Source organism: Pseudomonas wadenswilerensis, from assembly GCF_900497695.1.
GTDB lineage: Bacteria > Pseudomonadota > Gammaproteobacteria > Pseudomonadales > Pseudomonadaceae > Aquipseudomonas > Aquipseudomonas wadenswilerensis.
In genome coordinates, this window is record NZ_UIDD01000011.1 from 113956 (window position 1) to 338644 (window position 224689).

The following is a 224689-nucleotide window of genomic DNA, read 5'->3' on the forward strand; positions in this document are numbered from 1 at the left end:
CCTGCTGGCCTTCAACGAACTGCTGGGGCGCCTGGAGGGTGCCCTGCTGTTGTGCGGCCTGTTCGGCTACCTGGCGATACTCTGGCACCAGTCCCGACACCATGCCCGCACCTACCCTGCCCCCGGCCCGCGCCCGCAGCGTGGTGGCCGATTCTGGCTAGGGAGCGTGCTGTTGATGCTGGCCGGGCTAGGCCTGCTCAGCCTGGCCGGCCATCTGCTGCTGGAGGCAGCAGTGGAGGTAGCGCAGGACCTGGGGCTGTCGGAACGGGTCATCGGCCTGACCGTGGTGGCCGTCTGCACCTCCCTGCCGGAACTGGCCACCTCGCTGATCGCCGCCCTGCGTGGTGAGCGGGAGATCGCCGTAGGTAACGTCATCGGCAGCAATCTGTTCAACCTGCTGGCGGTACTCGGCCTGACCGCGCTGGTCGCCCCCGAGCCGCTGTCGATCTCGCCCAATGCCCTGGCCTTCGACCTGCCGGTGATGCTCGGGGTCGCGGTGCTGGTATTGCCGGTGTTCTACTCGGGTTACCGGGTGACGCGTGCCGAGGGGCTGGTGTTCCTCTGCCTGTACCTGGCTTATGGCCTGCATGTGGTGGCCTTCACCACCGGCATGCCGCTGGCCAGCCGACTTGAAAAACTGATGCTGTTCTACGCATTGCCAGCACTGGGGGCGTTGTTGCTGTACACCACCCTGCGTGCCTGGCGCCGCCAACACTAAGGAAAACAACATGGGCGACAACAACAAATCCGGCGAACAGGTTCGCCGCCAGGTCATGGGCGATGCCTTCGTCGATCGCGCACTGAACAACGCCACCGACTTCAGCCAGCCGCTGCAGGACTTCGTCAATGAGCATGCCTGGGGCAGCGTCTGGAGCCGCGAAGGCCTGCCGCTGAAAACCCGCAGCCTGATCACCCTCGCCGCCCTCACCGCACTCAAGTGCCCGCAAGAGCTCAAGGGCCACGTGCGCGGCGCCTTGAACAACGGTTGTACGGTCGAGGAGATTCGTGAAGCGCTGCTGCACTGCGCGGTATACGCCGGCGTGCCGGCGGCGGTCGATGCCTTCCGCGCCGCCCAGGAAGTGATCGACAGCTACCAGCAGGGCTGATCGATCACTTCGGGCGAGGCCGTCAGTTGCTGACGACGGCGGCCTTCTGCCCCTTCTTCTTCAGCCAGAAAGCCACGCCCAGGGTGGCGATCCAGGCCGGGATCAGCATCACCGAGATGCGGATCGGCGGGGTCAGGTACATCACCACCAGAATCAGCCCGATGAACGCCAGGCACAGGTAGTTGGTCACCGGGTGGCCCCAGCTCCGGTAGAAGGTCGACTCGCCCGACGCCTGCTTGGCGCGGCGGAACTTCAGGTGGGTGATGCTGATGCTTGCCCAGTTGATCACCAGCGCCGATACCGCCAGCGCCATCAGCAGGCCGAAGGCCTCGCCCGGCATCAAGTAGTTGATCAGCACGCACAGGCCGGTGGCCAGTGCGGAAACCGCCAGTGCGGTCAGCGGCACGCCGCGGCGGTTGACCTTGAGCAGGGCACGCGGCGCGTCGCCCTGGCTGGCCAGGCCGAACAGCATGCGGCTGTTGCAGTACACGCAGCTGTTGTACACCGACAGCGCGGCGGTCAATACCACCACGTTGAGGATGGTCGCCACCAGGTTGCTGTCCAGGTTGTGGAAGATCATCACGAACGGGCTGCCGCCCTGCACCACCTTCTGCCACGGGTACAGCGACAACAGCACGGCCAGGGCGCCGATGTAGAAAATCAGAATGCGATAGACCACCTGGTTGGTGGCGCGCGGAATACTGTGGCGCGGATCGTCGGCTTCGGCGGCGGTGATACCAACCAGCTCCAGGCCGCCGAAAGAGAACATGATCACCGCCATGGCCATCAGCAAGCCGGTGAAGCCGTTGGGGAAGAAGCCGCCGTACTGCCAGAGGTTGGCCACGCTGGCATCCGGCCCGCCATTACCGCTGGCCAGCAGCCAGGCGCCAAAGCCGATCATGCTGACGATGGCGATGACCTTGACCAGGGCGAACCAGAACTCCATCTCGCCATAGACCTTCACCTGGGTGAGGTTGATCAGGTTGATCACCACGAAGAAGATCGCCGCCGTCGCCCAGGTCGGGAAGTCCGGCCACCAGTACTGCACGTAGATGCCCACGGCCGTCAGCTCGGCCATGCCGACCAGGACGTAGACCACCCAGTAGTTCCAGCCGGAAACGAAACCGGCGAACTCGTTCCAGTAGCGGTGGGCAAAGTGGCTGAAGCTGCCGGCAACCGGCTCGTCGACCACCATCTCGCCCAGCTGGCGCATGATGAAGAACGCCATCAGGCCGGCAATCGCGTACCCCAGCAGCACGGCCGGGCCGGCCATCTGAATGGTCTGGGCAATGCCCAGAAACAGGCCGGTACCGATGGCGCCACCCAGGGCAATCAACTGGATATGGCGATTTTTCAACCCGCGCTGTAATCGCTCTGGGGGGTTCTGTTCTTGCATGAAGTGTCCTTGAAGGTGGAAGGCAGTGTTGGCTTTATTGTCGGCACAGAATCTAGATCCAGCCGCCCCACTGCAAGAGGAAAATGCCGATATTCGTGGTTATGGCGGCCATCAGCGTGGTTATCACGATGATCGAGGCGGCCAGTTCATGGTTACCGTTGGCCGCTCGGGCCATGACATAACTGGCGGCGGCGGTCGGGCTACCGATGTACAGGAACAGGATGCCCAGCTCCGCCCCGCGAAAACCGCAAAGCCAGGCCGCCAGGGTGCCGATCACCGGCAGCCAGATCATCTTCACCAGGCTGGCGCTGACCGCCAGGCCGCCACTCTCACGCAGCGAAACCAGCGACAGGGTACCGCCGATGCAGATCAATGCCAGCGGCAGGGTCATCTGCGCCAGGTAATCGCCGGAGGTCAGCAGCCAGTTCGGCAGCGGCACTTGCCCGTAGGCCATGGGCGTGGCCAACAGCACGCTGATGATCAGCGGGTTGCGCAGGATACTCTTGAAGATGCTCCAGGGGTCGGACTTCATGCTCGGGCTGTACACCGCCAGCACCACCGACGACAGCGAGTTGTACAGCAGGATCACCAGGCCGGCGAGGATCGCCCCCAGCGAGATACCGTAATCGCCGTACATGCTCGCTGCCAGCGCCAGGCCGATGACCCCGTTATTGCCGCGGAAACCGCCCTGAGTGTAAATCCCGCGATCCTCGCGCGGGCAGCGCCACAGGGCCACCCCCCAGGCCAGGGCAAAACTGCCCAGAGTGGCTGCCACGAAAAACACCAGCAGCCCGGGTTTGACCGCTGCGGTCAGGTCGGCGTGATAAATCCCCAGAAACAGCAGCGCCGGCATGCACACGTTGAACACCAGCGACGACGCGGTGTGGATGAAGCCGTCGTTGATGGCCTTGATGCGCTTGAGCAGCACGCCCATGAACAGCATGGCGAACACCGGCGCCGTGATGTTCAGCGTCTGGATAAAAAGGGCGAGCATGCAGGGTGGTCCCGATGGCTGTCGTTAGGGGGCTAATGATACGTCAGCCATCCGTTGATGCCTCGCATTCTGACGTAAGAAAAAAGAATTGTTGACGTAGGAAATGGTTTGGATATGATCAAAACAACTGTACATACATACAGTTATTTATCGAAATCCATGACATCTCAAAGGAGTTGAATATGTCAGGTATGCAAACCGGACTGCACGCCCAGAAGGCGCTCGCCACCACCGTGGTCGCCGACCTCGATGCCCTGTTCAGTGTCGACGGCATCAAGATTCCCGGCCCCGACACCCGCGTCGTATTGGTCATCGACGGCCACCACACCATCAAGTACCACCGCCTCGGCCTGCCGGCCAAACCGCCAGCCAGCGGCAAGCCGGTGCTGCGTTTTGAAGGCGGCGAACACACCGCCATCGGCGACAACGCCCTGCTGCGCTTCAGCCAGGACAGCGCGCCGATTCCAGCCTGGAAAGTCGCCCTGCACCTGGCCAATGGCCTGACCCTCAGTTACGGCCAGATCGTCGCTCTGGGCGGCGACTTCTATGGCATTCCCGAGCGGCCGATTGCCGATGGCGCCAATGCTGAAGAACGCGTCCAGCGTTTTGCTGCCGCCTTTGATTCGCTGGCCGTGCTTCCCGCCTCCCGGGAAGAAGCCGGCAAGATCCTCGCGGTCATGCAGCAAGAAATCGCCGCTGCCAACCAGGCGATCAAAGACGGTCGCCAGCCCCACGAAGCCTACGATCAGTTGGGCGATACCCTCTCGGAAGAATGGAACAAGATCACCGGCGGTGGCAGCTTCGTCTCGCCGATGTTCCCCCTGGGCCGCTACCTCAAGCTTGCCGCCAGCAACTGGGACCACTTTGGTGAATGGGCGCTGCTGGCCTACATCGCCGGGCACACCGCGGCCCTGCGCCAGGCCGTGAAAGCACGGGCCAGTGGCGATGACGGGCAACTGGAACTGGCCTACGCGATGAACGCCTTCGCTGATCACTTCCTCACCGACCTGTTCTCGGCCGGCCATGTGCGTGTACCGCGCAAGGCGATCAAGGACAACGTCACCCCGGCCGACCTCGGCTCGCTGATCTCGCGTTTCATGCACGATGAAGACAGCAAGTACGGCCTGGTGCTGCGCAATGCCCAGGGCGATACCTGGCGTGGTTATGGCGACAAGCGCTATTTCGACAGCATCGACGTGACCAACCGCAAGCAGGTGGGCCTGGCCGTGCAGAAGTCTGTCGATGAAATTTTCCAGGCTTTCGACACGGGCAATCTACCTGCGCCGACAGCCTACGGTGCGCTGCGCATCGCCGCCGACCTGCAGGCCGCAGTAGAAGGGCAAGTGCCGGGCAACTTCGCGCCGCTGTTTGCCCTGCGCAACGGCAAACTGATGCGCCGCGCCGACGTCAACAACCTCAATGACCCGGCGCAGATCGACAACTGGTGGGGCTGGAGTACTTACCTGCTGCTCAAGGACTACACCCCGAACAAACCCACCGGCCACCTCGAAGCCCCTGCCGGAGCCCCGAGCGTTCGCGCCGACGGCTGGCAGACCCAGGTGCCGAGCCAGCCAAACTGGCTGCCTGGTCATGCCGTGCGTTACGCAGTGAGTGTGGTCAACGGCCTGAACGAATCGTACATCGGCCCGTGGAGCGACTATGCCGAATTGACTGAGCGCTTCCAGCCGACCCTGACGGTGCCGGTGGACACCTCCGGCAAGTCTGTTTCGCGCAACCTGTTCCGCCAGTTCCGCGGCGGCTCGCCGGAACTGATCGCCTCGCTGGATGCGGGCACCACGACCTATATCGATCAACACCAGTGATAAGGAAATCACTCATGAGCATTACCCTGAACATTGAACTGGCGTCGGGCCAGTCGCTCAAGGATGTACCCCTGGAACTGCTGCGCGATGGCGTGGTGATCAGCCGCGCCAAGCTGGCTGCAACGGGCAAGGTGGTGTTTGATGCCGCGCCCGGGGCCGGGCAGTTGGCAGTGCGGGTGGATCGAACGATCCTGAATCGCTAAGGGCTGCTTCGCACCCCATCGCCGGCAAGACCGGCTCCCACAAAGGTCAGTGCCATGCACAATTCCTGTGGGAGCTGGCCTTGCCAGCGATGGGGCCAGAACAGATTTGAAGCTATCAGCGCCGCACCGGGCGCTTCTGCAGTTTGCGCTGCAAGGTCCGCCGATGCATGCCCAAGGCCCGGGCCGTGGCGGAGATATTGCCTTCATGCTCGGTCAGCACGCGCTGGATGTGTTCCCACTGCAGGCGGTCCACCGACATCGGGTTTTCCGGCACCAGGCTGTCGAGGTCGGCGTGTTCGGAGAGCAGCGCGGCCAGCACATCGTCGGCATCGGCCGGCTTGCACAGGTAGTTGCAGGCGCCGCGCTTGATCGCCTCGACCGCAGTGGCGATGCTCGAGTAACCGGTGAGGATCACCACGCGCATTTCCGGGTCCAGCTCCAGCAGCTTGGGCAGCAGTACCAAGCCGGAATCGCCGTCCATCTTCAAGTCCAGCGTGGCGTAGTCCGGCACGTCGTCCTGGGCGATTTTCAGGCCCTCCTCGGCAGAACCTGCGGTGCTCACGCGAAAGCCGCGGCGACTCATGGCCCGGGCCATCACCCGGGTAAAGGTGGCGTCGTCGTCAACCAGCAGCAGGTGCGGCAGCTCTTCGCCTTCAACCTGGATTTCATCACTCATCACACATCTCCTCGCGCGTCACGCGGCAGGCGCAGCTCGGTGAGCGTACCGCCTTCCTCATGACTATAGAGTTTTACCGAGCCGCCAGCACGGGTCACGCTGGCCTTGCTCAAGAACAGGCCCAGGCCGAAGCCTTTGCCCTTGGTGGTAAAGAAGGGTTTTCCAATCGATTCGGCAATGGCCGCCGGCACGCCGGGGCCGTGGTCGCGGATGCTGATCACCATGTCCTGGGCGTCCCAGTCCAGGCGTACTTCCAGATCATCCGGGCAGGCATCGGCGGCGTTGTTCAACAGGTTCAGCAAGGCCTGGGTCAGGTCCGGCGGCGGCGCCAGGCGCGGCACGCTGCCCTGGCCCAGGCGCTGGAAGCGGTAGCTGGCCTCCGGGCGCATCAGGTGCCAGCGGTTGAGCGCCTCGTCAAGCCAGAAGGTCACTTCCTGGTTCTCGACCGCCAGGCGCCGGTTGGCTTCCGCGGCGCGCACCAGGTTCTGCAGGGTCTCCTTGCACAGCTTGACCTGGTCCTGCAGCACCGCCAGGTCTTCCTGCAGCAGCGGGTCGCTGTGGTCCTGGCGCATTTCCTTGATCAGCACGCTCATGGTCGCCAGCGGCGTGCCCAGTTCATGGGCGGCGCCAGCGGCCTGGGTGGCCACGGCCAGCAGTTGCTGGTCACGCAGTCCCTCCTCGCGGCGCTCAGCGCGCAGTTGCTCCTGGCGACGCAGCTCTTCGGCCATTTTCGCGGCGAAGAAGGTAATCACGGCGGCGGCCAGGGCGATACTCAGCCACATGCCGTAGACCTGCATCTTCTCCCGGGCCATGGGGAAGGTTTCGAGCGGATAGAACTGCACCAGCAGCAGGCTGTAGGCCGCCAGGGCGATACCGGAGAGGATCAGCGAGTAAACCCAGGGCAAGGTCACCGCAGCGATGGCCAGCGGCACCAGGTAATAGGACACGAAGGGGTTGGTCGAACCGCCCGAGTAATACAGCAAGGCACTGTGGATCAACAGGTCACAGGCCAGCTGGAAGGCATACTCCAGCTCGGTGACCGGCAAGGTCAGGCGCAGGCGCAAGGCCGTGAACGCGCACAGCAGCATCGACAGGCCGAGGGTGATGACCAGCGACAGCCACGGCAGCGGCAGTAGTTCGGTCCAGTAGGCGACACCGACCGAGCCGGCCTGGGCAGCAAGCACCAGGATGCGGATGAAGGTCAGGCGCCAGAGGTTCTGACGGGTTGCAGACAACATTTGTACGGGGGCGAGCATGAGCTCTCCTGATGAGTGCTCCAGGCGAATCGTCGCGAGTATACCGAAGCTGTGGCCTGGTCTGCAGTGATGCGGCAAAGCGCCACACTTTTTTACATAACAATGATGGCCATTTTGAACCTCACTACACTGTTGCCAGTCTTATGGGCCAGCGTGCAAAGGTTATGTCCGTGCCCGCGCCTCAATTTCAAGGAGTCATACATGTCTATCACCCGCAGCAGCGCCGCCCTGGTCATGGCCACCAGCTTGCTAGCCAGCCTTCCGGCACTGGCTGAAGAAGCGCCCCGCTACAACCAGATTTCGCTGCGCGCCGAAGTCAGCAAGGAAGTGGCCCGCGACCTGATGGTCGTGACCCTGTACAGCGAAGCGCAGAATACCGACCCGGGCAAGCTGGCCACGCAAATCACCGAGACCATGAACAAGGCGGTGAAACAGGCCCGCGAAGTCAAGGACGTGAAGATCAGCCAGGGCAGCCGCAACAGCTATCCGATCTACGACAACAAGGGCCAGAAGATCACCGGCTGGCGTGAGCGCGCCGAACTGCGCCTGGAAAGCGCCGACTTCCCGGCCCTGTCGCAACTTACCGGTACCCTGCTGCAGGACCTGAAAATGGGCGGCATGGACTTCTCCATCGCCCCGGCCACACGCAAGACCAGCGAGGACGACCTGCTCAAGGATGCCGTCAACGCCTTCAAGGCCCGCGCCCAACTGGCTACCGAAGCCCTGGGCGGCAAAGGCTACAAAGTGGTCAACCTCAACCTCAACAGCAGCGGCTACCCGCATCCTTATGCCCGTAGCGCGCCAATGATGATGAAAGCCGGCATGGCCGAAGACGCTGCTGCCGTTCCGGAAATCGAAGCGGGCACCAGCCAGGTGACCCTCAGCGCCGACGGCACCATCGAAGTCCAGATGCCCTGATCGACGTTACTTTTCCGCTGTTTCGCGGCAGCTTCGGCTGCCGCGAACGCTGTTACTTGTAGCACCTCGCGCCCCAATTTAGTGCAAAGACTGACTCGATATAGAGATATCGTCTTCGAAACACACTGAAACACCCCCTCGCAAACGATCAACTCCGTAAAAAATTATACGGATGCGACATTCCTGTACGTTCGTCCCACTGTTTTCTGTCACACATCCCTTTGAGTGTTGCATTGGGTATGGGGCCTGCATAAGTATCCGCAGGTCGGCTCACAAGGCCCCCTCAAATCAAAAATGACAACAATGAGGCCACCATGCTCAAACACGCGGTCATTCCGTTTCTGGTCGGCGCAGGCTTGCTTGCCAGCGCACCCTCCGCCCTTGCGGCGACTAACCTGGTGTTTTGCTCCGAAGGCAGCCCCGCGGGCTTCGACCCGGGCCAGTACACCACCGGAACCGACTTCGATGCTTCAGCCGAGACCGTCTTCAACCGCCTGAGCCAGTTCGAGCGTGGCGGCACCGCGGTCATCCCGGGCCTGGCGACCAGCTGGGACATTTCCGAGGATGGCCTGACCTATACCTTCCACCTGCGCGAAGGGGTCAAGTTCCACACCACCGAGTTCTTCAAGCCGACCCGCGCGTTCAACGCCGACGACGTGCTGTTCACCTTCAATCGGATGCTCGACAAGGACATGCCGTTCCGCAAGGCGTATCCCACCGAGTTCCCGTACTTCACCGACATGGGCATGGACAAGAACATCGCCAAGGTCGAAAAGCTCGACGACCACACGGTCAAGTTCACCCTCAATGGCGTCGATGCCGCGTTCATCCAGAACCTGGCCATGAGCTTCGCCTCGATCCAGTCCGCCGAATACGCCGACCAGTTGCTCAAGCAGGGCAAGCCCGCCGACATCAACCAGAAGCCGATCGGCACCGGCCCGTTCGTGTTCAGCAAATACCAGAAAGACGCGCAGATCCGCTTCAAGGGCAACAAGGATTACTGGAAGCCTGACGATGTGAAGATCGACAACCTGATCTTCGCCATTACCACCGATGCCTCGGTGCGCATGCAGAAACTCAAGAAGAACGAGTGCCAGGTCACCCTGTTCCCGCGCCCGGCCGACATCGAACCGCTGAAGAACGACCCGAACCTGAAGATGCCTGACCAGGCCGGCTTCAACCTCGGCTACATCGCCTACAACGTGATGGACAAGATCAAGGGCAGCAACGAGCCTAACCCGATGGCCCAGCTCAAGGTCCGTGAAGCGCTGGACATGGCGGTGAACAAGCAGCAGATCATTGACTCGGTGTACCAGGGCGCCGGCCAGATGGCAGTCAACGCCATGCCGCCGACCCAGTGGTCCTACGACACCACCATCAAGGATGCCAAGTACGATCCGGAGAAGGCCAAGCAACTGCTAAAGGAAGCCGGCATCAAGGAAGGCACCGAGATCAACCTCTGGGCCATGCCGGTGCAACGCCCGTACAACCCCAACGCCAAGCTGATGGCCGAGATGCTGCAATCGGACTGGGCCAAGGTCGGCATCAAGGCCAAGATCATCAGCTACGAGTGGGGTGAGTACATCAAGCGCTCCAAAGGCGGCGAAAACGGCGCCATGCTGATTGGCTGGAGCGGCGACAACGGTGACCCGGACAACTGGCTGGGCACCCTGTTCGGTTGTGATGCCCTGGAAGGCAACAACTTCTCCAAATGGTGCTACAAGCCGTACGACGACCTGGTCAAGCAAGCCAAGGCCACCTCCGACCAGGCCAAGCGCACCGAACTGTACAAGCAAGCGCAACACATCCTCAAAGAACAGGTTCCGATGACACCCATCGCTCACTCGACGGTGTATCAACCTATGCGTTCAACCGTACAGGACTTCAAGATCAGCCCGTTTGGCTTGAACTCCTTCTATGGGGTCAGCGTGACCAAGTAGCAGCCAACCGGATCGGCCCCGCGACGCCACACGGCACCCGGGGCCGTACCCTGATGGCCTGGCAGGTCAACCGCTAGCGCATCGACACGGAACCGTCGCCCGCCCTATCGGATACCTCCTACACACCTCTGCGTAATCGCACCTATCTGCAACGCCCTGATGGACCTACCGTCAAGGGTGCAGCGTAGTCGGCGCGATTCGTACAGCTGTGCGCCATGGACCACGTGAAAAACAACAAGAGAGAAGGGACTGTCATGCGCCACACCCCGATTTATGCGGCACTGCTGGGCTTCGGCCTGCTCGCCCAGGCCCCGGCAAGCCTGGCCAAAAACCTGGTGTTCTGCTCCGAAGGCAGCCCGGGCGGATTTGACACCGCCCAGTACACCAGCGCCACCGACAATGACGCCGCCGAACCGATCTATAACCGCCTGGTGGAATTCGAACGCGGTGCGACGGCCGTCAAGCCGGCCCTGGCGAAAAGCTGGGAGGTTTCCGACGATGGCCTGACCTACACCTTCCACCTGCGCGAAGGGGTCAAGTTCCACAGCAACAAGGATTTCACCCCGAGCCGCGACTTCAACGCCGACGACGTGCTGTTCACCTTCAACCGGATGCTCGACCGCAACCACCCGTTCCGCAAGGCCTACCCCACCGAGTTTCCCTACTTCGTCAGCATGAGCCTGGACAAGAACATCGCGCGGATCGAGACGACCGACCCGATGACCGTGGTCTTTACCCTCAACAGCGTCGATGCCGCTTTTGTGCAAAACCTGGCGATGAACTTTGCCTCTGTGCTCTCGGCCGAATATGCCGAGCAGCTGATGACGTCGGGGCGCCCCAGCGACATCAACCAGAAGCCGATCGGCACCGGTCCGTTCGTGTTCCAGCGTTACCAGAAGGACTCGCAGATCCGCTACCGCGGCAACAAGGACTACTGGGACCCGAGCCAGGTGAAGATCGACCAGTTGATCTTCTCGATCAACACCGACCCGTCGGTGCGCATCCAGAAGCTGCGCAAGAACGAATGCCAGGTCACCCTGCACCCGCGCCCCGCCGATCTCAACGCCCTGAAGAGCGACCCGAAGCTGCAGGTCATCGAGAAGCCCGGTTTCAACCTCGGCTACATCGCCTACAACGTGCGGCACAAACCCTTCGACCAGCTCGAGGTGCGCCAGGCCATGGACATGGCGATCAACAAATCGGCCATCGTCAAAGCGGTGTACCAGGAGGCTGGGCAGCTGGCGGTGGGCAGCATGCCGCCGACCCAGTGGTCCTACGACGACAGCATCAAGGATGCCGATTACAACCCGGACAAGGCCCGCGAATTGCTCAAGGCCGCCGGGGTCAAGGAAGGCACTGAAATCACCCTCTGGGCCATGCCTGTGCAACGCCCGTACAACCCCAATGCCAAGCTGATGGCCGAAATGCTCCAGGCCGACTGGGGCAAGGTCGGTCTGAATGTGAAGATCGTCAGCTACGAATGGGGCGAATATCTCAAGCGCACCAAGGACGGTGAACACGACATCTCGCTGATCGGCTGGACCGGCGACAACGGTGACCCGGACAACTGGCTCGGCACCCTGTACAGCTGCGACGCGATTGGCAGCAACAACTACTCCATGTGGTGCGACCCGCAGTACGACGCCCTGGTCAAGAAAGCCAAGACCATCACCGACCGCGAGCAACGCACCGCGCTTTACCAACAGGCGCAACAGCGCCTCAAGCAACAATTGCCCATCACCCCGATCGCCCACTCGACGGTCAACCAGCCGCTCAGTGCCAAGGTCGTGGATTTCAAGGTAAGCCCCTTCGGGCGCAACAACTTCTCAGGCGTCAGTACCGAATAAACCACTGCATCGGCCACGGGGGTGCACTCCACCCTCGCGCCCGATATCAGCCTGAATATGCCCGATCGCCTTACAGCAAACGATTGCAACCCTTGTACCAACCGGCAAGACGCCCAGCTCACAAAGCCAGGCGGTAACTAAAAAAAGAAAAGAAAAGAAAAGGGAGCTTTACCTTGAGACGAACCAAAACCGCAGTACTGGCAATGTCCCTCAGTGGTCTGTCAGCCATGGCCCAAGCCGAGCCCGCCAGCCAGGACTTCGTTCCGGTCAGCGTCAAATCCACCAGCGCCCAGAGCGAAGCCAAGGGCTTCATCGAAGGCCAGAGCCTGTCCGGCTCGACCCGCAACTGGTACGCCCGCGAACGGGCCACCCGCGCGCCAATGTGGAAGTACTACAAAAGCGACGGCACCCAACACGACACCCACAGCCGTGACAACTGGGTACAGGGCACCATCCTCAACTACACCTCGGGCTTTACCGAAGGTACCGTCGGCTTCAGCACCGAAGTCGCCGCCTACAACGCCATCGCCCTGGAGCGGGGCCGTGCCGCAGTCGCCGGGCCGAACAACCGGACCCTGACCCACAGCGATGGCGACGTAATCGGCCAGTGGAGCAAGATGGGCCTGGCCAACGTCAAGGCGCGGGTCTCCAACACCACCCTGACCGCCGGCCGCCAATCGATGGACACCCCGGTGCTTGCCTATATCGGCAACCGCGCCTTGCCGTCGAGTTTCGAGGGTGTGAGCATCCGCAGCGAAGAATTCGACAACCTGTCCTTCGATATCGGCACCTTCGACCGGCTCTCGACCCGGACCGAACAAGGCACCAGCAAATTCGTTGCCGAGTATGGTGATCGCGCCTTTGAAGCCGATCACGTCAACATCGCCGGCGTCAGCTACCAGCCGCTGAAGAGCCTGAAAACCAGCTTCTACGTGTCCAACGTCGAAGACCTGTGGAACCAGTACTACTTCGGCGCCAGCCATGAGCTGGGCGACAGCGCGGTGCTGAGCCTGACCACTGGCCTGAACTACTACAAGACCAAGGACGAAGGCAAAAGCAAGCTCGGCGACATTGATAACGACACCTACAGTCTGTCGTTCGGCCTGACCCACCAGGCCCACAACCTGACCTTCTCCTACCAGCAGGTCAACGGCAACGAATACTTCGACTACCTGCACGACACCAACGCGATCTTCCTGGCCAACTCCCTGCTCTCGGACTTCAACGGCCCGAACGAGAAATCGATGCAGATCGCCTACGTGTTGAACATGGCCCAGTACGGCGTACCCGGCCTCAAGTTCAACCTGTACAACGCCCGCGGCTGGGGCATCGACGGTACCCACTACAAGAGCACCGGCTACGACGTCCGTGGCCTGGACGACGAGAACCACTACGAGTGGGGCATCGGCACCACCTACGCGGTGCAGAGCGGCACGCTCAAGGACACCACCATCCGCGCGACCTACACCGCCCACCGGGCCAGCAAGGCCCAGGCCGACGGCAGCCTGGACGAGCTGCGGATTGTCACCACCATTCCATTCAATTTCCTCTAGAACGCCCTGGCCCGGTCGGTTCGCCGAATCGACCGGGACGGCTACTCTGGTTAATCGATTGCAGGAGGTTTCATGAAACTGTTACCACTACAGGCTGCCCTGGCAGCCGTCCTGTTGAGTACTGCGGCGGGCCTCTCGGCCAAGCCGCTGGTGGTGTGTACCGAGGCCAGCCCGGAAGGCTTCGATATCGTCCAGTACACCACTGCCGTGACCGCCGATGCCTCGGCCGAGGCCATCTTCAACCGCTTGGTCGACTTCAAGCCAGGCACCACCGATATCCAGCCGGCCCTGGCCGAACGCTGGGACATCAGTGACGACGGCCTGACCTACACGTTCCACCTGCGCGAAGGGGTCACGTTCCACACCACCGATTACTTCAAGCCCACGCGCGACATGAATGCCGACGACGTGTTGTGGAGTTTCCGACGACAGCTGGACCCGAATCACCCGTGGCACAACAAGACCAGCATCGGCTTCCCCTATTTCGAAAGCATGGGTTTCAAGGACCTGCTCAAAAGCGTCGAGAAGACCGACGAGCACACCGTGGTCTTCACCCTGACCCGCCCCGAAGCGCCCTTCCTGCGTGACCTGGCCATGGCCTTCACCTCGATCTACTCTGCCGAATATGGCGACCAGCTACTCAAGGCTGACAAGACCACCGACCTCAACAGCAAACCAATCGGCACCGGCCCGTTCATCTTCCAGCGCTACAACAAGGACGCGCAGGTTCGCTACAAGGCCAACCCGGAGTACTTTCGCGGCAAGCCTCCAGCCGATGCGCTGATTTTCGCCATCGCCAATGACAACAACGTGCGCCTGCAGAAGCTCAAGGCCAACGAGTGCCAGGTGGCGCTGTATCCCAAGCCCGACGACATCCCCAGCATCAAGGCCGACCCCAAATTGAAAGTGGCCGAGATGGAAGCACTGACCACCGGCTACATCTCGCTCAACACTGAACACAAGTACCTGAGCGATGTGCGCGTGCGCAAAGCCATCAATATCGCCTTCGACCGCCAGACCCACGTCGACCAGCTGTTCGGCAAAGGCAACGCGCTGGTCGCGGTCAACCCTTACCCACCGACCATGATCGGCTACAACACCGACAACAAGAACCCGCCCCGCGACCTCGACAAGGCTCGTGCCCTGCTCAAGGAAGCCGGTGTGCCCGAGGGCACGGTGCTGACCTTGTTCACCCGCAACGGCGGCGGCCCGACCAACCCCAACCCGCGACTGAGCGCCGAAATGCTCCAGGCAGACCTGGCCAAGATCGGCCTGACCGTCGACATCCGCGTGATGGAGTGGGCGGAGATGCTGCGCCGCGCCAAAAAAGGCGAAGCCGATATGGTTTCCACCGGCTGGGCCAGCGACAACGGCGACCCGGACAACTTCCTCAGCCCACTGCTTAGCTGCGACGCGGTGAGAAGTGGCGAGAACTATGCCCGCTGGTGCAATCAAACTTTCCAGCAGTTGATCACCAAGGCCCGCGAAGTCACCGACAACGATGAGCGTGCAGCGCTCTATGTAAAGGCTCTGGCGGTGTACGATGAAGATCAACCGTGGATCAGCATGGCGCACCCGCAGATGTTTACCGCCATGCGCGACAACGTTGAGGGGTACCACATCAATCCCCTCACCAATAACAACTTCGCCACTACCCAGGTGAAGTAGAACAAGAACGACCGCCGGCGCCCCACCCGGGTGCCGGTGGGCATGCCTGACCGGCTGATGAGGTACTCCAGAAGATGTTTAGTTTTATTGCCCGGCGACTGGGATTGCTGATCCCGACCTTCTTCGGCATCACCTTGCTGACGTTTGCGCTCATACGGCTGATACCCGGCGACCCGGTGGAGGTCATGATGGGCGAGCGCCGGGTCGACCCGGAAATGCACGCCCAGGCCATGGAACGCCTTGGCCTGAACAAGCCGCTGCCCGAACAGTACCTGGACTACGTCAGCAAGCTCGCCCAGGGTGACCTTGGCGAATCGCTGCGCACCCGCGAAAGCGTCTGGACCGAGTTCCTCGCGCTGTTCCCGGCGACCCTCGAACTGGCCATGGCGGCACTGTTTTTCGCTGGCGTGATCGGCCTGCTGGCCGGGGTAATTGCCGCGCTCAAGCGGGGTTCGCTGTTCGACCACGGGGTCATGGGCATCTCGCTTGCCGGCTACTCGATGCCGATCTTCTGGTGGGGCCTGATCCTGATCATGTTCTTCTCCGTGAGCCTGGGCTGGACCCCGGTTTCCGGACGCATCGACCTGCTCTACGACATCGAGCCGAAAACCGGCTTCATGCTCATCGATACCCTGCTCAGCGACGAAGAAGGCGCCTTCAAGGATGCGCTGATGCACCTGATCCTGCCGGCCATCGTGCTCGGCACCATTCCGCTGGCGGTAATCGCACGGATGACCCGTTCCTCCATGCTCGAAGTGCTGCGTGAAGACTACATCCGCACGGCCCGGGCCAAGGGCCTGTCTCCGGCCCGCGTGGTGTTCGTGCACGGCCTGCGCAACGCGTTGATCCCGGTGCTGACAGTATTCGGCCTGCAGGTCGGCACCCTGCTTGCCGGTGCGGTACTGACCGAAACCATCTTTTCCTGGCCGGGCATCGGCAAGTGGCTGATCGAAGCCATCGGCGCCCGTGACTACCCCGTGGTACAGAACGGCATCCTGTTGATTGCCTGCCTGGTGATCCTGGTCAACTTCGTCGTGGACATCCTCTACGGCCTGGCCAACCCACGCATCCGTCATCAGCGCTGAGGGCCCCGTCATGACTACCCCACTTCCGAAATCTGTCACCACCCCGGCCACCGCTGTCGACCAGAGCCTGCTCTACCCTTCGCCGTACAAGGAGTTCTGGCAGGCCTTTTCACGCAACAAGGGCGCGGTCGCCGGCCTGATGTTCATGAGCCTGATCGTGTTCTGCGCGCTGTTCGCCCCCTGGGTGGCACCGCACAATCCCAGCGAGCAGTACCGTGATTTCCTGCTGACCCCGCCGGTATGGCTCGAAGGTGGCAACTGGCAGTTCATCCTCGGCACCGATGAGCTCGGCCGGGACCTGCTCTCGCGGTTGATCCAGGGCTCGCGCCTGTCGCTGCTGATCGGCCTGTCGTCGGTGGTGATCTCGCTGATCCCGGGGATCTTCCTTGGCCTGCTGGCCGGATTCTTCCCGCGCATCCTCGGCCCGTCGATCATGCGCCTGATGGACGTGATGCTGGCCCTGCCCTCGCTGCTGCTGGCCGTGGCGATTGTCGCCATCCTCGGCCCTGGCCTGATCAACACCGTGATCGCCATCGCCATCGTCTCGTTGCCGTCCTATGTGCGCCTGACCCGCGCGGCAGTAATGGGCGAGCTGAACCGCGACTACGTCACCGCCGCACGCCTGGCCGGTGCCGGCCTGCCACGGCTGATGTTCGTCACCGTGCTGCCCAACTGCATGGCGCCGCTGATCGTCCAGGCCACCCTGAGCTTCTCTTCGGCGATCCTCGACGCCGCCGCCTTGGGCTTCCTCGGCCTTGGTGTGCAGCCGCCAACCCCCGAGTGGGGCACCATGCTGGCTTCGGCCCGCGACTACATCGAACGCGCCTGGTGGGTCGTGAGCCTGCCTGGCCTGACCATTTTGCTCAGCGTGCTGGCAATCAACCTGATGGGTGACGGACTGCGCGATGCGCTGGACCCGAAACTCAAGAATGCCGCCTGAGGAGATCGCCATGTCACTTCTGCAAATAAAAAATCTGAATGTGCGCTTTGGCGACGCCAACGCGGTACCGGTGGTCGACGGCCTGGACCTCACGGTCAATGAAGGTGAAGTGCTGGCCATCGTCGGCGAATCGGGTTCGGGCAAATCGGTAACCATGATGGCACTGATGGGCCTGATCGACGCGCCGGGGCGGATCACCGCCGATGCCCTGACCTTCGACGGCACCAATATGCTCAAGCTCAGCGGCCGGCAACGGCGCAAGGTGGTGGGCAAGGATATGGCGATGGTCTTCCAGGACCCGATGACCGCCCTCAACCCCAGCTACACCGTGGGCTTCCAGATCGAAGAAGTGCTGCGCCAGCACCTCGGCCTGCGTGGCAAAGCCGCCCGCCAGCGTGCCCTGGAATTGCTCAAGAAGGTGGAAATCCCCGGCGCCGAAAGCCGCCTGGACGCCTACCCGCACCAGCTTTCCGGTGGCATGAGCCAGCGGGTGGCGATCGCCATGGCGATTGCCGGCGAACCCAAACTGCTGATCGCCGACGAACCGACCACCGCCCTCGATGTGACCATTCAGGCGCAGATCATGGAGTTGCTGCTCAACCTGCAAAAAGAGCAGAACATGGCGCTGATCCTGATCACCCACGACCTCGCCGTGGTTGCCGAAACCGCCAAGCGCGTGTGCGTGATGTACGCAGGGCAGGCCGTGGAAGTCGGCCAGGTGCCGGAATTGTTCGACGTGCCTGCGCACCCCTACAGCGAAGCGCTGCTGGCGGCGATTCCCGAGCACAGTGAAGGCGCCGAGCGCCTGGCGACCCTGCCAGGTATCGTCCCCGGTCGCTATGACCGCCCCGAGGGTTGCCTGCTGTCGCCGCGCTGCCCCTATGTGCAGGACAGCTGCCGTCGGCAACGGCCGACCCTCGATCCCCAGGCCCATAGCCTGGTGCGTTGTTTCTATCCGCTGAACCAGGAGGTGGCGTAATGACCGTCGTCCTTACCGCCCGTGAACTGACCCGTCACTATGAAGTTTCCCGTGGCCTGTTCAAGGGCCATGCCCTGGTACGTGCACTCAACGGTGTGTCCTTTGAACTGGAAGCGGGCAAGACCCTGGCCGTGGTTGGCGAGTCCGGCTGTGGCAAGTCGACCCTGGCCCGGGCCCTGACCCTGATCGAGGAGCCGTCGTCCGGCTCGCTGAAGATTGCCGGTCAGGAAGTCGCCGGGGCCAACAAGGCCGAGCGCAAGCAACTGCGCAAGGACGTGCAGATGGTGTTCCAGAGCCCTTACGCCTCGCTCAACCCGCGGCAGAAGATCGGCGACCAGTTGGGCGAACCGCTGCTGATCAACACCAAGCTGTCCAAGGCCGAGCGCCGCGAAAAGGTCCAGGCGATGATGCAGCAGGTCGGCCTGCGCCCCGAGCACTACCAGCGCTACCCGCACATGTTCTCCGGTGGTCAGCGCCAGCGTATCGCCCTGGCCCGGGCGATGATGCTGCAACCGAAAGTGCTGGTAGCCGACGAGCCGACTTCGGCCCTCGACGTGTCGATCCAGGCCCAGGTGCTGAACCTGTTCATGGACCTGCAGAAAGAGTTCAACACCGCTTATGTGTTCATCTCCCACAACCTGGCGGTAGTGCGCCATGTGGCCGACCAGGTGCTGGTGATGTACCTGGGCCGGCCAGCGGAAATGGGCCCCAAGGAGGACATCTACAGCAAGCCGCTGCACCCTTACACCCAGGCGCTGCTGTCGGCCACGCCAACCATTCATCCGGACCCGCTCAAGCCGAAGATCAAGATCGCCGGCGAGCTGCCCAACCCGCTCAACCCGCCGCCTGGCTGTGCCTTCCACAAGCGTTGCCCGTATGCCACTGAGCGTTGTGCTGCCGAGGAGCCGGCGTTCAGGCAGGTGGGGACGCGGCAGGTGGCGTGCCATTACGCCGAGCAGTTCCTCTAAGGGCTGCTTTGCAGCCCATCGCTGGCAACGCCAGCTCCCACAGGATCCCTGTGTCCCGGACCCTGTGGGAGCCGGCCTTGCCGGCGATTGGAGCGCGCAGCGGCCCCAACGGCAGTTGAGCCTTGATCAGCCTTGGGGCACTATCAGTCAATGACCCCAGACCCAATCCCCGACGGCCCGGAACAAACCCCGGAAACCGCCGCCACCGTCCTGCGCTACCACCTGTGCTGGAAGCATCGCGACCTCGACGGGGTCATGGCCTTGTATCACCCCGATATCCAGTACAACGACTACTTCCAGAACCGCGTCCTGCACCTGGATGAGCTGCGCGAATACGTGCGCGTGAGCATGCCCGGCGAAGCCGATGAAGATATCGTCCATAGCGATCGCATACGTGTCGACGGCTGCACCGCCTTCATCCAGTACCAGGTCACCCTGCGTGGTGGCGAGGGCCTGGTGGCGTTCCAGTCCAGCGAAGCGATCACCGTGCGCGACGGGCTGGTCTGGCGGGTCAACGAGTACGCCTCGCTGGTTCGCACCCCCAGCCAGGACCCCGGCCACAACGACCTGCGCCCGGCAGTCAGCCGCCTGGGCCTGTCACCGCGCCAGCTGAGTTTCATGGCCCAGGACCTGGAGCAGTACTTCCAGCGCCAGCAACCTTACCTCGACCCGGAACTCGACCTGCAGCGCGTTGCCCGCGAAAGCGGCTACAGCCGCAACCAGATCTCCTACCTGCTCAACCAGGTGCTCGGCCAGAGCTTCTACCGCTACGTCAACCAGGCTCGCCTGCAACACCTGCTGACCAGCCTTGGTGCCACCTCCACGGTCGCACGCATCGACGAACTGGCCTTTGCCGCCGGCTTCAACTCGCTGTCGGCGTTCTACAAGTGTTTTCGCCAGCACACCGGCCTGTCGCCCAAGGCCTATGTGAAGCAGAATTCTCTGCGTGCACGCACGTAAGACACAGCGCCCCGCAAGCTTCTAGGATCGCCACAGACCGTTACCAATGTGGAGCCGAACAATGCTGGCATGGCGCAGTATCAGCCTGTGGATGGACCAACTCGATGAGCCGTTGAGCGCCCGCCCGGCGCTGCAACAGGACCTGGACGTCGACGTCTGCATCATCGGCGCTGGCTATACCGGCTTGTGGACCGCCTACTACCTCAAGCGCCTGGCGCCGCAGCTGAACATCGCCATCGTCGAAGCGCAGATTGCAGGCTTTGGTGCCTCCGGGCGCAATGGCGGCTGGCTGATGGGCAACCTGCTGGGCGAAGACCGCCTGCTCGCCGGCTGCACGCCCGAACAGCGGCGCGCCGCCTACGACCTGCTGCACGGCATCCCCGATGAAGTTGCCCAGGTGCTCGAACGCGAAGGCATCGACTGCGACTACCGCAAAGGTGGCGTGCTGTATTGCGCAGCGCGCTACCCCGAGCAGGAAACCAGCCTGCGCGCGTACCTGAACAAACTCTACAAACAGGGCCTGACCGAAGCCGACTACCGCTGGCTTAGCCCCAGCGAGCTGGCGCCAGAGCTGCGCATCAGCCGCCCTTATGGCGCAATCTTCAATCCCAACGTCGCCACCATCCAGCCGGCCAAACTGGTGCGTGGCCTGGCCCGCACGGTAGAGGCCATGGGGGTGAAACTCTATGAGAACAGCCCCGTCACCCAATGGCGCGCTGGCGAAATACGTACCCTGCAAGCGCGGGTCAAATGCCAGTGGCTGGTACCGGCGGTCGAGGGCTACTCGGTCAACCTGCCGCCGCTGGGCCGTTATCAATTGCCGGTACAAAGCCTGCTGGTGGCCACCGAGCCGCTGCCCGAACAGATCTGGGATCAGATCGGCCTCAACCGTGGCCAGGCTTTCAGCGAGAACAGCCGCCAGGTGACTTACGGCCAGCGCAGCGCTGACAACCGCCTGGTGTTTGGCGCGCGCGGGGGGTACCGATTCGGCGGACGCCTGCGCGAGAACTTCGACCTCACCAGCAGCGAAATCGAGCTGCGCCGCTACCTGTTCGGCGAACTGTTCCCGCAACTGAAGAACGTCAACATCACCCACGCCTGGGGCGGCAACCTGGGCATGGCCCGGCGCTTTGCACCGCACATGTTCTGCGACCGCAAACAGAGCATTGCCCTGGCCGGCGGCTACGGCGGCGAAGGCGTTGGCGCCAGCAACCTCGGTGGACGCACCCTGGCCGATCTGATTCTTGAGCGGCGCGGCGTGCTCACCGAACAACCCTGGGCCAGCCACGACCGTGCCCTGCACAGCCTGCCCGGCTGGGAGCCGGAACCCTGCCGCTGGCTGGGCTACAACGCGATCATCAAGAGTTTCGTCCATGAAGACCAGACCCTCGCCAACCCGTCCAGCGCCCCCTGGCGCCGACGCCTGGCCAGCGGCGTGGCGGACTTCATGGAAGGTTTCATGCGCTGATTTTTCGATCCCCCTGCACAGGACTCACCGGTATGAGCATTACCCAGTTCAAGAACACCGACAGCGTCACCCTGGACGAATCCAACCCGGTGGCCGTGCCGCTCGGCGAGCCGGTCTCGATCGCCTCGGTGACCTGCGTCGAGCGCAGCGATGGCGTCGAAACCGGCATCTGGGAATGCACCCCGGGACGCTGGCGCCGGCAGATCGTCCAGCAGGAGTTCTGCCACTTCATCAAGGGCCGCTGCACCTTCACCCCTGACGGCGGCGAACCGCTGACCATTGAAGCCGGCGACGCCATCCTGCTGCCGGCCAACAGCACCGGCATCTGGGATATCCAGGAGACCGTGCGCAAGACCTACGTGCTGATTTTCTGATCATTTGATCGCCTGCCTCCTTCGATAAAAAACAGACCAAGCAAGGAATCCAGACATGCGCCCATTGCTCTTCGCACCACTATTGCTGGCCGCCTCCATCGCCCAGGCGGCCGATACGGTGAAAATCTACAACTGGTCCAGCTACATTGCCCCCGACACCCTGAAGAACTTCCAGCAGGCCAGCGGCATCGTGCCGACCTACGACGTGTTCGACAGCAACGAAACCCTCGACGGCAAGCTGATGACCGGCAACTCCGGCTATGACGTGGTGTTCCCGTCCAACCACTTCATGGCCCGGCAGATCCAGGGCAAGGCGCTCAAGCAACTGGACAAAAGCCAGCTGCCCAACTGGAAAAACCTCAACCCGGTGCTGCTCAAGGCCCTGGAGGTCAACGACCCGGGCAACCAGTACGGCTTCCCCTACCTGTGGGGCAGTACCGGGATCGGCTACAACATCGACAAGGTCAAGGCGGTGCTGGGCGACAATGCCCCGGTGGATTCCTGGGACCTGATCTTCAAGCCCGAGTACATCAGCAAGCTGAAAAGCTGCGGCGTGGCGGTGCTCGACAACGGCCCGGAACTGCTGCCCATCGCCCTCAACTACCTGGGTTTGCCGCACCACAGCCAGCAGCCGAAGGATTACGACAAGGCCAAGGAACTGCTGATGAAGGTGCGCCCGTATATCAGCTACTTCCACTCCTCCAAGTACACCGCTGACCTGGCCAACGGCGACATCTGCGTGGTAGTGGGCTTCTCCGGCGACGTGCTGCAGGCCAGGAACCGGGCCGAAGAAGCCAACAACGGCGTGAAGGTCGGCTACTCGATCCCCAAGGAAGGCGCGCCGATGTGGTTCGACATGGTCGCCATGCCGGCCGACGCCCCGGACGAAAAAGCCGGCTACGCCTACATGAACTACCTGCTGCAGCCTGAGGTGATGGCCAACATCAGCAACCATGTGCAATACGCCAACGGCAACCTCAAGGCCGACCCCTTGGTCGACCCCGCGCTCAAGGCCAATACCATGATCTATCCGAGCGACGAGATGCTCGGCAAGCTCTACGCCCTGGAAGCGATGCCGGCGAAGATCGACCGTATCCGCACCCGGATCTGGACCAGCATCAAGGCCGGCAATTGATATAAGTAACACCCCTGTCCTGCTTGCCCGCGGCAATCTCCAGCGATTGCCGCGGGGATCGGCCCCCGGTTGCCTTTTACCACCGGGACCGTTTCATACTGCAACAGGAATTGATCCGCGACGAACATCTGAGCCGCGACTACCAGCAGCAACTGCTGACCCTGATCAGTGGCCTGGCCGAACGCCTCGACATCTCGTTTGCACCCGCTCCGCTGCCGTCACGCCAGACACAGGTTCTGGCGCCGTACGACCGGGCCATCGCTGCCCGGCTGCCGGGCAATGTGGTCAAAGCGCTCAACCGCTACTACAGCGAACGTGACGAGATTGCCGGGGGCCTGGGTAGCCTGCGGGAGCGGGCCAAGGCGCAGGCTGTTGCTGCCCATGCACCGCTCTGGTTACGCAAGGCATCGGCAACCGATCAAGATCACCGGCACCCGGGACCTCAACCAGGCCCGCCAGGTGTTCTTGAATGACAGCGAAAAACGCGCGCAGATCATGCTGTCCAATGCCGACAGCCTGGCATTGCTGATCTACCGGTTAGGCGCAGAACTGCACCCATGAGGGAGGCAACCCCGCCGCACCGAAGGCGGCGGGGTATGACAATCAGTGATGCTCGCGGGTCGCGCGGAACTTCACATCCGGCCAGCGCTCTTCCATCAGCGCCAGGTTGACCCGGGTCGGAGCCAGGTAGGTCAGGTGACCACCGCCGTCGATGGCCAGGTTTTCCACGGCCTTGTTCTTGAATTCCTCGAGCTTCTTCTTGTCGTCGCAGCTGATCCAGCGCGCCGACCAGACGGTGATGGGCTCGTAGGCACACTCGACCTTGTACTCTTCCTTCAGGCGGCTGGCGACCACATCGAACTGCAGCACACCGACGGCGCCGAGGATGATGTCGTTGCTGCGCTCCGGGAAGAACACCTGGGTCGCGCCCTCTTCAGCCAGTTGCTGCAAGCCCTGGCGCAGTTGCTTGGACTTGAGCGGGTCTTTCAGGCGCACGCGGCGGAACAGTTCCGGAGCGAAGTGCGGAATACCGGTAAAGCCCAGGGCCTCGCCTTCGGTGAAAGTATCGCCGATCTGGATGGTGCCGTGGTTGTGCAGGCCGATGATGTCGCCGGCCCAGGCCTCTTCCAGCTGCTCACGCTCGGAGGAGAAGAAGGTCAACGCATCGCCGATGCGCAGGTCCTTGCCGGTGCGCACGTGGCGCATTTTCATGCCTTTTTCGTAACGGCCCGAGCAGATACGCATGAAGGCGATACGGTCGCGGTGCTTGGGGTCCATGTTCGCCTGGATCTTGAACACGAAACCGCTGAACTTCTCTTCGGTCGGCTCGACGGCGCGCTCGTTGGCCTCGCGCGGCAGCGGGCGTGGCGCCCAGTCGACGACGGCATCGAGCACGTGGTCGACACCGAAGTTGCCCAGCGCGGTACCGAAGAACACCGGGGTCAGCTCGCCACGCATGAATTCGCCCTGGTCGAATTCGTGGCAGGCGCCCTGCACCAGTTCCAGTTGCTCGAGGAAGCGCTCGTACTCGTCGCCAAGGTGGGCGCGGGCTTCATCGGAGTCGAGCTTCTCGATGATCTTCACCTCGGTGCGCTCGTGGCCGTGGCCCGGGGTGTAGACGATGATGTAGTCGCCCGCCAGGTGGTACACGCCCTTGAAATCGCGGTAGCAACCGATCGGCCAGGTGATTGGTGCGGCCTTGATCTTCAGGACCGCTTCAATTTCATCGAGCAGTTCGATCGGGTCGCGGATGTCACGGTCAAGTTTGTTGATGAAGCTGACGATCGGCGTATCACGCAGGCGGCAGACGTCCATCAGGGCGATGGTCCGTGGCTCGACCCCTTTACCGCCGTCGAGCACCATCAGCGCCGAGTCGACGGCGGTGAGGGTACGGTAGGTATCTTCCGAGAAGTCTTCGTGGCCCGGGGTGTCGAGCAGGTTGATCATGTGCTCGCGATAGGGGAACTGCATCACCGAGGTGGTGATGGAGATACCACGCTGCTTCTCCATTTCCATCCAGTCGGAGGTGGCATGGCGGTCGGACTTTCGCGATTTCACCGTACCGGCGACGGCAATTGCCTTGCCCATCAGCAGGAGCTTTTCGGTGATGGTGGTCTTACCCGCATCGGGGTGGGAAATAATGGCGAAGGTGCGGCGTTTCGCGACTTCGGCGGCCTGGTTGGTCATGGGAAATCGCCTGGCAGGTGATTCAAAAAAAGGGCGCAGATTATAGCCCAAATTTGCCCCCGAACTGAACCGTTGGGTTAATCAGCGCTGGCCAAATGCCGCTTCAGATGGGAACCTTTACGGCTGTGGAGGCGTCCACTCCCCTGATCCGCAATCGGTCATGACCGTTCGTCAGGGTTGGTTTCACCGGCACTACGAGCCTGACGAGGCTTCGCTTATGGCGTGTTCCGCTCCGTTTCCGGACAACGCGCTGCTTATCGCGATCACACTGCCTGCCGCCTGGAATGGTGGCCGCCACGGGAGTGTGTTCGCCGACAACAAAAGGAGTCCGCCTGTGGCTAAAAGCTATGGCAAGGGGCTGATGGGATGTGCCTTCGTGCTCGTCATCCTGGCCCTGCTGATCCACTGGATCGGCATCGATACGATCGCGCACTACCGCGCCGATCTGTGGTTCTACCTGCAAGCGCACCTGATGCTGGTGTTGCTGTCGATGGTGGCGGCGTTAGCCGTGGGCATACCCGCTGGGATTGCCTTGAGTCGACCCCACCGGGTCGACCGCGCCGAACGCTTCATGCAGTTTTTCAACATTGGCAACACCATCCCCCCTCTGGCCGTTCTGGCCATTGCCCTGAGTTTCCTGGGCATTGGCGCCGGTCCCGCGATCTTCGCGCTGTTCCTCGCCTCCCTCCTGCCGATCGTGCGCAACACCTACGAAGGCCTGAAAAACGTTCCCGCCTCGCTCAAGGAAGCCGCCACCGGCATCGGCATGACCCCGCGCCAGACCCTCTGGCGGGTCGAGCTGCCCAACGCCGTGCCGATCATCGTCGGCGGTGTACGGGTGGCGCTGGCGATCAACGTCGGGACTGCGCCGCTGTCGTTCCTGATTGGCGCCAATAGCCTGGGCAGCCTGATCTTCCCCGGCATTGCCCTGAACAATCAGCCGCAACTGCTGCTTGGCGCGGCCTGTACCGCCCTGCTCGCCCTGCTGCTCGACGCCCTGGTGGCGCAGTCCAGCCGCCGTTGGCTTGAACGCGGCCTGGCCCACTAAGCGAAGGAACTCTCATGAAAAGAATCGCCTTGTTGCTGGGCGCGGCCCTGCTGTTCGCAGGATTTGCCCAGGCCGCCAGCAAACCTGTGATCCGCCTCGGTGCGCGGGTCTTCACCGAGCAGACGGTGCTGGCTGAAATCACCGCCCAGTACCTCAACCAGAACGGCTTCGACGTACGCATCACCGGCGGGCTGGGCAGCAACCTTGCCCGCAGCGCCCACGAAACCGGCCAGCTGGACATGGTCTGGGAATACACCGGTGTTTCGCTGGTGTCCTACAACCATGTCGACGAACGCATGCCCAGCGCCGCAGCCACCTACGCCAGGGTCAAGGAACTGGATGCGAAGAAAGACCTGATCTGGCTGACGCCGTCGAAGTTCAGCAATACCTACGCCCTGGCCCTGCCGCGCAAGGTTGCCGAGCAGTACCCGCAGATCAACAGCATCAGCGAACTGAACCAGCTGCTGCGCGACGAGAAGGACCGCCCCCACGTGGTGGCCCTGGACACCGAGTTCGCCAACCGTCCCGATGGCCTGGTGGGCCTGACCGAAACCTACGACCTGCAACTGACCCGCCGCGACATCCGCCAGATGGACGCCGGCCTGGTCTACACCGCGCTGCGCAACGGCCAGGTGTTCAGCGGCCTGGTGTACACCACCGACGGCCGCCTGAGCGCCTTTGACCTCAAGCTGCTGGAAGACGACAAGCACTACTTCCCCGACTACACCGCGGCGCCGGTGGTGCGCAAGGCCGTACTCGACGCCAATCCGCAACTGGCCAGCCTGCTCAAGCCACTGGCCGAACAGCTCGACGACGAGACCATGCGCCAGCTCAACGCCAAGGTCGATGTCGAGCACCAGAGCCCGGGCAAAGTCGCCGCCGAGTACCTGCGCCAGCACCCACCTGCACAGGAGCAGCCATAACATGCTCGATACCTTTACCCACCTCGACTGGGCCCAGGTACTGCACCTGACCTGGCAGCACATCACCCTGGTCGGTATCGCCGTCAGCCTGGCGATTCTGTTCGGCGTTCCGCTGGGCATCCTCATGACCCGCTTCCCAGCGCTCGCAGGCCCGTTGCAGGCCAGCGCCACGGTGCTGCTGACCATCCCCTCGATCGCCCTGTTCGGCCTGCTGCTGCCGTTCTACTCCAAGTTCGGCCAGGGCCTGGGGCCGTTGCCGGCGATCACGGCGGTATTCCTCTATTCGCTGTTGCCGATTCTGCGCAACACCTACCTGGCCCTGACCAACGTCGAGCCGGGCATTCGTGAAGCCGCCCGTGGCATCGGCATGACCTTCGGCCAGCGCCTGCGCATGGTCGAGCTACCCATCGCCGTGCCGGTGATCCTCGCTGGCGTACGCACCGCCGTGGTCATGAACATCGGCGTCATGACCATCGCCGCAACCATCGGTGCCGGTGGCCTGGGCGTGCTCATCCTCACCTCCATCAGCCGCAGCGACATGTCGATGCTGCTGGTCGGCGCCGTACTGGTGAGCCTCCTGGCCATCTTCGCCGACCTCATGCTGCAAGCCCTGCAACGCTCCCTGACTCCAAAAGGACTGCGCAAATGATCGAACTCCAGAACCTCAGCAAGACCTTTCACGCCAACGGCAAAGACGTCAAAGCCGTCGACTCCGTCAGCCTGACCGTCAACGAAGGCGAGATCTGCGTGTTCCTCGGCCCGTCCGGCTGCGGCAAGAGCACTACGCTGAAAATGATCAACCGCCTGATCGCGCCCACCTCGGGCAAGGTGCTGATCAATGGCGAAGACACCACCGGCCTGGATGAAGTGACCCTGCGCCGGCGCATCGGCTATGTGATCCAGCAGATCGGCCTGTTCCCCAACATGACCATCGAGGAGAACATCACCGTGGTCCCGCGCCTGCTCGGCTGGGACAAGCAGAAATGCCACGAGCGCGCCCGCGAGCTGATGAGCATGATCAAGCTCGAACCCAAGCAGTACCTGCAACGCTACCCGCGTGAGTTGTCCGGTGGCCAGCAACAGCGCATCGGTGTGATCCGCGCCCTTGCCGCTGATGCGCCATTGCTGCTGATGGACGAGCCGTTCGGTGCGGTCGACCCGATCAACCGCGAGATGATCCAGAACGAATTCTTCGAGATGCAACGGGCGTTGAACAAGACCGTGATCATGGTCAGCCACGACATCGACGAGGCGATCAAGCTGGGTGACAAGATTGCGATTTTCCGCGCCGGCAAGCTGATCCAGATCGACCACCCGGACACCCTGCTGGCCCATCCTGCGGACGACTTTGTCAGCAACTTCGTTGGCCAGGACAGCACCCTCAAGCGCCTGTTGCTGGTGCGTGCCGAAGACGCCGCCGACAACGCGCCGTCGGTAAGCCCGGAAACACCGGTGGCCGATGCCCTGGAGCTGATGGACGAACATGACCGTCGCTACCTGGTAGTCACCGACGGGCAGAACAAGGCCATGGGCTATGTGCGCCGCCGCGACCTGCATCGCCAGCAAGGCAGCTGCACCGATTTTCTGCGCACCTTCAACGCCACCGCGTCGCACGATGAGCACCTGCGCATCCTGCTGTCACGGATGTACGAGTTCAATCGCTCGTGGTTGCCGGTGCTGGATGCCGAGCAGGTGTTCCTCGGCGAGGTGACCCAGGAATCGATCGCCGCCTACCTGAGTTCGGGGCGTTCGCGTGGGGGCAAGACCTGCATTGTCTCGCCGGCACAAGCGCTGGCCTGACGCTGCAAAGCATCGCTGGCAAGCCAGCTCCCACAGGGTCCGGTGTCCACCCACCCTGTGGGAGCCGGTCTTGCCAGCGGCCCCTGCGGCTAAAACCCTACACTGGCCTGCACATAGAAGGTGCGCGGCTCACCCAGGTAGATCCCCGAGTTGTTGTCGCTGGAGCGGGTGTAGTACTGCTTGTCGAAGATGTTCTTCACCCCGGCCGCGAGCTTGAGGTTCGACAGTTCCTTGCCAAAGTCATAGCCGCCGCGCGCGGCCCAGGTCACGTAGCCCGGAATGTCGCCGTACTGGCCATCGGCACTCGGCTCGGTGATGTAGTTGCCGTTGAAGCTGCCGTCGGCATTCATGCCGGTCCCCGGTGCGCGCTGTTTCGATTGGGCGTAGGCATCCAGGTTCCAGGTCCAGCGATTGATCTCATAGCGCAGCCCGGCATTGACGATTTGCCGCGAATAAAACGGCAGGTCACGGCCCTTGAAGCCGGGGATCTCGCCTTCATAGGTGGCACGGGTGTAGGTGAAGCCAGCATTGGCACTCAGGCCCTGCAGACGCGGATCAAGGCCCGACAGGTCGTAGTGCATCGAGGCTTCGATGCCCTGGTGCTTGGTCGCCCCGAGGTTGGTCCAGCCGATGTCGTTGCTGATGTACTGCAGCTCGTCATCGAAGTCGATGTAGAACGCGGTCAGCTCACCACCCCAGGTACCGTTGTTGTAGCGGGTCCCCACTTCATAGGTCTTGGCTTTCTCGGCCTGCAGGCCGTTGGCGGTCTGGTCGCCGCTGCCACCCTGGCCGAGCTGGAAGTACTGCAGGCTGCCGAACGAGGTCTCGTAGTTGGCGAACAGCTTCCACTCGTCAGACAGGTGATACATCACGCTCAGCGCCGGCAGCGGCTCGTTGCTGGTCACGCTGCGGTTCTTTTCCTGCACGGGCACGCCGTTGGTACCGCGCACCGGGCGCTCGTGCCAGTCGGTGTTGATGTGCTCGAAGCGGATACCCGGGGTGATGGTCCAGTTGCCGACATCGATCTTGTCATCGATGTAGTAAGCGCTGGCTTCGGTACCGCCGGTACGGTCCTGGAACACATGGCCGTCGGAGGTCGGGGTCACGGTCGGCACGTTGTTGATCAGCGCCAGGCGGGTCGACTGCTCGTGCATCGCTTCTTTCAGGTAGCGATAACCGACGCTGACTTCCTGAGTGGTCGGGCCGGCGAAGAAGATCCGTGAAACCCGTGGCTCGATGGCGAAGGTGTGGTAGCTGCGCGGGTACGACGACAGGGTCTTCTGGTCGCGGGCAGCGATGCTGCTGCCACGGAAACTGTCGGTGTAGTAGGTCTGCACTTCGAACTGGGTGACGTCGTCGATCTGGCGCAGGTACTTGAAGGATACGTCCTTGCGTCGGCCGCTGAACGTATCGTAATCGCGGTCGGACTGGTACGGGTCGTCGTCGAACTGGGCCTGGGTCAGGCCGCCGGGCATGTCGGCCTTGGCGTCGTAGTAATGAAAATTGAGCCAGAACTCGTCGCTGTCGGTGACCGCCCAATGGGTCTTGAGCAACACGTCATCGATATCGTTATCGTTGTTGCTGCTGCGATAGCCGTTGCCATTGACCCCGGAGTACAGCAGCGCCGCGCCCAGGCCGTTATCGGCAGTGCCGCCGAGAAAAGCCGACTCGATGTGCTTCCAGCCGCCATGGCGGGAGGTTTCCATCGTGGTCGACAGCTCACCGGTGGCCTTTTCCGGGATCGCCCGGGTGACGAAGTTGATCACCCCGCCGACGTTCTGCGGACCATAGCGCACGGAACCTGCGCCACGCACCACGTCGATGCTGTCGAGGTTGCCAGAGGAGATCGGCGCCATCGACAGTTGGGGCTGGCCGTAAGGCGCGAAGGCTGCCGGGATGCCGTCGATCAACACCGTGGAGCGTGGCGACAACCGCGAGGTCAGGCCACGCACGCCGACGTTCAAGGCGATGTCGCTGCCGCCGGTGCCGTTGGAGTCCTGCACCTGGACCCCCGGCACACCGCGCAGCACGTCGCGTACGTTCAATGCGCCCTGCTCGATCATCGCTTCGCGGCGCACCACGGTACGTGCGCCGGGATGGTTATGGACCACGGTTTCTTCGGCGCTGCCAAGCCAGTCACCGACGACCTTGACGTCGGTGGGTGCCAGCTCCAGGCTGCCGGTAGTCAAGGTCCCGGCAGTCTGCGCCGGGTGCAGGACGACGGTGCCCTGGGAAATTTCGTAGATCAGGCCGCTGCCCTCAAGCAACGCCCGCAGCGCCTCTTCCGGTTGCAGGTTGCCGGAGACCGCTGGCGCCTGCTTGCCCGCCACCAGCTCGGGGCTGAAGAACAGTTGCAGCGAAGTCTGCTGGCCCAGCTGGCTCAACGCCGAAGCCAGCGGCTGGGCCTGGATCTGGATGCTGGCAGGCACCGGGGCGGCATGGCCGCTGGCGATACCGCCGCTGACAGCCAGTGCCAGGGCCAGGGGCAACCAGCGGGAAGAACGCGGGGAAACGTTGTTGTTGTTCACGTCGTCGAGAGGTCCTGAGGGTCCGTACAGATGTCAATGCCGTGCAAATGGAAATGCTTGGCAGTTGCAGTTGGGCAGGAAGACGAACAACTGAAAAAAAACCTGAATTTATTTTGCGATTATTTCGCTGGAGCCGTCGGCATGGGCCTTGATGGTCACCGGCAGGATGCTCGGCAACGCCCGCAGCAAGGCGTCGGTATCGTCGGCATTGAAGGTGCTGCTCAAGCGCAGCGCGGCGACTTTGCCGGGGGCAACACGCAGGGGCAGCTCACGGTAGCGCGAAACGTCCTTGACCACTTCGCTGAGGGGTACATCGTTGAACACCAGCTTGCCCTTGCGCCAGGCGGTCACTGCTGCGGCGTCCACCGCGTAGGGCGCCGCCACCTGGCCGCGGGCATCGATATGCGAACCGAACCCGGCGGTCAGCAGAGCCCTGGAGGCATCACGGCCTTCAACCCGCACCGAGCCGTTTTCGACCGCCACGCGGGTTTGTTCCGGGTCCTGGCGAACATCGAAGCGAGTACCGGTGACCGTCACCGTGCCATGCCCGGTGCTGACCATGAAAGGCCGCCCGCTGTCGTGGGCGACGCTGAACATCACCTCGCCCTCACGCAATTCGATACGCCGCTGACCGGCGCTGAACTGTACGACCAGTTGCGTTCGACCGTTGACTTCAAGCTGTGAGCCATCCGGCAAGTCGAGCTGACGACGTTCGCCCAGGGCCGTCTGCACCTGGTCCTGATAATTGAGCTGGTGCTGCTGCCAGCCAAACCAGCCCAAACCCAGCGCCAGGCTCGCAACACCGGCCGCCAATGCCTGACTGATGAAGCGCCGACGCGGCAACTGGCTGACCGGATCGGCCTGGCACAGGGCCTCAAGACGCGCACGCGGCACGTGCCCGGCAGCGTCCCAGAGCGTGCCGAGCAGATCGAATTCGTATTGGTGCTGTGGGTGCTCGGCCAGCCAGCGCTGCAGCTCACCCTGTTGCGCCAGCGCCAGGGCGCCATCACGGCTGCGGGCAAACCATTGGGCCGCCTGCTCGCGCACGGTTTCGCTGCCGCAAGGGCACGCGTGCTGATTCATGAAAACATTCGCCTGACTCATCTCGTCGACACATCCAGGTGCTCACGCAGATGCCGGAGCGTGCGGATCATATACTTTTCGACCATGTTCTTGGTCAAGCCCATGCGCTCGGCGATCTCGGCCTGGGTCAGGCCTTCGAGCTTCTGCCAGATGAACACCCGCCGGCAGTTGAGGGGCAACTCGGCCAGGGCACGCTCGACGCTGTCGGCCAGTTCCACGGCATTCATGTAGGCCTCCGGATCACCGCTGGCATCACTGCCGAGCTCGAAAGCATCCTGCTCCAGGGCCTGGCGACGGTCTTCGCGACGGTAGCCGTCCACGGCAATGTTGCGCGCAGTCTGGTGCAGATAAGCCCGCGGTTGCTCGACCCCGGCCTGGTCGCTTTCCAGTACCCGCACAAATGCATCATGCGCCAGGTCTTCGGCCTGCTGACGACTGCGCAGTTTGCGCGTCCAGGTACCGATCAGCTCATGGTAGTGGTCGAGAAAGCCTTTGTGTCGCGACACGATGCACCGGTCTTCACAGGCGAGTAGGAATGGCGCGAATAGTAATGTTTCTTATTAAGACCGGCAATCGAAGATCACCGCGGCCGACGAAGCGCCGGACAGGAAAAAAATCCGCAAAAAAGTGTGTAGCCGACCGGCTGTCAGGGCGGAAAAAAATATGAACGGCCGCCGATTAATCGCACGCTGCGCTTGAGCGTCGCTGCGCCCCCAAATGACCGATATTTACCGCACTTTCGCCACCAACTTCGACTATTGCATCCATTTGCGTGTTCTACGGTAGATCCCGGCGTATACCGGTATTTTTAACGCTTTTGCCATCAAATTGAACATCTACTGTTTACCTGGGTCGGTAACAAAGTGGCTGGCCGCCCCGGGGCGACGGACGTGTGCAAAAACGCGACATTTTTTGTTGATCTCGAGCCCCTCAGGTCCTAAAGTTCGCGCCGAACGTCCATGCTGGAAACGATCCATCCGGCTCAAGTACTGACGACGAGACAGCAAGGTCACCCGTAGCTCGCTTTATCACGCACGGTTGACCTTTTTGCTTTCGGCGACATGCCTTGGGAAGTAGGCGAACCAAAGTGGGGATACGGAGGACGTTCAGTTGCAGCCACTTATTTTTTCAGTTTGCCCATGGAGTCCCTAAGCATGTCGATTCAGGTCGAAGACTACTTCGCGCGCGATACCTTCCAGAAAATGAAGGCCTTCGCCGACAAGCAAGAAACCCCGTTCGTGCTCATCGACACCCAGATGATCAGCCAGGCCTATGATGACCTGCGCGCCGGTTTCGAATTCGCCAAGGTCTACTACGCGGTCAAGGCCAACCCGGCCGTGGAGATCATCGACCTGCTCAAGGAAAAGGGCTCGAGCTTCGACATCGCCTCGATCTACGAGCTGGACAAAGTGATGGGCCGCGGTGTCAGCGCCGATCGCATCAGCTACGGCAACACCATCAAGAAATCCAAGGACATTCGCTACTTCTACGAGAAGGGCGTGCGCCTGTACGCCACCGACTCCGAAGCCGACCTGCGCAACATCGCCAAGGCCGCGCCGGGTTCGAAAGTCTATGTGCGCATCCTCACTGAAGGCTCGACCACCGCCGACTGGCCACTGTCGCGCAAGTTCGGCTGCCAGACCGACATGGCCATGGACCTGCTGATCCTCGCCCGCGACCTGGGCCTGGTGCCTTACGGCGTGTCGTTCCACGTTGGCTCGCAACAGCGCGACATCAGCGTCTGGGACGCGGCGATTGCCAAGGTTAAGGTGATCTTCGAGCGCCTGAAAGAAGAAGACGGCATCGAACTCAAGCTGATCAACATGGGTGGCGGCTTCCCGGCCAACTACATCACCCGTACCAACAGCCTGGAAACCTATGCCGAAGAGATCATCCGCTTCCTCAAGGAAGACTTCGGTGACGACCTGCCGGAAATCATCCTCGAGCCAGGCCGTTCGCTGATCGCCAACGCCGGCATCCTGGTCAGTGAAGTGGTGCTGGTGGCGCGTAAATCGCGTACCGCCGTCGAGCGCTGGGTATACACCGACGTGGGCAAGTTCTCCGGCCTGATCGAAACCATGGACGAGTCCATCAAGTTCCCGATCTGGACCGAGAAGAAAGGCGAAATGGAAGAAGTGGTGATCGCAGGCCCCACCTGCGACAGCGCCGACATCATGTATGAGCACTACAAGTACGGCCTGCCGCTGAACCTGGCAATCGGTGACCGCCTGTACTGGCTGTCGACCGGTGCCTACACCACCAGCTACAGCGCGGTGGAATTCAACGGTTTCCCGCCGTTGAAAGCCTACTACCTGTAACGCCTGAACGAGGGCGGCGGCAAGCGTCGCCCTCCAAGGGGAAACCCGCAGTCATCAAGCATGCACTCCGTCCAGTTGTGCCAGGCGCTGTGCATACGGCTGCGCCATTGCCCGCAGGCGCGGCTGCATTGCCTGCTCAAGGCTCGGCACACTGGCCCGCAAGAAGTTGGCATTGCCCGCCAGCAACGCCTGTTCCAGCCAGTACAGCGCACCGTCGATATCGCCGGCTTCAGCCAGCACGCCCGCGTAGCTGAACTGCCCGCGAAAATCCCCGGCTTGCGCAGAGCGCTGATACCACTGGTTCGCCAGTACGTGATCGACACGACAGACGAGCCCCTGCTCCAGGTATCGCCCCAACAGGTTCATCGACTTGGCATGCCCCGCGTCGCTAGCCTGCAGATACAGCGCGAATGCGCCTTCATGGTCCTGCACTACGCCACGCCCGGTAGCCAGCAAGTTGGCCAGGTTGTACATCCCCCAGTCCAACCCGGCCTGCGCAGCCTGACGATAATGTTGCGCGGCCCTGACGACATCAGCATCGCCACCCCAGCCATGCTCCAGGCAACGCCCGAGCATGTTGTGCGCCATGGCGCTGCCACGGTTGGCGGCGATGGCAAACCAGCGCCGGGCCAGGGCCGGGTCTTTCTCGATGCCACGCCCGTCGAGAAGGATCTGCCCGAGCAGCAACTGCGCCTCGACGATGTCCTGCCCTGCGGCGGCCAGCAATGCCTGGGCAGCTTTGCCCGGGCTGTGTTCGAGCATCTGGGCGAACTGTTCGCTGTCCAGTTCCTGGCGGTTGCGCAAAGCGAAGGTCATGGCTCAGACCTCGATCCAGCGGCGCAACAGGTTGTGGTAGGTGCCGGTCAGCTGGATCAGTGCCGGGTGATCGGGTACATCGGCGCCCAGTTGCTGGATGGCGTTATCCATCTCGAACAGCAACGCGCGCTGACTGTCTTCGCGCACCAGGCTCTGGGTCCAGAAGAATGCGGCATAGCGCGCGCCACGGGTCACCGGGTTGACCTTGTGCAGGCTGGTTCCCGGGTACAGCACCAGATCCCCCGCCGCCAGTTTCACCTGTTGCACGCCGTAGGTGTCCTGGATCACCAGTTCACCGCCGTCGTAGTCCTCGGGGTTGCTCAGGAACAGCGTCGACGACAGGTCGGTACGCACTCGCTCCTGGCTGCCGCGGGGCTGGCGCAGGGCGTTGTCGATATGGAAGCCGAAATTGCCACCCTCTCGGTAACAGTTGATCAGCGGTGGAAAGACTTTGTGCGGCAAGGCCGCCGACATGAACTGCGGGTGCTGCCACAGACGTTCGATCAAGGCCGTGCCAATCTCCTTGGCCAGCGGATGGCCTTCCGGCAACTGCAGGTTGTGCTTGGCCTTGGCCGACTGGTAACCCGCGGTGATCTTGCCGTCGGCCCATTCGGTTTGCTCCAGCGCCTCACGAATGCGCTGAACCTCCTCGGTGGAAAACAGGCCGGTAATAGGTAGCAGCATGGCTCGGGCACCTGAAGGTGAAAGGATGCCAATGGTATTGATTCCCATTGGCTCTCTACAAGCCCTTTCGGCGGGTGGGACGTTTCAGCAGGAAAAAACCGCCAGTTACAAAATGTAAAGATTGTAAATTCAGCACAAATAGCAATTCTTCTCAATTGTTACTCATATTTGTTTACATTATATTTCGCGGCCTAAAATCTGGGGAAGGGGACCACCATGCCGCGTCACTACGTGCCAACCGCTGTCAGTTCACCACGTTTGCTTGCCTCCGCCATCGGTGTAGCGATTACCGCTACTTCTGCTTCGCAGATGGCTCACGCGGCAGATCCCGCCCCGGCCAGCGAGAACGTTGTTTCTCTGGACGCGACCAGTATTGAGGGTGTCCAGGATGAAACCAGCTACAAGACCGACACCGCGACTTCAAAAAAGTACACGGCCCCACTGCGTGAAACCCCCAAGAGCGTGACGGTCATCCCCCAACAGGTTATCCGCGACACTGGCGCCACCAGCTTGGTAGATGCCTTGCGTACCACCCCTGGTATTACCTTCGGCGCCGGTGAAGGCGGTAACCCGGCAGGTGACCGTCCGATCATTCGCGGCTTCAATGCCGAAAGTGACGTTTTCGTCGATGGCATGCGCGACGTTGCTTCGCAGAGCCGGGAGATTTTTAACGTCGAATCGGTAGAAGTAAGCAAAGGTCCAGGCTCAGCCTTTACCGGAGCAGGCTCCACAGGTGGTAGCCTCAACCTGGTGAGCAAAACCGCCCGGTTGGGTGACGCTTACAATGGTGGTTTCACTTGGGGTTCTGACCAGACCAAGCGCACAACCCTGGACCTGAACAAGCAACTGACCGACACATCGGCGTTCCGCCTGAACCTGATGAAACATGAAGCCAACGTCGCCGGCCGCGACGATGTTGATGTCAGCCGTTGGGGCGTGGCGCCTTCCTTTGCCTTTGGCCTGGGCACCGATACCCGCGTAACGGTTGGCTACTACCACCTGAACACCGATGACATGCCTGACTACGGCATTCCGCTGACTCGCAGCGCGGACCGTAGCAAATACAATGTCGACAAACCCGCACATGTTGACCGTGACAACTTCTACGGCTTGAACGGACGCGACTACCGCAAGACCACCAACGACAGTGGCACCATCAGAATCGAACACGACCTGAACGATAACCTGACCCTGTCCAACAGTTTCCGTATGTCGCGCTCCACGCTGGATTACATCGTTACCAACCCTGACGACAGCAAGGGCAACGTCGCCAATGGCCAGGTCTATCGTTCGACCAAAAACCGCAACTCGACCACCAAAGGCTGGGTCAACCAGACCGACCTGAGTGCCAGGTTCAACACCGGTTTCATCGAACACAGCCTAGTGACCGGCCTTGAGTTTACCTACGCCGATACCCACAACCGTGGCTATGTCGTGACTTCGGATGCCGGCACCGGCACTACCTGCAACCCTGCCCTGCTGGCCTCCGGTGACTGCACCAGCCTCTACGACCCGTCACCGGACGACAACTGGTCGGGTTCGATCACCGACAGCCCGGCATTTACCGACACCGATACCAAAACCAGTGCGGCTTACGTGTTTGATACGCTGACGCTCAACGATCAGTGGTCGGTTAACCTGGGCCTGCGTTATGACGACTACCAGACCAAATCCAGCGGCTACAGTACCGGCGGACGCGCCAGCCCGGCGGGCAGCTTCTCGCGCGAGAACAATGCCCACCTGTGGAACTATCAGTTGGGTGTTGTCTACAAGCCGGCAGCAAACGGCAGTATCTATGCGGCCTGGTCGACATCCAGCAACCCGACGGGTGAAACCAGCGGCAACGGCGGACTGGAACTTGCGCTCAACAACGCCGACCTCGAGCCGGAGCGCAATCGAAATTACGAGTTGGGTACCAAATGGGACTTCTTCGACGAAAACTTGTCGTTGACCGCAGCATTGTTCCGTACTGACAAAACCAACGCGCGGGTCACCGACCCGGACAACGCGACTTACCAGGTGCTCGATGGCGAGCAGCGCGTCCAGGGTCTGGAACTGACGTACTCCGGTAACTTGACCCGCAAGTGGAAGGTCTACGGCGGCTACACCTACATGGAGAGCGAGATCGTCAAGACCACCACCGCGGCCAACAAAGGCAACCATATGCCAAGCACGCCGCGGAACAACTTCACCTTCTGGTCGACCTACGATGTTGTGCCACAACTGACCGTTGGTGCTGGCGCGACCTTTGTCGATTCACGCTTCGGCGATGAAGCCAACTCGGTCGAGGTGCCTTCGTACTGGCGGTACGACGCAATGGCGACCTACCGTCTGACGAAGAATGTGGATCTGCAGCTCAACCTGCAAAACCTGACGGACAAACGCTACTTCGATCAGGTGTTCCAAACTCATTACGCACACGTCGCTCCCGGACGTACCGCTCTGATGAGCGCGAACTTCCACTTCTGATTCGTGCGAGCAGCAAGCCCCGTTCATTTAGGTGACCGGGGCTTTTGTGTATCAAGGCATAATGTGCGTCGCATTCGCATTTGCGGCACGACAAGGTGATTGATGTGGTGAAGAAATCCCTGTTTCAACTGCACTGGTTCTTCGGTATCACCGCAGGTCTGGTGCTGGCCCTGATGGGTATTACCGGCGCCATCTGGTCATTCCAGGATGAACTGTTGGAGCTGTTCAATCCCCAGGTGCTCACCGTCGAGGTGCGCCAGGAAGGCGTGCTGCCGATGCCTGAGCTGGTGCGCAGGATCGAGGCCGAACAAGGCGACAAGGTTGCCATGCTCTGGGTCCAGCCCCGCAGTGACAGGGCCGCGCGGGTTTTCTTCACCCCTCCTCCCGGCGAGCGTCGCGGTTTGTTGCGCTATGCCGACCCGTACACCGGTAAGCTGCAGGGCGAGGTAGCCGGTCAGGGCTTTTTCGACCTGATGCTGCAGTTGCACCGCTTCCTGGCCATGGGTGATAGCGGCCGGCAGATCACCGGTGCCTGTACCCTGATGCTGATTTTCTTCTGTCTCTCCGGCCTGTACCTGCGTTGGCCACGCAAAGCGCTGAACTGGCGGACCTGGCTGACCCTGGACTGGGCGAAAAAGGGCCGCGCCTTCAACTGGGACCTGCACGCTGTGGCCGGCACCTGGTGCCTGTTGTTCTACCTGCTGTTTGCCCTCACCGGCCTGTTCTGGAGCTACGAGTGGTACCGTGAAGGCTTGAACAAACTGCTCGCCGATGGCCCCGCCGCCGGCCAGCAACACAAGCGTGGCGAGGGCCGCGGCGGCCGCCCGGGTGGTGCGCCAGGTAAAGACGTCAAGCCGCTGGTGGTCGACTACGAGGCCATCTGGAGCAACCTGCAAGCAGCTGCCGGCCCTAGCATGAGCAGCTACAACCTGCGCCTGCCGCCAGTTGGCGGGCAACCGGCAATGATCTTCTATTTGCTTGAAGGCGCCGAACACGAACGCGCGCTCAACACCCTGAGCATCGACCCGGCCAACGGCCAGGTAAAGAACAACGAGCGCTATGCCGACAAGTCGTTCAAGGCGCAACTGCTGGCCAGCGTCTATGCCCTGCACGTGGGCAGCTACTTCGGCCTGACCGGGCGAATTGTGGTGACCATCGCCAGCCTGACCATGCCGCTGTTCTTCGTCACCGGCTGGCTGCTGTACCTCGATCGGCGGCGCAAGAAACGTCAGGTGCGTGCAGCACGGGGCAATCTGGTGCCATCGAACGGGCAAGACGGCGGCTGGCTGGTGGGTTTTGCCAGCCAGAGCAGCTTTGCCGAGCAACTCGCCTGGCAGAGTGCCGGGCAACTGCAGGCCGCAGGTTTGCCGGTACAGGTACGGCCGCTGGCCGAGCTTACCGAGCAGGACCTTAACCAGGCCCGCCAGGCGCTGTTCGTGGTCAGTACCTTTGGTGACGGTGAAGCCCCCGACAGCGCGCGTGGCTTCGAACGCAAGGTACTTGGCCAACCTTGGGCCCTGGGCAACTTGAACTATGCCCTGCTGGCCTTGGGTGACCGCCAGTACCCGCACTTCTGCGGCTTTTCCCGGCGCTTGCAGGCCTGGCTAGGCGAGCGCGGGGCGACGACGGCGTTCGCCCCGGTTGAAGTCGACAGCGCCGATCCAAAGGCCCTGCAACACTGGCAACAACAGCTGGCACAGCTGACCGGCAGTACGCCGCCCGCCGCCTGGCAGGCACCCAAGTTCGCTAACTGGACGTTGGTCAGTCGCCAACTGATGAACCCGGGTAGCCAGGGCTCGGCAGTCTATCTGCTTGGCCTCACGCCTGAGCGACCCGCGCAATGGGAGGCCGGTGACCTGGTGGAGATCCTGCCGCGCAACAGCGCCCGGAGCCTTGAGCAGTTCCTCAAGGGCCTGGGGCTTGAAGGCGAAACAGCCGTGCAGGTCGAAGGCCTGCAAGAGAGCCTGCTGCAAGCCCTGGCCAGCCGCCAGTTGCCGAAAAGCCGCGAGCACCTGGTCGGCCTGCACGCCCAGGCCCTGGTCGATGCGCTGATCCCGCTGGCCGCTCGGGAATATTCGATTGCCTCGATCGCCAGCGATGGCGTGCTGGAGCTGATCGTGCGTCAGGAGCGCCATGCCGATGGCAGCCTCGGCCTTGGCTCGGGGTGGCTGACCGAGCATCTGCCTGTGGAAAACAGCGTCAGCCTGCGTTTGCGTCGTAACAGTGGTTTCCACCTGCCAGCGCCGGCAACGCCGATGCTCCTGATCGGCAACGGTACCGGGCTTGCCGGGTTGCGCAGCCTGCTCAAGGGCCGCATCGTGGCCGGCGAACAGCGTAACTGGCTGCTGTTTGGCGAGCGTAACCAGGCTTACGACTTCCTGTGTGGGGATGAACTGCAGGGCTGGCAGCGCAGCGGTGATCTGGCGCGGCTGGACCTGGCCTTCTCTCGCGATCAGAGCCACAAGGTCTATGTGCAGGACCGTTTGCGCGAACAGGCAACCGAGCTGCGGCGCTGGCTGGATCAGGGCGCATCGATCTACATCTGCGGCAGTTTGCAGGGCATGGCCAGTGGCGTCGATGAGGTGCTGAACGAGGTGCTGGGGGCTGCCGAGGTTGAACGGCTGATCGAGCTGGGGCGCTATCGGCGGGATGTGTACTAGCCTTCAGGACCTCATCGCGGGTCAAGCCCGCTCCCACCGCGGGGAGCGGGCTTGCGATGGCGGTCAATGCAGATCGAACGTGTCGGCATCCAGATTAGCCGGAAACCGCGTGCGATAGGCCGCCAGGTCTGCCGCACTCAGTACGACGGTAAACACCCCGTCCGCCTCGCCTGCGCTCAGCAGGCTCTCCCCCTGGAAGTCCAGCACCTGGCTGTCACCGGTATAGGCAAAGCCCTTGCCGTCTGTACCCACGCGGTTCACCGCCGCCACATAACACAGGTTCTCGATACCCCGCGCCGGCAACAGGCGGTTCCAGTGCTGGCGACGGGCTGCTGGCCAGTTGGCGGTGTACAGCAGCAAATCGGTGTCCTGGGCATCGCGACTCCATACCGGGAAACGCAGGTCGTAGCAGATCAACGGCCTTACCCGCCAGCCCTTGAGCTCGAACTGCACCTGGCGCTCGCCCGGCGTGTAGTGCTTGTGCTCACCGGCCATGCGAAACAGGTGGCGCTTGTCGTAGAACAGGATCTCGCCATCGGGCCGTGCCCACAGCAGGCGGTTGCGGTGGCTGCCGTCGGCGGCCTGGATGATCACGCTGCCGGTGACCACGGCATCGAGCTTCTTGGCCTGGCTCTTGAGCCACTTGTAGGTCGGTCCGTTCTCGGGCTCGGCCAGGCTTTCGGAGTCCATGGAAAAGCCGGTGGTGAACATCTCCGGGAGGATGATCAGGTCAGCGCCGCGGGCCTGCTCCAGCAGGGTTTCGAAATGCTCATAGTTGGCCAGGCGGTCCTGCCAGACCAGGCTGGTCTGCACCAACGCGATGTTCAGGTTGGGCAGGCTACTCAGATCGCGCATAGTTTTTCCGCTGCCTGACGCAGCGTCTCCTCGCGTTTGGCAAAGCAAAGGCGCACCAGGCGCTGCTCGGGGATGGGTTGCTGGTAGAACACCGACACCGGAATGGTCGCCACGCCGTGTTCACGGGTCAGCCACAGCGACATGTCAACGTCGTTCAAGTCCGGACGAATCTGCGAATAATCCACCAACTGGAAATAAGTCCCCGGCGTGGGTTTGAACTGAAAGCGCGAAGACGTCAGCAATTCGCAAAACAGGTCGCGCTTGGCCTGGTAGAAGGCCGGCAGCTCTTCGACATGCTCGGGGTGCGCCGCCATGAAATCAGCCAGCGCCCATTGCAGCGGCGTCACGCCGCAGAAGTTGACGTACTGGTGGACCTTGCGCAGCTCGGCGCTGAGGGCCGGTGGCGCCACCACATAACCGGTTTTCCAGCCGGTGACGTGGTAGGTCTTGCCAAACGAGCTGACCACGAAGGCGCGCGGGTACAGCGCTTCATGGGCCAGCACGCTGGCGTGCTGCACGCCGTCGAACACCAGGTGCTCGTAGACTTCGTCGCTGATCAGATAGATATCACGCTCGGCGATCAGCAGCGCCAGCTTGTCCAGGTCATCGCGGCTGATCAACGCGCCGCTGGGGTTGTGCGGCGAGTTGAGGATGATCATCCGTGTGCGTGGGCTGAGGGCGTCGGTGAGCTTCTGCCAGTCGATGGCAAACTCACCGTCAGTGAGCTGGACATGCACGCAGCGCCCGCCCGCCAGTTCCACCGAAGGCTCATAGCTGTCGTAACTGGGGTCGAAGACGATGACCTCATCGCCCGTGCGGATTACCGCATGGATAGCACAGAAGATCGCTTCGGTGGCACCGGGGGTGATGGTGACTTCATGCTCGGCATCGACGCTGACGCCATAGCTGCGGGCGATCTTGTTCGCCACCTGTTGGCGCAAGGCCGGCAAGCCGGTCATCGGGCTGTACTGGTTATGTCCGGCACTGACATGCCGGCCGACCGCATCGAGCAGTGCTTGCGGGCCGTTGAAATCGGGGAAACCCTGGGACAGGTTCAAGGCGCCGGTTTGCGCGGCGAGCTGGGACATGGTGGTAAAGATGGTCGTGCCGACGTTCGGCAACTTGCTACTGATCATGGAGCCCTCTTTCCTGCATCACTATCCGGCTCGAGGCGGCGCGGTCTGAGACCGAGCATAGCGGATTGATCGGTCAGGAAAAAGGTTGTAACAGTCGCAGGCCAATCGCGGGTCAAGCCCGCTCCCACAGAGCAGGAGCGGGCTTGACCCGCGATGCTTGTTAGCGTTTGTCTTTACGCTTCTTCTCGGCTTTCTTGTGGTGCGACATCAAGCGACGCTTCTTGTTGACCTGGCGGTCGGTCAAGGTGTTCTTGTTGCCTTCGTACGGGTTGTCACTGCCCTTGTACTCGATGCGGATCGGCGTACCGACCAGCTTGAGCACGCGGCGGTAGGTGTTTTCCAGGTAACGCGAATAGGACTTGGGTACCTTCTCGACCTGGTTGCCGTGGATCACGATGATCGGCGGGTTGGCGCCACCGAGGTGGGCATAGCGCAGCTTGATCCGGCGGCTGTTGACCATCGGCGGCTGGTGCTCGCTGACCGCGTCTTCGAGGATCTGGGTCAGGCGGCTGGTCGGCCAGCGGGTGACCGCCGACTTGAACGAGTTCTGCACCGACTGGTACAGGTTGCCCACGCCGGTGCCGTGCAGCGCCGAAATGAAGTGGATGTCGGCGAAGTCGACGAAGAACAGCCGGCGTTCCAGCTCGGTCTTCACGTAGTCGCGCTCGCCCGGCTGCATGCCGTCCCACTTGTTCAGGGCGATGACGATGGCGCGACCGGCTTCCAGGGCAAAGCCCAGCAGGTTCAGGTCATGGTCAACCACGCCTTCGCGGGCGTCCATGACGAAGATCACCACGTTGGCGTCCTTGATCGCCTGCAGGGTCTTGACCACGGAGAACTTCTCGACCTCTTCGTGGATCTTGCCGCGCTTGCGCACCCCGGCGGTGTCGATCAGGGTGTACTTCTCTTCGTTACGCTCGAAGGGAATGTAGATACTGTCGCGGGTGGTGCCGGGCTGGTCGTAGACGATGACCCGCTCTTCACCGAGCATGCGGTTGACCAGGGTCGACTTGCCGACGTTCGGCCGGCCGATGATGGCGATCTTGATCCCGTCTTTTTCGCTCGGGCCAGGAATACGCACCGCTTCCTCGCCTTCGGCGACGTCGGTGTCGATTTCTTCCTCGTCCTTGTCCCGCGGGAAGTCGCTCAGCACGGCTTCCAGCAGGTTGTTGACGCCACGGCCCTGGGCGCCGGCAACACCAATGGCGTTACCCATGCCCAGTGGCGAGAATTCGGCGATGGCGGCCAGCGGATCGATGTTGTCGATCTTGTTGGCAACCAGGAACGAGCGCTTGTTGCGCTTGCGCAAGTGCTCGGAAATCATCTGGTCGGCGGCGGTCAGGCCGGCACGGGCATCCACCAGGAACAAGACCACATCGGCTTCTTCGATGGCCAGCAGCGACTGCTCGGCCATTTTCTCGTCCATGCCTTGCTCGTCACCGGAAATACCACCGGTGTCGACCAGGATGTACGAGCGGCCTTGCCAGCGCGCTTCACCGTACTGGCGGTCTCGGGTCAGCCCGGACAGGTCGCCGACGATAGCGTCGCGGGTCCTGGTCAGGCGGTTGAACATGGTGGATTTACCGACGTTCGGTCGGCCCACCAGGGCGATTACGGGAACCATTCGGCTCTCCACTGCGTAAATTCAGAAAATACAAAGGCCGCTGCACTGCAGCGGCCGGAGTTCGAGCGGCACCCAAAGTGCCGCAGCCCGAGGCCGGCATGGCCTCAAGCATAGCCTCAGCGGATGGTCAGCGCCTCGAGCTTGCCGCTGTTGCCGTACACATAGATGGTGTCACCCACCACCAGCGGACGTGCGCGCAGGCCATCGCTGTCGATACGCTCACGACCGACGAAACGACCATCGACCTGGCTGAGCAGGTGCAGGTAACCTTCCAGGTCACCCACCGCTACGTAGCTGGAGAACACTTCCGGCGCCGACAACTGGCGGCGTGCCAGCGAGTCGTTGCTCCACAGGGCGCTGGACGAACGCTCGTCGATGCCTTCCACGGTGCCCGAAGCCAGGCTCACGTAGACGTTACCGAAGCCCTGGGCCACACCGGTGTAGCTGGAAGCATCACGCTGCCACAGCACCCGGCCGCTCTCCAGGTCCAGGCCGGCGGCGCGACCCTGGTAGCTGGAAACGTACAGGGTACCGCCGGACAGCAGCAGGCCACCGTCGATATCCACGACCCGGTCAAGCTCCGAGCGACCTTGCGGGATGGCCACGCGCTGCTCCCAGACCGGCACGCCGTTCTGGGTGTCGAGGGCAACCACCTTACCGGTCGACAGGCCGGCAACGGCCAGACGGTTGGTCACGATCGGTGCGCCGGTACCACGCAGGGTGAGTACCGCCGGGGTGCTTTCGTAGATCCAGCGACGGTCGCCGGTGCTGGCGTCCAGGCCAATAACGCGGTCGTCCTGGGTTTGCACCACCACCACGTCACCGTTGGTGGCCGGCGGCGCCAGCACTTCACTGGTAACGCGCGAGCGCCAGCGTTCTTCACCGGTGCTGGCATCCAGGGCAATCACTTCGCCCTTGAGGGTGCCGAGCATGACCATGCCGTAACCGACGCCAACGGCGCCGGAAACCGGCAGTTCGAGGTCCTTCTTCCAGGCCACGTCGCCGTTGTTGCGATCCAGCGCCATCACCACGCCGGTTACATCGGCGGCGTAGATGCGGTCATTTTCGATCGCCGGAACCAGCATGTTGAAGGATTCGCCCTGACCATCACCGATCGAGCGGCTCCACTGCTTCTTCAAGACCACTTCTTCGGTGAACTTGGTGAGTTCGGCCGGTGGCAATTCCTTTTTGCTGTTGCTGCTGCAACCCACGGCCAGAAGGGCCAGGGTCAGCACTGCTGCATGTTTCCAACCGATCACGTCACGCATCCCCTTTGGCCAGGTCGTCGAGCTTGAGTTGCAGGCCACCGATCGCGGCGTCGTCAGACAGCGCAGCCTTGGCTTTTTCGTAAGCGGCATGGGCATCGCCAGCGCGGCCCAGTTGCACCAGCAGGTCGCCCTTGAGCTCTTCACGGCTGGCCAGGAACGCCTTGTCGGCATCGCCTTCAAGCAGCTTCAGCGCTTCGTCGACCTTCTTCTGCGCGGCCAGGACACGGGCCAGGCGCTGACGGGCGATTTCACCCAGGGTCGCGTCGGCCGGCTTGTCCATCACCAGCTTGAGCTCGGCAGCGGCGTCATCGAGCTTACCGCTCTCGACCGCAACCTTGGCCACGAACAGGCTGGCGTACTGGGCATAGGCCGAGCCGCCGAATTCGTTCTTGAGCTTGCCGGACAGCTCGGCGACCTTGGCCGCGTCAGGCTCGCCGCTTGGCGTCAGGGTAGTCTCCAGCAGGGCCTGGTAGAGGTTCGAGGCGCCTTGCGACTGGTTGGTCTGGTATTTCTGCCAGGCTTGCCAGCCGAACACCACGACCAGCGCCAGCAGGCCACCGGTTACCAGCGGCTTGCCATTGCGGTCCCACCAGTCCTTCATCGCGACCAGTTGTTCATCATCGGTACTCGACACCCCAATACTCCTTTTCACCAAATCGGCTGTTGACTCGCCTCACGCCTGCGCGAGCGAGGCTTCCAGGTGCTCTGCCAGAGCATCCCAGGCAATGTTTTGTTGTTCGCCCTGACCGCGCAGGGGTTTGAAACCTACCACTTGTTGCGCCAGTTCGTCGTCCCCCAGGATCAAGGCGAACAGCGCGTTGCTCTTGTCGGCCTTCTTGAACTGGCTCTTGAAGCTGCCAGCACCGGCGTTGACCTGCAGGCGCAGGTTCGGCAGACGGTCACGCAGGCGCTCGCTCAGGGTCAGACCAGCCAGTTCGGCCTGCTCGCCGAAGGCGCACAGGTAGACGTCAACCTGACGGTTGATCGACTCCGGCACCTGCTCGAGGGTTTCCAGCAGCAGGATCAGACGCTCGATACCCATGGCGAAACCAACGCCCGGGGTCGGCTTGCCGCCCATCTGCTCGACCAGGCCGTCGTAGCGGCCACCGGCACACACGGTGCCCTGGGAGCCGAGCTTGTCGGTGACCCATTCGAAAACGGTCTTGCTGTAGTAGTCCAGGCCACGCACCAGCTTGGTGTTGATCACGAACGGAATGCCGGCGGCATCCAGGCGTGCTTTCAGGCCGTCGAAGTGCACGCGGGACTCATCGTCCAGGTAGTCTTCGAGCTTCGGCGCGCCGACCAGCACTGCCTGGGTGTTGCTGTCCTTGCTGTCGAGGATGCGCAGCGGGTTGCTTTTCAGGCGGCGCTGGCTGTCTTCGTCCAGTTGCTCCAGGCGCGCCGAGAGGAACTCGACCAGCGCGTCACGGTAGCGGGCACGGGCTTCGCTGGTGCCCAGGCTGTTGAGCTCGAGCTTGACCGCGTCACGGATGCCCAGCTGGCCCCAGAGGCGCCAGGTCAGCATGATCAGCTCGGCGTCGATGTCCGGACCGTCGAGGTTGAAGACTTCGACACCAATCTGGTTGAACTGGCGATAACGGCCTTTTTGTGGGCGCTCGTGGCGGAACATCTGGCCGATGTACCAGAGCTTCTGCACCTGCCCACTACCGGTGATGCCGTGTTCGAGCACAGCGCGCACGCAGGCGGCGGTGCCTTCCGGGCGCAGGGTCAGGGAGTCGCCGTTACGATCATCGAAGGTGTACATCTCTTTTTCGACGATGTCGGTGACTTCACCGATCGAGCGCTTGAACAGCTCGGTGAACTCGACGATCGGCGTACGGATCTGGCGATAGCCATAGGTATCCAGCAGGCCGGCGACGGTGTTCTCGAAATAACGCCACAGCGGCGTCTGCTCGGGCAGGATGTCGTTCATGCCACGAATGGCTTGCAGCGATTTGCTCACGGAAAATCCCTTAACAATTCTGTGTCAGTCAGCCACGGGCGATCAGCGCCGCGTCGGCCTCGGCTTTTTCAGCCGCTTTCTGGCGGATGAGCTTTTCCAGCTCATCGACCAGGTTGTCATTGGTCAGCTTCTGCGCAGGCTTGCCGTCGATGTAGATCAGGTTCGGCGTGCCACCGGTGAGCCCCACATGGGCTTCCTTGGCCTCGCCGGGGCCATTCACCACGCAACCGATAACGGCGACGTCCAGCGGTACCAGCAGGTCTTCCAGGCGCCCTTCCAGCTCGTTCATGGTCTTGACCACATCGAAGTTCTGCCGCGAGCAGCTCGGGCAGGCGATGAAGTTGATGCCACGCGAACGCAGGTGCAGGGACTTGAGGATGTCGTAGCCGACCTTGACCTCTTCGACCGGGTCAGCTGCCAGCGAAATGCGAATAGTATCGCCAATCCCGTCGGCGAGCAGCATACCGAGGCCCACGGCGGATTTCACCGTGCCCGAGCGCAGGCCGCCGGCTTCGGTAATGCCCAGGTGCAGTGGCTGGATGATCTGCTTGGCCAGCAGGCGGTAGGCTTCGACGGCCATGAACACGTCGGAGGCCTTGACGCTGACCTTGAAATCCTGGAAATCCAGTCGGTCGAGGTGCTCGACGTGACGCATGGCCGATTCGACCAGCGCCGCCGGGGTCGGCTCGCCGTACTTTTTCTGCAGGTCTTTTTCCAGGGAACCGGCGTTGACGCCGATACGGATCGGGATACCGCGGTCGCGGGCGGCATCGACCACCGCACGCACGCGGTCTTCGCGACCGATGTTGCCCGGGTTGATGCGCAGGCAGTCGACACCCAGCTCGGCTACGCGCAGGGCAATGCGGTAGTCGAAATGGATGTCGGCGACCAGCGGTACGCTGACCTGTTGCTTGATCTTGCCGAAGGCCTCGGCAGCGTCCATGTCCGGTACCGAGACGCGCACGATGTCGACGCCGGCATCGACCAGGCGGTTGATCTGCGCGACGGTCGCGGCCACGTCATTGGTGTCGGTGTTGGTCATGCTCTGGACCGCGATGGGAGCATCGCCGCCAACAGGCACATTACCTACCCAGATTTTCCGGGATTCGCGACGTTTGATCGGAGATTCGCCGTGCATGACTTATTGTCCCAACTTCAGGCGAGCGGTCTCGCCACTGGTGAACGGCGCAACGTCGACAGGCTGGCCGTTGTAGCTGACCTGCACGCCGCGGGCAAAGCCCAGGCGTACCGAAAACGGCGGCTTGCCGGTCAGGTCCAGGCTGTCGCCCTTGCGCTTGATGGCGCTGAACAGCAGCTTGCCGTTGCCATCGGTGACCGAAGTCCAGCAATCGGCGTTGAATTGCATGTGCAGCTGGCCGCTACCGGCCGGGGCTGGAGCGGCAACAGCAGGAGCCGTTGGCACTGCGGCAACTGCACTGTTGACCACCGGCGCCGCCGGCGCTGGCGCAGGTACAACCGGGGCCGCCGGGGCCACTGGTGTTACCGCAGTGCTGACAGCAGGGGCGGCAGGGGCAACAGGTGCGACAACCGGGCTGAGCGGTGCTTGCTCAGCCGGTGCGGCGGCCACTTGCTCGGTTGGCGCCGGGGCCTGCTCGAGGTTCAGGGTAGTGCTTTCCGGTTGCTGACCAGCGGTCACTGCCTGGTCTTCAGGCTCGTCCAGCGGGTGAATCTGGGTGGTGCCGTCGGCGCTTTCGACTTCGACGTGTTCCAGGGCCATGTTGGCCAGGTCCTTGCCACGCAGGCTGGTCTGGTCCTGCCACCAGAAGAAGCCGCCACCGATCACGACCACCAGCAGCACCAGGCTGACGATACGCAGGATGTTGTGGGACAGGCGCACCGGCTCTTCGATGCGGCCAAGGGCGTGCACGTCGCTGCCCTGGGCGTGGGTGCCGGTGCACTGGTCGAAGGCTTGCACCAGGGCGGCCTGGTCCATGTCCAGCAGCTTGGCATAAGCACGGATGTAGCCACGGGCAAAGGTATGCCCCGGCAGCTTGTCGAAGGCGCCGGCTTCAAGATTGTTCAGGGAACTCACGGTGAGGTTGAGCTTGCGGGCCACTTCGACCTGGGACCAGTCCCTGCTCTCGCGGGCCTGACGCAGGATTTCACCGGGATTTTCGCGAGTCGCTGCTGCTGCTTCGGGATGCGCCGCTTTCATCATTGCTCCGACAGGTATTGCTGATATTCCGGCGTACCGGGATAAAGTCGTTGTAATTGCAGGCCCAGTTCGCTGGCCTTGTTCCGTTCTTCGAAGACGCTGGCCAGGCGACTGCCCAGCAGCAGGCTGCGGGCACTGTGGTCGCTCAGCTGGCTGAAACGATCGTAGTAGTCACGGGCCGGCACATAATGCCTGTCTTCGTAAGACAACTCAGCCATTTCCAGCAACGCGCGCGGCTGCTGCTGGTTGAGTCGCAAAGCTTTTACCAGGTATTCCTGCGCTTCGGCGCGCTGTCCCAGCCTGAGCGCGGTCAGGCCGAGGTTCTCGAACACCCGGGAGCGTTCAGGATACAGGGTATCGGCCGCCGCTTGGGCAAACATCTGCTGCGCCTGGGCGTATTGCCCACGAGCATAAAGGAAACTGCCGTAATTGTTGCGAATTCGGCTGTCGTCCGGGCGGCTGGTCAGGGCCTTGCGAAAGTGCGCCTCGGCCAGTTCCGGCTCGTCTTCGGCCTGAAACACCAAAGCCAGGGCCGCATTGGCTGCGGCATCCTGGCTATCGAGGTCGAGGGCTTTTTTCAGCGGCGCTTTGGCCTGCTCGGTCAAACCTTGTTGCAAATAACCCAGCCCCAACTGCACATAGGCCTGTCGTGCCTGCTCGCGACCTTCACGACTGCCCAGCGCGTCCGAACTCCCGCCGGACACGCAACCTGCAAGCAGGGCGAGCGCCAGGATCGACAGCGCGAAGCGCAGGGTCATGGAGGTCCTCTCTTCAGTTGCGCGCGGCGCTTTCTTGCACTTCACCGTCGGCGTTCAACTGACGCACGGCGATATAGCGCTCGCTGCGGCGGGTACGGTCCATCACCTGGCCAACCAGCTGACCGCAAGCGGCGTCGATGTCTTCACCACGGGTGGTACGCACCGTGACGTTGTAACCGGCGTGATGCAGGTGGTCCTGGAAGCGGCGGATGGCATTGTTGCTCGGACGCTCGTAACCGGAATGCGGGAACGGGTTGAACGGGATCAGGTTGATCTTGCACGGTACGTTCTTGAGCAGCTCGGCCATTTCCACGGCGTGTTCGAGCTTGTCGTTGACGTCCTTGAGCAGGGTGTACTCAATGGTCAGTACGCGCTTTTCGCCCAGTTGCGACATGTAGTTCATGCACGCTTCGAGCAGGACCTTGAGCGGGTACTTCTTGTTGATCGGCACCAGTTCGTTGCGCAGCGCATCGTTCGGCGCGTGCAGCGACAGGGCCAGGGAGACGTCGATGTGCTTGGCCAGCTCTTCAATCATCGGTACCACGCCGGAGGTGGACAGGGTCACCCGGCGCTTGGAAATGCCGTAGCCGAGGTCGTCCATCATCAGGTGCATGGCGGCGACCACGTTGTCGAAGTTCAGCAATGGCTCACCCATGCCCATCATCACCACGTTGGTGATGGCGCGATCGATGGTGGCCGGCACGCTGCCGAACGACTTGTTGGCAATCCACACCTGGCCGATCACTTCGGCGGCGGTGAGGTTGCTGTTGAATCCTTGCTTGCCGGTGGAGCAGAAACTGCAGTCCAGGGCGCAACCGGCCTGGGACGAGACACACAATGTGCCACGCTTGCCCTGGGGGATGTACACGGTCTCGACGCAGCTGCCGGACGCCACGCGCACCACCCATTTACGGGTGCCGTCGCTGGAGATGTCCTCGCTGACCACTTCCGGACCGCGAATCTCGGCAACAGCCTTGAGCTTTTCGCGCAAGGCCTTGCCGACATTCGTCATGGCGTCGAAATCATCGACGCCAAAGTGGTGAATCCATTTCATTACCTGACCGGCACGGAAACGCTTCTCCCCGATAGAGTCGAAGAATTTTTCCATTTCCGGCTGGGTTAGCCCCAACAGGTTAGTTTTGCCAGTCGATGTCGTCATGGATTCACCCTCACCCGTAAGCTTTCGCTTAGCGAGTGGTTACCTCGGTAGCTGCGAAGAAGTACGAGATTTCGCGAGCAGCAGCGGCTTCGGAGTCCGAACCGTGAACGGCGTTGGCGTCGATGGACTCGGCGAAGTCAGCGCGGATGGTGCCGGCAGCAGCTTCTTTAGGGTTGGTAGCGCCCATCAGCTCACGGTTCAGAGCGATGGCGTTTTCGCCTTCCAGAACCTGAACAACAACAGGGCCGGAGATCATGAAGGCAACCAGGTCACCGAAGAAACCGCGCTCTTTGTGCTCAGCGTAGAAGCCTTCGGCTTCGGCTTTGGACAGTTGCTTGAGCTTCGAGGCAACGACGCGCAGGCCGGCTTTTTCGAAACGGGTGGTGATCTCGCCGATCACGTTTTTAGCAACTGCGTCAGGCTTGATGATGGAGAAAGTACGTTGAACAGCCATGGTGAAACTCCAGAAACGTTGAGTGAAGCGAAAAATTAAACCCGCGAATTATACGCGGGTTCCAAGGGATTGCCTAACCTGCCGAGCGCGCTCAGTCGGCTTCTTCGATCCAGGCCGCCTGGATGGCTTCGAGAACCTTCTCGCCGCCACGCTGCGGATCGTCACTGAATTCCGGCAATGCCAGCACCCACTGGTGCAGATCGACGAAGTTCACATAACGAGGATCGACTTCCGGCTTGCTTTCGGCAAGCTGGATTGCAATTTCAAGTACATCAACCCATTTCAGACTCATGATGGCTCCCTGAATCAGTGCGGCGCTTCGGCGGCCAGGTTGATCGTGTACTTCGGAATCTCGATGGTCAGGTCTTCCTCACCAACGATCACCTGGCAGGCCAGGCGCGACTGACGCTCCAGGCCCCAGGCCTTGTCGAGCATGTCTTCTTCGAGTTCGTCGGCTTCCTCGAGCGAATCGAAGCCTTCACGCACGATGCAATGGCAGGTGGTGCAGGCACACACACCACCACAGGCGCTTTCCATCTCGATGTGGTGCTCGTGGGCCAGTTCCAGGATGTTGGTTCCTGGCGCCACCTCCACCACCAGCCCTTCCGGGCAGAACTTCTCGTGGGGCAGAAAAATCACCTGCGGCATCAGTTATTCCTCGATCTCATTCAGGTTGCGCCCGGCCAAAGCGGCTTTTACCGTCGAATCAAGGCGACGGGCGGCAAAGGCATCGGTCACCTGCGACAGACGCTTGGTCTGTTGCTCGATGGCCGCGCCATCGGTGCCGTTGATCAAATCACGCAAGTCTTGCATCTGTTGCTCGATCGCCAGGCGCTCTTCGGCGTCCAGCAGGCGCTCGCCATCGGCGTCCAGGGCGCCCTGCACCGCTTCGAGCAGGCGCTCGGCGTCGACCTGGTGTTCGCGCAACTGGCGCGCCACCTTGTCGAAACCGGCATGTTCGAAGGAATCCTTGAGCATGCGGGCGATTTCGCCGTCGGTCAGGCCGTAGGACGGCTTGACCTGGATGCTCGATTCGACGCCCGAACCCAGCTCGCGCGCCGAAACGCTGAGCAGGCCGTCGGCATCGACCTGGAAGGTCACGCGGATCTTCGCCGCACCGGCGACCATCGCCGGAATGCCACGCAGTTCGAAGCGCGCCAGGGAGCGGCAGTCACTGATCAGTTCACGCTCGCCTTGCAGCACGTGAATCATCATGGCCGACTGACCATCTTTGTAGGTGGTGAATTCCTGGGCGCGGGCAACCGGGATGGTGGTGTTGCGCGGAATCACCTTCTCCATCAGCCCACCCATGGTTTCCAGGCCCAGGGACAGCGGAATCACGTCAAGAAGCAGCAATTCGCCACCATCACGGCGGTTACCGGCCAGGGTATCGGCCTGGATAGCGGCGCCGATGGCGACCACCTGGTCCGGGTCGATTTCGGTCAGCGGGGTACGGCCAAACAGCGCGCCTACAGCCTCGCGCACACGCGGCACGCGGGTCGAACCACCGACCATTACCACTGCGGCGACCTCTTCGAGCTCGACGCCGCTGTCACGCACGGCACGGCGGCAGGCCTTGAGGCTGCGGGCGACCATCGGCTCGATCAGGGCATCAAAGGCGCCCCGGGTCAGCTCGGCCTGCCAGCTGCCATGGGCAACCGTCACCGAATCAGCGTCAGTCAGGGCCTCTTTGGCCGCGCAGGCGGTTTGCAGCAACTGGCGCTGGGCACCCGGATCGAGGTCCGAGGACAGGCCGGCCTGCTCGACGATCCAGTTGGCGATAGCGTGGTCGAAGTCGTCGCCGCCCAGGGCGCTGTCGCCACCGGTGGCCAGCACTTCAAAGACCCCGCCCGTCAGGCGCAGGATCGAGATATCGAAGGTACCGCCACCCAGGTCATAGATGGCCACCAGGCCTTCGGCATTCTGGTCCAGGCCATAGGCCACCGCGGCGGCGGTCGGCTCGTTGAGCAGGCGCAATACGTTGAGGCCGGCCAGACGCGCGGCGTCCTTGGTGGCCTGGCGCTGGGCGTCGTCGAAATAGGCCGGCACGGTGATCACCGCACCAACCAGCTCGCCGCCGAGGGTCTCTTCGGCGCGCTGGCGCAGCACCTTGAGGATATCGGCCGAGACTTCCACCGGGCTTTTCGGCCCCTGGACAGTGTCGATGAACGGCATATGCGACTCACCGCCGACAAAGCGGTACGGCAACTGCTCGCCCAGCTGCTTGACGTCTGCAAGGCCACGGCCCATCAGGCGCTTGACCGACAGCACCGTGTTGAGCGGGTCGCTGGAGGCGGCGTCGCGGGCGAGCTGGCCGACGTCGATGTGGTCGGCGTGATAGCGCACGGCGGACGGCAGGATAACCCGGCCTTGGGCATCCGGCAGGGGCTCGCTGCGGCCGCTGCGCAGGGCAGCAACCAGGGAATTGGTGGTACCTAGGTCAATACCCACCGCCAGGCGACGCTGGTGCGGCTGAGGGCTCTGACCGGGTTCGGCGATCTGCAGTAGGGCCATGCTTATCTGAATACCAGGGGCGCCGCCAGAAGCAGCGCCGGGTTAATCGTCGAGGCGCTCTTCCAGCTGGCGCACTTCGTAGGCGAGCTTGTCGAGAAACTGCATGCGGCGCATCAGGCGCTCGGCCTGTTCACGCTGCGCAGCATCATCCCAGCAGGCGGCGAAGTCCTCGTTGAGTGCTTCCTGGGCAGTTTTCAAGCGACGCTTGAACACGGCCACGCCATCGAGGTCGGCACTGTCCTGGAGGTCTTCGAGCTCTTCGCGCAGTTGCATCTGCTGGAAGAGGAACTCGGGATCATGGACGGTGACTTCCTGCGGTACTTCATGACCGCCGATCGCCAACAGGTAGCGGGCACGCCGGGGCGCGCTCTTGAGAGTCTGGTAAGCCTCGTTCAGCGCAGCCGAACGCTCCAGCGCAATGCGCTGTTCACGTTCGGAGGCATCGGCGAAGCGATCCGGATGGACCTCGCGGGCCAGCTCGCGATAGCGAACGGCCAGCTTGTCGAGGTCCAGACGGAAGCCAGGTTGCAGGTCAAACAGGGCGAAATGACAAGGAGTACCCACGCGCAGCCTCAGACGTTGAAGCTTTCGCCGCAGCCACACTCACCGCGCACGTTGGGGTTGTTGAACTTGAAGCCTTCGTTCAACCCTTCCTTGACGAAATCCAGCTCGGTACCGTCGAGGTACGTCAGGCTTTTCGGATCGATGATCACCTTCTCGCCATGGCTTTCGAAGACCAGGTCTTCGCTGTCCGGCTGATCGACGAACTCGAGCACATAGGCCAGGCCCGAGCAGCCAGTGGTGCGCACGCCAAGGCGAATACCTTCACCTTTGCCGCGTCCGTCGAGGGAGCGCCGCACATGTTTGGCGGCGGCTTCTGTCATGCTGATAGCCATCGAGACTCCTTACCTGCAACAGGCGACCTTAGAGCAAACCTTTCTTCTGCTTGTAATCGCGCACGGCCGCCTTGATGGCGTCCTCGGCGAGTACCGAGCAGTGGATTTTAACCGGCGGCAGCGCCAGTTCTTCGGCCAGCTGGGTGTTCTTGATGGTCTCGGCTTCGTCCAGGGTCTTGCCCTTCATCCACTCGGTAGCGAGGGAGCTGGAAGCGATGGCCGAACCGCAGCCGTAGGTCTTGAACTTGGCGTCTTCGATGACGCCCTGCTCGTTGACCTTGATCTGCAGGCGCATGACGTCGCCGCACGCCGGAGCGCCGACCATGCCGGTGCCGACATCCGGGTCCTCGGCATTCATCTTGCCGACGTTACGCGGGTTTTCGTAATGGTCGATGACCTTTTCACTGTATGCCATGGTGCAATTCCTTCCTCATCAGAGAGCCGCTCTTGCCGGCGACTACTTAGTGCGCAGCCCACTCGATCTTGGAGATGTCGACGCCGTCTTTGTACATATCCCACAGCGGCGACAATTCGCGCAGCTTGGTTACGGCCTCGCAAACCTTCTGCGCGGCGTAGTCGATTTCTTCTTCGGTGCTGAAACGACCGAAGGTGAAGCGGATCGAGCTGTGTGCCAGTTCGTCGTTGCGGCCCAGGGCACGCAGCACATAGGACGGCTCGAGCGAAGCCGAAGTACAGGCCGAGCCGGACGAAACGGCCAGGTCCTTGAGCGCCATGATCAGCGACTCGCCTTCGACGTAGTTGAAGCTCAGGTTCAGGTTGTGCGGAATGCGCGCGGTCATGCTGCCGTTGATGTACAGCTCTTCAAGGCCTTCGACCTGCTTGTAGAAGCGGTCGCTCAGGGCCTTGATGCGCACGTTCTCGCTGGCCATCAGCTCTTTGGCGATGGCGAAGGCTTCACCCATGCCGACGATCTGGTGGGTAGCCAGGGTGCCCGAACGCATGCCGCGCTCGTGACCGCCGCCGTGCATGGTGGCTTCCAGGCGCACGCGAGGCTTGCGGCTGACGTACAGCGCGCCGATGCCTTTAGGGCCGTAGGTTTTGTGCGCCGAGAACGACATCAGGTCGACTTTCAGCTTCTGCAGGTCGATTTCGACCTTGCCGGTGGACTGCGCGGCATCGACGTGGAACATGACGCCGCGGGCGCGGGTCAGCTCGCCGATGGCGGCGATGTCGTTGATGGTGCCGATTTCGTTGTTCACGTGCATGATCGACACCAGGATGGTGTCTTCACGCAGGGCTGCTTCGACCATGGCCGGAGTGATCAGGCCATCGGCGCCCGGCTCGATGTAGGTGACTTCGAAGCCTTCACGCTCCAGCTGACGAGTGCTGTCCAGAACAGCCTTGTGCTCGATCTTAGAGGTGATCAGGTGCTTGCCCTTGGTGCTGTAGAAGTGCGCGACGCCCTTGATTGCCAGGTTGTCGGACTCGGTGGCACCGCTGGTCCAGACAATTTCCCGCGGGTCGGCATTGACCAGGTCGGCGACCTGGCGACGGGCGTTCTCGACCGCTTCTTCGGCTTTCCAGCCAAAGACGTGGGAGCGCGACGCCGGGTTACCGAAGTTCCCGTCGACCAGCAGGCAGTCGCTCATCTTCTGGGCAACGCGTGGATCGACCGGGGTGGTCGCGGAGTAATCGAGGTAGATCGGCAACTTCATTGAATATCTCCTATCAGGCGGTCGCGCCGCGCGTCGAAACGGTCATTCGACGGCAGACGTCTCAATCTTGTCCAGCTGCGTTGCCCGGCCTGCAATACGACGCAGGTCCTGGCGCTGGGCGACTTCTTGTACCTCACGGCGAGTGACAAGGTCAGCCAGGCTGATGCCGCTGAGGAATTCGTGAATCTGCTGGCTGAGGTCGCACCACAGGTGGTGGGTCAGGCAGGTGTCGCCGGCGTGGCAATCACCCAGGCCCTGGCAACGCGTGGCATCGACCGATTCGTTAACCGCATCGATGACCTGGGCGACCTGAATGCTCTCCATGCTTCGCGACAGCTGATAGCCGCCGCCAGGGCCGCGCACACTGGAAACCAGGCCGCTGCGGCGCAGCTTTGCAAACAGCTGCTCCAGATAAGAGAGGGAGATGCCTTGGCGCTCGGAAATGTCGGCCAGAGACACCGGCCCATTCTGCGCGTGCAACGCCAGGTCGAGCATGGCGGTCACGGCGTATCGGCCTTTTGTAGTCAGTCGCATGGCTAGTAGGTACCACGGGGTTACGGGATGGGAGCGAGTATGCTATTCCCGAGCATTTAAGTCAACTATAAGACCTAGTGCTTTAGTCGGGTTTACCGCAAGAGGGCGGCAGAATGATAGCAAACTAAGGGGCGCTTGCGCACGCCCCTTCTGTCAATGCGTCGACGCGTCGCTACGGGCCTCATCCTTGATCTCGGCGAAGTCTTCTTCACGCAAAGCCGGCAGCTCCTTGGCGCAGTAGTCGCTGCCCAGGTTCTTCAGCGCGCCGCACATGTCCTCCAGGCGTCCGTCGACAGCCTGCAGGTGGTCGAGCAACTGACCAATGGCGCGAGCCACCGGGTCGGGCATGTCCTCGCTGACACCATAGGCATCGAAGCCGATCTTCTCGGCCATGGCCTTGCGCCTGGCCTCGACCTCGGCATCGGTCTTGACGATGATCCGCCCCGGGATACCCACGGCGGTCGCACCGGCCGGCACCGCCTTGGTCACCACCGCGTTGGAGCCGATCTTGGCCCCGGCGCCGACGGTGAACGGCCCCAGCACCTTGGCCCCGGCACCGACGACAACGCCATCTTCCAGGGTCGGGTGACGCTTGCCCTTGTTCCAGGTGGTGCCACCCAGGGTCACGCCCTGGTACAGGGTGACGTCGTCGCCAATCTCGGCGGTTTCGCCGATGACGATACCCATGCCGTGGTCAATGAAAAAGCGTCGGCCAACCTTGGCGCCGGGGTGAATCTCGATCCCGGTCAGCCAGCGGCCGAAGTTCGACACCAGCCGGGCCAGCCACTTCCAGTCCCGCCGCCACAGGGCGTGCGCCGCGCGGTGCAGCCAGATTGCGTGCATGCCCGGGTAGCAGGTCAGCACTTCAAAGGCATTGCGCGCCGCCGGATCACGGTGGAAAACGCTCTGGATATCTTCACGCAGACGCTCGAACATCTATTGATCCTTCCGCTTATGCGGTTCGCCACGGGCCGCTTTCTGGGTTTCCGTGAGAATGCCGCGCAAAATACTCATTTCCGAACGATCGACCGAGCTGCGCCCATACAACCGACGCAGGCGCGGCATCAGGTGCTTGGGCTTCTGCGGGTCGAGAAAGCCGATAGCGACCAGGGTCTTTTCCAGGTGCTCGTAGAACAGCTCCATTTCATCCATGGTCGCCAGCTCGCTGCTGCGCTCCGACGCCACGTCGATTTTTTCCGATTTCAACGACTGCCCTTCCAGCGCCAGCCAGGCCATGCGCACTTCATAGGACAGCACTTGCACCGCGGCACCGAGGTTCAGCGAGCTGAAGTCCGGGTTCGAGGGAATGTGCACATGAAAGTGGCAACGCTGCAGCTCTTCGTTGGTCAGGCCCGCGTGCTCACGACCAAACACCAGGGCGATCTCCTCGCCCTGGGTGGCATGCTCGATGACTTTGCTGGCGCACTCGCGCGGATCGACCAGCGGCCAGGGGATGCGCCGCTCGCGGGCACTGGTGCCAAACACCAGGTTGCAACCGACCAGCGCATCTTCGAGGCTGGCGACCACTTGCGCACCGGCCAGCACGTCATCGGCACCCGACGCACGAGCATCGGCCTCGGGGGACGGGAAACTCTGCGGGTCGACCAGCACCAGCCGCGACAAGCCCATGTTTTTCATGGCACGCGCAGCGCCGCCGATATTGCCGGGGTGGCTGGTATTGACCAGAACAACACGAATATTTTGCAGCAAGGCGAGCGCTCACAGACGTTGCGAAGGGGGAGCAAATCTTACAGAAGCGACCGACTTTACGCTACGAAAGCAAATGTCACCCTTCTTCGCGCAAAGTTTTCTGCTAGAATGTTCGGCTTTCTTTAACGACCCAGGTGAAACGTCCATGCAGCCCATGCTGAATATCGCGCTGCGCGCCGCCCGCAGCGCCAGTGAATTGATTTTCCGCTCCATCGAGCGCCTGGATAGCATCAAGGTTGATGAAAAAGACGCCAAGGATTACGTCTCCGAAGTCGATCGCGCCGCAGAGCAGAAAATCATCGATGCCCTGCGCAAGGCCTACCCGAACCACTCCATCTACGGCGAAGAAACCGGCCTGCATGCCGGTAGCGGCGAAGAAGGCAAGGACTACCTGTGGATCATCGACCCACTGGATGGCACCACCAACTTCCTGCGTGGCGTTCCGCACTTTGCTGTCAGCATTGCCTGCAAATACCGTGGCCGCCTTGAGCACGCCGTGGTACTGGACCCTGTCCGCCAGGAAGAATTCACCGCCAGCCGTGGCCGTGGCGCCCAGCTGAACGGTCGTCGCCTGCGCGTCAGCCCTCGCACCAGCCTGGAAGGCGCCCTGCTGGGTACCGGCTTCCCGTTCCGCGACAACCAGATGGCTGACCTGGACAACTACCTGGGCATGTTCCGCGCCCTGGTCGGCCAGACCGCCGGCATCCGCCGCGCCGGTGCTGCCAGCCTGGACCTGGCCTACGTTGCCGCCGGTCGTTTCGATGCCTTCTGGGAATCGGGCCTGTCGGAGTGGGACATGGCTGCAGGCGCGCTGCTGATCCAGGAAGCTGGCGGCCTGGTGAGCGACTTCACCGGTGGCCACGACTTCCTCGAGAAGGGTCACATCGTTGCCGGCAACACCAAGTGCTTCAAGGCCGTCCTGACTGCTATCCAGCCGCACCTGCCTGCTTCGATCAAACGCTAAGTTCGATCGAACACAAAAAAAGCACCCTTCGGGGTGCTTTTTTTTGGCCTTATGAACCACCTTCTCTCTGTGGGAGCTGGCTTGCCAGCGATGAGGCCGGTATAGCCAACACTGTAGCCGGTGCCTGGATTACGACCGCTTCGCGCTCGATCGCCGGCAAGGCCAGCTCCCACAAAGACCGCGCCGTTACTGGCCTGGCTGGGCCTGGCTCAGCACCAGCTTGCCTTCTTTATCCAGCGGAATTTGCGAGCCTGGGTCACGGTCCATGCGCACCTGACCGACCTTGTCGCCGATCGAATACTTCACGTCATAGCCAACAACCTTCTCGCTCAGGTCATTGACCGTGTTGCAGCGGGTTTGCGTAGTGGTGTAGGTATCACGCTCCTGCATGCCTTCCTGCACCTTGTTGCCGGCATAGCCGCCACCGACCGCACCAGCCACGGTAGCGATCTTTTTACCGGTGCCGCCGCCGATCTGGTTACCCAGCAGGCCACCTGCCAGGGCACCGACCACGGTACCGGCGATCTGGTGCTGATCCTTCACCGGCGCCTGACGCGTCACGGTGACGTCCTTGCACACTTCACGGGGTGTCTTGACCGTCTGCTTGACCGGTTGCACCGCCAACACCTCGGCGTATTCCGGCCCGCCCTTGACCAGGCTGTAGGTGGCAACAGCACCTCCGGCTGTTACACCGACAGCACCCAAAACCGCACCCACCAGCATCGACTTGTTCACGTGAACCTCCTGATCGTACCTGCGGAACATTGCCCGCCTTCTCCCTGCCTTGGAGCATAAAAAAAGGCGCGAGTTCAACACTCGCGCCTTTTTGTACGACCAACAATGTGGGAAAACCCTTATGGACGTTCGTCCACACCTTCGGCTTTCACCGTCGGGATCAGGTCTTCACTGTTCAGGTTGAGCCAGATCAGCACCACGTTGGCGATGTAGATCGACGAGTAGGTACCGGCCATGACACCGATGAACAGCGCCAGGGAGAAGCCCCACAGGTTGTCGCCACCGAAGAACAGCAGTGCGGCAATGGCCAGCAAGGTCGATACCGACGTCGCCACGGTCCGCAGCAGGGTCTGGGTGGTCGAGATATTGATGTTCTCGATCAGCGAGGCCTTGCGCAGTACCCGGAAGTTCTCACGCACCCGGTCGAACACAACGATGGTGTCGTTGAGCGAGTAACCGATGATCGCCAGCACCGCCGCCAGCACCGTCAAGTCGAAGGTGATCTGGAAGAACGAAAGGATACCCATGGTCACGACCACGTCGTGGATCAGCGACAGGATCGCACCCAGGGCGAACTTCCACTGAAAGCGGAAGGCCAGGTAGATCATGATGCCGCCCAGGGCCAGCAACATGCCCAGGCCGCCCTGGTCGCGCAGCTCTTCACCGACCTGCGGGCCAACGAATTCGACGCGCTTGACCACAGCCGGGTTGTCGGTGCTGACCTTTTGCAGCGCCTCGGACACACGATTACCCAGCAGCGGGTCATCGCCAGGCATGCGTACCAGCAGGTCGGTAGTCGCACCGAAGCTCTGCACCACGGCATCCTGGAAGCCGGCCTTGACCAGCTCCTCACGGACCTGGCCGAGGTTGGCCGGACGCTCGTAGGTCAGCTCGATGAGCGTACCGCCGGTGAAGTCCAGGCCGAAGTTGAGCCCTTTGTAGAACCAGCTGAACAGCGCCAGCACGGTCAGAAGCAGGGTGATGCCGAACGCAAGGTTGCGCACACCCATGAAGTTGATGGTACGTAACATGGCAGCCCCTTAAACCCACAGCTTCTTGATATCACGCCCGCCGCAGGTCAGGTTGACCATTGCGCGGGTAACCATGACGGCCGTGAACATCGAGGTGAAAATCCCGAGGGACATGGTAACCGCGAAGCCCTTGACCGGGCCGGTACCCATGGCGAAGAGGATGCCGCCGACCAGCAAGGTGGTCAGGTTGGCGTCGACAATCGCCGTGTAGGCACGGTTGAAGCCTTCGTGGATGGCGCGTTGCACCGACATGCCATTGGCCAGCTCTTCGCGGATCCGCGAGAAGATCAGCACGTTGGCGTCGACCGCCATACCCATGGTCAGGACGATACCGGCGATACCTGGCAGGGTCAGCGTCGCCCCCAGCAGGGACATCAGCGCCAGCAGCATGACCATGTTACCGGCCAGGGCGATGGTCGCGATCAGGCCGAAGAAGCGGTAGATGGCCATGATGAACAGCGAGACGAACAGCATGCCCCACAGGGAAGCGTCGATACCCTTGGTGATGTTGTCGGCACCCAGGCTCGGGCCGATGGTGCGCTCTTCAGCGAAGTACATCGGCGCCGCCAGGCCACCGGCACGCAGCAGCAGGGCCAGTTCCGACGATTCGCCCTGACCGTTCAGGCCAGTGATACGGAACTGGCTGCCCAGTGGCGACTGAATGGTCGCCAGGCTGATGATCTTCTTCTCTTCGGTGAAGGTCTGCACGGCAACGTCTTTCTCGACGCCGTCGACCATCTGCTTGACGTAGCGCGTGGTAGGACGCTGTTCGATGAAGATAACCGCCATGCTGCGACCGACGTTGCTACGGGTAGCGCGGCTCATCAGCTCGCCGCCATGACCATCCAGACGGATGTTCACTTGCGGACGGCCTTGCTCGTCGAAGCTGGCCTGAGCGTCGGTGACCTGGTCACCGGTGATGATCAGGCCACGCTCGACCGCCGCCGAACGACCGCCTTCGCGGAACTCGAAGGTTTCGGTGGTGGCTTTCGAGGCACCAGGCTCAGCGCCCAGGCGGAATTCGAGGTTGGCGGTCTTGCCGAGAATACGCTTGGCTTCGGCGGTGTCCTGCACGCCTGGCAGCTCGACCACGATGCGGTTGGCACCCTGGCGCTGAACCAGTGGCTCGGCTACACCCAGCTCGTTGACGCGGTTACGTACCGTGGTCAGGTTCTGCTTGATCGAGTATTCACGGATTTCCGCGACCTTGGCCGGGGTAATCGCCAGGCGCAGCACGGACAGGCCGTTACGCTCGGTGGTGGTCAGCTCGAAATCATTGAAATTCTTGCGGATCAGGCTACGGGCCTGTTCGCGGGATTCATCATCGGAGAAGCCCAGCTGGATGCCGCCATCTTGTTGCGGCAGGCTGCGGTAGCGCACGCGCTCTTTGCGCAGCAGGCTTTTGACTTCGCCTTCGTAGACTTTCAGGCGGGCCGACATGGCCTTGTCCATGTCCACTTCAAGCAGGAAGTGCACACCACCGGAAAGGTCCAGACCCAGCTTCATCGGGCTTGCGCCCAGGTTGCGCAGCCATTGCGGGGTAGTCGGGGCCAGGTTGAGCGCTACTACATAGTCGTCGCCCAGTGCCTTGCGCACTACGTCCTTGGCTGGCAGTTGGTCTTCCTGTTTGGTCAGGCGCACCAGGCCAACCTTGCCCTTCTCGCCCAGGCTTGCAGCCTTGACCTGGATACCGGACTCATTGAGCGCTTTGCTCACGCGGTCCAGATCGGCCTGAGTGACCTGCAGTGCAGTACTGGCACCGCTGACCTGAACGGCCGGATCATCAGGGTAGAGGTTGGGAGCGGAATAAATAAAACCGATCGCCAGTACCACCAGGATCAGTGCGTATTTCCACAGAGGGTATTTGTTCAGCATCACGCCGCCCGTTCAAGACGCGGGGCGCCTTGCGCGCCCCGTCGATTGGTAAAAAACTGAAACTTAGATCGCTTTGAGCGTGCCTTTAGGCAGGGTCGCGGCTACGGCGCCCTTCTGGAACTTCAGCTCGACGTTGTCGGACACTTCCAGAACCACGAAGTCGTCGGCAACTTTGACGATCTTGCCGGCGATACCGCCGTTGGTGACAACTTCGTCACCTTTTTGCAGGTTGCTCAGCAGGTTCTTCTGCTCTTTGGCACGTTTGGCCTGCGGGCGCCAGATCATCAGGTAGAAGATGACCAGGAAACCGACCAGGAAAATCCACTCGAAGCCAGTACCGGCTGGGCCGGCGGCTGGGGCAGCTGCGTCCGCGTATGCGGCAGGGATCAGAAAGCTCATTTAGCACTCCAGTTGCAAATCAGTACTTGTTAGGGATCGACAGAACATCAGTCCAAGGGCGGCACAGGCAGCCCGCGCTTGGCGTAAAAGGCATCGACAAAGGCGGCCAATGTACCTTGTTGAATAGCCTCGCGTAAACCAGCCATCAACCGCTGGTAATGGCGCAAGTTATGGATCGTATTCAACATACTGCCCAACATTTCGCCGCATTTATCCAGGTGATGCAGATAAGCACGGGAGAAGTTCTGGCAGGTATAGCAATCGCAGGTCGCGTCCAGGGGCGAATCATCGTGGCGATGGAACGCGTTACGGATTTTCAGCACGCCGGTATCGACAAACAGATGACCGTTGCGCGCGTTGCGCGTGGGCATCACGCAATCGAACATGTCGACGCCGCGGCGCACACCCTCAACGAGATCTTCCGGCTTGCCTACCCCCATAAGGTAACGAGGTTTGTCAGCCGGCATGCGCCCTGGCAGGTAATCCAGGACCTTGATCATTTCGTGCTTGGGCTCGCCCACCGACAGGCCGCCGATGGCCAGGCCGTCGAAGCCGATCTTTTCCAGGCCTTCGAGCGAGCGCATGCGCAGGTTTTCGTGCATGCCACCCTGGACAATGCCGAACAGCGCCGCGGTGCTGTCGCCGTGGGCGTTTTTCGAGCGCTGGGCCCAGCGCAGGGACAGCTCCATGGATACGCGGGCGACGTCTTCATCGGCCGGGTACGGGGTGCATTCGTCGAAGATCATCACCACATCCGAGCCCAGGTCGCGCTGGACCTGCATCGACTCTTCCGGGCCCATGAACACCTTGGAGCCGTCGACCGGCGAGGCAAACGTCACGCCCTCTTCGCGGATCTTGCGCATGGCGCCCAGGCTGAACACCTGGAAACCACCGGAGTCGGTAAGGATCGGGCCCTGCCACTTCATGAAGTCGTGCAGGTCGCCATGGGCCTTGATCACCTCGGTGCCCGGGCGCAGCCACAGGTGGAAGGTGTTGCCGAGGATCATGTGCGCGCCGATCGCCTCGATGTCGCGCGGCAGCATGCCCTTGACCGTGCCATAGGTGCCCACCGGCATGAACGCCGGGGTCTCGACCACGCCACGGGGGAAGGTCAGGCGGCCGCGACGGGCCTTGCCGTCGGTGGCGAGCAATTCGAAGGACATACGACAGGTGCGACTCATGCTTGATCCTCGGGGCCGCGTGGCGCCGGATTGCGGGTGATGAACATGGCATCACCGTAACTGAAGAAGCGGTACCCGTTCTCGACCGCCGCCGCGTAGGCAGCCATGGTCTCGGGGTAACCGGCGAAGGCTGAAACCAGCATCAGCAGCGTGGATTCAGGCAAATGGAAGTTGGTCACCAGGGCATCGACCACATGGAATGGCCGGCCTGGGAAGATGAAGATATCGGTGTCGCCACTGAACGCCTTGAGCTCGCCATCACGGGCGGCGCTTTCCAGCGAGCGCACGCTGGTGGTGCCCACGGCTACCACCCGCCCGCCACGGGCGCGGCACGCGGCCACGGCGTCGACCACATCCTGGCCGACCTCCAGCCACTCTTTATGCATGTGGTGGTCTTCGATGCGCTCGACCCGCACTGGCTGGAAGGTACCAGCCCCCACGTGCAGGGTGACGAAGGCGGTTTCCACGCCTTTGGCGGCGATCTTGGCCAGCAGCTCTTCATCGAAGTGCAGGCCGGCGGTTGGCGCGGCCACGGCGCCAGCGCGCTCGGCGTACACCGTCTGGTAGCGCTCGCGGTCGGCGCCCTCATCCGGACGGTCGATGTACGGCGGCAGCGGCATATGGCCGACGCGATCGAGCAGTGGCAGCACCTCTTCGGCAAAACGCAGCTCGAACAGCGCATCGTGACGGGCGACCATCTCGGCCTCGCCACCGCCATCGATGACGATCGGCGTGCCCGGCTTGGGCGCCTTGCTCGAACGTACGTGGGCCAGTACCCGGTGGCTGTCGAGTACGCGCTCGACGAGGATCTCCAGCTTGCCGCCGCTGGCCTTCTGGCCGAACAGACGCGCCGGAATCACCCGGGTATTGTTGAACACCATCAGATCGCCCGGGCGCAAATGCTCGAGCAGGTCGGTGAACTGGCGATGCGCCAGTGCCCCGCTCGGCCCGTCCAGGGTCAGCAGCCGGCTGCTATGGCGCTGCGCCAGCGGATGGCGAGCGATCAGGGAATCAGGAAGCTCAAAGGAGAAATCGGCGACGCGCATGATGGTGTTCGGTTCGACAGGGCCGGAAAGTTTAGCCGAAATGGTGAAAATTGACCATGAAACCTGATTGACCAACGGTAGGCGCCTCTCTATACTTCGCCGCCACAAGCCCTGATGGCGGAATTGGTAGACGCGGCGGATTCAAAATCCGTTTTCGAAAGGAGTGGGAGTTCGAGTCTCCCTCGGGGCACCAAACGCAACAAGAAACCGACCCTAGGGTCGGTTTTTTTGTGCCCGGCAGATCAGGCGCTGCACCTGTCGGTGGATTTCATCGCCGTGAGGCAGACACGCCCAACGCGCCGTTATTGCAACACGTGCAGGCCTAGCGCATTGCGCAGTGGATAGCCCCTTATTGCACCACCCCACACGCAATCCGCGCCCCACCACCACCCAACACTTGCGGATGATCGCTGTGGTTATCACCGCCGCCATGCACCATCAGCGCATGGCCCTTGAACTCTTCGGCCTTCAGGCGTGGCGCCAGGACCGGATAACGGGCAGTGCCGTCGGCGCTGACATACAGGGCCGGCAAGTCGCCTTTATGCCCGGCATCGTCGTATGGGCCCAGGTGTTTTTTACTCTGTTGCGGATCCCAGTGCCCGCCCGCGGCACCTGCCGGTGTGGTCTTGCCATCGGCGGTTGCCGGTGCACAGGAAGGCTGTTCGTGCAGGTGAAAACCGTGTACGCCCGGCGGCAAGTCGCGCAGGTCAGGCGTGAGCAGGGTGCCGTATTGGTTCTGCTCGAGGGTGATGGTACCGACCGGTTTGGCGCTGCCGTCGGCGCCCACCAGGGCCAGTTCCACAGTCTGGGCCTGGGCGGCGCCCGCTGTTGCCAGGGCGGCAGTGAACAAGAGTGCTTTCATGGTGTTGCTCCTTGTGGGTCGATGCAGCCGAAGAGCACCTTATCAAGGAGACCCTTGGTCCGGCGTGGGGATTGCATTACCGGCTTTGTCAAAATGTGTAGGATCACTGTCCCCCCTCATTTGCAGATCGAGTCGCGCCATGCAATTGACCCACCGCCCCGTCCAGCCTCAGGACATCGCTGCCATCTGCTGCTTCCCCCAGGGCCCGGACGAGCTGTTCTACATGTTCCCCAAGGCCAAGTACCCGCTGACACCCGCGCAACTGAGCGAGGCCATCGCCCAGCGCAGCGGCTCGACCGTGGTCGTGGGCGACGGTACGGTGCTGGCCTTTGCCAACTTCTACAAGGCCGAGCACGGCGGCGTTTGCGCCCTTGGCAATGTGGTGGTGGCCCCCGCCGCGCGCGGCCATGGCGTAGCGCGGTATCTGGTGCAGAGCATGATCGAACTGGCGCGCCGTCAGTTCGAGGCCCGTGAAGTACAGGTCTCATGTTTCAACAGCAACACCGCCGGGCTGCTGCTTTATCCACAGCTGGGCTTTACACCCTTCGCCATCGAAGAACGCCAGGGTCCCGGCAATACACGGGTGGCGTTGGTGCAGATGAAGCAGACGCTGTAGCCCATCGATGAGCTGCAACGAACCTTGAGCGCGCGGCGGCGTCCGATCCTGTGCATCCGCCGTTCGAGGTTCACCTGTGAAAGACACCATTGCCCGCAAATACCGCCTGATCGTCAAAACCCTCGGCTACGTCGGCTGGTCGCTGTTCTGGCTGCTGATCTGGGACGTGCTGGTAACCATCGACTTCATGCTGTTCTTCAACAGCAAGTTCACCCTGCCCTTGATGCCGCTGACCCTGCTCGGTTCGGCGCTGGTGGTGCTGGTCAGCTTTCGCAACAGCAGCGCCTACAACCGCTGGTGGGAAGCGCGCACCTTGTGGGGCGGGCTGGTCAACAGTTCACGCAGCTTTGCCCGCCAGGTGCTGACGCTGATCGATGATTTGGATGACGGCGTCAACCCGATCAAGACGACGTTGCTGCGCCGCCATATCGCCTATGTGAACTGCCTGGCCGCACACCTTCGCGGCGAACCGTGCCCGGATGAACTGATGGCCTTCATCCCGCCCGAAGAATTCGCCCGGCGCAGCCGCTCGAACAACTTCGCCAACGACATCCTCACCGGCTCTGCAGCGCTGCTAACCCGCGAATACAAGGCCGGGCGCCTGGACAGCATTCGCCTGGCGCGGCTGGAATCGACCCTGGTCGACCTGTCCAACAGCCAGGGCGGCATGGAGCGCATCGCCAACACGCCCCTGCCCTACCCTTACGTGTATTTCCCGCGGCTGTTTATTTCGCTGTTCTGTTTGATCGTGCCGATCGGGCTGGTCGAATCGCTGGGCTGGTTTACCCCGCTGGCGTCGACCGTGGTGGGGTTTATGCTGCTGGCCATCGAGCGCATCGGCACGGATTTGCAGAGCCCGTTCCGGATCAGTGAGCATCAGATTCAGATGGATGCGATTTGTGAAACCATCGAAAGGAATTTGGAGTCGATGCAACGGGATGCGCAGTGTGGGGAGCTGGTTGGCGAATCTACCCATTGACGTGCAATCGAGTGCGGGCGACTCAGAGTCTCGACGAAGCATGAGGGTGGGCCAGAAGATCAATCCCTAGCGCCCGGATGACCTTCAGCACAGTGTCAAAACGAGGCTTCGCACCAGGGGTCAACGCCTTGTACAGGCTCTCGCGCCCCAATCCACTGGCAGTTGCGATCTGGCTCATGCCTCGAGCCTTGGCGATATAGCCGAGGGCGCGAATCAGTTCGTCATGATCACCATCCGCCAGCACTTGAGAGAGGTACTCGCTGATTGCCTCATCGCTATCGAGCAACGCGGCCATATCAAACGTAGTAAGTGACAAACTCATATCAAATTTCCTTGGCCAGCTTCCTGGCCAGTTGGATATCAACAGATTGCGATGACTTGTCACCACCTGCCAACAAAACAATGACTACACCGTCCCGAGCCGTGAAATACACCCGATAACCCGCCCCCACATCGATGCGCATCTCGGACACCTGACCACCGACGGACTTCACATCTCCCAGATTTCCCGCCGTGCAATTGCCACCCTTGCACGCATGTCGCGTACGGAAATCAACCAAGAGGTGAATCTGGGCGTCTGCAAAACACTGTATTTCAAGGCTCACACCAATGTATCCCATTGGATACAAGCAAGCAACCAGCAACCCACACCTATCATCGCCTGGCCAGAAATTTGGCCGGGTTATGCAGATGCCTGAAGATGGCAACAATGACACCGAGAGAAAGGTTGCTGGATACCGCTGTTTCGCTGTTTCGTGTAGTCCATTTCCCAAGCATAATCCCCAGGCACTTCAGTTGTTGCGCCTGCGTCGCTAGCTGCCTAGTCTTGGCCAGTCGTTGCCAAATCAACGACCGGTTTTGACAGACCGCTGTTGATACAGTCGCACTGCTCTATGGCAGCTGTGCGTGGGGCACATTCGTGTGCGCCGGTTCCTGTATCACCGGTCTGTCAACCCACGTACTGCTGCCACCCTCCTGTTTGACAGCGGGTTTGTGGCGGCTCGACCGATACAGGAGTTGACCATGCTGAAAATAGTCCCCGATCCCCCGCATCTCCCCACCGATTCCCCTCATTGCCTCGAAGACATCCTCGTACAGGCCGGCGAGCATCTGACCTGTGCCCTGGCTGTCAGCCAGCAAGCAGTGTTGTTACATCCCGATTTGCATGGACAGGCGCTGGTGCGTACTGCCCTGCACGAGATGGAAACAGCGCGCTGGCGGGTTGAGCAGGCGCTGGCCTGCGTTCAGATAGCCCACTGATAGCGAGCGCTTCGCGCTCGATCGCTGGCAAGGCCAGCTCCCACAGGGTTCGGCGAACACAGGTCCACTGTGTGTGGCAGCTTGATTAGGACAACTGCTTCACAGGTCCGGCGAACAGAGATCCACTGTGGGAGCCGGCCTTGCCGGCGATGGGCGGCAAGGCCGACCCGAGGATCACCCCATGAGCAATGAAACGATCGGCACAGCAAGCCTTACCAGGTTGTTCCACATCAACCCGGGCATCCCCTGCGAACAGGCACTGGAACACGCCTCGCTGATGCTCGGCTGTATCAACAAACTGACCGCGCTAGGCGCCACGGAAGAAGACCCCACCCTGGTCTGGGCCGCGCATCTGCTCGGCGAAATGGCCAAGGCGATTGTCGATGACGTGAGCCTGGGGTTACCGCTCAAACCCGCACAAAGCGCTGCCTGAGCACATCACTCAAGGCATCCACCAGCAACACCAGCACCAGCATGGCGATGATCACCGTGCTGGCCTGGGCTTCCTGGAACAGGCTCAGGGTGGTGTAGAGCATCTGCCCCAGGCCACCGGCACCAACAAAACCCAGCACGCTGGCCATGCGGATGTTGTTTTCCCAGCGGTACAGGCTGTAGGCCAGCAACTGCGGCCAGAGGTTGGGCAAGGTGCCGAAGCAGAACGCCGTGACCTGGCTGCCGCCTTGCAGGCGAATGGCCGCAGCCGGTTCTGGCGGGGCGTTTTCCAGGGCTTCGGCGAACAGGCGGCCGAGTACGCCTGAGGTATGCAAGGCCAAGGCCAGCGTGCCGGCATTGGGCCCAAGGCCCGCGGCGAGGACGGTCAAGGCCGCCCACACCAGCTCCGGAATCGCCCGTAATGCGTTGAGCAGCAGGCGCGCTACGCCTTGCAACGGCCAGCCAAAACGCCCGGCTGCCGGCAAGGCCAGCAACAGGCCGAGCACCACCGCAAGCAAGGTACCCAGCCCTGACATGGCCAGGGTTTCCAGTGCGCCTTTGCCAACCGCCCGCAGGTGATCGGGGCTCAGGTCGGGGCTGAGGAATCGCAGCGCGTAAGCGCCCATCTGCCCTAACCCGCCATCGCCAAACAGCGCCTGCAGATCAAGGCTCAAATAAGCGAACGAAGCGGCCACCGCCGCCAACAGCACCAGCACCAGCGCCGTGTTGATCAACGCTCTCATGCCAGCCTCCCGCGCAGCAGGCGACTGAGCTGGTCGGCCAGCCATACCAGCAGCAGAAACGTCAGCAGCATGCTCGCCACCTCGGCGCCGGCGAACATGCGCATGGACAGGTCGATCTGCTGGCCCAACCCGCCCGCGCCGACAAAGCCCATCACCACCGAGGCACGGATCGCACATTCCCAGCGGTACACCGTGTAGGACACCAGCTCCGCCGCCGCTGCGGGCAGGACGCCGTAGAAAAACGCGCTCAAGCGGCTGCTGCCGGCGTGCAACAAGGCATGGGCCGGGCGCTGGTCGACCGACTCGAAGATCTCCGCATAGACCTTGCCGAGCATGCCGCTGTAGGTAATGGCGATGGCCAGCACCCCGGCGGTCGGGCCCAGGCCGACCGCGCGGACGAACAACAGCGCCCAGACGATCTCCGGCACGCTTCGCAGGAAGATCAACAGGCCGCGCACCGGCAGGCGCAGGGTGCGCGACCAGAAGCCCAGGCGACCGCCACGGGAAGCGGCGCGCAACGACAGCGCCCGGCTGGCCAGCAGGCTGGCCGGGATCGCCAGCAGCAAGGCTAGGGTCATGCCGGCGGTAGCCACTGCCAGGGTCTGCAAAGTGGCATCCCAAAGCAGCCGCAGGAAATCAGGCTCATGGGCCGGCGGCCAGAAGGCGCTGACAAAATTGCCCATCTCGCGGCGGTTATCGGCCTGCAGCAACACCCCGGGGTTCAGCTCACTGAGGCGGATGCCCGGCCACAACAGGGCAATCGCCAACAGCGCCAGCAACAACCTGGGCAGTGCCGCCGGGTCGCGGCTATCGGCCTTCAGCATCGGGGAATCTGCAGGCTCAAAGCCGGCAACGGTAACGGCGGCGACACCAACTGTTCGTTGGCATACAGCGCATCGAGCATCTCGCTGGAGACCTCGCTCGCCGGGCGATCAAAGACGATACGCCCTTCGCGAATACCGATTACCCGTGGAAAATGCGCCAGCGCCAGCTCTACCGCATGCAGGCTGGCGATCAGGGTCACGCCGCGCTCGCTGGCATGCTGGTTGAGGGTTTTCAGGCTGTGTTCGGCCAGCACCGGATCCATGGCCGATACCGGCTCGTCGGCCAGCAGTATCTCTGGTTGCTGGTACAGCGCCCGGGCAATGCCGACCCGTTGCAACTGGCCGCCGGACAATTGCCCGCACTGAACAAAAATCTTCTCGGCCATGCCCAGGTCAGTCAGCACTTCGCGCACACCCGGAACATCCGCCGGGTGCAGCAGGTTGAGTAGCCCGCGCAAGGTGCTCCACTGCCCCAGGCGCCCCGCCAGCACCGCCGTCACTACTCGCTGGCGCGGTGGCAACGGCGGTGCTTGATGGATCAGGGCGATCCGCGCGCGCAGGCGCTGGCGCGCACCGGCGGACAAACGCCAGGGCGCCATATCGAGCAGTTCGACGGTGCCGGTACTGGGCTCGATGGCCGTGCCCAGCAACTGCAGCAGGCTCGACTTGCCCGCCCCCGACGGACCGATGATTGCCACCCGCTCGCCGCCAGCAATCTGCAAGTCGATCCCGTGCAGCGCCTGAACCTGGCCGTGGCGCAAGCTGGCATCGCTCAAACGCAGGGTCATTTCAGCAGTTCGGCGGCGCGAGCGGCCTCTTCGATACCCTTGTAGTTGTCCGGGCTGGTTTCGATAAAGCGGCTGGCGGCCTGCAGGTCGAGGATAGCCTTGTCGCCAGGCTTGGCCGGATCAAGATCGAGGAACGCTTGCTTGATCTTGTCTTTCAGCGCCGGGTCGAGGCTGCCACGCACCGTCCAGTTATAGTCGAAGTAGCTTGGGGTGGTGGCGAACACCTTGACCTTGCTGGTATCGACCTTGCCCGACGCCACCAGCTTTTCCCAGACGCTGGCGTTAAGGACCCCGCCATCGGCCTTACCGGCCTGTACCCAGGCCGCAGTGGCATCGTGGGCACCGGAATAGGCAACGCGGCTGAAGTAGGTTTCTGGCTTGATGCCATCCTTGAGCATGAAGTAGCGCGGCATCAGGCTGCCCGAAGTGGACGAAATGGAACCGAAGGCAAAGGTCTTGCCCTTGAGGTCGGCCAGGCTTTTCACATTTGAGTTAGCGGTGATGAATTTGCTGGTGAACTTGGCGTCCTGTTCACGCTGTACCAAAGGTGTGGCTGTCGGATCCTTAAGGTGCACCTGTACGAAAGTGAAACCGCCCAGCCAGGCCATATCCAGCTTGTTGGCGACCAGCGACTCGACCACTGCCGGGTAATCTGCCACCGGCACGAACTCGACCTTCATGCCCAGCTTCTGCTCCAGGTATTCGCCCAATGGCTTGAACTTGCGTAGCAGTTCGGTGGGCGCTTCGTCAGGGATGGCACTGACTCGCAGCGTGTCGGCCGCCTGGGCCAGGTAGGACGAGCAAGACAACACCAGGCCGGCAAACAGCGCCAGGGGACGTTTGAGCATGGGGATTCTCCGGTTCAATAGCGGGGAAAGGGCCGGCATGGGCCACCCCGGAAATTATAAGAGGCATCGGCGCAAAGGCCAGCTTTGCTACACTCGGGCGTTCACGACAAGTCGAGGTGCCTATGAACGAGCCGATCCGCCTGACCCAGTACAGCCACGGCGCCGGCTGTGGCTGCAAGATCTCCCCGAAGATGCTCGAGGTGATTCTCGCCGAAAGCGGCACCCAGGCGCTGGACCCGAAACTCTGGGTCGGCAACGCCTCGCGCGATGACGCGGCCGTCTACGCCCTTGATGACGAACGCGGCGTGGTGTCGACCACCGACTTCTTCATGCCCATCGTCGACGACCCGTACGACTTCGGCCGCATCGCCGCCACCAACGCCATCAGCGACATCTACGCCATGGGCGGCGACCCGCTGATGGCCATCGCCATTCTCGGCTGGCCAGTCAACGTGCTGGCCCCGGAAGTGGCCCGTGAAGTGATCCGTGGTGGCCGCGCGGTATGCGCCGAAGCGGGCATTCCCTTGGCCGGTGGGCACTCCATCGATGCCCCCGAGCCGATCTTCGGCCTGGCCGTGACCGGCGTGGTGCAAAAACGCCACATGAAACGCAACGACACCGCTAGCGTCGGCTGCCGCCTGTACCTGACCAAACCGCTGGGCATCGGCATCCTTACCACCGCCGAGAAAAAGGCCAAGCTGCGCGACCAGGACAAGGGCCTGGCCCGCGACTGGATGTGCACTTTGAACACCCCGGGCAGCCGCTTCGGCAAGCTGGCCGGGGTCAAGGCCATGACCGACGTCACCGGCTTCGGCCTGCTTGGCCACCTGGTGGAACTGGCCGACGGCAGCGGCCTGAGCGCACGCCTGAACTACAGCGCGGTGCCCCGCCTGCCGAGCGTCGAGCACTACCTGGCCGAAGGCTGCGTGCCCGGCGGTACCCTGCGCAACTTCGACAGCTATGGCGAGAAAATCGCCCCATTGAGCGACGAGCAGAAGCACCTGCTGTGCGACCCGCAAACCAGCGGCGGCCTGCTGGTGGCGGTGGCGCCAGAAGGGGAAGCGGAGTTTCTCGCCGTTGCGGGCGAGCTGGGCCTGAACCTGGCGCCAATCGGCGAGCTGGTCGAGCGACAGAGCCATGCGGTTGAGGTGCTTTGATGCGTGACAACTGCACCGACTACCGCCAGCTGTTTCTCAACGATGTAGCCATGATGGACATGCGCGCCCCGGTGGAATTCACCAAGGGCGCCTTTCCCGAAGCTATCAACCTGCCGCTGATGAACGACCTTGAACGGCAGAAGGTCGGCACCTGCTACAAGCAGCACGGCCAGCAGGCCGCCATCGCCCTGGGCCATCAACTGGTCAGTGGCCCGCTCAAGGATCAACGCATTGCCGCCTGGGCTGCCTTCGCCCGAGCCAACCCCGAGGGTTACCTCTACTGTTTTCGCGGCGGCCTGCGCTCGCAGATCGCCCAGCAGTGGCTCAAGACCGACGCCGGCATTCACTATCCCAAGGTGGTCGGTGGCTACAAAGCCATGCGTAATTTCCTGCTCCATACCACCCAGCAAGCGGTGGCCGACTGTGACTTCGTGCTGATCGGCGGCCTCACCGGCACCGGCAAGACCGAAGTGCTGCAACGGCTGGATAACGCTGTTGACCTCGAAGGTCACGCCAATCACCGCGGCTCCAGCTTCGGCAAACGCGCCACCGGCCAGCCGGCGCAGATCGACTTCGAGAACCAGTTGGCCATCGATGTGCTGAAAAAACGCGCCCGCGGCGTCGAGCAGTTCGTGCTCGAAGACGAGGGCCGCATCGTCGGCAGCTGCACGCTGCCGCTGGAGCTGTACCAGGGCATGCAGCACTACCCGCTGGTGTGGCTGGAAGACAGCTTTGATAACCGCGTCGAGCGGATTCTGCGCGATTACGTGATCGACCTCAGTGCCGAGTTCGTTGCCCTGCACGGTGATGAAGAGGGTTTGCGACTGTTTGCCGAACGCCTGACCCAGAGCATGGCCAACATTCTCAAGCGCCTCGGCGGCGAGCGCTACCAGCGGCTGTCGGCGTTGCTCGAGCAAGCGCTGCAAGAGCAACTGCGCAGTGGCGCAGTAGACTTGCACCGCGCCTGGATCAGCGGCCTGCTCAACGAGTACTACGACCCGATGTACGCCTACCAGCGCCAGAGCAAGGCCGAGCGAATCGAGTTCGCCGGTGACCAGCGCGAAGTGCGCGAATACCTGCGCGCTCGCGCCAGCCGACGCTGACCTTACGGCTGCAGCAAGGCCTGCAGCTCGTCGGCGCGGTCGCGGGTGCTGCTGAGGATGCACCCGGCGCCATTGAGCTGATCGACGGTGCCGCCGGTGAGGCTGTAATACAGGTTGCAGTTGGCGTCGCGATACTTGATCCAGGCCCGTTGGGCTTCACGCAGCTGGGTTTGCTGAGGCCCTTCGAGGCCGGTCATGGCCTTTTTGTAGGCGCTGTTCAAGCGGCTATCCTGGCGCTTGATCTCGGCGCCGTTGCAGTTGTTCATGGCCAGCGTTGATTCGGCGGTTTTCATGCAGGCGCTGTAGGCCGGGGAGTACTCGTCCTGGGCCTGGGCTATTGAGGAACAACAGACCCATAGGCCGATAAGCAAAAATGGACGTTTCATGCTGCGGACTCCGTCTTGGGTAGGAGCGGGCTTGCCCCGCGATCAGGCCGGCCCAGACACTACATCGACATCGCTTGAATTACGAGCGCTACGCGTTCGATCGCGGGGCAAGCCCGCTCCTGCGCACACCTGCATCACCTTCTCGCGCAACCAGCGATGCCCCGCCTCTCCTTCCCGGCGTTGATGCCATGCTTGCTGAAAGGCAAGCGGCCTGATCGCCAGCGGCGGCTGGAACCTGCGCAAGCGCGAATCCAGCTTGCCGCTGTCCAGGCTGCGCCGGGCCACCGTGAGGATCAGGTCGGTGCCGGCAATCACTTCCTGGGCCGCAGCCCAATGGGGCAAGACCAGCGCCACCCGGCGCTGGGCGCCGATACCCTGGAGCGCCAGGTCGATTTCGTTATCGACGCCGGGGCGCACTGCCACTAGCACATGCGGCCGCACCAGCCACTCGTCCAGGCTCAGACCACCACGCGTAGGCAAATGACTGCGATCGGCAATACAGGTGAAGGTCTCATCGAACAGCGTCTGCGCCCGCAGTTCCGTCGCCAGCTCAGGAAAGACCGCCAGGGCCAGATCGGCCTCACCATCGAACAGCTGGCCGAGCATGGCCTCACGGCTGCCCTGGGAGACAATCAGGTCGATCCCCGGCGCCTCATTACGCAGGAGCCGCATCAGCCCCGGCAATACGACCCGGGCGCCGTAATCCGACATTGCCAGACGAAAACTGCGCTGCGCCCGCTGCGGGTCGAAACCGGGGCTACCGAGCAGGCCATCCAGTTGCTCCAACGCCTGTTGCAAGGGCTCGACCAGCGCCTGAGCCCGCGCCGTGACCTGCAGGCGCCCCCCTCGGCGCACCAGCAGCGGATCACCGAAAAGTTCGCGCAGTTGCGCCAGGGCATGGCTGACCGCCGGCTGGCTGCGGTGCAGGCGCAAGGCGGCACGCGATACATGTTGCTCGGCCAGCAGGGCATGCAGGGTCAACAGCAGGTTGAGGTCGATTCGGCGCAAATCATCCATCCGGCGAATAACTCCTGTGCAGCATTCGAATTTCCATTATTGGGGTGGATAACCAAGACTTTGGCAAGTCACTTTTGAGGAGTCCTGCCATGAACCTGCCCGCCATTACCGCCACCTTGCTGCCGCTGGCCATCGCCCTGCTGGCCGGCGCCGCCGTGCCCTTCCAGGCTGGCAGCAACGCCGCGCTGGGGCGCTTGCTCGGGCATCCGTTGTGGGCGTCGTTGGTGTCGCTGGCGGTGAGTGTGCTGATGGTGATTCCGGCGTTACTGGTGCTGCGGGCGCCGCTGCCGCAACTCAATGCGTTGGTTCAAGCCCCTTGGTGGGCCTGGTTGGGAGGCGTGGCCGGCGTCGCCTACATCACCGCCGCGCTGGTGCTGACACCACGCCTGGGCGCTGCTGGGTTCATCGTCTGCGTCATTGCCGGCCAGGTGCTGTCGTCATTGATCATCGACCAATGGGGCCTGATGGGCTTGCCCGAACGCCCGGTCAACGGCCTGCGTCTGGCCGGCGTCGGGCTGATCGTGGTCGGCATGCTGGTGGTGCAGTGGGGGACGTCGACGTCAGCCCGCTAGATAGCGTCCTTGTCGATCTGGATCGGCGGCGGTGGCTCGATCACTTTCTTTAGCTGGAAGTGCAGGCTAGGGGTCTGGATCGCGTAGACGATGGTAATGTTGAGCACGATTGCCAGGCCGCCATCAAGCCAGTGCCACCCGGGCATCTGTGCGCCTTTGAGTACCTGCCGACACCACCAGGCCTGAGCGGCACAGAAGAAGCTGATCGAGGCCAGCCAGAGGTAGTAACCAGGCCCAAAGCCGGTGACATCCAGGAAGTCGTAGCTCTGGTTGTTCGGCAGCCGCTCGACGAGCAGCGAGCTGAGCGCCAGGTACAAGGCGCCAAGCCCCAGTACCAGCGAAAGCCAGCGCCAGCGCCGATGAGTGATGATCGCCAGGCCCAGCAGCGGGTTGGCGAACCAGCTGAAAACCTGCATGACAATGCCCCAAGGCCCGTAAAGCATCGCCTGCAAGGCATGCAGCCGACTATCGCCAGACAGATAGATGGCATCGAAACACAGGCTCAGCAAGTACAACGCCAGGGTGATTGCAACGTAGAACCGGGCCATCAGTTGCCTCCACACTCAATGCACGACGTTTGCTCGGGTACCGAACGAAACGGCACTTTACTCCAGGGCGTGAAGGCCAGTGGCACGGTCACCACAATCCCGGCGATCAGCACCCAGGCCGGCCAGCCCAGCAGCGGTACCCTGCTGCTGCCCGCAGGTTCATGCCGGTAGCGCCACTGGCCGAGGATGAACACCAGCATCGCCAGCAACCACACGTAGTAACCAGGCAGTAGCCCCGGCCCGTTGGGCGAATCAGGCACCGGGGTCCAGTCGAGCCAGCCCAGCGGTATCATCAGGCCACTCAGCAACAGCGCGGAGCAGCCCAGGTACAGGGCTACCCGCGGTTGTTTGCGGTGCATCACCAGGGCGGCGAAATACAGCGGGTTGGCAAACCAGAAGGACCCATTCAACACCCCGAGGGCCAGGGCGTGCATGCCGCGCATCACATCGTGTTCACGGGCGCAGGCCTGGAGGAACAGGCAGGTGAGGTAGCATCCCAGGCTTAAGGTCAGATAGTTCAGCGGCACCAGTAAATCCATTTGGCTGGTCAAAGAGCGCGCGACAATAGCGCAGACGGCGCTGCCGCGCTTGATTATTCAACCTTCCAGCGGCGCCTGATCGAGCAGCAACCCGTACAGCCCCGAGTCCGACAGCTCACCGGCCACGCACCAGCGCTGGCGCAGCAGCCCTTCAAGCACAAAGCCCTGGCGCTCCAGGGTGCGTGCCGAGCCGTGGTTACGCGGGTCGATCTCGGCCTCCAGGCGCCGCAGGTGCAGGCCGTGAGCGAGGTAGTCGATGAAACAGGTCAGCGCCTCGTCCATGAAGCCGCGGCCTTGCGCAGTGCTGGCCAGGCAATAGCCGATTTCACCACGGCGCGAGGTGGGATCGAGGTTGAACAGCTGGGTCATGCCGATCAGTTCGCCGTTGTCACGTCGATAGATGCCCAGCTTGAGCATCTGGCCGGCGGCACAGGCGTTGCGGTCTTCGGCCAGTGCGGCCTGAGCCTCTGCCAGCGCTTGCCAGGGGCCGTGGTTCCAGTAACGCATGACCTGCGGGTCGGCCATGATGGCAAACCACGCTTCGGCATCCTCGGGCACCATCGGGCGCAGCTGCAAGCGCGGGCTTTCGAGGCACAGGTCAGCGGGAAAACTGTACATGCGGGTCACGCGGGACCTCCTGTCCGATCCATGAACCGCCCAGTGTAACCTTCAAGCCGCGCCTCAGGCGACCTCCGCGCCCTCGTCCGGCCAGATCGGCTCGTTGGCCTCAAGCGGGGGCAGGCCATAGGCGGCACGGGCCGCATCGCAGCTGGGGTTGGCTTCGCCATTGACCCAGGCCGCATCGAACTCGCGGCACGGGGTTGAGCGCTGTTCATACAAGGTGCAGCTCACACCTTTGCCAATCTCGCCTTCGAGCCCGATGCAGCGACAGGGCTTGCTGTCGGTACCGATCATCGCAACGCGGCTGGGGCTGATCTGGACCACCAGATCGTCGGGCACGACACCGCCCGCCGACGTGCACTCACCCCAGAAGAAAGACACACGGAAATACCCGCAGCAGGCGCCGCAGTTCAAACAAGGATTATGTTCGGACATGATGAGAAGGGGGGGAGGTTGATTATCGTTATAGGGAGAAACCCGCCGCCATTCTATGCTTTGCCGGATGTTTGAGAAGGGGGGTAATGCAGAAATAAATCGCCGCTGACGGACGGTGGTGATGGCGCCCTGCCCAGCGTTGAATTTGCCCTATCGGGGCTGCTTTGCAGCCCTTTCGCCGGCAAGGCAGGCTCCCACACACTGCCCTTGTGGGAGCTGGCCTTGCCAACGATGGAGCGCAGATGCTCCCGTTACTTCTGGGCCGGCTTGCTGCCCACACCATCAGCCCTGAACATCTGACGGATGCCGCGCACCGCCTGACGAATGCGGTCCTGGTTTTCGATCAGGGCAAAGCGCACATGGTCATCGCCATAGTCACCAAAGCCGATGCCCGGCGACACGCAGACCTTGGCCTCGGCCAGCAGCTTCTTGGCAAACTCCAGCGAACCCAGGTGTGCATACTCTTCGGGGATCTTCGCCCAGACGTACATCGACGCCTTGGGGTTCTCGACCATCCAGCCCAGCTCGTGCAGGCCCTTGACCAGCACGTTGCGGCGCTGGCGGTACTGCTCGGCGATGTCGCGCACGCACTGCTGGTCACCTTCGAGCGCAGCAATGGCCGCCACCTGCAGCGGGGTGAAGGTGCCGTAGTCGTGGTAGCTCTTGATGCGGGCCAGGGCGCTGACCAGCTCGGGGTTGCCGACCATGAAGCCGATCCGCCAGCCGGCCATGTTGTAGCTCTTGGACAGGGTGAAGAACTCCACGGCAATGTCCTTGGCGCCGGGCACCTGCATGATCGACGGTGCCTTCCAGCCGTCGTAGACGATGTCGGCGTAGGCCAGGTCGTGGATCACCAGCACGTCGTACTGCTTGGCCAGGGCCACCACCCGCTCGAAGAAGTCCAGCTCGACGCACTGCGCGGTCGGGTTGGACGGGAAGCCGAGGATCATCATCTTCGGTTTCGGGATGGATTCGCGGATCGCCCGCTCCAGTTCGTTGAAGAAGTCCACACCCGGAATCAGCGGCACCGAACGCACCTGGGCACCGGCAATCACCGCACCATAGATGTGAATCGGGTAGCTGGGGTTGGGCACCAGCACGGTGTCGCCATGGTCGAGGGTGGCGAGCATCAGGTGCGCCAGGCCTTCCTTGGAGCCGATGGTGACGATGGCTTCGCTTTCCGGGTCGATCTCGACCTCGTAGCGGTCTTTGTACCAGCGCGAAATCGCCCGGCGCAGGCGTGGGATGCCGCGGGAAGTCGAGTAGCCGTGGGTGTCTTCACGCTGGGCGACCTGCACCAGCTTCTCGACAATGTGCGGCGGCGTGGCGCCGTCGGGATTGCCCATGCTCAGGTCGATGATGTCCTCGCCACGACGGCGTGCAGCCATCTTGAGCTCGGCGGTGATGTTGAACACGTAAGGGGGGAGACGATCAATGCGCGCAAAGCGGCGCGGCGAACCTTGGTCAGCCATGGCTTCCTCGAAGACGTAAGCGCCCGGAACCGTCCGAGCGACGTTGGCCACTGCGGTGGCCGAAGCTGAAGATAGGGCCTCGGCCACCGCGCTGTCCAGTATAAAAATCAGGGCTAGCGGATTTCCTTGTACGACGAGGCCTGCCAGGTTATCGGCGCTGCCAGTCCGGCCGACGGCAGCAGGGTGCCACCCTTCACCGTAGAGAAGCCGGTGCCCTGGCTTCCCAGCGAAACGGCCCGCTCCCCCTGCTCCGCCTCGGTCAGCAGGGTGTAGGAATGCTTGCGCATCGCCTGGTACTTGCTGTCGTCTCGGGCAAGCACCTGGTGGTAGGCCTGCAGGTCACCCTCGCCGAGGTTGAGCATTATTTGCAACTTCACTCCCCAGCGGGTCAGGCAGACTTCGGCAAAATGCCGCACGATCAGCCCAGGCTCGGCCAGAACCTTGCCACCGGAGGCGCCGTCGGCAGCCGCGTTACCCACCAGCGTGGCGTGGCGCCCCGGCACCGGGTAGATATGACAGCGGGTTGCAGCGTGCGTCTTGGGAATCACACAGGCAAAGCCCTTGGAGCGCTCGTCACGGGAATAGAAGCCGACGTATTGTTTGACGTTCTCGCCCAGCTGGACCCGATGCGCCTGGAAGTTCAGCAGCCCCGGCACCGGATCGACGGCGAAGATGTTCACCGGGATATGCTTCAAGGCGTTGTCTTTGAGCATGGCATTGGCCAGCATGTGACAGCTCACCCCGCCGCGACTCCAACCGACCAGGTTGACCTGGGTCGGCAGCGCCCCGTCCTTCCTGAATATCTTGATGATCTGCTCCTGCAATTGCTGCGGGGTGACGACGCGCTCGCCATAGCTGTAAGTGCGCCACAACCATGAGCCGCTCACCTGCACGTCCTCTATGGGAATCCCGGCAGCCTTGAGCTGCTTGTATTCCTGCTCGCTGAGGGTTTTTCGCTGCCAGCTGAACTGGCCCTTGATGATATGCAGGGCATGGCTGACGTTCTCTTCCCAGCCCCTGCCGAACAGGGTACCGGAGAGCCCGTAGGCCTTGGTCTGGATGAACAGCTCATCGGCCTGCAGGTTGCCACTGCCAGGGCCGTCGATGGCGACCCAATGGGCGAACTCCTTGCCCTGGTCGTTGGAGGCCAGGGTCGAAACCAGCTCGCCATTCCAGAAATTGGGGTTCTTGTCGTCAAAGCGGTGGGAACCGGTACCACAAAAGTAAACAGTCAAAATGCTCATGCCATGATCCTGTGGGGTTGAGGATCAGTACACGTTATTGCAGCCCTGGCGCCACCAGCAGGCGGAAAGACACCCTGACAACGGGCACGAAACCCGCTGCCAGGGCCAGCGCCTCAGTAGACCTGAACTCGCCAAAGCTCGCGCGAAGCCGAAGCCGGCGACATCGGCAAGCGGCCATGCAGGGTCTGGTAGTTGTCGATCAGCACCAAATCGCCTTCGGCCCACTCATGGGCGATCAGGCAATCCTCGTCGTAGGCCAGGGCATTGAGCTGTTCGAGCAGGGCCTGCTGGGCCTGCGCCTCGAAACCTTGCACTTCCTGGCTCAAGGTCTGCAGCGTCGAATCCGTGCCCTCCTGGTAGCGCAAGATGCGCTCACCGGTACGTGGGTGCAGGTCCACCAGGCTGTAGCTACGCGGCGAGCCACCGAAATAGGTCATCCGCGTGTAATAGGTGATGTCCACTGTCTGCCACTGCCGGGCGACCTGATTGCCTACCTTGCGCAGGGCATTGCGACTGTCGACGATGGTGGTCTGGCCCTCACCCGCTTGCGGCGGGGTCTTGCAATAGAGCATGAACTTGCTCGCGCAGAACTTCGGATCGCGTTGCACCTGGGCGTCACTGGACGGCAGCATGTTCAGGTCCCAATGCAGCGGAGTCTTTTCCAGCGAGTGCACCACGCCTTCGGGCTTGTCGGCCGGCTTGACCACATGCACCTTGCCGAACGCCCACTGGTAAATGGTGCCGAAGCGCTCGCAGTCGCGGGCGAAGCTGTCACGGTCATCGAAGCTGCAGCCGCGCAGGCAGACGAAACCGAAGGTTTCCACCAGCGCTTCGAGCAGTTGCGTTGAAAACCGCTCGAAGCCCAACCCTAGCGGGTCACGCACCAGCAGCCCGAACAGGGGGCGCTTCTGCAGTTCGAATTCGAATTCCTGCAGCGATTCACCCAGGGTTTCATGGTAAAGCCATGGCCGCCCCTGGTACTGCACCAGCACATGCTTGTCGATGTCCACCTCGGCACGGCCACGCAAGGTCTGGCTACCGTCGAGATGACGCACCGGTACCGCATGCCAGGGGCTGGAAACCCGCGACAGACCGTCGGCCAGGGCCAGGGTGAACTTCGGCCCGGCATTGTCGTACTGATGCACCGACAGGCGAATGTCTTCAGGGAAGAAGCGATTGACCGCGGCATTCAGCGCCTGCCCGCGGAACATCATCTGATAGGCCTTGTAGCCGATCTGCAGCAGGTGCTCGTCTTCGCTCTGCCCCGCTTCACGGCACAGGCGCAGGTCGTTGTAGAGGTGGCTGCACAGCTTGTCGTGGGCGTGACTGAGCGTCTCGTCATGGCGGCTTTGTTCGATCAGCGCCTCGACGCTCTTCCACGGCAGGCGGGCCTGCTTGATCAGGGTCGCGCGCACGGCATCGGCGCTGCTGGCCTGGGGGAACAGGTCTTCCATGCTTACCCAGTTGATGGTGTGGGTGGTGCACAACTCGCGCAGTGCCTGGTTGTAGGTCCTGCGTACTTCGTCGGGTACGCCGACGATGTCGTTGAACGTCGTGCCGTCACTCAGGATCGACACCACGCAACCTGGCGCGTGCAGCGCCGCAATCTCCTGGCCCAGCTGGTCCAGGCGCTCGATGGCCATCGTCTCGCCGTAGTCCGGCAGCACACCGAACGTCTGGTCACGCGCGTTCGGCGATTTGCACGGGAAGCCCGGCAGCACCAGGCGTACCGGCGCCTGTTGATCGTAGAAGCAGGCAAGGCTGATGGCCAGGTTGGCCCGGCCCGCCGTTTCGAAGCGATCATCGCCGTCCTTGAGCAGATAACCTGCCAGCACGTCGCTGACCGCCTTGATCCAGGTGTCTTTGTGTTGCATGACCTTTCTTCCTTGAGAGGTGGTGTTTCAGCGCTGGCTGGCGAGGGTGCCAGCCATGCAAGAAGTAAGCGCCCCGTGCAGGGCATGCAGCAGCTCTGCCGGCTGTTCGCAATAGAGATCCGCCGCCTGCGCCTGTAGCGCATAGACCCGACCATAGCCCCAGGTCACCGCAGCCGCGTGCATGCCGGCGGCCCGGGCGGTCATCAGGTCGATGACGGTATCGCCGACGAACAGGCATCGGCACGGTTCGATTGCCAGGTAGCGGGCAGCCTCCAGGGCTGCGTCGGGTTGCGGCTTGAGCGGATGGCCGCGCCGCTGGCCAAGAACAATTTCGAAGGTGCCCGGGGGGAACAGCTGCCCGGCCACCTGCAGTGCCATGTCATGGGCCTTGTTGGTGACGATGGCCATCGGCAGTTGTAATTGGCGGCAACCCTCGAGCATCTCCAGTACACCGTCGAACGGCCGGGAGAACTGCACCAGGTGCTGCTGGTAACAGCCGATGTAGCGCTCATGCAGCGTCTTGTCGTCGCTAATGCCCAGGCGTGCGGCAACCCGCTCGAGCATCGCCCCGGTGCCGCCCCCCACATAGGCACTGATGGTCTCCAGCGGCAAGGGTGGGTAGCCCTGCTCCTGCAGCACCCGGTTCAGGCACCAGACGATGTCGGGCAAGGTATCGACCAGGGTGCCGTCGAGGTCGAAGATCACGGCTTCAGCCGCTAGCGGTCCAGGCATCATTGCGCACTGGCGTAGTGGCAAGGACGGCCTTGGCGGAACACCAGGCGGCTGTAGCGCTCGTCGATGTTGCTGCGCTTGTCGAGCATCACCACCCCGCGGCGCTTGATCGCCACCGAGTGCCAGGGCGTGCGCCACAGGTCGCTGGTGGGCACCAGGCGGATGCCGATTTTCGCCGACACCGCCAGTTGCGGGTGGATCGACAGGCGCAGGCACTGTGGATAACGCGCCTGCAGCAGTGCGCTCCAGGCTTCGCTGCGCTGGATGACCCGCTGGGATGCCGGCTTGGCGATCTTCTTCACGGCGTTGAGGCTCATGTCGGCGAATTCGGCAAGACCCGAATAGTCCTCGGACAAAAAGCGATGGATGCCGCAGTACATCAGCATCATGTGCGGCTCGTCCTGGAAACGCTGGCCCAGCGCGATCAGCGATTGACCGAATTCGATCATCAGCTCTTCGCGCATCGAGTCCAGGCAACCCAACTGCGGGTAGGCATCCTTGAGATCGAACAGGGCGAAGCTTCGCGGGTAGTGCTGTTCGGCGTAGCGCTGGATCTCGTCGGTGTAGGCCTTCACGTGTTCGTCGGGCACGCGCACCAGGTCGGAAAACACGTAGCCGTCGGAACAGATGTGAATCAAGGCGCCCGGCGCGTACAGGGCCTGGATTTCAGCGCACAGGTGCTGCAGCTCGTCGATGGCGTGGCGCTCGGCAAGGTCTGGCAGGTGGCTGAGGGTTTTTTGCCGGTTCGGCGACTTGCCCGGGAAGGCGGGCAGGACCATCTCGATGCGCAGGCCGGCTTCGATTGCCTTGAGGACTTTATCCAGATGCGGTTCGAGCACTTCGGCCGACAGCTCATCATCCTGCCCGGGCGCCAGGCTGCGACGGCGGAACAGGCAGTCGAGCACCTGCAAGGCAGTCTCGAGATGCGGGGAAGTATGGCGTTCGCGCAGCAGCGCGAGGCACGCCCGTTGGGTAACGGCGTTTGGCTCGATCATCGACAATCCCTTGTGTGGTGGATCACGGCCAGTATCCTCTGGCCATGCGCAGATACTCCTGATCTGCGCCGCGATAAAATCCGGCAAACGCCGGGTATTTGTCAACAGCAGTTTCGGTCGTTGTGGGAGCGGGCTTGCCCCGCGATAAGACCGCAGAGACAAAAAAAAACGCCCCAGGCTGTGAAGCCTGGGGCGTTTTCATTACACGCTGATGAATCAGTGCGCGTAAGTCAGCAGCAGATCGGCCGGCACCTTGGTGTCCAGCGACATCATCACGCTCAGGGCAGTGATGGTGAAGATCGAGAACACGAACAGCTTGCGTGCCCACAGACGATCGTCCACCGCCTTGTAGCCGGTCCAGGCCATGTACAGCCAGTACATGCCCATGGCCGCGGCCACCGCCATGTAGCTCATGCCCGCGTAGCCACCCAGGGTCAGCATCAGGGTCGCTACCAGGAACGCCACGATGTACCAGAGGATGTGCTTCTTGGCCACCAGGATCCCGCGCTTGACCGGCAGCACCGGAATCGATGCGGCCAGGTAGTCGTTGAAGCGGAAGATCGCAATGGCGTAGGAGTGCGGCATTTGCCACAGGCTGAACATCACCAGCAGGGTCAGTGCAGCCAGGTCGAAGCTGTTGCTCACCGCGCAGTAGCCGATCACCGGAGGCATGGCACCGGACAGGCTGCCCACCAGGGTGCCGTGCACCGATTTGCGCTTGAGGTACAGGCTGTAGAAACCGACATAGATGACAAAGCCGATCAGGCCGAACAACGCCGCCAGGGCATTGGCCTGCACATACAGCAGGCCAAGGCCGGCCACCCCGAGCAGGGTGGCGTAGGCCAGCGCGACTTTCAGCGAGATCTGGCCCTGGACCATCGCACGGTTCTTGGTGCGCTCCATCTTGATGTCGATGTCACGGTCGATGCAGTTGTTGAACACGCAACCGGACGCCACCACCAACGAAGTGCCAATCACCGTGGCCAGGAACAGCATGAAGTCGACATGCCCTTGCGCGGCAAGGAAGAAACCGCCTGCCACAGAAAGCACGTTACCGAAAATGATCCCCGGTTTGGTGATTTGGATAAAGTGCTTAACGGACATGTCGTCTTACCTCACTTCGCCATCATGCTGGTGTGGATGCTGAACATGATCCACAGCGACAGGCCGACCAACAGTGCAATGACCATCGCTGTAAACAGGAAGGTCGACACGTTGGAGCGCTGCTCGGCAGAACGGTCCATGTGCAGGAAGTACACCAGGTGTACCACCACCTGAATGACCGCCAGGGCCACCACGACCATGATCGTGATGTCTTTCGGCATGCTCGGGAACATCACCAGGCCAAACGGAATCGCAGTCAGGATCACCGACAGGATGAAGCCGATCACATACGACTTGACGCTACCGTGGTTGCCCTCGGCGTGGCTGTTATGTGCGTTAGCCATTTACAGAACCCCCAGCAGATACACGACGGTGAACACGCAGATCCAGACCACGTCCAGGAAGTGCCAGAACAGGCTCAGGCAGCTCATGCGGGTCTTGGCGGTACCGGTGATACCGTGCTTGTTGATCTGGTACATCATGACCGCCATCCAGATCAGACCTGCGGTCACGTGCAGACCGTGGGTACCGACCAGCGCGAAGAACGCCGACAGGAAGCCACTGCGCTGCGGGCCGAAGCCTTCGGCGATCAGGTGATGGAACTCATAGATTTCCATCGCGATGAAGCCGGCACCAAACAGGAAGGTGACAGCCAGCCAGCCCAGCACGCCGCCCTTGTTGCCTTTGAACATCTGCAACATGGCGAAGCCGAAGGTGATACTGGAGAACAACAGCAGTGCGGTTTCAACCGCGACAAAGTCCAGCTGGAAAATGTCGTGACCCGACGGGCCGCCGGCAAAACTGCCGGACAGCACCGCGTAGGTGGCGAAGAGCGACGCAAACAGGATGCAGTCGGTCATCAGGTACAGCCAGAAACCGAAGACGGTCATCTGGCCCGAGTCGTGGTGGTGATCGTCATGCCCATGGTCGTGACCATGAGCATGCGTGTCTGCATTGATTACATGACTGGACATTGATTAAACCCGTTCAAACGATTTGACACGTGCGCCATCCGGCGAACCGGTAGCCAGGCCCAGGGCCTTCATGCGCTCGCCTTCGATACGCGCGACTTCCTCTGCAGGAACCATGTAGCCCTGGTCGTCACGCGCAGCGTGAGCAACGAAGACAGCGATGGTGCCGACCAGGCTGGCAGCAACCAACCACCAGATGTGCCAGATGAAGGCGAAACCGAATACGGTGAGCAACGCACCCATGAACACACCGGTGGAGGTGTTGTTCGGCATGTGGATCGCTTCGTACTTGGCTGGAACCTTGTACGCCTTACCGGCTTGCTTGGTTTCGTGCCATGCATCCAGATCGACGTTCTCAGGCATGCTGGCGAAGTTGTAGAACGGCGGTGGCGACGAAGTCGACCATTCCAGGGTACGGCCGCCCCATGGGTCGCCGGTCACGTCCATGTTGTCCTTGCGGTCGCGGATCGAGACGTACAGCTGGATCAGCTGGCAAGCGATACCGAACAGGATCAGCACGGCGCCGAACACGGCTACGTACAGGTAGGGTTCCCACAGTGGGTTGTCGGAGTGGTTCAGACGACGGGTCATACCCATGAAGCCCAGTGCGTACAGTGGCATGAAGGCCACGTAGAAACCGGAGATCCAGAACCAGAAGGCAGCTTTGCCCCACTTCTCGTTCAGGGTGAAACCGAAGGCTTTCGGGAACCAGAAGGCGAAGCCGGCAATGTAGCCGAATACCGCACCACCGATGATCACGTTGTGGAAGTGGGCGATTACGAACAGGCTGTTGTGCAGAACGAAGTCAGCACCTGGAACAGCCAGCAGTACGCCGGTCATACCACCGATCGAGAAGGTAACCATGAAGCCCAGGGTCCACAGCACCGGCGCGGTGAAGCGCAGACGGCCCTGGTAGATCGTGAACAGCCAGTTGAACAGCTTCACCCCGGTCGGAATCGAGATCAGCATGGTCGCCAGACCGAAGAAGGTGTTGACGCTGGCGCCCGAACCCATGGTGAAGAAGTGGTGCAGCCATACCGCAAAGCCCAGTACCGCGATCGCGCCCGAAGCGTAGATCATCGACTTGTGGCCGAACAGGCGTTTGCCGGCGAAGGTCGAGGTGACTTCCGAGAACACACCGAAGGCCGGCAGGATCAGGATGTAAACCTCAGGGTGACCCCAGGCCCAGAACAGGTTGACGTACATCATCGGATTGCCACCAAGTTCGTTGGTGAAAATGTGGAAATCCATGTAACGGTCAAGCGTCAGCAGAGCCAGTGCAGCGGTCAGGATCGGGAACGAAGCGACGATCAGAACGTTGGCCCAGGTGCAGGTCCAGGTGAAGATCGGCATGTCCATCAGCTTCATGCCAGGCGCGCGCATTTTCAGCACGGTGGCGAGGAAGTTGACACCCGTTAGCGTCGTACCGAGGCCCGATAGCTGTAGCGCCCAGATGTAGTAGTCGACACCCACGCCAGGACTGTACTGGATACCCGCCAGCGGTGGATAAGCGACCCAGCCGGTCTTGGCGAATTCACCGACGCCCAGGGAGACGTTGACCAGCACGACGCCGGACACCAGCAGCCAGAAGCTCAGGGAGTTCAGGAACGGGAAGGCAACGTCACGCGCACCGATCTGCAGAGGCAGGGCCAGGTTCATCAGGCCGGTGAAGAATGGCATTGCCATGAAGATGATCATGATCACACCGTGGGCGGTGAAGATCTGGTCATAGTGTTCGGGAGGCAGGTAGCCCTCGGAGCCGCCGGTGGCCATGGCCAGCTGCGTGCGCATCATGATGGCGTCGGCAAAGCCGCGCAGCAGCATGATCATCGCGACGATGATGTACATCACCCCGATCTTCTTGTGGTCGACCGAAGTCAGCCACTCGGACCACAGGTAGGTCCATTTTTTGAAATAGGTGATTGCACCGATCAACGCGAGACCGCCGAGCGCAATCATGGCAATGGTCACCATGACTATCGGCTCGTGATACGGAATCGCATCCAGACTTAGTTTACCGAACATCTCTTACTCCTCTGCCCCAGCAGCCGAATGCATAGTCACGTCCAACCCTTCGGTACCGGCCGCTGCTTTGCTCTGCTCTTTTTCGTGGACCGGCCGACCGCGGTTCATGCCTTCGTACTTGTCGACGATGGACTGGAACTGCTCAGGCGAGGCCACGCTGTACAGCGCGACTGGATTGTTTTCGCTCGTTTTGGCCAATGCCGCGTATTCAGCCGCATCCAGCTGTTTAGGCGATTGCTTGACTTCGTTCACCCATGCTTCGAAATCAGCCTGGGAGGTGGCGGTTGCCTTGAACTTCATACCGGTGAAACCAGCACCGCTGTAGTTCGCGGAGATACCGTCGAACTCACCGTTCTCGTTGGCGATCAGGTGCAGTTTGGTGGTCATGCCAGCCATCGCGTAGATCTGCCCGCCCAGGCCCGGGATGAAGAAGGAGTTCATCACCGAATCGGAGGTCACGCGGAAGTTGACCGGGGTGTTGGCCGGGAAGACGATCTTGTTGACCGTGGCAATGCCTTGTTCCGGGTAGATGAACAGCCATTTCCAGTCCAGGGCGACCACGTCGATCTGCACCGGCTTCACGTCGGAAACCAGCGGACGATACGGGTCCAGCTCATGGGTGGTCTTGTAGGTCACATAACCCAGGGCAATGATGATAAGAACCGGGATGGTCCAGACCGCCACTTCGATCTTGGTCGAGTGCGACCAGTCCGGGGTGTAGGTGGCTGCCTTGTTGGAAGCGCGATACTTCCAGGCAAACGCGAGGGTCATGAAAATGACAGGAATCACCACCAGCAACATCAAGCCGGTAGCGATCAGGATAAGGTTCTTTTGCTCAATGCCGACCTGGCCCTTCGGGTCGAGCAGGGTCCAGTTGCACCCACTGAGTAAAAGCATGCCTAAAAAGGGCAGAATGCCAAACAGTCTGGGGTAACGCTTTTTACTCATCTCACGACCTCTAGAGCAGCTTGCTTCAATGCAATTTGTGTTTTGGTCGCCAACACTTCGTCCTGCCAAGCGTCAGCATTTATGGGATCGAATACGGTCACGCCTTGAGGCCAGCTGCGGCGGCTCGGCATAAACCGGATATTGCGGTGTTTATTATTTTGACTTCAGTAGGCAACAGGCCTGTCTTCAGACCAATTCCATTTGGTGCGGGAAATCACGGAGGGGGGTCAGCCCGGCATCGCCGCAGGCGATGCTCGTCAGAGTCAGCGAAAAGAGCCTGGGGCTCCTTTAATCCTGCGACTCGCAAGCGGTGCCGAACGGAAATTGGGGGCGATTGTAGATAGGTAACCAATCGTTGACTATGACTTATTGAGCAACAGTCCTTTACCAATTACGTAACAATCGCGCCTGAAAAATCAGTTTCGCGACAGTTTGTCGCACCCCGTCCAATACCCCTGAAACGCCCGCTCTACAAGGGCTGGAACTTGATCAGGATCAAGTATGGTGCGACAAACCTGGTAAATCTCATTGCACAACGGGCTTGCGTCAATACATGACTTTTGTCTAAGCCTGACGGCGGTTGCGGTAGATGCCCAGGGGCACCAGAACGGCAGTCAGTACAAAGGCCACCAGGGCCCATTGCGCCAGGGACAGGCCCATGACCGGCGGGTAAGGCGTGGAGCAGAAACCATCGACCTGGAACACCAGCGGCAGCACCGAAGCCAGCGGCAGACCGTCGACGATCGGTTGCAAGGTGTCGATGCCGCAACTGACCGCCGGATTGGCGAGGATATACACATGGTTGCCGGCGGCGGCGATACCACCGATGGCGCTGAGCACCACCAGGCCCTCGAGCAGGGTCAGGCTGCGCTTGCCGGGCATGGCGGCACCGATAAAGGCGAACAGCGCGATCAGCAGCAAAGCATAGCGTTGCAGGATGCACAGCGGGCACGGCGCCTCGCCCAGCACGATCTGCATGTACAGCGCCCCGCCGATGAGGGCCAGACAGATAACCCCCAGCAGTACCAAAAAGCGCCGTTCCCGATTCAGGCGCGATGTTTGCTCGTTCATTGCTGTTCCTTCGTAGACTGGATGGCTCGACTGCCGATCCGCAATTCTACACGCTGTAGCAGACCATAGAGAGCGGCAAAAGTGCCGCGCCAGGCCCCTGTGGAGAGTGGCGAACAGCAGAATGCTGATTTGCCACTATCTTAGTCCTGTGGATTACCCTACCATTAACACTGTACAAATAAACAGTATCGAATACATCGATTACCAAAGGCATGTGAGGTGATGAATGGCCGTCGAAGTGGTATACCGCAGCAGCCGCGACCTGGAGCGCTTGTTCATGGATAAAGCCGAAGCAGACCGTCACGACAAGATGCTTGAACTGGCCGAGCTCCTGGCCGAGGTCCTGAAAAAAGCCGTGCCGTCGCTGAGCGAACAGCAGGTCGAGGATGCCGGTATCTATATGGCGAAGAACCGTGACGTGTTCGCCAAGGCCTTCAAGAGCCAGCCAGACGCCCTGTCCGAGCTGCTCGGGGACAGCGCCGCCGAATAATCGACCTTCAGCTGTAGATCAGCCGCTCGGCAAGCATCTGCGCCACCCGCGCCGGCGAGCGTTTCTCGGCCTGGGCATGGGCAAAGACTTCGGTCAGCCGCGAAGGGATGCGCGCCAGGTGTGCGGTAATGGTGCCCAGGTCCTCGCCACGGTGCCTGAGCGCCACGTAGATCAACCCGCCAGCGTTGATCACGTAATCCGGCGCATACAGAATCCCGCGGCTTTCCAGCTGATCAGCCACCTGCAAGGTGGTCAGCTGGTTGTTGGCCGCGCCCGCCACCGCTGCACAGCGCAACTGCATCACGCTCTGGCCATTGAGCACCGGCCCTACCCCGCACGGCGCAAAGATGTCACAGGGCGTGCTGATCAACATCTCATTGGCAACCGGCCGCGCATTGAACTGCTCGATGGCCAGTTGCACCCTGCCCGGGTCATGGTCGCTGACCAGCAGCTCGGCACCCGCCGCATGCAGTTGCTCGGCCAGCGCATAGCCAACATTGCCCAGCCCCTGTACGGCAATGCGCAAGCCTTCGAGATTATCGCTGCCCAGACGCGCCATCGAGGTGGCGCGAATTCCGGCGAACACGCCCATGGCTGCATGGGGTGACGGGTCGCCGGCAGCGGTGGTACTGGTCACGTGCTGGGTGGTCTGGGCGATGCAATCCATGTCCAGGGTCGAGGTGCCGCTGTCCACGGCAGTAATGAAACGCCCCTGCAAGGTTTCGACAAAGCGCCCGAACGCCTCGAACAAGGCCGCGCGGTTTTCCACATGGGGGTTGCGAATGATCACCGCCTTGCCGCCGCCCAACGGCAGCCCTGCCAGGGCGGCCTTGTAGCTCATGCCCTGGGCCAGGCGGATGGCGTCGATCATGGCGCTGTCGTCGTCCGGGTAGGCCAGGTAGCGACAGCCTCCCATGGCCGGCCCCAGGTGTTCGCTATGAATGGCGACTACCGCTTTCAGGCCGGTCGGCGGGTCGATGCACAGGTGCAGCGACTGCGTGCGGGTGCTTTGCATGAGAGCAAACATCAACGGGCTCCTCGATGAGGTGCTGATCCCAGTATAGGTCGCGCTTTACCGACTGATGACAACACTCGGACCACTGGACTAAAACCCGCACCAGCGCTACAACAGAAGCTTGAGCGGAGATTGTCATGAACCCACGTAGCGCCTGCCTGGCTTGCCTTGAACGTGACCCGGTCGCCTTGCTGGAAGCGGCACTATGGATCGCCGCCGAGCACGACGACAGCGTGGTGCCGGCACAGGTATTGGCCGAGGTTCAGGCCTTGCAGCAGGAGGTCAGCGCCGGCCTGCCGATGCTGCCGCTCAGCGAACTGGCCCAGCCGTTGCTGCGCCACCTCAACACCCTGGGCTTCCAGCAGGACGAGTACCACCCCCTGCGCCCCCAGGCGGCGCTGCTCGACAAGGTCATACAGCGTCGTCGCGGCCAGCCTCTGGCCCTGGCCCTGCTGACCCTGGAACTGGCTCGCGGCTTGTCGATCCCCCTTGAAGGCGTGAACTTCCCCGGGCATTTCCTGTTGCGCGTACCGGGTGCCGATCACCTGCTCGACCCCTGCGGCGGGCGCCGCCTGTATCCGGCCGACTGCCGCGAACTGCTGGGCCGCCAGTTCGGCCCGCAACTGGCCCTGAGTGCCGACCACCTGCTGACCGCCAGCCCGCTGCAGATGCTCCAGCGCCTGTCGCGCAACCTGCGCCAGCTGCACGCCAGCCACGACGATCACCTGGAGGCCCTGAAGGACGCCGAACGGGTGTTGCAGCTTGGCCCGGGCACCGCCGCCGACTACATGGCACGGGCAACGCTGTATCAGCACCTGGAGTGCCCACAGGCCGAACGCTTCGACCTGGAGCACGCCCTGCTGCTCAGTGACGATCCAATCCAGCGCTTGCGCCTGACTGAACGCCTGAGCCACCTGCCTCCTGCGTCGTCATCGGTGCACTGACAGCCTCGGCCGGGCTGCGCACCTGAATGATCAACAATGCCGCCAGCACCGCAGGAATCGCGCAGAAGAAGAATATTTGCTCGACCGGCAAATGCATGGCCAGCAGCAGGCTGCCGAACAGCGGCCCCAGTATCGAACCAAAGCGCCCCACGCCCAATGCCCATCCCGTGCCGGTCGCCCGCACCTGGGCCGGGTAGAAGTTACTGGTAAAAGCATTGAGGGTCAGTTGCCCGCCGATGATGCAGAAGCCAGCGGCAAACACACAGACCACCAGCCAGCGCGGGTTATCGTGGTTCAGGCCGACCAGTACGGTAAACACCGCCGCCGCCAGCAGCACGGCGCTGAGCAGGCGCACCTTGCGCTTGAGACGGTCGGCGAACCAGGCCATGAATACCGCGCCGAGGGTGCCGGCAAACAGGAACATCGAGGTCACCAGGTTGGCCTGATTCAGGGCCAGGCCGCTTTCCAGCAACAGCGAGGGCAGCCAGCTGATCATGAAGTACAAAAGGATCAGGCTGACGAAGAACGTCGACCAGATCAGCAGGGTCGGCCTGGCATAGCCGTCACGAAACAGCGCCACCACGGTGAACTTGTTCTGGTTTTCTTCCATGGCCTGCACACTGGCCGCAGGCGGCTGCCAGCCCGGGAGCATCTTCGTCGTGAGCTTGAGCAGGCGCGCATAGGGCGGCGCGTCACGCAGCAGGCGTGGCAAGGATTCGGGCAGGTACAGGGCCAGGAACGGAAACAGCAGCAGCGGCGCAATACCGCCAGCAAGGAACACCGCCTGCCAGCCGAAACTGTCGATGAACCCGGCAGCGACGAAACCACCGGCAGCGCCCCCCAATGAGAAGCCGCAAGCGGCCAGAGTGACCATCAGGGTGCGCAAGCGCGGCGGTGCATACTCGGACATCAGCGCCATGGCACTGGGCATCGCTCCACCCATGCCGATACCGCAGACAAAACGCGCCAGCATCAGGCTGTTGAGAGAGTTGGCAAAGACCATCAGCACGGTCAGGCTGGAGTACAAGAGCACACAGCACAACAACACCCGGTGCACGCCGAAGCGATCCGCCAGCGGTGTCACCGCCAGCGATCCCAGGGTCAGGCCCAGCAGGTTGGCGCTGAACACCGGCCCGAACGCGGCCTTTTCCAGGCCCCAGTCCTGGGCCAGGGAAGGGATCACATAGCCCAGCACCTGAGCATCATAACCATCGGTAACCAGCAACAACACGAGTAACAACAGCAACAACCACTGATAACGCGACACGGGCCGGGCATCCAGCGCCGTGCGAAAGCTGGCAATCTGATTGTGCATCGCAAGGTACCTTTTATTGTTATGGGTATCAGGTGCGGGCAGCGTGGTTTATGGGGTGTCGGGCTGCCTCGACGGGTGAGCCTGGGCAAACGCCGAATGCGCCTCGGCCAGGGCAGCGACCCGGCGAATGCGCGGGAAGCCACTCAAGTCGATATTGAAACGCTCGGCTGCATACAGTTGCGGGATCAGGTAGACATCGGCCAGCCCCGGCTCGTCGCCAAAGCAGAAGCCTTCATCACCGATCAACTGCTCGACAGCGGCCAGGCCCTGGCTGATCCAGTGGGCGATCCACTGGTTGACCTGGACGTCGTCATGGCCCAGCCCACGCAGCTGATTGAGCACGCTGACGTTGTGCAGCGGATGGATATCGCACCCGATCAGTGCCGCGACGCCACGGGCCTGGGCCCGGCGAACCGGGTCCTGTGGCAGCAGCGCTGGCTGTGGATAAACCTCTTCCAGGTATTCGATGATCGCCGGCGACTGCACCAGCACTTCACCCGAGTCGATCTTCAGCGCCGGCACCCGCCCTTGCGGGTTGAGGGCCATGAAGTGTTCTTCGCGCTGTTCGCCCTTGAGCAGGTTGACCGGCAACTGCCGGACCTCCAGCTGCTTGAGCGCCAGGGCAATCCGCACCCGGTAGGAGGAGGTCGAGCGGTAGTAGGTAAAGAGTTCCATGGCCCTGCCCTCTCAGCGTGCCGGAAGGATCTTGCCGCGGCATTCGCCGAAGCCGATCGAGGCCACGCCATCGCGCTTGCAACGCGCACGCAGGATGATCTCGTCGCCGTCTTCGAGGAACTTGCGCACCTCGCCAGACGCCAGTTCGACCGGCTCCTTGCCACCCTGGGTGATTTCCAGCAGGCTGCCGAACTGGCCAGGCTGGGCACCAGACAAGGTGCCGGAGCCGAACAGGTCGCCCGACTGCAGCTGGCAACCGTTGACGCTGTGGTGGGCAACCATCTGCGCCACGGTCCAGTACATGCTCAGGGTGTTGCTCAGGGTCAGGCGATGCGCGGGCAGGTTCTGCTCGCGCATGCGCTCGGTCAGCAGCAGCACTTCCAGCTCAATATCGAAGGCGCCGTTGGCCTGGTCGCGCTTGTCGAGCAGGTACGACAGCGGCTGCGGGTCGCCTTCCGGACGCGCCGGCTGGGCACAGCGAAACGGTTCCAGGGCTTCGGCGGTAACCACCCATGGGGAGATGGTCGAAATGAAGCTTTTGGACAGGAACGGGCCAAGCGGCTGGTACTCCCAGGCCTGGATATCGCGCGCCGACCAGTCGTTGAGCAGGCAGAAGCCGGCAATGTGCTCAGCCGCTTCGGCCACCGGAATCGAATCGCCCATGTCGTTGCCCTGGCCGATCCAGATGCCCAGCTCCAGTTCGTAATCCAGGCGCGCGCACGGGCCGAAGCTCGGTTCGTTCTGGCCGGCGGGCAGGGTCTGGCCTTTTGGCCGGCGCACATCGGTACCGGACGGACGAATGGTCGAGGCACGGCCGTGGTAGCCGATCGGCACGTATTTATAGTTGGGCAGCAGCGGGTTGTCGGGGCGGAACAGCTTACCGACATTCTTGGCGTGTTCGATGCCGACATAGAAGTCGGTGTAGTCGCCAATGCGTGCGGGCAGGTGCAGCTGGCACTCGCTGGCCGGATACAGCAGCGGCTTGAGTGCGGCCTGGTGTTCGCTGTGCTCGCCGAGCAGCTCCAGCAGGCGTTCGCGCAGGGCTACACGGGCGGTACGGCCGAGGGCGAAGAAAGCGTTCAGCGCACCACCACGGGTGGCTTCGACCGCAGCGCGGGCCTGGCCGTCGAACAGGCCGGCAGCCAGCACGGCTTCAAGGTCGAGAATGGCATCACCGATGGCCACGCCACAGCGCGGCGCCTGGTCCTTGCGGCTGAAGATACCCAGGGGCAGGTTCTGCAGCGGGAAGTCGCCGTGGCTGTTGGCGTGTTCTACCCAACTGCGGGCAAGGGCGGACTGATTCATGGGTTATCTCCGATTCGGGGTAAAGGTGCTCGGCAACGAGGCCCAGCAACTATCGTAGTCGGCCTGCAATTGCGGGCATTCGAGCGCATGACGGCTCGGGCGCAGCACCTGGCTGGTCTCGAACATGAAGGCCATGGTGTTGTCGATCTTGTTCGGTGCCAGCTCGACGGCAATGGCCTTGCTGCAGGTCTCGGCATCCGGGCCATGGGCGCTCATGCAGCTGTGCAGCGAGGCGCCGCCGGGCAGGAAGCCTTCGGCCTTGGCGTCGTACTCGCCCTTGATCAGGCCCATGAACTCGTTCATCAGGTTGCGGTGGAACCACGGCGGACGGAAGGTGTTCTCGGCCACCATCCAGCGCGGCGGGAAAATCACGAAGTCGAGGTTGGCCATGCCCGGCACGCTGGTCGGCGAGGTCAGCACGGTGAAGATCGATGGGTCCGGGTGGTCGAAGCTGACCGTGCCGATGGTGTTGAAGCGGCGCAGGTCATATTTGTACGGCACGTTGTTGCCGTGCCAGGCGACCACGTCCAGTGGCGAATGGTTGAGCTGGCAGCCCCACAGTTCACCGAGGAATTTCTGCACCAACTGCACCGGGCCATCGATTTCTTCGTAATGGGCCACCGGCGCGAGGAAGTCGCGCGGGTTGGCCAGGCCGTTGCTGCCGATCGGCCCCAGGTCCGGGATGCGCAGCGGCGCACCGTGGTTCTCGGCCAGATAGCCGCGGGCCTGGGCATCGAGCAGTTCGACACGAAACTTCAGGCCACGGGGCAGCACGGCGATTTCCAGCGGCTCGACTTCCAGCACGCCCAATTCAGTGACGATGCGCAGGCGACCCTGCTCGGGCACCAGCAGCAGTTCGCCATCGGCGTTGAAGAACACCCGCTCCATGGAGCGATTGGCGCAATAGGTATAGATGCTGATACCCGCCGGTTTTTCACCCGCCGAGTTGGCCGCCATGGCCACCCAGCCGTCAATGAAGTCGGTCGCTTCGCTTGGGATCGGCTGTGGGCTCCAGCGCAGGCGATTGGGCGTCACCGGGCCCAGCGGGCCACCGGCCAGCTGGCGCTCCAGGCGCTCGAAGCGCGGGTGCAGGGCCGAAGGGCGAATGCGGTACAACCAGGTGCGGCGCAACTCGCTGCGGGCCATGGTGAAGGCGGTGCCGGAAAACAGTTCGGCATACAGGCCGTACGGGGCTTTTTGCGGCGAGTTCTGCCCGACCGGCAGGGCGCCAGGCAAGGCTTCGCTGGCGAATTCGTTACCGAAACCGCTCTGGTAGCCGAGGACAGGGGTGTTATCGAGGTTCATCGAGCCTCCGGGCCCAGTGCAGGCCGGTCAATGGCAGTTGGCTGCGGGCCTTGAAGGGGGTGGCAGCGCTTCTGCGTTATTTTTATCGTAATTACATTACGCATAACGTAATTTGATTGGTGAAGACCGTCAAGCTATAAAGACGCCCATTGAACTCCCCGGATCGACTCCATCATGGCCAAAGCCAGCTCCCCCGCCGACAGCTCCGGCAAACAGAAGGTCCGCTCGGCCGAGGTCGGTACCGACATCCTTAAAGCCCTGGCCCAATTGTCGCCGTCTACCTCACTGTCGCGCCTGGCCGAGCATGTCGACATGCCGGCGAGCAAGGTCCACCGTTACCTGCAGGCCTTGATTGCCAGCGGTTTTGCCGAACAGAACCCGGCCACCAACCACTACGGCCTGGGCCGCGAAGCCCTGCGCGTAGGGCTGGCAGCGTTGGGCGGGATGGACGTATTGAAAGAGGCGGCGCTGCCGCTGTCGCTACTGCGCGATGAGCTCAACGAAAGCTGCTTCATCGCCGTGTGGGGCAACCAGGGCGCCACCGTGGTCAATATCGAGCCGGCGGTGCGGGCAGTCACCGTGGTCACTCAGATCGGCTCGGTGTTGCCTTTACTCACCTCTTCGACCGGGCTGGTATTCGGCGCCTACCTGCCCGAGCGCGAAACCATCGAGCTGCGCGAGCAGGAACTGGCCGCGTCAGGTCACAGCGCCGACGATTACGAGGCCTTGTTCGCAACCATCCGCCAACGCGGCCTGCATCATGTCCATGGTCTGCTGATGCCGGGGGTCGATGCCCTTTCGGCTCCCGTGTTCAACGCCGTGGGCAAGATCGCCGCCGTGCTGACCGTGGTCGGCCCGACCTCGATCTTCCATGCCGATGAGCAGGGGCCCGCAGCCGGGCAGTTGCTGGCTACGGCGAAGATGATCAGCTGGCGCATGGGGCACGAAGGCTAGACCGGGATAGCCATGTGCATGCTCTTGTGTTCGAGGATTTCCAGGAACTGTTTGAGTTCTTCCTCCAGCGCCCGGTTCACACTGTAAATCGATTTCGCCCCCACCGGGCGCAAGTCACTGAACAGTTGTTTCAACAACCGAACGGTGGGTGAACTCGGTCCTTTTGAAAGGCCCGACACGAGTTTCGCCAGCCGCCCGCTGATACCTGACAAGGAAACAAGGCCAACCCCCGCTGTCAGAAAGAACTTCGTGGCTGCCGCCCGATCTCCATCCAGGTAAGCGATGACGCCCTGTCCAAACGCGCGCAGGGTCATGACCACGCTGAGGGCTAGGCTTGCCGGTGGAAACGGAACCGAGAGTATTGCCGCTACCCCGATCGCAACCTCGAACAACAAACCGGAGATCCTTTGCGCCACACTGGTGGTGTCTTCGTCCACATCGGCAACGATGCGCTCGACCATTACGTCGAACTCACGGGCCAGGTCGGTAATGCGCTTATAGTCACTGATCGCCGCCAGGATAATCGCCTCGCCATCCCCTGCCCGCTGGAAGCGCTCGATCAGGGCGCCGACAATAGGCTGATCGCGAATACTGACCCGCAGGTAAAAATAGTCCTGCAGGGCAGGATCGTCCCATTGCCGGGCCAGTGCCTGCGGCGCTCGAAAGAACAGGCCATCAGGGGCCTCCGGCGTGTAGACAAGATCCTCTACCACGCCTTGCACCACATTCCTGAACAAATACACACCCTCGACCCGTCGGCCACTCAGCGCGAATTGGAACATCCCGTTCTTGTGTGAAGTCCGATCACCACCAACAACCGCAGGCTCAAGATCGAGTAATTCATCGACAGCATTCTCCAGCCACCGGCTGCGCACAGCCGTCAGTCGCCCCGCCATGGTTTCGCTCAGCCAGGCGCGGCGCATCTGCAAGCGCAATAGCTCGCGGTGCAGCAGGCGACGGCGCCTGTAGTGCGGGTCAGTCGCATCGAGCAAGCGACTGCGAATCGTCTGGATGTAGCGCTCCCCCAGCCTGGCCGAACGAATGTAGCCGTCGAGAAAACGACGATCCAGGCGTGACAGGTCCTGGCCAACGGTTGAAGTGATTATTGCGAAGTCGGCGAAATTGAAACTGCTGTCGTATCCACTGATGACCGTGCGGGTAAGGCTTGCGACGTTACCAGGCTCGAGCTCGACCAGCACGGTATCAGGATCGACCTCAGGCCCAGGCGCGCCGGCAAATGTGTTGATCCTTTCTTTGACCAGGCGATGGGCGTAGTCGGCAAAGGGCTCGATGTTGTTAATCTGCTGGTAGGCGTTCTGTACCAGGGTAAGTGACGCATCGATGTTGCTCAGTTGCTGACGCTGGAACAGCGGCGCATCGATGTACCACTGGGGCGTGGCGAACTGCAGCTGCTCCAGCACCCCATTGACCTTCATAAAGGCAATTTCCGACAGCAACTCCTGCCAACCGGCGTCAGGCCAGCGCTCCAGCGTAACGGTTTGTCGCGACCAATAACCAGGCAGTCTCTGCGCCTGCTTGAGTAGCTGAGTGAACTGCGGCCGCGCGTCGACCGACAGTTGGCCAAGCAAGTAGGCTTGCCCCTGATCCGTCAGCGCCCACCGGGCGATTTCCAGGCTGAGCTGCCGTGCATTGCGCAACACCCGAAGATCGCCTCCCGGCGCGCCTGGGGCGTAAAGCAGGAAGCGCTGATCATCACTCTGGCCATAGCTCAGGTAAAACACATCCCTGAACGCCAACTGGAAGGGATCGAGGATCACGCCACCGACTTCGATGCCAAGCTCGCTCAGGGCCCCTTGGTGGTTACGAGCCGCTTCCAGGGCGTCGAAGGCCCTCCCGTCGAGCCCCTGGTAACGCGCTGCCAGGGCACTCAGAGCCAGCCGCGCATTGACCACTTCACTCATCAGTTGCGGGCCAGGGCCGTCAAAGTACACGGCTTGCAGCGCTTCCCGGTAACTCAAACGGATATCCAGTTGATCGATCATGGCCTGGATAAAGCCCGGTGTCAGTTGTACGGCCAGCTCGCTGTCGATGATCTGCGCTTGCAGTTCGCGGCCGTGATAACCACCGGAAATTACCCATTGCACCAGCGTCATCTCGCGCTCACCACACAGCACTTCACCCACGATATCCAACACATGCCTGACCCCCACCCGCAGTCGCCGGACATCAACGTCAAGCCCCATGGCTTGCGTCAGGTAATCGGCTATCTGCTCAGCGGCATAGTCCTCCGTACTGGCCATGCCTTGCAGGTGTTCATCGACCCGTTGCTGGCACACGGCAACAGCTCGTTCGCGTAACTCGTAGGCCGTACGCTCTTCACCTTCGAGAAAGCGTAACCATTCAGGCAGCTGGGCGTGACGGTGCTGCCTGAGCCTGGTTGCCAGGCGTTGTTGCAACAGGTCTTGTACTGGCACCTCGCGCAAGGCTTGGCGGATATCGTCGACCTGGCTTCGAAACGGAATATCGCTCAACGGCACCAAGGTCAATCGCGGCGCTTGGCCTTGCGCAAGACGCTGCCTAATTCCATGCGGCAACGGTTGGACCAGGGGATCTTCGGCAACCGGCTTGCTCAGGCGCAGTGTCATGCGGTCGATGAATCGCCGTGTACTGCCCTGCTCCTGCAAGCCCTCCTGCAGGCTGTAAAGCCAGAGTTTGCTCGAAGATGACGCTTCGAACGACTCGCCGATGACAAACACCAAAGGCAACGTCAGCGCTTCGCCCCCAATGCTCAGCGCCAAGAGACGGACATGCTCGTCTGGATCAAAGATCTGCTCTTCCAGGGCGGCGAGTGCCGACTGCTGTCCTGGTTGGCGCAAAGCCACGAAACGCAGGTCGAGAAAAAACAGTTTCGTCACCTGTATGAACAGGCTCAGCGGGTTGGTACCAGGCTTGCGCGCCTGCTTCCAGAACTCATCGAAAGCTGCATCCGTCAGGGAGGGCAGCGACTCGAGCTGGTTCTTGATCTGAAAGGTGGTACTGCTGAGTTCCAGCAGAATTGTCTCCAGGCTGTTGTCGTCGAAGCTAAATCCTGGTGCATCGAAAAAACGGGACAAATCCATGTGCTGATCTCTTTATTCGGTGATAGTCATATCGCGACAAATTGACTGGTTCACCGACAGCAGAATTTCAGCGCAACCGTTCCCTATTGATACTGACGAAAAGCTCCAAAGTGGCTTGCTCAGCAACCCGAGAGAAGTGTCCTACGGCTAAAACCAGCAACAGCCTATTGATACCTCGGAATGGACAAACCCCAAGCAGACTTGTTTACACATGCTCACAGTCATCAATGAAATAACGGGTTACTGTCTTGTGGCTTCACTGTTACCAGTGCTGTAACAGTGAATGTCAGAAACACCTATTTTTCCGCTACCGCCAGGCACCTATTCTGGTTGCACCAAGACGGTGCTGACGCAGATCGAAGCAGTCAGCCCGATTCCATCAACCGGCGCGCACACTCCGCCTGATGAAGCTTGGCCCAGGTTCACCGACGTTGATTTTGAAGCTCCTTGATCTGCGTCTTACTTGGCCGCTGCACTGCAGCGGCCTTTTTTATGCCCGCAACTCAATCGTCATCGGCGTCGTCAAAGTGAAATCGGTGTAACAATCGATGGGCAACAGGCGCCAGGATCAGACCGATGGTGGCAACAAATACCAGCCCGACGTACAAGCCGTAGCCGGCAAAGAACAGCTTGCCGCCGATACTCTCGGGCAGGATCACCGGCCCGACTCCGCCCAGCAGCAAAGTGGCGTTGAACACCGCATCGTGCCAGGGCACGTCTGGCTCGAAGTACAGATGGCCGAGCACACCGAAGAGGATCGAGCCGATCAGCATCAGGCAGGCTGCCAGGCCGTGACGCATCATGCGATAACTGAACTGACGGGAAGAAATGACCGGGTCCGTTCTGGATTCGTACATCCTCTGTGCTCCTGCAGCAAGGGGGGCCGCCCAGCATAGGCAACTTCAACTGGCGACCACAACCTTGGGGCAGGTTCAGCCCTGTGGATACTTCTGCAGATTGGCCATCATCTGCTGCAAGGCTTGCAAGCTGTCTTGCGGGTGCACAGCGTTGTCGAAGTTGCCGATCTGCTGCCAGTTCGCCGCAATATCGTCGGGTGAAAAGCCCTCGCGCGGGTCAAAGCCGACACCCAAGCTGCGTTCCCAGCGCACCTTGCCGACCCAGCCGCCGCCCACTTCATACAGGCCGCCACTGTCCTGACAGTCGTCACTGCCCAGGTACACCACCAGCGGGCTGACCAGCTCCGGCTTGAGCTGTTCGAAGACCTGCGGCGGAATCAGTCCTTCGGTCATGCGCGTGCCGCCGGTGGGGGCAATGGCGTTGACCAGGATGCCATTCTTGCGCCCTTCAATGGCCAGGGTGCGGGTCAGGCCATACAGGCCAAGCTTGGCCGCGCCATAGTTGGCCTGGCCGAAGTTGCCATAGATGCCCGAGGTCGAGGCGGTGAAAATCACCCGCCCCCAGTTCTGCTCGCGCAGGTGTGGCCAGGCGGCGCGGGTGACTTTGTAGGCACCTTCAAGGTGAACCTGATAGACCTGCTCCCAGTCACTGTCCTCCATCTTGTGGAAGGTCTTGTCGCGCAGGATGCCGGCGTTGTTGATCACTACATCGACCCGGCCGAAGCTGTCCAGGGCCTGTTCGACAATGCGCTGACCGTCGGTGACCGAGTCATGGTTGGCCACTGCCGTACCACCCTCTTCGCGGATCTGCGCCACTACCCGGTCGGCGGCCGAGGCGCTGGCGCCTTCGCCATGGGTCGAACCACCCAGATCGTTGACCACCACCCGGGCACCATGCCGGGCAAACAGCAGGGCATGGGCGCGGCCCAGGCCGCCGCCAGCGCCGGTGACAATCACCACTTTATCGTCCAAGCGAATCGTCATGCTCGTTTCCCCAGCAGAACAAAAGAGAGGGATGCCCGAGTGTCAGCCAGCACTGGCTGGCACACAATCAAGCGGGCAGGCGCTGAATGGCAGGCGATAAGGCCGGGCGATGATTGCGCACACCGGGTCGCTCAGGACCAGGCGACTCTCTGCGGCACATTCACCAGGGGTTGCTCACGAAACGCCAGGTAATGGCGCAGCACCTGTACCGGTGCTTCAGTATGCGGATAGTGGCCAATGCCCTGGAGCATCACGGTGTTGGCATCGGGCACCAGCTCCTGATAGCGTTCGAGCATATGGATACCGGAAATCGGGTCGACCGCGCCGTTGATCAGCCGCAGCGGCACCCCGTCGGCCTGCAATGCACCGACCCAGCGCTCGCGGTGGGCGACCCGCTCGGGCAGGTAAGTGATCAGCTTGTGCAGGATGCGCGTGCCGCGGTTGGAGGCAATCAGGCTCCAGTAGTCGTCCAGCGCGCTTTCGCTGGGATGGGTGCAGGGCCCGTAGATCTGGGTGACGTTACGCACCAGATCATCGCGCCCGAACGAGCGCCCGACCAGCCAGCCCAGGCGGCTGAGCAACAGCTTCTGGATCAGCAGCGGCCGATGACGCTCGGGGAACAGACCACCATTGAGGAACACGCAACTGGCGATCTGCGCGCGGCCCTCGTGGTGGCGGGCGAGCAACTCCTGGGCGACGCTGCCGCCATAATCATGCCCGAGCAGATGCACCGGCTGCTCGACCTGAAGATGCGCGAGCAATGCCTGCTGCAGGTCGGCCTGCTCCAGCAGGCTGTAATCATGGTGCAGCGGTTTGGCCGAGTCGCCAAAGCCGAGCATGTCACAGGCAATCACCCGAAAACGCTGGGCCAGGGGTGTCCACAGGTAATGCCAGTCCCAGCTGGCGGTGGGAAAGCCATGAATGAGCAGTAGCGGTTCGCCCTGCCCTGCGGTCCAGTAGCGGATGGTCTGGCCACGGAACGAGAAATTCAGGCCCCGGGTCCGCCAGACGCACAATGGAATTTCGGCCAAAGGCATCACAGTGGTCCCGGTAGGTTGTAGGTAGTCGTGTTGGGCAAGGCATCGGCTGCGATCATTGCAATCACCTCGGCACATTCGTGTGCTCTACTGATCGACAGTCTAGTCAGGCAGGCCCGCCCGAGAGTTGCGTTCGCAGCCAGCTTATTGACCTTGGGAGTCAGCAAGCAAAATAGCGAGGTGAATCACAACAGCAAAGTCAGCAAGGGCGCGGCGAAGAGGTTGAGCAGGCCGGTCAGGACCATGACCAGGCCGGCCACCGACCCCTCCTCGCCCCCCACCTCATGAGCGCGGCTGACGCCCGCCCCATGCGCGCCGACGCCAAACAGCGCGCCACGGGCCAATGGCGTGCGCAGCGGCAGGTACTTGAGCAGCACGCCACCGAACATTGCCCCCAGCACCCCGGTAAACATCACGAACACCGCGGTCAACTCCGGCACGCCGCCCAGGTCCTTGGCCAGCGGCATGGCAAAGGGCGTGGTGATCGAGCGCGGCACCAGCGACAGGCTGACCGAGCTGTCCAGCGCCAACAGGTGCGCCAGGCCCCAGGAACTGCCGATCGATGCCGCACTGCCGACCAGCATGCCCAGGGTCAGGGCCGGCCAGTGGCGGGCGAGCAAGGCGCGCTGTTGCCAGATCGGCACGGCAAAGGCCACGGTGACCGGGCCCAGCACCGACATCAGCCAGTGGGTGTTGCGCGCATATTCGGCATAGGCGGTATGCAGGGGCACGGCAATCGCCAGCAGCACAGCCGGTACCAGAATCAACGGTGACAGCAGGTAGCGCCCGGTGCGCCGGTACAACCAGCGACTGCCCAGATAAGCCAGCAGGGTCAGGGCCAGCCAGAACAGTGGCATCGGCTCAAGCGTCATGACGCAACCTCCAGCGGCAGATCCACTCCACCGTCACCGCCGTCACCACCATCACCAGCAAGGTACTGACACCAATCACCAGCAAGATCCGCCAGCCTTCATCGCGCAGCAGGCTGCCGTAATCGAGCAGGCTCATCAGCGCCGGAATGAAGAACAGCAGCATCTCGGCCATCAGCACCCCGGCCCCCAGTTGCAACATGGCCGGCTTGAGCACGCCAACGGCAAACAGCAGCAACAGCAGCGCCAGGCCGATCACCCCGCCCGGAATCGGCCAGGCCAACCAGGCGGCCAATACGCCACCAACCTTGTAAAGAGCAAGCAACACCGCAAGCTCGGCGAGCAGGCGGACAAATCGGTTAAACGCAGGGGGTTTCATCGCAGGGATCCTCTCAGGCCTTCATTTTAAAAGCCCGCTCCCCACGCCAAAAGCGAATTGTTAGACTACCAACTATTCCAAATTGGAATTCAGGCAATGGAATTCAAACAGCTACGCAGCTTTCTCGAAGTGGTGCACCGCGGCGGCTTTACCCAGGCCGCGCTGACCTTGCACATCAGCCAGTCCGCAGTGAGCAAGCAGGTCGCCCAACTGGAACAGGACCTGGGGGTGCCGCTGTTGGAGCGTCAGGGTTCGCAACTGCACCTGACCGCCGCTGGCAAAATCGTCCTTGAGCGCGGTGAAGCCATGCTACGCCTGCGCCAGGAGCTGCTCAGCGAACTGGATGATCTCAGCCAGCTGGCCCGCGGCGAATTGCGCCTGGGCTTGCCGTTACTGGGCAGTGACGCGCTATTCGCCCGGTTGTTCGCCGAATACCGGCGGCGCTATCCGAACATCAGCATTCAACTGTTCGAAGGCGGTAGCCGCAGTGTCGAGCAAGCAGTGCTCAGCGGCGAACTGGAACTGGGCGGCAGCCTGACGCCCAGCGACCCGGTCTTCGCCTACCAGCCGTTCTGCAACGAGCCCCTCGACGCCCTGTTGCCCACCGATCACCCGTTGGCGGCCGCCGGCCGGGTCAGCCTGGCACAACTGGCCGATACACCGTTCCTGCTCTATCAGCGCAGTTTCGTGCTCAATGACCGTTTGCTCAGTGCTTGCCAGCAGTCGGGCTTCACGCCCAGGGAAGGTGGGCGCAGCGGCCAGGCCGACTTTCTCGCCGCACTGGTGGCGGCAGGCCAAGGCGTGGTGCTGTTACCGAGTGTGGTTGCCCGAGGCCTGGAGCGGCCCGGGGTGGTGCGTCTGGCATTGAGCCAACCGACGGACCTGCGCTGGGACATTGCCTTTATCTGGCGCCAGGGCGCCTACCTATCGCGTGCCGCCCAGGCCTGGCTGCAGCTGCTGCGCGAGCAGCCACAGCCGCAGTGATCAGCCGCGCAGTTTTTCCACCAGCTCGGCAATCCAGGGCTCTGCGTCGGTTTCCGGAGTAACGGTTTCGCTGGCATCCAGGCGCAGCATCGGCAGCACTTCCACCAGGCCCATCTCGGCGAACAGTTCACGCAGTTGCTCACCGCCGCCGCAGAAGGTGTCGCCGTAGCAGGAGTCGCCCAGGCCGATCACCGCGCCTTTGAGTCCGCGCCACTCGGCGGGCAGCACGTCACGGATTGCACTGAACAGCGGCATGATGTTGTCCGGCAGCTCACCCATGCCGGTGGTCGAGGTTACGGCCAGAAATGCCTGGGGGGCAAAACCCTGAATGTCCTGCAAGGTCGCCCGGTTAGCGTGCCAGGCCTCGAAACCTGCTTGTTTGAGCAACTTCTCGGCATGCCGGGCGACTTCTTCGGCGGTGCCGTATACCGAACCGGAAAGGATGGCGACTTTCATAGAGGTTTCCGAAACTGAGTAAAAACGTAGGATACTAGCATCCGGCACTGGCAAAAGGCCTTAATCTGCCGCTGTACAGCGACGGTCAATCTACTAGAATCAGCCAGCATGCCCGATCTACAGCCCTTGCGGACCTAACAAGATGATCAATGCCACACTGCTGCAGCGCATGATTGACGCCTCCAACGACGGGATCGTGGTGGCTGAACAGGAAGGCGATGACGACACTATCCTGATCTACGTGAATCCGGCCTTCGAGCGCCTGACCGGCTACGACGCCAACGACATCCTCTACCGCGACTGCCGTTTCCTGCAGAACGATGATCGCGACCAGGACGCCCGCGCACTGATTCGCCAGGCGATCAAGGATGGCCTGCCAAGCCGGGAAATCCTGCGCAACTACCGCAAGGACGGCAGCGCGTTCTGGAACGAACTGTCGATTACCCCAGTACTCAACGAAGCCGACAGGCGCAAATACTTCATCGGCATCCAGAAGGATGTCAGCCGCCAGGTCGAAGCCGAACTGCGGGTGATCGCGCTTGAGCGCCAACTGGCCGAGGCCCAAGCGCGCATCGCTGCGCTGGAAGCCGACCAACGGTCTTAACAAACGCGCCGTTTGGTTGTCCATGACGCTGAAGAAACGCATTCACGATTGTAACTTCGAGTTCGACCATGCAAGCAGATGCCCTTCTGACCCAGGATGAACTGGACTTCATCCGCTCCATGCAGCACGCGCCTCAGCCCATCCCGGCTGAACCGGCGTCGCGCCTGCTGGTCAATGGCGGCAGCGAAATCAAGAACCTGCTGACCCGGCTGATCGCCGACGAGCAGGTGACCCTGCAGGCACAGTTCAACAACCAGCAGATGACCTTCCCGCTGCAACTGGTCGAAGACGAGTTCCATGCCCTGCACCTGCAACTGGGTGCACCGAACATCTATGAAGAAGGCGCCGTGGTCCGACCCTGGCGCCTGACGCTTGAGCAACCGGTTGCCCTGGAGGACGAACTGGGCTTGAGCACCGGTTTGTGGGTCAGGGAAATTTCGTTCAAGGGTGTGCTGCTGGAAGTGCGCGAGCAACCCGAACCGCCCAGGCACTTCGATCTCTGGTTCAGCCCCGACGGCGATGCCCCCATTGCCCTGCACGGCACCCTGCAACGGCGCACCGGCGAACATCTGGCCGCCTACAACCTGGGCCAGAGCCTGCCGGCAGAAATCGAGCGCTTACGCGAATACATCCTCCAGGCCCACCGCCGCACCCACCCCGAGCTGCACCCTCAAGAATCCAGGTGACCGGCCAGGTATTGCTGCAGTCGCCGACGCATCAACCGACCTTCACTGCCCAGGCACGCGACTTGCGAACCCATCAGGCTATCCTGAGCCAGGTCCGCTGCCTCCCCCGCCAGCAATAACGGGCATTCCAGGGCCAGCGCCAGGCGCGCCAGGCGCTTGGGCAAGTCACTGGCCGGTGGATGGTTGGAAAACAGCACCAAGGCATGGGGCGTCATGCGCTCGCAGACCAGGCTCAACTCTTCCAGGGGCTGGCCAAGGCCGAGCACGCTGATGGCGATTTCACTGGTGCCGAGCAACAGCGCCGCCACCAGCAACTCCAGCTCGCGGCACTGGCCGGGGATCGCTGCCAGCACCACGCGCACTTCTTGCTGCTCGCGCGCCAGTTGCAAACGCTGCAACACCCGTCCACGCAGGAAACTGTCGAGGAACAGCCATTCACTGGCCTGGCCGAAGGCTTCGTGGGTACTGCGCAGCTCCTGCCAGACCGGCATAAGGATGTCCTGGAATGCCACCAGCTGTGGATAACTGCTGAATACCTGGCCATAGACCTGCTCCAGACGACGCTCATCAAATGCCCTGACCGATTGGCGCAACTGCGCTTGCCACTGAATGAAGTCGGCCTGTGATTCGTCGCTGCGCTGCGGCTGGTTTTCGACCTTGAGGTTCTGGCTTTTGGCGAGGATGCGTCCCACTTTGCTGACTGCGACACCGCGCTCGATCCAGCCGAGGATGCTGCGCACCTCGTCGATATCCGCTTGCGAGTACAAACGGTGCCCACTTTCGGTGCGCGTGGGCTGAATCAGCCCATAACGGCGCTCCCAGGCCCGCAGGGTAACCGGGTTGATGCCGGTCATGCGGGAGACTTCGCGGATCGGGAACAGTTCTTCGTGGTCGAGCTCAGGCGTACTCAATGAAGGCTGGTCAGGTTCGATCATTGCCGGGAAACCGCGAGTTTGTGGGCCAACGGGCATTCTACTCCGCCTGCCGCGAGCACTACCATTGGCATTTCTCTCAGGTTGGCGACCGCCAGCACTGACGGGTCAGCTTATTTAAGGAATAATCCGCGCCCGATTCTTGCATCGATTCTTGCAAAGAAGCGAATGCCACCCATCACCCCGGGCGGCGTTCAAGCGGTAGGCCTACCCGCCACGCCCAGTTGCCAGGAGATATACCATGTCTACCCCACCCGTAACCCTGATGGTTACCCGCCGCGTCGCCGATGGTCGCTACCAGGACCTGATGGCCTGGCTGCACGAAGGCGAACAGCTGGCCACCGACTTTCCCGGCTACCTGGGCTCAGGCGTGCTCGCCCCGCCCCCGCAAGGCGATGAGTTCCAGATCATCTTCCGCTTCACCAACGAACAGACCATGCACGCCTGGGAGCACTCGGCCTCACGCAAGGCCTGGCTGGACCGTGGCAATGGCCTGTTCGCCGAGCCGTTGGAACAGCGGGTCAGCGGCCTGGAAGGCTGGTTCGGCAGTAACCCGGTGCAGCGCCCGCCGCGCTGGAAGCAGGCGGTGGCGATCTGGCTGGCGTTCTTTCCGGTGTCGCTGCTGTTCAATCTGCTGTTCGGCCACTGGCTGGGCGCGCTGGACCTGGTGCCGCGCATCCTCCTCAGCACCCTGGGCCTGACGCCGCTGATGGTGTATTTCTTCATTCCGCTGTCGACCCGCCTGCTGGCCAACTGGCTGAACGCCAGCCCAACCCGCCCGGGGCCTCAGGGCGCGCGCAATCCCGCCTAGTTCGGGTATGCTGGGGGTTATCCAAGCGAACCAGTAAAAGTTGACCGCCCCCACCATGAACAGCCCAATTCTTGTCACCGGAGCCAGCCAGCGAGTCGGGCTGGCGCTGGCCCTGAACCTGGCGCAGGCCGGCCATACCGTGGTCAGCGCCAGCCGCAGCAAAAGCCCCGAGGCCGCGCACCCGAACATCATCCAGTTCCAGGCCGACCTGTGCCAGGAAGACGAGCGCCTGGCTCTGATCGAACACCTGCAAGGCAACTACGACGGCCTGCGCGCCATCGTGCACAACGCCTCGTTGTGGCTCGACGATGACCTGGCCAACCTCAATACCATGTTCAAGCTGCACGTCGAGGCGCCCTACCACCTGAACCTGGCCCTGGGCGAGCAACTGGCCAAGGTGGACAAGGCCGACATTATCCATATCTGCGACGAGACCTCCTCGCGCGGCAGCGGCAGCCATATCGGCTATGCCGCGACCAAGGCCGCCCTGCAGAACATGGTGCTGTCGTTCGCCGCCAAGTACGCGCCGAACATTCGCGTCAACGCGATCCTGCCGGGCTTGCTGATCCTCAAAGAGAACAGCGACGAGGCCTACCGCCAGCAAACCCTGAAAAAGGCCCTGCTGGAATTCGAACCCGGCGCCCAGCCGCTGATTGATGCCGTGCGCTTTCTGCTCGACAGCCAATACAGCACCGGCAGCAACCTGGTCATCAACGGTGGCCGCCACCTGAAAAACCGCATCGCGGTAGACTGAGCTACCGCTGTCACGAGAACGTCCATGAACGATCAACAGAAACTCGAACTTGAAGCCGCCGCCTTCCGCCGCCTGGTTGCCCACCTGGACAGCCGCAAGGACGTGCAGAACATCGATCTGATGAACCTTGCCGGCTTCTGCCGCAACTGCCTGTCCAAATGGTACAAGGCCGCCGCCGATGAAAAGCAGATCGAGCTGAGCATGGATGAGGCCCGCGAAGTGGTCTACGGCATGCCCTACGCCGAATGGAAATCCCTTTACCAGCAAGAAGCCAGCGCCGAACAACAAGCGGCGTTCGCCAAAGGAAAGCCCAATGACTGATCTCAATACCCTGCGCGCCAGCCTGAAGTCCGGCGAGCACATCTTCGCCGATACCCTGGCCTTCATCGCCGAGCACTACGCCTACCAGCCACAAGCCTTCAACAACGGCGGCGTAGACAACGCTGCCGGGCAGAACGAAGGTTCGTGCAAGACCCTGGGCCTGGCCTTGCTCGAAGGCCTGAGCAATGAAGAAGCTTTGCTGGCGTTCGGCGAACACTACCGCTCGGTGCTGGCCACCCCGCAAGGCAGCGACCACGGCAACATCCGCGCGCTGATCGAGCATGGCCTGGCCGGAGTCAAATTCGCCGAGCAGCCGCTCAAGCGCCTGGGCTGATCAAACGCCCCGGTGTACCTTCGGCCAGTTGCCCCTGCTGCAGCCAGTGCAGGGCAATTGGCCAGAGCCTGGGCTGGAAGCGACTGTGGAAAAAGGCGAAATGGCCGATCCGGCTCTCGTCGATATCGCCAGGGGCGATGCGCAGATGGCTGCGCTCACTGGCCTCGAAGTACCCCAGTAATCGCTCGATGGCGGCAACCGTGCCGAACGGATCGTCGCTCAGGCTGATGGCCAGGGTCCTGGCCCTGACCCGAGCGAAGGGTAAATCAACCAGCGCCCGTGCACTCGGACGTTGCTCATAGGCTGCAGACGGCGTGCTCCAGTCCTGCACCACCCCGGCCGGGGTATCCTCCAGCCAGCCCAGGCGCTTGCCGGGAAAATAACCGAACACCCGCGTCAGCAACGGCATCAGTACGTGCCATTTGCCGAACAGTTGCCAGCGGCTGTCGGCGGCATAATCGCGCCAGTAGGCAAACTGCGCGCCCACCGTCACCAGCCTGCGCAGCTGATCAGCCGAAGGCGCCAGCCCCGCCGCACAACCTCCAAAACTGTGACCGACCACGTCGATCGGCTGGCCGGGAAACAGGCGTTGGGCACGTTGCAGCATGGCTTCGAAATCCAGCGCGCCCCAGTCGGTCCAGGAGGCCTTGAAGTGGCGCATGGACGCCGGGCGCGACTCACCGATGCCGCGATAGTCATAGGTGATGACCTCGAAGCCATGGGCGAACAGATACTGGGCAAAGCGGGCGTAGTAGCTGCAGCGCACCGAAGTGGCGGCGTTGATGATCACCAGCGGGCGCGTAGCGTCCGGCACCTGGTGGCGCCAACAGAAACCGCCGAGGGAGTATCCGTCGGCGGTTGTTTCGCGAAAGGCCTGGCCGCTGTTGCTGGCAACGGGCAAAACCGGGAATGCTTCGAGACTGCTCATCGACCTCTGTTATGCCGAAGCCGCTACCTGCGGTGCAGGGACCTTGCGCAAGCCGCTCAGTCGCGACCCATCGTAGCGGGTTTCGCGAAACAGGCGCCAGCGTCCGAACAATCCGTACACGTGCATAGCTCGACCCTGCTCGTGATAGCCCATGCGCAGGTGCAGTTTGAGCGCCGGAATATTATGGGTTTCGCAGACATCCACTACCTTGTCGCAGCCTTTGGCGCGCATGGCCTCCCACAAGCTGATCTGGGCATCCACCGACAGGCGGGTACCGAAGTAGGCGCGGATCATCTCGCCGCCGAATTCAAAGAACTCACCGGGCTTCACCGGAAAGGTGCAGCCGTAATAATGACGGTCGTGATAGTCGCGCATGCTGCCGAAGATGAACGCCACGGCATCGCCCTGCTCATCCAGGTACATGTGCCCGGTGTGGCCTTCGGCGGCCAGCTCGCGCATGGTCTGTACGCGGTCGCCGAAGTGGCGGGCGAAGGCGTCGGCGTTCTCCGGGGTGATTTCCACCAGGCGTACCGCAGGATGGTCGCGCAGGTTGTGAGGCGCAACCGGGCTGATCAGGTCGCGTTCCATCCACAGTAACTCCCAATGGAAGAAGATGTAACGCTCACACAGGGTTTTCAGGGTTTTCTGCAAACCCTTCTGCCTGATCCGCTCTTTTAGTTTTTGCAGTCCACTCATAGCACCTCCTGACCAAACCTTGGCGGTTGAAAAAGGGCATGTAAAGAGTGGTATAGATCAGCGCGGCGGCGGGAATATCAAAAGGCCAGTGGCAGACTTGTTTCAAATTGTGTTTCGAGGATGAAACTGTTGCCGCACCCGGGGAAAACAGGTGCGGCAACAAACGCTTAGCGAGGGCTGATTACAGCTCGATGCAGTCAAACCGTACGTCGGTAGCCACATCGGCGTCATAGTCAACATCCTGACGCTCGAAACCGAACAGGTTGAGGAACTGCTTCTTGTAACCGGCGTAGTCGGTAATTTCGAACAGGTTCTCGGTGGTCACCTGCGGCCACAGGGCCTTGCAGGCATCCTGTACGTCGTCACGCAGTTCCCAGTCGTCCAGGCGCAGGCGGCCTTCTTCGTCCAGCGCCGCTGGCGCGCCATCGGCACGGTACAGGCGGTCACGGAACAGACGATCGAGCTGGTCCTGGGTACCTTCGTGAACGTTCTTTTCCTTCATGATCTTGAAGACCATCGACAGGTACAGCGGCATCACCGGGATGGCCGAGCTGGCCTGAGTAACGACGGACTTCAGTACCGCGACATTGGCGCCACCACCGACCTTCTTCTCCAGGCGCTTGGCGGTTTGATCCAGGTCCATCTTGGCCTTGCCCAGGGCGCCGTGCCAGTAGATCGGCCAGGTGATTTCGGTACCAATGTAGCTGAAGGCCACGGTGCGCGCTTGTGGCGCCAGAACGCCGGCGGCGTCCAGGGCGTCGATCCACAGTTGCCAGTCCTGGCCACCCATGACGGTGACGGTGTCGGCAATTTCCTGCTCGCTGGCAGGCTCGATGGACGCCTCGATGATGGTGTCCTTGTTGGTGTCGATGGCGGTCGACTTGTACGGCTGGCCGATTGGCTTGAGCGCCGAGCGCACCAGTTCGCCGGTCTGTGGCAACTTGCGCACTGGCGAAGCCAACGAGTAGACCACCAGGTCGACCTGGCCGCCCATTTCGCTCTTGATCAGCTCGATGACCTTGGCCCGCGCTTCATCGGAGAATGCGTCACCGTTGATCGACTTGCTGTACAGGCCTTCGGCCTTGGCGAACTTGTCGAAAGCGGCAGAGTTGTACCAGCCCGCGGTGCCGGCCTTGGTTTCAGTGCCCGGCTTTTCGAAGAACACGCCCAGGGTATCGGCCTTGAAACCGAAGGCGGCAGTGATGCGCGCTGCCAGGCCGTAACCGCTGGAAGCACCGATCACCAGCACCTTTTTCGGACCATCCTCGCGCACGCCCTGCTTGCGGGTGGCTTCGATCTGATCACGTACGTTCAGCTCGCAACCGGTCGGGTGCGTAGTGGTGCAGATAAAACCGCGGACTTTGGGATGGATGATGGCCAATGTCTGTACCTCGTCAGTGAATTTGCTGAGGGAGCCGAATCGCGTGGACTCGAGGTTCCGTTTGCTGTGAGGGTGAGACTACACCCGCAGCGTTGCCGACACATCCGGCCCCCTGGAATCCTTCAGGGCGCTACTTTGTCACAGCGCGGAAAACTTCAGCAACCGCTGATCTCAGACCCGGAACGCACCGATCAGGCGCTTGAGCTCCAGCACCTGGGTCGACAGCTTGCGGCTGGCGTCTTCGGTCTGGTGCGCGCCCTGGGTGGTGTTTTCCGCCGCCCGGTTGATCTCGACAATGTTCTGGTCGATATCGTGGGCCACCGCCGTCTGCTGCTCCACCGCCGCGGCGATCTGCTGGTTCTGGTCGACGATACTGCCAATGGCGCCAAGGATGTTCTCCAGCGCCTGCTGCACCTGCTGCGATTCGCCAACCGTGCCCGAGGCCATCTGATGGCTGCTGTCCATGGCCTTGACGGCGGCCCCTACACCGCCCTGCAGGCGCGAGATCATCTGCTCGATCTCTTCGGTAGACTGCTGGGTACGCTTGGCCAGGGTGCGCACTTCATCGGCGACCACGGCAAAACCGCGGCCCTGCTCGCCCGCCCGGGCCGCCTCGATGGCGGCGTTGAGGGCCAGCAGGTTGGTCTGTTCGGCGATGCTCTTGATCACCTCCAGCACCCGGCTGATGGCCTGGCTGTCACTGGCCAGCTGGTTGATCACCGCCACCGACTGGTCGATCTCACCGGCCAGGCGGGCGATATTGCCCTGCTGGGTCTCGACCAGGCCGCGCCCGCTGACGGTTTCCTGGTTGACGCTATGGGCGCTGCTGACCGCCGCCGCAGCGCTGCGCGCCACTTCCTGGGCGGTGGCCGACATCTGGTTCATGGCCGTGGCCACCTGCTCGATCTGCCCGCGCTGGCCGCTGACCGCCTGGTTGCTGCGCGCCGATACCGCATGCACCTGCTCGGCCTGACGCTCGACCTCGGCGACGGTGTGACCGACCTGTTCAATCAGGTCATGGATGCGCCGCACGGTGCCGTTGAACACCTGACCCAACTCGCCCAGTTCATCGTGGCTGCTGGCCTGGAAATTGACCGTCATGTCGCCGGCCGCGACCTTGTCCATTACCGCGCCAAGGCTCTTCAGCGTGTTGCGGGTCGAGGCATAGAAGCCGCTATACAGGTAGACGATCAGCAGGAATACGGCGGCCAGCGCCGACACCAGCAAAATCATGTGCAAACGGTGCTCGGCCAGGCGCTGCTCGAGCTGCTGGCCGAGAAACTCGCCAATGGCGGTATTGAGCGTGTAGGTCTGTTCCATCAAGCCGCTAATCTGCTTGTAGAACCCCGGCCACGGCGCATCGAGGGTGTCGGCCACCACCACCTGTTCTTCGATCAGTTCGCTGGCTTGCTTGAGCGACGCCTGACTGCTGCTGGCCAGGCTGCCGAGCCTGGCTTGCGCGCCAGGCTCGGTGGCCAGCGCCTCATCCAGGCGGATGGCATAGTCAGCGCCGAGCTTTTCCAGCTTCAACAACAGGTCATCGAAGCGGGCGCTGGAAGCCGAATTGACAAAACCCTGGCCTAGCGAATACGAGCCGATGGCCCGCCCTTCGCCGAGGGTCTGGGTCACTTGCGGGGTCACCGTGGTCATCAGCTCGCTGAGCTGGCGGATCGCCGAGTCGCTGTCCTGGCTAAGCCCGGCCTGGCTGGCAATCACCTTGCTCAGTACCTGGGCCTGGCCCAGCAGCTTGTCGAACAGCGCCACCTTGCTCAACAGCGAAGTCTCGCTCTGAGCGGCCTTGAGGGTATCGAGCATCTCGCTGCGCTTGTCGTCGAAGGCCTTGGCCTGGGCCTCGTCACCGGTCATTGCAATCAAGCCGGACAAGCGGCTCTGCACCTGTTGCTCGATGCTGGCGATCTGCGCCTCGACGTCCTCGGCCTTGCCCGACTGGCCGAGCACGGCGTTGATCTGCACCAGGTTGCCGAGGGTTTCCACATCGCCGCGCAAGGCCAGGCTGCCGCCCAGCAGTTCCAGGCTCTGCAGCTCGGTACGGGTGGCATGGAACTGCGCATAGGAATCGCGGACCAGGTAGTAGTTGGTCACCAGCATGGGCAGGAAAAACAAAATACTGATCAGGCTGAACTTCATCCCGAAGCTCAGGCGGTTCATCAGCGCGATGGCCGGATACAACAGGCTCTTCAAGGGTGGTGCCCTCCGATTCTTATTGTTTTTACGGTTCCTGCCTTTGCACCATCCTCTGTAGGAGCGGGCTTGCCCCGCGATTGCGGCTTGCACCCCCACAGTGGCACAAGGCCACCGAACGTATTCAGCAACACCTGTATAGCGCATATCGGATCGGGGGTTTGTAACTTAAGGTTAACCGCCAGCGGAGCGACCAACGGCCGCTCCGCGATGGGCTTCAGCCGAGCACTGTCCACAGGGCGAAACAGGCGTACCAGAGCACTGCCGAGCGCAGCAGCAACTCCCACAGGTTGTCCAGCCCGAGCAGGCCGTCGGGGCCCGCCGAAGTGCTGGCGGGCAGGTCACCCGCGACGCGGCCGACCGAGCCGATCAGGCCGGCGGCGCTGATGTGCCAGTTCAGTAGCTCGTGCAGCATCACCCGGCTGACCGCAACGAAGTTGCCGACCAGGGCGAAACTTACGCCCAGCACGCGCACGGGTGCCCAGTCAAAGGCGTGGCGCAGTTGCAAGGCATGGTCGCGCAGCGTAGGTGTCCGTGCATGCCCGGCGGTCAGGGCCAGCAGCCGATAAGCCAGGGCTGCGGCCGGACCGAGCAGGAAATACCAGAAAATCACCGCAAAAAAGCTCTGGTAGGCCTGCCACAGCAGGTTGCCCTGCACCCGTTCCAGCAAGGCCTGGGCATTGTCGGCGGTCAAACCCAGGTCGCGTTCGGCGACATGCACCGCTGCTTGCTCGTCGCCGCGCCGCCAGGCGTCGCGAAACGGTCCTTGCGCTGCCTTGATGTCGCCACGGCCGAGGCTGTAGATCAGCACCAGCAGGTGCACCGGCAAGGCCAGCAAGCCATAGGCCACCGGCTCCAGCACGTGCAGGAGCAAGGCCAGCAGCGCCACCGGCAGCAGCACCAGGATGATCAGTACCCACCAGGGATGGCGCCTGCCGTCACGTTCAAGGCGGGCAAGCTCGGTAACGAAAAAACCATCGCGTTGCAGACGCTGGCGCAAGGCCGAGAACTTCTCGAACCACAGCACCAGCAACAGCACCAGAAAACTCATGTTTCACTCTCCTTGTCCTTGAGGCCGGCGCGGTAGCGCGGCCAGTCAAAAGCGCTACCCGGGTCGGTCTTGCGTCCCGGAGCAATATCGCTGTGGCCCTGAATCCGTTCAGTGCCAATGGCCGGCCAGGCATCCTGGATCTGCCGGGTCAATGCTTGCAGCGCCTGATACTGGGCATCGGTGAAAGGCAGCTCGTCGGTGCCTTCAAGCTCGATACCGATGGAAAAATCGTTGCATGCCTCGCGCCCCTCGAAACAGGACACCCCGGCATGCCAGGCGCGGTCCAGACAGGAGACAAACTGAGTGACCTCGCCGTCACGCTCAATAAGAAAATGCGCCGACACACGCAGGTGCTTGATACCTTCGAAATACGGGTGTTCGCAGGCATCCAGGCGGTTCTGAAAGAACTCCTGGACCTTGCCGGTCCCAAATTGCGCCGGCGGCAGGCTGATATTGTGGATAACCAGCAGGGAGATGACTTCACCCTCGGCGCGGGCATTGCAGTTGGGTGAAGGACAGTGGCGGACGCCGGCGAACCAGCCAGTAGCGCGGTCCAGTTGCATAGAAAATCCTGAGACACGGGGGCACGGGCTCAGTATGCCCCGTGGTGGCGCTGGATGCATCGTTAAAACGCGTAGGAATCTAGCGTGCTTGCGCCTGGCGCAACTGGCTGAGTACCGAGTCCAGCGCCCGGTCGAACAGCAAGGTGTCGTCCAGCTGGCGCACATGCCCGCGGCGCAAGGCTACGGCAAGGGCCATGCGCGACCATTCACGGACCTTGAGGCCGGTGCGGTTGACGAAGATGAAGCGGTCTGTGCTGGCGATCAGCTTGCAGCGCTGCACGTCGTCTTCATCGACCAACTCGATCCAGGCGCCGATACGCAGACGCTCGACCTGCAGCAACGCCGGATCATCGTCGGCCAGGCGCACCTGGGCCGCTTGCGGCTCGCAGGCTTGCGGGGTGGGCAAGACGATTTCATCGAGCACCAGTACCTGCTCGCTGGCGTCATTGTGGATAACACGCCCACCCACTACCGGTGTATCGAACATCTGCACATGCAGGGTTTCGAGCTGGGCAAAGAATTCGCTGGTGGCAAACGGATCGAACGCGGCACTGGCCAGGCCATCGCGCAATGCCTTGAGCAGTCCCGGCACCAGCTCCAGCAGGCGCAGGCGCGCCTGGTCTTCAGTGTGCGGTTGCACGCTCCAGATCAGCTCATCCATGGTCTCCAGCGCTTCGAGCCACTGGCTGGAGGTGTCGCCATGCTTGAGGCAGGCCAGCAACACCACCTGGCTCCAGGCTTCTTCGAGCAGGCGCACCACCACCCGCGGCAACGAGCGGCCAAGCAGACGCCGGTTGAGTTCCTGCTGCACCCGCTGACGAGCCAGCGCGGTGCGTGCGCGGCCCTCCTCGGCGTCGCGCGTGCGTTGTTCCAGCAGCTCGTTGCGGCGTCGCTCATCACTGCTGAAAGCGAGGAATTCAGCGAGCAGTTCGGAGAAAATCGCCGGGTCGTCGACAAAGTCGCTGAGCAGCCGCTGGACGATTTTTTCGACCCGCAGGTACAGGCTGTCGCGCTGGCAATCATCACTGGCGCCCCAACCCATCGCTGCCGTGGCGATCTCGTTGAGCAGGCGCCGGGCCGGGTGACTGCTGCGGCTGAAGAAGCTCTTGTCGAGTACCGCCACTTTGAGCATCGGGATCTGCATGCGGCCGATCAGGGCGCGCAGCGAACGCGGCAAGTTGCGGTCGGCGAGAATGAACTCGAAAAGCATGGCGATGAGGTTGATGACATCCTCGTCGACCACTTCGATCTTGCGGTAGGTGCCGCTTTTTACGCTGACCCGGGTCAGCAGTTGTTCAAGCTGCTGGTGCAGGTCGAAGTCGTCGGTCTCGGGTGTTGGCGGCACGTAATGCTGCAGGTGCGAGAGCAGGCGCAACAGGTCACGGGTACTGATCGCCTGCACCTGCTCGCACGCCTCCAGGCGCGGGGCAACACGCCCGCGCACCGGCGAAAGCAGGGCCTGCAACGAGGCAAACACCGCCTGGCCGTTGGCATCCAGCGAATCATTGGGCGATTCGTTGCCGGCTGCGCTGGCCGAAGCCTCGCGTTCAGCCTGCGGGCGGTCCTGGGCGCGGCGCCGCGGCACGGCCTTGAGCTCGGGGAGCACGCCAGTGGCAATCAGCAGTTGATTGGCTTCGCCGTACAACTGGTCGGCGTCGTGCAGCACATAGCGCTCGAACAGCTTGAGAATGATCAGCTTGACCTTGATCCCCACGCCCAGGCTGCGCCCGGCACGCAAAAAGTAATCGCAGAGCATCGCCGGGCCCAGCGGGTTGCGCGGATCGTCCAGGGCCTGGCCCACCAGGGCGCTGAATCGCAGGGTCAACTGGTTGAGGGCGATGCCGTCGCGGGCCAGCACCCGCGCGACCATGGCATCCAGCGCCACGGTGCGTTCCAGCTCGTCATTGGCCACCAGTGCCAGGCGGTCGTAGCCATGGCTGTGCAGGGCCGGCAGTGAATCGGGCTGACCGATCTGCACGAAGGCTTCATAAAAGTGGTCAAGATAGCCGCGCTCGATGTTCTTGCGCTTTAGGCGCAGGTCGCGCATGGCTTCGAAAAGGATGTTCTGTTCGACGTTGTTGGCGGCCTTGTCGGCCATCTCGAACAGGGTGTCGTCGGCGTTGTCGAACAACGCCTGCAGGCCCTGGCGCAGTTGCAGCGCGGCCTTGTCACGTACCTGCAGAAGCACCACCGGCAGACGAGCGAGGGGCGCATTGTGCGCCTGATCGGTGATGGCCTTGATCGGCACCACCTTCCCGTCGTTGTGCATCCTGGTCTCCTTGCAGGTTCGATTTTGAGCTTTTCTGGTGGTCGTCAAAGCTATGACGCCAAATACAAGGCGCATTATCGAGTAAAAACCCTTCACTCGCCAGTGCGCGCATACCGCTGCTGATAGACCGGTGCCAGCGTGAAACGCTCATTCGGCCTGACCAAAGGTCAAGCTTCGGCCGCCACTGCAGTGTTTGCTGCAAGCGCGGGCTGCCCTGCCCTATAATCGCCGGCACTTAGCTTGTGGAGCCCGCCATGCCGAATTTACGCCTCGCCGACCTGACCGCCGAAATCGAAGCCAACGTGCGCCGTGCGTTGCTCGAAGACATCGGCAGTGGCGACATCACCGCCCAGCTGATCCCGGCCGAGCGCCTGGCCAAGGCCACCATCATTACCCGCGATGACTGCGTGATTGCCGGTACGGCCTGGGTTGATGCGGTATTCCGCCAGCTCGACCCACGGGTAGCGGTGCACTGGCAGGTCAAGGATGGCGACCGCGCCACCGCCAACCAGGTGCTGTTCCACCTTGAAGGCCCGGCCCGTTCCCTGCTCAGCGGCGAGCGCTCGGCGCTGAACTTCCTGCAGATGCTGTCGGGCGTTGCGACTCACGCGCAGTTCCTCGCCGACAAGGTGGCCGACACCCAGGTCAAGCTGCTCGACACCCGCAAGACCCTGCCCGGCCTGCGCCTGGCGCAAAAGTACGCGGTGACCTGCGGCGGTTGCCACAACCATCGCATCGGCCTGTACGACGCCTTCCTGATCAAGGAAAACCACATCGCCGCCAGTGGTGGCATCGCCGAAGCGATCACTGCCGCGCACCGCATTGCCCCGGGCAAGCCGGTGGAGATCGAGGTAGAAAGCCTGGACGAGCTCAAAGAGGCCCTGGATGCGGGCGCCGACATCATCATGCTCGATGAGCTGAGCCTGGACGACATGCGCGAAGCGGTGCGCCTGAACGGCGGCAAGGCCAAGCTTGAAGCCAGTGGCGGCGTGACTGAAAGCACCCTGCGGGTGATTGCTGAAACGGGCGTGGACTACATCTCGATCGGGGCGATGACCAAGGATGTAAAGGCGGTGGATCTGTCGATGCGCCTTAGCCTCTGAGGCGGATTGCAGACACAAAAAAACCGGCCATCAGGCCGGTTTTTTGTTAGCTCACAAGATCAACTGTGGGAGCTGGCCTTGCCAGCGATCGAGCGCAGAGCGCTCGCGCAATCCTCAGAGCGCTGCGTTCTGCAGGCCGTCCAGGTAGCGCTCGACATCCAGCGCCGCCATGCAACCGGCACCGGCCGAGGTAATGGCCTGACGGTAAACATGGTCAGCCACGTCACCGGCAGCGAACACACCTTCAACGTTGGTCGCAGTGGCGTTGCCGTCACGGCCGCCATTCACCACCAGATAGCCGTCTTTCAAGGTCAGCTGGCCTTCGAACAGCGAGGTGTTCGGCGTGTGGCCGATGGCGATGAATACGCCGTCAACCTTGATTTCGTCGAAGCTGCCGTCGTTGTTCTTCAGGCGCGCACCGGTGACGCCCATGTTGTCACCCAGCACTTCGTCCAGGGTGGCATTGAGCTTCAGCTCGATCTTGCCTTCGGCCACGCGGGCGTTGAGCTTGTCGACCAGGATCTTCTCGGCGCGGAAGATCTCGCGGCGGTGAACCAGGGTGACCTTGCTGGCGATGTTGGCCAGGTACAGGGCTTCCTCAACAGCGGTGTTACCACCACCGACCACGGCGACCGGCTTGTTGCGATAGAAGAAACCGTCGCAGGTCGCGCAGGCGGAAACGCCCTTGCCCATGAACGCTTCTTCCGATGGCAGGCCCAGGTAGCGAGCGCTGGCGCCGGTGGCGATGATCAGTGCGTCGCAGGTGTAGGTGGCGCTGTCGCCCTTGAGAGTGAACGGCTTGCTGGCCAGGTCAACGGCGTTGATGTGGTCGAACACCACTTCGGTCTCGAAGCGCTCGGCGTGTTCCTGCATGCGTTGCATCAGCGCCGGGCCAGTCAGGCCGTGGGCGTCGCCCGGCCAGTTGTCGACTTCGGTGGTGGTGGTCAGCTGGCCGCCGGCCTGCATGCCGGTGATCAGCAGCGGCTTGAGGTTGGCACGCGCAGCATACACGGCAGCGCTGTAACCGGCAGGGCCGGAACCGAGGATGATCACTCGCGAATGGCGTACTTCAGACATGTCACACTCCTGTCGAGCTGGCGTTCAATTGCCAGCATCGTATCGCCGGGATCGCCGGCTGGAATAAAAAAGAACCTGCGAAGCACTTGGGGAAGGCTTTTAGCCGCAGGTCCTGAAAAACGTTAACTCGCCGCCTTACAGGCTGGCGGCGTTCTCGGCCAGGTAGTCGGCAACGCCCTTGGCATCGGCCTTCATGCCTTTCTGGCCTGGGCGCCAGCCGGCCGGGCAGACTTCACCGTGCTGTTCGGTGAACTGCAGGGCCTCGACCAGGCGGATCATCTCGTCGACTTCACGGCCCAGCGGCAGGTTGTTGACCACCTGGTGCTGCACAACGCCTTGCTGGTCGATCAGGAACGAGGCACGCAGGGCCACGCCGTCATCGTGCTCGATGCCATAGGCACGGGTAATCTCGTGCTTGACGTCGGCGACCATGGTGAACTCGACCGCGCCGATACCGCCCTTCTCGACCGGGGTGCTGCGCCAGGCGTGGTGGGTGAACTGCGAGTCGATGGAAACACCGACCACTTCCACACCCAGCTCGCGGAACTTGTCCATGCGGTTGTTGTGGGCAATGATTTCCGACGGGCAGACAAAGGTGAAGTCCAGCGGCCAGAAGAACAGCACGACGTATTTGCCGCGCAGGGAAGAAAGCTTGAAGCTGTCGACGATCGAACCGTCGCCCAACACTGCCGCCGCATCGAAATCAGGGGCTTGCTTGTTGACCAGAATGCTCATGGAAACTCCTTGAAAGTCAGAATTCGAAGGCGTTGAAAAGTTGTGCGCACTTTAGCGAGGTGGCAGAGATTAAGGAAATATCCTTAGACAATCCACCTTATAGGCCGGCTCTATTCATCAATAAAAGCGCACGCGGTTTATCTATGAAGCCCAGCCCGGGATGCTGCCGAGGTTTTGTTACAGCCCGTTTCTCGCTCTGCGCCGCGCTTTCGCCCGCCGCACAAACTCGGTAAGGTCAGCGCGTTTGCCTTTACCCGGAGCCTCCCCCTTTATGCAAGCCCCTGTCCTCTCTGGCCCACAGTACCTGCGCGAAGGACTGAAACTGGTCCTGAGCCCGAGCCTGCGCCTGTTCGTGCTGCTGCCGCTGGCGGTCAACCTGCTGCTGTTCGTCGGCCTGGTCTACTTTGCCGGCCATCAGTTCAGCCTCTGGGTCGATTCGTTGATGCCCAGCCTGCCGAACTGGCTGAGCTTTCTCAATTATGTGCTGTGGCCGCTGTTCGTGATTCTGGTGGGGTTGATGGTGTTCTTCACCTTCACCATGCTGGCCAACATCATCGCCGCGCCGTTCAATGGTTTCCTCGCGGAGAAGGTCGAAGTGGTGGTGCGCGGCACCGATGATTTTCCCGCCTTCAGCTGGGCCGAACTCACTGCCATGGTGCCACGCACCCTCGGCCGCGAGGCGCGCAAGCTGGGCTACTTCCTGCCACGGGCCATCGCTCTGTTCATCCTTTCGCTGATCCCGGTGGTGAACATCGTCGCCGCGCCGCTGTGGCTGCTGTTCGGTATCTGGATGATGGCCATCCAGTACATCGACTACCCGGCGGATAACCACAAGATGAGCTGGCAGGACATGCTCGCCTGGCTGCGCGAAAAGCGCTGGCAGAGCCTGGGTTTTGGCGGTTCGGTGTACCTGGTGTTGCTGGTGCCCTTCCTCAACATCCTGATGATGCCGGCGGCGGTGGCGGGCGCCACGCTGTTCTGGGTGCGCGAACGTACCTGAGGCATCGCCGCGTAGCCGTCCGGCTACGCGGCACCTCCATCAGCTCGACAGCTGGTTGGAGAACTGCCCCACCGCATTGACCACCTTCTGCGCACCGTCCTGAATCTCGACGATCACCGTACCGGTTTGCCCGGCCAGTGACAGGCCTTGCTCGGCCTGGCGCTTGCTGCTGTCGATGATATCCACCGCCGCCTTGGCCAGGTGTTCGTTCTGCTGCACCACTCGGGCGATTTCCTCAGTCGCAGTGCTGGTGCGCGAAGCCAGTTGCCGGACCTCGTCGGCGACCACGGCAAAGCCCCGGCCCTGCTCGCCGGCACGTGCGGCCTCGATGGCGGCGTTGAGGGCCAGCAGGTTGGTCTGCCCGGCGATGTCGCTGATGGTCTTGATGATCGAACCGATCACCTGCGACTGCTTGTCCAGCGCCTCGATGCCTTCGGCTGCTTCCTGCATGTAGGTTTCCAGGCCGCGCATGACATCCACGGTCTGGGTCACCACCTCGGTGGCCCTGCGCGCACAGGCGTCGGTTTCCAGCGAGGTGTTGTAGGCGATGTCGGCAGCCTGGGCCACGGCCGTTTCCTGGTTGACCTGGTCGGTGATCACGGTGGCGAACTTGACCACTTTGTAGAGCACGTCATGGGCATCGATGATCGGATTGTAGGACGCCTCCAGCCACACCACGCGGCCATGGGCATCAATGCGCTTGAAGCGTTCGGCGACGAACTCGCCGCGGCGCAGCTTGTCCCAGAACGCGTGATAACCCACCGAGTTGTACTCTTCCGGTTCGCAGAACAGGCGGTGATGTTTGCCCACCACCTGGTCGAGCTTGTAGCCCATGGTCTGCAGGAAGCGCTCGTTGGCCGTCAGCACTTCACCGTTGAGGTTGAACTCGATCACCGCCGTGGAGCGCATCAGCGCCTTGATCAGGCTCTCGTGCTCGCGGGAGGTTTCGATGGTGCGGGTCAGGTCGCTGGAGTGCAGGGTGAAGTATTTGATGCGCCCTTCGCTGTTTTTCACCGGCTGCAGGATCGAGCGCAGCCAGGCCTCTTCGCCATTGCCCCGCAGCAGGCGGAAAGCGCCATTGAGATGCTCGCCACGGGCAATGGCGTGCTTCATGCGCTGGTAAAAGTCGAGCTGCTTGACGTGCGCCGGGACGATTTCCTCGATGTTGCGGCCAATCAGTTGATGGCTGCTGTAGCGCATCTCTTTTTCGAAGTTGCTGTTGACCGATTCGATGCGCCCCTGCGGGTCGAGCTGCAGCACCAGCATCTCGCTGTCGAGGCTGCACTTTACTTGCTCCACTGATTGCAGTTCTTCGCGCAGCCGGAGGATTTCTTGCTTGAGTTTGCTGTTGAACATGACGCTCTCCCGGAGCGAAATCAGTCATTCGAATGCTTCTGCATCGGCTGGCGGACCTGCAATCTTGAGTCACTTGCTGGGAAATATTTACGCGCCTGCAATCGCCAGTAATCAGGCGTCATCGATCTGTCATTTGGCGGTCACAGAGCGGCAATCGGCACGGTCGAAACTGGCTTCATGAGCACACTGTCCCTGCATGTCACCCTGATCAGCGAAACCTTCCCACCGGAGATCAACGGCGTGGCCAACACCCTTGGCCGCCTCAGCGATGGCTTGCGATCACGCGGCCATCGGGTCGAGCTGGTACGCCCGCGGCAAGCGGCTGAACAGCCCTCGGCCAGCGACGACAACCTGCTGCTGTGTCGCGGCTGGCCGTTGCCGGGGTACCCGGGTTTGCAATGGGGCCAGGTGTCGATGCACAAACTGCTGCGCCGCTGGCGCCGGCAACGGCCGGATGTGCTTTACATCGCCACCGAAGGCCCGCTGGGTTTGAGTGCCCTGCGCGCGGCGCGGCGCCTGGGCATCGCCGTGGTCAGTGGCTTCCACACCAACTTCCAGCAATACTCCAGCGAGTACGGCCTCGGCCTGCTGGCGCGGCTGCTTACCCACTACCTGCGCTGGTTCCATCACCGAACCCACACCACCCTGGTGCCCAGCCTCAGCCAGCGCCTGGAGCTGGAACGGCGCGGCTTCGACAACCTCAGCCTGATGGCCCGGGGAGTGGACAGCCAGTTGTTTACCCCGGCCAGGCGTAGTCAGACCTTGCGCGAGCAATGGGGCCTGGGCGTCGACGATATCGCCCTGCTGCATGTCGGACGCCTGGCCGCCGAAAAGAACCTGGGTTTGTTGCAGCCGTGCCTGGACGCCCTGCAACAACAGTACCCGCAGCGGTGCATCAAGCTGATCGTGGTCGGTGACGGGCCGCAACGCAGCGCACTCGAGCAGCGCCTGCCGGGCGCGGTGTTCTGCGGCGCCCAGCGCGGAGAACGCCTGGCCGAACACTACGCTTCAGGGGATATCTTTGTGTTTCCCAGCCTGACCGAAACCTTCGGCAACGTCGTGCTCGAAGCCTTGGCCTCAGGCCTGGGTGTGGTCGCCTACGATCAAGCGGCGGCAGCCCAGTACATCCGCCACGGGCATAGCGGTGCGCTGGCCATGCCAGGGGACGAAGCGGCCTTTATCGATGCCGCCTGCTGGTTCCTGGAAGAGCCGGAAACCCTGCGCCGGGTGCGCCTCAATGCCCGCCAGCATGCCAGCCGTCAGGGCTGGCCGGCGATTGTCGAGCAATTCGAGGCGCATCTGCAGGCAGCCTGCCGCCAGAGTCAGGTCAGCATGGCGCGCCCGACTGCAGCGGCAATTGCGATCAAACCAGGGTCGTCAACGCCTCGCGGCTGAACGGCAGGATGTCCTGCTCGCGACCATCGCGCACTTTGGCCGCCCATTCCGGGTCGACCAGCAAGGCACGACCGACTGCCACCAGGTCGAATTCGTCGTTGTTCAGGCGCTGGAGCAGGTTTTCCAGGCTGGCCGGCTGGGCCACCTTGTCGGTCGCGACCATGAACTGCAGGAACTCGCCATCCAGGCCGACACTGCCGACGGTGATGGTCGGCTTGCCGGTGAGCTGGCGGGTCCAGCCGGCCAGGTTGAGGTCCGAACCTTCGAACTCAGGTTCCCAGAAGCGTCGGGTCGAGCAGTGGAAGATATCCACACCAGCATCCACCAGTGGTTGCAGGAATGCGCCCAGGGCATCGGCGCTCTGCACCAGACGCGCGCTGTAGTCCTGCTGCTTCCACTGCGAGAAGCGAAAAATGATCGGGAAGTCCGAGCCTACCGCGGCGCGCACGGCCTGGATCAACTCGATGGCAAAGCGCGAACGGCCGGCCAAGTCGCCGCCGTATTCGTCCGTGCGCTGGTTGCTGGCTTCCCAGAAAAACTGGTCGATCAGGTAACCATGGGCACCGTGGATCTCGACGCCATCCATGCCAATGGCCTGGGCATCACGAGCGGCCTGGGCGAAAGCCTCGATCACTTCACGAATATCCGCCTGGGTCATGCCATGCACCACGACCTGGCCGTCCTTGAGCTTCTCGCTCGGGCCATGGCCCGGCACGCTGGCATCCGGCTCGGTACCCAGGCGGCGCACGCTACCCACGTGCCAGAGCTGCGGCACGATGCGCCCGCCTTCAGCGTGCACGGCTTCAACGACTTTCTTCCAGCCGGTCAGGGCATCTTCGCCGTAAAAACGCGGCACATTCGGGTAGCCATTGGCGGCTTTATGACCGACCGTGGTGCCTTCGGTGATGATCAGCCCAACGCCTGCGGCGGCGCGGCGACGATAGTACTCAACCACTTGTGCGTGAGGGACGCCACCAGGGCAGAAGGTACGGGTCATCGGTGCCATGACCACGCGGCTCGGCAGCTCGAGGGCGCCCAGTTGGAAGGGAGTGAACAGTGCGGTGGCGGACATGCGGCGCTCCTGAGAATGGGGAATGCGCCTGAGGATAGGGTGAGCCGTTCGGGTGGCCCAGTACTATTGATCTGGGTGATTGAACAGCATCGCGGGGCAAGCCCGTTCCTACTTCTGCAGGAGCGGGCTTGCCCCACGATGGGGCCGATCAGGCCAGAGCCTTCTCGATCGCCTGCACCACCGCCGGATCATCCGGCGCGGTGCGTGGCGAGAAGCGCGCCAGTACCCGGCCGTCCTTGCCGACCAGAAACTTCTCGAAGTTCCAGGTGATATCGCCCGGAAACTCGGCACCTTCGCCGGCCAGCAAGCGGTACAGCTGATGACGGTCATGACCGTTAACTTCGAGCTTGCTACCCAGTGGGAAGCTCACGCCATAGTTCAGGCTGCAGAACGCCTGAATTTCCTTCTCCGTGCCCGGCTCCTGGCCGGCAAACTGGTTGCACGGCAGGCCCAGCACGCTGAAGCCTTTGCTCTTGTACTGCTGATAAAGGTTTTCCAGCGCCGCGTACTGCGGGGTCAAGCCACACTTGGAGGCGACATTGACCACCAGCACCACCCGGCCCTTGAACGGTGCCAGAGGCAATTCCTGGCCGTCCAGCGCTGTCAACTTCAGGTCGTGAAATGCACTCATGACGTACTCCCCTTTCCAGATCCCGGTTGCCGCTGGGGCTGCAATCAGTAAACCCAGCCCATTAAAAAGGCGCCCTGCCAAGCCGTCTTCCCCTGCTGGAGCGACGGACTTGCCCGGGCGCCTTCGCGACTCTCTGAGCTTAGCGCAGAAAATCAGTGGTGATGGCCACCTTCGCCATGGACATGGCCATGGGCTACTTCTTCTTCGCTGGCTTCACGCACATTGACGACCTTGACCTTGAAGTTCAGGCGCTGGCCAGCCAGTGGGTGGTTGCCGTCAACGGTGACGTCGTCGCCGTCCAGGTCGCGAATGGTGACGATCTGCATCTGGCCATCCGGCGCCGAAGCGTGGAACTGCATGCCCACTTCCAGCTCGTCGACACCTTCGAACATGCTGCGGTTCAGGGTGCTGACCAGCTCGGCCAGGTATTCGCCGTAGGCGTCTTCCGGCTCGACGGCGACTTCCAGTTCGTCACCGGTGGTTTTGCCTTCCAGGGCTTTTTCCAGACCCGGGATGATGTTGCCTGCGCCATGCAGGTAGACCAGCGGAGCGCCGCCGGCGGAGCTGTCGATGACCTCACCAGCGTCGTTGGTCAGGGTATAGTCGATGGAGACAGCCTTTTTGGCGGCGATCAGCATGGGGCGAGACCTTTTGCATAAGAATGTAGAACGAACAAGTGTAACCAAGGCATCGCCTGAAAGCGAACGCAACCCGGACAAACGGGTTGCCGGATATTTGCGGCGGGTGCGCTCAGGGGGCCGATAGCGATACCCTTGGCAATTGACTCTTTTGCACAGCTCATTTCGAGAAGCTCGCATGCAGACATTTTTTATCGCGCCGACCGACTTTGGCGTCGGCCTGACTTCCATCAGCCTGGGCCTGGTGCGCACCCTGGAGCGCGCCGGGTTGAAGGTCGGCTTCTTCAAGCCGATCGCCCAGCCGCACCCGGGTGATACCGGCCCTGAGCGCTCCACCGAACTGGTTGCCCGTACCCATGGCCTGAAGCCGCCACAGCCGCTGAGCCTGGCCCATGTCGAGCGTATGCTCGGCGATGGTCAACTGGATGAACTGCTCGAAGAAATCATCACCCTGTACCAGCAGGCCTGCGTCGGCAAGGACGTGGTGGTGGTCGAAGGCATGGTCCCGACCCGCCACGCCAGCTACGCCGCGCGGGTCAACCTGCACCTGGCCAAGAGCCTGGATGCCGAGGTGATCCTGGTGTCGGCGCCGGAAAACGAAGTGCTCACCGAGCTGTCCGGGCGCGTCGAGCTGCAGGCCCAGCTGTTCGGCGGCCCGCGCGACCCGAAAGTGCTCGGGGTAATCCTCAACAAGGTGCGCACCGACGAAGACATGAACGCCTTCGCCGCGCGCCTGACCGAGCATTCACCGCTGCTGCGCGGCGGCGACTTCCGCCTGCTCGGCTGCATCCCGTTCCAGGCCGGCCTCAACGATCCGCGTACCCGCGACGTGGCCGAACTGCTCGGCGCCCAGGTGCTCAATGCCGGCGACTACGAAACCCGGCGGATGAACAAGATCATCATCTGTGCCCGCACCGTGGCCAATACCGTGCCGCTGCTCAAGCCCGGTACGCTGGTAGTGACCCCGGGCGACCGCGACGACATCATCCTTGCGGTGAGCCTGGCGGCGATCAACGGCGTGCCGCTGGCCGGCCTGCTGCTGACCAGCGACAGCAAACCCGACCCGCGCATCCTCGAACTGTGCCAGGGCGCGCTGCTGGCCGGCCTGCCGATTCTCTCGGTAAGCACCGGCTCCTATGACACCGCCAACCAGCTCAACGGCCTGAACAAGGAAATCCCGGTGGATGACCGCGAGCGCGCGGAGCTGATCACCGATTTCGTCGCCAGCTACCTGGACGCCGACTGGCTGCACCAGCGCTGCGGCACGCCGCGCGAACTGCGCCTGTCGCCCGCGGTGTTCCGCTACCAGTTGATCCAGCGCGCCCAGCAGGCCAACAAACGCATCGTCTTGCCGGAAGGCGCAGAACCGCTGACCGTGCAGGCCGCGGCCATCTGCCAGGCCCGCGGCATTGCCCGCTGCGTGCTGCTGGCCAAGCCTGACGACGTCCAGGCGGTGGCCCGCGCCCAGGGCATCACCCTGCCCGAGGGCCTGGAGATCCTTGACCCGGACCTGATCCGCGAGCGTTATGTCGAGCCGATGGTCAGCCTGCGCAAGAGCAAAAGCCTTAATGCGCCGATGGCCGAGCAGCAACTGGAAGACCCGGTGGTGATCGGCACCATGATGCTGGCCCTGGACGAGGTCGATGGCCTGGTCTCGGGCCTGGTGCACTCCACCGCCAACACCATCCGCCCAGCCCTGCAACTGATCAAGACCGCGCCGGGCTGCAGCCTGGTGTCGTCGGTGTTCTTCATGCTGTTCCCCGAACAGGTGCTGGTGTACGGCGACTGCGTGATGAACCCGCACCCGACAGCCAACGAGCTGGCGGAAATCGCCCTGCAGAGCGCCGACTCCGCCGAAGCCTTCGGCATTGCCCCGCGGGTGGCGATGATCAGCTATTCCAGCGGTGACTCGGCCAGCGGCGAAGAGGTCGAGAAGGTCCGCGAAGCCACCGTGCTGGCCCAGGAATCCCAACACGGCCTGCTGATCGACGGCCCGTTGCAGTACGATGCCGCGGCCAACCTGGAGATCGCCCGGCAACTGGCGCCCAACAGCCAGGTGGCCGGCCGCGCCACGGTGTTCGTGTTCCCCGACCTGAACACCGGCAACACCACCCACAAGGCCGTGCAACGCAGTGCCGACTGCGTCAGCCTCGGGCCGATGCTGCAAGGCCTGCGCAAGCCGGTCAACGACCTGCCACGCGGCGCCCAGGTCGACGACATCGTCTACACCATCGCCCTGACCGCCATTCAGGCCAACCGCTCACTGGATAGCTGAACATGCTCGGATTGCTACCCGCGCCACTGCGCGGGGTTATCGCCTCGCTGCTACTGGGGCTCAACACCATCGTCTGCTGCACCCCGTTGTTCATCGTCAGCCTGTTCAAGCTGTGCCTGCCGTTCGCGGCCGCGCAACGGCTCACCGATGAACTGATGCGCCACATCCACGAAGCCTGGATCAGCAACAACAATGCCTGGATCAACCTGCTGGGCAAGGCCCGCTGGCAGGTCGAGGGCCTGGCCGGGCTGGACTACCAGCACAGCTACCTGGTCACCAGCAACCACCAGAGCTGGGTCGATATCCTGGTACTGCAGTACGTGCTCAACCGCCGTATCCGCCCGCTGAAGTTCTTCCTCAAGCAGGTGCTGATCTGGGTGCCGGTGATCGGCCTGGCCTGGTGGGCGTTGGGCTTTCCGTTCATGAAGCGCTATTCCAAGGCGTACCTGGCCAAGCACCCGGAAAAGGCCGGCAAGGACCTGGAAACCACCCGCCGCACCTGCGCCAAGTTTCGCGGCAAGCCGACGGCGATCTTCAACTTCGCCGAAGGCACGCGCTTCACCGAGGCCAAGCATCGCCAGCAGCAGTCACCGTTCCAGCACCTGCTCAAGCCCAAGGCCGGCGGCATTGCCTTTGTACTGGATGCCATGGGCGAGCAACTGCAGTCGATCGTCAACGTCACCATTCATTATCCGAACGGTGCACCGGGCTTCTGGGACTTGCTGTGCGGGCGGGTCAGGCACATTGTCGTGCACTTCGAGGAACTGGCGATTCCGGCGGAGTTCCTGGGCAAGAACTACGACCAGGATGAAACCTATCGCCTGGCCTTCCAGCAATGGATCAACCAGCTGTGGCAGGACAAGGACGCCTTGCTCGAACGGCTGCGACAAAACGCCGACGGGTAATTTGCCGGACAGCATCTATGCTCACTTCCTACGATGTTTTTCATTAGCCATCACAAGGAATGTAAGCCTATGAAACCGTTGCGCCGCTTTGCCCATGCTTTTGCTGTTGTTTCACTTCTGTCTGCAGCCAGTTTCACGGTGCAGGCAGAAGAGAAGCTGATCGACGCTGTCGCCACTGAGGATGTGGTGGATACCAAAGTCCTTGCCGTTGACCTCGATAAGCGCGTCGTTACGGTGGCAGGGCCTGAGAACTCTGAGGTGCCGATCCAGGTGAGCGAACAGGCCAAGGACCTGCATAATCTCAAGGTCGGCGACCTGGTCAACATCACAGTCAACCGCTCGGTTGCTACTGTGCTCGAAACCGACCTCACCAAGGCCCCGGGCATCAGCAAGGAGGCCGGTGTCATTCGCGCCACCAAGGACAACCCTAACCCAGGTGGCGAGGCATTTCGGCAGATCAAGGTCACCTCGAAGATCACCAAGATTGATCTGAAAACCCACGAAGTCACGCTGACGCCACCTGAAGGTCCACAAAAGGTAGTGAAGGTCGAAGACCCTGAACTTCAGGAGCGCATGAAGAATCTCAAGGTCGGCCAGTCTGTGGTCATCGTTTATACCGATGTGCTGAAGATCACCACCAGAAGCCCAAGCTGAGTCGCCTGACCTACCGTATCGCCGGCAAAGCCGGCTCCCACAGTTAATCTGGGCACACTCCGGACCTGTGGGAGCTGGCCTTGCCAGCGATCGAGCGCAACGCGCTCGCAACTCAGGCGCCGCCTGGCATCCTGATCAAACGGCTCTCCAGCCCATCGAGCAACGCATCAACCAATGCCTTGGCCATTTCATGGGAATGCAGGGTCGCCTGAAGAAACCCTCGCCCCGGCTCACGGGCATGCTCGACCGCCAGCGGCCCGGTCAGGCTTGCGCACTTCAAATACAGCGACGCATGCACCAGCGCATCTTCGACACGATCTTTTTCATGATGAAGCTCCTGATGTTAAGGGAGCTGCACCATCAATGTCGCCAAACAGAAATGGTGGCAGCTGTACGCAGGTTGGCGAACCGAGACATCAGGACAACCCGGCAGGGCCGAAGCCCTCCCGCGCACAACCGCCATAACGACTGACGTCATGGAAGCAGGATGATGTACTCGGGTCGCCAAACCCGATCGCTGATACTTCAGCGACCCGGTGAGCCTAGTGGCGTACTTCCCCCGGAGCAATCATCTGCAGGGCGACAGAATTCGTAGGATAGGTCCTAGGACACTCAAACTACCAGCCCAAGGCTGTTGCAGGATGCTAACCAGGCCTCTGTGGGAGCTGGCATGCCAGCGATGAGGCCACTGCAGGCACAAAAAAGGGGAGCCAGGCTCCCCTTCTTACATCTTGCTACTTACTGATACTGCTGCCCGGGAATCGGCTTGAGGTTGACCTCTACCCGACGGTTCTGCGCGCGGCCGTTGGCGTCGGCGTTGCTGGCGATCGGCTGGTCCGGGCCCAGGCCACGGGCGCTGACACGGCTGCCATCGACACCCTGGGAGGTCAGGTAAGTGACCACCGATTGTGCACGACGCTGGGACAGGTCCATGTTGTGCTGGCGGCTGCCGGTGCTGTCGGTGTAGCCGACCACTTCAATGGTGTTCTGGTTGAACTGCTTGAAGGAGTTGGCCAGGTTGTTCAGCGGCGAGTAGAAGCTCGGGGCGATGTTGGCCGAGTCGGTGGCAAAGGTGATGTTGCCCGGCATGATCAGTTTGATCTGGTCGCCCTGGCGTTGAACCTCGACACCGGTGTTGGCCATGCTTTCACGCAGCGCGGCTTCCTGCTTGTCGGCGTAGTAACCATAACCTGCGGCGGCAGCACCGACGGCGGCAGCGCCGATCAGCGCACCTTTGCCGCGGTTGTTATGGTCGATGGCAGCACCGGCAATGGCACCGGCCAGCGCGCCCAGGCCGCCGTACTTGGCGGTTTTGCTCATCCCTGTGGAGCCCTGCTGCGCCTGACCCTGGCTGTCATACGGGTTTTGGCTGGCACAACCGGACATCAGCGCGGCAGCGGTAGCGACGATAATCAAACGACGCATGGTGAACATGGACAAGCTCCTACTGTAATTCGAAAGTGCAGCGGATCTGATTCGGATCTATGCCAGCCTTGGATTGCAGCAAAGCGAAAAAATTCCCTTAACGGTCAGGCGCGCACGAACGGGTTCTGGCGCATCTCGTCGCCCAGGCGGGTATCCGGACCATGCCCAGTCACCACCGTGGCCTGTTCATCCAGGCTGTACAGGCGCTGCTTGATCGAACGAACGATAGTCGCCTGATCGCCACCCCACAAATCGGTGCGACCAATCCCACGCCGAAAAAGCGTATCGCCTGCAATCAGCAGCTTGGCGTCAGCGAACCAGAAACTCATCGAGCCCGGCGTATGACCCGGGGTGTGCAAGGCCACGCCACAGCCGCAGGCCAGCTCTTCATCGTCGACCAGCCAGCGGTCCGGTGCCGGCACCGGGGTGTAGGGCACGCCGAACATCTGGCACTGCATTTCCAGGTTGTCCCAGAGGAACTGGTCATCCTTGTGCAGGTGCAAGGTGGCGCCGGTCATCTCCTTCAACTGCCCGGAGGCGAGGAAGTGATCAAGGTGCGCGTGGGTATGGATGATGCTCACCACTTTCAGGCCATGGGCGTCCAGGCGGGCGAGGATCTGCTCAGGGTTGCCACCCGGGTCGACGACGAGGGCCTTTTTGCTGATCGGGTCGCCGATGATGGTGCAGTTGCACTGCAAAGGGCCGACGGGGAAGGTTTCGCGGATCAGGGCGGGTTTTGCCGGGTTCATCGGAGCAATCCTGTGGAGCAAATGACGGAGTGTCGCACAGGCCGGTTGTGCCTGCGACGACGCTCGTCACTTCACTTCAAGAAGTCGCTCGCCACGCTTCATGGCAGATAAAGCCTGAACAGCCCTCCCCCCAAGGCCCCGCCATTGGCAATCTCGATCCGCCCTTTCACCCCGTTGCGTTCATGCAACGCGGCAATCCGTGCCGCGAAGTACAGGCCCAGGCCGGTGCTGCCGCTCTGGCCATCGATACCCTGCACATACTCCTGCTGACGCTCGAGCATGCGCGCCGGGAAGCCCGGGCCGTCATCGTTGATGCTCAGCACCAACTGTTCGCCTTCGTCACTGACGCTGATCAGCAAGGTGTGCCCGGCATAGCGAATGGCGTTGTTGAGGATGTTGGCAACCACCGAACCGACCAGTTCGCGGTCGAAAAAGCCCAGCGGGCTGGCGGTTTCGATGCGCCAGCTGGCGAGGATGTCGCGGTGCTGCAGCAGGTTCTGCTGGGCGGCGAGCTGGGCTTCGATAAAGTCGTCGAGCTCATGATAGTCGGGGCACATCGGCAGTTGGTTGACGCCCAGTTTGTACAGGCCCAGCAACTGCACCAGCATGCCGTTGAGGTGGCTGAATTCGTGCTCCATCACCCCCTGTTCGCTGCCGCTGCGCAGGGCCTCCGGCAAGCGCGCCAGCCACTGGCTGTGAGCCTGGGTCAGGGCGGCGAGGGAGTTCTTCATGTCGTGTACGGTGGAGGCGATCACCGTGGAAAAATCCAGCCCCTGGTTGTCCTGGTTCATGCGCCAAAGGCCCGAATGTGCAGTTTGCGGTAGCGATCGTAACGGTTGTCGCTTTTCGGGATGCCGGTCACGCTGCTCAGGCAGGCGCGGCATTCGTCCATGATCGCCGGCGGCGGTGTCTCGCCACCGATGCGCAACAGCGCCTGTGCGGTGTTGAGGGCGATGCTGATGTTCTTCGGCTGCAGCGTCAGGGCCCGGCGGAATTGTGCCAGCGCTTCGCTGAGCTGGCCGGCCTGGTAACTGCGTACGCCCTGGCGGTTGAGGTCGACCGCTTCAGTGACTGCGCCGAGTACCGCCGGATCATCGGTCAGCTGTGCCACGCTCTGCATCACCTTGGGGTCGTCACCGTAGGTTTCCACACAACCTTTGAGGATCGAGGTGCCGGCGGATTCCTGGCCCAGTTTCTGCAGTTGCGTGGCCACTACCAGCGCCGCTTCCACCGAGAAAAACTGGTCCATCTTCTCCAGCCGGGCCATGGCCTGTTCGGTCAGTTTGGCGGCGGTTTCGGCGTCGCCGGCCTGCTGCAGGCTGGCGGCTTTCATCAACCGCGCGCGCACCTGCAGGCCCTGGTCTTCGACATTCTCTTTGGCCACTTCGCTGAGCACGGTGTTGATCTCGACCCGGGTGCGCGCATCCAGGCCGTTGCCGGCGTTCTTGTTCATCAGGGCCTGGACCAGCCCGAGGTTGCTCTCCGGGTCCTTGTAACGCGAGCTCTGGCCCTGGTTGACGGCGTGCCGGTAGGCCTTGGACGAGGTGTCGTAGTCGTCGTTGCTCAGGGCCAGCTTGCCCAGCATCATCTGCCGGCGTACGGCCAGCGGCGAGAGACGCACGGCCTCTTCCAGCACGCCCTGGGCGCGCTTGCTTTCGCCCAGGGCTACCAGCACCTCGGCCAGGCCGTCGTACAGGCCGGGCATCATCGGGAAGGCCTTGAGCGCCTGCTCGTAAACGCCCTGGGCCTGGGCCAACTGGTTGCGCTTGTACAGCAGGCTGCCGAGGGCTGCAAAGGCCCAGGGCGTGGCGCGGCTGGCGATGATGGTGGTGAGAAACTTCTCCAGCTCATCGAAGCGGTTGAGGTCGCGCAGGGCATCGGCGCGGTAGCGCAGGCACAGCGGGGCGAAGCGCGGGTCCTTCTTGCACAGCTCGGCGCAGGCCGCCAGCACTTCGGCCGGGCGGCCGCGGTCCAGGGCCTGGAGGATCGGCTTGAGCAGGGTTTTGCGCTGCACCAGTTTTTCCAGGCGCTGGGCCAGGCCGATGCGGTTGAACGGCTTGGTCAGGTAGGCGTCGGGCTCGTGCTCCAGCGCGCTGAGGACGATCGCCTGGCTGCTTTCGGCAGTGACCATGAGGAACACGCACTCATGGCTGATCAGCTTGTCGAGGATCAGGTCCTCGAGCACCTGCTGGCCGTTCTTCTTGCCATCGCCCAGGTGGAAGTCCTGGAGGACAAAGTCGTAGCGCTTCTGCGCGCACATGCGCAGCGCCTGCTCACCGCTGTCGGCCGTGTCGACATCGCGTACGCCCAGCTCGCGCAGCATGGAACGGGCCGAGCTGCGAAAATCAGAGAAATCATCGACGATCAGAAAGCTTTTTTGGCTGTAGACCTGCATCCACGAGACCTGTCATGGCAAATAAAAAAATGGACGCAGAGACACCTTCACGGACAGGCTCGGCTTCGCGGGTAGATTCGCTGCGGCGGTGAATCGGGCCGCACTCGCAGAGTATCGGCCACACAGGGCGATAGCTTGAGGCTTGCAGAGCGCATATTTGGCGGACGTTCGTACCAGTCACGGAGCAAATAATGGCATTGCGCCATCATCGTTTATAGCCATTGGATAGTAAAGCGCCGCAGCCCTGCTTGCCGGTGCCGGGCCGGCACATGGCTAATGCAGCATGCCCAACGCCTTGGCCCGGGCCACCGCCTGGGTACGACGCTCGACGCCGAGTTTGCTGTTGATATGGCTGGCGTGGGTTTTCACCGTGTGCAGGGAGATGAACAGGCGCTCGCTGATCTCCTGGTTCGAACAGCCCTGGGCAATCAGTTCGAGCACGGCCATCTCGCGGGTGCTCAAGGCCTCGCTGGCGCCACTGGCCGGTTCAATTGATTCAAGCGCGGGCAACAAGCCCAGCAAGCCGATTTGCGCCGGGCCCGGAGGCTGCAACAGCAACTGTTCGCGCAACCACTGCGGGTGATCCTGCAACAGGCGCTGGAAGGGTTGCAGCGCCCCGCCGCGAGCCGACTCCAGGGCCAGCACCAACAGGTCGCGCGCCTGGCCTTCGTTGTTGTTGGCCAGCAGCAGCACCATCCACTGGCACAGCGCGGTGACACAGAGCATCTGCCCACCACTGGCCTGGCCACGCTCCACCAGCGCCTGCAAGCGCCGCCCGGCCTGCTCCAGGCGGCCCTGGGTGCGCTCGAGCAAGGCCTGCTGCAACTCGATATGCGGCGGCAACAGCGGGTGGAACTCCGGTGCGGCCGCCGCCTGTTCGCCACCGTAGGTCTGGCCCAGGCGCAGCAGCCAGGATTCGGCCAGGTCGGTGCGGCCCTGCGCAAGCCACAGCTCGCATTTGACCAGGGTGATCATCGCCAGATAGAAAATCGGCGGCACGTCCCAGATGTGCATCAGCCGCTCGGCTTCGGCAAGCTCGGCGAAGGCTTCGGCGAATCGCCCTTCGCGGCCATCCAGCGCAGCGATCACGCAATGGCCGATCAGCACGCTGATGTCACGGCAGGCGCGGGCCTCGATCAGCCCGGCACGCAGGCGGCTACGCCCGGCCTCCGGCTGTAGCCTTGCCGCCAGTAGATAGCCCTCATACAACGTCAGTCGTGCCCGCGCCGCGTACAGCCGTTGCGCCGACAAGCCCTGCAGGCGTTGCAAGCCCTGGCGCACTTCATCCAGGGCGCGCAGCACCTCGCCGCGGGCGTGCAGCACCCGCGCCCGATCGTAATGGGCCAGGGCTTCAAATAACGGATTGCCCACCCGCTGAGCCAGTTCCAGTGCCTCACGGTTCCAGCCGCGGGCGCGCCAGAAATCGGCATCGGCGATGGCCAGGTTGGACAGGGTCGAAAGGCACACAAGGCGCTGTCCGTAACGTTTGAACGGCAAGCTGTGCAGGGCTTCGGAGCAGTATTCGAGGGTGCGCTGGCGGTCGCCACGACCGCGCGCGATCACCCCGCTCAACGCCAGCCACTGGGCCAGCATGGATTTTTGCGCAGTGGCCGAAGGCGCCGGCAGGAAGCGGCTCAGGTGGCTGGCCAGTTCTTCGGCAGCATCCAGCTGCCCGGCCAGGCCCAGGGCCCAGCTGTACAACACGATCAGCCGCGGGGTGCTGATCAGCAGGCTATCGGGCAGGTCCATCTTCCAACGCAGGAGCATGCCGACGTTCTGCTCGGCCAGCAGTTGTTCTTCGGACAGGTTCTGCACCAGATTGGCGGCCACATCCAGGTGCCCGGCACGCAGGGCCTGCTCGACGGCTTCATCGAGCAGGCCCTGGCCGTGAAACCAGCGGCAGGCACGCAAATGCAGGCTCGACAGCGGCAGGCTGGCCTGGCGGGTGCGCAGCAGGTCGGAAAACAGGTGGTGATAACGGAACCAGCGCCCGTGTTCGTCCAGCGGTACCAGGAACACCTGGTGGGCCTGCAGGTAACGGAGGATCTCGGCGCTGTCATGGCTTTCACGCAGGGCGTCGCAGAGTTCTGCGCAAAAGCGCTCCTGGCAGGCGGTGTCGTAGAGAAAGCCCTGCACTTCGGCCGGCAGTATCTCGATGACTTCTTCGAGCAGGTAATCGCGAATCAGCCCTTCGCCGCCATGCAGCGCCTGAGGCAAGGCGCTGTCGGCGCCCGCCTCGTTGGCGGCCAGCAGCCAGAAGCGCAAACCGGCGACCCAGCCATCGCTGCGCTGGATCAGGTTGTCCAGCGCCTGCCCGCGTAACACCGTGGGTTGCTGGCCAAGCACGGCGAGGGATTCATCGGTGGTCAGGCGCAGGTCCTGCTCGTTGAGTTCAAGCAACTGGCGCGACAGGCGCAGGCGCGCCAGGTGCCAGTCCGGCCGTTGCCGACTGGTCACCAGCAGCACCAGGCCAGGCGGCAGGTGATTGAGGAAGAACTGCAGGCAGCGATCGAGCACCGGCCCCTGAGCCAGGTGATAGTCGTCCAGCACCAGTAGCAAGGGGTTATGCGGTTGCAGGTGACGAGCGAGTTCATCGAGCAGACCGTCGAGCCACTCTTCGAAAGCAAACGGCTGGTGTCGCTGACGCATCTTCAGCAGGCCCAGGGCCTGACCGCCGAGCGCCGGGCAGTACTGCTGCAAGCCTTCGAGCAGACGCTCAAGGAAACGCCCAGGGTCGTTGTCGCGCCGGCTCAACCCCAGCCACAGGCTGCTCCAGTGGTTGGGCAGGCCCTGGCAGAACTCCACCGCCAGCGAACTTTTACCGAAGCCCGCCGGTGCGTTGACCAGCAGCAAACGCCCACCGAGCCCCGCGTGCAAACGCTGGCACAAGCGCGCCCGCGGCACATGGCCTTCGGGCAGTGGCGGGCGAAAGAAACGGCCCTCCAGGATGCTCATGGCCTGGCTGGCGAACCCTTGCGTACGGGACAGATCAGTCATGGCCGGCTCGTTTTAGTTAGGGAATCTTCGGCAGTACGGATCAGGGCAGACTAGCGGGTTAAACCGCACATTTGAAGATGATTGCCCCGTTTTGCGGAAAAAAGACTACAACAAAAAGCGACAACCCCGAGCCGGTCAGGATGCGCAAACAGAAACGCCCCGGCAAGCCGGGGCGTTCTGGGAGATCACACGGAGGTTTGAAGCTTAACGCACGCCTGACTGGCGAAGCGCTGCAGGCTGGAAGTCAGCCTTGGAGGCAGTGAAGCCGAAGTCGTAGGCTTTCTTTTCCTCGTTCTTCATGCCCAGGGCCAGGTAACGCCCCGATTGCAGGTCGTAGATGGCTTCCAGGGTGTACCACGGCACCTGGACGTTGTAGTAGTCCTGGGAGTGGGCCTCGGACACGCGCCACAGCTGGTTGCGACCGTCGTACTGGTCGATCACCGCGGCTTGCCAGGTGTCTTCGTCGATGTAGAAGTCACGCTTGGCGTAGATATGGCGCTGGCCCGGTTTCAGGGTCGCGACCACATGCCATACCCGGCGCAGCTCGTAACGGGTCAGGTCCTGGTTGATGTGCCCGGCCTTGAGGATATCGGCGTACTTGAGCTTCGGATCGTCGAGCTTGTAGCTGTTGGAGGCGATGAACAGCTCTTTCTTGCCTTCCAGCTTCCAGTCGTAACGGTCCGGCGCGCCGTTGTACATGTCCAGGTTGTCAGAAGTTCGCAGGCCGTCAGCAGCGGTACCAGGACCATCATAGGAAACTTGAGGTGCCTGGCGTACGCGGCGCTGGCCAGCGTTGTACACCCACGCCTTGCGTGGTTCCTTTACCTGGTCCAGCGTTTCATGAACTAGCAACACCGTACCCGCCAGGCGCGCTGGCGCAGTTACCTCTTGTTTGAAGTAAAACAGAATGTTGCCAGGGTTACTTGGGTCGTAGTCTTTCATCCGGTCACGGAAGACGAACTGATCCTTGAAGTACACCAGGCTGTACGAGCCGCTCTGTTGCGGCGTGGCCTGGGTTACCAGGCGGGTCACGCTGCCACCGCGGTAACGGGTGATGTGGTTCCAGATCACTTCGACGCCGCTTTTCGGAATCGGGAACGGCACGGCGGTGTCGAAGTTTTCCAGGCCGTTGCCGCCACCCACCAGGTTGGTACTGGTGGCGTTTTTCTTGATTGCCGCGAACACCGCATCCGGCACGCTCGCGCCCCGGTGGGTCGGGTACACCGGCATCTTGAAGCTGTCCGGGTAGCGCTTGAACATCGCGACCTGGCCTGGGGACAGTTTGTCCTTGTACTGGTCGACGTTCTGCGCGGTGATGGTGAACTTCGGTTGCTCGGTGCCGAACGGGTCGGAAAGGAAGCCCTTGCCGTCGACGTTACCGGCGCTTTTGGAAAGCGGCTTCCAGGCGGTGATCGAGCCGTCGGCGTTGCCGGCCTTTTCCGCGCCCATCGGCGTCAGGCTGGCGCCCAGCTTGGCCGCCTCGTCGGCGGAAACCGCCGCCATGACACTGGTCGCCAACAGGGACAGGCCCAGTACACCGGCTTGCAGCAGAGTCTTGGTTGTTTTCATCTTCATGGTCGTCCTGAATCCGAATTCTTAGAAGTTCACGCCGAAGCTGAGGGCGATGAAATCGCGGTCATCCACGGTGGTGTACTTGCCGTCGAAGAAGTTGGTGTACGACAGGCTGGTGGTGTAGGTGTTCTGGTACTCAGCGTCCAGGCCCAGGCTGATCGCCTTGCGCCCTTCCTCGAAGTTGCTGCCAGGGCCTGGCGAATAACCGGAAACGTCATGCGACCAGGCCACGCTTGGCTTGAGGTTGACCCCGGCGAACACGTCGTTGTAGTCCCAGATCGCCCGGGCACGGTAGCCCCACGCGGTGCTGGTGGTGTAACCGTCGTTTTCGCAGTTGCGGCTACGGTTGGCACCCGAAGCACCAGGGCCTGCACCGTTGATGGTGCCGGTGTTGATGATCGCCGAGCAGGTGTCGAGGTTGCCGGCGCCTGGGGTTGCTGGCAGCGGGCCTGGGCCATAGACCGGGTCGCGGCCGTAACGCACATCGTGGGCACTTTCCAGGCCGCCGACATGGGTCACGCCCACTTCACCCACCACGGTCAGACGGCTGGCGCCCATGACCTGGTCGAAGAAGTGCGTCAGGGTGGTCTGGAACTGGGTGATTTCCTTGCGACGGTAGCCGTGCAGGTCCTGGCCCGGTACACCGTTGAGCAGCGAGGCATTGGCCAGGGTACCGCCGATCGGGCGTACGCCGGCGTAGAGGATATCGGTGGTGTTGAGCTGCACCGGCGCGTTTGGCCGGTAGCTGATTTCACCGCTCCACGCCGTACCGGTAGGCAAGGTGGTGGAGAAGCTCAGGCCGTACAGGCGGATGTCTTCCGGGTACTCGACGAAGTAGCTGGAGTTGCCGGCGACGATCAGCGGCGCCAACGGACGCAGTGCTGCCGGCAGCCCGGCCAGACCGGCATAGACGCGCGGATCGGCACCGTGGGCGCTGAAGATCGGCGCACGGCTGTGGTAGTTCATGAAGTAGGCGCCGAATTCGGTACCCAGCGGGTCGTACATGTAGCGGAAGGCCACACCGAACTGGCCGCTGTCACGCGCATCGCGGTCAGGGCCACGGGCGACCTTCACACCTTCGCCGTTGACGTCCACACCCTGGGTAGCGAGGAATCCGCGGGCGGCCGCTGGCAACGCGTTGGCGCTGTTGAGCACGCGCAGGTTGTCGGTACAGCCGTCGGCAATGATGTCCGGCTGGGAGAAGAAGGTGCCGCAGTTGTCGACGACGGTCTGGTCCCATTCGATCTGGTAGAAAGCTTCGGCCGAGAGATTGTCGGTCAGGCTCTGGGACACGTAGAACATGTTGACCGGAATCAGGCCTTCCTTCACCTCGGCGCCCGGGCGACGGAATGCGGCGACGTCGATCGGGTTGATCGAGTTGATACCGTTGCCAATGAAGGTACTTTCACCCCAGCTGACCACCTGCTTGCCCAGACGCACCGAGCCCGGCTGATCGGCGATGGAGTAGTTGTGATAGACGAAGGCGTCGAGGATCTGCCCGCCGGACGACTTGGCGCCCTCTTTGCGGTTGGAATCGCTGATGTCCTTGAACTCGCGATGCTCATCCTTGAGTTCGAAGTCGTACCAGTACTTGCCACGGACGAATACCCCGGTATCGCCGTACTTGAGCTCCAGGTCATGGATGCCCTTGAAGATCTTCGAGAAGGTCTCACCGCGCTTGAAGTTCAGGTGGCCGTCATCGGAGGTTTGCGACAGGCCCTTGCCGCCGTTGTTGACGCCGATAAGGTTCTTGTTCGGGCTGGCTGTCGACCAGCTCGCCCCCACCGACAGCGACGAGTCGAACGAGCCTTCGATTTCACCGATGTTGAAACTGACGCCGAATGCAGGACCGGCGAGCGTAGAAGCGAGGCTGACGGCCAGGGGTAGTTTCGCCCGGCGCCAGAACAGATTTGCTGATGTCATCGACGCTACTCCATGTACTTTATTTTTATGGCAGTGAGTCCTTTGCAGAAACGCATCGGTCGAGCGGTGTGAGCGCACCTTTTTGCTCGAGCGAGTGGCTGGGCACATGCATGTGCGATCCCCCCGTTCCTGAAAATCCCCTGAACCGACTATAGCCAGCAGGTTGAACTGCTTGATCCCTCTAAAGTGTGATTTGCATCCCAACCCCTCTGGCGTGGTCTGCATGACCGGCCACTACGCTGGCAGGGGGAAGAATGGCTTAATTTTGTCATTTGACAAGGCGGCCATGCGTCTGGCGTGCGGGTCGCGCCGAATCAGGCGCGACCCGCCAGCTTTTATAGGGTCGAGAGGAAGGTGCTGTTACTGGCTTGCAACTGGCTGATGTCCAGGCGGATGCGCTTCTTGTCGAGCTTGCCGACGCTGGTCTTGGGAATTTCAGTAACAAGGGCAATCTGGCTGGGGATCGCCCACTTGTTGATGTGCCCCAGTTCCACGAACGGCTTGAGGTGTTCCTTGAGCGCCTTGGCGTCGATGCTCTGGCCTTCGTGGATCACCAGCAGGGCAAACGGCCGCTCACCCCACTGCGGATCGGCGACACCGACCACCGCCACTTCGCGGACCGCCGGGTGGCGGCTGATCAGGTCTTCAAGCTCCAGTGACGAGATCCACTCACCGCCGGTCTTGATCACGTCCTTGATGCGGTCGCGGATATCGATCACGCCCATGCTGTCGAGGGTGGCGACGTCACCGGTGTGCAGCCAGCCGCCCTGCCAGAGTTCGGCGCCTTTCTCGGGCTCGCGGAAGTAACCCATGGTCAGCCAGGGTGCGCGCAGTACCAGCTCGCCCTGGCTCTCGCCATCGGCCGGGAGGAAGTTGCCGTTGCCGTCGACAATCGCGGTTTCCACCAGCGGCACCGGTACCCCGGCCTTGATCCGGTAGGTGATGCATTCGTCTTCGCTACCGGCCAGCAGCTCGTCGTTGAGGTGGGCGCAGGCCACCAGCGGGCAGGTCTCGGACATGCCGTAGGCGGCGGTCAGCTGAATCCCGTGAGCCTTGGCCGCCTCGTACAGGGCGCGGTTCAGGGCACTGCCGCCAATGATGATTTTCCAGCCGCCGAAGTCCTGTTGCTGGGCGCCCTTGGCGTTGAGCAGCATCTGCAGGATGGTCGGTACGCAGTGCGAGAAGGTCACCTTCTCGTTGCGCCACAGCTCACAGAGCATCTCCGGCTCGTAACGCCCCGGGTAGACCTGCTTGATGCCGAGCATGGTCGCCACGTAGGGGATGCCCCAGGCGTGGACGTGGAACATCGGGGTGATGGGCATGTACACATCGTTGCTGCCGAGCAGGCGCACGCTGTCGATACTGCCGGTTACCGAAGCTGCCGCCAGGGTGTGCAGCACCAGTTGCCGGTGGGTGAAATACACCCCTTTTGGGTTCCCGGTGGTGCCAGTGGTGTAGAAAGTGGTGGCGATCGAGTTCTCGTCGAAATCAGGGAAGTCGTACACCGGGCTGGCCGCCGCCAGGAGTTGCTCGTACTCACCGACCAGGTTGGGCAGGTCGGCGGTTTTCTGCTCGCCATCGGTCAGCAGCAGGGTTTTCTCGACCGTGGTCAGTTGCCCGGCGATGGCCTGGTAAAGGCCGACAAAGTCGCTGTTGACCAGCACGAAGCGGTCATCGGCGTGATTCATGGTGTAGAGGACCTGCTCCGGTGACAGGCGCACGTTGATGGTGTGCACCACCGCGCCGATCATCGGAATGGCGAACATGCATTCGAGGTAGCGATGGCTGTCCCAGTCCATCACTGCCACGGTGTCACCGGCCTTGACTCCCGCCTCGGTGAGCACATTGGCCAGCCGCGCGATGCGCTCGTTGAGGGTCAGGTAGCTGTAGCGCAGTTGATCGCGGTAGACGATTTCGCGGGTTTTCTCGTAGCGGCTGCCGGACAGCAACAGGCGCTTGATCAACAGCGGAAACTGATAGGCGCCCTCGGCGGGAGGGATGACGCGAGTCTGCAACATAGGAGTCCCTTTTCTAGAGTGCACAGGCTGGGCAAGACATGTCCTACTCTAGAACGCCACAGCAGCAGCCAAATCAGCCAAAGGAATGATTTGGCTGCTGCAGGGACTAGTGGCGCTCAACCATTGCCGCTTAGTGCATCTCGGTAAAGGCGATCTTCACCCCCAGGGCAATCAGCACCGCGCCCATGGTGCGGTCGAACCAGTGGCCCATGCGCGCAAAGGCGGCGCGTACCCGCTGTTGGCTGAACAGCATGGCCACCAGGCAGAACCACAGGCCGGTAGCCACGGCCAGGTACGCACCATAGCCGGCCTGGATCGCCAGCGGCGTGTGCGGGTTGATGACGACGGTGAACAGCGAGAGGAAGAACAGCGTCGCCTTGGGATTCAGGCCGTTGGTCATGAAGCCTGCGACAAAGGCCGCACGTGGCGTGCGCTCGACTGTCGAGGCCTGCACGTTTTCGCTGCCAGGCGCACCGGGGCGGGCGCGCAGGGCCTTGAAGCCGATGTACAGCAGGTAGGCTGCCGCCAGCCACTTCAGCGCGTTGAACAGCATGATCGACTGCCACACGATCAGGCCGATACCCAGCAGCGAATAGCCCACATGCAGGAAAATCGCGGTGCCGACGCCCAAAGCGGTCCAGGTACCGGCGCGCCGGCCGTGAGTAACACTCTCGCGCACCACCACGGCAAAGTCCGGGCCGGGGCTGGCCACCGCCAGCAGGTGAATCAACGCGACAGTCAGAAATTCGGCCCAGTACATGGGGGCTCCTTGCGGCAAAGAAGGCAATCGGGGGCGCTACATTACGCTTTCGTCCTTTCCGGCAACAGTCTCTGGTGGGAGCGGGCTTGACTCTCCTCCTAAGGGCAGACGTTAACCTCAGCGCTTTTGCCCCTGGACCCGCCTTCGATGAGCAAACGAATCCTGGTGATACTCGGCCACCCTTCGCGCAACAGTTTCTGCGCTGCATTAAGCGACAGCTACATCACCAGCGCCCGCGAGCAAGGCCATGACGTCTGCCTGCTGGAGCTTGGCAACCTGGCCTTCGACCCGATCCTGCATGACGGCTATCAACAGGTACAACCCCTGGAACCCGACCTGTTGCACGCCCAGCAATTGATCAGTTGGGCCGAGCATCTGGTGTTCGTCTTCCCGGTCTGGTGGGGCGGTATTCCAGCCCTGCTCAAAGGCTTCTTCGACCGGGTCCTGCTGCCCGGCTTCGCCTTCAAGTACCGCAGCGGCTCGCCCTTCCCTGCGCAACTGCTCAAGGGCCGCAGCGCCGACCTGCTGGTGAGCATGGATACGCCGCCCTGGTACTACCGCTGGATCTATCGCATGCCCGCTCTGCAACAGATGCGCCGCACCACCCTGGGCTTCTGTGGAATCAAGGCGAAAAAGACGTTAACGTTTGGCCCCATCATCAGCTCGACCGACCAGCAACGCGAAACCTGGCTGCAGCAGGCGCGCACGCTGGCTCGTCGGTACTAAAGGGACGTTTGATGTACATCGGCAAAGCCGCGCAACTGTCCGGGGCGACCATCAAGAGCATTCGCCACTATGAGCGCATCGGCCTGTTGCCGGCGCCCAGGCGTCAAGGGAGCTATCGCCTGTATGATCAGCAGAGCATCGCCCTGCTGAGCCTGATCAAATGCGCGCAAAAGCTCGGTTTCAGCCTCAAGGAAATGCAGGCGCTGGTCGGCGATGATCAGGCCGGGCTGCCGATGGAGCGCGTGCGCCAGGCGATTGCCGGCAAGAAAGCCCAGTTGCAGGCGCAGATCCAGGCGCTGCAGCTCCAACATCAAGGCCTGCTCGAGCTGCAAAGCAGTCTTGAGCAAAACCATTACGATTGCTTCGACTACACCGCTTGAGCCCTCACTGGAGCCGCCCTATGCCCACATCCCGTCGCGCCGTGTTTCTCGACCATAGCTCCCTGGACCTGGGTGACCTGGCACTGGATCGTCTCAAGGCCTGTTTCGATGAGCTGCAACTCTACCCGGCAACAGCGCCGGCGCAGGTCGCCGAACGCCTGCAGGGCGCAACCGTGGCGATCAGCAACAAGGTCATGATCGACGCCGCCACCCTGGCGGCCTGCCCCGAGCTGAAGCTGATCCTGGTGGCCGCCACCGGTACTAACAATGTCGACCTGCAGGCGGCCCGCGCCCAGGGTGTGGTGGTCAGCAATTGCCAGGGCTACGGCACGCCGTCGGTGGCGCAACACACCCTGACCCTGCTGCTGGCGCTGGCTACGCGCCTGAGCGACTATCAAAAGGCCGTCGCCGACGGCCAGTGGGCAAAGGCCAAACAGTTCTGCCTGCTGGACTTCCCCATCGTCGAACTGGAGGGCAAGACCCTCGGCCTGCTCGGCCATGGTGAACTGGGCGGTGCGGTAGCGCGCCTGGCCGAAGCCTTCGGCATGCGCGTATTGCTTGGCCAGTTGCCCGGCCGCCCGCCCCGCGAAGATCGAATTGCGCTGGATGAGCTGCTGCCGCAGATCGACGCCCTGACCCTGCACTGCCCGCTCAACGAACACACCCGCCACCTGATCGGTGCCCGGCAACTGGCCCTGCTCAAGCCCGGCGCCTTTGTGATCAACACCGCCCGCGGCGGCCTGATCGACGAGCAAGCACTGGCCGACGCCTTGCGTGCCGGCCACCTGGGCGGCGCGGCGACCGATGTGCTCAGTGTCGAGCCGCCGGTCAACGGCAACCCGCTGCTGGCTGCGGACATCCCGCGCCTGATTGTCACCCCGCACAGCGCCTGGGGCGCAGTCGAATCACGGCAGCGTATCGTTGAGCAATTGAGCGAAAACGCCGAGGCGTTTTTCGCCGGCAGCCCGCGCCGCCAGGTCTAAGCCAGGCCAGGCTCTGGTAAACTGCGCCACTTTTTTCAGGAGTCGCCGTCCATGGACCCGCGCAGTGAAGTGTTGCTTCGTCAGGCCGATCTTTTCCAGGGCTCGCTGTTGCTCGCCGGTTTGCCTGCCGACGACCTGCTCGGCAAATTGCCCGCGGCCCATGGCTGGAGCTGGCATGCCGGCGATCAGGCGGCGCTCGATGCACGCTTCGCCGGGCGCAGCCACTTCGGCGTAGAAGCGCCAGCCCAGGCCTTCGACGCCGCCGTCTTGTTTTTGCCCAAGTCCCGCGACCTGGCCAATTACCTGCTCAACGCCCTGGCTTCGCGTTTGGCCGGCCGTGAGCTGTACCTGGTCGGCGAGAAACGCGGCGGCATCGAAGGTGCGGCCAAGCAGCTGCACGCCTTCGGCAAGCCGCGCAAACTCGACAGCGCCCGCCATTGCCAGCTGTGGCAGGTCACGGTGGAACACGCGCCTGAAGCCAAATCACTGGAAAGCCTGGCCGAGCATTTCCAACTGGAGCTGGCCGATGGCCCGCTGCAGATCGTCAGCCTGCCGGGTGTGTTCAGCCACGGTCGCCTGGATCGCGGCAGCGCCCTGCTGCTGGAAAACCTCGATCAATTGCCCACCGGCCACGTGCTGGATTTCGGTTGTGGTGCGGGCGTCCTCGGCGCGGCCATCAAACGTCGCTATCCGCAAAACCGCATCACTTTGCTTGACGTTGATGCCTTCGCCGTCGCCAGCAGCCGCCTGACCCTGGCCGCCAATGGCCTGGAGGGTGAGGTGATCAGCGGCGACGGCATCGATGCTGCACCGCGCGAGCTGGACGTAATCATCAGCAATCCGCCGTTCCATACCGGGGTGCACACCAACTATCAGGCCTCAGAGAACCTGTTGAGAAAATCTGCCGATCATCTGAAAAAAGGCGGCGAAATGCGCCTGGTGGCCAACAGCTTCCTGCGCTATCAGCCGCTGATCGAAGAGGCCCTGGGCAACTGCAGGATCCGCGACGAAGGGCAAGGCTTTCGTATCTACCAGGCAACACGCGGTTAAAAAGAGCGCTTGCCGAAACGGATTTGCCTAGGCAGAATCCGCTCCGTCCTAGGGGAGTAGTCTCCCGCGAGCACCCAGCTCGCCCGGTACGCGTCAACATACTTGGTCCACAGACCATGGCGCGTGCGACCCACGGTCCGCACAGACGGACCCAGGGTTTGACAAGACCTATGACACGAACACCTTACCCGGGGCGGGAAGGCTGTACGTGTCATAGCCGTGTCGACCCGCCCCCGTAGGAATCCTGATGCTGGAATCATTGCTCGTCCCCACCGCGATCGTGGCCCTCGCCGAAATTGGCGACAAGACCCAATTGCTCGCGCTGATCCTTGCCGCGCGCTTTCGCAAACCCTGGCCGATCATCGCCGGTATCATCGCTGCAACCCTGGCCAACCATGCGGCTGCAGGCGCTGTCGGTGCCTGGGTCAGTACCTTCTTCAGCGCCGCTACCCTGCACTGGATTCTCGCGGCCAGCTTTGCTGCCACGGCGTTGTGGACGCTGATTCCGGACAAGATGGATGACGACGAATCCAGTACGGCACGGCGCTTCGGCCCGTTCCTGACCACCCTGATCGCGTTCTTCATCGCTGAAATCGGCGACAAGACCCAGGTCGCCACGGTGATGCTGGCGGCGCAGTATCCGCACCTGATCATGGTGATCATCGGTACCACCCTGGGCATGTTGATTGCCAACGTGCCGGTGGTACTGGCGGGTAACTTTGCTGCGGAGAAACTGCCGCTGACCCTGATCCGCCGCCTGGCTTCGGCCGCGTTCTTCGTCCTGGCCGCTGTGGCGGTGTATTCGGCGATGCAGGTCAGTGGCTGGATAGGCTGACCGGTGGTGACTTCATCGCTGGCAAGCCAGCTCCCACAGGCCTTGTATACACAGGACCCTGTGGGAGCCGGTCTTGCCGGCGATGGGCCGCAGCGCGGCCCCGGCTATAACTTACTTGCGGGCCTGCTCGTACAACGGCATCACCTTCGGAATCGCCGCCTGCAACGACGCCTGGCGGCTCGCCGAGGCCGGGTGAGTGCTCATGAACTCCGGCTGCGAACCGCCCGAGGCCTGGGCCATCTTGTCCCACAGGCTGATGGCCGCATTCGGGTTGTAACCGGCACGGGCGGCCAGTTCCAGGCCGATCAGGTCGGCTTCATTCTCGTTAGCCCGGCTGTTGGGCAGGGTCAGGCTGTACTGCACTACAGTGTCGGCAATCGCCAGGCTGTCCTGGCCCAGGCCCAGCAAGGCTCCCGCGCCCTGGCGAGCCATCTGCACGCCATAGGCCTTGGACATCGCTTCACGGCCATGCTCGCGCAGGGCGTGGGCGATTTCATGCCCCATCACCGCAGCCAGTTCGTCATCGGTCAGCTTGAGTTTGTCGATCAGGCCGTTGTAGACGAAGATCTTGCCGCCAGGCCCGCAGTTGGCGTTGAGCTCGTCGCTCTTGATCAGGTTCACTTCCCAGTTCCACTGTGCCGCATCCGGGCGGAACTGCGGGGCCTGGGCAATCAGGCGGTTGGCGATGGCCTGCACGCGCTTGGCATTGGCGCTGCTCTTGTCGAGCACACCTTTGCTCGAGGCTTCGCCCAGGGTTTGCTGGTAGGACTGAGCGTACATCTGGTTGACCTCATCGGTCGACAGCATGCTGAACATGTATTGCTTACGCTCGACACCCACGGCGCCGCCGCTGGTGGTGTTCACCGCCTGGCAGCCAGCGAGCAGGACGCTGGCGCTCAATGCACCGATTACAAATGACTTACGCATGAAAACACTCCCTTCGAACATGCCGCGTATCCTAGGCCGACTCGGTTGAGCCCGCCATATCCCTGATGAAGATTTCTCCAGACGGTGCTCATGCTTTCGCCCCGCCGGGCCGATAACGCAAGGCAGACGCCTTTCCTTGCGCTTGGAGCCCCACATGAAGTTCCGGTCGATCCAGTTTTCCGTCGCCGCCCTGGCTGGCGCCATTGTCCTGAGTATTGTCGCTGCCCTGGTGCTCTATGCCGTGTACTCCGGCGAACGCACCCAGGAGCTGGTGCAAAGCCGCACCCAGCAGCAGTTCGAAGCGGTGATCGAGCAGCGCCTGACCGCCCTGGCGCGGACTCAGGTCAGCGAGATCCAGCGCGGCCTGGAAGCGCCGCTGCTGATTGCCCGCGGCCTTGCCACCAGCAACGCCATGCTCGGCATGCAGGACGCCAGCGGCAATCCGCTGCTGAAGATCGAACGCCAACAACTGATTGCCCTGCTCAAGCAGACGGCGCTGACCAACCCGCTGATCCTCGGCACCTACCTGGGTTGGGAAACCAATGCCCTGGACCACGATGACGCGCGCTTCGCCGGTACCTCGGTCACCGGTATCGACAGCGCCACCGGGCGCTTCCTGCCCTGGTGGTTCCGCAACGAAGACGGCAGCCTGGGCCTGGACAAGCTGGCCGACGTCAATGACCAGACCATCCTTGCCACCGGCGTGCGCGCCAGTGAGTACTACCTGTGCCCGCGGGAATCGAAGAAAGCCTGTGTCATCGACCCGGCGCCTTATAAGGTCGGCGACAAGGTGGTGATGCTCGCCTCGTTCGTCGAGCCGATCATGATCGACGGCAAGTTCCAGGGCATCGCCGGCGCCGACCTCTCGGTTAACTTCATCCAGGAACTGCTCATTACCGCCGACCGCCAGTTGTACGACGGCGCCGGCGAACTGGCGCTGGTGTCCGGCAACGGCCGCCTGGTGGCCTTCACCAAAGACCCGGGCAAGTTTGGCGAGAAAGCCAGCGACGTCCTCGACGCCAATGCCGCCGGCACCCTGGCGCAATTGAGCGGCGAAAAACTGCACTACGAAGTCGATCAGGCCGCTGGCCGCATCGAGCTGTACCTGCCGTTCAAGATCGCCAATACCGACGCCCGCTGGACCCTGCTGCTGGAGCTGCCGATCAGCGCAGTGATGGCCGATGTGGAAAAACTGCAAAGCGACCTCAGCGCCCAGCGCCGCACCGACATCACTGGCATGACCGTGGTCGGCCTGGGCATCGCCGCCCTTGGCCTGCTGGTGATCTGGCTGCTGGCCCACGGCATTGCCCGGCCGCTGCGGCAGATGGTGGCGATGCTCGATGACATCGCTCAGGGCGAAGGCGACCTGACCCGCCGCCTGAGCAGCGATCGCGCCGACGAACTGGGCTCGATCGCCAAGGGCTTCAACACTTTCCTGAGCAAGCTGCAGGCGATGATCAGCCAGGTGGTGGCCTCGGTGCAGAAGGTCAGCGACTCCTCGGAGCACACCGCCGACATCGCCATCCGCACCAATCAGGGCGTGCACAAGCAGATGGCCGAGATCGACCTGGTGGCCACCGCCGTACACGAGATGACCGCCACTGCCCAGGACGTGGCGCGCAACGCCACCCATGCGGCCCAGGCCGCCAGCAATGCGGACCAGGCGGCCCACCAGGGCCTGGCCATCGTGCGCGATACGTCCCATTCGATCAGCGCCCTGGCCGAGGAAATCGGCCGTGCGGTCGGCGTGGTGCAGAATCTGGCCCGTGACAGCGAAAACATCAACGCCATCCTTATCGCCATCCGCGCGATTGCCGAGCAGACCAACCTGCTGGCGCTCAACGCCGCCATCGAGGCGGCCCGCGCGGGTGAACAGGGCCGTGGTTTTGCCGTGGTGGCCGACGAGGTGCGTAACCTGGCACAGAAAACCCAGCAGGCCACGGAAGAAATCCAGCAGATGATCCAGCAACTGCAGCAGGGTACCCGCGATGTGGTGCGGGTGATGGAAGACAGCCAGGGCAAGACCGACGACAGCGTGCAGCAGGCCGCCCGCGCCGCCGAGGCACTGGAGAGCATCACCCAGGCGGTATCGGTGATCAACGACATGAACACGCAGATTGCCAGCGCTGCCGAAGAGCAGAGCGCGGTGGCCGAAGACATCAACCGCAATGTGATCAATATCGGCCAGGTGGCTAACGAGGTAGCTGGCGGGGCGGATGAGTCGAGTACCGCCAGTGCCGAGCTGACCAAGCTGGCCGAGCAGCAGCGGCGCTTGATCAATCAGTTCAGGGTGTAAGGTCTTGGGGCTGCTTCGCAGCCCATCGCTGGCAAGGCCAGCTCCCACAAGGTCAGTACACACACTCCACTGTGGGAGCCGGCCTTGCCGGCGAAGCCCTTTCAAGCCCCCTCAAGCCGGGGTCAAACACTCCGGCCCATTAAGCTTCGGATCGTTGACCATATTGGCCAACACCCGCTCACGCAGCGGTGCCTGGCCGCCCGCCAGCAGCTCGTACAAGCGCGCTGGCGGGGTTTCGGGATCAAGCCAGGCTGCCTGCCCGGCCGCATCGAGAATCAGCGGCCGACGCTGGCTCAGCGCTGCCTGGGTCACCACTGCGGTGCTCAGCCAGACCTGGTCCTGCACCGGATACGCCTCCCAGATCGCGGCAAAAAACAGCGAAGAGCCCTCCCCCGGCGTCAGCCAGTACGGCCGTTTGCGCTGGGTGCCACGCCACTCGTAGAAACCGTTGGCCGGCAGCAGGCAGCGGCGCAGGCGAAAGGCTTCACGAAACATCGGCTGTTCGGCCAGGGTCTCGGCCCGGGCATGAGCCGGGGTGCGCGATAAATCGGTGAGCCAGGCGGGAGTCAGCCCCCAGCGTGCCCGCGCCAGTTCCATCTGACCATCGTCGAGGCGGCGCTGAATCAGCACCGAAGCGCCGGGGGAGATGTTCCATTGCGCCTGCTGGTCACTGGGAAATCCCGGCAAGGCAGCAAAGGCGGGAGACCAGCGAAACAGTGCATAACGTCCACACATGAGGGCAAAAACCTAGCAAATCAGGGTTCCGGGGATGTTCTCCGGTTCGTCGCCCGCAAGTGGCTGGGCGCTATTGTACGCGGCGATCAGCTGGCGTGCGCTGTCGGCCTGCTCATCGGCGACCGCCAGGCCCAGCAGGCCGTGCATCGGCAGGTCGCCCATGGCGCCCATCAGGTCGCGGCCAACCAGGTGCACGGGGATGCCTTCACTGGCGAGCATGCCGATGAGCATTTCGGCTTCCAGCAGGCTTTCGGGATCGTAGATTCGCCGCATCAGTCATTCTCACCATAAACGTCCAGCATCCATTCCTCGCCATGCACCTGCAGCACGAACCTGATCGGCTTGCAGCACACCTGGCAGTCCTCGATGTACTCCTGATCACCGCCCGACAGGTCCACCGTCGTCTCGACTTCTTCACCACAATAAGGACAATCGTACAACGCTGTCTCCAGCATCGCGGCCTCCCGAGTGACTTGTGCGTATAATTGCCGGTCTATTTACAGGTCCTGAGTGTGTCTGAGCCGTTTTTCAGACCCCGGCCCCTACCTATTACCCTAGCCGTTTCCAACAAGAGAGCATGATGGGCGAATTCGATGCCATCCGACCGTACGACGACGCTGAAGTCCCTGCCGTTCTGGCACGGCTGCTCAGCGACCCGGCATTCCTCGATATCCTCACCCACTTCCGCTTCCCGCGCATGGCCGGGGCCTTCGGCTGGCTGCTCAAGCCGCTGATCGCCCGGCGCCTGCGTAAAGAGTTTGCCGGGGTCAGCTGCGTCTCGACCCTGCAGGACAAGGTCGAATACTACGTCGACCACACCATCGAGCGGGCGACCGACGGCGTGACCTACACCGGCGTCGAGCAGCTCAAGTCGGGTACCGCCTACCTGTTCCTGGCCAACCACCGCGATATCGTCATGGACCCGGCGTTCGTCAACTATGCCGTGTACCACGCCGGCCTGCCGACCCCGCGGATCGCCATCGGCGACAACCTGCTGCAAAAGCCGTTCGTCAGCGACATGATGCGCCTGAACAAGAGCTTTATCGTTCATCGCTCGATCAGTGGCCGCCGGGAAAAGCTTGCTGCTTACCAGTTGCTCTCAGCCTACATCAACCATTCGATCCGCAATGATTGCCAGTCGATCTGGATCGCCCAGGCCGAAGGCCGGGCCAAGGATGGTGATGACCGTACCGATTCGGCAATCCTGAAAATGTTCCACATGAGCCGCAAGGACGAGCCGTTCGGCGCAGTGATCCAGTCGCTGAACCTGAGTCCGGTGTCGATCAGTTACGAGTACGACCCGTGCGACCAGGCCAAGGCCCGCGAGCTGTACATTCGCGCCACCACCGGCACTTACAGCAAGGCCCCCGGTGAAGATGACGTCAGCATTGCCCAGGGCATTACTGGCTACAAAGGCCGTGTGCACATCAACTTTGCCCCGCCGGTGACCGCGTTTGTCGAGGACACCAAGCAACTGGCCGCCGAGATCGATCGGCAGATCCTGGCCGGCTACCGGTTGTTCCCGGTGCATTACCTGGCGTATGCGCAATGGGCTGATGCCGATCCGGCGCTGGACGTGCCGGCAGCGGCCAAGGTGTTCCCGGCCGATGAACTGGCCCGCGCCCAGGCCGAATGGCAACGCCGCCTGGACGCCTGTCCGGCCGAGCAGCGGCCGTACCTGGTGCAGCAGTATGCGACGCCGGTACGCAATCAGTACCGGGTCAAGGCGGGGTTGGCGCTTTAGGTCGCACCGCGTCGCCTGCATCGCTGGCAAGCCAGCTCCCACAGGAACACTCTGGGGGAGCTGGCTTGCCAGCGATGGGCTGCGAAGCAGCCCCGATCACACCCAGGTGCTGAACCAGGACAGCAACAAGGCCAGCGCCAAAAAGGCAAAACCGAGAATGTAGTAGAAACGGTTGATGCGCAGGCTCATGCCATCGACCACCACTTCATCGGCGGCCATGCCCGCCAGAGTTTGCGCCGCGCGGCGGCGGGCGCTGTGCAGCAGCAAGCCGCCCGGGCAGGTCAGCACCAGAGCCAGCAGGTTGATCAGCTTGGCCGGATGGGCGGCAAACAGCCCCCAGATCACTTGCAACGACATCGCAAAACCTCAAAAGAAGTACATCGATACTTTCGACACGGCGGGCATTCTACCCAAGCCCCGTGCCCCTGCCTGCCCTTTGCGACAAACGACGATTAATTCGCACCGTCACACGCTCGTCATCTAGGCACGCCACTCTATCGGCCGTCGCCACCCACCGGAGCTTGTCATGCTGCACGCCGAAAACCAGGACCGCCTCTACCTGATCGCCCAGAGCGACGAGCAGCAGGCGCTGATCGACGGCCTGGCGTTCAACGTCCAAGACCGCCAATGGCTGGTGTACTGCGCCTTGGGCGGGCACGCTCATGATGATCTGCCCGAAGTCGACGTTCCGACCGGCATCAGCATGCTGGACTTCTACGTCGAAGCCGCCTGAGCGCCCAGAAACGCAAAAGCCCGATGCCTGCCACGCAGACATCGGGCTTTTTGCTGTTGCGATTTATTCGCCGAGGATCTGCCCGATGGCCTGGTCCTTGAACAGACGGGTCAGCGCATCGCTGAGCACATCGCCCACCAGCTTGGTGTTGGTCTCCTGGTTGGGTGCCATGCCGAAGCGCTGGTCCAGCGAGGCACCGTAACGGCCGCTGTAGCGACGGTTGGCGTTGGCCACGTCAGCCTTGAAGGTCGCACCGATGGTGGCTTCGGTCACGTACATGCCTTCTTTTGGCGACTGGTACTTGAGTTCGGCCAGGGTCACGGTCAGCTGGGGCGCGTTGTAGGCGTTCGGCGTCGGGGTGAAGCCCAGCAGACGCACCGCCGCTTCGGCCTGGGCCTGCAGTTTTGGCAGGATGTCGTTGCCGGCCACGGTGATGGCGCTGGTTTCCGGGTACAGGCCGCCACGGGTGCCCAGGGTTTGCGAAGCACGGCCATCAACCACCTTGACCACCACCGGCTGACCATGGCCGACCGGCGCCAGCTGGGCGTTGAGTTTCGGTTGCGGGCTGAGTTGTTGCGGGCTGTGGGCACAACCGGCCAGGGTCAGACTGGTCACCGCGATCAAACCGAACAACAAACGTTGCAACATGCTCATCTCTCCAGAATAGGCAGCAAAGGCCGCCAGTATAACCAGCACGGGGCAGCCCAGCTATCGGCGTGCCATTAGTGAATAAGACAGGCGTGCCCAGCCCCGGTTCGCTGTCACAATCGTTTCATCACTGCACGGTTATCCTTGCCTCAGTTCTTCACAGGGATACCTCGCCATGTCCTCGCTCCTGGCCTTGCTGTTCAAACGCAATCCGCAACGCTGCTTCGCCCGCCTCGACGCCTTGGGCCATTGCCAGGCCTTCAAGCAGTGTGCGCAGGCTCCTTCGACCAGCGGCTGGGTGGAAATCAACGAAATTCGCCTGGCCTGGCTTAACCGCCCGCTGCCCGCCAGCGCCCGTGTTTCAAAGCGTGTCAGCGGAAACTGGCTGCAGCGCAGCCTCGCCGCCTGAGTTTTGCCTCAATAAAAGTCGCTAATAAAGAGCTTTTCTGCCCGCGACATCGCTATAATCTCCCCCCGATTATAAGGACGTCTCCTGATCGGGCCTCGCAGTACCGCCAATGCCCAGCATTGCGCATCCCCCGCACCGCCCACAGAGAGCCTTCCACACAGGTCTTGCACCAGCCAGTGTGCCTGCGTCATTCGGCCCTCTGCTCTGCCTGAACCTGCCGGGTCTGCCATCGCGCAGTCCATTTTGAGGTTCACGTCTCCAAAAGAGCGTGAAAAAACGGGTTTTCACAACTTCACGAGAGTGTGGCGAGCAATGAACAGTCTGGCATGTGCAAAAGCACCTAAAGTGTCCCGAACAGCCCTGAACAGCTGGCAACAGCGCTCATTTGCAATGGGTGCCTGAAACCGGTCCATAACGCACGACGGATACCTTGACCATAAGTCGAATTGCCGCACCGGCTGTAAAATGCGTTCATAGGCAACGCAAAGCCCGGTTGGTGGTGTCCGCTGAAGTTGCAAAAACTGCGAAGAATCGGACATGGCGATCCTGGCAAGCCAGGGATCCTATGCTGTCAATTTGGTGCTGAAGATTTTGGAGACGCGTTAATGGCGCAGAACGAAGCAGTCGATGTAGTACTGGTAGGGGCAGGCATCATGAGTGCCACCCTGGCCGTACTGCTCAAGGAACTCGACCCGGCGATCAAGCTGGAAGTCGTCGAGTTGATGGATTCGGGTGCCGCGGAAAGTTCCAACCCGTGGAACAACGCCGGGACCGGCCATGCCGGGCTGTGTGAACTGAACTACACGCCACAGGCCGCCGACGGCAGCATCGATATCAAGAAAGCGGTGCACATCAACACCCAGTTCGAGGTGTCCCGGCAGTTCTGGGCCTACCTGAGCAAAAAAGGCGCATTCAGCTCGCCACGGGCGTTCATCAACCCTGTGCCGCACCTGAGCTACGTCGAGGGCGAAAAGGGCATCAGCTTCCTCAAGAAGCGCTTCGAGATGCTCAAGCAGCATCATGCCTTCGCCGAGATGGATTACACCGAAGACAAGGCGCTGATGAACGAGTGGATGCCGCTGATGATGCCAGGTCGCCCAGCCGACCAGCAGATCGCTGCCACCCGCGTCATGAAAGGCACCGACGTCAACTTCGGCGCGCTGACCAACAAGCTGCTCAAGCACCTGGCCAACGCTCCCGAAGCACAGGTCAAGTACTGCAAGAAGGTCACCGGCCTGCGCCGTAACGGCAGTGGCTGGACCGTCAGCATCAAGGACGTCAACAGCGGCAGCAGCCGTGAAGTCGACGCCCGCTTCGTGTTCCTCGGCGCCGGTGGCGCGGCCCTGCCGCTGCTGCAACTGTCGGGTATCGAGGAGAGCAAGGGCTTTGGCGGCTTCCCGGTCAGTGGCCAGTGGCTGCGTTGCGACAATCCGGAAGTGGTCAAGCGCCACCAGGCCAAGGTCTACAGCCAGGCTGCGGTAGGCTCGCCACCGATGTCGGTGCCGCACCTGGACACCCGCGTGGTCGACGGCAAGACCTCGCTGCTGTTCGGCCCGTATGCCGGCTTCACCACCAAGTTCCTCAAGCACGGCTCGTTCCTCGACCTGCCGCTGTCGGTACGCATGGGCAACATCGGCCCGATGCTGGCCGTGGCCCGCGACAACATGGACCTGACCAAGTACCTGGTCAGCGAAGTGATGCAGTCGATGGAGCAGCGCCTGGACTCCCTGCGCCGCTTCTACCCCGAGGCCAAAGCCGAGGACTGGCGCCTGGAAGTGGCTGGCCAGCGCGTGCAGATCATCAAGAAAGACCCGAAAAAAGGCGGCATCCTGCAATTCGGTACCGAACTGGTCGCAGCCAAGGACGGCTCCCTGGCCGCCCTGCTCGGTGCTTCGCCGGGTGCTTCGGTGACTGTGTCGATCATGCTGGAACTGATCGAGCGCTGCTTCCCCGAACAGACCAAGGGCGCCTGGGCTGCCAAGCTCAAGGAAATTTTCCCCGCCCGGGAAAAGGTCCTGGCCACCGACGCTGCCCTGTATCACAAGATCAGCGCGCACAACGACGAGGTCCTGGGCCTGGTCGAAAGCAGCCCGGCACAGAGCTACGCGTAACTTGCCGGCATAAAAAAACGCCCTTCGGGCGTTTTTTTATGGGCGCTGTTTTATCAGCCGCGGGCGTTATCGATGATCTCGATGTACTCGGCGGCGTTGCGCTGGTCCTTGATGATCTCGACGAAGGTCTGGCCGTGCTCGTCCTTGCCGTCCAGGTCATAACCGGCTGCGACGAAGAAGCCGACATAGCGCTCGAAGTCATCGATGCGCAGGCCGCGGTAACCCTTGATCAGCTTGTGATGCGACGGCGAAGTAACGGCATCAGCCGGCTCGTACTGGAGGAACGACTTGATGTAGTCGTCGCTGATCTCATCACCAATCACTTGCTTCTTGTCTTTACGCATTGCCGACTCCAACTGAACCATCACGGACATTTTCACGGGTCGGCAGTTTACCCCCGGGCAGCGCCGGCACTCAACGCGCGCGTACGCTACCAGTGTGCAGATCCGCCCAGATGTGGCCATTGGGGTAACTGAGGAACTGCACATAGACGGTATCGTTGCGCAGCAGGTCGAGCATCACCCGGTACTGGGCCAGCGGGTAGTTGAGCGTCAGGGTCTTGCTCTTGTCGTCGAACACCGGCTTTTTCAGGCTTTTGCTTTCGGCATCGAAGCTGATCAGCACCTGGCTGATGGTCGCACCCTTGCTCAGCGGCTTGCCCTTGAGGCGCAGGATCAACGGCGAAGTGACGGGGATCGGTTGCTGGTTGGACTGGCGCTGATTGCCCACCACCACCGAGTAGCTGGTGACCTGCAGCAACTGCTGCGAATCTGCCACTTCCTTGCGCACCCCAAGGTCATCGGGCGGCAGGAACTGGCTGTGCAGGGGCGCCGCGGCCACCGGCAGGCTCAGCAGGAACAACAAGGGGAAAAATGCACGCATGACAGGCTCCTTGGGGGCAGCCTGGCACTCTAGCATGGGACTGCGTCATCGCAATTTCAATCGAACTGCGCGCGCATCCAGGCGTGATACTCGGCAACACCGGGTTCGCCTTCGCGCGGCGCCCAGGTAGAAAAGTCCCCCTGCGCCACCGGCCGGAAAGGTCCAGCCTTGCACTCGAACATCACCGTGTCTGGCTCGAGCACCACCAGGCCATGGAAAACACCAGTCGGCAGGTCAACACCCAGGCATTCCCCGCCCGCCTGCAAAATACGCTTCTCCACCACCTCGCCCTGATCATTGAAGACCAGCAACCCCAGCTTGCCACGCAGCACCAGCAGGCACTCAGCCTTGTCCAATGCTTGATGGCGGTGCGGGGGAATATAGGTAGAAGGCTGCAACCCTACAGCCATGCGATGGCAGGGCTCTTCCATCTCGTGAAAGTTGTAATGTTGGCGACCGCGCGGATTTGCCGCAGCCTTGGCGGCCAGCTCGGCGAACAGCGCTTGATCAAGAAAGCCGGGCTGGCGCATGTGTCAGAGTCCTTTGACGGCGTAAATACCAGCAGCATTGCGCCAGTATCCTTTGTAATCCATTCCATAACCGAACACGTAACGGTCAACGCAGCTCAGGCCACAGAAATCGGCCTTGAGGTCGGCGCTGGCCTTGCGGTCATGGTCCTTGTCGATCAAGACGGCAGTATGCACGGCACGAGCACCGGCATGTTTGCAGAAATCGATAATTGCACTGAGGGTATGACCTTCGTCAAGAATATCGTCGATGATCAGCACATCGCGATCAATGAACGAGACTTCCGGCTTGGCCTTCCAGAACAGGTCACCGCCGCTGGTCTGGTTACGGTAGCGGGTGGCGTGCAGGTAGGACGATTCCAGCGGGAATTGCAGATGGGTCAGCAACTTGCCGGCGAAGATCAAACCGCCGTTCATCACGCAGAAGACTACCGGATTGCTATCGGCCAGCACTTCGGTGATCTGCGCGCCCACGCGGGCAATGGCTGCTTCGACTTCGGCTTCGGTGTGCAGGCAGTCAGCCTCGCGCATGACTTGACGGATGTGCTCGAGATCGGCGGACATGGCGCTCTCCAAGGGGCGGCAATTGAGAAAAGCGGGCAAAGGTACGCATCCCGTCGCATCAGATCAAGCATTTCTGGACTAACGTCCAGTAAGCCTGAGGACATGCATGGCTGAATAGATTAATCTAGCGCGGTTTTTTGCCCGCCCCCCGGAGCTTTTCCCTATGCCTACCCGTGAGATCCGCCATCCGCTGATCCGCCACAAGCTCGGCCTGATGCGCCGCGCCGATATCAGCACCAAGAATTTTCGCGAGCTCGCCCAGGAAGTCGGTACGCTCCTGACCTACGAAGCCACCAAAGACCTGCCCCTGGAAAGCTATGAAATCGATGGCTGGTGCGGCAAGGTCCAGGTCGAGAAGATCGCTGGCAAGAAGATTACTGTAGTACCGATCCTGCGCGCCGGCATCGGCATGCTCGACGGCGTGCTCAGCCTGATTCCGGGCGCCAAGGTCAGCGCCGTGGGCGTGGCCCGCAACGAGGAAACCCTCGAAGCGCACACCTACCTGGAAAAGCTGGCACCGGAAATCAACGAGCGCCTGGCCCTGATCATCGACCCGATGCTGGCCACCGGCGCCTCGATGGTCGCCACCATCGACCTGCTGAAGAAAGCCGGCTGCAAGGACATCCGCGCGATGGTCCTGGTTGCCGCGCCAGAAGGCATCGACACCGTCGAGAAAGCCCACCCGGACGTACAGATCTATACCGCCTCCATCGACAAGTGCCTGAACGAGCACGGCTATATCATCCCTGGCCTGGGCGATGCCGGTGACAAGATCTTCGGTACCAAGCAGAAGGACGCCTGAGCATGCAGGATGAGTTCAACGACCCGCTCTGGCGCCAGGTCGTCTCCGGCGCGCAGATGCTCTTCGTCGCCTTCGGCGCGCTGGTATTGATGCCACTGATTACGGGGCTGGACCCCAACGTCGCGCTGTTCACTGCGGGTCTGGGAACTCTGCTGTTTCAGGTGGTAACTGGCCGTCAGGTTCCGGTATTCCTGGCGTCCAGCTTCGCCTTCATTACCCCGATCATCCTCGCCAAAGGCCAGTTCGGCCTGGCCGAGACCATGGGCGGGGTAATGGCTGCAGGTTTCGTCTACACCTTCCTCGGCCTTGCCGTAAAAATCAAAGGCACCGGCTTTATCGACCGCCTGCTGCCACCGGTAGTGATCGGCCCGGTGATCATCTCGATCGGCCTGGCCATGGCACCGATTGCCGCCAACATGGCCATGGGCAAGGCGGGTGACGGCACCGAACTGCTGCCGTACGGCACCGCCATGATGATCTCCATGCCGGCGCTGCTGACCACCCTGATCGTCGCGGTGTTCGGCAAGGGCATCTTCCGTCTGGTGCCGATCATCGCCGGTGTACTGATGGGCTTTGGCCTGTCGTTCTACTTCGGCGTGGTCGACACCGCCAAGATCGCCGCCGCGCCATGGCTGGCCCTGCCGCACTTCACCGCGCCAGCATTCAACTGGCAGGCGATCCTGTTCATCGTGCCGGTGGCCCTGGCACCTGCGATCGAGCACATCGGCGGCGTGATTGCGGTGGGCAGCGTGACTGGCCGCGATTACCTGAAGAAGCCTGGCCTGCACCGTACCCTGCTCGGTGACGGCATCGCCACCACCACCGCCGGCCTGTTCGGTGGGCCGCCCAACACTACCTACGCCGAAGTGACTGGCGCAGTGATGCTGACCAAGAACTACAACCCGAAGATCATGACCTGGGCGGCAATCTTTGCCATCACCCTGGCTTTCATCGGCAAGTTCGGCGCGCTGCTGCAAAGCATTCCGGTACCGGTAATGGGCGGCATCCTCTGCCTGCTGTTTGGCTCGATCGCCGCAGTGGGCATGAACACCATGATCCGTCACAAGATCGACCTCAGCGAGGCGCGCAACCTGGTGATCGTTTCGGTGACCCTGGTATTCGGTATCGGTGGCGTGCTGATCGGTAGCGGCACTGGCCCGGACGACTGGGGCCTGAAGGGCATCGCCCTGTGTGCCGTGGTGGCTATTGCCTTGAACCTGCTGCTGCCGGGTAACGACAGCTGGAAAAACAAGGCGCTGGACGATCAGTTGCCTTGATCTGATTGCCTGATGGGGCCGCTGCGCGGCCCATCGCTGGCAAAGCCAGCTCCCACAGAGTGCATGCATTGCCATTGTGGGAGCCGGCGTTGCCGGCGATGGGTCGCACAGCGGCCCCTTGCATTCAATCTGCTTGCAGACACATCCCCTTCAACGCCTGCACCCACTGTGGGTGATCATTCAGGCACGGCACCAGCACCAGCTCTTCGCCGCCCGCCTCGACAAACTGCTCGCGCCCACGATCACCGATTTCCTCCAGGGTCTCGATGCAATCGGCGACAAATGCCGGGCACATCACCAGCAGCTTTTTCACCCCTGACTTACCCAGCTCATCCAGGCGCGTTTCGGTATAGGGCTCGATCCACTTCGCCCGCCCCAGCCGTGACTGGAATGACACCGACCATTTGCCGTCGGCAATGCCCATCTTCTTCGCAAACGCCTGGGCGGTGCGCAGGCACTGGCCGCGGTAACAAACTGCAAGCATTTCGGGCGAAGCGTCTCGACAGCAATCGGCATCCTGGAAGCAATGGTTGCCGGTCGGGTCGAGCTTTTTCAGATGCCGCTCGGGCAGGCCATGAAAGCTCAGCAGCAGGTGGTCGTAATCCTGCTGCAGATAAGGCTGCGCACTGGCGGCCAGGGCATCGATGTATTCAGGCTTGTCGTAGAACGGCTGCAGGATCGCCATCTCAATCGGCAGCTTCTGCTCGACAATCACCTGCTTGGCCTGCTCGATGACCGTGGTCACGGTGCTGTCGGCAAACTGTGGATACAGCGGCGCCAGGGTGACCTTCTGCACGCCCTGGCTGGCCAAGCGTGCCAGTACTGTCGGCAACGAAGGCTCGCCATAGCGCATGGCGATTTCCACCGGGCCGTGGCTCCACTGCTCGCGCATGGCCGCCTGCAGGCGACGGGTCAGCACCACCAGTGGCGAGCCCTCGTCCCACCAGATCGAAGCATAGGCATGGGCCGACTGCTCCGGGCGCTTGATCAGAATCAGCGACACCAGCAACCGGCGCACCGGCCACGGCAGGTCGATGACATAGGGGTCCATGAGAAACTGATTGAGGTACCGGCGCACGTCGGCGACAGAGGTGGAAGCCGGTGAACCCAGGTTGACCAGCAGCAAAGCGTGATCGGTCATGCAACGTCCTATTTCAGAGGCGGCTGGACAGTTCATCCAGGGCCGATTGCAGATCATTGAAGCGGAAGGTGAAACCGGCGGCCAGCAAACGTACCGGCCGCGCCCTTTGCCCCCCCAGCAGCAGGGTCGACAGCTCGCCCAGCCCGGCCTTGAGCACCAGCGCCGGCAGCGGCATGAACGCCGGGCGATGCATGGCCCGGCCCAGACGCCTGGCAAACTCGCGGTTGCGCACCGGCTCCGGGGCGCAGGCATTATAAGGACCGCTGGCATCCTTGTGCTGCAAGAGAAAATCAATCAGGGCGATCTGGTCGTGTATATGAATCCACGGCATCCACTGCCGACCATCGCCAATAGGCCCGCCCAGCCCCAGTTTGAACGGCAGGCGCAGGCGCGACAAAAAGCCGCCCTCGCTCGACAGCACCAAGCCGGTACGCACCAGTACCACACGAATACCCAGAGGCTGGGCAGCCATGGCGGTTTCTTCCCAGGCGATGCACAGCTGGCTGGCAAAATCCTCCTTGACCGGCTGCGAGGCTTCGGTGAGCTCACGCTCGCCACCATCGCCATACCAACCTACCGCCGAGCCCGAAATCAGCACTTGAGGGCGCTGCTGGCGCGCCTCCAGCCAGGCCAGCAATTGTTCGGTCAGGGTGATCCGACTGGCCCAGAGCAATGCCCGTCGACTGGAACTCCAGGGCCGATCGGCTATCGGTGCACCGGCCAGATTGATCACCGCATCCACGGTGTCGTCATCGGCCAGCTCGTCAAGCCGGGCAATGCCGCGCACGCCAGCACCACATAACCTGCCCACCTGTTCAGGGCGACGACTCCAGACCGTCAGCCGATGCCCCTGGGCCAGCCAGTGCTGGCACAGGTGTTGGCCGATCAACCCGGTACCGCCGGTCAGCAATATATGCATGGCTGTGTCCTCACATGGCGCGCCAGTGGTCTATTTTTAACAACAAGGCACTTTTTTGACCGATCGCTCTCGGATAAACATAGGCCAACCTGTGGTAACGAGCGGAATCATCTTATACAGGATTCATGCATTGTACAGGTTTACCGGGCAGCGTAGTCTGCAACCATAAGGTTCGAAGAGGCCATCATGACTGTACCTATTGCCATCATCGGGGCCGGTATTGCCGGCCTTTCCGCGGCCCAGGCATTGCAGAAAGCCGGGCAGACCGTTCATTTGTTCGACAAGGGCCACGGCAGCGGGGGACGCATGGCCAGCAAGCGCAGCGATGCCGGCGCCCTCGACCTTGGCGCCCAGTATTTCACTGCCCGTGACCGGCGTTTTGTCGACCAGTTGCAACAATGGGTGGCCGCCGGCTGGGCGGCAGAATGGAAGCCGCAGCTGTATCACTACCAGGATGGTGTACTGAGCCCCTCCCCCGATGAACAGACGCGCTGGGTCGGCGTACCGCGCATGAGCGCCATCACCCGCGGCCTGCTCAAGGATGTCACGGTGAACTTCCGTTGCCGTATTGCCGAGGTCTATCGCGGCCAGAAGTACTGGCACCTGCAGGACACAGACGGCTGCAGCCACGGTCCGTTCAGCCGGGTGGTGGTCGCCGTGCCGGCACCCCAGGCTACCCAGCTGCTGAGCGCCGCCCCCAAGCTCGCCGCCACTGCGGCCGGCGTGCAGATGGACCCGACCTGGGCCATTGCCCTGGCCTTCGACACACCGCTCGACACACCGATGCAGGGCTGCTTCGTGCAAGACAGCGCCCTCGACTGGCTGGCGCGCAACCGCAGCAAACCCGGGCGCGATGAACATATGGACACCTGGGTACTGCATGCCACCGCAAGCTGGAGCAAACACCATATCGACCTGGCCAAGGAGGCCGTCATCGAGCAGCTGTGGGGCGACTTCGCCGAGCTGGTCGGCTGCGTGGTCCCGGCTCCGAATTTCTCCCTCGCCCATCGCTGGCTTTATGCCCGGCCGGCCAGCAACCACGAATGGGGTGCCCTGGCGGATGCCGACCTGGGCTTGTATGCCTGCGGCGACTGGTGTCTGTCTGGCCGCGTCGAGGGTGCCTGGTTGAGCGGCCAGGAAGCGGCCCGGCGTTTGCTGGAACACCTGGAATAGCTTATCGGGGCTGCTTCTGTTCAGCCCCGCTGCGCGTGTTTCGACATCCTGCACAAAGGTTGTACAAGTAATTTGACTTGCACAGGTTTATCTCTATGATGAGATTTATCTGTACAGCTTTTTATTTTTGTACAATATTTTTCAGGATCTGTTCATGGACGCTCATGACCTGCCGCGCAAACCCCGCATCGCTGTCAGTGCCTGCCTGATCGGTCAGGAGGTGCGCTTCAACGGTGGTCACAAGGCTTCGCGACTGTGCAACGAGGTGCTCAGCGAACACTTCGAGTTCGTCCCGGTGTGCCCGGAAGTCGCCATTGGCTTGGGCGTGCCTCGCGCACCTATCCGTCTGATCGGCGATCCAGCCGACCCGCAGGCGGTGTGCAGTCGCGACCCGGGCCTGGATCTGTCCGGTCCGTTGCGCGCCTATGGTCAACAGATGGCCAAGGATCTTGGCGACATCTGCGGCTACATCTTCATGCACAAATCACCGTCCTGCGGCCTGGAACGGGTCAAGGTCTATCAGGCCAATGGCTACCCGGCAGCGGAAGGCGGCCGCGGGCTGTTCGCCGCCGCGTTCTGCGAACAGCATCCTGACCTGCCGGTGGAGGAAGACGGCAGGTTGTGCGATCCGGTACTGCGGGAGAACTTCATCACCCGCGTGTACGCCTACGCCGACTGGCAGCAACTGCTCACCGATGGCGTCAGCCGTGGCGCCCTGATCGCTTTTCATGCCCGCTACAAGTACCAGCTGATGGCCCACAACCCTCAACGGTACAAGACGCTGGGCAAACTGCTGGGCAGCATGACCCGTGACGATGACCCCGAAGTGCTTGCCCCGCACTATTTCAGCCAGCTGATGCAGGCCCTGCGCCGCTGCGCCAGCCGCGGCACCCACAGCAATGTGCTGCTGCACCTGAGCGGTTACCTGCGCGATGCCCTGAGCCGCGACGACAAGCAGGAAATCCAGCAACTGATCGCCCAGTACCATGCCGGCGTAGTACCGCTGGTGGTGCCTCTGACGCTGCTCAAGCATCACTTACGCAACCACCCCGACCCCTACCTGGCGCAGCAGGTATACCTGCAACCGCACCCGGAAAACCTGAGCCTGCGCAATGCCATCTGATGCGCTGCTGCCGATCCGCGAGGTGACGCGCCTGACCGGCGTCAACCCGGTCACCCTGCGCGCCTGGGAACGCCGTTATGGCCTGATCGTGCCGCAACGCACCGGCAAGGGGCATCGCCTCTACAGCCAGGAAAACGTCCAGCGCATCCAGCAGATTCTCACCTGGCTCAACCGCGGTGCCGCGGTCAGCCAGGTCAGATCCTTGCTGGAAGCCACCCCCAGTGCAGCGCAATCGCCTGCCGGCAGCGACTGGCAAGGCCTGCGCGAGCAACTGAAAGAGGCCATTGCCGCCCTCGCCGAGCGCCGCCTTGAGCAACACCTGAACCAGGCCATGGCCCTGTACCCGGCGGCAACGCTCTGCGAACACCTGTTGATGCCGCTGCTTGCCGATCTGGAACTGCGCTGGCAGGGCCAGTTTGCCGCAGGGCTTGAGCAAGTGTTCTTTCATTCCTGGCTGCGCAGCAAACTGGGCACGCGGATCTACCACAACAACCATCAGCTCGGCGGAGCCCCGTTGCTGCTGGTCAACGGCTCGGACCTGGCCTTCGACCCACGGCTCTGGCTGAGCGCCTGGCTGGCGAGCAATGCCGGGTTTCCGGTGCAGGTCTTCGACTGGCCGCCGCCCGGCAACGAGCTGAGCCTGGCTGTAGGCCATCTGCAGCCCTGGGCGTTGCTGCTGAGCGTCGACAAGTCGGTCGACATATCCCGATTGCAACGAAACCTGGCCAACGTCGAAATTCCGAAACTCCTATGTGGCCGCGCAGTCAGCATTCATAAGCATGCCCTGCAGGCCTGGACGGACGAGACGCTGTTTGCCCTCGACTCTCCCCAGGCAGCGCTGCACTGCCTGCAACGACTCAGTGGACGCGCGCCATGAACACCACCGCCAATGGCAAAGGAACACCATGCAACTGATCTGGCTGCGCAGCGACCTGCGCGTACTCGACAACACCGCGCTGGCAGCGGCCTGCGAACACGGCCCGACCCTCGCGGTATGGCTGCTCAGCCCCGGGCAATGGCTGGACCATGACGATGCGCCGTGCAAGGTCGACTTCTGGTTGCGCAACCTGCAAAGCCTGCGCACAGCGCTGGCGCAGTTGAACATTCCCCTGCTGATCCGTCACGCCGACACCTGGCAACAGGCACCGCAAGCCTTGCTACGACTGTGCCGTGAACACCAGGTACAGGCTGTGCATTTCAACGAGGAATATGGCGTCAATGAAAGCGTCCGCGACCAGGCGGTACAAGCCGCCCTCGGCCAGCAAGGCATTGCCGTACACGGCTATCTCGACCAACTGCTGTTCAAGCCCGGCAGCATCCTTACCCGCAGCGGCGGCTACTTCCAGGTCTTCAGCCAGTTCCGCAAGGTCTGTTACGAGCGCCTGCACCTGGGCTTGCCGCGCCTGGTCAACGAGCTGAAGGCGCAAGCGCCGACAGCTGTCGCCAGCGACCCGGTGCCCAGTGAAGTCGCCGGTTTCCAGCCGCCCCCACAATCCTTGCGCGACCTCTGGCCAGCCGGTGAGGATGAAGCGCAGCGACGCCTGCAACGCTTCATCGACGAACGCGCCGAGGATTACCAGGAGCAGCGCGACTTTCCCGCGGTCGCCGGCACCAGCCAATTGTCGGCCTATCTGGCTGCCGGGGTGATCTCGCCGCGCCAGTGCCTGCACGCCGCGCTAAGCCACAACTTTGGCGAGTTCGACAGTGGCAACCGGGGCCTGGTGACCTGGATCAACGAACTGCTCTGGAGGGAGTTCTACAAGCATATTCTGGTTGGCTACCCGCGGGTCTCGATGCACCGCGCCTTCCGCCCGGAAACCGAGGCCCTGCCCTGGCGCCACGCGCCGGATGAACTCAAGGCCTGGCAGCAAGGGCAGACCGGTATCCCGATCATCGATGCCGCCATGCGCCAATTGCACGCCACCGGCTGGATGCACAACCGCCTGCGCATGATCGTCGCCATGTTCCTGACCAAGAACCTGTTGATCGACTGGCGCGAAGGCGAACGCTTTTTCATGCGCCACCTGATCGACGGAGACCTGGCCGCTAACAACGGCGGCTGGCAGTGGAGCGCCTCGACCGGTACCGATGCCGCGCCGTACTTTCGTATCTTCAATCCGCTCAGCCAGTCGCAACGCTTCGATGCAGGTGGTAGCTTCATTCGGCAATGGCTACCGGAACTGGTGGATGTAGCTGAAAAAAATATCCACCATCCAGTGATTACTGACGATCTTTTTGCTTCTAACCTTTATCCACAGCCTATTGTGGACCTCAGTAGCAGTCGCCAACGTGCGTTGAATGCATTCAAGAATTTACCCACGCGGCAGGAAGAGAGGGCAGTAACGTGAGCGAACCCATCGCGCGTAAAGTGTGGGTCACCGGTGCCAGCAGCGGCCTGGGCCTGGCATTGGTGCAACAGCTGCTTGAGCAGGGCTGGAAGGTCGCAGCCAGCGGCCGGGCATCGCCTGAACTGACGGGCCTGTCGCAGCTCAACCCCGAGCAGCTGTTGTTGCTCGACGGCAGTCTGGACGATGGCGTGCAAGCGGCGCAGGCCGGCCAGCAACTCCAGGCACACTGGGGCGCCCTCGATTGCCTGCTGGTGAATGCCGGCACCTGCGATTACCTGGACGCCAGCCTCTCGCCGACGGCAATTTTCGAAGCCATCGCCAGCAGCAACCTGAGCGCCTCGGTCCACTGCCTGAACGTTGCAGTGCCGCTACTGGAAAAAGGCCAGGCGCCACAAGTCCTGGCGGTGCTCAGCCGCTATTCCGCACTGCAACTCTACGAGCCAAGCCAGCCGGCAACACCGAGCAACAACCTGGCAGAAGTGTTTCGTGCCGAGCGGCAGAATCTGCAGAGTAAAGGCATCGACCTGACCCTTGTCGCGCCCCAGGCCTTGAAAGTGCCGCTGGTCGGGGTTCAGGTCATGCCCGAACAGTGGACCCCGGAAAGCGCCGCCGATGTGATCGTCCAGCGGCTCCCCGAACGAGCCCCGGAATTACTGCTCGAAGCCCTCAACCTCAACAGCCTCTGGCCATTGCCCGAGCGACCTTCAAGCCCTGTGTAAACCACAGGGCGGTACTTGAAGTCAGAGCGGCATACGGTAGTGCAATGCGTAACTTTCTACACCATCGTTGGGCGTTTGCAGCCCGGCGTTGGAGTAGTGAATGGCGCGCACACCAACTTCGTGGCCACCGGCAAAGCGCAGGCCGAAGCCGATACGGTCTTCGAACTGGAAGGAGGAGCCAAGTTTGTTGCTCTCAACTTCGGTACTGGAGAACGCGGCGACACCAATACCGGCTTCGATGTAGGGCTTGACTGACTCACCGGCGAACTCATAAACAAACACCGGCGCAAACGACAGGCTGTGGTTACTTGCCGTCTCGTCGCCATCCCAGTAGGTGTAGGCACCATCCCAATAGCCGGTAATACGGCCTACGCTGGTTTGCCACCAGCTGGCATCCCAGTTCGATTGCAGGCCCAGCCGATAGGTCATGGTCGAGTCGCCGGTCTGCCCGATCGAGAACGAAACGTCCGCTGCTTGAGTTGTGAAAGATTGCCCCAGGGTAACGGCTGCAAGAGCAGCCAAGCAAAGCAGTTTCTTCATGAGAAACGTCCTATTTCCTAATGCTGTTGTTGGTTTTCTTGTCTCACCAGACAATAAATAGAAATCGGCAACGTTGCGTTAGTTCAGTCAATGTTGAGTGCTTTTCACACTTTTTTTACATTGCAAAGCTTCGCACACTGTCAGATTTATTCCACAACATTGGAAGGATCTTTCTCATATGTTCGGGGCTGGCGCTGGTCCAGAATTGCGCATCCCGAGCAGGTCCCGTGGCCAGCAGCTCGCGCTCACCCAGAAGGCGCTGTAATTGCCGGGCAACCGCGGCGCCGGTATCGATGATCGCCACCGAGGCCGGGAGCATTTGCGCCAGCAAAGGCTTGAGGAAGGGGTAATGGGTACAGCCCAGGATCAGGGTGTCGCAGCCGGCATCGAGCAAGGGTTTCACATAGCCTTGCAGCAGCTCGCGCACCACCGGGCTGTTCAAGTCGCCAGCCTCGATGCACTCCACCAGCCCCGGGCAAGGCTGGGTGACGACGCGAACGTCGTTGGCAAAGCGATCAAGCAAGGCGACGAATTTGGCGCTTTGCAGGGTGCCGGTGGTGGCCAGCACGCCAACGACACCGCTGCGGGTCGCGGCAGCGGCGGGTTTTACCGCCGGCTCCATACCCACTATCGGCCAGTGTGAATACTGTTCGCGCAAATCTGCCACCGCCGCCACTGTCGCGGTATTACAGGCCAGGACCATGGCCTTGGCGCCCTGTGCACGGAAGAACTCGGCAACCACACGGCAACGCTGGCGGATGAATTCCGGCGACTTCTCGCCATAGGGAATGTACCCGCAGTCGCCGACATACAGCAGCGACTCATTAGGCAGCAGGCGCTGGATCTCGGCCAGTACCGACAGGCCGCCGACCCCGGAATCGAAAACGCCGACCGGCGCCGCCGCAGCTTCAGTCATGATGCTCGCCACAGACACTGCAGCCTGGGTCACGCTTGACCCGCAGCTCACGGAATCGGCTACCGAAGGCATCGATCAACAACAGGCGCCCCACCAGCGGCTCACCGAAACCGGCCAGCAGCTTCAAGGCCTCGAGTGCTTGCAGGCTGCCGACCAGGCCGACCAGCGGGCCAAGCACACCGGCTTCGCTGCAGGTCAGCTCGGCTTCGCTGCCATGCCCGTACAGGCAGTGGTAGCAGGGGCTTTCCGGGCGGCGCGGGTCGAACACCGACAACTGCCCTTCCAGACGAATTGCCGCGCCGCTGACCAGCGGCTTGCCCTGGGCTACACAGGCGGCGTTGACCGCTTCGCGGGTGGCGAAGTTGTCCGAGCAATCCAGCACCAGGTCCACGACCTTGACTGCCTCGGCCAGGGAGTCTTCGTCCAGGGCACTGCGATGAGCCTGCAAGGTGATTTCAGGGTTTATTGCAGTGAGGCGTGCAAGCGCCGAGTCGACCTTGCTCAGGCCCACCGAAGCGGTGTCATGCAGTACCTGGCGCTGCAGGTTCGTGACGTCCACCGTGTCGAAGTCAGCCAGGTGCAACTCGCCAACGCCAGCCGCCGCCAGGTACAGCGCCACGGGCGAACCGAGGCCGCCGAGGCCGACGATCAGCACCCGACTGTTTTTCAGGCGCAGCTGACCGTCGATATCTACCTGCGCCAGGAGGATCTGCCGGCTGTAGCGCAACAGTTCCTGATCGGTCAGCACGACAGCCGCCCCAGGGTGATGCGCTCGTGGGCGTTGAGGTCCAGGCGGCTTTCAATCTGTTCGAAGTCATGTTTGGCCAGCAGCTCGCGCACCGCGGCGGCCTGGTCGTAACCGTGCTCGAGCAGCAACCAGCCACCGGGCAGCAGGTGCTCCGGCGCCTGGCTGATGATGCTGCGCAGGTCATCCAGGCCGTCTTCGCCGGAGACCAGCGCGCTGCTTGGCTCAAAGCGCACGTCGCCGGCCACCAGGTGCGGGTCGGCGGCGGCAATGTACGGCGGGTTGCTGATGATCAGGTCGTAGCACTCGCCTGCCAGGGCATCGAACCAGTGACTGCTCCGCACCGTCACGTTGTTCAACTGCAAGCGCTGGCGGTTGCGCTCGGCCAGGGCCACGGCTTCGAGGACGCGGTCAACGGCGGTGACCTGCCACAGCGGACGTTCGCTGGCCAGGGCCAGAGCAATGGCGCCGGTGCCGGTGCCAAGATCGAGCAGTTTGACGGCGCTTGCCGGCAACAACTGCAGGGCGGTTTCAACCAGCAGTTCGGTTTCCGGCCGTGGGATCAAGGTATGCGGGGCCACCTCCAGGTCGAGGTTCCAGAACCCCTGCTGACCGAGGATGTAGGCCACCGGCTCGCCGGCACGCCGACGTTGCAGGTAGTCGGCAAAGGTCAGTGCCGCTTCGCTGCTGACAATCCGCTCCGGCCAGGTGTGCAGGTAGCTGCGCGACTTGCCGATGGCCGCAGCCAACAGCAGTTCGATATCCAGACGCGCCGTCGGCGAATCCGGCAGCTCCGCACCACGGAGCAAGCTGGCAATAATCGTCATTTACTCACCCAGTGCAGCCAGTTGGTCAGCCTGGTATTCGGCCAGCAACGGCTCGATAACCGCGTCGACCCCACCGGCCAGAACGTCATCCAGGGAATACAGGGTCAGGTTGATGCGGTGATCGGTCACCCGCCCCTGTGGATAGTTGTAGGTACGAATTCGTTCGGAACGGTCACCCGAGCCGACCAGCAGCTTGCGCTCGCTGGCCATGGCATTCTGCGCCGCGCTGGTCTGGATGTCGTTGAGCTTGGCCGACAGCCAGGACATCGCCCGGGCACGGTTCTTGTGCTGGGAGCGTTCTTCCTGGCACTCGACGACGATGCCGGTGGGCAAGTGGGTGATACGGATCGCCGAGTCGGTCTTGTTGATGTGCTGACCACCGGCACCGGAGGCGCGGTAGGTGTCGACACGCAAGTCCGCCGGGTTGATCTCGATCGCTACCTGCTCGTCAGGCTCGGGCAGCACCGCCACGGTGCAGGCCGAAGTGTGGATACGGCCCTGGGATTCGGTTTCCGGTACGCGCTGAACTCGATGAGCACCGGACTCGAACTTCAGCTTGCCGTAGACGCTGTCGCCTTCGACCCGGGCGATGATTTCCTTGTAACCGCCATGCTCGCCTTCGTTCTCCGAGAGAATCTCCAGGCGCCAGCCACGCTTTTCGGCGTAGCGCGAATACATGCGGAACAGGTCGCCGGAAAAGATCGCCGCTTCGTCACCGCCGGTCCCGGCACGGATCTCCAGAAACACGTTGCGCCCGTCGTTGGGGTCCTTGGGCAGCAACATGCGCTGCAGCTGGTTTTCCAGCAGCGCCAGTTGCTCCTTGGCTTCGCGCACTTCCTCAACGGCCATTTCGCGCAGGTCGGGGTCGCTGTCCTTGAGCAGCGCCTGGGCGCCGGCCAGGTCATCCTGGACCTTGCGCCACTGGGCGTAGGCAACGGCTACCGGCTCGACTTCAGCATATTCACGGGAATAGGCGCGAAAGCGAGTCTGGTCGGAAATCACCTCGGCATCGCCCAGCAGGGCGGTCAGTTCCTCGAAACGGTCCTGGAGCGTGTCCAGTTTATTCAGCAGCGACGCTTTCATTGCGGGGTTTTATCCGTCGAACCCTCGGAGAGGGCAAAGAGTTCCTGGGCCATGGCCAGCGCATCGAGGCGGCCTTCGGCAGAGAGCTTTTTCAGCTGCACGCTGGGCGCATGCAGCAATTTGTTGGTCAGGCCACGGGCCAGTTGCACCAGCACTTCGTCGGCGCTGGTACCGTTGGCCAGCAGGCGCTGGGCCTTTTGCAGTTCTTCGTCGCGCAGGCGTTCGCTCTGCTGACGATAAGCCTTGAGTACATCCACCGCAGCCAGCTCGCGCAGGCGCAGCATGAAATCTTCGGCGCCCACCGAAACCAGCTCTTCGGCGGCCTGGGCAGCGCCCTGGCGGCTCTTGAGGTTCTCGGCGACCACTTCATGCAGGTCGTCGACGGTATACAGGTAGACGTCGTCCAGCTCGCCAACCTGCGGCTCGATATCCCGCGGCACGGCAATGTCGACCATGAAGATCGGCTTGTGCCGGCGCTGCTTCAGCGCGCTTTCCACCGCGCCCTTGCCGAGGATCGGCAACTGGCTGGCGGTGGAGCTGATGACGATATCGCTGTTGACCAGCTCCTGGGGAATGTCGGCCAGCAGTACCGCATGCGCACCGAATTGTTCGGCCAGGGTGCTGGCCCGCTCCAGGGTGCGGTTGGCCACGACGATGCGGCGCACCCCCTGCTCGTGCAGGTGGCGGGCGACCAGGGTAATGGTTTCACCGGCGCCGATCAGCAGCGCCTGGCTACGACCCAGGTCACTGAAGATCTGCTTGGCCAGGCTCACCGCGGCAAAGGCTACCGACACCGGGTTTTCGCCGATGGCGGTGTCGGTGCGTACCTGCTTGGCGGCACTGAAGGTGGCCTGGAAAAGCCGCCCGAGCAATGGGCCGATGGTCCCGGCTTCGCGGGCCACGGCATAGGCCGACTTCATCTGCCCGAGGATCTGCGGCTCGCCGAGCACCAGCGAGTCAAGCCCGGAGGCCACCCGCATCATGTGCCGCACGGCATCGTGATCTTCATGGATGTAGGCGCTGGCGCGCAGTTCATCCAGGCTCAGTTGATGATATTCGGCCAGCCAGCGCAGGATACTCTCTGCGCCCAGGTGGTCCTGCTCTATATAAAGCTCGCTGCGGTTGCAGGTCGAAAGGATCGCGGCTTCGCGGCTGGCGGTCAGTCGGCAGAGCTGCTGCAAGGCGTCCACCAACTGCTCAGGGGTAAACGCCACGCGCTCGCGTACGTCTACCGAGGCAGTCTTATGGTTGATACCGAGGGCAAGAAAGGCCATGCAAGGTCGCTGATTGTGACGAGAAGCCGATAATTGTCCTACTTCGCAGGGCGTAGAACAACCACCGCTCGCTATTGTCTCTATAGTCTACCCCTACCGAGACCTTCGCTTATGGGTTTGCCCCGGCGCTTGTGTCATGATGATCCGACCGCTGGTAAGCCGCCCAAATCCCGATTATGAATAGATCCTACGCGTTGCTCCTTGCCCTTGCCTTGCTCCAGGGCTGCCAGACCCTGGCTCCGAGTTCACCGGATGCCAAGGCGCCTGCAGATGCCGCTCCGGTGCAACCGGCCAAGCCCACCGTCTACGGATCGTTCAGCCAGGACACCGTGTACAGCCTGTTGACTGCCGAACTTGCCGGCCAGCGCGACCGTTTCGACATCGCCCTGGACAACTATGTCAGCCAGGCGATCAAGACCCAGGATCCGGGCATTTCCGAGCGCGCCTACCGCATCGCCGAGTACCTGGGCGCCGACCAGGCCGCCCTGGACACCTCGCTGATCTGGGCCAAGAACGACCCGAACAACCTCGACGCCCAGCGCGCCGCTGCTATCCAGCTGGCCCGCGGCGGCCGCTATGACGAGTCCATGGTCTACATGGAAAAGGTCCTGCAGGGCCAGGGCGACACGCACTTTGATTTCCTCGCGCTGTCAGCGCTCGAAACCGACCCGGACACCCGCGCCGGCCTGCAAAACAGTTTCGATCGCCTGCTGGTGAAATACCCCGACAACGGTCAGCTGGTGTTCGGCAAGGCCCTGCTGCTGCAACAGGATGGCAAGGCCCAGGCCGCCCTCGACCTGCTCGAAGAACACCCGCCCGAGGCTGGCGAGATTGCCCCGGTACTGCTGCGCGCCCGCCTGTTGCAAGGCCTGGAGCGCGGCAAGGAAGCCCTGCCGCTGCTGCAAAAAACCATTCGCCAGTACCCGGACGACAAACGCCTGCGCCTGACCTATGCGCGCATGCTGGTCGAACAGGATCGCCTGGCTGACGCCAAAGCCGAATTCGTCAGCCTGGTCCAGCAGTACCCGGATGACGACGAACTGCGTTACTCGCTGGCCCTGGTCAGCCTGGAAACCAAGGACTGGGACGAAGGCGCCGGCTACCTCGAAGAGCTGATCGCCCGCGACAGCCATGTCGATTCGGCACACCTGAACCTGGGCCGCATTCATGAAGAGCGCAACGACCCCGAAAGCGCCCTGAACGAATACGCCCTGGTCGGCCCCGGTAACGACTATCTGCCGGCGCAACTGCGCCAGGCCGATATCCTCATCGCCAACGGCCGCAGCGCCGAGGCCTCGCGGCGCCTGGCCGCAGCCCGCGACGCCCAGCCCGACTACGCCATCCAGCTGTACCTGATCGAAGCCGAAGCCTTGGGCAACAACGACAAGGACGCCCAGGCCGGGCAGGTTCTGCAGCAGGCGATCAAGCAGTACCCGGACGACCTCAACCTGCTCTACACCCGGGCCATGCTGGCGGAAAAACGCAACGACCTGACCCAGATGGAAAAGGATCTGCGCAGCATCATCAGCCGCGAGCCGGAAAATGCCATGGCCCTCAACGCCCTTGGCTACACCCTGGCAGACCGCACCAGCCGTTACGCCGAAGCCAAGGCGCTGATCGACAAGGCTCACCAGATCACCCCGGACGATCCGGCGGTGCTCGACAGCCTCGGCTGGGTCAACTACCGCATGGGCAACCTTGACGAAGCCGAGCGCCTGTTGCGCCAGGCCCTTGAGCGTTTCCCCGACCACGAGGTCGCCGCTCACCTGGGTGAAGTACTCTGGGCCAACGGCAAGCGCCGCGAAGCCCGCCAGGTCTGGGCCAAGGCCTTCGAAGCCCAGCCCGACAGCCCCATCCTGCGCAAGACCGTCCTGCGCCTGACCGGATCCGAGACTCTATAAGCCTATGTTTTTGCGCCACTGCATCACCTTTTGCCTGATCGCCCTGCTTGCCGGCTGTGCCGGCTTCGGCTCCCGCGAGGCCCTGCGGGGCGAGGGCAGCCCACAGCTGTGGCGCGAGCACAAGCAACAGCTGAGCACCCTCGATGGCTGGCAGATCAACGGCAAGGTCGGTATCCGCGCGCCGAAAGACTCCGGCAGCGGCACGCTGTTCTGGCTGCAACGCCAGGATTACTACGACATCCGCCTGTCCGGACCGCTGGGCCGCGGCGCCGCACGCCTGACCGGGCGCCCCGGCGGCGTCACCCTCGAAGTCGCCAACCAGGGCCGCTTCGAGGCGCAAAGCCCGGAAGCCCTGCTCGAAGAACAACTGGGCTGGGAGCTGCCGATTTCGCACCTGGTCTGGTGGATTCGCGGCCTGCCCGCCCCCGACAGCAAGAGCCAGCTGACCCTCGACGGCGACAGCCGCCTGGCCAGCCTCAAGCAGGACGGCTGGGACGTGCAGTACCTGAGCTACGCCGAACAGAACGGCTACTGGCTGCCCGAGCGCATCAAGCTGCACGGGCAAAACCTCGACGTGACCCTGGTGGTCAAGGACTGGCAACCACGGCAACTGGGCCACTGATCTATGAACACTGCAACCCTGACCCTGCCGGCACCGGCCAAGCTCAACCTGATGCTGCACATTCTTGGCCGCCGCCCCGACGGTTACCATGAGCTGGAAACCCTGTTCCAGTTTCTCGACCATGCCGACGAGCTTTCCTTTGCCCTGCGCGAAGACGGTGAAATTCGCCTGCACACCGAGATCGACAACGTTCCCCATGACAGCAACCTGATCGTCAAGGCCGCGCGCAAGCTCAAGGCCCTGACCGGTTGCAGCCAGGGCGTGGATATCTGGCTGAAGAAAATCCTGCCCATGGGCGGCGGCATTGGCGGCGGCAGCTCCGACGCCGCCACCACCCTGCTCGGCCTCAACCATTTGTGGCAACTGGGCTTGAGCGAAGACCAACTGGCCGAGCTGGGCCTGACCCTGGGTGCTGACGTACCGGTTTTTGTCCGTGGCCATGCGGCGTTCGCCGAGGGCGTGGGCGAGAAGCTGACCCCGGTCGACCCCGAAGAGCCCTGGTACGTCGTGCTGGTCCCGCAAGTATTTGTTAGCACAGCAGAAATTTTTTCAGATCCGCTGTTGACACGTGATTCCTTGCCCCTTAAGATGCGCCCCGTTCCCAAGGGAAACAGTCGAAATGACTGCCAACCGGTGGTAGAGCAGCGTTACCCAGAGGTACGCAAATCGTTGAATTTGTTAAACGAATTCACTGATGCTCGGCTTACCGGAACTGGAAGTTGTGTGTTTGGGGCCTTCCCAAACAAAGCTGAAGCTGATAAAGTTTTGGCCCTTCTTGCAGAGACCCAAACAGGGTTTGTAGCTAAGGGAAGTAACATTTCGATGTTGCATCGCGCGCTGCAGAGTCTGCTCTAGGAATCGAGCACCAGGTGCTCGCAGCAACAGATACAGGGGCGTCGCCAAGCGGTAAGGCAGCAGGTTTTGATCCTGCCATGCGTTGGTTCGAATCCAGCCGCCCCTGCCATTTTCCTTATACTCATCCAGGTATACCCTCAGCCTTCAGGTACTGCGCGTGTCCAAGATGATGGTCTTTACGGGGAACGCTAACCCCGATCTGGCTCGGCGTGTCGTACGTCAGCTGCATATCCCACTGGGTGATGTTTCTGTCGGAAAATTCTCCGACGGCGAAATCAGCACTGAGATTAATGAAAATGTTCGTGGTAAGGACGTTTTCATCATTCAGCCGACTTGCGCGCCAACCAACGATAACCTGATGGAACTGGTAGTGATGGCCGATGCCTTCCGCCGCTCCTCAGCTTCCCGAATCACTGCCGTGATTCCTTACTTCGGATATGCCCGCCAGGATCGCCGTCCGCGTTCGGCGCGTGTAGCTATCAGCGCCAAAGTCGTCGCTGACATGCTCACCGTCGTAGGTATCGACCGTGTTCTCACCGTCGACCTGCACGCTGACCAGATCCAGGGTTTCTTCGATATTCCGGTAGATAACATCTACGGCTCCCCCGTTCTGGTGGATGACATCGAAGACCAGCGTTTCGAGAACCTCATGATCGTGTCCCCGGACATCGGCGGCGTCGTGCGTGCACGTGCTGTTGCCAAGTCCCTGGGCGTTGATCTGGGTATCATCGACAAACGCCGTGAAAAGGCCAATCACTCCGAAGTGATGCATATCATCGGCGACGTCGAAGGACGTACCTGTATTCTCGTCGACGACATGGTCGACACCGCCGGCACCCTGTGCCACGCGGCCAAGGCCCTGAAAGAACACGGCGCTGCCAAGGTTTACGCCTACTGCACGCACCCTGTCCTGTCGGGTCGGGCGATCGAGAATATCGAGAACTCCGTGCTGGACGCACTGGTGGTGACCAACACCATCCCGCTGTCCGCTGCAGCACAAGCCTGTGACCGTATCCGTCAACTGGATATCGCACCGGTTGTTGCCGAAGCGGTTCGCCGCATCAGCAATGAAGAATCGATCAGCGCGATGTTCCGCTGAGGGTTTTACCCTCGCGAACCTCTCGTTGACGAAAAGCGCCCCGCCCCAACACTGGTTGTTGGGGCGGGGCTTTTTTGCCCACCCCGTTTGGCGCTGGTCGCAAACGCCTGCGGGAGATGGCTATTTTGGAGATACAAAATGACTGATTTCACTCTGAACGCCCAAGCGCGTACCGACCTGGGGAAAGGTGCGAGCCGCCGCCTGCGTCGTCTCGCCGCCCAGATCCCTGCCGTTGTTTACGGTGGTGACAAAGAAGCGCAATCCCTGACCATCGTGGCCAAGGAAATCGCCAAACTGTTCGAAAACGAAGCTGCTTACAGCCACGTTATCGAACTGAACATCGACGGCAAGAAAGAAAATGTCGTTGTTAAAGCGATGCAGCGTCACCCAGCCAAGCAGTTCATCCTGCACGCTGACTTCGTCCGCGTTGTTGCTGGCCAGAAACTGACCGCCAAAGTCCCTGTGCACTTCATCAACGAAGAAGCTCCGGTCAAGAAAGGCGGCGAGATCTCCCACGTTATCAACGAGATCGAAGTTTCCTGCGAAGCCAAAGACCTGCCTGAGTTCATCGAAGTCGACCTGGCCAACGCCGCCGTCGGTGCGATCATCCACCTGTCGGACCTCAAAGCTCCGAAAGGCGTTGAATTCGTCGCTCTGGCTCACGGTAACGACCTGGCTGTTGCCAACGTTCACGCTCCGCGTGTTGCGCCTGAAGCTGCAGAAGGCGCTGCTGAGTAATCTACTCGGCACGCCGGTGTTGACCGGGTTACAGCGCCCAGCGCTGTAACCCACAACTCCAAGGAAGAGCCCCTGACGTGACCGCCATCCAACTGATCGTCGGCCTGGGAAACCCCGGCCCCGAATACGAACAGACCCGGCATAACGCAGGGGCTCTTTTCGTAGAACGCATTGCCAGCGCCCAGCGCGTCAACCTGACGGCTGATCGCAAATATTTCGGCCTGACGGCAAAATTCAGCCATCAGGGCAACGACGTTCGTCTTCTAATTCCGACCACCTACATGAACCGCAGCGGCCAAGCCGTTGCTGCACTGGCGAATTTTTTCCGCATCCCGCCAGATGCCATCCTGGTGGCCCACGACGAACTCGACCTGCCTCCCGGCGTCGCCAAGCTCAAGAAGGGCGGCGGCCATGGCGGGCACAACGGGCTGCGCGACATCATCGCCCAGCTCGGCAACCAGAATGACTTTCACCGTCTGCGGCTTGGCATCGGCCACCCGGGTGACAGCAGCAGGGTCTCCGGTTTCGTCCTCGGCAAGGCGCCACGCGCCGAGCAGGAGAAGCTGGATGCCAGTATCGATTTTGCCCTCGGCGTGCTGCCGGACATCCTCGCCGGCGACTGGACGCGTGCGATGAGAGAGCTGCACAGCCAAAAGGCCTGACTCCACGAAGAGGGATTCACCATGGGTTTCAATTGCGGCATCGTCGGCCTGCCCAACGTCGGCAAGTCCACCCTGTTCAACGCCTTGACCAAATCCGGCATCGCCGCTGAGAACTTCCCGTTCTGCACCATCGAGCCGAACAGCGGCATCGTGCCGATGCCTGATGCGCGCCTGGACGCCCTGGCGGCCATCGTCAAGCCGAACCGCGTGCTGCCGACCACCATGGAATTCGTCGACATCGCCGGCCTGGTCGCCGGTGCCTCGAAAGGTGAAGGCCTGGGCAACAAGTTCCTCGCCAACATCCGCGAGACCGACGCCATCGCCCACGTGGTGCGCTGCTTCGAAGACGAGAACGTGATTCACGTCTCCAACAGCGTCCACCCCAAGCGCGACATCGAGATCATCGACCTGGAACTGATCTTCGCCGACCTCGACAGCTGCGAGAAGCAACTGCAGAAGGTTGCGCGCAACGCCAAGGGCGGTGACAAGGATGCCCTGGCACAGAAAGCCATCCTCGAAAAACTGATCCCGCACTTCACCGAAGGCAAGCCAGCGCGCAGCCTGATGAAGAACATGGCGGACGACGAGAAGGCCCTGATCCGCGGCTTCCACCTGCTGACCAGCAAGCCGGTGATGTACATCGCCAACGTTGCCGAAGACGGTTTCGACAACAACCCGCACCTGGACGCGGTCCGCGCGATCGCCGAAGAAGAAGGCGCGATCGTGGTGCCGGTGTGCAACAAGATCGAAGCTGAAATCGCCGAGCTCGACGACGGTGAAGAGAAGGACATGTTCCTCGAAGCCCTGGGCCTCGAAGAGCCAGGCCTGAACCGCGTGATCCGCGCCGGTTACTCGCTGCTCAACCTGCAGACCTACTTCACTGCCGGCGTGCAGGAAGTCCGCGCCTGGACCGTCCGCGTCGGCGCCACCGCCCCGCAAGCAGCCGGCGTGATCCACACCGACTTCGAGAAAGGCTTCATCCGTGCCGAAGTGGTCGCCTATGACGACTTCATCCAGTACAAGGGTGAAGGCGGCGCGAAGGAAGCCGGCAAATGGCGTCTGGAAGGCAAGGACTACATCGTCAAGGACGGTGATGTGATGCACTTCCGCTTCAACGTCTGATCCGCTCCCTGGGTCCTGCCGGATCCGGATGAGCCCGAAACCCCTTGAGGCTATGCTTCAAGGGGTTTTTCTTTGCCTGCGTTGCGTACAAACGCTGGCCAATACCCAGGTCTATACTCAAAGCCGCATTCAAACGCCTCCCGTCCACAGACCAGGTATTGGCGCATGGCTAAGAAGAAGGAACAGCAAAGCAACAACGAACGCCTCCCGCGCAAGGAGTACGAGCAAGCGCTCAAGGCCCTGCACGTCGAGCTGGTCAAATTGCAGCAGTGGGTGGTGGCCAAGGGCCTGAAAGTCTGCATCGTCTTCGAAGGTCGCGACGGTGCCGGCAAGGGCGGCACCATCAAGGCCATCAGCGAACGCGTCAGCCCGCGGGTGTTTCGCGTGGTGGCGCTGCCAGCGCCGACCGAGCGGGAAAAAAGCCAGATGTACGCCCAGCGCTACATACAGCACATGCCCTCGGCCGGGGAAGTGGTGATCTTCGACCGCAGTTGGTACAACCGCGCCGGCGTGGAGCGGGTGATGGGATTCTGTACCGAGGAGCAGGCCAGCAAGTTCCTTTCGGTGGTGCCATTGTTCGAGAAGATGCTGGTCGATTCCGGTATCGTTCTCATCAAGTACTGGCTGGAAGTAAGCCCCCAAGAGCAGGAACGGCGCCTGAAAGAGCGCATCACCGACGGGCGCAAGATCTGGAAACTGACCCCGATGGACCTCAAGTCCTTCACCCGCTGGGACGACTACACCCGTGCGCGGGATGACATGTTCGCCGCCTCCGATACCTCCTGGGCCCCCTGGTATGTGGCCGTTTCCGAGGACAAGCGGCGGGTGCGCCTGAACATTATCAGTCACTTTCTCAAACAGGTGCCCTACGAGGACATCACCCAAAAGCAGAAGATCGAGTTGCCCAAGCGCGGCAAGATCGGGCGCTACAAAAGCACCCGCTACACCTCGCGCATGGTTCCCGAGCGTTTCTGAAAGGCACCTGGCACGCGAGTTCTACGCCGCGCCCTGATCGGCGCGCTGAGCCCGGAATGCACGACGCCGGGCACTGCGAGCGAACACCACGAACAGCGCCGCCATGGCCGTCAGCGCCATCGGCAGGCCATGGGGCGCAACGTCCATGGCCGCGCCGCTGAGCAATGGCCCGAGCAGGCTGCCGACGCCCCAGAGCAAGCCAACGCTGGCATTGGCGGTGACCAGGTCCTGGCCCTTGAACTGCTGGCCGATCAGCACCAGCGCGAGGGTATAGACCCCGCCCGCCACCGCGCCGAGCACCACCAATGCCGGCCACAGCAACCATTGCATGCCGATCAGCCACGGTAGCGCCAGGCCAATCAGCATCGCCACCACGCCACATACCAGGTGCACGGTGGTGCGTTCGCAGCGGTCGGCCAGCCAGCCGATCGGCAACTGGAAAAGCATGTCGCCGGTGAGGATCACCGTCACCATCAACGCCGCGACGCCCACTGCGTAGGCATGGTTGGTGGCATACACCGGCAGCAGCGAAAGAATCACCGCGTCGAAGAACGAGAAGAACAGCACGCCCATGCACAAGGCCGGCGCCACGCGGAAAAAGCCTGCCAGGGAAAAGCTCTTGCCGCCCTCCTCGCCATGCTCGACATGATCATTGGGTACCGTCAGCACAATGCACAGCAGCGCCAGGCCGTAGCAGGCAGTCACCACTGTCGTCACCCAGGTACTGTGCGCCCCGAGCAACGCCAGCATCGCCGGGCCGAGCATCTGGAACCCGGTGAATGCGGTAGCGTACAGGGCCATGATCTTGCCACGGTTGTGCTCCGGGCTCAGCTCGTTGACCCACGACTCGCCGAGGATGATCGCGATACCCATGCCGATACCCAGCCCCAGGCGCAACACGCCAAGCAGGTAGATCGAAGAAAAAGCCCATTCGAGCAGGCCGATGCTCAGGGTGCACAGGCCGAAGCACAGCAGGTAGATGGTGCGCCGGGTCAAGTGCCGGCAACAGGCATCGACCATGAACGCTGAAAGCATCATCCCTGCCGCCGGAATCGCCGAGACAACACCAATCTGCAAGGTACTGGCACCGCCGTCGAGCAAGCGCAGCGACACCAGCGGCAAGCTCGCCCCGAGGCTGAAACCGACCACCGAGACAGCAAACAACAAGCCCAGCAACAAACGCGTATTCATCACAACTCCAGACTCACCGGCGCAGGCACGACATCGCACCTGCGCAGGCGCATACATGACCGTAAAAAAGATTCGGATACAGGCGCGCCAGCCACGGCAAAACGCCGGGCATGCAGCCGCCAGGTCAGGAGGTGTGACGGTGAGGCGAGAAGGTAAAGGCGAACAGCACGCTGCGCCGACGCTTGAGCACCGTGTCACACGGCCAGTCGCACACCACGGTCTGGATAACAGCCGGCTGGATTGCGCGAGGACGGGAAAAGCGGTTCATGGGTCGACTACAGGCAAAAAGGAAGGTCGGCACTCTAGGTGAAGCCCGGGCCAGACGTCAATCTCGCCGTGCTACTCTCGCGCCATCATGGAAGAGGATCAGCGCATGTCCGAGCATCATCAGTTCATTTTCCCCCGCTATCGCCACCTGCCCGCAACGGACTGGAAAGCCCTGGAGCGACAGCTGCTGGCGCGCGGCTGGCTCGAGCCCGCTGCGGCCGATGCCCTGGATGAAACCGGCGACAGTGATGACAGCCTCTGGTGCAGCCCGCTGTACCGGCCGAGTGCCGAGCTGTTCCGGCGTCTCGGGATCGAAGCGGACCCCGCGCAGATCGTGCGCCTCTTCGAATTCGAGCCCGGCCAGCCGTTTGTCTGCGCCGGCGAGAACTTCACCTTGCCCGCGCAGTACCAGCAAGCTCAGGTGGCCGAAGAAACCTTCATGCAGTTCATGGGCGACGCCATCGAAGCGCCACACACGACATGGCGCAGCCCTGTGGAGGGTACCGCCTACTACCTGATGGACCTGGATTGGAACTTCAGCTTCGGCGTTGGCGAGCAAGTACTGCGCAGCGACCGCCTGAACCGCGCCGAAGCCGAACGCCTGGCGGCACTGATCGGCGAGCTGGCCGGGCAGCCGATGAGCTGCGCCCACCGGCATCGCTGATGGGGCCTCAGCGCTTGCCGGTGGACGGCAGGAGGATTGCCAGCAGGCCGAACAGCGGCAGGTACGAGCACAGGCTGTAGACGTACTCGATGCCCTTGAAGTCGGCCAGGTACCCCAGCAGGGCTGCACCGATGCCGCCAAAGCCGAACATCAGGCCGAAGAAGATCCCGGCGATCATGCCGACATTGCCCGGCACCAGCTCCTGCGCGTAGACGACGATGGCCGAGAACGCCGAGGCGAGGATGAAGCCGATGATGACGCTGAGCACGCTGGTCCAGAACAGGTCGACATAAGGCAGCAGCAGGGTGAAGGGCGCCACGCCGAGGATCGAGAACCAGATCACCGCCTTGCGCCCGATACGGTCACCGATCGGCCCGCCGAAGAAGGTCCCGGCCGCTACCGCGCCGAGGAACAGGAACAGGTGCAACTGCGAGCTGGCCACCGAGAGGTCGAACTTCTCGATCAGGTAGAACGTGAAGTAGCTGGTGAAGCTGGACATGTAGAAGTACTTGGAGAACACCAGCAACCCCAGCACCACCAGGGCGCCGATCACCCGCTGGCGCGAAAGGCCGTGGGTGGCGCGCTGGCCCTGCTTGGCCTTGAACAGGTTCAGGTGTTCCTTGTACCAGCGGCTCAGGCCATAGGTGACCAGCACGGCACAGACCGCGAACAGGCCGAACCACACCACATTACCCTGGCCGAAGGGAATGATGATCGCCGCCGCCAGCAACGGGCCGAAGGCGGAGCCGGCGTTGCCACCGACCTGGAAGGTCGATTGCGCCAGGCCAAAACGCCCACCCGAGGCCAGCCGGGCGATACGCGAGGTTTCCGGGTGGAAGGTCGACGAACCAATGCCCACCAGCGCCGCCGCCAGGAGGATCATCGGGAAGCTGGCGACATAGGCGAGCATGACGATACCCACCAGGGTGCACAGGGTGCCCAGCGGCAGCAGGTTCGGCATCGGTTTGCGGTCGGTATAGAAACCCACCCAGGGCTGCAGCAACGAGGCGGTGATCTGGAACGTCAGGGTGATCATCCCGACCTGGGCAAAGGTCAAACCATAGTTGGCCTTGAGCAGCGGGTAGATCGACGGCAGTACTGACTGGATCAGATCGTTGATCAAGTGCGCCAGGGCACAGGCGGCGATGATGCGCATCACCAGCGGGCTGCTCTGGGCAGTCGCGGTGCTGGCGGGTGACGTTGACGAGGCAGTGCTCACAGCCATGACAAAAGCTTCCATCCGGTGGGCGGGATCCAATTATCCAGAAATCGTTAGCAAGCGCACTATTCTTTTCGACCAACGTACTTTCGACGCACTTGTTAATAATTCTCAATAACGTTAGCATCGGCTGCGTTTTCACAGACTCCACTGCCTGCCTATCCGAGGCCCGCATACGCCATGTCCGACGACCAGGACAACCGCAGCCTGTCGCTGCTCTATCAGCATCATCGCAGCGAACTGCTGGCCTTTCTGACCCGCCGCGTGCGCTGTCGGGAAACCGCCCGCGACCTTCTGCAAGATGCCTTTGTCCGGCTGATGCACAGTGAGCGCGGCGAGGTTGGCAACCTGCGAGCCTTTTTGTATCGCATCGCCAACAACCTGAGCATCGACCATGCTCGGCGCAGCCAGGTACGTGGGGTCAATGACGAGCAGGCGCTGGAGCAACTGCTCAACGAAACCTCACCCGAGCGCAGTGCCGTGGCCGGAAACACCCTTGACCATCTTGAACGCCTGATCGACGGCCTGCCCTCGCCGACCCGCGAGGTGTTTCTGCTCGCCCGGGTCGAGCAATTAAGCTACAAGGACATCGGCGCACGCCTGGGGCTCGACCCGCGTGCGGTCGAGCGTCATTTGAACAAAGCCCTGAGCCATTGCGCCGCGGCTGCCCTGCATAACCGAAACAAGACTGACCTGCCATGAACCCATCGCCAAATTCCTCCCAGCCGACCGAACCTGGCGACCGGGACCAGCAAGCCCTGGACTGGTTTACCCGGCTGCGCGCCGACGACCTCGGCGCCGAGCAGCGCCAGGCCTTCGAACAGTGGCGCCAGGACCCGGAGAACGCCCGCACCTTTGCCGAAGTCGAGCTGTTCTGGCAACAGCTGGAACTGCCGGCACGCCGCCTGCACAAGATCGAACGCCGCGCGGCACCACGCTCCTGGGGCGGTTGGGCAGTGGCCGCCAGCGTCTTGCTGATCAGCGGCCTGGTGATGCTGCAACTGCCGTTGCTGCAGCGCCTGAACAGCGATGTCGCCACCGCCGTTGGCGAACGCCGGCAGATTCAGCTGGCCGATGGCTCGCGGCTGACCCTCGACAGCGCCAGTGCCGTCGATGTCGACCTGCGCGGCCCCGTGCGCAAGCTGCGCCTGGTGCAAGGGCAGATGTTCATTGAAGTGACCCACGATGGCCGGCCCTTCGTGGTCGATATCGATGATGCTCAGGTGCAGGTGCTGGGCACGCGGTTCTCTGTCAGCCGCGGTCGCGATCACGATGAAGTGGTGCTGCTCAAGGGCAAGGTCGAGGTCAGCAGCGCCGGCGACAAACGCATGCTCGCCCCCGGTGAACGGGTGACCCTGAGCGGCAGCCGCCTGGACCAGGTCGAGAAGGTCGACGCCGAACGCCTGCTGGCCTGGCGCGACGGGCAGCTGCGGGTACGCGAGGTACCCTTGCGCAAGGTGCTGGAACAACTTGCCGAGTATCAGGGCAGTCGCCTGCTGTACATCGACGAACAGGTCGGCCGGCGCCCGGTCAGCGGTAGCTTCAACCTCGACCAGGCCGGCAGTGCGATCGATGCCCTGGCGCGCAATCAGAACCTGAGCGTCAGCCACCTGGCCGGCCAATGGATCATCGTGCGCTGAGCCGGTGAATTAATTTTTTTAGTTTTCGGTAATTGCCGTTCCTGCTGCGTCACACCTCCACATAAGAAGCATTATCGTTTGTATTCTCTGGGGGAGGACACATGCAGTACCCACGCGATTTCGTATTCAGCCGTCAACCGCTGGCCCGCGCCATCCTTGCGGCCAGCCTGTTTTGCGTCACCCTGAGCCTACCGGTACAGGCCGCCGAGCCTGCCCAGGCCCAGGCCCAGTCGCAGGATTTCAACATCCCGGCGCAACCCTTGGCCGATGCCCTGGACCAGTTCAGCGCCCAGAGCGGGCTGCAGGTGATCTACGACGCCAATCAGCTCAACGGACGCTCGTCGCCCGGGGTAAAGGGCCGCATGAGCCCGACCCAGGCGCTGCAGGCACTGACCGCTGGCAGCAGCGCGCGCTTGAGCCAACCCAACGCCAGCAGCTTCGTCATCGACCTGCCGATGGAACTGGGCAGCGCTTTGCAACTGGATGCCCTAAGCATTTCCGGCAAGGCACCGGGGTCGACCACTGAAGGCACCGGGCTCTATACCACTTACTCCTCCAGTAGCTCGACGCGGCTTAACCTCACCCCGCAGGAAACCCCGCAGTCACTGACCGTGATGACTCGCCAACGCTTGGATGATCAGCGTCTGACCAACCTCAGCGACGCGCTGGAAGCCACCCCCGGGGTGATCGTCGTGCGCGATGGCCTGGGTGCCGAGACCGACAGCTATTATTCGCGCGGCTTCGTCATCCAGAACTACGAGATCGACGGCGTCCCTACCGTCACGCGGATGGACAACTACACCCAGAGCATGGCGATGTATGACCGCATCGAGATCGTGCGCGGCGCCAGCGGCCTGATCAGCGGCATGGGTAACCCGTCGGCGACCATCAACCTGATCCGCAAGCGCCCGACCGCCGAGGGCCAGGCCAGCGTTACCGGCTCGGCGGGCACCTGGGACCGCTATGGCACCGGCTTTGACGTCTCCGGGCCGCTGACTGAAAGCGGCAACGTGCGTGGCCGCCTGGTCGCCGACTACAAGACCGAAGGCGCCTGGGTCGACCGCTACAAGATGGAAAGCCAGTTGCTGTATGGCATCAGCGAATTCGACCTGAGCGAAGACACCCTGCTGACCATGGGGTTCAGCTACCAGCGCACCGACGTCGACTCGCCGCTGCGTACCGGCTTGCCAACCCGCTTCAGCACCGGCGAACGCAGCAACCTCAAGCGTTCGATCAACATGGCCCCCGACTGGTCCTACAACGACCACGAACAGACCAGCTATTTCGCCTCGGTGGAGCAGCAATTGGGCAATGGCTGGAGCGGCAAGATCGAGTACAGCCATTCGGAAAACAAGTTTGACGAAGTGTTCGGCTTTCTCATGGGCAACCTGCAGCCCGACGGCAGCGGCCTGACCCAGTTGCCGACGCGCTTTTCCGGCACACCGCGCCAGGACAACCTGGACATGTACCTGACCGGCCCGTTCAGCCTGTTCGGTCGTGAGCATGAACTGATTGGCGGCGTGACCCTGTCCAAGTACAACGAAAACGTGCCGAGCTGGGGCGGCTGGCGCTACGACTACAACGCAACGCCGGGTGCGGCGGTGGATAACATCTTCGACTGGGACGGCAAGCAGCCCAAGCCGGACTGGACCATCAGCGGCAAATCCTCGATGGAGGAGACCCAGTACGCCGCCTACCTCTCCTCGCGCCTGCACCTGACCGACGATCTCAACCTGATTCTCGGCAGCCGGGTGATCGACTGGAAACGCGATACCGAAGATCGTCCATACGGCGGCGAAAAAACCGAAGTCAGCCGCAAGGAAACCGGAGTATTCATCCCCTATGCCGGTGTGGTCTACGACCTTGATGAAACCTGGGCGCTGTACGCCAGCTATACCAAGATCTTCAACCCGCAGGCCTCCTGGGTCACTGACGAAAACAACAAGCCGCTCGACCCGATGCAAGGCATCGGCTACGAGGTCGGCGTCAAGGGCAGCCATTTCGACGGCAAGTTGAACTCGAGCCTGGCGCTGTTCAAGCTCGAACAGGACAACCTGGCGATCTGGCTGCATGACAACGTCTACGATGCCAAGCAGGACACCACCTCCAAGGGCCTGGAGATGGAGCTCAATGGCGAGCTGGCCGAGGGCTGGCAGGCGTCTGCCGGATACACCTACACCCTGACCACCGACAACCAGGATGAGCGCATTGCCACTGTGTATCCGCGCCACAGCCTCAAGACCTTCACCAGCTACCGCCTGCCCGGGATGCTCGACAAAGTCACCGTCGGCGGCGGCGTCAACTGGCAGAGCAAGGTCGGCCTCGACCTGCACAGCTTCGACCAGGGCAGCTACGCGCTGGTCAACCTGATGGCGCGCTACGACATCAGCGAAAACCTCAGCGCCACGGTCAACCTCAACAACGCCTTCGACCGCGAGTACTACTCGATGGCGTCGTCGTACGGCAACTACGGGGCGCCACGCAACCTGATGACCACGTTCAAATATGACTTCTGAGCCCGTTTACGGCTAAGCGGTTGATCGCGCGTTAATTTTTTTGAAAAAGAGTGTTGACACAAATCCGTTTCAGGCGAATAATGCGCGCCACTTGGCTACATAGCTCAGTTGGTTAGAGCATAGCATTCATAATGCTGGGGTCCGGGGTTCAAGTCCCTGTGTAGCCACCAAGTACTAAAAAGGGCTTACCGCAAGGTAAGCCCTTTTTTATTGCCTGCGATTTTTACCCCTCCCGCTTAGCGCACATTGGCGAACACCACCGCCAGCCCCAGGCCAATCAAGGCCACGCCAATCACCCGGTCAACCAGACGCTGGCGTTCGAGCATGGCCCGACGCAATACCGCGCTGGAGAAAAACACCGCCACCAGGCTGAACCACAGCCAATGGGCGAACGACATGAACGCACCGTAGCCGAAGTTGATCGCCAGCGAGCTGCCCGGCTGCACCACCTGGGTATAGGCGCTGACCACGAACAGCATGGTCTTGGGGTTCAGGGCGTTGGTCAGAAAGCCCGAGCGCAAGGCCGCCAGCACGCCAAGCTGACTGCTGCTGCCGCCCTCCAGGGAAATCCGCGTGGTGTTGGTCAGCGACTTGTAGCCAAGATAAATCAGGTACCCCGCTCCCAGCACCTTCATGGCCAGGAACAGCGCCGGACTCTGGCTGATGATCACCGCGATGCCCAGCACGGTGTACAGCACATGCACCTGTACGCCAAGGGCGATGCCCAGGGCCGCAGCCAGGCCCGCACGGCGGCCAAAGGCGTAGCTGCTGCGGGTCACCATGGCAAAGTCGGCGCCCGGGCTGATCACCGCCAGCACGGTGAACAGGGCAACGGCTATGAGTTCATTCACGTAAAGCTCCTCGATCTGCTAGGCCAATGCACAGATACGTCTGCGCGCTGCCATTATCGAAAGCTTCGGGTAGGACCAAAAGCGATTTATAGTGAGGCAAATCCGCTAGTTTTTCTCACAGATATGAAACTGCCTGCACTGTCCGCCTTTCGCTATTTCGACGTTGCCGCGCAAACCCAGAGTTTCGTGCGCGCCGCCGAGCTGCTCAATGTCACCCACGGCGCCGTGAGCCGGCAGGTGCGCCTGCTGGAGGAGTCGCTGGGGGTGCCGCTGTTCGAGCGGCGCAATCGGGCGATCTTCCTCACCGCCGCCGGCCGCGCCCTGCACGGCACCACCCTGTCGGTGTTCGAGCAACTTGAAGGCGCGGTGTACCGCCTGCAGCAACAGGCGCGAGAGAACGTACTGGTGCTGTCGTGCGAACCGACCATCGCCATGCGCTGGCTGATCCCACGGCTGCCGGCCTTTCATGCCGCCCACCCGGATATTCACCTGCACCTGGTGGCGGCCGGCGGGCCGATCGACTTCGCCCGCAGCGGTGTCGACCTGGCCCTGCGCCGCGATGACTTTCACTGGGACGCCAACCTGCATGCGCTGAAGATCTGCGACGAATGGGTCGGCCCGGTGTGCAGTGGCGGCCATGCGCTACCCGAACAGGGCCTGGCCGGCCAACGCCTGCTGCACAGCGCTTCGCGTCCCAATGCGTGGAACACCTGGCTGCGCCAAAGCGGCGAATCGGCTCAGGGCAGCAGCCGCGCCGATTACGAACACTTTTACCTGTGTATCCAGGCTGCCGCTGCCGGGCTGGGTGTGGCCATAGCCTCGCGCCTGATGGTCCAGGATGAAATCGACAGCGGCCAACTGCGGGCGCCGCGCGGTTTCATCCAGGATCAATCGGCCTATTTCCTGCTCAGCCCCCAGGCGATTCTTGAAGACGACAAAAGCCGCTGCTTCGCCGAATGGGTGATCGAGCAATCGGCAGCCTGCCTGGCTCACCTGGCCTGAGCTTTGCCGGCCACCGCCGGGGCGCAGAAGGATGACCCGGTGCTGAAGTCGCCGCCCCAGGTGCGGTAACCCGCCGTGTCGATGTGAATGCGCCCCGACGGGTAACGCCCCAGGCCCATGTTCCAGTCCTTGCCATGGGCCTGCCAGAAGCTGCACAGCGGCGTCGGATCGGCCCAGTCCGGCAGCAGCAGGTCGACCGCGAACGCACGGGTATGGGCGCTCCCCATGGCGCCCCCCGCACAGCGGTTGAGCACCGGGTTGCGGTAAGCCGAAACCACCTCATAGCGCTTGAGCACGCCCTGGTCACCCAGGGTCTTGAGCAGTAGCAAGGTCGAACGCACCGCCGGCCACTGCGAGGCTGGCGCCACTGCAAACGGCTCGGCCCTGCACAAGCGCCAGTCACTGGCCGAACGCAGCAGCTGATGGATTGGCACTACGCCATACACGCGTGCATCCACCAGCATCTGGCGAAAAGGCCGAGTCTGATGATCACCGGCCCACTGGGCAAACAGGTACAGGTCACGCTCTTCGGCCTGCGCCTGCACAACGCCGAGCACTGTCAGCAAAAATCCTGCACCGATACCAGCCTTGCACCACGGTTTCATCAGCCTGCTCCCCTTCCCAATCCCCAGGAAATTCCTCCAGTATGGCAAGCCTCCCGACTGCGGGGAGAAACTGACAAGGAGTTTAAGCATGCACAAGACTGCTCCATTGACCTTCGCCCTGGCCACACTGGCCTTCAGCAGCGCCATCCAGGCCGACGCCCGGATCGACCTGGGCAACCAGGAACGCGTGAACCGGCTGTTTGCCTACCCCAACAACTGCAACGTCATCTGCTTTCGCGACTGGACGCTTGAGCAGACCGTGGAACACTACCTGACCCAGAGCGTGCAACGCGACGGATACGCAGGCGCGACCGTGAAGGTCAGTCGTGACAACGACAAACTGCATGCTGACATCCAGGGGGTACCGAGCGACTACAGCAAGCCCCTGCAAGCGCTGCTCGACACTGGCGAGCTGGCCTATCAAGGCGCCAGCCAGCTCAACCGCGAAGGCAAATGGGCTTATAGCTGGAACCTCTTCCTGCCCCTGGGCATGGCCCTGGAAAAGCGCCGCAGCATTGAGCTTTTGCACTTCCCGCCGGATTACTCGCTGACCCAGGCCCAGGACTACCTGCGCTCCAACACCACCGACCGCTGGGCCACGCTGCTGACCTTCAATGGCATCCCCGCCGAACAGACCCCGGCCTACCAGACCATCGTCGACATCGCCCCGATCGCGGCCCCGGCCAGCGCCGGCAAAGATCTGGAAGGGGTGTATGACTACTTCAAGGACTATCAGGTGCAGATGGTCAGGGAGGTGACGCGAACCGGCAATGGCGCATCCTTGCCGATGGTTGCCTTCGGCTCGCCGGTGCGCAGCTGGATCGAACAGCAGTATGGGCCCAAGCTCTATGTACTGGGCCTGGCGACCATCAGCCCGACGCCCGGGCAGAAGGTCCCGGTGCTGGGTGCCAACCACCCGAGTGCGATCTGGTATGCGGCGGACAAAAACAACAATGGCGGCGACCAGGACAAAGCCGACCAGGCCGGGCTGAAGATGATGGGCCAGGATCTGAGCGCCGCCTGCTGGCAGGCAGGCATGGGTCGTAACCCGGGGGCGGATGCCAAGGCTACGCTTGGCGCCTGTACGCAGAAGTGGCAGGTGACGGCGAAGAAGCAGACCTGCGAGCTGTATTTTCGCACGATTCGCAACATGACCCCGGAGCAGGCCAGTGCCAAGTGCAATACCGGGGCGGTGACGCGGACGTTGCGGGACTTGCAGAAGACTTGAGGTGAAGCCTGTCGCGGGGCAAGTCCGCTCCCACTTCTGTAGGAGCGGGCTTGCCCCACGATGGCCTCAGTCCTGCGGACGCAACCGGTACTGCGGCGGCAACTGGTCGATGCCGCTGATGGTCGCATTCAAGCTCTTCCAGCGCCCATCCTTGATGCCATAGATGCAGCCATGCACCGACAGGCTCTGCCCACGGTGCCAGGCATTCTGGACGATGGTGGTATGGCCGACATTGGCCACCTGCTGGATCACGTTCAGCTCGCACAGGCGATCCACCCGCTCTTCCTCGGTCGGCAGCTTGGCCAGTTCCACGCGGTTTTCGTAGTACAGGTCGCGAATCGAACGCAGCCAGCCATCGATCAGGCCCAACTGACGATCCTGCATCGATGCCCGCACCCCGCCGCAGCCGTAATGGCCGGTGACCAGGATGTGCTTGACCTTGAGCACGTCCACCGCGTACTGGATCACCGACAGGCAGTTCAGGTCAGTGTGCAGCACCACGTTGGCAACGTTGCGATGAACGAACAGGTCGCCCGGCAGCATGCCGACGATCTCGTTGGCCGGTACCCGGGCGTCCGAACACCCGATCCAGAGGAACTCCGGTGTCTGCTGACGCGCCAGCTTGGCGAAGAAATCCGGATCTTCCTGCTTGATCGCATCGGCCCAGCGCGCGTTGTTATCAATCAGTTCTTGTAGATCGTGCATGTGCAAGCCTCATGGTTGATGCGCATCCTGTGACAGGCGCCGGCCTGTTCAGGTCACGCCTTTGAATCTTCCGCCAAATGGCAGGTCAACCGTTTAGGCCCTTCTGCAGGAGGATCGACCATGAGCCAGAAACACCGCCCGCTTCACGCCCCGCAGCCCGCCCCGAGCGATGAAGACGAAGACCCCATGAGCTCGGTTGAAGAATTGCACTTTGACGAGGATACCCCCAACGTCGATGTCGGTTTCGACCCAACCGACGACGACCTCGAGCCGGAAACCCTGATCCCCGAAGACGGCGCCCGCTCAGCCAACGAGCCGGGAGCAAATCACCCTGCGGACTGGGACTTGAGCGTAGTCGACCAAAGTGACATCGGCGGCGGCAACGGCCTGGATGAAGCAGAGCTGGCCCGGCGCGACCCGCTGGACGGCAAGCCGGAGCGTTGAACCCTTACTCGAACAGGGTACAGGCCATGACCAGGGCATCTTCGCGACCGCCAGCAACCGGGTAGTAATCACGCCGGCGGCCGATTTCATTGAAGCCGTAGCGCTCGTACAGGCGATAGGCCGACTGGTTGCTGGCACGCACTTCGAGGAAGCACTCACGACCGTTGATCTCGTAGGCGCGCCTCATCAGCTCCTCCAGCAGGCGCAGACCCAGGCCGCGCCCCTGGCTTTCAGGCTTGACGGTAATGTTGAGCAGGTGCGCCTCGTCGATGATCACGTTGATCACGCCGTGGCCGACCTGCTGCTCGCCTTCGAACATCAGCCAGATTTCATAGGACTTGAGCCCGTCGAGGAAAATCCCGCGGGTCCAGGGGTGACTGAAGGCGGCGTATTCGATCTTCAGTACGGCATCCAGATCCGCCTCGGTCATCCGGCGGAAGCTGATCGTGTCACTCATTGCTTGGTTTCCAGCGCGCCATCAGCCGGCGCATGGCTTGCCAGACGTCCGCCTTGCGTTGCGGCTCGTCCATCAACAGTTCGAGCCCCGGCAAGGCCCAGGCAGCGCCCAGCCCTTCAACCGGCAACTCGCGATAATAAGCTTCGGCATTGGCCTCGCCGGCAAAGCGCACGGCAGGCAGGCCGATCAGCCACAGGCAGACGCACGGCGCTTCTTCAAGCCGGGCCTGGATAAAGCCCTGGACGAAATCGGTCGCCGCCTGCGGCCCCTGATCGAGGTTGCCGCGCACCAGCAACGGCCAGCGCACCGGCTCACCGATGATCTGCGGGCTGTCCGGCAGCCCGGCGGCGCGCAGCATGTCCTTGAGCAACAGATAGGAAGGGTCGCGGCTCTGGAACGGCTCGCCGGTGGCCAGTTCCACCAGCAGCAGGCAATTGCCGGCGCGCAGCAACTGCAGGGCAAAGCGCGGGGGCGGCACCGGTGCGGGCCTGGCAGCGACCGGCGCCTTTTCGGCCTCTTCCACCGGTTTGGCCGCGACTTTCGGGGTGCTGCCAGGGCGCGGAATCTCGATCTTCGGGCGCTCGCCGGAGCGCACCACCGGCGCACTCGGTGCCACGACGGCGGCCGCTGGTGCCTGCTCAAGCGGCTCTAACGCCTGTTCCTCGAGCGGCGCCACCGGCAGCAACAGCTCCGGGCGCGATGGTGCCGCGAACGGCAGTTCGGCACGCGGCAGCCAATGCACCACTTGCATGGCGTTGAGATAAGCGCGGCGGCGGGACTCGATTAACAAGAAGGATCGGCCATCTGTGGATAAGTCAGGGGCGATATTCTAACGTTGTTCGCCGTTCGGCGCCGCTGTTGATCGGCAGAAAACCGCCCGACAGCAGGATCAAGCGATCAGGGGGTGAATCGACAGGCGTCTGATGCAGTACAATCGGCGCTTTTATTTGGCAACGAGTCGACCCGCCAATGATCGAACCCAAGCGCGTCCTGCGCGCCCTAGCCGAACACTGGGCCCTGCTCGAGCCGTTGTGCGAGCGCTTCGACGGGGGCACCCTGAGCCTGGCCGAACTGCGCCAGCAACTGGCCACCCAGCAGCTGGAGAGCACGCCCCAGGACATCACCAGCCTGCTCGACGTGTGGATCCGCCTGGATATCCTGGTGCCGGTGGCCAAAAGCCCGAACCGTTTCGAGCTCAACGCCCAGATCCATGACTTTCTGGCGTACCTGCGCCGCGAGCACCGCCTGGGCCTGTGCCTGGAGATCGAAGCCTACCTGCGCCACCTCGAGCGCCTGGCCGGGCATATCCAGGATGCCTTCGAGATTCGCGACGGCAACGACCTGGCGCGCCAGCTGCGCCTGCTCGACATGCGCGTGCGCGACGTCCTGAAGAAGCTCGACAACGACGAACAGGCGCTGGTCGCCGTGGCCGAACGAGCCAAGACCAGCGACCGGCAGATCCCCCTGCGCCAGCGTTACGCCGAAGTCCTGGCAACCTGGGACGAATACGTCGAGCCGATGATCCAGCTGGTCAACGCCGACGGCGCCTTCGAGCAAGGCGTGCGCAAGGTCGAGACCGTGCTGCTGCGCTTGCTCGGCGAGCAGGCCCGCCTCGGCCATCTGGTCGACGACGACATGCTCCTGCGTACCCACGCGCGCATCCTCGAAATGCAGACCAGCGCCCAGCTGACCCTGCGCCATGCCCGTGAACTGCTGCTGCCGCTGCGTGAAGAAGCCCGCCGCCACAACGCCGTGACCCGTGGCGCCGCCCTGGCCCTGTCGGTGATCCGCCGCAAGGGCCTGGACGCCGTGCCGCAAGCCGCCATGCCGCTGTTCACCCGCCCGCAGAGCACCTTCCTCGGCAGCGCCAGCCAGGTCGAAGCCTACGTCTATGCCCTGGCCCGTTTCGAGCCAAAGCCTGCGCAGTTCCCCAAGGCCCACAAGAGCCACAAGGGCGACGCCCCGCGCGCACCGCGCACGGTCAAGGAAATGCTCGAACGCTGCGAAGACGCCCTGCCGCTGCCGGACCTGATGGTCTGGCTGCTCGACCAGGAGCCCGAAGGCGCCACCGACGAGCTGCTGTACTGGTTCTCGCGCCTGTCGCGGGAAAAACGCTTTGCCCGCGAGCGCCTCGAGCGCCGTGAATACACCACCCGCGAACACCTGGTCAGCCTGCGTTCCTTCGCTCTGACATCGAGCCGCGAACCATCGCCTGAGCCAACTGCGAGCCCCGCCCATGCATCTTGATCTTTCCGAACTGTCCCAGCTCGCACCGATCTTCCGCGAGCTGTTCAAGGGCTTCCACATCAGCCGCCGCGACCCGGAGCTGTACGCCCAACTGTCGAACTTCCAGGACCAGTACCGTGGCCTGTTCAAGGCCCTGGGCTTTGAACTGGTGTGCGACACCCGCGGTTTCTACTACTTCGTCCCGGACCTGGCCGCCGCCCAGGTCAACAAGACCGCCCAGCGCCTGTCGCTGTTCACCTTCATCCTGGTCGAACACCTGGCCGACCAGGGCCGCGACCCGATGTCGGTCCTCGACGGCGGCAGCCTGGGCCGCGACGAGCTGCCTTCGCTGCTGGAAAAGTACCGCGACCTGTTCATCCAGGCCGAAGTGCAGACCCCGGACGAGCTGGAAGAGAAGATCATGCGCCGCATGACCCAGCTCGGCTTTGCCCACGAAGAGAACGGCATCTACCGCTTCCTGCCGCCGATGCACCGCTTCCTCGACGTCTGCCTGTCGGTCCAGCAGGACCGCGACCTGGCCGCCAGCCTGCACAGCGCCCTGCCGCTGCCAACGCCGGTGCTGGTCGAGGAAGAGAGCCCGGAAGAGCTGAACCGTACCGACGACCCACTGGACCTCAGCCCGTTCGAAGAAAGCGAAGAAGACGCCTTGGCCCGAGCCATTGCGCAAGAGCAACAGGAGATTGACGCATGAGCCAGGAACGCTACGGCATTCGCCGCTTCGCACTGCTCAACACCGCCGGCTACAGCCTGGGCCTGTTCCCCCTGGAACACCCGCTGTCGGTCTACGGTGCCAACAACCTGGGCAAGAGTGCCTCGATCAACGCCCTGCAGTTCCCGATCCTGGCGCGCATGTCCGACATGAGCTTCGGCAAATACAGCCTGGAGCAGTCGCGGCGCTTCTACTTTGCCAGCGACACCAGCTACATCCTCTGCGAGGTCAACCTGCCTCATGGCCCGCACGTGATCGGCGTGGTCGGCCGCGGCCCGGGTGGCGGTTTCGGTCACCAGTTCTTCGCCTATGCCGGCGAGCTGGACCTGGCCCACTACCAGAAAAACGACACCTGCCTGCGCCAGAAAGAGCTGTTCAGCAACCTCGAGCGCAACGGCCTGAAAGCCTACGAGCTCAAGCCCGACGAGCTGCGCCGCCTGCTGGTGGGTGGCCATACCTCGATTCCGCTGGACCTGACCCTGATCCCGCTGCGCTCCACCAGCGAGCAGAGCCTGAAGACCTTCCGCGCCCTGTTCATCAACCTGCTGCACATGCGCGAGATCACCGCGGCCAAGCTCAAGCAGCTGTTCCTCGATGCTTTCGAGCACAGCCTGCGTTCCGGTAGCGTCGACTACATCGCCGCCTGCGAAGAAGCCTTCCGCGACGTACGGCGCATGGAGCAGGATTACAACTCGCTGGTCGCCGCCGGCCCGCTGGTCGAGGCCCTGGCCAACGGCGTGGCCCAGCGCGAGATCCTGCGCGGCAAACTGCATCGCCTGTCGCCACTGCTCGACTCGCTGCTCGGCACCTGGCAGGACTACGCCAGCGCGCGCAAAGAGGAGCTGGTGATCCAGGCCGAACACTACAAGAACGAACAGGACAGCCTGCAGAACGACCAGCGTGGCGGCACCCAGGAGCTGATGCGCCTGGAGCGCGAGATCACTGGCGTGCAGCGCTGGCTTGGCGAGCTGTCGGTGCTCAAGCACCGCTTCGCCCTGGTCGATGACGTCAAGGTCCTGGAACAGCAACTGCTGGCCGCCAAGGACGCCCACGACGAACTGGCCGGCGCCCTGGCGCAGTCGCGCCAGTTCAGTGCCGAAGACCTCGAAGAGCGTCTGCGCGAGCTGGAAAAACGCCTCAAGTCGGTCAAGCAGCAGCTCGATCATGCCGACAACAACAGCTATGCACGCCTGCGTGAAGAGTTCTCGCAGCAGGACGTCGAGCGCCTGATGCGCCTGTTCAACGGTGCGCTGTTCAGCCTGCCGCTGGGCGAGCGCGGCATCGAGCTGGACGACAGCGATGTCTGGGTCAAATCCCTGGAAGCGGTGCTCGACGGCTTCAAGGGCGAGCGTTTCGAAGCCCCGGGCCTGTCCATTGACCTCTCCCACATCGAACCACCAGCGCTGCAGGCCCTGGCCGACCGCGCCGCCCTGCGCGACCAGAAGGAACGCCTGGAGAAAGAGCTCAAGCAGCTCAAGACCCAACAGGCCGTAGCCGCTGACCGCGCCGCGAGCAAGACCCAGACCGAAGCCCTGTACCAGCAGGTACTGGATGCGCAAAAGGCTCTGGAAGACTTCCGCCGCACCCAGACCTTGTCCGCCGAAGAAGGTGACAAACTGGAACAGCTGGCGCAGATGGAAGCCGCCCAGGACGAACTCAAACGCTCCAGCGACGCCTTCACCGAACGCGTCCAGCAACTGTCGGCCAAGCTGCAACTGGTCGGCCGCCAGATCGCCGACATGGAAGCCAAGCAGCGCACCCTCGACGACGCCCTGCGCCGCCGCCAGCTGCTGCCTGCCGACCTGCCGTTCGGTACGCCGTTCATGGAGCCGGTCGACGACAGCATGGACAACCTGCTGCCGCTGCTCAACGACTACCAGGACAGCTGGCAGGGCCTGCTGCGGGTCGATGGCCAGATCGAAGCGCTGTATGCCCAGGTACGCCTCAAAGGCGTGGCCAAGTTCGACAGCGAAGACGACATGGAGCGCCGTCTGCAGTTGCTGATCAACGCCTACTCGCACCGCACCGAAGAAGCCCTGACCCTGGGCAAGGCGCGCCGCGCCGCGGTTACCGACATCGCCCGGACCCTGCGCAACATCCGCAGCGACTACGACAGCCTCGAGCACCAGCTGGCGCTGTTCAACCGCGAGATCAACAAGCGCCAGGTTTCCAACCTGCAGAGCTTTCGCATCGTCCTGGCGCCGAACAAGGAAGCGCTCAAGCACATCGACCAGATCATCCACAGCGCCGGCCAGTACGAGGAAGGCGAGACCCTGTCGGTGTTCGACCTGAGCCAGAGCGCCGAGCAGGACAACAAGAACGAAGAGGCCAAGGAGTACCTGGCGCGGCTGGTGGCAGCCAACCACAACCAGCTGGGCCTGAAGGATCTGTTCGAACTGGCCTTCGAGATCACCAAGGTCGGTGGCCAGCCGGTGATCCACACCGACATCGACGGTGCGGCGTCCAACGGCACCACCATGACCATCAAGGCGCTGACCAACATGTATTTGTTGCTGCACCTGATGGACCGCGACCTGGCCGGCCGCGTACGCCTGCCGTACTACCTGGACGAGGCGGCCGACATCGACGAACGCAACCAGGCAGCGCTGCTGGAAACCAGCTTGCAGCTGGGCTTCGTACCGATTCTGGCGAGCGTGAAGCCGCAGGTTTCGGCGCATGTCGCCATCGACCTGGAAGGCGGCAGTGGGCCGAACGGGATCTACATTGACGAGGCCGACTGGAAGTACATCAGCCGCCGTGATGTGGAGAAGGCGGTGGTGCGGGAAGAAGAGGAAGAAGCTTCGGTCTGAGGCCTCTTTTGGGGGCCTTTCAGGCCCCATCGCCGGCAAGGCCGGCTCCCACAGGGATCACGGTGGTCCTTGTGGGAGCTGGCTTGCCAGCAATGCATTCAACTCGGTTTTACTGAGCCCACGGCAAGATCGGAATCGCCGTTACCGCGTTCTGCGGACTGCCTTCGATCACACGATCCGAGTACACCAGATAGACCAGGGTATTGCGCTTCTTGTCGAGAAAGCGCACCACCTGCATGGTCTTGAACACCAGCGAGGTGCGCTCCTTGAACACCTCGTCGCCGTCCTTGAGCTGTTCCTTGAAGCGAATCGGCCCGACCTGACGGCAGGCGATCGACGCTTCGGCACGGTCTTCAGCCAGGCCCAGGCCGCCTTTCAAACCGCCGGTCTTGGCCCGCGACAGGTAGCAGGTCACGCCTTCCACCTTCGGATCATCAAACGCTTCGACGACGATGCGGTCATTCGGCCCGACGATCTTGAACACCGTCGATACCTGGCCAATCTCCTCGGCCGACGCCAGTACCGGCAATGCCAGCAGCGCCGCTGCAACTATCCCTTTGAACACACGTATTTCCTCAGACCAGAATCAGGTTGTCGCGGTGCACCAGCTCCGGCTCGGCGATATAGCCCAGCAGGGTCTCGATCGCGTCCGATGGCTGGCCAATGATTTTCTGTGCTTCCAGGGCGCTGTAGTTGGCCAGGCCCCGGGCGACTTCAAGGCCATCCGGGCCGACGCAGACCACCATCTCGCCACGGCGAAAGCTGCCCTGCACGGTCTTGACGCCCACCGGCAACAGGCTCTTGTTGTCCTTGCGCAACGCCTTCACCGCACCCTCGTCGAGCACCAGGGTGCCACGGGTCTGCAGGTGCCCGGCCAGCCACTGCTTGCGCGCGGCGAGCATGCCGCGCTCGGGCGACAGCAGGGTGCCCAGGCGCTCCCCAGCCTTGAGCCGGTCAAGCACGCGCTCCAGGCGACCACCAACGATGATCGTGTGAGCACCGGAACGCGCCGCCAGGCGCGCTGCACGCAGCTTGGTCTGCATGCCGCCACGGCCCAGGGCGCCGCCGGTACCACCGGCAACTGCGTCGAGGCCCGGATCGTCGGCGCGGGCTTCGTAGATGAGCTGCGCGTCGGGGTTGTTGCGCGGGTCGGCATCGAACATGCCGTCGCGGTCGGTAAGGATCACCAGCAGGTCGGCTTCCACCAGGTTGGCCACCAGCGCCGCCAGGGTGTCGTTGTCGCCGAAGCGGATCTCGTCGGTGACCACCGTGTCGTTCTCGTTGATCACCGGCACCACACCCAGCTCCACCAGGGTGCGCAGGGTACTGCGGGCGTTGAGGTAGCGCTTGCGGTCAGACAGGTCGTCGTGGGTCAGAAGGATTTGCGCGGTATGCCGGCCATGCTCGGCAAAGCTCGACTCCCAGGCCTGCACCAGGCCCATCTGGCCGATCGAAGCCGCCGCCTGCAGCTCATTCATCGCACTCGGTCGCTTGGCCCAGCCCAAACGGCTCATCCCGGCGGCAACCGCCCCGGACGACACCAGCACCAGTTCGACACCTGCCTCATGCAACGCCACCATCTGCTCGACCCAGACACCCATGGCCGCGCGATCCAGGCCCTTGCCATCTGCTGTCAGCAGGGCACTGCCGATTTTCACGACCCAGCGCTGCGCACCCGTCACCTTGCTCCGCATCTTCTTCCAACCTATTCAGATCTTTAGATACCAAAACGCCGCTCCTGAGAGCGGCGTTTAGTGTACTGCAACGAATCAGTCGCGCACGTAAATGATTTCCGGGCCGTCTTCGTCGTCCTCATCATCCCAGTCGTCATCGTCGTCGCCGATGTCGTGCACGCTCTTGACGCCGCTGCGGCGCAGGGCGCGGGCGTCGTCCAGGGCCTGCAGCTGGGCACGGGCTTCGTCTTCGATGCGCTGATCCAGGTCAGCCAGTTCTTCGGCGTAGGCCGGGTCGTTGGCCAGGCGGTCGGCGCGATCTTCGAGGTAGCGCATGATGTCGCGGCTGAGCTGCTCGGTACCCTGCTTGGAGATGGCCGAGATCACATAAACCGGACCTTCCCACTGCAGACGCTCGACCACTTCCTTGACCCGCTCGTCACGCTCGTCGTCCATCAGCATGTCAGTCTTGTTCAGCACCAGCCAGCGGTCACGCTCGGCCAGCGACGGGCTGAACTGGGTCAGCTCGTTGACAATGACTTCGGCGGCATCGGCGCTGCTGCTCTCATCCAGCGGCGCAAGGTCGACGAGGTGCAGCAGCAGGCGGGTACGCGCCAGGTGCTTGAGGAAGCGGATACCCAGGCCGGCACCGTCGGAGGCGCCTTCGATCAGGCCGGGAATGTCGGCGATGACGAAGCTCTTCCAGCGGTCGACACTGACCACACCCAGGTTCGGCACCAGGGTGGTGAACGGGTAGTCGGCGACTTTCGGCTTGGCGGCCGATACCGAGCGGATGAAGGTGCTCTTGCCGGCGTTTGGCAAGCCCAGCAGGCCGACGTCAGCCAGTACTTTCATTTCCAGCTTCAGATCACGCTGCTCACCCGGTTTGCCCGGGGTGGTCTGGCGTGGCGCACGGTTGGTACTGGATTTGAAACGGGTGTTGCCCAGGCCGTGCCAGCCGCCCTGGACCACCATCAGCTTCTGGCCTGGCTTGACCAGGTCGCCGATGACTTCCTGGGTGGCCGAGTCGATCACCGTGGTGCCGACCGGCACGCGCAGGATCAGGTCGTCGCCCTTCTTGCCGGTGCAGTCGGTGCTGCCGCCGTTGGAGCCGCGCTGGGCCTCGAAATGACGGGTGTAACGGTAATCGACCAGGGTGTTGAGGTTGTCGTCGGCAACCATGTACACGGAGCCGCCGTCGCCACCGTCACCGCCGTTGGGACCACCGTTCTCGATGAATTTTTCGCGGCGGAAGCTCATGCAACCGTTACCGCCATCACCGGCTTTGACCCGGATCGATACTTCGTCAACAAACTTCATAAAAACCGCCTCTCGTCAGCTGGACGAGCTGAGTGACACAAAGACATAAGGCTCTTGCAAAAGTGAGCGCGGCGGCCCCGTCACGACAGTAACAACCCACGCCGGCAGCCCATACAAACAGCTTTGCAAGAGACTCACCCCACAAACGAAAAAGCCCCGTCGCGAGACAGGGCTTTTCCAGCGTTCGCGCGATTACTCGGCGACAACGCTCACGTAACGACGACCGAAGGCGCCTTTTACTTCGAACTTGATCTTACCCGCGATCTTGGCGAACAGGGTGTGATCCTTGCCCATGCCAACGCCGTAGCCAGCGTGGAATTGGGTGCCGCGCTGACGCACGATGATGTTGCCAGGAATGATAGCCTGGCCGCCATACATCTTCACGCCAAGGCGTTTGGCTTCTGAGTCGCGACCGTTACGGGTACTACCACCAGCTTTTTTGTGTGCCATGGTTCAATTCTCCAGAAATGGATTCAGGCGATTACGCCGAAATACCGGTGATCTTGATTTCGGTGAACCACTGGCGGTGGCCCATACGCTTCATGTGGTGCTTACGGCGGCGGAACTTGATGATGCGAACTTTGTCGTGACGACCTTGGGAGATCACTTCAGCGACAACCTTGGCACCAGCAACGACTGGAGCGCCGATGTTCACGTCGTCGCCATTGGCAACCAACAGAACGCGGTCGAAAGTCACGGATTCGCCAGTGGCGATTTCCAGTTTTTCGATTTTCAGGTATTCACCTTCGGCGACTTTGTACTGCTTGCCACCGGTAACAATTACTGCGTACATGGGTATTTCTCCGATAATCCTGCTCACCCAGCTCTTTATAGGAAGAGTATTGGCTGGCATGGCTGCATAGGGCTGGAACGGCCCAGTGCAATTGCGTAAGGCAGGTGCTGCCCAGGAAGTTCAGGGTGCGCGATTGTACGCAAGCCCCGCTTTGCTTGCAAGTCCCACCCCCGGCCCGCAGGCAGCGCGCCTTGACACGCCGGGACCCGCGACCTAGCATGCCGCGCAACCTTTATGGAGCACCTGTGGCCGATGCAACCCCAAGCTTTCTACCGTGCGGTAGCGGACGACTTCAGCGCCGTTGACGAGATCATCAAGAAACAGCTGACTTCGCGTGTACCGCTGGTATCGAAAATCGGCGACTACATTACCTCGGCCGGCGGCAAGCGCCTGCGCCCGCTGCTGGTACTGCTGTGCGGCAAGGCCCTGGGCCGCGAAGGCGACGACCTGCGCCTGCTGGCCGCCACCATCGAGTTCCTGCACACCGCCACCCTGCTGCATGACGACGTCGTCGACATGTCCGGCATGCGCCGTGGCCGCTCGACCGCCAACGCCCTGTGGGGCAACGCGCCGAGCGTGCTGGTCGGTGACTTCCTGTACTCGCGCTCGTTCGAGATGATGGTCGAACTGGGCTCGATGCCGGTCATGCAGATTCTCTCCAAGGCCACCCGGGTGATCGCTGAAGGCGAAGTCCTGCAACTGTCCAAGGTCCGCGACGCCAGCACCACCGAAGAAGTCTACATGGACGTCATCCGCGGCAAGACCGCGATGCTGTTCGAGGCTTCGACCCACAGCGCCGCGGCCCTGGCCCAGGCCTCCGAGGAGCAGAGCGAAGCCCTGCGCACCTTCGGTGACCACCTGGGCGTGGCCTTCCAGCTGGTCGACGACCTGCTCGACTACAAGGGCGACGCGCAGACCCTGGGCAAGAACGTCGGTGACGACCTGGCCGAAGGCAAGCCGACCCTGCCGCTGATCTACACCATGCGCGAAGGCACCGCCGAACAGGCCGCGCTGGTACGTCAGGCGATCCAGAAAGGCGGCATCGAAGACCTCGAGAGCATCCGCGCAGCCGTTGAGGCGTCCGGTTCGCTGGACTACACCGCCAAGCTGGCCCGCGACTACGTGGCCCGCGCCATCGCCTGCCTGGACGTGCTGCCAGCCAGCGAGTACCGCGATGCGCTGGTCGAGCTCAGCGAATTCGCCGTCGCCCGCACGCACTGATCCCCTGCTCCGGCCCATCGCTCGATGGGCCCGATTAGCCTCAGACGGTCAAAACCCTATACAATGTAGGTTTTGTACCTGTACGTCTTGAGGAACCTTAGTGAGCACTTTGCCACCCTGCCCCAAATGCAACTCCGAATACACCTACGAAGACGGCGCCCAGCTGATCTGCCCCGAGTGCGCCCACGAGTGGTCGGCTGCCGGTGAAGCCGAAGCGGCCAGCGACGAAACGGTGAAAAAGGATGCAGTGGGCAACGTCCTGCAGGACGGCGACACCATCACCGTGATCAAGGACCTCAAGGTCAAGGGCACCTCGCTGGTGGTCAAGGTCGGCACCAAGGTCAAGAACATCCGCCTGTGCGATGGCGACCACGATATCGACTGCAAGATCGACGGCATCGGCCCGATGAAGCTGAAATCGGAATTCGTCCGCAAGGTCTGATTCTGGTGGGTTTCGGGGCCGCCCTGCGGCCTCGACAGCCCACAGCCGGGAAAAAACCGCCAATAGGCACTTGCTATTTTGATAATAAGAATTATTCTCATTGAACGCTTTCAAGGAGAATAGCCATGACTTATCTGATAGACGCCTGGCTTGACCGCCCCCATCCATACCTGCGCATCCTGCACCGGGAAACCGGCGAGGTCTGTGCCGTGCTTGAAGAAGAAGCACTGGACGAACTGCGCGACCAGGGTGACCTGGATCTCAATGGCCTGAATTCGAGTGAGCCGAGTGTGCTCAAGGAACTGGTGAGGAACCTGTTCCTGTTCTGCTATGCGCGGGCGTTGCGCCCTGGCGGTGGGACCGATTGGAACTGAACAGCATCGCGGGGCAAGCCCGGCTCCCACAACGGACCGGTGTGAACCAACCCTGTGGGAGCTGGCCTTGCCAGCGATGAGGGCCGAAAGGCCCTCTGACGTTCTTACAGAACGTCCAGCAGCTCGACGTCGAACACCAGCACGCTGTGCGGCGGGATGCTGCCAACGCCCTGAGCGCCGTAAGCCAGCTCGCTCGGAACGTACAGGCGCCATTTGCTGCCGGCATTCATCAGTTGCAGGGCTTCGGTCCAGCCGGCGATCACGCCGCTGACCGGGAACTCGGCTGGTTGGCCGCGCTCGTAGGAGCTGTCGAACACGGTGCCGTCGATCAGGGTGCCGTGGTAGTGGGTACGCACGCTGTCGTCGCGGCTTGGCTTGGCGCCTTCACCTGCGGTCAGCACTTCGAACTGCAGGCCCGAAGCCAGGGAGGTGATGCCGTCACGCTTGGCGTTTTCAGCCAGGAAGGCCTTGCCTTCGCCAGCGGCCGCTTCGGCCTTGGCAGCCGCTTCGGCCTGCATGATTTCGCGGATGACCTTGAAGCTGGCCGACAAGTCGGCTTCGCTGACGCGGCTTTCCTTGCCGTCGAAGGCATCGGTCAGGCCGGCCAGGATGGCGTCCAGGCTTACGCCTGGTGGCGGGTTGTCACGCAGTTGGCCACCCAGCTGACGGCCGATGCCGTAGCTGACGCGAGTTTCGTCGGTAGACAGGTTGAGTTCGGACATTTGCTTGCTCCGCTGCAGGGCGCATGACAGCCGCGCCCTTTATGAAAAGGGCGAGCAGCCTAGCACACTGCGCTGGCGCAGATCAGCTACCAGGCAGAACGGCGTGGCATCGGTATTTTCAGGTCGCTGTCACCGGCATCGCCGCCGCCACACATCTCGTCGTCCATCGACCAGTGCACCAGGTGCAGCGGCACAGCGGGCAAGCCTTCAAGCAGGCGTTGCGCATCGACCACCGAATGCACTTGCAGACGCTTGCCGAGCTTATCCACTAACGGATGCGCATGGCCTTTTACCCGGGCCTCAATCAAAAAGTCACCACCTTCGATGGCGATCAGATTGAGCTCTTCGACATGACCGGCCCTGGCCTCGGTGCTCAGTTGTTGAAGGTTCATTGCGATACCTCATTACTGGAACTTCGAGTGACCGTTCATTTTTTGTACAGCTGTGTACAAAGCACAAGGCAAAAACGCAACCGCCCGTCCGTTTTGCAACGGACGGGCGGTTGTTGACCGGCTCAACGCCTGATCAGTGCTTGGTGACCTTGTCCAGGTAACCCATGGCAAAGGCCGAGACCACAAAGGTCATGTGGATGATCACGTACCACATCAGGTACTGGGTCTCGATGTTGCGCGCGTCCATGAACACCCGCAGCAGGTGGATCGAGGAAATCGCCACGATCGAGGCAGCGACCTTCATCTTCAGCGAAGACGAGTCCATCTTGCCCAGCCAGCTGAGTTTTTCCTTGTCTTCGTCGATGTCCAGTTGCGAGACGAAGTTCTCGTAACCGGAAATCATCACCATCACCAGCAAGCCGCCAACCAGGGCCATGTCGATCAGCGACAGCAGCACCAGGATCAGGTCGGCTTCAGCCAGGGCGAAGACGTTGGGCAGGACGTGGAAGATCTCCTGGAAGAACTTCAGTGCCAGCGCCAGCAGGCCCAACGACAGACCAAAATAGATCGGCGCGAGCAGCCAGCGCGAGGCATACATCGCATTTTCGATAATACGTTCCATTGAAAACTCGTCAGGTTGGCAAAAAAGCGAGCGCGAGTATAACAGCCACCCATGACAGAAAAAGCCCGTGGCACGCTGCCACAGGCGTGGCGCAGGCGTCTCAGGTTTCCGGATGGAACTGGAAGTCGCCGACGTGATGGACGCGTTCGCCGTTGATCCGGCGCAGTTGGGCTTGCAGGTGCACGCACCAGATCTGCGGATCGTCGGCCAGCTGATAACCGTGCAGAGTCAGGCTGTCGACAATGGCGTTGAGTACCGATTCGGCCACGAACGGCCCGTGAAACGGCCCCTGGGCCTTGATCGCAGAAGGCTGCTCGCCAGCCATGCCGGCGGCAAACAGCAGGGTCCACATGCCGTTGTCACCGGCCAGTGGGCGGATACTGCATTCAATGCGGGTCACCAGGCCCAGGCATTGACGGGTGAGGCTGAGGCTGCGCGGCATGGCGAAGGTCCTCGGTAAACCCTTGTTCAGCCCTCAGGTGAAGGCTGTCTCATTCCTGTACCTACGACTGTCCCTGAACTGAAGAATAGAAGAATTCCGCCCATGCGTGGAAAAACCGGCGCCGAATGGTCATGTTCCATTTAGCGCCGTTTTTTTGACTCGTACCACTCAAATCAGGACGGTTTGACCTGGGCCAGGGCCTGTTCGGCCTGCTCCTTTTCTGCCTCCTTGAGGTCCTCTTCGCTGATCATCTCGGCGATTACCCGCAAGCGCTCCACCACCCGGGCGTTGACGCTGCCTTCAGGGAACTGGCCCTCTTCATCCGGCTCACCGGCAGGCTCACCGACCAGCAGGCTCAAGGCCTCGTCGGCCTGGCTCACTGCGTAGACGTGAAACATGCCGGCGCGCACCGCCTGCAGCACCCGCTCATCGAGCATCAAAGTGGCGACGTTGGCGCGCGGGATGATTGCCCCCTGCTCGCCGGTCAGGCCACGAGCTTCGCACAGGCGGAAGAAGCCTTCGATCTTCTCGTTGACCCCACCCACTGCCTGCACTTCACCGAACTGGTTGATCGAGCCGGTGATGGCGAAGCACTGCTTGAGCGGGGTTTTCGACAAGGCCGAGATCAGCGTGCAAGCCTCGCCCAGCGACGCACTGTCACCGTCGACATAACCGTAGGACTGCTCCAGGGCGATACTCGCCGAGATCGCCAGGGGGAATTCCTGGGCATAACGGCTGCCCAGGTAACCGGTGAGGATCATCACCCCCTTGGAGTGGATCGGCTGGCCGAGGTTGACCTCGCGCTCGATGTCGACGATGCCGCTGCCACCCGGGTAGACCGTGGCGGAAATCCGCGCCGGTATACCGAAAGCCGAATCGCCGACTTCGAGCACGGTCAGGCCGTTGCACTTGCCCACCGCGGCGCCGTCGGTGTCGATCAGGATGATGCCGGCCAGCATGTCGTCGAGAATCCGCGCCGACACCCGACCGGTACGGGTGGCCTTGGCCTTGAGGGCGCGCTCGATATGCCCGGCGTCGGTCATTTCGTCGTTGGCCAGGTGGCGGATGAAGTCCGCCTCGCTGACCAGCTGGAACAGGTCGCCGATGCGCGCCGACAAACGCCCCTGGTGCTCGGCCAGGCGCGCACTGTAGGTGGCCAGGCGCGCCACCGCATCGGCGCTCAGCGGCGCCATGCCCTCCTCGCTGGTGCGGGTCTTGAGCAACTGGGCGAACTGCTCCAGGCTCTCGTCGACCATGGGGATGTCTTCGTCGAAGTCGACCAGCACCCGGAACATCTCCTGGAAGTCCGGATCGTGATCCTGCAGGGCGTAGTACAACTGCCGTGCGCCGATGATCACCACCTTGATGTTCAGCGGGATCATCTGCGGGTTGAGGGTGACGGTGGCCAGGCGGCCGAACTCGCCCAGCGGCGACTCCATCTTCAGCTTGCGTGACTGCAAGGCGCGCTTGAGGGCGTCCCAGACAAACGGCTCGCTGAGCATCTTCTCGGCTTCGAGGATCAGGAAACCGCCGTTGGCCCGGTGCAGGGCACCCGGGCGCAGTTGCCGGTAGGTGGTGTAAAGCGCGCCCTGGTCGGTGCTGTATTCGATACGGCCGAACAGGTTGTCGTAGGTCGGGTGCGGCTCGAACACCACCGGCGCGCCGCCGCTGACGTGATGGCCGACCACCAGGCTTGGCGCGTACTGCTCTTCAAGCAGCTTGCGCGCCTGGGCGTCGGTCTTGCTGTCATCGACCAGCTGTTCGACCACGGTGCGCAGCAGGTAGACCTGCATGGCCTGCAGATAAGCGCAGACGGCGGCGTTTTCTGCGTACTTTTCAGACAGCGGCGCCAGCAATGGCTGCAAGGCCAGGGTGATGGTTTCTTCGTTGAGGTGGCGTAGCTGGTTGCTCGATTCACGCTTCCATTGCGGCAGGCTCGCCAGCTCTTCGTTGAGGCGCTCTTCCAAGACGGCGATATCGTCGTGAAAACGCTCCCGCTCGGCTTCCGGCAACTGGGCGAATTCGGCTTCATCCAGCGCCTTGCCGTCGGCCATCGGGGTGAAGGCGACATTGCTGCTGTCGCGGTACAGGGCCACGTCCTTTTCCAGCGAAGCGCGCTCGATCACATCCAGGGCGCGGTCGTAACGCTGGTTGAAGGCGCGGTCGATGGCGCTCTTCTTCTGCTGGTAGGACGGGTGCTCGAAGACCGCTGGAAAGGTTGCCAGCAGGTTGTCGATCAGACCGCCGATGTCGCTGATGAACGCCCCGGCGCTGCCCGGTGGCAACTCCAGCGCGCGCGGCTCGCGTGGCTCGTCGTAGTTGTTGACATAGACCCAGTCCGACGGCGTTTGCAGGCGCTTGCCTTCGGCCTTGAGGTAGCGTTTGACGAACGAGAAGCGGCCAGTACCGGGCTCGCCCATGACGAATACGTTGTACCCAGGACGCGGCATGGCGACGCCGAACTGCAAGGCTTCGACCGCACGTTCCTGGCCAAGCACACCGCGAAAAGGCTCCAGATCATTGGTGGTGGAAAAAGCGAACTGTTCAGCGGAAAACGGCCGGGTCAGGGCTTCGGGCGCAAGACGCAGGCTCGCAGCGACAGGATCGGGCATCGGGCTTCCTTACTTCGGCGGGGCGGATGTCAGCATTCTGGCGCCGTGCGCGTGCGCCTTGCAAGGCTCATCGCTGCTAATTGTCGCAGGGGCGAAAAGCCGATCTACGTCAATATTTTCAGGCAATCTTTCGCAATAAATCACGGAACCGTTAGATCGTGCCTAAACTCCAAACTGCGCGGCTGGGTAAATAACCGACCCGCCCTGGCAACTGGTCCTACAGATATGCCAGACAACCCTGACCTTTGGTATGTAATTCTAGAAAGAGAACAATGCTATGAAACGGATTCTTCTGGGTACTCTGTTCACCGCGGTCTCACTCAATGCCATGGCCCAGGCGCCTGGCGGACCGGACTGCGGCTGGGGCAACATGCTGTTCGAGGGCCAACGCGGCACACCGGCCCACTTCCTTGCGTCCACCACCAACGGCACGTCCGGTAACGCCACTTTCGGCATGACCTCGGGCACCAACGGCTGCTCGACCAACTCTGCGCTGACCTATGGCGGTAAATCATGGTTCGCCATGAACGGCATGATGAACGAACTCTCCGAAGACATGGCCAAGGGTCAAGGTGAAGCACTGACCACCTATGCCGTGGTGCTTGGCGTCGCCCCGGAAGATCGCGCGCACTTTGCCGCGGTTACCCATCAACACTTCCAGGACATCTTCAAGACCGCCGACGTAACGGCTGAAGACGTGCACAGCAACACCCTCGCGGTGCTGAAAAGCGATCCGCGCCTGGCCAAATACGCCACCCAGGCTTAAGCTCGGCCCACCCGCCCCGTCACCGGGGCGGGTTGTTGTCCGCCTCTATCGGCATCATTCAGACTTAGTTGCCCGACATGCTCAAACGCCTTGCCTACCTGGCGCTCTGTGCCTGCGCCCCGCTGCATGCTGCCCCTTCATTCGATGACGCACGCCTGAAGCAACTGGCGGCCGACCGCTACTGGATCGCCCTCGGTCATTACGAGACGGCCAAGCTTGGCGGCTGGCGCAGCTACGTCGACGACCAGCGCTTCTTTCTCGCCGAAGACGGCGCCCATCACCCGGACCAGGAACTGCGCGCCACCGTCAACGCGCTGTACGCACCGGCGAGCCTCGGCGACAAACACGCCCAGTGCGTGTTCCCGGCGCGTACCCGCTGGCTGCGCGAGCAGTTGCAGCTGACCGACCTGCCGAGCCCGGACTGCAAGGAATACAGCCAGTGGTTCAAGGACGTCTCGCCGCACAGTGCGGTGATGATCTTCCCGGCCGCCTACCTGAACAGCCCGTCGTCGATGTTCGGCCACACCTTGTTGCGGATCGACCAGGCCGATGTGCAGAGCAACGAAACCGCCCTGCTCAGCTACGCAATCAACTTCGGCGCGTACATCGAAGGCAGCGACAACAGCATCCTCTACGCCTGGAAAGGCCTGATGGGCGGCTATCCGGGCCTGTTCGCCCTGGTGCCCTACCAGGAAAAGCTCTCCGAGTACCGCAGCCTGGAAAACCGCGACCTGTGGGAATACCGACTGAACCTGACCCCGGAAGAAACCGGGCGCATGGTCGAGCATGTCTGGGAACTCAAGCAGATCCAGTTCGACTACTTCTTCTTCGACGAAAACTGCTCCTACCGCCTGCTCGAACTGTTGCAGGTGGCGCGCCCGAGCCTGGACCTGACGTCGCAATTCCCGTTGACCGCAATCCCCACCGACACCGTCAAGGCGGTCAAGCAGTCCGGCCTGGTCGAGCGCATCGACTATCGGCCGTCACGCGAACGTGAACTGCTGGAGCGGGCCAAGCCGCTGGATGCCAGCGAGCAACAGCAAGTGCTGGCGGTCAGTGCCGACACCGCACAACTGCAAAGCCCAGCGTTCACCGCCCTGCCCCGCGAGCGCCAGGCCCTGGTGCAGGACGCCGCCTATCGCCTGGAACGTTACCGGGCCAACGGCCAGGAGCGTGATCCGGCACGCACCCAACGCAGCTTCGAGCTGCTGCGGGCAATCAACCGCAACCCGCCGCCGGAGCTTGAAATCGAGCGCCCGGGGCTGCCTGAAGATGGCCATCAGTCGCGCACCTGGCAGTTGGGCCTGGGCAGCCGCGATGATCGCGCCTATGCCGAGTATGGCCTGCGCATGGCCTATCACGACCTCAACGACAATGCCTACGGCTTCCCCCTCGGCGCACAGATCGAGATCCTTCAGCTCAAGCTGCGCCAGTACGAAGGCAACGACTGGCAGGTGCAACGCCTGGACCTGGCCACCATTCGCTCGTTGACCCCGCGCAATGCCCTGCTGCAACCCTGGTCGTGGCAGGTCGCCGGGGGGCTTGAGCGAGTGCTGGGCAAGCATGGCGATGAGGTGCTGGTCAGCCACGTCAACGGCGGTGCCGGCGGTACCTGGCAGCTGGCCGATGACCTGCTTGGCTTTGCCCTGGGCACAGTGCGGGTCGAGCACAACAATGACTTCGCCGGCTTCATTGCCCCGGCAGCGGGCTTCAATACCGGGCTGCTGTGGCGCAATCCACTGGGCAACCTGAGTGTCGAGGCCAAGGCCGACTACTTCACCAATGGCGAGGTGCGTCGTAGCCTGAGTTTGAACCAGCAGTGGGAGCTGTCCCGTGACCTGGGCCTGCGGCTCAGTGCCAGCCGCGACTTCAGCAAGTTGGCGTCGGCGCAGAACGAGGTGATGCTGGAGCTTAAGTGGTACCAGTATTAGCAAGGCTGCGCCTTGCATCGCTGGCAAAGCCAGCTCCCACAGGTCAGGTGTACACAGTCCAGTGTGGGAGCCGGCCTTGCCGGCGATGGGCTGCGCAGCAGCCCCAATACCCTGATCACATCCTTTTGACACGCCACCAACAATTCCCCACCTAGACTTTCCCTGGCAAGCGGAGAGTCTGAACATGCGGCGGTATTGGCTGGTAGTAGCGCTAATGGGTGTACTTGCGGGTTGCCAGACAACCCACGAGCAACTGATCAATCAGGGTTATCCACCGGCCTACGCCGATGGTTTCCAGGACGGTTGCAGCAGCGGCCGCCAGGCCGCCGGGGTGATGGCCGGGGATTTTCGCAAGGACGTACCGCGTTACCTGCACAACCGCCAGTATGAGTCCGGCTGGGACGATGGCTTTCGCCAGTGCCACGCCATGCAGGAGAACCAGGACCTGCAGGAATACCGCGCCCGTCACTGGGAGGATCGTGATGAGCAGTGGCAGGAAGAAAAAGATCGGGATGCCGCGCGCGCCTATCGACGCAAGTAGGTCGCAATCGGACATCCGATGCAACTGCGGGACTGTCAGCATGGTCTCCCATGAAAGGAGGCCCTCATGAGCCGAGCATTCGTCAACGAAGACCAGGCCGCCGACCAGGCCAACCAGCCGGTGGAGCGCCGGGTCAGCGAGCAACCCAACCATGTCACTGCCCGTGGCCTGACCCTGCTGCAACAACGGCTCGCCGAACTGAACAGCCTGCGCAGCGAACTCCTGAGCCAGGGCGACCAGACCGACAAGCAGCGTCTGGCCGAAACCGAACGCGACCTGCGCTACTTCAGCGCCCGGGTGCAAAGCGCCCAGGTCGTCGCGCCCGCCACTTCCCATGAAAAAGTGCAGATTGGCAGCCGGGTACGGTTCGTCGATGAGCAGGGCCGCCAGCATCAGGTGCAACTGGTCGGTGAAGACCAGGCCTATGCCGCCAGCGGCCTGATCAACTGGGGTTCACCCCTGGGCCGGGCGTTGCTGGGAGCCGCGCCCGGTGACGAGGTGCTGTGGCGACGACCGGCAGGGGATCTGTCGATCGAGATCGTCGCCATCGAACCCGAGGCTTAGACCACGCCCTGGGCCAGCATGGCGTCGGCAACCTTGACGAAGCCGGCGATGTTGGCGCCCTTGACGTAGTTGATCCGGCCGTTCTCTTCGCCGTAATGCACGCAGGCGTGGTGGATCGACTGCATGATGTTGTGCAGCTTGCTGTCCACTTCACCGGCAGTCCACAACAGGCGCATGGCGTTCTGCGACATCTCCAGGCCACTGACGGCCACGCCGCCGGCGTTGGACGCCTTGCCCGGGGCGAAGAGGATGCCGGCCTCGATGAAGATATCCACAGCCTCGAGGGTGGTCGGCATGTTGGCGCCTTCGGCCACGCAGAGGCAGCCGTTGCGCAGCAGGGTGCGGGCGTCTTCGGCGTCCAGTTCGTTCTGGGTCGCGCATGGCAGGGCGATGTCGCACGCCAGGCTCCAGGGACGCTGGCCTCTGCGGAACTCCAGGCCAAAACGCTCGGCCAGCTCGCTGATACGGCCGCGCTTGACGTTTTTCAGCTCCATCAGCGCATCCCACTGCTCGTCGGTCATGCCGGCTTCGCAGTACAGGGTGCCTTCGGAGTCGGACAGCGAAATCACCTTGCCGCCCAGGTCCATGACCTTGCGCGCGGCGTACTGGGCAACGTTGCCGGAACCGGAGATGGCCACCCGGCGCCCGTCGATGCGCAGGTCCTGACGCTTGAGCATCTCTTCGGCGAAGTACACGCAGCCGTAGCCGGTGGCCTCCGGGCGAATCAGGCTGCCGCCGTAGGTCATGCCCTTGCCGGTCAGCACCGAAGTGAACTGGTTGGCCAGGCGCTTGTACTGGCCGAACATGAAACCGATTTCGCGGGCGCCGACGCCGATGTCACCGGCCGGCACGTCGAGGTCGGCACCGATGTGGCGGTACAGCTCGCTCATGAACGCCTGACAGAAGCGCATGACCTCAGCATCGCTCTTGCCCTTCGGATCGAAGTCCGAGCCGCCCTTGCCGCCGCCCATAGGCAGCGAGGTCAGGGAGTTCTTGAACACCTGCTCGAAGGCCAGGAATTTCAGCACGCCCAAGTTTACCGAGCGGTGGAAACGCAGGCCGCCCTTGTACGGGCCGATGGCACTGCTCATCTGGATGCGGTAGCCGCGGTTGACCTGGACCTTGCCCTGGTCATCGACCCACGACACGCGGAACAGGATCGCCCGCTCCGGCTCGACCATACGCTCGAGGATACCGGCCTGCAGGTAATGCGGATTGGCTTCGAGGAACGGCCAGAGGCTGCGCAGCACCTCTTCGACGGCCTGATGGAATTCAGGCTGGGCGGGGTCGCGTTGCTTGAGGCGAGCGAGAAAATCTTCGACAGATTCGATCATGTAGACATTCACCAGATAGAGTTGGACTTATGTTTTTCCCTCGACTTTACCAAGAAGCAACCGCACCGCAACAGGGCGACATGTCGTTTTTATGAAATTAAATGGTGCATTTGTATAAGTGTATACATGTTGTAGCACATCGCGGGGCAAGCCCGCTCTTACTGGGCTGCGGTAAATTTTGGGCAAAAAAACGGGGCCCGAAGGCCCCGTTCCAGTGCAGAACCCTGAGGGTTATGCCAGTTTTTTGTGCCGTACGCGGTGCGGCTGGGCAGCAGCTTCGCCCAGGCGCTTCTTGCGATCGGCTTCGTACTCGGTGTAGTTGCCTTCGAAGAACACCGCCTGCGAATCGTCTTCGTAGGCCAGGATGTGGGTGGCCACACGGTCAAGGAACCAGCGATCGTGAGAGATCACGATGGCGGCGCCCGGGAAGTCCAGCAGGGCTTCCTCCAGCGAACGCAGGGTTTCCACGTCCAGGTCGTTGGACGGTTCGTCGAGCAGCAGGACGTTGGCGCCCTCTTTCAGGGTCAGGGCCAGGTGCAGACGGCCGCGCTCACCACCAGAGAGGTCCTTGACGAACTTCTGCTGGTCACCGCCCTTGAAGTTGAAACGGCCAACATAGGTGCGCGACGGGATCTCGTAGGTGCCGATCCGCAACTGGTCGGAACCGTCGGAAATCTGCTGGAACACGGTCTTGTTGCCGTCGAGGTCTTCACGGCTCTGGTCAACGCAGGCCAGTTGCACGGTGTCACCGATCTCGATGCTGCCCGAGTCCGGTTGTTCCTTGCCCATCAGCATGCGGAACAGGGTCGATTTACCGGCACCGTTACCGCCGATCACGCCGACGATGGCACCTTTGGGCATGGCGAACGACAGGTTGTCGATCAGCACGCGATCGCCATAACCCTTGCAGACGTTCTTGAACTCGATGACCTTGTCACCCAGGCGCGGACCTGCCGGGATGTAGATCTCGTTGGTCTCGCTGCGCTTCTGGAATTCCTGCGACTGCATTTCTTCGAAGCGTTGCAGGCGGGCCTTGGACTTGGACTGACGAGCCTTGGCGCCTTTGCGCACCCACTCCAGTTCTTCCTTCATGGCCTTCTCGTGGGCCGACTGCTGCTTGGATTCCTGGGCCAGACGATCGGACTTGGCTTCCAGCCAGCCCGAGTAGTTGCCTTCGTACGGAATACC

224 protein-coding genes, 3 tRNA genes, 6 pseudogenes and 1 riboswitch (2 of these 234 running past the window's edge) are annotated in these 224689 nt (G+C 62.3%); of the genes and pseudogenes, 96 read left to right on the plus strand and 137 right to left on the minus strand.

The genetic code is table 11. The features are described from left to right. A protein-coding gene (locus CCOS864_RS23325; protein ID WP_115088886.1) for a calcium/sodium antiporter crosses the window boundary here: on the plus strand, window positions 1-718 show its 3' portion. It extends 326 nt beyond the left edge of the window; the window shows 718 of its 1044 coding nt (coding positions 327-1044); the start codon falls outside the window, past its left edge; the stop codon is at window positions 716-718. Between the two features lie 10 nt (window positions 719-728). Then, window positions 729-1106: a carboxymuconolactone decarboxylase family protein gene (locus tag CCOS864_RS23330; protein ID WP_115088604.1), complete on the plus strand. Its 378-nt coding sequence runs from the start codon at window positions 729-731 to the stop codon at window positions 1104-1106. A gap of 22 nt (window positions 1107-1128) precedes the next feature. Here the strand turns inward: CCOS864_RS23330 and CCOS864_RS23335 are convergent, their stop codons facing one another. Further along, on the minus strand, window positions 1129-2502 hold the full coding sequence (locus tag CCOS864_RS23335; RefSeq protein WP_115088605.1) for an amino acid permease: 1374 nt from the start codon (window positions 2500-2502) through the stop codon (window positions 1129-1131). A gap of 52 nt (window positions 2503-2554) precedes the next feature. Then, window positions 2555-3496 (minus strand): AEC family transporter, encoded by a 942-nt coding sequence (locus tag CCOS864_RS23340; RefSeq protein WP_115088606.1) that lies wholly within the window; start codon window positions 3494-3496, stop codon window positions 2555-2557. Window positions 3497-3678: 182 nt separating this feature from the next. On the opposite strand from CCOS864_RS23340, the gene CCOS864_RS23345 reads away from it, so the two are divergent. Then, a complete protein-coding gene (locus CCOS864_RS23345; RefSeq protein ID WP_115088607.1) occupies window positions 3679-5319 on the plus strand; it encodes a phospholipase in 1641 nt (546 codons plus the stop codon). Between the two features lie 14 nt (window positions 5320-5333). Further along, a complete protein-coding gene (locus CCOS864_RS23350) occupies window positions 5334-5522 on the plus strand; it encodes a hypothetical protein (RefSeq protein WP_115088608.1) in 189 nt (62 codons plus the stop codon). A gap of 115 nt (window positions 5523-5637) precedes the next feature. On the opposite strand, the gene CCOS864_RS23355 is transcribed toward CCOS864_RS23350, so the two are convergent. Together CCOS864_RS23355 and CCOS864_RS23360 are read right to left on the minus strand one after the other, a co-directional pair. Next, window positions 5638-6198 (minus strand): response regulator transcription factor, encoded by a 561-nt coding sequence (locus CCOS864_RS23355; protein ID WP_010223415.1) that lies wholly within the window; start codon window positions 6196-6198, stop codon window positions 5638-5640. Then, a complete protein-coding gene (locus CCOS864_RS23360; RefSeq protein WP_010223416.1) occupies window positions 6198-7454 on the minus strand; it encodes an ATP-binding protein in 1257 nt (418 codons plus the stop codon). The genes CCOS864_RS23355 and CCOS864_RS23360 overlap by 1 nt, the downstream gene beginning before the upstream one ends. A 201-nt stretch (window positions 7455-7655) precedes the next feature. On the opposite strand from CCOS864_RS23360, the gene CCOS864_RS23365 reads away from it, so the two are divergent. The 14 genes from CCOS864_RS23365 to CCOS864_RS23430 all read left to right on the plus strand — a co-directional run bounded on the left by CCOS864_RS23365 (window position 7656) and on the right by CCOS864_RS23430 (window position 23762). After that, window positions 7656-8372 (plus strand): SIMPL domain-containing protein, encoded by a 717-nt coding sequence (locus tag CCOS864_RS23365; RefSeq protein WP_115088609.1) that lies wholly within the window; start codon window positions 7656-7658, stop codon window positions 8370-8372. Window positions 8373-8686: 314 nt separating this feature from the next. Then, entirely contained in the window at window positions 8687-10312 is a 1626-nt protein-coding gene (locus CCOS864_RS23370; RefSeq protein ID WP_115088610.1) for an ABC transporter substrate-binding protein, read from the plus strand. Between the two features lie 254 nt (window positions 10313-10566). Continuing rightward, window positions 10567-12159, plus strand: a complete 1593-nt coding sequence (locus CCOS864_RS23375; RefSeq protein ID WP_115088611.1) for an ABC transporter substrate-binding protein — start codon at window positions 10567-10569, stop codon at window positions 12157-12159. A gap of 203 nt (window positions 12160-12362) precedes the next feature. Next, complete coding sequence (locus CCOS864_RS23380; protein ID WP_115088612.1) at window positions 12363-13712, plus strand: OprD family porin; 1350 nt, start codon at window positions 12363-12365, stop codon at window positions 13710-13712. Between the two features lie 72 nt (window positions 13713-13784). Further along, window positions 13785-15380: an ABC transporter substrate-binding protein gene (locus tag CCOS864_RS23385; RefSeq protein WP_115088613.1), complete on the plus strand. Its 1596-nt coding sequence runs from the start codon at window positions 13785-13787 to the stop codon at window positions 15378-15380. A gap of 74 nt (window positions 15381-15454) precedes the next feature. Further along, window positions 15455-16465, plus strand: a complete 1011-nt coding sequence (locus CCOS864_RS23390; RefSeq protein ID WP_036993941.1) for an ABC transporter permease subunit — start codon at window positions 15455-15457, stop codon at window positions 16463-16465. A gap of 10 nt (window positions 16466-16475) precedes the next feature. Further along, the gene (locus CCOS864_RS23395) at window positions 16476-17405 is read left to right on the plus strand and encodes an ABC transporter permease subunit (RefSeq protein ID WP_036993939.1); all 930 of its coding nucleotides are present in this window, start codon (window positions 16476-16478) and stop codon (window positions 17403-17405) included. A 10-nt stretch (window positions 17406-17415) separates the two neighbouring features. Further along, window positions 17416-18384 carry an ABC transporter ATP-binding protein gene (locus CCOS864_RS23400; protein ID WP_115088614.1) on the plus strand — a complete coding sequence of 323 codons (969 nt, stop codon included), beginning with the start codon at window positions 17416-17418 and terminating at the stop codon, window positions 18382-18384. After that, complete coding sequence (locus CCOS864_RS23405; protein WP_115088615.1) at window positions 18384-19352, plus strand: peptide ABC transporter ATP-binding protein; 969 nt, start codon at window positions 18384-18386, stop codon at window positions 19350-19352. The genes CCOS864_RS23400 and CCOS864_RS23405 overlap by 1 nt, the downstream gene beginning before the upstream one ends. 150 nt (window positions 19353-19502) lie before the next feature. Continuing rightward, window positions 19503-20312, plus strand: a complete 810-nt coding sequence (locus CCOS864_RS23410) for an AraC family transcriptional regulator (RefSeq protein WP_115088616.1) — start codon at window positions 19503-19505, stop codon at window positions 20310-20312. A gap of 61 nt (window positions 20313-20373) precedes the next feature. Beyond that, entirely contained in the window at window positions 20374-21780 is a 1407-nt protein-coding gene (locus CCOS864_RS23415) for an NAD(P)/FAD-dependent oxidoreductase (protein WP_115088617.1), read from the plus strand. Window positions 21781-21812: 32 nt separating this feature from the next. Further along, complete coding sequence (locus CCOS864_RS23420; RefSeq protein WP_115088618.1) at window positions 21813-22154, plus strand: cupin domain-containing protein; 342 nt, start codon at window positions 21813-21815, stop codon at window positions 22152-22154. A 55-nt stretch (window positions 22155-22209) separates the two neighbouring features. After that, entirely contained in the window at window positions 22210-23289 is a 1080-nt protein-coding gene (locus CCOS864_RS23425; protein WP_115088619.1) for a polyamine ABC transporter substrate-binding protein, read from the plus strand. 110 nt (window positions 23290-23399) lie between these two features. Continuing rightward, a complete protein-coding gene (locus tag CCOS864_RS23430) occupies window positions 23400-23762 on the plus strand; it encodes a hypothetical protein (protein WP_115088620.1) in 363 nt (120 codons plus the stop codon). 130 nt (window positions 23763-23892) lie between these two features. Here the strand turns inward: CCOS864_RS23430 and CCOS864_RS23435 are convergent, their stop codons facing one another. Beyond that, complete coding sequence (locus tag CCOS864_RS23435; RefSeq protein ID WP_010223431.1) at window positions 23893-25476, minus strand: peptide chain release factor 3; 1584 nt, start codon at window positions 25474-25476, stop codon at window positions 23893-23895. Window positions 25477-25810: 334 nt separating this feature from the next. Between CCOS864_RS23435 and CCOS864_RS23440 the strand changes: the two genes are divergently transcribed. Genes CCOS864_RS23440 through CCOS864_RS23455 form a run of 4 tightly spaced genes read left to right on the plus strand, consistent with a single transcriptional unit; the run spans window position 25811 to window position 29247 of the window. Beyond that, a complete protein-coding gene (locus tag CCOS864_RS23440) occupies window positions 25811-26524 on the plus strand; it encodes an ABC transporter permease (RefSeq protein ID WP_115088621.1) in 714 nt (237 codons plus the stop codon). Between the two features lie 14 nt (window positions 26525-26538). Then, window positions 26539-27447: a glycine betaine ABC transporter substrate-binding protein gene (locus tag CCOS864_RS23445; protein WP_115088622.1), complete on the plus strand. Its 909-nt coding sequence runs from the start codon at window positions 26539-26541 to the stop codon at window positions 27445-27447. Window position 27448: 1 nt separating this feature from the next. Next, window positions 27449-28096, plus strand: a complete 648-nt coding sequence (locus CCOS864_RS23450) for an ABC transporter permease (RefSeq protein ID WP_115088623.1) — start codon at window positions 27449-27451, stop codon at window positions 28094-28096. Beyond that, entirely contained in the window at window positions 28093-29247 is a 1155-nt protein-coding gene (locus CCOS864_RS23455) for an osmoprotectant ABC transporter ATP-binding protein OsmV (protein WP_115088624.1), read from the plus strand. The genes CCOS864_RS23450 and CCOS864_RS23455 overlap by 4 nt, the downstream gene beginning before the upstream one ends. Window positions 29248-29336: 89 nt before the next feature. Here CCOS864_RS23455 and CCOS864_RS23460 read toward each other — a convergent pair whose 3' ends face one another. From CCOS864_RS23460 to CCOS864_RS23470, 3 genes are all read right to left on the minus strand, one after another. After that, complete coding sequence (locus CCOS864_RS23460; RefSeq protein WP_115088625.1) at window positions 29337-31775, minus strand: TonB-dependent siderophore receptor; 2439 nt, start codon at window positions 31773-31775, stop codon at window positions 29337-29339. A 108-nt stretch (window positions 31776-31883) separates the two neighbouring features. Next, a complete protein-coding gene (locus tag CCOS864_RS23465; RefSeq protein ID WP_115088626.1) occupies window positions 31884-32858 on the minus strand; it encodes a FecR family protein in 975 nt (324 codons plus the stop codon). 17 nt (window positions 32859-32875) lie between these two features. After that, entirely contained in the window at window positions 32876-33364 is a 489-nt protein-coding gene (locus CCOS864_RS23470) for a sigma-70 family RNA polymerase sigma factor (RefSeq protein WP_115088627.1), read from the minus strand. 648 nt (window positions 33365-34012) lie between these two features. Here CCOS864_RS23470 and CCOS864_RS23475 point away from each other — a divergent pair. Further along, window positions 34013-35176, plus strand: a complete 1164-nt coding sequence (locus CCOS864_RS23475) for a type III PLP-dependent enzyme (protein ID WP_036993923.1) — start codon at window positions 34013-34015, stop codon at window positions 35174-35176. 54 nt (window positions 35177-35230) lie between these two features. On the opposite strand, the gene CCOS864_RS23480 is transcribed toward CCOS864_RS23475, so the two are convergent. Both CCOS864_RS23480 and CCOS864_RS23485 read right to left on the minus strand, forming a co-directional pair. Then, on the minus strand, window positions 35231-35992 hold the full coding sequence (locus CCOS864_RS23480; RefSeq protein ID WP_115088628.1) for a tetratricopeptide repeat protein: 762 nt from the start codon (window positions 35990-35992) through the stop codon (window positions 35231-35233). A gap of 3 nt (window positions 35993-35995) precedes the next feature. Next, window positions 35996-36676, minus strand: coding sequence for a Fe2+-dependent dioxygenase (locus tag CCOS864_RS23485; RefSeq protein ID WP_115088629.1), 681 nt, complete (start codon window positions 36674-36676; stop codon window positions 35996-35998). A gap of 216 nt (window positions 36677-36892) precedes the next feature. On the opposite strand from CCOS864_RS23485, the gene CCOS864_RS23490 reads away from it, so the two are divergent. Both CCOS864_RS23490 and CCOS864_RS23495 read left to right on the plus strand, forming a co-directional pair. Further along, entirely contained in the window at window positions 36893-39145 is a 2253-nt protein-coding gene (locus tag CCOS864_RS23490) for a TonB-dependent receptor (protein WP_115088630.1), read from the plus strand. A 104-nt stretch (window positions 39146-39249) separates the two neighbouring features. Further along, window positions 39250-41805 (plus strand): PepSY domain-containing protein, encoded by a 2556-nt coding sequence (locus CCOS864_RS23495; protein WP_115088888.1) that lies wholly within the window; start codon window positions 39250-39252, stop codon window positions 41803-41805. Window positions 41806-41868: 63 nt separating this feature from the next. On the opposite strand, the gene CCOS864_RS23500 is transcribed toward CCOS864_RS23495, so the two are convergent. The 21 genes from CCOS864_RS23500 to trmJ form a co-directional block, all read right to left on the minus strand. Then, window positions 41869-42660, minus strand: coding sequence for an amidohydrolase (locus CCOS864_RS23500; protein WP_115088631.1), 792 nt, complete (start codon window positions 42658-42660; stop codon window positions 41869-41871). Further along, entirely contained in the window at window positions 42648-43796 is a 1149-nt protein-coding gene (locus tag CCOS864_RS23505) for a pyridoxal phosphate-dependent aminotransferase (protein ID WP_115088632.1), read from the minus strand. Before CCOS864_RS23505 ends, CCOS864_RS23500 begins: the two co-directional genes overlap by 13 nt. A 160-nt stretch (window positions 43797-43956) precedes the next feature. Continuing rightward, window positions 43957-45420, minus strand: a complete 1464-nt coding sequence (der, locus tag CCOS864_RS23510) for a ribosome biogenesis GTPase Der (RefSeq protein WP_115088633.1) — start codon at window positions 45418-45420, stop codon at window positions 43957-43959. Window positions 45421-45536: 116 nt separating this feature from the next. Next, entirely contained in the window at window positions 45537-46688 is a 1152-nt protein-coding gene (gene bamB, locus CCOS864_RS23515; protein WP_115088634.1) for an outer membrane protein assembly factor BamB, read from the minus strand. Further along, a complete protein-coding gene (locus CCOS864_RS23520; protein WP_176470444.1) occupies window positions 46681-47289 on the minus strand; it encodes a tetratricopeptide repeat protein in 609 nt (202 codons plus the stop codon). The genes bamB and CCOS864_RS23520 overlap by 8 nt, the downstream gene beginning before the upstream one ends. A 72-nt stretch (window positions 47290-47361) precedes the next feature. Further along, complete coding sequence (gene hisS / locus CCOS864_RS23525; RefSeq protein WP_115088635.1) at window positions 47362-48651, minus strand: histidine--tRNA ligase; 1290 nt, start codon at window positions 48649-48651, stop codon at window positions 47362-47364. A 28-nt stretch (window positions 48652-48679) separates the two neighbouring features. Beyond that, window positions 48680-49789 (minus strand): flavodoxin-dependent (E)-4-hydroxy-3-methylbut-2-enyl-diphosphate synthase, encoded by a 1110-nt coding sequence (ispG, locus tag CCOS864_RS23530; protein WP_115088636.1) that lies wholly within the window; start codon window positions 49787-49789, stop codon window positions 48680-48682. A gap of 3 nt (window positions 49790-49792) precedes the next feature. After that, window positions 49793-50827: a RodZ domain-containing protein gene (locus tag CCOS864_RS23535; RefSeq protein WP_115088637.1), complete on the minus strand. Its 1035-nt coding sequence runs from the start codon at window positions 50825-50827 to the stop codon at window positions 49793-49795. Next, complete coding sequence (pilW, locus tag CCOS864_RS23540; RefSeq protein ID WP_115088638.1) at window positions 50827-51585, minus strand: type IV pilus biogenesis/stability protein PilW; 759 nt, start codon at window positions 51583-51585, stop codon at window positions 50827-50829. Before pilW ends, CCOS864_RS23535 begins: the two co-directional genes overlap by 1 nt. 13 nt (window positions 51586-51598) lie before the next feature. Further along, complete coding sequence (gene rlmN, locus CCOS864_RS23545; protein ID WP_038997019.1) at window positions 51599-52744, minus strand: dual-specificity RNA methyltransferase RlmN; 1146 nt, start codon at window positions 52742-52744, stop codon at window positions 51599-51601. Window positions 52745-52772: 28 nt separating this feature from the next. Then, window positions 52773-53198 (minus strand): nucleoside-diphosphate kinase, encoded by a 426-nt coding sequence (gene ndk, locus CCOS864_RS23550; protein ID WP_007964426.1) that lies wholly within the window; start codon window positions 53196-53198, stop codon window positions 52773-52775. A 91-nt stretch (window positions 53199-53289) separates the two neighbouring features. Then, a complete protein-coding gene (gene iscX / locus CCOS864_RS23555) occupies window positions 53290-53490 on the minus strand; it encodes a Fe-S cluster assembly protein IscX (protein WP_028942766.1) in 201 nt (66 codons plus the stop codon). A gap of 14 nt (window positions 53491-53504) precedes the next feature. After that, window positions 53505-53846 carry an ISC system 2Fe-2S type ferredoxin gene (fdx, locus tag CCOS864_RS23560; RefSeq protein WP_115088639.1) on the minus strand — a complete coding sequence of 114 codons (342 nt, stop codon included), beginning with the start codon at window positions 53844-53846 and terminating at the stop codon, window positions 53505-53507. Between the two features lie 3 nt (window positions 53847-53849). Further along, complete coding sequence (hscA, locus tag CCOS864_RS23565; protein ID WP_115088640.1) at window positions 53850-55712, minus strand: Fe-S protein assembly chaperone HscA; 1863 nt, start codon at window positions 55710-55712, stop codon at window positions 53850-53852. Between the two features lie 42 nt (window positions 55713-55754). After that, entirely contained in the window at window positions 55755-56276 is a 522-nt protein-coding gene (hscB, locus tag CCOS864_RS23570; protein ID WP_115088641.1) for a co-chaperone HscB, read from the minus strand. Window positions 56277-56284: 8 nt separating this feature from the next. Then, a complete protein-coding gene (gene iscA / locus CCOS864_RS23575) occupies window positions 56285-56608 on the minus strand; it encodes an iron-sulfur cluster assembly protein IscA (protein ID WP_010223463.1) in 324 nt (107 codons plus the stop codon). Window positions 56609-56636: 28 nt separating this feature from the next. Continuing rightward, entirely contained in the window at window positions 56637-57023 is a 387-nt protein-coding gene (gene iscU / locus CCOS864_RS23580; RefSeq protein ID WP_002552476.1) for a Fe-S cluster assembly scaffold IscU, read from the minus strand. Window positions 57024-57069: 46 nt separating this feature from the next. Further along, a complete protein-coding gene (locus tag CCOS864_RS23585) occupies window positions 57070-58284 on the minus strand; it encodes an IscS subfamily cysteine desulfurase (protein ID WP_115088642.1) in 1215 nt (404 codons plus the stop codon). Window positions 58285-58326: 42 nt separating this feature from the next. Next, a complete protein-coding gene (gene iscR, locus CCOS864_RS23590) occupies window positions 58327-58818 on the minus strand; it encodes a Fe-S cluster assembly transcriptional regulator IscR (protein WP_115088643.1) in 492 nt (163 codons plus the stop codon). Between the two features lie 153 nt (window positions 58819-58971). Next, on the minus strand, window positions 58972-59754 hold the full coding sequence (gene cysE, locus CCOS864_RS23595) for a serine O-acetyltransferase (protein ID WP_115088644.1): 783 nt from the start codon (window positions 59752-59754) through the stop codon (window positions 58972-58974). Further along, on the minus strand, window positions 59755-60528 hold the full coding sequence (trmJ, locus tag CCOS864_RS23600; protein ID WP_115088645.1) for a tRNA (cytosine(32)/uridine(32)-2'-O)-methyltransferase TrmJ: 774 nt from the start codon (window positions 60526-60528) through the stop codon (window positions 59755-59757). A gap of 145 nt (window positions 60529-60673) precedes the next feature. Here trmJ and suhB point away from each other — a divergent pair, with 145 nt between their 5' ends. Beyond that, entirely contained in the window at window positions 60674-61492 is an 819-nt protein-coding gene (suhB, locus tag CCOS864_RS23605; RefSeq protein WP_010223469.1) for a type III secretion system regulator SuhB, read from the plus strand. 186 nt (window positions 61493-61678) lie between these two features. Here suhB and CCOS864_RS23610 read toward each other — a convergent pair whose 3' ends face one another. From CCOS864_RS23610 to queA, 6 genes are all read right to left on the minus strand, one after another. Further along, the gene (locus tag CCOS864_RS23610; RefSeq protein ID WP_115088646.1) at window positions 61679-62227 is read right to left on the minus strand and encodes a glycine zipper 2TM domain-containing protein; all 549 of its coding nucleotides are present in this window, start codon (window positions 62225-62227) and stop codon (window positions 61679-61681) included. 119 nt (window positions 62228-62346) lie between these two features. Next, window positions 62347-63258, minus strand: coding sequence for a protein translocase subunit SecF (secF, locus tag CCOS864_RS23615; RefSeq protein WP_115088647.1), 912 nt, complete (start codon window positions 63256-63258; stop codon window positions 62347-62349). Between the two features lie 9 nt (window positions 63259-63267). After that, entirely contained in the window at window positions 63268-65133 is a 1866-nt protein-coding gene (secD, locus tag CCOS864_RS23620; RefSeq protein ID WP_115088648.1) for a protein translocase subunit SecD, read from the minus strand. 63 nt (window positions 65134-65196) lie between these two features. Then, the gene (yajC, locus tag CCOS864_RS23625; protein ID WP_010223473.1) at window positions 65197-65532 is read right to left on the minus strand and encodes a preprotein translocase subunit YajC; all 336 of its coding nucleotides are present in this window, start codon (window positions 65530-65532) and stop codon (window positions 65197-65199) included. A 47-nt stretch (window positions 65533-65579) separates the two neighbouring features. Beyond that, on the minus strand, window positions 65580-66695 hold the full coding sequence (gene tgt / locus CCOS864_RS23630) for a tRNA guanosine(34) transglycosylase Tgt (RefSeq protein ID WP_162195925.1): 1116 nt from the start codon (window positions 66693-66695) through the stop codon (window positions 65580-65582). Window positions 66696-66709: 14 nt separating this feature from the next. Beyond that, entirely contained in the window at window positions 66710-67759 is a 1050-nt protein-coding gene (gene queA, locus CCOS864_RS23635) for a tRNA preQ1(34) S-adenosylmethionine ribosyltransferase-isomerase QueA (protein WP_115088649.1), read from the minus strand. A gap of 108 nt (window positions 67760-67867) precedes the next feature. Between queA and CCOS864_RS23640 the strand changes: the two genes are divergently transcribed. Continuing rightward, window positions 67868-67952: transfer RNA gene (locus CCOS864_RS23640), tRNA-Leu, on the plus strand. Between the two features lie 156 nt (window positions 67953-68108). Here CCOS864_RS23640 and sodC read toward each other — a convergent pair. Beyond that, on the minus strand, window positions 68109-68621 hold the full coding sequence (sodC, locus tag CCOS864_RS23645; RefSeq protein ID WP_036993898.1) for a superoxide dismutase family protein: 513 nt from the start codon (window positions 68619-68621) through the stop codon (window positions 68109-68111). A 139-nt stretch (window positions 68622-68760) separates the two neighbouring features. Between sodC and CCOS864_RS23650 the strand changes: the two genes are divergently transcribed. Then, window positions 68761-69237, plus strand: a complete 477-nt coding sequence (locus CCOS864_RS23650) for a GNAT family N-acetyltransferase (protein ID WP_115088650.1) — start codon at window positions 68761-68763, stop codon at window positions 69235-69237. Between the two features lie 76 nt (window positions 69238-69313). After that, a complete protein-coding gene (locus tag CCOS864_RS23655; RefSeq protein ID WP_115088651.1) occupies window positions 69314-70216 on the plus strand; it encodes a bestrophin family protein in 903 nt (300 codons plus the stop codon). A 22-nt stretch (window positions 70217-70238) separates the two neighbouring features. On the opposite strand, the gene CCOS864_RS23660 is transcribed toward CCOS864_RS23655, so the two are convergent. Then, a complete protein-coding gene (locus tag CCOS864_RS23660) occupies window positions 70239-70538 on the minus strand; it encodes an addiction module antidote protein (protein WP_115088652.1) in 300 nt (99 codons plus the stop codon). Window position 70539: 1 nt separating this feature from the next. Beyond that, window positions 70540-70814 (minus strand): annotated as a pseudogene (locus tag CCOS864_RS23665) (type II toxin-antitoxin system RelE/ParE family toxin). Between the two features lie 425 nt (window positions 70815-71239). On the opposite strand from CCOS864_RS23665, the gene CCOS864_RS23670 reads away from it, so the two are divergent. After that, window positions 71240-71476 (plus strand): hypothetical protein, encoded by a 237-nt coding sequence (locus CCOS864_RS23670; RefSeq protein ID WP_115088653.1) that lies wholly within the window; start codon window positions 71240-71242, stop codon window positions 71474-71476. A gap of 181 nt (window positions 71477-71657) precedes the next feature. Beyond that, complete coding sequence (locus CCOS864_RS23675; RefSeq protein WP_115088654.1) at window positions 71658-71909, plus strand: DUF3077 domain-containing protein; 252 nt, start codon at window positions 71658-71660, stop codon at window positions 71907-71909. Here the strand turns inward: CCOS864_RS23675 and phnE are convergent. From phnE to CCOS864_RS23695, 4 genes are read right to left on the minus strand one after another with little or no spacing between them, the layout of a single operon-like run. After that, window positions 71884-72651, minus strand: a complete 768-nt coding sequence (gene phnE / locus CCOS864_RS23680; RefSeq protein WP_115088655.1) for a phosphonate ABC transporter, permease protein PhnE — start codon at window positions 72649-72651, stop codon at window positions 71884-71886. The two genes, CCOS864_RS23675 and phnE, sit on opposite strands and share 26 nt — an antisense overlap. Further along, window positions 72648-73475, minus strand: coding sequence for a PhnE/PtxC family ABC transporter permease (locus tag CCOS864_RS23685; RefSeq protein WP_115088656.1), 828 nt, complete (start codon window positions 73473-73475; stop codon window positions 72648-72650). Before CCOS864_RS23685 ends, phnE begins: the two co-directional genes overlap by 4 nt. Beyond that, window positions 73469-74263 (minus strand): phosphonate ABC transporter ATP-binding protein, encoded by a 795-nt coding sequence (locus CCOS864_RS23690; protein ID WP_115088657.1) that lies wholly within the window; start codon window positions 74261-74263, stop codon window positions 73469-73471. The genes CCOS864_RS23685 and CCOS864_RS23690 overlap by 7 nt, the downstream gene beginning before the upstream one ends. After that, window positions 74260-75111, minus strand: a complete 852-nt coding sequence (locus tag CCOS864_RS23695; protein ID WP_115088658.1) for a putative selenate ABC transporter substrate-binding protein — start codon at window positions 75109-75111, stop codon at window positions 74260-74262. Before CCOS864_RS23695 ends, CCOS864_RS23690 begins: the two co-directional genes overlap by 4 nt. Before the next feature lie 122 nt (window positions 75112-75233). On the opposite strand from CCOS864_RS23695, the gene selD reads away from it, so the two are divergent. Both selD and mnmH read left to right on the plus strand, forming a co-directional pair. Further along, a complete protein-coding gene (selD, locus tag CCOS864_RS23700; protein ID WP_115088659.1) occupies window positions 75234-76268 on the plus strand; it encodes a selenide, water dikinase SelD in 1035 nt (344 codons plus the stop codon). After that, complete coding sequence (gene mnmH, locus CCOS864_RS23705; RefSeq protein ID WP_115088660.1) at window positions 76268-77371, plus strand: tRNA 2-selenouridine(34) synthase MnmH; 1104 nt, start codon at window positions 76268-76270, stop codon at window positions 77369-77371. The genes selD and mnmH overlap by 1 nt, the downstream gene beginning before the upstream one ends. 2 nt (window positions 77372-77373) lie before the next feature. Here the strand turns inward: mnmH and CCOS864_RS23710 are convergent, their stop codons facing one another. Next, window positions 77374-77757 carry a lysozyme inhibitor LprI family protein gene (locus CCOS864_RS23710; RefSeq protein ID WP_115088661.1) on the minus strand — a complete coding sequence of 128 codons (384 nt, stop codon included), beginning with the start codon at window positions 77755-77757 and terminating at the stop codon, window positions 77374-77376. 42 nt (window positions 77758-77799) lie between these two features. After that, complete coding sequence (locus CCOS864_RS23715; RefSeq protein ID WP_115088662.1) at window positions 77800-78774, minus strand: LysR family transcriptional regulator; 975 nt, start codon at window positions 78772-78774, stop codon at window positions 77800-77802. Between the two features lie 89 nt (window positions 78775-78863). On the opposite strand from CCOS864_RS23715, the gene CCOS864_RS23720 reads away from it, so the two are divergent. Further along, on the plus strand, window positions 78864-79346 hold the full coding sequence (locus tag CCOS864_RS23720) for a DMT family transporter (protein ID WP_115088663.1): 483 nt from the start codon (window positions 78864-78866) through the stop codon (window positions 79344-79346). On the opposite strand, the gene CCOS864_RS23725 is transcribed toward CCOS864_RS23720, so the two are convergent. The 15 genes from CCOS864_RS23725 to CCOS864_RS23795 form a co-directional block, all read right to left on the minus strand. After that, the gene (locus CCOS864_RS23725) at window positions 79343-79894 is read right to left on the minus strand and encodes a hypothetical protein (protein WP_115088664.1); all 552 of its coding nucleotides are present in this window, start codon (window positions 79892-79894) and stop codon (window positions 79343-79345) included. The genes CCOS864_RS23720 and CCOS864_RS23725 overlap by 4 nt on opposite strands. After that, window positions 79894-80421 (minus strand): hypothetical protein, encoded by a 528-nt coding sequence (locus CCOS864_RS23730; protein WP_148708573.1) that lies wholly within the window; start codon window positions 80419-80421, stop codon window positions 79894-79896. Before CCOS864_RS23730 ends, CCOS864_RS23725 begins: the two co-directional genes overlap by 1 nt. 69 nt (window positions 80422-80490) lie before the next feature. Then, entirely contained in the window at window positions 80491-81060 is a 570-nt protein-coding gene (locus CCOS864_RS23735) for a GNAT family N-acetyltransferase (RefSeq protein ID WP_115088666.1), read from the minus strand. Between the two features lie 54 nt (window positions 81061-81114). Then, window positions 81115-81489, minus strand: coding sequence for a YkgJ family cysteine cluster protein (locus tag CCOS864_RS23740; protein WP_038997055.1), 375 nt, complete (start codon window positions 81487-81489; stop codon window positions 81115-81117). Window positions 81490-81740: 251 nt separating this feature from the next. Next, window positions 81741-82961 carry an alanine transaminase gene (gene alaC, locus CCOS864_RS23745; RefSeq protein WP_115088667.1) on the minus strand — a complete coding sequence of 407 codons (1221 nt, stop codon included), beginning with the start codon at window positions 82959-82961 and terminating at the stop codon, window positions 81741-81743. 113 nt (window positions 82962-83074) lie between these two features. Further along, window positions 83075-84205: a hypothetical protein gene (locus CCOS864_RS23750; RefSeq protein ID WP_115088668.1), complete on the minus strand. Its 1131-nt coding sequence runs from the start codon at window positions 84203-84205 to the stop codon at window positions 83075-83077. Window positions 84206-84318: 113 nt separating this feature from the next. After that, entirely contained in the window at window positions 84319-86079 is a 1761-nt protein-coding gene (locus tag CCOS864_RS23755) for an isocyanide synthase family protein (RefSeq protein WP_115088669.1), read from the minus strand. Window positions 86080-86106: 27 nt separating this feature from the next. Further along, window positions 86107-86811, minus strand: a complete 705-nt coding sequence (locus CCOS864_RS23760) for an HAD family hydrolase (protein WP_325175827.1) — start codon at window positions 86809-86811, stop codon at window positions 86107-86109. Beyond that, the gene (locus CCOS864_RS23765; RefSeq protein ID WP_115088671.1) at window positions 86811-87806 is read right to left on the minus strand and encodes an isocyanide synthase family protein; all 996 of its coding nucleotides are present in this window, start codon (window positions 87804-87806) and stop codon (window positions 86811-86813) included. The genes CCOS864_RS23760 and CCOS864_RS23765 overlap by 1 nt, the downstream gene beginning before the upstream one ends. A 216-nt stretch (window positions 87807-88022) precedes the next feature. Next, complete coding sequence (cyoE, locus tag CCOS864_RS23770) at window positions 88023-88910, minus strand: heme o synthase (RefSeq protein WP_115088672.1); 888 nt, start codon at window positions 88908-88910, stop codon at window positions 88023-88025. A gap of 11 nt (window positions 88911-88921) precedes the next feature. Further along, window positions 88922-89254 (minus strand): cytochrome o ubiquinol oxidase subunit IV, encoded by a 333-nt coding sequence (gene cyoD / locus CCOS864_RS23775; protein WP_045188206.1) that lies wholly within the window; start codon window positions 89252-89254, stop codon window positions 88922-88924. Continuing rightward, window positions 89255-89884 carry a cytochrome o ubiquinol oxidase subunit III gene (locus CCOS864_RS23780; protein WP_045188204.1) on the minus strand — a complete coding sequence of 210 codons (630 nt, stop codon included), beginning with the start codon at window positions 89882-89884 and terminating at the stop codon, window positions 89255-89257. Window positions 89885-89887: 3 nt separating this feature from the next. Next, window positions 89888-91906, minus strand: coding sequence for a cytochrome o ubiquinol oxidase subunit I (gene cyoB / locus CCOS864_RS23785; protein ID WP_115088673.1), 2019 nt, complete (start codon window positions 91904-91906; stop codon window positions 89888-89890). 3 nt (window positions 91907-91909) lie between these two features. Continuing rightward, window positions 91910-92854: a ubiquinol oxidase subunit II gene (cyoA, locus tag CCOS864_RS23790; protein WP_115088674.1), complete on the minus strand. Its 945-nt coding sequence runs from the start codon at window positions 92852-92854 to the stop codon at window positions 91910-91912. A 564-nt stretch (window positions 92855-93418) separates the two neighbouring features. Beyond that, a complete protein-coding gene (locus CCOS864_RS23795; protein WP_115088675.1) occupies window positions 93419-93925 on the minus strand; it encodes a disulfide bond formation protein B in 507 nt (168 codons plus the stop codon). A 226-nt stretch (window positions 93926-94151) separates the two neighbouring features. On the opposite strand from CCOS864_RS23795, the gene CCOS864_RS23800 reads away from it, so the two are divergent. Then, on the plus strand, window positions 94152-94415 hold the full coding sequence (locus CCOS864_RS23800) for a YebG family protein (protein WP_115088676.1): 264 nt from the start codon (window positions 94152-94154) through the stop codon (window positions 94413-94415). Between the two features lie 7 nt (window positions 94416-94422). Here the strand turns inward: CCOS864_RS23800 and CCOS864_RS23805 are convergent, their stop codons facing one another. Further along, the gene (locus CCOS864_RS23805) at window positions 94423-95442 is read right to left on the minus strand and encodes a Leu/Phe/Val dehydrogenase (RefSeq protein WP_115088677.1); all 1020 of its coding nucleotides are present in this window, start codon (window positions 95440-95442) and stop codon (window positions 94423-94425) included. Between the two features lie 125 nt (window positions 95443-95567). Between CCOS864_RS23805 and CCOS864_RS23810 the strand changes: the two genes are divergently transcribed. Further along, window positions 95568-96374 (plus strand): SirB1 family protein, encoded by an 807-nt coding sequence (locus CCOS864_RS23810; RefSeq protein WP_115088678.1) that lies wholly within the window; start codon window positions 95568-95570, stop codon window positions 96372-96374. Here CCOS864_RS23810 and CCOS864_RS23815 read toward each other — a convergent pair. Genes CCOS864_RS23815 through hmgA form a run of 4 tightly spaced genes read right to left on the minus strand, consistent with a single transcriptional unit; the run spans window position 96295 to window position 100974 of the window. Continuing rightward, complete coding sequence (locus tag CCOS864_RS23815) at window positions 96295-97689, minus strand: MFS transporter (RefSeq protein ID WP_115088679.1); 1395 nt, start codon at window positions 97687-97689, stop codon at window positions 96295-96297. The two genes, CCOS864_RS23810 and CCOS864_RS23815, sit on opposite strands and share 80 nt — an antisense overlap. A 48-nt stretch (window positions 97690-97737) precedes the next feature. Next, a complete protein-coding gene (gene maiA / locus CCOS864_RS23820) occupies window positions 97738-98364 on the minus strand; it encodes a maleylacetoacetate isomerase (RefSeq protein ID WP_115088680.1) in 627 nt (208 codons plus the stop codon). A gap of 12 nt (window positions 98365-98376) precedes the next feature. Continuing rightward, window positions 98377-99669: a fumarylacetoacetase gene (fahA, locus tag CCOS864_RS23825; RefSeq protein ID WP_115088681.1), complete on the minus strand. Its 1293-nt coding sequence runs from the start codon at window positions 99667-99669 to the stop codon at window positions 98377-98379. A 3-nt stretch (window positions 99670-99672) separates the two neighbouring features. Next, complete coding sequence (hmgA, locus tag CCOS864_RS23830) at window positions 99673-100974, minus strand: homogentisate 1,2-dioxygenase (protein ID WP_115088682.1); 1302 nt, start codon at window positions 100972-100974, stop codon at window positions 99673-99675. A 174-nt stretch (window positions 100975-101148) separates the two neighbouring features. Between hmgA and CCOS864_RS23835 the strand changes: the two genes are divergently transcribed. Next, complete coding sequence (locus tag CCOS864_RS23835; RefSeq protein ID WP_115088683.1) at window positions 101149-101928, plus strand: IclR family transcriptional regulator; 780 nt, start codon at window positions 101149-101151, stop codon at window positions 101926-101928. On the opposite strand, the gene CCOS864_RS23840 is transcribed toward CCOS864_RS23835, so the two are convergent. From CCOS864_RS23840 to CCOS864_RS23865, 6 genes are all read right to left on the minus strand, one after another. Then, window positions 101925-105008, minus strand: coding sequence for a dermonecrotic toxin domain-containing protein (locus CCOS864_RS23840; protein ID WP_115088684.1), 3084 nt, complete (start codon window positions 105006-105008; stop codon window positions 101925-101927). The genes CCOS864_RS23835 and CCOS864_RS23840 overlap by 4 nt on opposite strands. A gap of 503 nt (window positions 105009-105511) precedes the next feature. After that, complete coding sequence (locus tag CCOS864_RS23845) at window positions 105512-105865, minus strand: hypothetical protein (protein ID WP_115088685.1); 354 nt, start codon at window positions 105863-105865, stop codon at window positions 105512-105514. 75 nt (window positions 105866-105940) lie between these two features. Continuing rightward, window positions 105941-106849 carry an SDR family oxidoreductase gene (locus tag CCOS864_RS23850; RefSeq protein WP_115088686.1) on the minus strand — a complete coding sequence of 303 codons (909 nt, stop codon included), beginning with the start codon at window positions 106847-106849 and terminating at the stop codon, window positions 105941-105943. 131 nt (window positions 106850-106980) lie between these two features. Then, window positions 106981-107886: an alpha/beta fold hydrolase gene (locus tag CCOS864_RS23855; protein WP_115088687.1), complete on the minus strand. Its 906-nt coding sequence runs from the start codon at window positions 107884-107886 to the stop codon at window positions 106981-106983. Between the two features lie 185 nt (window positions 107887-108071). Next, window positions 108072-108758 (minus strand): LrgB family protein, encoded by a 687-nt coding sequence (locus CCOS864_RS23860; RefSeq protein ID WP_115088688.1) that lies wholly within the window; start codon window positions 108756-108758, stop codon window positions 108072-108074. Beyond that, complete coding sequence (locus tag CCOS864_RS23865) at window positions 108748-109134, minus strand: CidA/LrgA family protein (RefSeq protein WP_115088689.1); 387 nt, start codon at window positions 109132-109134, stop codon at window positions 108748-108750. The genes CCOS864_RS23860 and CCOS864_RS23865 overlap by 11 nt, the downstream gene beginning before the upstream one ends. Window positions 109135-109230: 96 nt before the next feature. Between CCOS864_RS23865 and CCOS864_RS23870 the strand changes: the two genes are divergently transcribed. Then, window positions 109231-110118, plus strand: coding sequence for a LysR family transcriptional regulator (locus CCOS864_RS23870; protein ID WP_115088690.1), 888 nt, complete (start codon window positions 109231-109233; stop codon window positions 110116-110118). On the opposite strand, the gene CCOS864_RS23875 is transcribed toward CCOS864_RS23870, so the two are convergent. After that, window positions 110119-110574: a flavodoxin gene (locus CCOS864_RS23875; RefSeq protein WP_115088691.1), complete on the minus strand. Its 456-nt coding sequence runs from the start codon at window positions 110572-110574 to the stop codon at window positions 110119-110121. A gap of 142 nt (window positions 110575-110716) precedes the next feature. Between CCOS864_RS23875 and CCOS864_RS23880 the strand changes: the two genes are divergently transcribed. Together CCOS864_RS23880 and CCOS864_RS23885 are read left to right on the plus strand one after the other, a co-directional pair. Beyond that, the gene (locus CCOS864_RS23880) at window positions 110717-111178 is read left to right on the plus strand and encodes a PAS domain-containing protein (protein WP_115088692.1); all 462 of its coding nucleotides are present in this window, start codon (window positions 110717-110719) and stop codon (window positions 111176-111178) included. A 68-nt stretch (window positions 111179-111246) separates the two neighbouring features. Further along, window positions 111247-111864, plus strand: a complete 618-nt coding sequence (locus CCOS864_RS23885; RefSeq protein ID WP_115088693.1) for a hypothetical protein — start codon at window positions 111247-111249, stop codon at window positions 111862-111864. Here CCOS864_RS23885 and CCOS864_RS23890 read toward each other — a convergent pair. Then, the gene (locus CCOS864_RS23890) at window positions 111849-112799 is read right to left on the minus strand and encodes a MerR family transcriptional regulator (protein WP_115088890.1); all 951 of its coding nucleotides are present in this window, start codon (window positions 112797-112799) and stop codon (window positions 111849-111851) included. The genes CCOS864_RS23885 and CCOS864_RS23890 overlap by 16 nt on opposite strands. A gap of 238 nt (window positions 112800-113037) precedes the next feature. Here CCOS864_RS23890 and CCOS864_RS23895 point away from each other — a divergent pair, with 238 nt between their 5' ends. From CCOS864_RS23895 to CCOS864_RS23910, 4 genes are read left to right on the plus strand one after another with little or no spacing between them, the layout of a single operon-like run. Next, window positions 113038-113607, plus strand: coding sequence for an antibiotic biosynthesis monooxygenase (locus tag CCOS864_RS23895; protein WP_115088694.1), 570 nt, complete (start codon window positions 113038-113040; stop codon window positions 113605-113607). A gap of 55 nt (window positions 113608-113662) precedes the next feature. Continuing rightward, window positions 113663-114361, plus strand: coding sequence for a dihydromonapterin reductase (gene folM / locus CCOS864_RS23900; protein WP_115088695.1), 699 nt, complete (start codon window positions 113663-113665; stop codon window positions 114359-114361). A 24-nt stretch (window positions 114362-114385) separates the two neighbouring features. Continuing rightward, window positions 114386-114682 carry a DUF1244 domain-containing protein gene (locus tag CCOS864_RS23905; RefSeq protein ID WP_045196092.1) on the plus strand — a complete coding sequence of 99 codons (297 nt, stop codon included), beginning with the start codon at window positions 114386-114388 and terminating at the stop codon, window positions 114680-114682. After that, a complete protein-coding gene (locus tag CCOS864_RS23910; RefSeq protein WP_115088696.1) occupies window positions 114675-115016 on the plus strand; it encodes a HopJ type III effector protein in 342 nt (113 codons plus the stop codon). The genes CCOS864_RS23905 and CCOS864_RS23910 overlap by 8 nt, the downstream gene beginning before the upstream one ends. On the opposite strand, the gene CCOS864_RS23915 is transcribed toward CCOS864_RS23910, so the two are convergent. The 8 genes and pseudogenes from CCOS864_RS23915 to CCOS864_RS23945 form a co-directional block, all read right to left on the minus strand. Then, a complete protein-coding gene (locus CCOS864_RS23915; RefSeq protein WP_115088697.1) occupies window positions 115000-115944 on the minus strand; it encodes an alpha/beta hydrolase family protein in 945 nt (314 codons plus the stop codon). The genes CCOS864_RS23910 and CCOS864_RS23915 overlap by 17 nt on opposite strands. 9 nt (window positions 115945-115953) lie before the next feature. Then, window positions 115954-116640 carry a GNAT family N-acetyltransferase gene (locus CCOS864_RS23920; RefSeq protein ID WP_115088698.1) on the minus strand — a complete coding sequence of 229 codons (687 nt, stop codon included), beginning with the start codon at window positions 116638-116640 and terminating at the stop codon, window positions 115954-115956. Between the two features lie 181 nt (window positions 116641-116821). Further along, on the minus strand, window positions 116822-118021 hold the full coding sequence (gene fabV / locus CCOS864_RS23925) for an enoyl-ACP reductase FabV (RefSeq protein WP_115088699.1): 1200 nt from the start codon (window positions 118019-118021) through the stop codon (window positions 116822-116824). Window positions 118022-118192: 171 nt separating this feature from the next. Then, a pseudogene (locus CCOS864_RS28820) lies at window positions 118193-118765 on the minus strand (methyl-accepting chemotaxis protein); the annotation flags it as partial. Window positions 118766-119047: 282 nt separating this feature from the next. Then, window positions 119048-120370 (minus strand): annotated as a pseudogene (locus tag CCOS864_RS28825) (HAMP domain-containing protein); the annotation flags it as partial. Between the two features lie 70 nt (window positions 120371-120440). Then, complete coding sequence (gene ampE / locus CCOS864_RS23935; RefSeq protein ID WP_115088701.1) at window positions 120441-121274, minus strand: regulatory signaling modulator protein AmpE; 834 nt, start codon at window positions 121272-121274, stop codon at window positions 120441-120443. Further along, complete coding sequence (gene ampD, locus CCOS864_RS23940) at window positions 121271-121837, minus strand: 1,6-anhydro-N-acetylmuramyl-L-alanine amidase AmpD (protein WP_115088702.1); 567 nt, start codon at window positions 121835-121837, stop codon at window positions 121271-121273. Before ampD ends, ampE begins: the two co-directional genes overlap by 4 nt. Window positions 121838-121916: 79 nt before the next feature. After that, a complete protein-coding gene (locus CCOS864_RS23945; RefSeq protein WP_115088703.1) occupies window positions 121917-124106 on the minus strand; it encodes a DUF1631 domain-containing protein in 2190 nt (729 codons plus the stop codon). 254 nt (window positions 124107-124360) lie between these two features. Here CCOS864_RS23945 and nadC point away from each other — a divergent pair, with 254 nt between their 5' ends. Further along, window positions 124361-125209, plus strand: a complete 849-nt coding sequence (nadC, locus tag CCOS864_RS23950; protein WP_115088704.1) for a carboxylating nicotinate-nucleotide diphosphorylase — start codon at window positions 124361-124363, stop codon at window positions 125207-125209. 114 nt (window positions 125210-125323) lie between these two features. On the opposite strand, the gene trxB is transcribed toward nadC, so the two are convergent. Continuing rightward, entirely contained in the window at window positions 125324-126286 is a 963-nt protein-coding gene (gene trxB, locus CCOS864_RS23955) for a thioredoxin-disulfide reductase (RefSeq protein ID WP_115088705.1), read from the minus strand. Between the two features lie 135 nt (window positions 126287-126421). Next, a complete protein-coding gene (locus CCOS864_RS23960; protein ID WP_010223549.1) occupies window positions 126422-127021 on the minus strand; it encodes a peroxiredoxin in 600 nt (199 codons plus the stop codon). Between the two features lie 271 nt (window positions 127022-127292). Here CCOS864_RS23960 and cysZ point away from each other — a divergent pair, with 271 nt between their 5' ends. Continuing rightward, on the plus strand, window positions 127293-128021 hold the full coding sequence (gene cysZ, locus CCOS864_RS23965; RefSeq protein ID WP_115088706.1) for a sulfate transporter CysZ: 729 nt from the start codon (window positions 127293-127295) through the stop codon (window positions 128019-128021). A gap of 39 nt (window positions 128022-128060) precedes the next feature. On the opposite strand, the gene CCOS864_RS28930 is transcribed toward cysZ, so the two are convergent. Together CCOS864_RS28930 and CCOS864_RS28935 are read right to left on the minus strand one after the other, a co-directional pair. Beyond that, window positions 128061-128492 (minus strand): methyl-accepting chemotaxis protein, encoded by a 432-nt coding sequence (locus CCOS864_RS28930; RefSeq protein ID WP_476748471.1) that lies wholly within the window; start codon window positions 128490-128492, stop codon window positions 128061-128063. Between the two features lie 159 nt (window positions 128493-128651). Beyond that, a pseudogene (locus CCOS864_RS28935) lies at window positions 128652-129377 on the minus strand (PAS domain-containing protein); the annotation flags it as partial. Between the two features lie 177 nt (window positions 129378-129554). Here CCOS864_RS28935 and CCOS864_RS23975 point away from each other — a divergent pair. Beyond that, window positions 129555-130772: a glycosyltransferase family 4 protein gene (locus CCOS864_RS23975; RefSeq protein WP_115088708.1), complete on the plus strand. Its 1218-nt coding sequence runs from the start codon at window positions 129555-129557 to the stop codon at window positions 130770-130772. Here CCOS864_RS23975 and CCOS864_RS23980 read toward each other — a convergent pair. From CCOS864_RS23980 to CCOS864_RS23990, 3 genes are all read right to left on the minus strand, one after another. Next, entirely contained in the window at window positions 130741-131844 is a 1104-nt protein-coding gene (locus tag CCOS864_RS23980) for an NADH:flavin oxidoreductase (protein ID WP_115088709.1), read from the minus strand. The two genes, CCOS864_RS23975 and CCOS864_RS23980, sit on opposite strands and share 32 nt — an antisense overlap. Window positions 131845-131992: 148 nt before the next feature. After that, window positions 131993-132475 carry a glutathione peroxidase gene (locus CCOS864_RS23985; RefSeq protein WP_115088710.1) on the minus strand — a complete coding sequence of 161 codons (483 nt, stop codon included), beginning with the start codon at window positions 132473-132475 and terminating at the stop codon, window positions 131993-131995. A 152-nt stretch (window positions 132476-132627) separates the two neighbouring features. After that, the gene (locus tag CCOS864_RS23990; protein WP_115088711.1) at window positions 132628-133113 is read right to left on the minus strand and encodes an FKBP-type peptidyl-prolyl cis-trans isomerase; all 486 of its coding nucleotides are present in this window, start codon (window positions 133111-133113) and stop codon (window positions 132628-132630) included. Between CCOS864_RS23990 and CCOS864_RS28550 the strand changes: the two are divergent. The 4 genes and pseudogenes from CCOS864_RS28550 to CCOS864_RS24010 form a co-directional block, all read left to right on the plus strand. Continuing rightward, window positions 133082-133198 (plus strand): annotated as a pseudogene (locus tag CCOS864_RS28550) (DUF3565 domain-containing protein); the annotation flags it as partial. The gene CCOS864_RS23990 and the pseudogene CCOS864_RS28550 overlap by 32 nt on opposite strands. Window positions 133199-133291: 93 nt before the next feature. Continuing rightward, entirely contained in the window at window positions 133292-135388 is a 2097-nt protein-coding gene (gene pta, locus CCOS864_RS24000; RefSeq protein ID WP_115088712.1) for a phosphate acetyltransferase, read from the plus strand. A 2-nt stretch (window positions 135389-135390) separates the two neighbouring features. Beyond that, a complete protein-coding gene (locus tag CCOS864_RS24005) occupies window positions 135391-136293 on the plus strand; it encodes an acyltransferase (protein ID WP_115088713.1) in 903 nt (300 codons plus the stop codon). Window positions 136294-136362: 69 nt separating this feature from the next. Beyond that, a complete protein-coding gene (locus CCOS864_RS24010) occupies window positions 136363-136947 on the plus strand; it encodes a hypothetical protein (protein ID WP_115088714.1) in 585 nt (194 codons plus the stop codon). A gap of 112 nt (window positions 136948-137059) precedes the next feature. Here CCOS864_RS24010 and CCOS864_RS24015 read toward each other — a convergent pair whose 3' ends face one another. From CCOS864_RS24015 to CCOS864_RS24065, 10 genes are all read right to left on the minus strand, one after another. Next, a complete protein-coding gene (locus CCOS864_RS24015) occupies window positions 137060-137245 on the minus strand; it encodes a hypothetical protein (protein WP_208644392.1) in 186 nt (61 codons plus the stop codon). A 440-nt stretch (window positions 137246-137685) separates the two neighbouring features. Beyond that, entirely contained in the window at window positions 137686-138381 is a 696-nt protein-coding gene (locus tag CCOS864_RS24025) for a YiaD family glycine zipper/OmpA-like lipoprotein (protein ID WP_115088716.1), read from the minus strand. A gap of 95 nt (window positions 138382-138476) precedes the next feature. Continuing rightward, a complete protein-coding gene (locus CCOS864_RS24030; RefSeq protein ID WP_115088717.1) occupies window positions 138477-139121 on the minus strand; it encodes an MBL fold metallo-hydrolase in 645 nt (214 codons plus the stop codon). A 98-nt stretch (window positions 139122-139219) separates the two neighbouring features. Then, window positions 139220-139912: a sensor histidine kinase gene (locus CCOS864_RS24035; RefSeq protein WP_115088718.1), complete on the minus strand. Its 693-nt coding sequence runs from the start codon at window positions 139910-139912 to the stop codon at window positions 139220-139222. Then, window positions 139909-141516 (minus strand): tetratricopeptide repeat-containing response regulator, encoded by a 1608-nt coding sequence (locus CCOS864_RS24040; protein ID WP_115088719.1) that lies wholly within the window; start codon window positions 141514-141516, stop codon window positions 139909-139911. The genes CCOS864_RS24035 and CCOS864_RS24040 overlap by 4 nt, the downstream gene beginning before the upstream one ends. 273 nt (window positions 141517-141789) lie before the next feature. Next, complete coding sequence (locus CCOS864_RS24045; protein WP_115088720.1) at window positions 141790-144513, minus strand: winged helix-turn-helix domain-containing protein; 2724 nt, start codon at window positions 144511-144513, stop codon at window positions 141790-141792. 204 nt (window positions 144514-144717) lie between these two features. After that, entirely contained in the window at window positions 144718-146082 is a 1365-nt protein-coding gene (locus CCOS864_RS24050) for a DUF1329 domain-containing protein (RefSeq protein WP_115088892.1), read from the minus strand. Window positions 146083-146109: 27 nt separating this feature from the next. Next, a complete protein-coding gene (locus CCOS864_RS24055) occupies window positions 146110-148008 on the minus strand; it encodes a DUF1302 domain-containing protein (protein ID WP_115088721.1) in 1899 nt (632 codons plus the stop codon). Window positions 148009-148343: 335 nt separating this feature from the next. Beyond that, window positions 148344-150026, minus strand: a complete 1683-nt coding sequence (locus tag CCOS864_RS24060) for a fatty acid--CoA ligase (RefSeq protein WP_115088722.1) — start codon at window positions 150024-150026, stop codon at window positions 148344-148346. A 130-nt stretch (window positions 150027-150156) separates the two neighbouring features. After that, a complete protein-coding gene (locus CCOS864_RS24065) occupies window positions 150157-150786 on the minus strand; it encodes a LysE family translocator (RefSeq protein ID WP_115088723.1) in 630 nt (209 codons plus the stop codon). Between the two features lie 147 nt (window positions 150787-150933). Here CCOS864_RS24065 and CCOS864_RS24070 point away from each other — a divergent pair, with 147 nt between their 5' ends. The 5 genes from CCOS864_RS24070 (at window position 150934) to CCOS864_RS24090 (ending at window position 154760) form a co-directional block, all read left to right on the plus strand. Beyond that, window positions 150934-151512 (plus strand): NAD(P)H-dependent oxidoreductase, encoded by a 579-nt coding sequence (locus CCOS864_RS24070; RefSeq protein WP_115088724.1) that lies wholly within the window; start codon window positions 150934-150936, stop codon window positions 151510-151512. A gap of 11 nt (window positions 151513-151523) precedes the next feature. Continuing rightward, window positions 151524-151892, plus strand: coding sequence for a MerR family transcriptional regulator (locus CCOS864_RS24075; RefSeq protein ID WP_115088725.1), 369 nt, complete (start codon window positions 151524-151526; stop codon window positions 151890-151892). A 20-nt stretch (window positions 151893-151912) separates the two neighbouring features. Then, a complete protein-coding gene (locus CCOS864_RS24080) occupies window positions 151913-152875 on the plus strand; it encodes a 2-hydroxyacid dehydrogenase (RefSeq protein ID WP_115088726.1) in 963 nt (320 codons plus the stop codon). A 51-nt stretch (window positions 152876-152926) separates the two neighbouring features. After that, window positions 152927-153925, plus strand: a complete 999-nt coding sequence (locus CCOS864_RS24085; protein ID WP_115088727.1) for a class I SAM-dependent methyltransferase — start codon at window positions 152927-152929, stop codon at window positions 153923-153925. Between the two features lie 38 nt (window positions 153926-153963). Then, window positions 153964-154085: riboswitch (yybP-ykoY riboswitch) on the plus strand. A gap of 87 nt (window positions 154086-154172) precedes the next feature. Further along, the gene (locus tag CCOS864_RS24090; RefSeq protein WP_115088728.1) at window positions 154173-154760 is read left to right on the plus strand and encodes a TMEM165/GDT1 family protein; all 588 of its coding nucleotides are present in this window, start codon (window positions 154173-154175) and stop codon (window positions 154758-154760) included. 111 nt (window positions 154761-154871) lie between these two features. On the opposite strand, the gene CCOS864_RS24095 is transcribed toward CCOS864_RS24090, so the two are convergent. Further along, the gene (locus CCOS864_RS24095) at window positions 154872-155687 is read right to left on the minus strand and encodes a M48 family metallopeptidase (protein ID WP_010225775.1); all 816 of its coding nucleotides are present in this window, start codon (window positions 155685-155687) and stop codon (window positions 154872-154874) included. Between the two features lie 1237 nt (window positions 155688-156924). On the opposite strand from CCOS864_RS24095, the pseudogene CCOS864_RS28830 reads away from it, so the two are divergent. Then, window positions 156925-157128, plus strand: a pseudogene (locus CCOS864_RS28830) (HAMP domain-containing protein); the annotation flags it as partial. Window positions 157129-157239: 111 nt separating this feature from the next. Further along, entirely contained in the window at window positions 157240-157983 is a 744-nt protein-coding gene (locus tag CCOS864_RS28835; RefSeq protein ID WP_420849257.1) for a methyl-accepting chemotaxis protein, read from the plus strand. Between the two features lie 111 nt (window positions 157984-158094). On the opposite strand, the gene CCOS864_RS24105 is transcribed toward CCOS864_RS28835, so the two are convergent. The 3 genes from CCOS864_RS24105 to CCOS864_RS24115 are packed head-to-tail and all read right to left on the minus strand — an operon-like array spanning window position 158095 to window position 159173. After that, on the minus strand, window positions 158095-158718 hold the full coding sequence (locus CCOS864_RS24105) for an SOS response-associated peptidase (RefSeq protein ID WP_115088730.1): 624 nt from the start codon (window positions 158716-158718) through the stop codon (window positions 158095-158097). Between the two features lie 12 nt (window positions 158719-158730). Further along, window positions 158731-158991 carry a putative signal transducing protein gene (locus CCOS864_RS24110; RefSeq protein WP_115088731.1) on the minus strand — a complete coding sequence of 87 codons (261 nt, stop codon included), beginning with the start codon at window positions 158989-158991 and terminating at the stop codon, window positions 158731-158733. Next, window positions 158991-159173 carry a CPXCG motif-containing cysteine-rich protein gene (locus CCOS864_RS24115; RefSeq protein WP_045196022.1) on the minus strand — a complete coding sequence of 61 codons (183 nt, stop codon included), beginning with the start codon at window positions 159171-159173 and terminating at the stop codon, window positions 158991-158993. Before CCOS864_RS24115 ends, CCOS864_RS24110 begins: the two co-directional genes overlap by 1 nt. A 122-nt stretch (window positions 159174-159295) precedes the next feature. Between CCOS864_RS24115 and CCOS864_RS24120 the strand changes: the two genes are divergently transcribed. Then, entirely contained in the window at window positions 159296-160462 is a 1167-nt protein-coding gene (locus tag CCOS864_RS24120; RefSeq protein ID WP_166675726.1) for a 1-acyl-sn-glycerol-3-phosphate acyltransferase, read from the plus strand. A gap of 96 nt (window positions 160463-160558) precedes the next feature. Here the strand turns inward: CCOS864_RS24120 and CCOS864_RS24125 are convergent, their stop codons facing one another. After that, a complete protein-coding gene (locus CCOS864_RS24125) occupies window positions 160559-160819 on the minus strand; it encodes a hypothetical protein (RefSeq protein WP_115088733.1) in 261 nt (86 codons plus the stop codon). Between the two features lie 169 nt (window positions 160820-160988). Between CCOS864_RS24125 and CCOS864_RS24130 the strand changes: the two genes are divergently transcribed. Beyond that, window positions 160989-161195, plus strand: coding sequence for a hypothetical protein (locus CCOS864_RS24130; protein WP_115088734.1), 207 nt, complete (start codon window positions 160989-160991; stop codon window positions 161193-161195). A 63-nt stretch (window positions 161196-161258) separates the two neighbouring features. On the opposite strand, the gene CCOS864_RS24135 is transcribed toward CCOS864_RS24130, so the two are convergent. Beyond that, the gene (locus CCOS864_RS24135) at window positions 161259-161843 is read right to left on the minus strand and encodes a YajG family lipoprotein (RefSeq protein WP_115088735.1); all 585 of its coding nucleotides are present in this window, start codon (window positions 161841-161843) and stop codon (window positions 161259-161261) included. A 175-nt stretch (window positions 161844-162018) separates the two neighbouring features. On the opposite strand from CCOS864_RS24135, the gene CCOS864_RS24140 reads away from it, so the two are divergent. Together CCOS864_RS24140 and mqo are read left to right on the plus strand one after the other, a co-directional pair. Further along, entirely contained in the window at window positions 162019-162252 is a 234-nt protein-coding gene (locus CCOS864_RS24140) for a hypothetical protein (protein ID WP_115088736.1), read from the plus strand. A 605-nt stretch (window positions 162253-162857) separates the two neighbouring features. Further along, window positions 162858-164363, plus strand: coding sequence for a malate dehydrogenase (quinone) (gene mqo, locus CCOS864_RS24145; protein ID WP_115088737.1), 1506 nt, complete (start codon window positions 162858-162860; stop codon window positions 164361-164363). A 53-nt stretch (window positions 164364-164416) separates the two neighbouring features. Here the strand turns inward: mqo and CCOS864_RS24150 are convergent, their stop codons facing one another. From CCOS864_RS24150 to CCOS864_RS24165, 4 genes are all read right to left on the minus strand, one after another. Continuing rightward, on the minus strand, window positions 164417-164707 hold the full coding sequence (locus CCOS864_RS24150) for a PA4642 family protein (protein WP_115088738.1): 291 nt from the start codon (window positions 164705-164707) through the stop codon (window positions 164417-164419). Window positions 164708-164777: 70 nt separating this feature from the next. Beyond that, window positions 164778-165245 carry a hypothetical protein gene (locus CCOS864_RS24155; RefSeq protein WP_115088739.1) on the minus strand — a complete coding sequence of 156 codons (468 nt, stop codon included), beginning with the start codon at window positions 165243-165245 and terminating at the stop codon, window positions 164778-164780. 56 nt (window positions 165246-165301) lie between these two features. Next, window positions 165302-165775: a WbuC family cupin fold metalloprotein gene (locus CCOS864_RS24160; protein ID WP_115088740.1), complete on the minus strand. Its 474-nt coding sequence runs from the start codon at window positions 165773-165775 to the stop codon at window positions 165302-165304. Window positions 165776-165778: 3 nt separating this feature from the next. Then, entirely contained in the window at window positions 165779-166336 is a 558-nt protein-coding gene (locus tag CCOS864_RS24165) for a hypoxanthine-guanine phosphoribosyltransferase (RefSeq protein ID WP_115088741.1), read from the minus strand. 163 nt (window positions 166337-166499) lie between these two features. Between CCOS864_RS24165 and upp the strand changes: the two genes are divergently transcribed. Continuing rightward, a complete protein-coding gene (upp, locus tag CCOS864_RS24170) occupies window positions 166500-167138 on the plus strand; it encodes a uracil phosphoribosyltransferase (RefSeq protein ID WP_115088742.1) in 639 nt (212 codons plus the stop codon). A 2-nt stretch (window positions 167139-167140) separates the two neighbouring features. Beyond that, complete coding sequence (locus CCOS864_RS24175; RefSeq protein WP_115088743.1) at window positions 167141-168415, plus strand: uracil-xanthine permease family protein; 1275 nt, start codon at window positions 167141-167143, stop codon at window positions 168413-168415. 124 nt (window positions 168416-168539) lie between these two features. Here CCOS864_RS24175 and hemH read toward each other — a convergent pair whose 3' ends face one another. Together hemH and CCOS864_RS24185 are read right to left on the minus strand one after the other, a co-directional pair. Next, window positions 168540-169556 (minus strand): ferrochelatase, encoded by a 1017-nt coding sequence (hemH, locus tag CCOS864_RS24180; protein WP_115088744.1) that lies wholly within the window; start codon window positions 169554-169556, stop codon window positions 168540-168542. A 13-nt stretch (window positions 169557-169569) separates the two neighbouring features. After that, complete coding sequence (locus tag CCOS864_RS24185) at window positions 169570-170475, minus strand: TIGR01777 family oxidoreductase (RefSeq protein ID WP_115088745.1); 906 nt, start codon at window positions 170473-170475, stop codon at window positions 169570-169572. Between the two features lie 186 nt (window positions 170476-170661). On the opposite strand from CCOS864_RS24185, the gene CCOS864_RS24190 reads away from it, so the two are divergent. From CCOS864_RS24190 to CCOS864_RS24210, 5 genes are all read left to right on the plus strand, one after another. Beyond that, window positions 170662-171648, plus strand: a complete 987-nt coding sequence (locus CCOS864_RS24190) for an NAD(P)/FAD-dependent oxidoreductase (RefSeq protein WP_115088746.1) — start codon at window positions 170662-170664, stop codon at window positions 171646-171648. Between the two features lie 154 nt (window positions 171649-171802). Beyond that, complete coding sequence (locus CCOS864_RS24195; protein WP_115088747.1) at window positions 171803-172771, plus strand: YbgA family protein; 969 nt, start codon at window positions 171803-171805, stop codon at window positions 172769-172771. Beyond that, complete coding sequence (locus CCOS864_RS24200) at window positions 172761-173648, plus strand: MerR family transcriptional regulator (RefSeq protein ID WP_115088748.1); 888 nt, start codon at window positions 172761-172763, stop codon at window positions 173646-173648. The genes CCOS864_RS24195 and CCOS864_RS24200 overlap by 11 nt, the downstream gene beginning before the upstream one ends. Window positions 173649-173676: 28 nt before the next feature. Next, window positions 173677-175119 carry a deoxyribodipyrimidine photo-lyase gene (gene phrB / locus CCOS864_RS24205; RefSeq protein WP_115088749.1) on the plus strand — a complete coding sequence of 481 codons (1443 nt, stop codon included), beginning with the start codon at window positions 173677-173679 and terminating at the stop codon, window positions 175117-175119. Continuing rightward, window positions 175116-175838, plus strand: coding sequence for an SDR family NAD(P)-dependent oxidoreductase (locus CCOS864_RS24210; protein WP_233674630.1), 723 nt, complete (start codon window positions 175116-175118; stop codon window positions 175836-175838). The genes phrB and CCOS864_RS24210 overlap by 4 nt, the downstream gene beginning before the upstream one ends. 21 nt (window positions 175839-175859) lie before the next feature. On the opposite strand, the gene CCOS864_RS24215 is transcribed toward CCOS864_RS24210, so the two are convergent. The 6 genes from CCOS864_RS24215 to hemA all read right to left on the minus strand — a co-directional run bounded on the left by CCOS864_RS24215 (window position 175860) and on the right by hemA (window position 181223). Then, complete coding sequence (locus tag CCOS864_RS24215) at window positions 175860-176378, minus strand: acyloxyacyl hydrolase (RefSeq protein WP_115088750.1); 519 nt, start codon at window positions 176376-176378, stop codon at window positions 175860-175862. Between the two features lie 115 nt (window positions 176379-176493). Beyond that, window positions 176494-177294: a glutamate racemase gene (gene murI, locus CCOS864_RS24220; protein WP_115088751.1), complete on the minus strand. Its 801-nt coding sequence runs from the start codon at window positions 177292-177294 to the stop codon at window positions 176494-176496. Beyond that, the gene (locus tag CCOS864_RS24225; protein ID WP_115088752.1) at window positions 177287-178042 is read right to left on the minus strand and encodes a molybdopterin-synthase adenylyltransferase MoeB; all 756 of its coding nucleotides are present in this window, start codon (window positions 178040-178042) and stop codon (window positions 177287-177289) included. The genes murI and CCOS864_RS24225 overlap by 8 nt, the downstream gene beginning before the upstream one ends. Further along, entirely contained in the window at window positions 178036-178866 is an 831-nt protein-coding gene (gene prmC, locus CCOS864_RS24230; RefSeq protein WP_115088753.1) for a peptide chain release factor N(5)-glutamine methyltransferase, read from the minus strand. Before prmC ends, CCOS864_RS24225 begins: the two co-directional genes overlap by 7 nt. Continuing rightward, entirely contained in the window at window positions 178867-179949 is a 1083-nt protein-coding gene (prfA, locus tag CCOS864_RS24235; RefSeq protein ID WP_115088754.1) for a peptide chain release factor 1, read from the minus strand. Then, on the minus strand, window positions 179946-181223 hold the full coding sequence (gene hemA, locus CCOS864_RS24240) for a glutamyl-tRNA reductase (RefSeq protein ID WP_115088755.1): 1278 nt from the start codon (window positions 181221-181223) through the stop codon (window positions 179946-179948). The genes prfA and hemA overlap by 4 nt, the downstream gene beginning before the upstream one ends. A 176-nt stretch (window positions 181224-181399) precedes the next feature. On the opposite strand from hemA, the gene CCOS864_RS24245 reads away from it, so the two are divergent. The 9 genes from CCOS864_RS24245 (at window position 181400) to ppk2 (ending at window position 189197) form a co-directional block, all read left to right on the plus strand. Then, window positions 181400-183124 carry a tetratricopeptide repeat protein gene (locus CCOS864_RS24245; RefSeq protein WP_115088756.1) on the plus strand — a complete coding sequence of 575 codons (1725 nt, stop codon included), beginning with the start codon at window positions 181400-181402 and terminating at the stop codon, window positions 183122-183124. 4 nt (window positions 183125-183128) lie between these two features. Then, entirely contained in the window at window positions 183129-183746 is a 618-nt protein-coding gene (gene lolB / locus CCOS864_RS24250; protein WP_115088757.1) for a lipoprotein insertase outer membrane protein LolB, read from the plus strand. Between the two features lie 3 nt (window positions 183747-183749). Continuing rightward, entirely contained in the window at window positions 183750-184601 is an 852-nt protein-coding gene (gene ispE / locus CCOS864_RS24255; protein WP_115088758.1) for a 4-(cytidine 5'-diphospho)-2-C-methyl-D-erythritol kinase, read from the plus strand. Window positions 184602-184635: 34 nt separating this feature from the next. Then, window positions 184636-184710 (plus strand) — tRNA-Gln (locus CCOS864_RS24260). Between the two features lie 48 nt (window positions 184711-184758). Further along, complete coding sequence (locus CCOS864_RS24265) at window positions 184759-185700, plus strand: ribose-phosphate pyrophosphokinase (RefSeq protein ID WP_010225730.1); 942 nt, start codon at window positions 184759-184761, stop codon at window positions 185698-185700. Window positions 185701-185838: 138 nt separating this feature from the next. Further along, entirely contained in the window at window positions 185839-186438 is a 600-nt protein-coding gene (locus CCOS864_RS24270; protein ID WP_115088759.1) for a 50S ribosomal protein L25/general stress protein Ctc, read from the plus strand. A 77-nt stretch (window positions 186439-186515) separates the two neighbouring features. Further along, entirely contained in the window at window positions 186516-187100 is a 585-nt protein-coding gene (gene pth / locus CCOS864_RS24275; protein WP_038997179.1) for an aminoacyl-tRNA hydrolase, read from the plus strand. Window positions 187101-187121: 21 nt separating this feature from the next. Beyond that, window positions 187122-188222: a redox-regulated ATPase YchF gene (gene ychF, locus CCOS864_RS24280; protein ID WP_115088760.1), complete on the plus strand. Its 1101-nt coding sequence runs from the start codon at window positions 187122-187124 to the stop codon at window positions 188220-188222. A 165-nt stretch (window positions 188223-188387) separates the two neighbouring features. Then, window positions 188388-189197, plus strand: coding sequence for a polyphosphate kinase 2 (gene ppk2 / locus CCOS864_RS24285; protein ID WP_115088761.1), 810 nt, complete (start codon window positions 188388-188390; stop codon window positions 189195-189197). A 21-nt stretch (window positions 189198-189218) separates the two neighbouring features. Here ppk2 and CCOS864_RS24290 read toward each other — a convergent pair whose 3' ends face one another. Continuing rightward, a complete protein-coding gene (locus CCOS864_RS24290; RefSeq protein ID WP_115088762.1) occupies window positions 189219-190388 on the minus strand; it encodes an MFS transporter in 1170 nt (389 codons plus the stop codon). Between the two features lie 124 nt (window positions 190389-190512). Next, complete coding sequence (locus tag CCOS864_RS28290) at window positions 190513-190656, minus strand: hypothetical protein (protein WP_166675727.1); 144 nt, start codon at window positions 190654-190656, stop codon at window positions 190513-190515. 105 nt (window positions 190657-190761) lie between these two features. Here CCOS864_RS28290 and CCOS864_RS24295 point away from each other — a divergent pair, with 105 nt between their 5' ends. After that, on the plus strand, window positions 190762-191319 hold the full coding sequence (locus CCOS864_RS24295; protein ID WP_115088763.1) for a hypothetical protein: 558 nt from the start codon (window positions 190762-190764) through the stop codon (window positions 191317-191319). Between the two features lie 7 nt (window positions 191320-191326). Here the strand turns inward: CCOS864_RS24295 and CCOS864_RS24300 are convergent, their stop codons facing one another. Continuing rightward, the gene (locus CCOS864_RS24300; RefSeq protein ID WP_115088764.1) at window positions 191327-192544 is read right to left on the minus strand and encodes an MFS transporter; all 1218 of its coding nucleotides are present in this window, start codon (window positions 192542-192544) and stop codon (window positions 191327-191329) included. 174 nt (window positions 192545-192718) lie between these two features. On the opposite strand from CCOS864_RS24300, the gene CCOS864_RS24305 reads away from it, so the two are divergent. From CCOS864_RS24305 to CCOS864_RS24320, 4 genes are all read left to right on the plus strand, one after another. Next, a complete protein-coding gene (locus CCOS864_RS24305; protein WP_052251588.1) occupies window positions 192719-193240 on the plus strand; it encodes an RNA polymerase sigma factor in 522 nt (173 codons plus the stop codon). Further along, a complete protein-coding gene (locus CCOS864_RS24310; RefSeq protein WP_115088765.1) occupies window positions 193237-194178 on the plus strand; it encodes a FecR family protein in 942 nt (313 codons plus the stop codon). Before CCOS864_RS24305 ends, CCOS864_RS24310 begins: the two co-directional genes overlap by 4 nt. A gap of 101 nt (window positions 194179-194279) precedes the next feature. Further along, on the plus strand, window positions 194280-196694 hold the full coding sequence (locus CCOS864_RS24315; RefSeq protein ID WP_115088766.1) for a TonB-dependent siderophore receptor: 2415 nt from the start codon (window positions 194280-194282) through the stop codon (window positions 196692-196694). A 93-nt stretch (window positions 196695-196787) separates the two neighbouring features. Beyond that, a tRNA-Met gene (locus CCOS864_RS24320) sits at window positions 196788-196864 on the plus strand. A 66-nt stretch (window positions 196865-196930) separates the two neighbouring features. Here the strand turns inward: CCOS864_RS24320 and CCOS864_RS24325 are convergent. Beyond that, the gene (locus CCOS864_RS24325; RefSeq protein WP_115088767.1) at window positions 196931-197545 is read right to left on the minus strand and encodes a LysE family translocator; all 615 of its coding nucleotides are present in this window, start codon (window positions 197543-197545) and stop codon (window positions 196931-196933) included. A gap of 123 nt (window positions 197546-197668) precedes the next feature. Between CCOS864_RS24325 and CCOS864_RS24330 the strand changes: the two genes are divergently transcribed. Continuing rightward, window positions 197669-198547 (plus strand): LysR substrate-binding domain-containing protein, encoded by an 879-nt coding sequence (locus CCOS864_RS24330; RefSeq protein WP_115088768.1) that lies wholly within the window; start codon window positions 197669-197671, stop codon window positions 198545-198547. Here the strand turns inward: CCOS864_RS24330 and CCOS864_RS24335 are convergent. Then, window positions 198535-199152, minus strand: coding sequence for a D-Ala-D-Ala carboxypeptidase family metallohydrolase (locus CCOS864_RS24335; protein WP_244211946.1), 618 nt, complete (start codon window positions 199150-199152; stop codon window positions 198535-198537). The genes CCOS864_RS24330 and CCOS864_RS24335 overlap by 13 nt on opposite strands. 88 nt (window positions 199153-199240) lie before the next feature. Here CCOS864_RS24335 and CCOS864_RS24340 point away from each other — a divergent pair, with 88 nt between their 5' ends. Then, a complete protein-coding gene (locus tag CCOS864_RS24340; RefSeq protein ID WP_115088769.1) occupies window positions 199241-200380 on the plus strand; it encodes a hypothetical protein in 1140 nt (379 codons plus the stop codon). A gap of 66 nt (window positions 200381-200446) precedes the next feature. Here CCOS864_RS24340 and can read toward each other — a convergent pair whose 3' ends face one another. After that, window positions 200447-201085: a carbonate dehydratase gene (can, locus tag CCOS864_RS24345; protein ID WP_038997206.1), complete on the minus strand. Its 639-nt coding sequence runs from the start codon at window positions 201083-201085 to the stop codon at window positions 200447-200449. Between the two features lie 120 nt (window positions 201086-201205). On the opposite strand from can, the gene CCOS864_RS24350 reads away from it, so the two are divergent. After that, complete coding sequence (locus CCOS864_RS24350; protein ID WP_115088770.1) at window positions 201206-201529, plus strand: serine kinase/phosphatase; 324 nt, start codon at window positions 201206-201208, stop codon at window positions 201527-201529. Window positions 201530-201533: 4 nt separating this feature from the next. Here CCOS864_RS24350 and rimI read toward each other — a convergent pair whose 3' ends face one another. Then, on the minus strand, window positions 201534-201986 hold the full coding sequence (gene rimI / locus CCOS864_RS24355) for a ribosomal protein S18-alanine N-acetyltransferase (RefSeq protein WP_115088771.1): 453 nt from the start codon (window positions 201984-201986) through the stop codon (window positions 201534-201536). Then, a complete protein-coding gene (locus CCOS864_RS24360; protein WP_115088772.1) occupies window positions 201979-202776 on the minus strand; it encodes an energy transducer TonB in 798 nt (265 codons plus the stop codon). The genes rimI and CCOS864_RS24360 overlap by 8 nt, the downstream gene beginning before the upstream one ends. Window positions 202777-202955: 179 nt before the next feature. Here CCOS864_RS24360 and mksB point away from each other — a divergent pair, with 179 nt between their 5' ends. The 3 genes from mksB to mksF are packed head-to-tail and all read left to right on the plus strand — an operon-like array spanning window position 202956 to window position 207752. Further along, complete coding sequence (mksB, locus tag CCOS864_RS24365; protein ID WP_036993806.1) at window positions 202956-204233, plus strand: Mks condensin complex protein MksB; 1278 nt, start codon at window positions 202956-202958, stop codon at window positions 204231-204233. After that, window positions 204223-204924, plus strand: coding sequence for an Mks condensin complex protein MksE (mksE, locus tag CCOS864_RS24370; RefSeq protein WP_010225708.1), 702 nt, complete (start codon window positions 204223-204225; stop codon window positions 204922-204924). Before mksB ends, mksE begins: the two co-directional genes overlap by 11 nt. Next, window positions 204921-207752, plus strand: a complete 2832-nt coding sequence (gene mksF / locus CCOS864_RS24375; RefSeq protein ID WP_115088773.1) for an Mks condensin complex protein MksF — start codon at window positions 204921-204923, stop codon at window positions 207750-207752. Before mksE ends, mksF begins: the two co-directional genes overlap by 4 nt. 109 nt (window positions 207753-207861) lie before the next feature. On the opposite strand, the gene CCOS864_RS24380 is transcribed toward mksF, so the two are convergent. From CCOS864_RS24380 to rplU, 5 genes are all read right to left on the minus strand, one after another. After that, entirely contained in the window at window positions 207862-208317 is a 456-nt protein-coding gene (locus tag CCOS864_RS24380) for a CreA family protein (protein WP_177414911.1), read from the minus strand. A gap of 10 nt (window positions 208318-208327) precedes the next feature. Beyond that, on the minus strand, window positions 208328-209446 hold the full coding sequence (gene proB / locus CCOS864_RS24385) for a glutamate 5-kinase (protein WP_115088775.1): 1119 nt from the start codon (window positions 209444-209446) through the stop codon (window positions 208328-208330). 75 nt (window positions 209447-209521) lie between these two features. Next, the gene (cgtA, locus tag CCOS864_RS24390; RefSeq protein WP_115088776.1) at window positions 209522-210745 is read right to left on the minus strand and encodes an Obg family GTPase CgtA; all 1224 of its coding nucleotides are present in this window, start codon (window positions 210743-210745) and stop codon (window positions 209522-209524) included. A 192-nt stretch (window positions 210746-210937) separates the two neighbouring features. Then, window positions 210938-211195 (minus strand): 50S ribosomal protein L27, encoded by a 258-nt coding sequence (rpmA, locus tag CCOS864_RS24395; protein ID WP_010225698.1) that lies wholly within the window; start codon window positions 211193-211195, stop codon window positions 210938-210940. A 31-nt stretch (window positions 211196-211226) separates the two neighbouring features. Then, on the minus strand, window positions 211227-211538 hold the full coding sequence (rplU, locus tag CCOS864_RS24400; RefSeq protein ID WP_010225695.1) for a 50S ribosomal protein L21: 312 nt from the start codon (window positions 211536-211538) through the stop codon (window positions 211227-211229). A gap of 252 nt (window positions 211539-211790) precedes the next feature. Between rplU and CCOS864_RS24405 the strand changes: the two genes are divergently transcribed. The 3 genes from CCOS864_RS24405 (at window position 211791) to CCOS864_RS24415 (ending at window position 213575) form a co-directional block, all read left to right on the plus strand. Then, window positions 211791-212759 carry a polyprenyl synthetase family protein gene (locus tag CCOS864_RS24405; protein ID WP_010225693.1) on the plus strand — a complete coding sequence of 323 codons (969 nt, stop codon included), beginning with the start codon at window positions 211791-211793 and terminating at the stop codon, window positions 212757-212759. A 100-nt stretch (window positions 212760-212859) separates the two neighbouring features. Beyond that, a complete protein-coding gene (locus CCOS864_RS24410) occupies window positions 212860-213201 on the plus strand; it encodes a zinc ribbon domain-containing protein YjdM (RefSeq protein ID WP_095162336.1) in 342 nt (113 codons plus the stop codon). A gap of 125 nt (window positions 213202-213326) precedes the next feature. Next, window positions 213327-213575: a PA4570 family protein gene (locus CCOS864_RS24415; protein ID WP_038997219.1), complete on the plus strand. Its 249-nt coding sequence runs from the start codon at window positions 213327-213329 to the stop codon at window positions 213573-213575. A 104-nt stretch (window positions 213576-213679) separates the two neighbouring features. Here the strand turns inward: CCOS864_RS24415 and CCOS864_RS24420 are convergent, their stop codons facing one another. The 5 genes from CCOS864_RS24420 to CCOS864_RS24440 form a co-directional block, all read right to left on the minus strand. Continuing rightward, a complete protein-coding gene (locus tag CCOS864_RS24420; protein WP_115088777.1) occupies window positions 213680-214297 on the minus strand; it encodes a BamJ family beta-barrel-assembly machinery protein in 618 nt (205 codons plus the stop codon). Window positions 214298-214383: 86 nt separating this feature from the next. Continuing rightward, the gene (locus CCOS864_RS24425) at window positions 214384-214689 is read right to left on the minus strand and encodes a DUF6482 family protein (protein ID WP_115088778.1); all 306 of its coding nucleotides are present in this window, start codon (window positions 214687-214689) and stop codon (window positions 214384-214386) included. Window positions 214690-214822: 133 nt separating this feature from the next. Beyond that, complete coding sequence (locus CCOS864_RS24430) at window positions 214823-215311, minus strand: TIGR00645 family protein (protein ID WP_038997223.1); 489 nt, start codon at window positions 215309-215311, stop codon at window positions 214823-214825. A gap of 100 nt (window positions 215312-215411) precedes the next feature. Next, window positions 215412-215753 carry a PA4575 family protein gene (locus tag CCOS864_RS24435; protein WP_010226382.1) on the minus strand — a complete coding sequence of 114 codons (342 nt, stop codon included), beginning with the start codon at window positions 215751-215753 and terminating at the stop codon, window positions 215412-215414. 173 nt (window positions 215754-215926) lie between these two features. After that, complete coding sequence (locus CCOS864_RS24440) at window positions 215927-218365, minus strand: Lon protease family protein (RefSeq protein WP_115088779.1); 2439 nt, start codon at window positions 218363-218365, stop codon at window positions 215927-215929. Window positions 218366-218642: 277 nt separating this feature from the next. Between CCOS864_RS24440 and CCOS864_RS24445 the strand changes: the two genes are divergently transcribed. From CCOS864_RS24445 to CCOS864_RS24460, 4 genes are all read left to right on the plus strand, one after another. Continuing rightward, entirely contained in the window at window positions 218643-219131 is a 489-nt protein-coding gene (locus CCOS864_RS24445; RefSeq protein ID WP_010226385.1) for a DUF3015 domain-containing protein, read from the plus strand. A 77-nt stretch (window positions 219132-219208) separates the two neighbouring features. Continuing rightward, window positions 219209-221062: a DUF7840 domain-containing protein gene (locus tag CCOS864_RS24450; RefSeq protein WP_115088780.1), complete on the plus strand. Its 1854-nt coding sequence runs from the start codon at window positions 219209-219211 to the stop codon at window positions 221060-221062. Between the two features lie 184 nt (window positions 221063-221246). Next, window positions 221247-221603: a hypothetical protein gene (locus CCOS864_RS24455; protein WP_115088781.1), complete on the plus strand. Its 357-nt coding sequence runs from the start codon at window positions 221247-221249 to the stop codon at window positions 221601-221603. A gap of 66 nt (window positions 221604-221669) precedes the next feature. Next, complete coding sequence (locus CCOS864_RS24460; protein WP_115088782.1) at window positions 221670-222167, plus strand: GreA/GreB family elongation factor; 498 nt, start codon at window positions 221670-221672, stop codon at window positions 222165-222167. Here CCOS864_RS24460 and gdhA read toward each other — a convergent pair. Next, complete coding sequence (gene gdhA, locus CCOS864_RS24465; protein ID WP_115088783.1) at window positions 222164-223501, minus strand: NADP-specific glutamate dehydrogenase; 1338 nt, start codon at window positions 223499-223501, stop codon at window positions 222164-222166. The genes CCOS864_RS24460 and gdhA overlap by 4 nt on opposite strands. Before the next feature lie 231 nt (window positions 223502-223732). Continuing rightward, window positions 223733-224689 carry the 3' portion of an energy-dependent translational throttle protein EttA gene (gene ettA / locus CCOS864_RS24470; protein ID WP_115088784.1) on the minus strand. The gene runs 708 nt beyond the window's last position, so only the last 957 of its 1665 coding nucleotides appear in the window; the start codon falls outside the window, past its right edge; its stop codon occupies window positions 223733-223735.

Excerpts from the sequence above, each read along its gene's own strand:
- CCOS864_RS24060 (WP_115088722.1), bottom strand. The coding sequence starts at position 150,026 with ATGTTGCAGACTCGCGTCATCCCTCCCGCCGAGGGCGCCTATCAGTTT.
- lolB (WP_115088757.1), top strand. The coding sequence starts at position 183,129 with ATGTTTTTGCGCCACTGCATCACCTTTTGCCTGATCGCCCTGCTTGCC.
- CCOS864_RS23895 (WP_115088694.1), top strand. The coding sequence starts at position 113,038 with ATGTCTACCCCACCCGTAACCCTGATGGTTACCCGCCGCGTCGCCGAT.
- CCOS864_RS23425 (WP_115088619.1), top strand. The coding sequence starts at position 22,210 with ATGCGCCCATTGCTCTTCGCACCACTATTGCTGGCCGCCTCCATCGCC.
- cysZ (WP_115088706.1), top strand. The coding sequence starts at position 127,293 with ATGCAAGCCCCTGTCCTCTCTGGCCCACAGTACCTGCGCGAAGGACTG.
- CCOS864_RS23335 (WP_115088605.1), bottom strand. The coding sequence starts at position 2,502 with ATGCAAGAACAGAACCCCCCAGAGCGATTACAGCGCGGGTTGAAAAAT.
- CCOS864_RS24460 (WP_115088782.1), top strand. The coding sequence starts at position 221,670 with ATGAGCCGAGCATTCGTCAACGAAGACCAGGCCGCCGACCAGGCCAAC.
- cyoD (WP_045188206.1), bottom strand. The coding sequence starts at position 89,254 with ATGGCTAACGCACATAACAGCCACGCCGAGGGCAACCACGGTAGCGTC.
- mnmH (WP_115088660.1), top strand. The coding sequence starts at position 76,268 with ATGCGTGACAACTGCACCGACTACCGCCAGCTGTTTCTCAACGATGTA.
- CCOS864_RS23720 (WP_115088663.1), top strand. The coding sequence starts at position 78,864 with ATGAACCTGCCCGCCATTACCGCCACCTTGCTGCCGCTGGCCATCGCC.
- CCOS864_RS24080 (WP_115088726.1), top strand. The coding sequence starts at position 151,913 with ATGCCCACATCCCGTCGCGCCGTGTTTCTCGACCATAGCTCCCTGGAC.
- CCOS864_RS24200 (WP_115088748.1), top strand. The coding sequence starts at position 172,761 with ATGCCATCTGATGCGCTGCTGCCGATCCGCGAGGTGACGCGCCTGACC.
- CCOS864_RS24450 (WP_115088780.1), top strand. The coding sequence starts at position 219,209 with ATGCTCAAACGCCTTGCCTACCTGGCGCTCTGTGCCTGCGCCCCGCTG.
- CCOS864_RS24125 (WP_115088733.1), bottom strand. The coding sequence starts at position 160,819 with ATGTCGTTGCAAGTGATCTGGGGGCTGTTTGCCGCCCATCCGGCCAAG.
- hscA (WP_115088640.1), bottom strand. The coding sequence starts at position 55,712 with ATGGCCCTACTGCAGATCGCCGAACCCGGTCAGAGCCCTCAGCCGCAC.
- CCOS864_RS23975 (WP_115088708.1), top strand. The coding sequence starts at position 129,555 with ATGAGCACACTGTCCCTGCATGTCACCCTGATCAGCGAAACCTTCCCA.
- CCOS864_RS23960 (WP_010223549.1), bottom strand. The coding sequence starts at position 127,021 with ATGAGCATTCTGGTCAACAAGCAAGCCCCTGATTTCGATGCGGCGGCA.
- secF (WP_115088647.1), bottom strand. The coding sequence starts at position 63,258 with ATGTTACGTACCATCAACTTCATGGGTGTGCGCAACCTTGCGTTCGGC.
- CCOS864_RS23860 (WP_115088688.1), bottom strand. The coding sequence starts at position 108,758 with ATGACGCTTGAGCCGATGCCACTGTTCTGGCTGGCCCTGACCCTGCTG.
- CCOS864_RS23450 (WP_115088623.1), top strand. The coding sequence starts at position 27,449 with ATGCTCGATACCTTTACCCACCTCGACTGGGCCCAGGTACTGCACCTG.
- CCOS864_RS24095 (WP_010225775.1), bottom strand. The coding sequence starts at position 155,687 with ATGCGTAAGTCATTTGTAATCGGTGCATTGAGCGCCAGCGTCCTGCTC.
- iscU (WP_002552476.1), bottom strand. The coding sequence starts at position 57,023 with ATGGCATACAGTGAAAAGGTCATCGACCATTACGAAAACCCGCGTAAC.
- CCOS864_RS23380 (WP_115088612.1), top strand. The coding sequence starts at position 12,363 with ATGTCCCTCAGTGGTCTGTCAGCCATGGCCCAAGCCGAGCCCGCCAGC.
- CCOS864_RS28290 (WP_166675727.1), bottom strand. The coding sequence starts at position 190,656 with ATGAACCGCTTTTCCCGTCCTCGCGCAATCCAGCCGGCTGTTATCCAG.
- CCOS864_RS23350 (WP_115088608.1), top strand. The coding sequence starts at position 5,334 with ATGAGCATTACCCTGAACATTGAACTGGCGTCGGGCCAGTCGCTCAAG.
- CCOS864_RS23355 (WP_010223415.1), bottom strand. The coding sequence starts at position 6,198 with ATGAGTGATGAAATCCAGGTTGAAGGCGAAGAGCTGCCGCACCTGCTG.
- cyoA (WP_115088674.1), bottom strand. The coding sequence starts at position 92,854 with ATGAGTAAAAAGCGTTACCCCAGACTGTTTGGCATTCTGCCCTTTTTA.
- CCOS864_RS24300 (WP_115088764.1), bottom strand. The coding sequence starts at position 192,544 with ATGGCTGTGAGCACTGCCTCGTCAACGTCACCCGCCAGCACCGCGACT.
- CCOS864_RS24035 (WP_115088718.1), bottom strand. The coding sequence starts at position 139,912 with ATGAACCAGGACAACCAGGGGCTGGATTTTTCCACGGTGATCGCCTCC.
- pilW (WP_115088638.1), bottom strand. The coding sequence starts at position 51,585 with ATGACCCTGCGCTTCGCGCTGTCGATCCTGGCGCTCGCCCTGCTTGCA.
- CCOS864_RS24335 (WP_244211946.1), bottom strand. The coding sequence starts at position 199,152 with ATGAAACCGTGGTGCAAGGCTGGTATCGGTGCAGGATTTTTGCTGACA.
- CCOS864_RS24075 (WP_115088725.1), top strand. The coding sequence starts at position 151,524 with ATGTACATCGGCAAAGCCGCGCAACTGTCCGGGGCGACCATCAAGAGC.
- CCOS864_RS23855 (WP_115088687.1), bottom strand. The coding sequence starts at position 107,886 with ATGCCTTTGGCCGAAATTCCATTGTGCGTCTGGCGGACCCGGGGCCTG.
- CCOS864_RS24340 (WP_115088769.1), top strand. The coding sequence starts at position 199,241 with ATGCACAAGACTGCTCCATTGACCTTCGCCCTGGCCACACTGGCCTTC.
- phnE (WP_115088655.1), bottom strand. The coding sequence starts at position 72,651 with ATGAGAGCGTTGATCAACACGGCGCTGGTGCTGGTGCTGTTGGCGGCG.
- CCOS864_RS23805 (WP_115088677.1), bottom strand. The coding sequence starts at position 95,442 with ATGTTTGCTCTCATGCAAAGCACCCGCACGCAGTCGCTGCACCTGTGC.
- ampD (WP_115088702.1), bottom strand. The coding sequence starts at position 121,837 with ATGCAACTGGACCGCGCTACTGGCTGGTTCGCCGGCGTCCGCCACTGT.
- CCOS864_RS24040 (WP_115088719.1), bottom strand. The coding sequence starts at position 141,516 with ATGCAGGTCTACAGCCAAAAAAGCTTTCTGATCGTCGATGATTTCTCT.
- CCOS864_RS24290 (WP_115088762.1), bottom strand. The coding sequence starts at position 190,388 with ATGAATACGCGTTTGTTGCTGGGCTTGTTGTTTGCTGTCTCGGTGGTC.
- CCOS864_RS23685 (WP_115088656.1), bottom strand. The coding sequence starts at position 73,475 with ATGCTGAAGGCCGATAGCCGCGACCCGGCGGCACTGCCCAGGTTGTTG.
- CCOS864_RS23520 (WP_176470444.1), bottom strand. The coding sequence starts at position 47,289 with ATGAAGGACTGGTGGGACCGCAATGGCAAGCCGCTGGTAACCGGTGGC.
- CCOS864_RS24405 (WP_010225693.1), top strand. The coding sequence starts at position 211,791 with ATGCAACCCCAAGCTTTCTACCGTGCGGTAGCGGACGACTTCAGCGCC.
- CCOS864_RS24295 (WP_115088763.1), top strand. The coding sequence starts at position 190,762 with ATGTCCGAGCATCATCAGTTCATTTTCCCCCGCTATCGCCACCTGCCC.
- CCOS864_RS23410 (WP_115088616.1), top strand. The coding sequence starts at position 19,503 with ATGACCCCAGACCCAATCCCCGACGGCCCGGAACAAACCCCGGAAACC.
- CCOS864_RS24110 (WP_115088731.1), bottom strand. The coding sequence starts at position 158,991 with ATGCGGCGAATCTACGATCCCGAAAGCCTGCTGGAAGCCGAAATGCTC.
- suhB (WP_010223469.1), top strand. The coding sequence starts at position 60,674 with ATGCAGCCCATGCTGAATATCGCGCTGCGCGCCGCCCGCAGCGCCAGT.
- rlmN (WP_038997019.1), bottom strand. The coding sequence starts at position 52,744 with ATGACGACATCGACTGGCAAAACTAACCTGTTGGGGCTAACCCAGCCG.
- CCOS864_RS23660 (WP_115088652.1), bottom strand. The coding sequence starts at position 70,538 with ATGAGTTTGTCACTTACTACGTTTGATATGGCCGCGTTGCTCGATAGC.
- CCOS864_RS24115 (WP_045196022.1), bottom strand. The coding sequence starts at position 159,173 with ATGCTGGAGACAGCGTTGTACGATTGTCCTTATTGTGGTGAAGAAGTC.
- CCOS864_RS24160 (WP_115088740.1), bottom strand. The coding sequence starts at position 165,775 with ATGCGCCAGCCCGGCTTTCTTGATCAAGCGCTGTTCGCCGAGCTGGCC.
- CCOS864_RS24050 (WP_115088892.1), bottom strand. The coding sequence starts at position 146,082 with ATGAAAACAACCAAGACTCTGCTGCAAGCCGGTGTACTGGGCCTGTCC.
- CCOS864_RS24435 (WP_010226382.1), bottom strand. The coding sequence starts at position 215,753 with ATGCCGCGCAGCCTCAGCCTCACCCGTCAATGCCTGGGCCTGGTGACC.
- CCOS864_RS24330 (WP_115088768.1), top strand. The coding sequence starts at position 197,669 with ATGAAACTGCCTGCACTGTCCGCCTTTCGCTATTTCGACGTTGCCGCG.
- folM (WP_115088695.1), top strand. The coding sequence starts at position 113,663 with ATGAACAGCCCAATTCTTGTCACCGGAGCCAGCCAGCGAGTCGGGCTG.
- CCOS864_RS23905 (WP_045196092.1), top strand. The coding sequence starts at position 114,386 with ATGAACGATCAACAGAAACTCGAACTTGAAGCCGCCGCCTTCCGCCGC.
- hemH (WP_115088744.1), bottom strand. The coding sequence starts at position 169,556 with ATGACCGATCACGCTTTGCTGCTGGTCAACCTGGGTTCACCGGCTTCC.
- CCOS864_RS24440 (WP_115088779.1), bottom strand. The coding sequence starts at position 218,365 with ATGCCCGATCCTGTCGCTGCGAGCCTGCGTCTTGCGCCCGAAGCCCTG.
- CCOS864_RS28930 (WP_476748471.1), bottom strand. The coding sequence starts at position 128,492 with ATGCGCGGCCTGGAAACCTACATGCAGGAAGCAGCCGAAGGCATCGAG.
- CCOS864_RS23795 (WP_115088675.1), bottom strand. The coding sequence starts at position 93,925 with ATGAACGAGCAAACATCGCGCCTGAATCGGGAACGGCGCTTTTTGGTA.
- CCOS864_RS24270 (WP_115088759.1), top strand. The coding sequence starts at position 185,839 with ATGACTGATTTCACTCTGAACGCCCAAGCGCGTACCGACCTGGGGAAA.
- der (WP_115088633.1), bottom strand. The coding sequence starts at position 45,420 with ATGGTTCCCGTAATCGCCCTGGTGGGCCGACCGAACGTCGGTAAATCC.
- CCOS864_RS23365 (WP_115088609.1), top strand. The coding sequence starts at position 7,656 with ATGTCTATCACCCGCAGCAGCGCCGCCCTGGTCATGGCCACCAGCTTG.
- CCOS864_RS24085 (WP_115088727.1), top strand. The coding sequence starts at position 152,927 with ATGGACCCGCGCAGTGAAGTGTTGCTTCGTCAGGCCGATCTTTTCCAG.
- CCOS864_RS24420 (WP_115088777.1), bottom strand. The coding sequence starts at position 214,297 with ATGTCCGAACTCAACCTGTCTACCGACGAAACTCGCGTCAGCTACGGC.
- CCOS864_RS23760 (WP_325175827.1), bottom strand. The coding sequence starts at position 86,811 with ATGCCTGGACCGCTAGCGGCTGAAGCCGTGATCTTCGACCTCGACGGC.
- CCOS864_RS23405 (WP_115088615.1), top strand. The coding sequence starts at position 18,384 with ATGACCGTCGTCCTTACCGCCCGTGAACTGACCCGTCACTATGAAGTT.
- CCOS864_RS24185 (WP_115088745.1), bottom strand. The coding sequence starts at position 170,475 with ATGCATATATTGCTGACCGGCGGTACCGGGTTGATCGGCCAACACCTG.
- ispG (WP_115088636.1), bottom strand. The coding sequence starts at position 49,789 with ATGCACGGCGAATCTCCGATCAAACGTCGCGAATCCCGGAAAATCTGG.
- mksB (WP_036993806.1), top strand. The coding sequence starts at position 202,956 with ATGATCGAACCCAAGCGCGTCCTGCGCGCCCTAGCCGAACACTGGGCC.
- CCOS864_RS24315 (WP_115088766.1), top strand. The coding sequence starts at position 194,280 with ATGCAGTACCCACGCGATTTCGTATTCAGCCGTCAACCGCTGGCCCGC.
- iscA (WP_010223463.1), bottom strand. The coding sequence starts at position 56,608 with ATGGCTATCAGCATGACAGAAGCCGCCGCCAAACATGTGCGGCGCTCC.
- CCOS864_RS24030 (WP_115088717.1), bottom strand. The coding sequence starts at position 139,121 with ATGAACCCGGCAAAACCCGCCCTGATCCGCGAAACCTTCCCCGTCGGC.
- CCOS864_RS23445 (WP_115088622.1), top strand. The coding sequence starts at position 26,539 with ATGAAAAGAATCGCCTTGTTGCTGGGCGCGGCCCTGCTGTTCGCAGGA.
- CCOS864_RS24090 (WP_115088728.1), top strand. The coding sequence starts at position 154,173 with ATGCTGGAATCATTGCTCGTCCCCACCGCGATCGTGGCCCTCGCCGAA.
- CCOS864_RS23400 (WP_115088614.1), top strand. The coding sequence starts at position 17,416 with ATGTCACTTCTGCAAATAAAAAATCTGAATGTGCGCTTTGGCGACGCC.
- CCOS864_RS23800 (WP_115088676.1), top strand. The coding sequence starts at position 94,152 with ATGGCCGTCGAAGTGGTATACCGCAGCAGCCGCGACCTGGAGCGCTTG.
- CCOS864_RS23500 (WP_115088631.1), bottom strand. The coding sequence starts at position 42,660 with ATGCGCGATCTGAGTAGCCTGCCCAACCTGAACATCGCGTTGGTGCAG.
- CCOS864_RS23715 (WP_115088662.1), bottom strand. The coding sequence starts at position 78,774 with ATGGATGATTTGCGCCGAATCGACCTCAACCTGCTGTTGACCCTGCAT.
- fahA (WP_115088681.1), bottom strand. The coding sequence starts at position 99,669 with ATGAATCAGTCCGCCCTTGCCCGCAGTTGGGTAGAACACGCCAACAGC.
- queA (WP_115088649.1), bottom strand. The coding sequence starts at position 67,759 with ATGCGCGTCGCCGATTTCTCCTTTGAGCTTCCTGATTCCCTGATCGCT.
- CCOS864_RS24140 (WP_115088736.1), top strand. The coding sequence starts at position 162,019 with ATGTCCTCGCTCCTGGCCTTGCTGTTCAAACGCAATCCGCAACGCTGC.
- CCOS864_RS23840 (WP_115088684.1), bottom strand. The coding sequence starts at position 105,008 with ATGGATTTGTCCCGTTTTTTCGATGCACCAGGATTTAGCTTCGACGAC.
- CCOS864_RS23340 (WP_115088606.1), bottom strand. The coding sequence starts at position 3,496 with ATGCTCGCCCTTTTTATCCAGACGCTGAACATCACGGCGCCGGTGTTC.
- CCOS864_RS24130 (WP_115088734.1), top strand. The coding sequence starts at position 160,989 with ATGCTGCACGCCGAAAACCAGGACCGCCTCTACCTGATCGCCCAGAGC.
- CCOS864_RS23535 (WP_115088637.1), bottom strand. The coding sequence starts at position 50,827 with ATGAAAGCGGCGCATCCCGAAGCAGCAGCAGCGACTCGCGAAAATCCC.
- CCOS864_RS24005 (WP_115088713.1), top strand. The coding sequence starts at position 135,391 with ATGCTCGGATTGCTACCCGCGCCACTGCGCGGGGTTATCGCCTCGCTG.
- CCOS864_RS23345 (WP_115088607.1), top strand. The coding sequence starts at position 3,679 with ATGTCAGGTATGCAAACCGGACTGCACGCCCAGAAGGCGCTCGCCACC.
- hmgA (WP_115088682.1), bottom strand. The coding sequence starts at position 100,974 with ATGAACCTCGATAACACCCCTGTCCTCGGCTACCAGAGCGGTTTCGGT.
- CCOS864_RS24195 (WP_115088747.1), top strand. The coding sequence starts at position 171,803 with ATGGACGCTCATGACCTGCCGCGCAAACCCCGCATCGCTGTCAGTGCC.
- CCOS864_RS23875 (WP_115088691.1), bottom strand. The coding sequence starts at position 110,574 with ATGAAAGTCGCCATCCTTTCCGGTTCGGTATACGGCACCGCCGAAGAA.
- CCOS864_RS23505 (WP_115088632.1), bottom strand. The coding sequence starts at position 43,796 with ATGATCAGTAGCAAGTTGCCGAACGTCGGCACGACCATCTTTACCACC.
- selD (WP_115088659.1), top strand. The coding sequence starts at position 75,234 with ATGAACGAGCCGATCCGCCTGACCCAGTACAGCCACGGCGCCGGCTGT.
- CCOS864_RS24425 (WP_115088778.1), bottom strand. The coding sequence starts at position 214,689 with ATGAACCTTCAACAACTGAGCACCGAGGCCAGGGCCGGTCATGTCGAA.
- mqo (WP_115088737.1), top strand. The coding sequence starts at position 162,858 with ATGGCGCAGAACGAAGCAGTCGATGTAGTACTGGTAGGGGCAGGCATC.
- CCOS864_RS24155 (WP_115088739.1), bottom strand. The coding sequence starts at position 165,245 with ATGCGTGCATTTTTCCCCTTGTTGTTCCTGCTGAGCCTGCCGGTGGCC.
- CCOS864_RS23390 (WP_036993941.1), top strand. The coding sequence starts at position 15,455 with ATGTTTAGTTTTATTGCCCGGCGACTGGGATTGCTGATCCCGACCTTC.
- CCOS864_RS23890 (WP_115088890.1), bottom strand. The coding sequence starts at position 112,799 with ATGATCGAACCTGACCAGCCTTCATTGAGTACGCCTGAGCTCGACCAC.
- cyoE (WP_115088672.1), bottom strand. The coding sequence starts at position 88,910 with ATGTCCGTTAAGCACTTTATCCAAATCACCAAACCGGGGATCATTTTC.
- pta (WP_115088712.1), top strand. The coding sequence starts at position 133,292 with ATGCAGACATTTTTTATCGCGCCGACCGACTTTGGCGTCGGCCTGACT.
- CCOS864_RS24025 (WP_115088716.1), bottom strand. The coding sequence starts at position 138,381 with ATGTTCACCATGCGTCGTTTGATTATCGTCGCTACCGCTGCCGCGCTG.
- hemA (WP_115088755.1), bottom strand. The coding sequence starts at position 181,223 with ATGGCCTTTCTTGCCCTCGGTATCAACCATAAGACTGCCTCGGTAGAC.
- CCOS864_RS23780 (WP_045188204.1), bottom strand. The coding sequence starts at position 89,884 with ATGTCCAGTCATGTAATCAATGCAGACACGCATGCTCATGGTCACGAC.
- CCOS864_RS23870 (WP_115088690.1), top strand. The coding sequence starts at position 109,231 with ATGGAATTCAAACAGCTACGCAGCTTTCTCGAAGTGGTGCACCGCGGC.
- CCOS864_RS24045 (WP_115088720.1), bottom strand. The coding sequence starts at position 144,513 with ATGACTGATCTGTCCCGTACGCAAGGGTTCGCCAGCCAGGCCATGAGC.
- CCOS864_RS23480 (WP_115088628.1), bottom strand. The coding sequence starts at position 35,992 with ATGACCTTCGCTTTGCGCAACCGCCAGGAACTGGACAGCGAACAGTTC.
- CCOS864_RS23765 (WP_115088671.1), bottom strand. The coding sequence starts at position 87,806 with ATGATCGAGCCAAACGCCGTTACCCAACGGGCGTGCCTCGCGCTGCTG.
- rimI (WP_115088771.1), bottom strand. The coding sequence starts at position 201,986 with ATGAGTGACACGATCAGCTTCCGCCGGATGACCGAGGCGGATCTGGAT.
- CCOS864_RS23385 (WP_115088613.1), top strand. The coding sequence starts at position 13,785 with ATGAAACTGTTACCACTACAGGCTGCCCTGGCAGCCGTCCTGTTGAGT.
- CCOS864_RS24445 (WP_010226385.1), top strand. The coding sequence starts at position 218,643 with ATGAAACGGATTCTTCTGGGTACTCTGTTCACCGCGGTCTCACTCAAT.
- CCOS864_RS23675 (WP_115088654.1), top strand. The coding sequence starts at position 71,658 with ATGAGCAATGAAACGATCGGCACAGCAAGCCTTACCAGGTTGTTCCAC.
- CCOS864_RS24150 (WP_115088738.1), bottom strand. The coding sequence starts at position 164,707 with ATGCGTAAAGACAAGAAGCAAGTGATTGGTGATGAGATCAGCGACGAC.
- cgtA (WP_115088776.1), bottom strand. The coding sequence starts at position 210,745 with ATGAAGTTTGTTGACGAAGTATCGATCCGGGTCAAAGCCGGTGATGGC.
- iscR (WP_115088643.1), bottom strand. The coding sequence starts at position 58,818 with ATGCGACTGACTACAAAAGGCCGATACGCCGTGACCGCCATGCTCGAC.
- CCOS864_RS23670 (WP_115088653.1), top strand. The coding sequence starts at position 71,240 with ATGCTGAAAATAGTCCCCGATCCCCCGCATCTCCCCACCGATTCCCCT.
- CCOS864_RS23810 (WP_115088678.1), top strand. The coding sequence starts at position 95,568 with ATGAACCCACGTAGCGCCTGCCTGGCTTGCCTTGAACGTGACCCGGTC.
- cyoB (WP_115088673.1), bottom strand. The coding sequence starts at position 91,906 with ATGTTCGGTAAACTAAGTCTGGATGCGATTCCGTATCACGAGCCGATA.
- ppk2 (WP_115088761.1), top strand. The coding sequence starts at position 188,388 with ATGGCTAAGAAGAAGGAACAGCAAAGCAACAACGAACGCCTCCCGCGC.
- CCOS864_RS23885 (WP_115088693.1), top strand. The coding sequence starts at position 111,247 with ATGCAAGCAGATGCCCTTCTGACCCAGGATGAACTGGACTTCATCCGC.
- ndk (WP_007964426.1), bottom strand. The coding sequence starts at position 53,198 with ATGGCTGTTCAACGTACTTTCTCCATCATCAAGCCTGACGCAGTTGCT.
- CCOS864_RS24430 (WP_038997223.1), bottom strand. The coding sequence starts at position 215,311 with ATGGAACGTATTATCGAAAATGCGATGTATGCCTCGCGCTGGCTGCTC.
- CCOS864_RS23945 (WP_115088703.1), bottom strand. The coding sequence starts at position 124,106 with ATGCACAACGACGGGAAGGTGGTGCCGATCAAGGCCATCACCGATCAG.
- CCOS864_RS23490 (WP_115088630.1), top strand. The coding sequence starts at position 36,893 with ATGCCGCGTCACTACGTGCCAACCGCTGTCAGTTCACCACGTTTGCTT.
- CCOS864_RS23835 (WP_115088683.1), top strand. The coding sequence starts at position 101,149 with ATGGCCAAAGCCAGCTCCCCCGCCGACAGCTCCGGCAAACAGAAGGTC.
- gdhA (WP_115088783.1), bottom strand. The coding sequence starts at position 223,501 with ATGATCGAATCTGTCGAAGATTTTCTCGCTCGCCTCAAGCAACGCGAC.
- CCOS864_RS23990 (WP_115088711.1), bottom strand. The coding sequence starts at position 133,113 with ATGCTGATCGCCGCCAAAAAGGCTGTCTCCATCGACTATACCCTGACC.
- CCOS864_RS23420 (WP_115088618.1), top strand. The coding sequence starts at position 21,813 with ATGAGCATTACCCAGTTCAAGAACACCGACAGCGTCACCCTGGACGAA.
- CCOS864_RS23330 (WP_115088604.1), top strand. The coding sequence starts at position 729 with ATGGGCGACAACAACAAATCCGGCGAACAGGTTCGCCGCCAGGTCATG.
- rpmA (WP_010225698.1), bottom strand. The coding sequence starts at position 211,195 with ATGGCACACAAAAAAGCTGGTGGTAGTACCCGTAACGGTCGCGACTCA.
- mksE (WP_010225708.1), top strand. The coding sequence starts at position 204,223 with ATGCATCTTGATCTTTCCGAACTGTCCCAGCTCGCACCGATCTTCCGC.
- rplU (WP_010225695.1), bottom strand. The coding sequence starts at position 211,538 with ATGTACGCAGTAATTGTTACCGGTGGCAAGCAGTACAAAGTCGCCGAA.
- CCOS864_RS24105 (WP_115088730.1), bottom strand. The coding sequence starts at position 158,718 with ATGTGTGGACGTTATGCACTGTTTCGCTGGTCTCCCGCCTTTGCTGCC.
- CCOS864_RS23755 (WP_115088669.1), bottom strand. The coding sequence starts at position 86,079 with ATGCAACACAAAGACACCTGGATCAAGGCGGTCAGCGACGTGCTGGCA.
- CCOS864_RS24055 (WP_115088721.1), bottom strand. The coding sequence starts at position 148,008 with ATGACATCAGCAAATCTGTTCTGGCGCCGGGCGAAACTACCCCTGGCC.
- alaC (WP_115088667.1), bottom strand. The coding sequence starts at position 82,961 with ATGGCTGACCAAGGTTCGCCGCGCCGCTTTGCGCGCATTGATCGTCTC.
- proB (WP_115088775.1), bottom strand. The coding sequence starts at position 209,446 with ATGCGGAGCAAGGTGACGGGTGCGCAGCGCTGGGTCGTGAAAATCGGC.
- CCOS864_RS24455 (WP_115088781.1), top strand. The coding sequence starts at position 221,247 with ATGCGGCGGTATTGGCTGGTAGTAGCGCTAATGGGTGTACTTGCGGGT.
- CCOS864_RS23370 (WP_115088610.1), top strand. The coding sequence starts at position 8,687 with ATGCTCAAACACGCGGTCATTCCGTTTCTGGTCGGCGCAGGCTTGCTT.
- CCOS864_RS23845 (WP_115088685.1), bottom strand. The coding sequence starts at position 105,865 with ATGTACGAATCCAGAACGGACCCGGTCATTTCTTCCCGTCAGTTCAGT.
- CCOS864_RS23865 (WP_115088689.1), bottom strand. The coding sequence starts at position 109,134 with ATGAAACCCCCTGCGTTTAACCGATTTGTCCGCCTGCTCGCCGAGCTT.
- CCOS864_RS23395 (WP_036993939.1), top strand. The coding sequence starts at position 16,476 with ATGACTACCCCACTTCCGAAATCTGTCACCACCCCGGCCACCGCTGTC.
- CCOS864_RS23360 (WP_010223416.1), bottom strand. The coding sequence starts at position 7,454 with ATGCTCGCCCCCGTACAAATGTTGTCTGCAACCCGTCAGAACCTCTGG.
- CCOS864_RS23920 (WP_115088698.1), bottom strand. The coding sequence starts at position 116,640 with ATGAGTGGACTGCAAAAACTAAAAGAGCGGATCAGGCAGAAGGGTTTG.
- cysE (WP_115088644.1), bottom strand. The coding sequence starts at position 59,754 with ATGTTCGAGCGTCTGCGTGAAGATATCCAGAGCGTTTTCCACCGTGAT.
- CCOS864_RS23910 (WP_115088696.1), top strand. The coding sequence starts at position 114,675 with ATGACTGATCTCAATACCCTGCGCGCCAGCCTGAAGTCCGGCGAGCAC.
- CCOS864_RS23880 (WP_115088692.1), top strand. The coding sequence starts at position 110,717 with ATGATCAATGCCACACTGCTGCAGCGCATGATTGACGCCTCCAACGAC.
- CCOS864_RS24065 (WP_115088723.1), bottom strand. The coding sequence starts at position 150,786 with ATGTACTGGGCCGAATTTCTGACTGTCGCGTTGATTCACCTGCTGGCG.
- CCOS864_RS23695 (WP_115088658.1), bottom strand. The coding sequence starts at position 75,111 with ATGCTCAAACGTCCCCTGGCGCTGTTTGCCGGCCTGGTGTTGTCTTGC.
- CCOS864_RS23725 (WP_115088664.1), bottom strand. The coding sequence starts at position 79,894 with ATGGCCCGGTTCTACGTTGCAATCACCCTGGCGTTGTACTTGCTGAGC.
- prmC (WP_115088753.1), bottom strand. The coding sequence starts at position 178,866 with ATGACGATTATTGCCAGCTTGCTCCGTGGTGCGGAGCTGCCGGATTCG.
- CCOS864_RS24215 (WP_115088750.1), bottom strand. The coding sequence starts at position 176,378 with ATGAAGAAACTGCTTTGCTTGGCTGCTCTTGCAGCCGTTACCCTGGGG.
- murI (WP_115088751.1), bottom strand. The coding sequence starts at position 177,294 with ATGACTGAAGCTGCGGCGGCGCCGGTCGGCGTTTTCGATTCCGGGGTC.
- CCOS864_RS24310 (WP_115088765.1), top strand. The coding sequence starts at position 193,237 with ATGAACCCATCGCCAAATTCCTCCCAGCCGACCGAACCTGGCGACCGG.
- CCOS864_RS23915 (WP_115088697.1), bottom strand. The coding sequence starts at position 115,944 with ATGAGCAGTCTCGAAGCATTCCCGGTTTTGCCCGTTGCCAGCAACAGC.
- secD (WP_115088648.1), bottom strand. The coding sequence starts at position 65,133 with ATGCTGAACAAATACCCTCTGTGGAAATACGCACTGATCCTGGTGGTA.
- CCOS864_RS23415 (WP_115088617.1), top strand. The coding sequence starts at position 20,374 with ATGCTGGCATGGCGCAGTATCAGCCTGTGGATGGACCAACTCGATGAG.
- CCOS864_RS23690 (WP_115088657.1), bottom strand. The coding sequence starts at position 74,263 with ATGACCCTGCGTTTGAGCGATGCCAGCTTGCGCCACGGCCAGGTTCAG.
- bamB (WP_115088634.1), bottom strand. The coding sequence starts at position 46,688 with ATGCGTGACGTGATCGGTTGGAAACATGCAGCAGTGCTGACCCTGGCC.
- upp (WP_115088742.1), top strand. The coding sequence starts at position 166,500 with ATGCCTACCCGTGAGATCCGCCATCCGCTGATCCGCCACAAGCTCGGC.
- CCOS864_RS24165 (WP_115088741.1), bottom strand. The coding sequence starts at position 166,336 with ATGTCCGCCGATCTCGAGCACATCCGTCAAGTCATGCGCGAGGCTGAC.
- CCOS864_RS24175 (WP_115088743.1), top strand. The coding sequence starts at position 167,141 with ATGCAGGATGAGTTCAACGACCCGCTCTGGCGCCAGGTCGTCTCCGGC.
- CCOS864_RS23850 (WP_115088686.1), bottom strand. The coding sequence starts at position 106,849 with ATGACGATTCGCTTGGACGATAAAGTGGTGATTGTCACCGGCGCTGGC.
- CCOS864_RS23475 (WP_036993923.1), top strand. The coding sequence starts at position 34,013 with ATGTCGATTCAGGTCGAAGACTACTTCGCGCGCGATACCTTCCAGAAA.
- CCOS864_RS23815 (WP_115088679.1), bottom strand. The coding sequence starts at position 97,689 with ATGCACAATCAGATTGCCAGCTTTCGCACGGCGCTGGATGCCCGGCCC.
- ampE (WP_115088701.1), bottom strand. The coding sequence starts at position 121,274 with ATGAGTTTTCTGGTGCTGTTGCTGGTGCTGTGGTTCGAGAAGTTCTCG.
- mksF (WP_115088773.1), top strand. The coding sequence starts at position 204,921 with ATGAGCCAGGAACGCTACGGCATTCGCCGCTTCGCACTGCTCAACACC.
- iscX (WP_028942766.1), bottom strand. The coding sequence starts at position 53,490 with ATGAGTCTGAAATGGGTTGATGTACTTGAAATTGCAATCCAGCTTGCC.
- tgt (WP_162195925.1), bottom strand. The coding sequence starts at position 66,695 with ATGTCCTTCGAATTGCTCGCCACCGACGGCAAGGCCCGTCGCGGCCGC.
- phrB (WP_115088749.1), top strand. The coding sequence starts at position 173,677 with ATGCAACTGATCTGGCTGCGCAGCGACCTGCGCGTACTCGACAACACC.
- CCOS864_RS23985 (WP_115088710.1), bottom strand. The coding sequence starts at position 132,475 with ATGAGTGCATTTCACGACCTGAAGTTGACAGCGCTGGACGGCCAGGAA.
- CCOS864_RS24350 (WP_115088770.1), top strand. The coding sequence starts at position 201,206 with ATGAGCCAGAAACACCGCCCGCTTCACGCCCCGCAGCCCGCCCCGAGC.
- CCOS864_RS23485 (WP_115088629.1), bottom strand. The coding sequence starts at position 36,676 with ATGCTGCTACCTATTACCGGCCTGTTTTCCACCGAGGAGGTTCAGCGC.
- CCOS864_RS23650 (WP_115088650.1), top strand. The coding sequence starts at position 68,761 with ATGCAATTGACCCACCGCCCCGTCCAGCCTCAGGACATCGCTGCCATC.
- CCOS864_RS23455 (WP_115088624.1), top strand. The coding sequence starts at position 28,093 with ATGATCGAACTCCAGAACCTCAGCAAGACCTTTCACGCCAACGGCAAA.
- CCOS864_RS24135 (WP_115088735.1), bottom strand. The coding sequence starts at position 161,843 with ATGTTGCAACGTTTGTTGTTCGGTTTGATCGCGGTGACCAGTCTGACC.
- CCOS864_RS24415 (WP_038997219.1), top strand. The coding sequence starts at position 213,327 with ATGACTTATCTGATAGACGCCTGGCTTGACCGCCCCCATCCATACCTG.
- CCOS864_RS23585 (WP_115088642.1), bottom strand. The coding sequence starts at position 58,284 with ATGAAGTTGCCGATCTACCTCGATTACTCCGCGACCACCCCGGTCGAT.
- trxB (WP_115088705.1), bottom strand. The coding sequence starts at position 126,286 with ATGTCTGAAGTACGCCATTCGCGAGTGATCATCCTCGGTTCCGGCCCT.
- CCOS864_RS23465 (WP_115088626.1), bottom strand. The coding sequence starts at position 32,858 with ATGAATCAGCACGCGTGCCCTTGCGGCAGCGAAACCGTGCGCGAGCAG.
- CCOS864_RS23375 (WP_115088611.1), top strand. The coding sequence starts at position 10,567 with ATGCGCCACACCCCGATTTATGCGGCACTGCTGGGCTTCGGCCTGCTC.
- CCOS864_RS24245 (WP_115088756.1), top strand. The coding sequence starts at position 181,400 with ATGAATAGATCCTACGCGTTGCTCCTTGCCCTTGCCTTGCTCCAGGGC.
- CCOS864_RS23980 (WP_115088709.1), bottom strand. The coding sequence starts at position 131,844 with ATGTCCGCCACCGCACTGTTCACTCCCTTCCAACTGGGCGCCCTCGAG.
- ispE (WP_115088758.1), top strand. The coding sequence starts at position 183,750 with ATGAACACTGCAACCCTGACCCTGCCGGCACCGGCCAAGCTCAACCTG.
- CCOS864_RS23750 (WP_115088668.1), bottom strand. The coding sequence starts at position 84,205 with ATGAGCATTTTGACTGTTTACTTTTGTGGTACCGGTTCCCACCGCTTT.
- CCOS864_RS24010 (WP_115088714.1), top strand. The coding sequence starts at position 136,363 with ATGAAACCGTTGCGCCGCTTTGCCCATGCTTTTGCTGTTGTTTCACTT.
- can (WP_038997206.1), bottom strand. The coding sequence starts at position 201,085 with ATGCACGATCTACAAGAACTGATTGATAACAACGCGCGCTGGGCCGAT.
- CCOS864_RS23740 (WP_038997055.1), bottom strand. The coding sequence starts at position 81,489 with ATGTCCGAACATAATCCTTGTTTGAACTGCGGCGCCTGCTGCGGGTAT.
- CCOS864_RS24070 (WP_115088724.1), top strand. The coding sequence starts at position 150,934 with ATGAGCAAACGAATCCTGGTGATACTCGGCCACCCTTCGCGCAACAGT.
- fdx (WP_115088639.1), bottom strand. The coding sequence starts at position 53,846 with ATGCCGCAGGTGATTTTTCTGCCCCACGAGAAGTTCTGCCCGGAAGGG.
- nadC (WP_115088704.1), top strand. The coding sequence starts at position 124,361 with ATGCCGAATTTACGCCTCGCCGACCTGACCGCCGAAATCGAAGCCAAC.
- ychF (WP_115088760.1), top strand. The coding sequence starts at position 187,122 with ATGGGTTTCAATTGCGGCATCGTCGGCCTGCCCAACGTCGGCAAGTCC.
- prfA (WP_115088754.1), bottom strand. The coding sequence starts at position 179,949 with ATGAAAGCGTCGCTGCTGAATAAACTGGACACGCTCCAGGACCGTTTC.
- CCOS864_RS24120 (WP_166675726.1), top strand. The coding sequence starts at position 159,296 with ATGATGGGCGAATTCGATGCCATCCGACCGTACGACGACGCTGAAGTC.
- CCOS864_RS24305 (WP_052251588.1), top strand. The coding sequence starts at position 192,719 with ATGTCCGACGACCAGGACAACCGCAGCCTGTCGCTGCTCTATCAGCAT.
- yajC (WP_010223473.1), bottom strand. The coding sequence starts at position 65,532 with ATGAGCTTTCTGATCCCTGCCGCATACGCGGACGCAGCTGCCCCAGCC.
- CCOS864_RS23710 (WP_115088661.1), bottom strand. The coding sequence starts at position 77,757 with ATGAAACGTCCATTTTTGCTTATCGGCCTATGGGTCTGTTGTTCCTCA.
- CCOS864_RS24190 (WP_115088746.1), top strand. The coding sequence starts at position 170,662 with ATGACTGTACCTATTGCCATCATCGGGGCCGGTATTGCCGGCCTTTCC.
- sodC (WP_036993898.1), bottom strand. The coding sequence starts at position 68,621 with ATGAAAGCACTCTTGTTCACTGCCGCCCTGGCAACAGCGGGCGCCGCC.
- CCOS864_RS23435 (WP_010223431.1), bottom strand. The coding sequence starts at position 25,476 with ATGACCAACCAGGCCGCCGAAGTCGCGAAACGCCGCACCTTCGCCATT.
- maiA (WP_115088680.1), bottom strand. The coding sequence starts at position 98,364 with ATGGAACTCTTTACCTACTACCGCTCGACCTCCTCCTACCGGGTGCGG.
- CCOS864_RS28835 (WP_420849257.1), top strand. The coding sequence starts at position 157,240 with ATGGCCGAGATCGACCTGGTGGCCACCGCCGTACACGAGATGACCGCC.